The following is a 230,686-nucleotide window of genomic DNA, read 5'->3' as shown; positions in this document are numbered from 1 at the left end:
ACAGAGGGACGATGTCCGTTTCTTGCCGGCGATTCATCAAGTTGTACAGCCGGTTCATTTTTTATTTTCGTAACTTTTAAATGAAACCCTCCCGGTGCAATATAAGCAGTACCGTTTTTTAATAGCTCGCCATCTTCCGCTTCTTTCACATGGATTTTACATAATGAATCCAATCTTGCTGCTAATGACTTCGTAAAACCTTTTGGCATATGTTGAACGATAAGAATCGGTGCATGAATCGTTTCCGGCAATTGCGTTAACACTTGTTGCAAAGCCCGCGGTCCCCCTGTTGATGTTCCGATGCATACAATTTTTTTCTTTCCATGTCGAACATTTGCTGAAAACTCTTTTGTTTCTATTTTACTATACTTTGGAAACAGAGAAGAATTGATTTTTTTTACTTCTGACTTTCCAAATGCTCGTAAATTAGCCCGGCTAGCCAGCAACACTTTCGCGATGATTTCGTCTTTTATTTTATGCAAATCTAAGGAAATCGGCCCAGACGGTTTAGCGATAAAATCAATTGCCCCATATTGCATCGCTAAAACGGTATTTTCTGCTCCTTCTTTTGTCGTGCTTGAGAGCATCACGACAGGAACAGGATGTTCCTCCATAATTCGCTTTAACGCCTCTAATCCGTTCATAACCGGCATCTCTATATCTAACGTGACAACATGTGGTTTTAATTCTTTAATTTTTGCAATCGCATCTTGACCATCTCTTGCCGTTCCCACTACTTCGATATTTGACGCTTCTGATAAAAAGTCTGTAATGAGTTTTCTCATAAAGGCGGAGTCATCAACAACTAGTACTTTGACTTTTTCCACTGACTGATCCTACCTTTCTAAAAAGAATCGCCTGAGCTTCGTAAAGAAACTAAAGGAATGCGTTGGTGTTTCCGCATCTGTATTCTTCGACAAATAGCGATCCGTTATTTCCACCATAGCACGACTCACTTTTGTCGCCGGATCAAGCAACAGAAACGGTGTCTGTCTTGCTACCGCTTTTGAAACAGCCCGATCTTCTGGCAACATTCCTAATTTGGTTATTTCTTTACCGAGAAATTGCTTCATTGCCTTTGTTAATCTTATTAATGTTTCGCGCCCTTCTTTATCTGTTTGTGCCCGGTTCACGATCAAGTAAAACGGCATATTTTTTTCAAGCATATGAATATATTTCATTGTTGCATAAGCATCGGTAATGGCCGTTGGTTCAGGAGTTGTTATGACAATAACCTCATGAACAGCCATGAGAAGATGCAGATGATCTTCAGAAACACCTGCTCCCATGTCAAAAATCATATAGTCGTACTCCCGGGAAACAGATTGCAATTGATCAATGAAATAACTCACTCTTTCTTGACTCATTGTGAAAATTTTTGTCAAGCCGGTGCCTCCAGCAATAAATGATAAATTTTCCGGCCCCTTTTTAATCAATTCTCGTATGGAAAGACCTTTATTAAACATGTCGATAATGGTTACATGAGAAGATTGACCGAGCAAAATATCAATATTCCCCATTCCGATATCCATGTCAAATAGTAATACATTAAATCCGCGTCTCAATAACATGAGGGAAAAATTTAACGAAAAGTTCGATTTTCCAACGCCCCCCTTGCCGCTAATGACGGCAATTACCTTTGTTTCCGTTTCTTTATCCACTCGGTTTAGCAACATACGTAAGCTCTCTGCCTGATCTCTCATGTCCGATCGACCCCAAGCAATATATTTATAACGGTTTCTGGTGATGCTTCAACAATATCATCCGGAACATTTTGGCCATTTGTTACATAAGCAACGCCTATTTTACAATCGGCAATTAAATTCACCATTGCACCATAATGGCTCGTCTCATCGATTTTTGTAAAAATCAATTTGTCAACATGAATGAGTGCAAATTGCTCGTAAATTTCCTTCATATCCGATAGTTTGGCAGTTAAAGCAAGCACAAGAAACGTTTCTACTTCATCGTTAAAATCAATGACATCCTTTAAATCTTGCACATATTGGGCATTGCGGAAGTTCCGCCCCGCTGTATCAATGAGAACAATATCATATGCTGAAAATTTTGCTTTAGCTAAGCGGAAATCATTAATGTTGTAACATACTTCCAATGGAACATCTAAAATTTTCGCATATGTTCTCAACTGATCAATTGCCGCAATTCGATACGTATCTGTCGTAATAAAAGCGACTTTTTTGCGATGTTTAATGACACATTCAGCGGCTATTTTTGCTAATGTCGTCGTTTTGCCAACACCGGTTGGTCCAACGACGTTAATAAATTTTTTCTGAAAAGAAATCCCCCCAAACGGTATTCCTTCCAATTGCTTTAACAATATCTCTCTCGTCCAATTGAATGTATGCTCTGCTGGCGCACCAGCACCATGCAAATACCATTTCTCTAACAGCTCCGCCATCACTTTTTGACGTAATTCATTAGAAAGTTCTTGTTCTGTTAAGAGCACGTTTATTTCATGCAATGGACCGGGATATTGCTCAAAATTAACCGTTACATTTGTTGAAAGCTGCTTTAGCATCGACTTTAGTTCACTAATTTCATGAAGCAAATCTTTATCGGCTGCTCCCTTTTGTTCCAATTTGTTTGGCCGTTCACCCAAAAAGGTTGTATTCGGCTGTTTCTTTCTTTTTTCGGTTGTAGGCGATGGCGGCCGATCAACAGCTGCAATCACTTCAATATTTTTTTTAGCAAATAATCCAAAAAAACCGCCTTTATGAACCACTTTTGAATTTAAAATGACCGCATCATTCCCTAATTCAGCGCGAATCATTTTCATCGCTTCAGGCATCGAAGGCGCAACAAATTTCTTTACCTTCATTCAATATTCACCACCCCAACGCTTTGGACTTCAACATTCGCTTCAAGTTCATTGTATGATAATACCGGCACGTGTGGAAAATAGCGCTCCGTAAGCTGGCGCACATACATGCGGACAGCTGGTGAACAAAGCAATATCGGCGTTTGGTTATGAAATGACTGCTGCTCTAATTGAAAGGCAATAGCTTCAATAATAGACTGTGAAATAGAAGGAGCAAGCGATAAATAAGTGCCATGCTCCGTCTGTTGCACCCCGTCAGCAATCTCTTTTTCTACTTTTCCAGAGAGCGTAATGACTTTTAATGTTTCACCTGCAACAGCATATTGATTCGTAATTTGCCGCGCCAGTGCCTGCCGCACATATTCTGTCAGTAAATCCGTATCAGTTGTCACTCTGCCAAAATCGGCTAACGTTTCAAAAATAACCGGTAAATTGCGAATCGACACTTTTTCTTTTAATAATTTAGCTAATACTTTTTGAATATCACCAATAGAAAGCGGATTTGGTGTTACTTCCTCTACTAACACTGGATAAGATTCTTTCAAATGATCAACTAATTGTTTCGTTTCTTGCCGCCCTAATAGTTCATGTGCATGCGCCTTCAACACCTCGGTAATATGCGTCGATACAACAGAAGGTGGATCAACGACTGTGTATCCGAGCATTTCTGCTTGTTCTTTCATATCTTCCGAAATCCATTTTGCCGGCAGTCCAAAAGCTGGCTCGATTGTATCAATCCCCTCAATGGATTCATCTTCGATTCCTGGACTCATCGCCAAATAGTGATCAAGCAATAATTCTCCTCTTGCAACTTCATTTCCTTTTATTTTTAAACGATATTCGTTTGGCTGCAGCTGAATATTGTCACGAATTCGTACAACTGGTATAACAAGACCTAATTCCAATGCCAATTGCCGACGAATCATGACAACGCGGTCCAACAAATCTCCTCCTTGATTGACATCCGCCAGCGGAATTAAACCATAGCCAAACTCAAATTCAATCGGGTCAACATTCAACAAATTGACGACGCTTTCCGGGCTTTTCATTTGATCGATTTCGACTTCTTCCTCTTGTTCCACAGATGAAACCTCTTCTTTCGGTGGTTTCGTTAAATTATAGCCGCCCCACGCTAATAACGCAGCAACCGGAATCGTTAAAATATCGTTAATCGGTGTCAAAAGCCCTAATAAAAAAATCGTTCCAGCTGTCACATAAAGCATTTTCGGATAAGAGAATAGCTGCCGCGTAATATCCGCTCCAAGATTTTCATTTGATACCGCTCGTGTAACAACAATACCTGTAGCGGTAGAAATAAGGAGAGCAGGGATTTGGCTGACAATGCCGTCTCCGACCGTCAGCAGCGTATAACGTTTGGCCGCTTCTGCTACACTAAGTCCTTGCTCGGCCACACCGATGACCATTCCAAATAGCATATTAATGATGACAATAATAATCCCGGCAATCGCATCACCCTTGACAAATTTGCTGGCACCATCCATTGCACCATAAAAATCCGCTTCCTGTGCCACTTTCTCGCGGCGTTCACGCGCTTGCTGCTCTGAAATCATCCCAGCGTTCAAATCGGCGTCAATGCTCATTTGTTTACCTGGCATCGCATCGAGCGTGAAACGAGCTGCTACTTCGGAAACACGTTCAGCACCCTTTGTGATTACGACAAACTGAATAATAATTAAAATAAGAAATATAACAAATCCAACGACGACATCTCCACCGACTACGAACGTACCAAATGTTTCGACAACCCCGCCTGCTTCACCTTTACTTAAAATGGAACGGGTTGTCGAAACATTTAATCCAAGACGGAACAAAGTTAACAACAACAATAAAGACGGAAAGATAGAAAACTGCAACGGCTCTCGTATATTCATAGACGTGAGGAGAACTAAAAGCGCAAGAGAAATATTTATGATGATGAGGACACTTAACAGCCATGTTGGCAGCGGGATGACGAGCATGGCAACAATTAATACAACGCCAACTAATACAGATAAATCTCTTGCAGACATAAAATTTCTCTCCTTAAAACTTTCTACTTTTATCGTTAAATTTTATTTTTCAAACGATATACGTACGCTAAAATTTCCGCTACTGCTTTAAAAAATTCTTCTGGAATGGCATCGCCTATTTCTACTTGAGCGTATAATGCCCGGGCAAGCGGACGGTTTTCCACCGTAACAATATCATGTTCTTTCGCCATTTCTTTCATTTTTAAAGCGACATAGTCAACACCTTTAGCAATGACAACTGGTGCATCCATTTTTTGCTCATCATATTTTAACGCAACCGCGTAATGCGTCGGATTCGTAATGACGACATCGGCTTTCGGCACTTCCTGCATCATCCGCCTCATTGCCATTTCCCGCTGCTTCTGTTTAATTTTTGACTTAATAAGCGGATCGCCTTCCGTCTTTTTATATTCGTCTTTAATGTCTTGCTTTGACATCCGAATACTTTTTTCAAAATCAAAGCGCTGGTATAAATAGTCTAGGAATGCCAAAAATAGCAATGCTGCCGAAGCATACAGCCCCATCTTTACCGTTAAGCCCCCAATAGAGCTTAAAGAAGCACGAAGCGACTTGTAGGTTAACAATAATATTTCATCAATTTGCATCCAAAGAACGGAAAATGTCACCAAACCAACAATGATAATTTTCAATATGGACTTAAGCAGCTCAACAATTGCCCGCAAAGAAAACAACCGCTTAAATCCTTGGATGGGATCAAGTTTGCTTAGCTTCATTTTTAGCGGTTCAGTTGTGAATAAGAACCCTACTTGAATAAAATTGGCAACTAATCCAGCTGCGATCACTGCTAAAAAGATAGGTCCGACAATAAAAACAACTTGTTTTAAAATATCTAAAAAAACGGCATGTACTGTATCAACTGAAAGATCTAACAGCATATATTCTTGGAACGATTGACGAAAAATACGTAATACTTTTTCTTGATATAATTGCCCGGAAAATAACAAAACAAAAAAACCAATGAACATAACAACGGCAGCATTGATGTCTGCGCTTTTCGCAACTTGCCCTTTCTCACGAACTTCTTGACGCTTTCGCGGTGTTGCCTTTTCCGTTTTTTCCCCGGAAAAAAATTGCAAATCGATCTTTAGCAAATTCATAATTCCATTTACCTGCCTCCTAACAGCTCCATCAAGCCCCGCATCGAGACAAGCATAAACTCAAACAGGTGTTGCGAAGCGATAAAAAAAGTCGTCATAACAACGATTAACAAAATAAAGCTGACGATAATTTTTACAGGCAAACCGACAACAAAAATATTGAATTGCGGTACCGTTCTTGCGATAATTCCTAACGCTACGTCCACTAAAAATAAACTTCCTACAATCGGAATCGACATTTGAAAAGCAATAATAAACATTTTGCTAAATACTTTTACGATGTATTCGGCAACATTCTCGTTACCAAGCGGAAGCCAAAGCTGATTAAGCGGAATGAGCTGATAGCTGTAAAATATTCCGTCTAACAAAAGATGGTGCCCGTTAACTGCTAACAAGAACAATAAGGCAAATGTATATAAATATTGACCCATTATTGGACTTTGCGCTCCGGTTTGCGGGTCAATAACATTGGCAATCGCAAAACCCATTTGAAAATCAATTAATCCGCCGCAAATTTGAATCGCCGATATAATCATAAAGGCCAAAAAACCTATGAAAAGTCCAATGAATACCTCTTTTATGACTAGCATTATGTAAAAACCGTCAATATCCATCGGTTCTTTTTTAATAGAGAAAAACATCATCCAACTAATAAAAAATGCAAGACCAATCTTATGGTTATTTGGAATCGTTCGATAAGAAAAGAGTGGAAGGGTCACAAAAAAGGAAGCAACCCTTGCCAAAACTAACAAAAATGCTGGAAAATAAGTAAATAACTGCTCCATATCATCAGCCTACAAACTTCGTTAAATTATTGAAAATCTCATATGTGTAAGTAAGCATTCGCGAAAGCATCCATGGTCCAAAAAAAACCAGTCCGATAAGTACGGCAATAATTTTCGGCACAAATGCGAGTGTTTGCTCCTGAATTTGTGTCGTAGCTTGAAAAATACTAATAATTAAACCAACAACAAGCGCTATTAGCATTAATGGACCGGAAATCATTAATACGATATATACACCGCGTTCAGCAACATTGATGACGAACTCTGAACTCATGAGTATTCACCCACTTTAAAAGCTTTCAAGCAATGACTTAACAACTAAATACCAACCGTCTACAAGAACGAACAGCAATATTTTAAATGGCAAGGAAATCATGACGGGCGGAAGCATCATCATCCCCATCGACATGAGCACACTAGCGACCACCATATCAATGACTAAAAAAGGAATAAAAATCATAAACCCCATTTGAAAAGCGGTCTTAATTTCGCTTATCACAAATGCCGGTACCAATGTGGTAAGGGGAATATCTTCCACACTTTTTGGCCTTTCTGCCCCGGAATATTTTAAAAATAGGGCTAAATCTTTTTGCCGAGTATGCTTGCTCATAAATTCTTTCATCGGTATGGAAGCGCGCTTATAGGCTTGCTCTAAATTAATTTTCTTTTCAAAAAGCGGCTGAAGCGCCTGATCATTCACCTCTTTAAAAGTTGGTGCCATAATGAAAAATGTTAAAAAAAGCGCTAAGCCGATTAACACTTGATTCGGCGGCATCTGCTGCGTTCCAAGAGAAGTGCGAACAAACGAAAGTACGATGATAATTCGTGCAAAACTCGTCATCATAATTAAAATACTTGGGGCGATGGACAATATCGTTAACAGCAATAATAACTTTACGGAAGTAGAGACATTCTCAGGAGCGCTATTATTAAAAAACTCCATAAACTCATTCATCAGATATGGATCCTTTCTTTTCCAAGTGTTGCAATGCTTTCTTTCGTTCAACCGCTATCTCCTGCAATTGTTTTGTTAATATACTGCGGAAAGATGCGTCGCTTGCTCCGCTTTCTTTCGCTCGCCAATTTTTCAGCCATCGACTAGGCTCGATCATTTGGTTCAATCCCGCATTATACTCTGTTAAAATTTCTTTCATTTCTTCATCTTCATCAATTTCTGCAAGCAATTGAATCGAGTCAGCCACACCGATGACCAATATACGATTTCCCACTTTAATTAATTGTACGGAACGATTAGGTCCAACACTTGTTCCCCCAAGGTTTTCAATAAAACTTCGCTTCGTCGGAGAAAGGCGTATGCGCCGATTGATGAATCGCAGCAATCCGTAAATTAAGCCGACGACAAAAATCGTAGCCAAAATCATTTTAAAAACATCCCAAACCGAGAAAGGATCTTGTCCATTTGCAATGTCATCATTTATTTTCTCACCATCTGTTTGGCTGGGTGGATCCTTGCATTGTTCAGGATGCTCAATACATTCTTTTACCGTTTTGGGTTGCTCCGCAAAAACAGGCACACCTGTTTGCGAAGCAAGCAAAACTATAACATATATAAGAACGGTGACGATTCGAAAATGGAGCAAATTTTTCCACCTCTTGCGTTTATCCTAGCGTCTTATTGATGGCTTCAATCACACGATCCGCTTGGAATGGCTTAACGATAAAATCTTTTGCACCTGCTTGGATCGCATCAATGACCATCGCTTGTTGTCCCATAGCGGAACACATAATCACTTTTGCATTGCTATCGAATTTTCTAATTTCTTTTAATGCTGTAATCCCGTCCATTTCCGGCATTGTAATATCCATTGTAACTAAATCCGGACGTACTTCTTTATATTTCTCTACCGCTTGAGCCCCATCCGCCGCCTCCGCAACGACTTCATGACCATTTTTGGTTAAAATATCTTTAATCATCATGCGCATAAACGCCGCATCATCTACCACTAATATTTTGGCCATTTCTCATAACCTCCTAAACTATTATTTTAGCTTTTTCAAACGATCGCTTTGGCTAATAATATCTGTCACCCGCACACCAAAATTTTCATCAATAACAACAACTTCTCCCTTAGCAATTAACTTATTGTTTACAAGTATATCCACCGGCTCGCCCGCCAGCTTATCTAGTTCAATAATCGAACCAGAAGAGAGATTTAAAATATCTTGGACGGATCGTTTTGTTCTTCCCAGTTCTACAGTTACCTGCAGCGGAATGTCTAATAGCATATTTAGATTTTTTGCCTCTGTTTCCGCCAATGGAGTCGGCTCAAAGCTTGCAAAATCGACCGGTTGCACTTTCGCTTGATAGTTGATTCCTGCATTCATACCAAAGTGCTGCGGGCCCTGCTGGTACGCCCGGCTATAAGCATAGGTTGGCAGCTCTGCCGCCTGTTGAGATTGATTAAACTGCAACTCCTCTGTTGGGTGGGAAATCGGCGGCGGTGATGAAATCTCCGCTTTCGGCGGCGCTGTCTGTGCGGGATCGCCCCATTCTCTTCCTATTGTATCTGATAATGATTCATTTGCACTAGATGGATTCAATAAATTTTGTACCATCTCTTTAGCAAAATTGAGCGGCAATAACTGCATAATGTTTGAATCAATTAAATCGCCTATTTTTAAACGGAACGACACTTTGACCAATATATCTTCTTCTGGTAAAGTATCGATTCCTTCACCTTCTTTTACATCCAGTAAATGAAGGGTCGGGGGAGAAATATCAACTTTTTTCGAAAAAATCGTTGACATGGAAGTCGCCGCTGAACCCATCATTTGATTCATTGCTTCTTGAACAGCACTTAATTGAATCTCACCTAACATATCAGACGGGTTTTTTCCGTCCCCACCGAGCATTAAATCAGCAATAATCGCTGCATCCGATTGTTGAATCACAAGTAGGTTTGTTCCTAAAAATCCCTCTGTATAGTTAACTTGAATCGCTACATATGGCAATGGAAATTCATCGGCAAGAGCTTGACGATGAATAACTGAAACGTTCGGAGTCGTAATTTCTACTTTCTGATTAAGCAGCATCGACAGAGCCGTTGCTGAGCTGCCGAAAGAGATGTTGCCGATTTCTCCTAACGCATCCTGTTCGGCTATAGACAAAACATCATCGACATAAGGAACTTGCATTTCATCATCGTCAAGGGCACCTCGCAATAGCGCATCAATCTCATCTTGGGATAACATGTCATCACTAATCATCGTTTTCTTCCTCCCTTCTAATTACATCAATAATTTGCACCGCTAATCGTTTGTTCACTTTTCCCGGTTGTCCGATATATTTAGGAATATCGTCTACTTTCACAATAAGCGGCTGTTGAATCGTTTGATCCAGTTGAATAACGTCCCCAACATCCAATTGTAAAAACTCTTGTATCGTAATCGTTGACGTACCAAGTTCGGCAATGATAGGAAGCTGCGTTGACTTAATTCGTTTTTCGAGAGCCGCAATTTCTTGCGGAAGTCTTTCTTTTTGCTGCGTCTGCATCCAGTAATGCACAGAAAGACGCGGCATAATCGGCTCTAACACCATATGTGGAATACAAATGTTAATCATCCCGCTGCTGTCTGCAACTTGCGTGTTTAATGAAATAACAACAACTGTATCATTTGGCGACACCATTTGTAAAAATTGCGGGTTGACTTCAAACTCCGCCAAAATCGGATCAATTTCCGCAACAGACTCCCATGCATCACGCAAATTGCTGAATGCTTTTTCAAACAAGTTAGACATAATCTTCGTTTCAATTTCGGTTAAATTGTCTACTTTATTAATGCTTGAACCGCGTCCCCCCATAATGCGATCAAGCATCGCATAGGCAATATTCGGATTGACTTCCATCAAGATGTGTCCGTCTAACGGCGGCACTTCAAACACATTTAAAATCGTCATCTTAGGGATGGAGCGAATAAATTCTTCATAAGGAATTTGGTCCGCTGATGCAACGGAAATTTGCACATATGTTCGCAACTGTGCCGAGAAAAAAGTCGTCAACAGTCTTGCAAAGTTTTCATGAATGCGGATAAGACTTCGAATTTGATCCTTTGAGAAACGAAGCGCTCTTTTAAAGTCATATACTTTCACTTTTTTGCCCGCTTCCTCTTTTTTCAGCTCTTCCGCATCCATCTCTCCGGTAGATAATGCAGCCAACAGCGCATCGATTTCGCTTTGCGATAAAACTTCACCTGACAATCGTCTTCACCTCCTAACCGTCCGCACCTCACACCTGTTTACTGAATAATGAAGGAGGTTATATATACTTCAACGATTTTTCCTTCCTGCATCAATTTATTCATTTCTTCTTTCAGCCGGTTCCTAAGCGCTGCTTTTCCTTGTTTCCCGTGAAAATCTTCCGCTTTCATTTCCGATAATTGTTCAATAATAATGTTTTGAATTTGGAAATTGCGCTTTTCTGCTTCCTCTTTTGCTTTTTTGCTGTCTGTTTGCAGTTTAAATGCCACTTTAATAAAGTGATCATCGGCTAAATTCGTCGTGATTTCCGGTATATCAACAGAGCTTTCAACAATCTCGTCGGCAGTCGGCTCCTTTGTTTCATCATCGCCTGTAAACTTCATAATGACAACTAATGCAACAACGCTGATGAGCGTGATCGCCACCATAATGATAAGCATAACACTTAACAATTTGTTATTTTTCATCTTTTAGTCCCTCCAAATCACGGGGAAGTCCTATAATTGAAATATGCTTGTAGAAATCTTTTACCAATACAACAACCTCTTCAACCGACTCGCGCACGACAAATTTTTTCCCGTTCGTAAGCGTAATCGTTGTATCAGGAAAAGCTTCTATTTGTTCTATGTATATCGCGTTAAGTGTAAATGGTTTTCCATTTAGCCTCGTCAATGTAATCAAGTATGTACACGAGACTGTCTCATAAGGATCGAAACCCTGTGCTTTGAGACAGCCCCGCTCCCTCCTTTACATGAAAGATTAACGTTTTAAATTAACAAGCTCTTCAAGAATTTGGTCAGATGTTGTAATGATACGCGTATTTGCTTGGAACCCGCGCTGTGCGACAATCATTTCCGTGAACTCTTCAGAAAGGTCAACATTGGACATTTCAAGCGCTCCGGAAATAATCTCAGCTGCTCCGTTTAAGCCCGGACGCGACAATTCGTTAATCGTTAATCCGTCTGCATTTTTGTCAAGCTTACCGGAATTATTTGTTTCTTTAAATGTGTTGCCACCGTTTTTCTCTAAGCCGCTTGGGTTTGGAAACTGCGCCAGCAAAATTTGTCCTGCAATTTTCAATTGACCGTTGCTGTCAATAAATGTTACTTTTCCGTCCGCTGTAATTCCAAAACTTTTCGCTGTTTTCGGAATTTGAATTAACCCCGGCTCAAAGCTTGTCGTATTGCCGTATTTCGGTTCACTGTAGTCGTTTAACACCTGCTGCACGCTTTCGATAAAGCCGCTAATTTGCTCTAAAAACGGTCCCATCATTTTTTCAGCTTCTGTTAACGAATCTGGCCAATCTCCCGCTGTTTCTGGAATAAGCGGCACAGGGTTAAGGCTCGCTTTTGGCGATACTTCATCATTAAAAGATGTTGTTGCTGATGAACTATCAGCTGGATCCGTTTTGCCAGTAATTTTCTCATTGAGGTCTCTTAATTCATCGTTAAAATCTTTAACAAGATCTATAAAATCTGTTTTATTTGTCGGATCTTTCGAAAACTCAGTTTTCCAGTTTTGAATAAATTCGATTAACCCATTTGCTCCATTAATGAAATCATCTAAATCTTGCCGTGCCTGTGCAACATGCGGAGCGTTTGTTATTACCGTTTGTATATCTTTAATCGCCGCTTCGCCAATCAAATATTGACCATCAGCATTCACAATATATCCGTATTCATCTAAATAAAAGTTACCGGCACGTGTAAAACTTAAGTTAAAGACGCGGTCGATCGGCACACCTGTATTGATTTTATTTGTCCCGAGTTTTCCAGCTGGTCCGTCCATATCAATCAATGTAACGTCATTAATCGAACCGACGACGAAAAATCCGTCACCACCGAGCGCTAAGTCAAGCGGACGCGATGTCGTTTGCGTTGAGCCTTGCGTATGGATCGTTTCGATTGAGCCTAAACCGCTTCCTAAGCCAATTTGTTTTCCATTAATTCCCCCGCGCGTTCCTGTCGATGACGTCGCTGCAGAAATTTGTTGTGAAACAAGGTCTTTAAATGTAGCACGCGCCTTTTTGTATCCGTACGTGTTCACGTTTGAAATGTTGTTGCCAATAACGTCTAATTTATATTGAAAGTTGCGGATTCCGCCAATTCCTGTAAACATTGAACGAAGCATAAGTTCATCTCTCCTTATTTTTTATTTCGAGCAGCATCTGTCAGTCCGCTGACTCAAGGCCTCCAAAAATGTCCAGCCTTTTACTCTAAAATAATGGCACCGTTTATATTTGTAAACAGTTGCGATTGCGCTTCTTGCCGATTCATAGCTGTAATGACTGTATTATTTTTTGCATTAATAATTAATGCAGCATGATTTATAAGTACAAGCGAGTCGCAAATCCCCTTTTGTCTTGCTTCCAATATCTTTTCTTGAATTTTCATCCATTGTTCTTCGCTAATCTTAATGTTGCGTTCAGTTAATCGCTGCTGTGCATGTTTACTAATTTTTAACGGTTCGCATTGGACCTCAAGCAATATTTTGCGAAATGTAGACGCTGATTGATTAGATGGCGGTTGAACCTTCTTTTTTGTTGGAATGTGTAACGGATGATGGTGAATTAACTGCAAGCGATCATTCAAAAAAACACCTCCTTTTTAAACATTTGGAATCGTTATTTTTGTCACTACATTTGCCGAAATGAGTTGACCATTTTCTAATTCTAAAGCGATTTCGCCATCTTTCTGACGAACCGCCTTTACCATTCCCTGCTTAGTATCTTGTACGGTTTCACCGCTTTCTGATACTGTTTCTTCTTTCCATTCAACTTGTTTGCCAATCATCTCGCTATAACGTAAAATTAGATGAGCGTTTTGTGACTCAACAAATTTCTCCATCGTTTTCGTTAAATTTGTCATTTGTTCAAGTGTAGAGAAACTTGCCATTTGTGATATAAATTCTTTATCTTCTAATGGATTTAACGGGTCTTGATGTTGAAGCTGCGTCAATAAAATTTTTAAAAAATCATCCTTGCCTAAGCTTTGTTGCCCTGTTTTTCTTTCAGGGGGGGTGTAGTTTGAAAGATATAAGCTTGGATCAATCGTATTGTTCGCCATCACTGACTCTCCTAAACTTTTGTATTAAATAATTCCTCCGTTAGTGTTTGCGCAAACGAGTCATCAGCTTGTTCAGATTCATCTTGTTTCTTTTGCTCACGATATGACGATTGTTTATTTTGTTCTTGATGCTCTTTATTTGTACTAGCAAACTGATTCTCTATAAATACATCAAATTTCTCAACAGAAATATTTTCTGTCGGAATCACATGACGAATTTGCTGAATACTTGCTTCAATTAACTCTTTAGCTGATGTCGTTGAAGCGATAATTTTTGCGGTTAATTCACCATTTTCTTGAAATAATTTAATTGTCAACGAGCCTAAATGCTCTGGGTGCAAGCGGATAATAAACTGAGATTGACCGTTTTTTAAATTAGTAAATTTACCAGCTTTGATAATATCAAGAAATTGATGAATGAAAGACTGTTGTATATCGTGTTTTGATTTGCTTTGCTCAAGCATGATAACAGATTCGCTCATATTCATGCTCGCTTGTCTGCTTACCGTTGTTAACAGGATGTTTTTTGTATCCATACTAGTCGGTTTTTCTTCGTCAATCATTTGGGCAAATGCATTTTCATCCTGCAATGTCGACAACATAGGCTGTTTTCCATCTGGCTTTGTGCCTATGCTAATCGCTTTTTCTTCATCAATCACTTGGGTAAGTGCATTTTTATCCTGCAATGTCGACAACATAGGCTGTTTTCTATCTGGTTTTGTGTCTATGCTAATCGGTTTTTCTTCGTCAATCATTTGGACAAGTGCATTTTTATCCTGCAATGCCAACAACATAGATCGTTTTCCGTCTGGAGTTGTACTCGTAGTTAAATTAGCTTCTCGTACAATCGACTCTCCTTTTTTCCTTTCGTTGAAAAAAGAATAAATATGTTTTATATTTTCGTTTTGAGCAAACTCTTTTAATACAGATTGATTTAGAAGTTGGCCATTATTGTTATTGCCTTGCTTATACTGTGAGATAGCTAACGCATTGCAAAGCTCATGTACAATGGTTTGTACGCTTTCAATATCTGTATCAATATGAGTCTGAAAAACATGTTCGATTTGTTTTTTTACATTTTCTAAAAGCTCTACATTTATTTGCTTTTTATTTTGCTGCTCAATCTGTAATAAAACGATCATTATTGCGAGCAATTCTTCTTCACTATAGCCATTGCCATTATGTTCGATTAGTTGTTCGAAAGGGCGATTAGGCAGTACTTTTTCCAGCAAACTATCCTTAACTGATTGTGGTAATACATCCAGCAAGCGCAATACTATCTCATTGCTCAATGTCTCGGGTTCGATATATCCTTCTCTTACTGCTATTGAATCCAAAAGTTGTTGCAGCTGATTATCTATTTCATTATCCTCAAATAATCCTTGATGATTTGATGTTTCTAAATGTGCCATGAAAAATTGCTGCCGTAAATCATCTTTTTTTATAACAGTTCGCTCAAAATTTAGCTGGATATCGGCTAATATGCTTGCAAAGTGATTTAACCCTTTGGCAGATGATGAAGGTTTGGTGAAAACGGTTTGCTTTTCTGGCATTTTTACTATAGGCATTATCTCAATGTTCATCTTCTTTCACCTCCTTTCATTGCCCTTGAATTGATTCTACCCTTTTTGTCAATAACGCAGTATATTTCGCCGCATTCTTAGTGTCCATTTTTTCAAGTATATCTGCTGCCTTTTCGCTATTTAGAGACGAAAGAATTGTTACCGCATCGTTGTCTGACAATTCCGGAATAATTTGCGCAGCGCTTTTGGCTGACATCGATTCATACATTTTGACAATGTCCTTTATTGTTTGCTTTTGTTCTTGTTCTCTCTCTGCTTCAGTTGATTGCTGCTTTGTTTCCATTTCTGCGTTCAGACGCTCAATTTCCTTTTTTAATGAGTCAATTTCTTTCTGTTTATTTTCTAACTCCTGCTTCAGCTGTTTAATTTGCAGAGTCTTCTCCTCGACTGTTGCTTTTTGTTCAATGAGGCTGTCCTTTAAAGCTTGTTCGGAAGCTTTTTGTTCATCTGGGATGAACTGTGAGATCCCTGGGATTTTTTCACCGTATTTTTTTGCTGCATCAAATACGTTTACACCAGCAACAGTCATAATGACAAGCGTTAACGTAATCGCAAATAACAGCGGAATCAAAACGACAAACAAGAACCATTGCCACTTGCTGTAACTTTTTTCTGATGTTTCCTCTTTCTCTAACTCTACATTTTTCATAGTCTCACCTAATTTCCACGGTTGACAAATTGTTGAATCGAAATTTCGTCCATCAGCTTATTTTCTTCTGCATGCACCGTTTGTAAAAACGTTTGAAAATATTTTTCTTTCATTTTTTCGTATTTTTTTACTTCGATATTTAATTCCGCCAACTTTAATTGTTTGAGCTGCATTTGCTGCCTCGCTTGAGCAACAAGCTGCTGGTAGTGGCTAATCGTTCTCTCTAAGTTCGTAATGAATTGTTGAAAGTAGCGGATTTCCTGTATCGGTAAACCGGCTTGCAGCTTTTGTTGATGCATTTCCTCATACTCTTCTTTTTGTTTCAGAAAATGGTACAATTTCTTCGCCGCTTCTTCAAAGCGTTTTACTGCCTCATTGTATTCTCCCAGCGCTTTATCCTTTTCATTCTCTTTGATAGATAAAATTTTTTCGAACTTAAATTTATAAACCACGTCTTATTCACCCCGAGTTTATTAGTTCAAGAAGCGCTTCAATGCTTTCTTCTTTGGAAAATTTCTCATGAATATCTTGTTTTAAAAACGAGATAATTTTTGGATAATAGCGAATCGCTTCATCAATTTCTCGAGATGAACCTCTTTTATACGCCCCTATATTGATCAAATCTTCCGAATTCATATAAGTGGATAGAAGCTCACGAAGCTTTTCGGCTGCCAGCCGGTGTTCTTTCGTAACGATATGGTTCATGACACGGCTGACGCTTTTTAGTACGTTAATGGCAGGATATTGTCCCTTGTTGGCTAAAGCGCGTTCTAGTACAAAGTGTCCGTCCAAAATACCACGAACCGTATCAGCAATTGGTTCGTTCATATCGTCGCCATCGACTAAAACGGTATAAAAAGCAGTAATCGTTCCATGCTCATTTGTACCGGTTCGCTCCAACAGTTTTGGCAGTATTGCAAACACGGACGGAGTATATCCCTTTGTTGTCGGCGGTTCGCCTACAGCTAGTCCAACTTCCCGCTGCGCCATCGCAACGCGTGTGACAGAATCCATCATTAACATGACATTCATACCTTTATCGCGAAAATACTCGGCAATCGCTGTCGCTGTATAGGCTCCTTTTATGCGCATTAAAGCAGGCTGGTCGGAAGTGGCGACAACAACAATCGATCGTTTTAGGCCTTCTGAACCAAGATCTCGTTCAATAAACTCGCGAACTTCACGGCCTCGTTCGCCAATTAACGCGATTACGTTCAAATCAGCATTTGTATTGCGGGCAATCATGCCCATTAATGTACTTTTACCGACGCCTGAACCGGCAAATATTCCAACGCGCTGGCCTTTTCCTACAGTCAGCAAACTGTCAATCATGCGCACGCCCACTTCAATCGGTTCATGAATCGGCGGTCTCGCCAGCGGATTAGGCGGAGACTGCTCAATCGATATCGCCGTCAGTCCTTTTGGTAATTTACTTTGATCGAGCGGATTTCCTAATGAGTCCAGTACTTTGCCGATTAACTCGACACCGACTTTCACTTGCAGCGGTTTGCCCGTTGCTTCTACCATACATCCAGGTGAAATATCATGGACGGTCGAAAAAGGCATTAACAGCACATTTTCATCGCGAAATCCGACCACTTCAGCAACAATTCGCTGTTTTCGTTTGCCGCCGACATGAATGTAACATACATCGCCAATCGAGCTTTCCGGTCCTTTTGATTCAATCATAAGTCCAATGACCCGCGTCACTTTACCAAATCGTTTATATGAATCTACCGTTTCAATCTCATGGAAAATAGTTTGCCAATTCAAACAGTTATGCCTCCTCTAATTGTTCAAACCGCTCACGCAATTTTTCTTTGATTTGCTGCAGCTGTGTATCAACGCTTGCGTCAATGCGGCCAAACGGAGATTCAATGATACAGCCATGGTCAGGAAGTTGCGCATCTGGATAAATAAACAAATCAACTTCTTGATTAAATATTTCTTTCAGTTCGTCTTTTTGGCTGATCACCGCATCGTAATAGGTTGGATGTACATAAATTTTTACTTCTGAATGTTCACGGACTTCTCTGATCGCCCGTTTTACAAGGGAGACAAAATGTTCATCATTTTCATTTAAATGGGCATCTACTATTTTTTCAGCCACTTTTAAACCGATTAAGAGAATCGTTTCATTGGCGGCTTCAATTTGCCGGTAATACTCGCTGTTGGCCGATTCCACAATTTGTCTTGCCTGCTCAATGAGTTGATGATACTGTGCTAATCCGTCCTGGTGCCCTTGCTGTAAACCGATTTCATATCCTTCTTTTCTTGCCGTTTCAACAAGCTGCTGTTTTTCATCTTCCCAATTTTCTTTTTCCTGCAAAATTTGCTGCTGCACAGTCTCATAATAAAGCTGGGCTTCTCTTTTTAACGTTTCCGCTTCTACTTTTGCATTTTCCAAAATGGTTTGCGCCTGCAACGATGTCTGCAGCTCACTGTTTGTTTCAGGCACTTGCTTTTGTGCCGTAAAATAATCTCTAATTTCTATTACCCTTTTATCATTGCCAGTATTTCTAGTAAAAGATGCTTTAATAATTTTAGACAATGATATCATCACCTCCACCTCGAGCTATGACAATTTCACCTGCCTCCTCAAGGCGGCGAATGACGGCAACAATGCGGGATTGTGCCTCTTCGACATCGCGGAGACGAACTGGTCCCATAAATTCCATCTCCTCTTTAAAGGTTTCTGCCATGCGTTTCGACATGTTTCTAAACACGACTTCTTTGACTTCATCGCTTGAAACTTTAAGGGCAAGCATTAAGTCTGTGTTATCGACATCGCGAATGACGCGTTGAATCGCACGATTATCAAGTGTAACAATATCTTCAAAGACAAACATCCGTTTCTTAATTTCTTCTGCAAGCTCTGGGTCTTGAATTTCGAGCGCATCGAGAATGGTACGCTCTGTGCTTCGATCAACGCCGTTTAATACTTCGACCACCGCTTCAATGCCGCCCGTTTGCGTATAGTCTTGCACGAACGTCGTTGAAAGCTTTCTCTCAAGAATTTGTTCAACCTCGCTAATGATCTCCGGCGACGTTCGATCCATCAGCGCAATTCGGCGGGCAACATCCGCCTGCATTTCTTGCGGTAAAGCAGACAAAATTTGACCGGCCTGCGCTGGGTCCAAATACGACAAAATAAGGGCAATCGTTTGCGGATGTTCGTTTTGAATAAAGTTTAAAATTTGCGCCGGATCGGCCTTCCGCGCAAAATCAAATGGCCTCACCATTAATGCAGAAGTTAAACGGTTAATAATCTTCATCGCTTTTTCACTGCCGAGAGCTTTCTCTAATACTTCCTTTGCGTACGCAATCCCGCCTTGTGAAATATAGTCTTGCGCTAAGGCAATTTGGTGAAACTCCTCTAAGACAGCCTCTTTTTCTTGAGCTTCTACTTGGCGGACATTCGAAATTTCAAGCGTCAACTTTTCGATTTCTTCTTCGGATAAATGCTTATAAACAGATGCGGACACGTCTGGCCCAAGAGAAATGAGGAGGATGGCAGCTTTTTGCTTTCCGGATAGTTCTCCTTTTCGATCTTTTTTTGCCATAATCGTTCCCCCTAATCTTCAGCCAACCATGTTCTTAAAAGCTTCACAAACTCGTCTGGCTTCTCTTTTGCCAGTTTTTCAAGCTGCTTTCTTCGCATGGATGCTTCTGTTTCTATTTCCTCATTAATATCAGGAATGTTAGGTACATCTGGTTGTTCAATAAAATCAGCAAATTCTTCCTCGACTTGTTCTCGTCTGCGACGCAACAGAAGAATGAGTAAACCAATAATAATGGCAAGAAGCACCCCGCCACCGATATATACCCACAGCGGAATCGTCTGCTTCTGCTCGTCAAATTCCATCTTACCGTTAAACGGCTGCACAGAGACTACTACCCGATTTTCAATATCCTCGTCTGTCAGTTGTTCGCCAGCTTTTTTATCAATCGAAGTACGAACGATAGTACCTAATATTCTTGTAATATCCTCTACCGTTTGCTGCGGCAGTGAGTTCGGATCTTTTGGATCTGGCGGTTCAACCATTACTTGAATGCCTAAATCACGAATTTTATACGGACTTTCGACAATTTCCTTCTTTATTCGATTCACTTCATTGTTAATGGTTTCTTCAATTCGTTCATAATCACCATTTGTCTCGCCATTAATGGCTTGGTAATTTGGTATCTCGTTTTCTCCCGTACCATTTACGCCTCCTGGCAGTGCACCATTCCCCGAAAACGTTTCCGTTATACGCTGTACACTGACAGCAATTCCTTCCATATTCTCCTCATCAACAGGAGTAACGAGATTTTCTTCGCGATTTTCTTGAGTAAAGTCAATATCTGCAGTAACGGAAACAACTACTTTGTCTTGTCCCATCATCGTTCCAAGCATTTGTTGTACTTGGCGTTGAATATCTCGTTCAATCTGCTTTTTAATTTCGTGTTGCGTAGCAAATCCTGTTGAAAAATTTTCTTCATTTTTTAAATCAAAATACTCAAAAAATTGATTCATAATGACGATATTTTCAGTAGGAAGGTTTGGAACACTTTTTGAAACAAGATGATAAAGTGATTTAATTTGCTGTTCATTAAATTTATATCCTGGTTTTGTTTTTAAGACGATGGAAGCGGAGGCCTCCTCTGCCTGATCGCTAACAAACACACTTGGCTGCGGCAAGTTAATCATCACTTTTGCATCTTCCACACCGTCAATCCCTTTAATTAAGTTTGCAAGCTCCGTTTGCATCGCTTCCAGCTTTAACACGTTAAACTCGTTGTCTGTCATGCCGAAACCAGCATTCTCGCCAAAGAACGAATAGTCGATATTGCCGCTATTAGGAATTCCTTCTGCTGCTAATTCAACTTTTAACGTATCAACTACTTGTTCAGGCACTTTTATTGTGGTACCATTGTCAGTAATTTCTGACTCTATGCCACGCTGATCTAACGTAGCTTTGATTTGCCCCGTTTCTTGCGGAGAAAGATTCGTATAGAGCGGTACAAAATTCGTTCTCGTTGCAAAAAACGCTGCTGCTGAAACGATGATCATAAACAGCAGGAACGAACCAATGATCATCATTTTTTGCGATTTTGTCCGTCCGTTCCAAAAAGTCGATATTTTATTTATGTAATCTCTAATTCTTTCATTCATAATATTCCCCCGGTTATTGTGAGATGGACAAATAGCTATAACTAATAACCGTTTTTCATGTCTCGGTCATTATTATACTTGCATTCTCATAACCTCTTGGTACGCTTCAATGACTTTATTGCGTACTTCAAGGGCTAATTGAAGCGAAATACTTGCCTTTTGTGAAGCGATCATCACTTGATGTAAATCAATGTTTTCACCTTTCACTAACTTTTCTGTCATGATATCAGACTTGACTTGTTCTGTATTTACTTTGTTGATTGCCTCTTTCAAAAATTGTGAAAAAGCCTGATGAGCTTCCGCCGGTTTCACCGATTTAGAAGATGGCTGGATAGCCGTTGAGAACAAATTTCCTTTAACGCTGTCAATCATTATTCACACCCCTTTTATTTTCCAATTTCTAATGCTTTCATAAGCATTCCTTTTGTCGCATTAAAAACGGTTACGTTCGCCTCATACGATCTCGTTGCGCTGATTAGATCAACCATTTCTTTTAAAGGGTCAACGTTCGGCAGTTGCACATATCCTTCGTTATTCGCGTCTGGATGAGTCGGATCATATACAAGTTTGAAAGGCGTTTGGTCCTCGATAATTTTCGTTACTTTCACCCCATTGCCAATCGAAGCTGTCCGCTCATTCATCGCCGCATGTAAAAAAGTAGAAAATCCCCCCTCATTCGGTTCTGTTACAACCATTTTGCGACGATAAGGCTGCCACTGTCCGTCAACCATTTTCGCCCGCGTTGTATCAACATTGGCGATATTCGAGGAGACTACATCCATTCGCAACCGCTGCGCTGTAAGTGCGGAAGCAGTTGTATTAAGGCTTTGAAAAATCGACATTTTATTACTTTCCTCCTCTTATTACATTTTTCAATGAGTTAAATTTACCGTTTAATCGTTCAACAAGAGCGTTGTAATAAATTTGGTTTGCAGCTAAATCTGACATTTCTTTATCAATATCGACACTGTTTCCATTATGATTGTATAATACATCATTTCTCGTCGTCACTGAAAAATTGCTGCGAGTTTTCTTTTTAAATTCAAAATGTTTCGGATGAGTACGGTATGCTTTTAATGATTGCAACGCATTGTTTAATTCCGTCTTAAAATGAACTTGCTTTGCTTTATAATTTGGCGTATCGACATTCGCAATATTATGTGCAATCACTTTTTGTTTTAGTGAAGAATAATCAAGACCTTGCTCGAGAACATGAAATGTATGCGAAAACAACTTCAAAGAAAATCCCCTCTTTATAAAATATATTTCAACAAACTAGCACTTTTTTTACAAAAAACGATAAAATATCTATTCAAGTTTTATTTTAAAAAATTATACAATTTATGTATACCCGGAAGATAGTACTATTTTTATAATAGCATATATTTCCACTTATTTTTATGGCTGTTCATTATGTTTACGTTTTTATTGAACAAAGATTTTTTACAATAGCAATATCTCATTAAAAAAGAGGCTAACTCAAACATAGTCAACCTCTCCAATAGACAGAGCGTATATTGCCGTCTTCGGAGGAGTCCGACTTTTGTGAGTTCGCCTCTTTTTTTTAGTTTGCCTTTAATTTTTCTAACTCAGTTAAAAATTTATCGTTTAATACTTTAATATATGTTCCTTTCATGCCAAGAGAACGCGATTCGATAACACCAGCGCTTTCAAGCTTGCGAAGCGCATTTACAATCACAGAGCGTGTAATGCCGACACGATCAGCAATCTTACTTGCAACTAATAAACCTTCTGTTCCATCTAATTCTTCAAAAATATGCTCAATCGCTTCAAGCTCGCTATAAGATAAAGAACTGATAGCCATTTGCACAACCGCTTTGCTTCTTGCTTCTTCCTCGATTTCTTCTGCTTTCTCACGAAGGATTTCCATGCCTACGACCGTTGCTCCGTATTCTGCAAGAATTAAATCGTCATCGTTAAATTCAGCATCTAATCGTGATAAAATTAATGTGCCGAGACGTTCACCGCCGCCATTAATTGGTACAATGGTTGTTAATCCCGTTTTAAATAAATCACGATTTTCTACAGGGAACGCTGTATATTCACTGTTAATATCTAAGTTTGGTGATGTTTCTGTAATATTAAATAAACTTTTTGTATACTCTTCAGGAAATTGGCGATCCTCAAGCATTTTTTTCATCCGTTCGTTTTCAATCGATTGTTTGATGGCAAATCCAAGCAATTTGCCGCGGCGGCTGACAACGAATACATTCGCCTCGATGACTTCACAAAGCGTTTCAGCCATTTCTTTAAAGTTTACAGGTTTTCCTGCCGCTTTTTGCAGCATCGCATTAATCCTTCTCGTTTTTTCTAATAAATTCATGTTTTACATCCTCCTATTCCTCATTAACACTACAAAATAAATTGGCTTAAATCTTTGTTTTTTACGATATTGCCTAATTTTTGCTCAACGTATTGCGGAGTGATCACTATCTTTTGAAGCGTAATTTCCGGCGCTTCAAACGATAAATCCTCCAGCAGTTTTTCCATAATGGTATGAAGGCGTCTAGCTCCGATATTATCTGTATTTTGATTTACTTCAAAGGCTACTTCTGCAATCTTACGAATAGCATCGTCTGAAAATTCAAGTTGTATACCTTCTGTTGCCAATAAAGCTGTATATTGCTTAATAAGCGCATTATTCGGCTCGACTAATATTCTTACGAAATCATCGACCGTAAGTTTCGATAGTTCTACACGAATCGGAAAACGGCCCTGCAATTCCGGGATTAAATCAGAAGGCTTCGCCATATGAAAGGCACCGGCAGCAATAAATAAAATATAATCTGTCTTTACAGGACCGTATTTAGTCATCACGGTCGAACCTTCGACGATTGGCAAAATATCGCGCTGCACCCCTTCACGCGAAACATCGGCGGAAGAAGCGCTTTGCCCCTTTCTGGCAATTTTATCAATCTCATCAATAAAAATAATTCCTGATTGTTCGGCAAGTTGAACCGCTTCTTGCGTTACTTCATCCATATCAATCAGCTTTTGTGCTTCTTCATTCGTTAAAACTTTTCGCGCTTCACTTACTTTCAACTTCCGTTTTTTTCGTTTTTTCGGCATCAAGCTGCTTAATGCATCTTGCACGTTCATCCCCATTTGCTCAATGCCTGTTCCTTGCAAAAAATCAAACATCATCGCTTGCTGTTCTTCTACTTCAATGGTAACCAATTCATCTTCCAATTCACCGTTTGCAAGTTTTGCAGCAACTTGTTTTCTTTTCTCTTCAATGTATTGATCATCGAAAGAGTTGCTTGTCTCTTGCTGAGTGGATTGTCCTCCGCCGAACAACAATTCAAACGGATTTTTCATTGTCTGTTTTTGCTTGCCCGGAACTAATAATTCAACAAGCCGCTTATTCGCTTGTTCCTCAGCGCGGTCTCTTACTTCGTTCATTTTTCTTTCTTTCACAAGACGCACAGAGGTTTCAACAAGATCGCGCACCATCGATTCGACATCGCGGCCGACATAACCGACTTCCGTAAATTTTGTCGCTTCTACTTTTACAAACGGCGCGCCGACAAGCTTTGCGAGCCTTCTTGCAATTTCTGTTTTACCTACCCCGGTCGGTCCGATCATTAAAATATTTTTTGGAACGATTTCATCTCGTAATTTTTCATCGAGCAAACTGCGGCGGTAACGGTTTCTTAAGGCGATCGCCACTGCCTTTTTCGCTTCTTTTTGCCCGACTATAAACTGATCGAGCTTTTCCACAATTTGCCGCGGCGTTAAATTTTCTTTCATTTTACTCTCCCTCCTCTCTATTACAGTTCTTCTATTATAATATTGTCATTTGTATATACACATATATTTGCTGCAATTTCTAAAGCTGCTTTAGCGATTTCTCTTGCCGTCAAATGTTCTCCAGCATATTGCTTTAATGCCCGCCCAGCCGCTAAAGCATAGTTGCCTCCTGAACCGATCGCCAAAATTCCATCATCCGGTTCAATGACTTCTCCGGTGCCAGAAATTAAAAGCAAGTGATTTTCATTCATCACAATCAGCATCGCTTCTAATCGGCGTAATATTTTATCACTGCGCCATTCTTTAGCCAATTCAACAGCCGCTCGTTGTAAGTTGCCATTAAATTCTTCAAGCTTACCTTCAAACATTTCAAACAGTGTAAATGCATCGGCAACAGAGCCGGCAAATCCGGCAAGCACTTTATCTTGAAATAATTTACGAACTTTTTTCGCTGTATGTTTCATGACAACGGCATTGCCAAACGTCACTTGGCCGTCTCCAGCCATCGCGCATTTCCCGTTATGTCGAATCGCAAAAATGGTCGTTGCGTGAAATTTCTCCACTTTGTATGAACCTCCTTACAATCGGCGGCTTTTTCTATGCCCGCGGATGTGTATGTAAATAAATATTGCGCAAACGATTTTTCGTTACATGAGTATAAACTTGTGTCGATGAAAGATGAGCATGCCCTAACAGCTCTTGAACCGTACGCATATCAGCACCTTCATTGAGAAGATGAGTCGCAAACGTATGTCTGAGAACATGCGGACTAATTTTCTGGGTAATCGCTGCCTTTTCTACTATTTCATTTAAAATATTGCGCACGCCGCGGGGGGTTAATGGATTCCCGCGAAAATTTAAAAATAAATATTTGTGACTCGTTTTTGCTTTTCGCAGCAGCTGTTCTCTTCCATCACGAATATACCGTTCGAGAGCCTCTTTTGCATAACTGCCGAACGGTACATAGCGCTGTTTCTTTCCTTTACCATGAACGAGAATCGTTGAAACAGAAAAATCGATGTCCGTAAGTTGGATTTGGCAGCATTCACTTACGCGTATTCCGGTCGCATATAAAAGCTCAATCAGCGCTTGATTGCGTTGACCGATAGCTGTATTTAAATCATTGACATGAAATAAACTTTCTAATTCCTCAGAATATAAAAATTTAGGAACTTTTTGCTCTTTTTTCGGCAAAGAAGCGAGTGAAAAAGGATTTTCCTCTACTTTTTTTTCACGCAACAAAAATTTATAAAAACTTCGCAAGCTGGAAATCTTTCTTGCAACTGAACGGCTTGCTTGATGCCTCTTATGCAAATCCGTTAAAAACAAGCGCACATCTGCATACGTTACTTCACTAAAGTCAGCGATGGCTTCCCGCTTCATAAATTCAATAAATTCTTCTATGTCGCGCTTGTAACACACAATAGTATATTCTGAATAATTTTTTTCAATTTGTAAATATTCAATAAACAAATTTAACGGAATTTTCACATTTTCCATGCGCAACACCTCACAAAGGCTACTAAATAGTAACATAATTCAGTAGCCCTTGCAATGAATTTTCATGATTTTTTTATAAAATTCTGAATTGTCTCTAAGGCTCTTTGAGCATATCGTTCATTTTTTTTCTTTTTGTCCTTGATTTTTTCATCAAGCGGAGCAAATAAGCCAAAATTGGCGTTCATCGGTTGAAAATGTTTTGGATTTGCCGATGTAATATAGTGCGCCATGCTTCCGATCGCTGTTTCTGGCGGAAAGACGACTAATTGCTTGCCAAGAACCAGATTAGCAGCATTGATTCCAGCAACTAGACCGGAAGCCGCTGACTCAACATACCCTTCCACGCCTGTCATTTGTCCGGCAAAAAATAAATCTTCGCGATATTTATATTGGTATGTTGGCTTGAGCAGCTTTGGCGAGTTGATAAACGTATTTCGATGCATAACACCGTATCGGACAATTTCAGCATTCTCAAGCCCAGGAATAAGGCGAATGACTTCTTTTTGCGCTCCCCATTTTAAATGCGTTTGAAAACCAACGATGTTATACAGCGTGCCTGCTGCGTCATCTTGGCGGAGCTGTACAACGGCAAATGGCCGTTTTCCTGTTCGCGGATCCTCTAAGCCAACCGGCTTCATCGGGCCAAATAATAACGTTTTTTTACCGCGTTGAGCCATCACTTCGATCGGCATGCAGCCTTCAAAATATATTTCTTTTTCAAACTCCTTTAACGGGACCGTTTCCGCGGAAATTAATGCTTCATAAAAGCGATCAAACTCTTCTTCCGTCATCGGACAGTTAATATAGGCTGCCTCCCCTTTATCATAACGGGATTTAAAATATACTTTTTCCATATCGATGCTGTCTTTTTCGACAATCGGAGCCGCTGCGTCATAAAAGTACAAATATTCTTCCCCAGTCAGCTCTTTTAATTTATCAGACAAAGCTTTTGACGTTAAAGGCCCTGTCGCAATGACGGTCGGACCTTCCGGTATGTCTGTTACTTCTTCGTTGATGACCGTCACGTTCGGATGGTTTTTAACTAACTCTGTCACTTTTGCAGCAAATTCATGACGGTCTACAGCAAGCGCTCCTCCTGCAGGAACGGAACATTCATCCGCAGCTTTAATAATAACAGAATTCAATCTGCGCATTTCCTCTTTTAAAACGCCGACTGCATTTGTTAGTGAATTAGCCCGCAGCGAATTGCTGCAAACAAGTTCCGCAAACTTATCCGTATGATGAGCCGGTGTTTGCTTGACCGGACGCATTTCATATAGACGCACTTGCACGCCGCGGTTCGCCAGCTGCCATGCTGCCTCACTGCCTGCGAGCCCCGCACCGATTACATTGACAATTGGTTGAGCCATCTTTTTTATTCCTCCTATTTTTACTAGCTGCACATAAAAGCGGTGAGGACCGTGGGCCGCTCACCGTTATGATTGTGGTTCCTCTTTATAATCACATTCCATACACTGTACTTGTACACCCTTTTTCAGCTTTTTTTCAACTAACATGCTGTCACATTTCGGACATGAACGGGCAAGCGGTTTATCCCATGAAACAAAATCGCATTCTGGAAAGCGGTCACATCCGTAAAAGATCCGCCTTTTCTTACTGCTTCGTTCAATAATGTTGCCTTCATGACAGCGCGGACATTTTACGCCGATTTCTTTTACGATTGGCTTTGTATGACGGCACTCTGGAAAATTGGAACATGCAACAAATTTCCCGAATTTCCCCATTTTATAAACCATCGGACTGCCGCATTGTTCACAGTCAATCCCGGCCGGTTCATCTTTTATTTCTACTTCTCTCATTTCTTTTTCCGCTATTTTAAGCCTCTTTTCAAATTCACGATAAAATTCATCGATAACTTTTACCCATTCCACTTTTCCTTCTTCAATTTCATCAAGACTTTTCTCCATTTTGGCAGTAAACTCAACATCCAATATTTCCGGGAAAAACTCTAAAATCAGTTCTAAAACAATTTCCCCTAGCTCCGTTGGTACGAATCGCTTGTTTTCCAATACAACATAATTTCTTTTTTGAATCGTGTCAAGTGTCGGTGCATATGTGGACGGTCTGCCGATTCCCAGCTCTTCTAACGTTTTTACTAAACGCGCTTCCGTATAACGAGGAGGTGGCTGTGTAAAATGCTGCTTCGGGATAATGTCTTTGCTGAAAACATTTTCTCCCTCTGTTAAATCCGGCAAGAGGCGATCTTGTTCATCGCTTTGATCATCTGTTCCTTCTACATATACTTTCATAAAGCCTGGAAATTTGATTTTTGAGCCTGTCGCCCGGAACAGCACCCCTTCATTCACCAGTTCGACACTCATTGTGTCAAGAAGCGCTGGAGCCATTTGACTGGCAACAAACCGCTCCCAAATTAGTTTATACAAACGGTACTGATCTCTAGTCAAATATTCTTTAATCGAATTTGGCTCTCTTAACGTGGAAGTAGGGCGAATCGCTTCATGAGCATCTTGAGTAGTTGTGCTCTTCTTTTCTTTTCTTTTTTCTTGTGAAACGTATTCTTTGCCAAATGTCGCTTCAATGTATGCCACCACTTCTTGCTGTGCCGTTTCCGATATCCGGGTTGAATCCGTTCTCATATATGTAATTAAACCGACCGTTCCTTCGCTTCCAAGGTCAATGCCTTCATATAGCTGTTGGGCGAGCATCATCGTTTTCTTTGTCCGAAAATTCAGCTTGCGTGCCGCTTCTTGTTGCAGCGAAGAAGTCGTAAACGGTGGAACCGGATTTCTTTTCCGTTCTTTTTTTGTTACGGTTTGAACGGTAAAACCGTTCCCTTTCATTCGGGCTAAAACTTGTTGAACGTCTTCCTCCGTTTTTAATTCAAGTTTTTTTCCATCAACTCCGTAAAAGGAAGCTTCAAATGTTTCGTTTCCTTTTAGAAACTCCCCTTGAATCGTCCAATATTCCTCCGGTTTAAATTCCTTAATTTCTTTTTCCCGATCAATAATTAATCTTAAAGCGACCGATTGCACTCGTCCAGCACTTAACCCTTTTTTCACTTTTTTCCAAAGGAGCGGACTTATATTATAGCCTACCAGTCTGTCAAGTACGCGACGAGCTTGCTGTGCATCGACTAAATGCATATTGATTGCCCGCGGATGTTTAAACGATTCTTTAATCGCATCTTTCGTAATTTCATTAAAAACGACACGGCAATCAGAATGAATGTCTAAATCAAGCATATGCGCTAAATGCCAAGCAATCGCTTCCCCTTCACGGTCAGGGTCGGCAGCAAGAAATACCTTCTTTGCTTTCTTCGCTGCTGTTTTTAAGTCTTTAATGACTGGTCCTTTGCCGCGAATCGTTATATATTTCGGCTCGTAATGATTATTTATATCAACGCCCATTTGGCTTTTTGGCAAGTCGCGAACATGTCCCATTGATGCTTTTACCTTATATTTTTTTCCTAAATATCTTTCAATTGTTTTTGCTTTAGCAGGTGATTCTACAATTACTAAATAGTCGGACATCCATCTTCCTCCCTTAAGAGGTAAAATTAAAATCTTCATTATTATTAATGATTCTTATCGTATTTGTCAAACAAGTTTATGAAAAATTTTCAGGCTTCTTTATTTTAATGGAAAAAGATAGGTAAATTCGTCGGTAATATCTTCGGAACATAATACTAATTTTGCTCCCTGCTGAATGAGGCGGTTCGTTCCTTTTGCCTGCTCTAAAAAGATGGAGCCCGGAACGGCAAATACTTCTCTTCCTTGTTCTAACGCCATCTGAGCAGTAATCAACGAACCGCTCCGTTCGTTTGCCTGGATGACAACCGTTCCAAGCGAAAGTCCGCTAATAATGCGGTTGCGCAACGGAAACTGCCATTTTTGCGGCTTTATATGCGGCGGATATTCCGAAATAAGAAGATGGTTTTTCATTATTTCATTAGCTAAGGCAAGATTTGTTTTCGGATAAATATGGGATAATCCCCCGGCAATCACAGCAATGGTTTTTCCACCATATTGGATGGCCGCTTGATGAGCAGCCGTATCAATACCTGAAGCAAGTCCACTGACGATCATCCATCCTTTTTTCACTAATGGCCAAACAAGTGATTGCACTGCCTGCAAACCCTCGCTTGTCGGCGTTCGTGTACCGACAACGCTGATGAGTTTATGCACGTTCATCCATTCCACATTTCCTTTTGCATACAAGACCCATGGTGGATCATATATATTCTTTAACAAGTCAGGATATTCTTGATCTAATATCGTCACGATATGAATATTTTTTTCCCTATATGTTTTTATCATACTTTGAATCGAGATGGAATGTAAATCTTGGTAAAATAATAAACTTTGTTCTTTCGTAATGGAGAGGTAAGAGGCAAGAGTTGTGTAAGGGAGGGTAAAAATCGAGGAAAGTGAGGAATCGAGCTGAAATAGACGGGCAATCGATTTCCAGCCAACACCGCGACAATGGTGAAGATGAACGAGCCGTTCACGTACAGACGAATACATCGAATTCTCCTTTCTCTATTCCTAAGAAAATAATCCCACATGGAAACGAAAATACGCTCCATGTGGGACTTTTGACATTAATGAGTTTTACATTTTTCGTAAAGACCTTGTTCTTTAAGAACAGAAATTAACGTTTCGCCGATTACAGCTGGTGTTTCCGCTACTTTAATGCCGCACTCGTTCATTTTCTTAATTTTTTCCGCTGCTGTTCCTTTACCGCCGGAAATGATCGCACCAGCATGTCCCATCCGTTTTCCTGGAGGCGCTGTTTGACCGCCAATGAAGCCGACAACAGGTTTTTTCATGTTCGCTTTTACCCATTCAGCTGCTTCTTCTTCAGCAGTACCGCCGATTTCGCCAATCATGATAACAGCGTATGTTTCTTCGTCTTCATTAAACGCTTTTAATACATCGATAAAGTTTGTTCCGTTCACAGGGTCACCGCCGATGCCAACCGCTGTTGATTGACCGATACCTGCTTGTGTTAACTGATGAACAGCCTCATATGTTAATGTACCAGAGCGGGACACGATACCAACGTGACCTTTTTTATGAATGTAACCAGGCATAATGCCGATTTTACATTCCTCAGGCGTAATAACACCCGGGCAGTTTGGTCCGATTAAACGCGTTTTCTTGCCTTCCATGTAACGTTTTACTTTGACCATATCAAGCACAGGAATGCCTTCTGTAATGCAAACGACAAGATCTAATTCCGCATCGACTGCTTCCATAATCGCATCAGCAGCAAATGCAGGAGGAACGTAAATAACGGATGCGTTTGCTCCTGTTTTCTCTACCGCTTCGGAAACTGTATCAAATACAGGAACACCTTCCACTTCTGTGCCGCCTTTTCCTGGCGTCACGCCGCCAACGATTTTCGTTCCGTATTCTAACATTTGCTTTGTATGGAATAACCCTTGAGAACCTGTAATTCCTTGTACAATTACTTTTGTATCCTTATTAACAAAAACGCTCATATTTCTCCCCCGCCTTCTTATCCTACTAATTCCACGATTTTTTGTGCGCCGTCAGCCATTGACTCAGCAGCCGTAATATTTAGTCCAGACTCTTCTAAAATTTTCTTACCTAATTCAACGTTCGTTCCTTCCAAACGAACAACAAGCGGAAGTTCTAAACCAACTTGTTTTGTCGCTTCAACGATACCGTTGGCAATCACATCACACTTCATGATGCCGCCGAAAATATTAACAAAAATGCCTTTTACTTTCGGATCAGAAAGAATGATTTTGAATGCTTCTGTTACTTTTTCTGTCGTTGCACCTCCGCCGACATCCAAGAAGTTTGCCGGCTCTCCACCGTAATATTTGATAATATCCATCGTCGCCATCGCAAGACCGGCACCGTTGACCATGCAGCCGATATTTCCATCAAGGGCGATGTAGTTTAAGTCATATTTAGATGCTTCAATTTCTTTTGGATCTTCTTCATCTAAATCACGGTATTCTAAAATGTCTTTATGACGGTATAACGCATTAGAGTCAAAATTTAATTTCGCATCAAGCGCCATGACTTTGCCGTCTCCTGTTACAACAAGCGGGTTAATTTCCGCAATGGAGCAGTCTTTTTCTACAAAAACTTGATAAAGCCCCATCATAAATTTAACTGCTTGATTCACTAATTCTTTTGGAATATTGATGTTAAACGCCATACGGCGAGCTTGGAACGCCTGTAAGCCGACAGCAGGGTCGATGTATTCTTTAAAAATTTTCTCTGGTGTTTTCGCCGCTACTTCCTCAATTTCTGTTCCGCCTTCTTCAGAACCCATTAAAACAACGCGGGAAGTCGCGCGATCGACTACTAATCCAATATAATACTCTTTCTTAATATCGCATCCTTCCTCGATAAGAAGGCGCTTTACTTCTTTTCCTTCAGGTCCTGTTTGGTGAGTAACAAGCACTTTGCCTAACAATTCGCTTGCATATGTACGAACTTCATCTAAACTTTTCGCTACTTTTACCCCTCCGGCTTTTCCGCGTCCACCGGCATGAATTTGCGCCTTTACAACACAAACTTTGCTTCCCAGCTCTTTTGCCGCTTCCACTGCTTCTTCAACGGTAAATGCAACGCGGCCGTTTGGCACTGCAACCCCATAGCTTCTGAGGATCTCTTTGCCTTGATACTCATGAATATTCATATCCCATCCTCCTATGTATAAAAATAAAAATACTAGCGCTTTCATTGTATAATGTCACTTTACACATTGTCTACCTTTTTGACACAAAATTCAAAAATCCTGCAACTCAATAAAAAAATAAGAGGCAACGCTCTTAATTTTACAAAATTTTATTATTCTTCTTCCGCTAACCGCCTTTCGACACGATAAACAAACGCGAAAATTTCCGCTACAACTTGATATAATTCTTCTGGTATCGTTTCATTAATCTGCAGCTGGCTTAACATTTCTACAAGCGATGCATCTTCGTGTATAGGCACTTGATGCTCTTTTGCCGTTTCGATAATTTTTTCAGCAACATATCCTTTTCCTTTCGCTGTAACAACAGGAGCTTCATCTCGGTCAGGACGATATGTCAAGGCGATCGCTTGCTTTATTTTTTGCTTTTCATTCATATGCGATAATCCACCCCTGAATATGTTCCTTGTGTCAATTGTACAGCCGAAAAGCGAAGAAGTGAATCATCACGTTGATGTTGTTTCACCGGTTGAACAACCTTTACGGCCGATAGTTTATAGCGAAGTTTTTCAAAATTTTCTTTTAGCATTGGCTGCATCGAAGCGATGATGGGCTCCAATCCCGTTACTTCTGTCATTATCGAAATGTTTACGACACGCTTTTGAATATGAACGTCAATAATGGTTTCTTTTAAAAACGGCAGCTGTAAATAAAAGAGGATACGGCAATAGTTTGGATCAATTTGACCGTTTTCCTGCTTCTTCCCGTGCCATTGCACGGTCACATCTGTTAGCTGTTCCCCTAATCGCAAAGGAAGCTGCAAAAAGATATGTTGAATCGGTCCTTGTTCCTGGCTGAGCAACTGCTGGGCTGTCAGGCGATGGATGACCGGTTCAACGGCCTCCTTGACGACAGAATGAGAAGAAAACTCTTGCAGTACCTTTAACAACAGCGGCTTTAACTCGTCAAATGATGCGTCTTTCATCGTTTTGGCCTTGACCGCAGATTGTAAGTCAGCCTCATACTGCAATCCAAGCGATTGAATCATTTGTTTCATTTCTTTTGCAAGCCTGTCTCCAACGCTGCCATTCCAGTCATCCATATCGTTCAAAATGATGGTTTCGAGTAACTGACGCTCACTTTTTGATAAATGTTTGTCAAATAGCAATGATTTATACTGCTCTATCAATTTTGTTTCATTGATTTCTTCTGTTTGCAAAAGTGACAAGAGAAAACGAAACTGCCGCTCATATTGTTCGTTGTTTTCCAAGCGGAGCGCTGTTTGCAGACGGGCAACGATTTCCGCTAATTGTTTTTTTACTCCCGTGCTGTCAGGAGAAGACTGCTCCGCTTCAAACAGCTGTTTTCCGGCTGTTTGTAATATGTCCTTCTCCGTCCTTTCTTGCGGAAAAATACCAAGTTTTTGAAGAAGCGAAAAGGCTTGCTGTGCGTCCGTCTGTTTCGTGTTCAGCCAATGTGCCAGCAGCGAAAGATTCCATTGTTTTGCCGTGCCTTTTACCTGTCCCTCAAGCAGCATATTTAATTTCTCTAATAGCTTTTGAACCGTTTCTGTCCGCTGCGGTAAGCTTTCCAATACGTCTCTTACATAAATTAACTGCTTATAAAACGGCTGTGAATTTCCCAGCGACTTCATCGCTTCAAATGTTTCTTTTGTAAATGGCAGGTTGTTTTCATAAATTAATTTGATTGCTTGCAAAGCAGCATCTGTATATTCTGTTTTCTCTATCCATTGCGCTGCTTGAAGAAGATGTTTTTTAATGATCGGAAGGTTTTGCTTAAGCAAAAAGCGCAATAAGCGGCCGGCATCATCCGACAGACTCCACTTTTTGAGCAATTGTTCAGCGGCGTATTCCTCTTTATTTTGACTATCCAACAGCGGCTGCTCGAATTGCTCTAATACTTTTAGCGTTAACGTTTGATTGTCATACAAGACTTGAAACCAATATTGTGCATTTACCGTAAGAGGTGTTTCCAGTTTGGCAACAAAGCTATGTCTGCCGATTTGCACAACCGCTGTATGATTTGGATAAATTTTATTTACTTTTCCGTACACAATTTGCTCGTGTCGTAACGTACCTTCTTTTGCTCCTTGAAAAGAATGGTGCGCCAATGCCAATAATGATTGAATATTTTGAAGCATAGCTCTCTTTACTCCTTTTGTATTTGCATTGCTTCGCGGACAGGTGCAAATGATTTTCGATGTTCAGAAATGATTCCGTATTTTTGTATTGCTTCTAAATGTTCTTTCGTTCCATATCCCATATGTTTTTCAAATCCATATTCGGGATATTGATTTCCTAGTTCTTTCATAAAGCGATCGCGTGTTACCTTGGCAATGATCGAACTTGCCGCAATGGAAATGCTATTGGCATCTCCTTTGACGATTGAAAGCTGCGGGAAGGAAACGGGCAGTTCCATCGCATCAATCAATAAGTAATCAGGTTGTGGTGTTAATTGTTGCACAGCCTGCACCATCGCTTTCTTTGTTGCTTGATAAATATTGAGCTGATCAATTTCCGCAGCTGAAACCACTCCTATGCCGATTGAAACAGCACAATTCATAATTTGCGTATAAAGCTCCTCACGTTTCGATTCTGACAGTTTCTTCGAATCGTTTAAGCCCGGCAAATAGACATGTTTCGGCAAAATGACGGCGGCGGCAACAACCGGACCAGCAATCGGGCCCCTCCCCACTTCATCAACACCTGCTATATATTGAACGTTTTGCTCATACAGCTCCCGCTCATAGCGTGACATTTGTTCAAATCGTGCTTTTTGCGCGGCTTCAAGTTCTTTTTGCTTATGCCAGCGCACAACAAGCTTTTGGACGCTTTTTCGTTCATCCGCACAAATGTGTTGAAATCTAGGGTCCTGTTCGTCAGTAATCGCTGCTAATATTTGCTCAATCTCTTTCACCGTTTGTTTTCCCATTTTTAATGACTCACTTTCCTCTCTTATATTATTTATATCGTCAACCATCGCGAAAAAATAAAGAGGCTGACCTAAAAGCAAAGTGTCAGCCTCCCAATACAATGACGTAAACAAACAGATATGTGGTTATAGACATGTAAGGTCAGACACTTATAGGTCATCCTCTTTTTCGCTATTCATTTGGTTTTTCAAAGCTCAGCCGTCCCAGCTTTTCTGTGCGTATTTCACGCAATACAAGCTCGGCTACTTTGTCGTAATCGACTAATCCGCCGCTCATTAAGCAGCCGCGACGTCTGCCGATTTCGTCAAAAAGAGCCGCAATGTCTTCGGGGATTTCAGTAAGCGAATAGCGCTCCTTTAACCGATCCGGGTAATGTTGTTTTAAAAAGTTTAACGCATAGACAGCAACATCCTGTAAATTTAAAATCGTATCTTTAATTGCTCCCGTTGTCGCAAGCTTCAGTCCAACTTCTTCATCTTCAAATTTCGGCCATAAAATCCCCGGAGTATCCAACAGCTCCATTTCTTTGCCTACCTTAATCCATTGCTGTGCCTTTGTTACTCCCGGCTTATCTCCTGTTTTTGCAATATGTTTTCCAGCTAGCCGGTTAATTAACGTCGACTTCCCGACGTTGGGAATACCGACAATTAACGCACGCATCGCCCTTGGATTTTTAATTCCTTTTGCCACCATTTTTTCAAATTTCGGCTTCAACATTTCTTTCGCTGCAGCAACAATTTGTTTTACCCCTGTTCCCGCTTGCGAATCGATGGCTAACGCTTTTATATGCCGCTTTTGAAAAAAGGCAATCCATTGCTGCGTAATTTCTTCATCAGCCATATCAGCTTTATTTAACAGCATAATCCGCGGCTTATTCACAAGAATTTCATCAATCATCGGGTTTCTCGATGACGTCGGAATGCGCGCATCAACAAGTTCAAAAACAATATCAATGAACTTTAATTTTTCTTGAACTTCGCGTTTTGCTTTGGCCATATGGCCAGGAAACCATTGAATCGTCATCAATGCCACCTACTTACTTGTCTATATTCTATTGAACAATACGAATGTCCGAAAGAGGCCAATAAACAATATTCGTTTTGCCTACGACCTTGTCCATCGGAATAAATCCGATATGACGGCTGTCTTTGCTAAAGCGGCGGTTATCCCCCATAACAAACAGATGGCCCTCCGGCACCGTTTCTTTGCCGGTGATTTCCTCTAACGTAAACGGCTCCGTTAATGGACCGTCAATCACTTGTTTCTTATATTTGTCTAAATACGGCTCTTTATATGCTTTGCCATTAACGTATAAAGTATCATTTTTATACTCAATCCGGTCCCCCGGCAAACCGATGACCCGTTTGATATAATCTTTCCCCTCTTCCGCATGAAAAACAATAATATCAAAACGCTTTGGATCCCCAATCTTATAAGATAGTTTGTTAACAATCATTCGATCATGATCATGCAGAGTCGGCATCATCGAAAGCCCGTCGACAATGATTGGAGCGAAAACAAAATAGCGAATCCCTCCCGCAAGAAGAACAGCAATTACAATCGCTTTTAGCCACTCCCAAGCTTCATTTTTTTTCTTCGTCATCCTGCTCCCACCTAATTTCGTTAATGTACGTAATTTTATATTATCATAATTATGGATCAAGTCCTAAATGAAATATTGTACTTGTATGTGCGTAGAAAAGAAGGAGCTTGATAAACAAGCTCCTTCTTTTCGGTCTATAAGACTTTAGATCAACAAAACTTTTAACGTTTTTCTTAATTGTCTAGCTCCGACGCCTAGCTCTTTATGCCAAACCAGTCCCCTCCCTCGAAGTGTCGAGCACTTCTGCGGGTGAAGAACATTTGGCTTCAAGAGCTAACCGCGACGTCTCCGCTTTTCCTGAATTAGCGAATTTCTTTAATACGCGCAGCTTTACCGCGAAGTTGACGTAAATAGTAAAGTTTCGCACGACGTACTTTACCGCGGCGAACAACTTCCAACTTCGCAATTTTTGGCGTATGCACTGGGAATGTACGCTCAACACCTACACCGTAAGACACTTTACGAACTGTAAATGTTTCGCTAATTCCAGCACCACGACGCTTAATGACGATTCCTTCAAACACCTGAATGCGCTCACGGTTTCCTTCAACAACTTTTACATGTACGCGAACCGTGTCGCCAGGGCGGAAGTCAGGTAAGTCTGTTCTTAACTGCTCTTTCGTAATTTCTTGAATTAAATGATGCATCGTATTCAACTCCTTCCAACAGATGCTCATGACAATGCTTTTTCATCATTGCAGCGGAACATCGTTTTCAAAACTTAGATCAGCGACCTAAGTCACAACGATTATACTAACATAAAGTTGTATCGTATGCAATAGTTACCGTTTGTTTTTTTCAAATTCCTCAAGCCACTTTTTTTGTTTTTCTGTTAATGGATATTGTGCAAGCAAATCAGGCCTGCGCAAATAAGTGCGGCGCAACGATTCCTTCTCGCGCCATTCCGCGATGAGCTGATGATTGCCGGAAAGAAGCACTTCCGGTACTTTCATGCCGCGAAAATCGGCCGGACGTGTATAATGAGGGTGTTCCAACAGCCCGCAACTATATGAGTCTTGTACAGGTGAATCTTCATTTCCTAACACACCGGGCAATAAGCGGACAACGCTATCGACAATGACCATCGCCCCAAGCTCGCCGCCAGTAAGGATGTAATCGCCAATCGAAATTTCATCTGTCACTAAATGTTCACGTATACGTTCATCATATCCTTCATAATGACCGCAAATGAATATTAAGTGCTCCTCTTTGGCAAGCTCTTCCGCCTTTTTTTGCGTATACCGTTCCCCTTGAGGACATAGCAAAATAATTCGCGGCTGAGTGGAACTGTTTTTTGTTATATGTTCAACGGCAGCAAAAATCGGTTCCGGCTTTAACACCATGCCGGCACCGCCGCCATATGGATAATCGTCCACCGTTTTATGCTTGTTATCAGCAAACTCGCGAAAATTAATGACATTTAAAGAAACCGCCTGCTTCTCCTGTGCCTTTTTTAAAATCGATTCACTAAACACACCGGAAAACATATTCGGAAATAACGTCAATATGTCGATTCTCATTATTCAAGCAATCCTTCCATTGGATGGATGGTGATGAGTTTCTCTTTTACGTCAACATGTTTTACCACATCAGAAATATATGGAATTAAAATCTCCTTTCCACCCTTACCTTTCACCACCCATACGTCATTCGCACCAGGAGTTAAAATTTCTTTCACCGTACCAACCGTCTCACCTTGCTCAGTAACAACCGTACAGCCGATAATTTCATGAAAATAATATTCTCCTTCTTCCAGCTCCCCAAGCTGGCTTTCCGGAATTTTAATCATCGCTCCTTTAAATTTTTCGACTAAATTGATGTTGTCATAACCTTCAAAGGAAAGTAAGTCAAACGATTTATGAACACGGTGGCTTTTTACTTTTACTTCGACTGGATCACTCGCATTGTCCATAAAAATATAAAGCGTATTTCCCGTTTTATATCTCTCATCAGCAAAATCGGTTTTTGAGATGACGCGCACTTCGCCTCTAATTCCGTGTGTATTCACGATTTTTCCGACGTTAAACCATCTTTCCATATCCTAACCACCTCTGCTCTAACGAATTTCTTTTACAATGCCGTCTTCAATGATAATCGTTTTTGGTGCGATGATTTCTTCCCATTTATCTCCTATATTTACCTCAACAAGAGCTTGTATTTCCCGCTCTTTCAATTCACTTCCTAACGGTAGGATATGTAATTGTTCAATCTGAAAATCGAGAAGTTTCATTTTCTCGAGCCTGTCGTTTATTTCTTTTTCAAAATGTTGTTTAAGAAGCAACGGAGAATGTTTTTTTGCTTTTTCCAATCGTTTTAATTCAAACCGAAGCTGTTCACATTGTTGCTGTAAACTTCGCTTTCTCTCTTCGAATTTTTTTAGCAATTTCGCTTTGCTTTCCTCAGTCAATATTTGTTTTACTTCCACCGTTTGAATAATTTTCATTGACACACCCCTAACAAGCAAAGTTGGAAGGCGAGATTTGCCTCTTCATATACAGTAAAACTACAGTAAAACTCTCGGGTGTCTGTAAGCCAATATATAAAAAAGGGGAGGATAATCCTCACCCTTTGTCTTCAACGTGCAAAACGACGCGCTTCGGCTGCTGTGATGCAGCTGCATACACAACAGTCCGAATCGCATGAATCGTGCGTCCTTGCTTGCCAATCACCTTTCCGATATCGTCTTTATGAACGGAAAGATGGTACGTAATCGTGTTTTCGTTGGAAGATTCCGTTACAACAACGTCTTCCGGATGGTCCACAAGCGCTTGTACGATTGTTTGAATAAGTTCTTTCATTTACATCACGAATCTTATTTTCCGTATTTTAAGTTATGGAATTTCTCTAAAATTCCTTGTTTAGAGAAAAGGTTGCGGACTGTGTCAGATGGTTTTGCACCATTTTGCAACCATTTTAATGCCAACTCTTCGTTAATGTTGATTTGCGCTGGTTCTGCAACAGGGTTGTAAGTACCGATTGTTTCGATAAAACGACCATCGCGCGGAGAACGAGAGTCAGCTACTACGATACGATAGAAAGGTGATTTTTTCGCACCCATGCGTTTTAAACGAATTTTTACTGCCATTCCTTAAGCACCTCCGAAAATATTTCACACAAGATAGTATATTAACAATAATAAACTAGTTTGTAAAGTGTTTTTTCTTAACACATTATAACTTACATAAAAGGAAATCTAAACCCTTTTTTCTTTCCTTTCGTCATGGTTGACATCATTTTCATCATTTTCTTCATTTCTTCAAATTGCTTTAATAAGCGATTGACCTCTTGGACAGATGTGCCGCTTCCTTTCGCAATCCGCTTTTTACGGCTTGCATTAATAATTTCTGGATTTGCCTTTTCTTCTTTTGTCATCGAACGAATAATCGCTTCCACGCGGCCGATCTGTTTTTCATCGATTTGAATGTTGTTTAAACCTTTAATTTTGTTGGCACCCGGAAGCATTTTAATAATTTCATCCAATGGTCCCATTTTTCTGACTTGACCGAGCTGCTCGAGAAAATCGTCAAAGGTGAATGACATCGTCCGCATTTTTTGCTCAAGCTCTTTCGCTTTTTCTTCATCGATCGCCGCCTGTGCTTTTTCGATGAGCGACAATACGTCGCCCATTCCTAAAATCCTTGACGCCATGCGTTCCGGGTGGAACGGCTCAAGCGCATCCAGCTTTTCTCCCATACCGACAAATTTAATCGGCGTATTCGTCACTGCTTTAATCGACAATGCCGCCCCGCCGCGCGTATCGCCATCGAGTTTTGTTAATATGACTCCCGTCAAGCCTAATTGCTCATTAAAGCTTTGGGCGACATTTACCGCATCTTGCCCGGTCATGGCATCGACGACAAGGAAAATCTCATCCGGCTTTGTCACTTCTTTAATTTGTTTTAATTCATCCATAAGCGCTTCATCAATATGAAGACGTCCGGCCGTATCAATTAAAACATAATCATAATGTTCTTCCTTCGCTTTAGCTAACGCTTGTTTGGCAATTTCCACCGGACTTACTTGATCGCCAAGGGAAAACACCGGCATGTTCAGTTGTTTGCCTAGCGTTTCAAGCTGCTTAATCGCCGCCGGACGATAAATATCGGCAGCGACTAAAAGCGGTTTACGATTGTACTTTTTGCGTAAAAGATTCGCCAGCTTTCCTGTCGTCGTCGTTTTTCCGGCCCCTTGCAAACCGACCATCATAATGACGGTCGGCGGACGGGTTGCGACGGCAATTTTGCTTTGCTCTCCGCCCATAAGCGCCGTCAATTCTTCTTTTACGACTTTAATCACTTGCTGCCCAGGCGTTAAGCTTTTTAATACTTCTTGACCGACGGCACGTTCACTTACACGTTTAATAAAGTCTTTCACCACTTTGAAGTTCACATCCGCTTCCAATAAAGCGAGACGGACTTCACGCATCATCTCTTTTACATCCGCTTCCGTGACTTTCCCTTTGCCACGGATTTTGTTCATGACGCTTTGCAGACGGTCGGCTAATCCTTCAAATGCCATCCATTACCGCCTCCTACTCTAATTTTTCCAGCGCTTCAATCGTCTTAAAAAACTCTTCGTCCTGAAGCTGATTTCTTGCGGCAATTTCCCGCAATTTTTTTATTAGCTTTTGCCGCTCTTGAAATTTTTGAAAGAGCAGCAATTTTTCTTCGTATTCCTCAAGCATCGCTTCGGTACGCTTTATATTATCATATACTGCTTGACGGCTTACTTCATACTCTTCAGCAATTTCACCGAGGGAGTAGTCATCAAGATAATACAACGACATATAGCTTCGCTGCTTCGGCGTTAACAATGACTGATAAAAGTCATAAAGATAATTCATTCTCGTCGTTTTTTCAAGCATTGCACTCCCTCCCTGTTGTTAAGTGAAATTCCTTTACAAAGACTTAGTCTACCTTTTTTCTTATTTTCTGTCAAGTTTTTTTCTTTACATAAAAAAGGGCTGAGCAAACTAAGTGTCAGACCACAAAACATCATTATAGAACATCACCTATGTGAAATGCACGTGAGGTCAGACACTGATGGACCAGCCCCTCTTTTCATCTATTCTTCCGTTTTTTCTTTTTCTATTTCTAGTAAATCAGCAAATAATCCATATACATATTGCTCTGGATCAAATTCTTGTAAATCATCGACCTTTTCACCAAGACCAACAAATTTCACAGGAATGTTCAGTTCATTGCGAATCGCAAGAACAATTCCGCCTTTCGCTGTTCCATCAAGCTTCGTTAGCACGATGCCTGTTACATTCGTTGCTTCTTTGAAAGTTTTCGCTTGACTCATGGCGTTTTGTCCTGTCGTTGCATCTAAAACAAGCAGCACTTCATGCGGCGCACCGGGAATTTCACGTTCAATGACGCGCTTCACCTTTTCTAGTTCTTTCATTAAATTCACTTTATTTTGCAAACGGCCGGCCGTATCACACAATAAAACATCGACATTGCGCGCTTTTGCTGCTTGAATGGCATCATACATCACCGCTGCCGGGTCAGACCCAGCCGATTGTTTAATAACTTCTACACCAACGCGCTCGCCCCACACTTCAAGTTGTTCAATCGCTCCCGCACGGAACGTATCTCCGGCAGCAAGCAGCACGCTTTTTCCTTCCGATTTCAACTTATGCGCTAATTTGCCGATGGTCGTTGTTTTTCCAACACCGTTTACGCCGACAAATAAAATGACCGTTAGACCGTTTTCCTGCATGTTAAGAACGGTAGGCTCGTTGTCATCACCGCGATAAATCTCAACTAACTTCTCGGAAATCACTTCTTGCATTTCTTTTGTATCTTGAATGTTGCGCCGCTTCACTTCCATTTTCAGCTCATCAATCAGCTCCATGACTGTCGTGACGCCAACATCAGCCGCGATTAAAATTTCTTCCAATTCCTCAAAAAATTCTTCATCCACTTTCCGGTAACGGGCGATTAAATCGTTTACTCTTTCAGCGAAAGAGCTGCGCGTTTTTGCCAACCCTTGTTTAAACTTTTCAGTGACAGAATCCGCCTGTTGTGTAATTTTTTCTTTCAGTTTCTTAAAAAAGTTCATGCAAACAGCCGTCCTTTCTTTACGATTTTACGAGTTGCTTCGACTCTTCCAAACGTACCGACACAAGTTTAGAAACGCCGGATTCTTGCATGGTTACTCCATATAGAACATCCGCTTCTTCCATCGTCCCTTTCCGATGAGTAATGACGATAAACTGCGTTTGTTCGCTAAACTGTTTTAAATATTGCGCATAACGATATACATTCGCTTCATCCAAAGCCGCTTCCACTTCATCAAGGACGCAAAACGGCACCGGTCTTACTTTCAAAATCGAAAATAAAAGCGCAATCGCCGTCAGTGCACGTTCCCCGCCGGAAAGCAGACTTAAGTTTTGCAGCTTTTTTCCAGGCGGCTGGGCTACAATGTCGATTCCCGTATTCAACAAATCATCCGGGTCCGTTAATCGCAGGTCAGCGCGTCCGCCGCCGAATAGTTGTTTAAACACTTCTTCAAAATGAACGCGAATTTGCTTAAATGTTGTAAGAAAGCGCTTTTTCATTTCCTGATCCATTTCATCAATAACTTGATAAAGTGTTTCTTTTGCCTGTTGCAAATCGCTTTTTTGTTCCATTAAAAACTGATAACGCTCGGAAACGCGTTCATATTCATCAATCGCGCCTAAATTCACCGTGCCGAGCTCTTCAATAGCCAGCTTAATCAATTTGACTTTTTTGCGCGCCTCAGACACATCAAGCTCAAGCGGATATTTTTCTTTCGCCGCTTCGAACGTCAGCATATATTCTTCATGCAGGCGGGCAAGCAGGTTTTCCAGCTCCACATCTAAACGATTTAACTTTACTTCTTCGTCTTTAACAATATCGATTAATTGTTTATATTGCCGCTTCCGTTCTTTTATTTCCCGCTCAAAATTCTCCAATTTCTCTTGATATTCGAGACGCTGTTCGCGGCGGCTGGCAATTAACTTAATGGTTTCATTTTTATCTTGCAGTTTTTTCTTGCGCAGCTCTTCAATTTGTGCCTCTCCGGAATGGTTTGCTTCCATCTCTGCCATAAGGGCTGTTAAATCTTCTTTTGTTTCTTTTAGTTGTTTTTCTGTATCCATCCATTCCTGACGGAGACGTTCTTGATTGTCCTCATAGTTTTTCAATAATTGCTGCTTTTCCGCAAGGGATATTTTCATTTCCGTAATGGTTCCTTGCAGCGTTTCTTTTGAATTTTGCTCATCATTTTTCTTTAATGTTAATGCTTGAATTTGCTGGTCAATACCGGTTAATTCAATGCTAAGCGTACCCAATTGTTCTTCTAATTGAGCAAGCTTTTTCAAAAGTTCATCTTTTTCCTTCTCATCGTTTTCTTTTTCATGATCATAAATCGCTAAACGTTCATTCACATTTTTCTCTTGCAATTCGACCTCTCTTAATTCACCTTTCAGTTCTTGCAGTCTAAAGCGCAGCTGTTCGGCTGTTTTCCGAATTTGAGCGATTTCTTGTTCTTCGTGTTGAGCCGCTTTCTTTTGTTCTTGCACGTGCTGTTCTAATTGGCTTGTTTTTGTTTCCATATCGCGCAATTTTTCGGTAATCTCTTCTAATTCGCGGCTTCGGCTAAGCAGCGAACTTGTTTTTTTCGCTACTCCTCCTCCTGTCATCGCACCGCCTGGATTGACGACATCACCGTCAAGAGTAACGAAACGATAACGGTACTGTACGAACCGCGCCAGTTCATTGGCACCTTTTAAATCTTTTGTAATAATGACATTTCCTAAAAGGTTGGACATAATCGCGCCATATTTCGCTTCATACGAAATAAGCTCATTAGCAATACCGACAAAGGAAGGGTGATTTTTCAGCATTTCGATTTGCTGGGCTGGAATGGCTTTCGGCTGAATCACGGTCATCGGTAAAAAAGTCGCCCGGCCATATGCATGTCTTTTTAAGTATTGAATCGCTGCCCGGGCTGCTTCTTCATTCGTTACGACAATATGCTGCATCGCACCTCCAAGCGCGATTTCAATGGCTGTTTCATACTCGCCTGGCACTTGAATTAATTCTACTACTGCTCCTTGAATACCTGATAACTGCCCGCGCGCTTTTAAAATTTCTTTTACCCCTTGGAAAAATCCCGTATAATCGTGCTGCATTTCTTCAAGCATTTCTTTGCGCGACTTTGTCTGCTGCAAATATTGATACGCCTGATATAGAGCGGCTTCTTTCTTTTCAATCCCCTCTTTCATTTCGCTTAAACGAACGAGCCGCTCATTTAACAATGTCTCATACTTTTGCAGCAGCTGTTCCGTTTCCTTTATTTCTCCTTGCAGTTTTAAATGCTGCTCTTGAATCACTTGACGTTCATCAATGTATTTTTTATTTGCCTCAGCTAAGGCTGCTTGCTTCGCCTCAAGCTTATTTAAAAGCGTTTGAATGTGTAAACGCTCATTTTTTAACGAAGCTTGCTCATGGACAAGTTCAATATAATCGCTTTTTAACTGTTCAATTTTTTCGTCAATATTCATATCGTACGAAGAAAGTTCAGCAAGTTTTTCTTTTAGCTCGGCTTGAATAAAGCGAATCTCTTTCTTCAATTCTTGAAGACGGGTTTCTTCGTGTTCGCTCAATTTCATAAGCCGTTCTTTTTTTTCCATCAGCGCGGAAATCGTTTGCTCAAGCTGCTTTTTATTTTGCGTCGCATTCTTTTTTCGTTCTTTTAATACCTCTTTGCGACCTTCGAGTTTTTCTAATTCCTCACTTGCAAGCAACAATACTTGCTGCAAACTATCAATCGATTCATCAAGTGCCGCTACTTGATCGCGGATCTGTTCAATTTGTGCTTCTTCTTTCTGCAAAGCGACCGATAGTTCCATTTCTTCATTTTTGTGCTTTGTCAGCCGTTCATTCAATTGTTCCCACTGCCTGTGCAGCTCTTCAATTTCATAAACGGTGAGAGCAACTTCATACTTTTCTAATTCCTCACGTTTTTCCAGGTAATCTTTGGCGATAGAGGCTTGGACTTTTAACGGCTCTATTTGACTTTCAAGTTCATGCAAAATATCGTTTACGCGGTGTAAATTTTCTTGCGTTTCGACCAGTTTATTTTCCGCTTTTCGTTTGCGAATTTTATATTTCAGCACCCCTGCCGCCTCTTCAAAAATCGTGCGGCGCTCTTCTGGTTTACTGCTTAAAATTTCCTCGACGCGCCCTTGACCGATAATCGAAAACGCTTCTTTTCCCATGCCTGAATCCATCAATAAATCAACAATATCTTTCAGTCGGCATGGCTGTTTATTAATAAAAAACTCGCTTTCTCCCGAGCGATATACACGTCGCGTTATACTTACCTCTTCATATTCAAGCGGTAAAAATTGATCTGCGTTATCAAGGGTGATTGTCACTTCCGCCACATTTAACGCCTTTCGTGAATCGCTTCCCGCAAAAATAATATCTTCCATTTTCGACCCGCGCAGTGACTTGACTGATTGCTCTCCTAACACCCAGCGAATCGCGTCTGTAATATTGCTCTTCCCGCTTCCGTTAGGGCCGACAACAGCTGTCACGCCAGGAACGAATTCAATCGATACTCGATCGGCAAATGATTTAAATCCAATAATATCTAACCGCTTAAGGAACATAAACATTCCACCTTGCTAGCATTCATATCAAATCTCAAATATTTTAACATAATTTTTTCTATTTGCGATAGGGGTGGAGGAAACCATCGCCAAATATTGCGATGCCAGCTTCAAGAAAAATGAAGCTTACTCATAGCAAGCTTCATTCTTTTTTATTTCTTTTCTGATGCTTTTAATTTTTCCAGCGCCATCTGTGCCGCTTGTTGCTCGGCTTCTTTTTTTGATCTGCCGACTCCGATGCCCAGTTCTTCCCCGTTCAATGAAACTCTTGATACAAACTCTTTATTATGCGCAGGTCCTTTTTCCTGCAAAATCGTATATTCAATCACACCGATACCATCTCGCTGAACAAGCTCCTGTAGCTGACTTTTATAATCCATCACATGAGAAAAAGCACCTTCGTTAATTTTAGGAAAGATCGTTTTTTCTAAAAATTGAACGACCGCTTCCATTCCTTGATCGAGATAAAGCGCACCAATAAACGCCTCAAACACATCTGCCAAAAGCGCCGGTCTCTCTCGTCCGCCTGTCAGCTCTTCCCCTCTTCCAAGCAAAACAAGTTCTCCAAAGGAAAGGGCATTGGCAAATTTCACAAGGGAAGGCTCACAGACGATGGATGCTCTCAGTTTTGTTAATTCACCTTCACTCATGTTTGGGAATTTTTTAAAAAGATATTGCGAAATAGTCAGCTCTAAAACAGCATCACCCAAAAATTCTAATCTTTCGTTATCGTCGTGCGGTCGTTTGCGATGCTCATTCACATACGATGAATGTGTAAAAGCTTGAATAAGGAGCTTTTCATTGGTAAAAAAAATCCCGATTTTTTCTTGCAATTGCTTAAATTTCGCCCATTTTTTCCCATTCATTCGTTGCTCTTTATCTTTCTGTCTTGACATAGGTACCTCCAACTTTACTCACTAAAAATTTACTCGGCACCAATTATTGTTCCATTGGCCTTTTTAAACAACACATTTTTCGCGCCAAAGTTTAAACAACTAATTAAACCAAATAAAAAGCATAGAAAGCCCCGCTTATAAAACGGGACTTTTCACTTCATTACATATGGCTTTTTATGTAGTTAACAGCATCTCCTACTGTAACGATTTTTTCTGCTTCTTCATCAGAAATTTCCATATCGAACTCATCTTCCAATTCCATTACGAGCTCAACAACGTCTAAAGAATCTGCACCTAAGTCATCTTTGAAAGATGCTTCAAGCGTTACTTGTGATTCTTCAACACCTAAACGGTCAACAATGATTTTCGTTACACGCTCTAAAACGTCTGACATGAGATTCACCTCCCCTCAAGACATTATAGTAGATTTTATATAAAAATACTAGAAACACTCGAAAAATTCAATGTGCTTATTACATAACCATGCCGCCATCTACATGAAGTGTCTGGCCGGTCATATAATCTGCCGCTTCAGAAGCAAGGAAAACAACTACTCCAGCAATATCTTTCGGTTCTCCGAAACGAGCCAGCGGAATTTGTTTTAACATTTCCTCACGGACTTCTTCGCTTAGTTTGTCGGTCATATCTGTTGTGATAAACCCCGGAGCAATCGCATTAACGGTAATATTTCGGCTCGCCAATTCTTTTGCCGTTGTTTTTGTTAAACCAATCACTCCCGCTTTAGCGGCAACATAGTTCGCTTGGCCCGGGTTTCCGCTTATGCCGACAATGGAGGCAATATTAATAATGCGGCCATAGCGCTGTTTCATCATCGGACGCGTCACCGCTTTTGTACAATTAAACACACCTTTTAAATTGATGTTGATGACTTCATCCCATTCTTCTTCTTTCATGCGCATAATTAAATTATCACGGGTTACACCGGCGTTATTGACTAAAATGTCAATTCGTCCGAAGCGATCGAGCACTTCCTTTACCATATTCTCTACGGCTTCTGCTTTGGACACATCAGCTTGAATCGCGAATGCTTCGCCACCCATTTCTAAAATTTCAGCGACTACTTCGTTGGCTTTCGCTTCACTTCCTGCATAGTTGACAGCAACTTTTGCCCCATGGCGGGCAAGCTCTAAAGCAATGGCACGCCCAATTCCTCGGGACGCTCCTGTAACAAGTGCAATTTTTCCTTGTAACATGTTTATTCCCCTTTCAATGCCGCAATGGCTGCTTCTAACGATGCCAAATCATTGACTGCATACACTTGAACATTGCGGCTAATTTTTTTCACAAGTCCAGATAACACTTTGCCAGGACCGACCTCAACAAATGTATCAACACCAAGTTCAATCATTTTATTTACCGACTGCTCCCAACGAACTGGTGAATAGAGCTGCTCAATGAGCTTGTGTTTAATGTCTTCTTTTTCTGTCATTGGCTCTGCTGTTACGTTTGCAATGATTGGAATGCTCGCATCAGTAATTTCAACTTCGTCTAATACTTCTTTTAACTTGTCTGCAGCCGGCTTCATTAAAGAAGAGTGAAATGGACCGCTTACTTCAAGAGGAATAACACGCTTTGCTCCCTTCTCCTTGGCTAACTGGGAAGCACGGTCAACGCCTTCGCGAGAGCCAGAAATAACGATTTGTCCCGGACAATTTAAGTTTGCTAACTGGACAGGAGCACCCTCAGCAGAGATTTGCTCTGTAATTTCTTGCAGCAATCTCGCTTCCATTCCAAGAACAGCCGCCATTGTTCCTTTTCCGGCAGGCACCGCTTCTTCCATAAATTCTCCCCGCTTGCGCACTGCGTAAACAGCATCTGTAAACGAAATCGCTTCCGCGGCAACAAGTGCCGTATATTCACCTAAACTGTGTCCTGCAACGTAATCCGGCACAATTCCTGCTTCCTTTATTTTTTCCAACAAAGCAATGCTAGTTGTAAGAAGAGCAGGCTGAGCGTTGACTGTTAATGTTAATGTATCTTGAGGTCCTTCAAAAATAATGGAAGATAGCGAAAAACCGAGGCGATCATCTGCGGCTTGGAAGACGGCTGCCGCTTTTTGATCTTGTTCTGCTAATTCTTTTCCCATACCAACTGTTTGTGAACCTTGACCAGGAAAAATAAATGCTATTTTTCCCATACAATCACTCCCTTATGAATGAGTCAAAAAGCTTTCAGCCTCGAGCGCTTGTTTGATCGTTCCGGCGACATCTTTTATAACCATTTCGCGCGCTTGACGCACCGCATGGAAAATCGCATTGGCATCAGAAGAACCGTGGGCTTTCACAACCGGTGCTTTTAAGCCGAACAACGCAGCTCCACCGTATTCGGAATAGTCCATTTTTTTCTTTAGCTCAAGCAGGCGCGGTTTTAAAACAGCTGCAGCAAGTTTGCTCACAAAATCGCTCGTCAAAGCGGACTTTAACATCGAAAACATCGAAATCGCTGTTCCTTCAATCGTTTTTAAAGCGACATTCCCCGTAAAACCATCGGTTACGACAACATCTGCTACTCCATTAAGCAAGTCGCGTGCTTCCACATTTCCGATAAAATGTAAGCCAGATTCTTTTATAAGCTGAAATGCCCGCTTCGTTAAATCATTGCCTTTTTTGTCTTCTGTGCCGACATTTAATAATCCAATTCGCGGCTTATGAATTCCCCGGACTTTTTCGGAATATACAGAGCCCATTAGCGCGTATTGCAATAAATGTTCAGGACGGGCATCAACATTTGCCCCAACATCTAAAAGAAGAAAGCCTTCTCCTTCAATGGTTGGTAAAGTAGGCGCTAACGCCGGACGATCAATCCCTTCAATTCGTCCGACAATAAATAGTCCTGCGGCCATTAACGCCCCGGTATTTCCCGCTGAAATACAGGCCGCAGCACGTCCTTCGCTTACTTCTTTGGCCATTAGCACCATCGATGAATTTTTTTTCCGTCTTACCGCTCGTACCGGTTCATCTGTCGCTTCGATTACTTCGTCAGTATGTATAATCGAAATTCGTTCATCTGTTGTTAAAAATGGACGAATTTGCGTTTCATCGCCGATTAATGTGATTTCGACATCTTTAAATTGCTCGACCGCTTTCATCGCTCCAAGCACAATTTCCTTTGGAGCATGATCTCCACCCATTGCATCAATTGCTATTCTCATCTTCTACTCCATCCTTTTTTGCCATGTTTGACCGATACATTTCAAATTCTCCGGAAAAAACAAGTTCTTGACCAACATAGCTGTTTACTTCAACAATCGTTCTGCCGTTCTCGTTCGTTCCCTTTACTTTTGCTTTCGCAACGACCCGTTCGTTTTCTTTCACTTGTCTTGTAAAACGAATCGTCGCTTTGGTTGTTAATGCGAGTTCGTCATTTATAACGGCTACCGCGAGCGAGTTCGCTTGGGCAAACAAATGATGCCCGCGGGCGATTTTATTTCTCTTAAATACATGCTCTTTCTTTACATCAAAAATGGAAATCGCACTATGATCCAGTTCAATATCAATAATCTCACCAATCACTTCTTCGATTGGCAATGATTTCACTTTATCAGCAAACGATCTTTCCGCTACGTTTTTAATTCTTTCCCGAAGCTCAGGAATCGATAGCTCTAATCGGTCTAAACGAATCGTTTGGATGCTGACGGAAAATTTTTCTGCTAATTCTTCATCTGTAATGAATGGATTTTCCTCAATCGTTTCTCGTAAAAGTCTTTGCCGTTCACGTTTGTTTCTTCGCATCGTTTAAACACCGTCCGATTTTATGACTAGGTCTTAATAGTAGTATATAATTAAGAGGAACAGATTGCAAGATAGAAAAACAAAGTTTTGCAATCTGTTTTTAGTCAAGCTTTTCTCCGCTAAGAATACCTGATTGTTCTAAAGATTGTCTCAACAGCTTGTACGATTCATCGCTCCAAAAAACGTTCGATTGAATGAGTTTTGCGGCATCATTCCGGGCTGCTTCCAGGATGCGGTAATCATGAACCATATCCCCGAGTTTAAACTCCGGCAGACCGCTTTGCTTTGTGCCGAAAAAGTCCCCGGGGCCGCGCAGCTCAAGATCCTTTTCCGACAACACAAATCCATCGTTTGTCTCCGTCATAATGCGCATTCTTTCTTTTCCTGTTTCTGATTTTGGATCAGCAAGCAAAATACAATACGATTGTTCGCTGCCCCGTCCGACTCGGCCTCTTAATTGGTGAAGCTGGGCTAATCCAAATCGTTCGGCATCATAAATAAGCATGACCGTTGCATTCGGCACGTTAACACCTACTTCAACAACAGTGGTTGATACTAATATTTGCACTTCGTTATTACTAAATGCTTTCATTACCTGCTCTTTTTCCTCCGAAGAAAGCCGGCCATGCATAAGCCCGATTCGGTATTTTCCACGATAATAATGAGTCAGCATACTATGCACATCAATCGCATTTTGCACATCCAATTTTTCCGATTCTTCAATAAGCGGACAAATGACATATGCTTGTCTTCCTTTGCGAATTTCTTTCTCAATAAACGCCAGCACTCGTTCCAGCATATCATGTTTAACCCAATATGTTTCAACTTTTTTTCTCCCTGCCGGCATTTCATCAATAATGGAGACATCCATCTCTCCAAACGCAGTAATCGCCAGCGTTCGTGGAATCGGAGTTGCCGTCATAAACAACACATCAGGGGATTGCCCTTTTTCTCTAAGGATACGTCGCTGTTCTACTCCGAAACGATGCTGTTCATCAGTAATAACTAAACCGAGTTTGTGAAAGTTGACTTCTTCTTGAATGAGGGCATGGGTGCCAATAATAATATCGATTTCTCCTGATGCTAGTTTTTCCAATACCTCTTTTCTTCTCTTTCCTTTCACAGAGCTTGTCAACAATTGTACTGACACATTCATCGGCTCGAGCAGCCGCCTTATCGATTCGGCATGTTGTTCCGCCAAAATTTCTGTCGGTACCATTAATGCGCCTTGATAGCCGGATAAGACTGTCGCGTATAAAGCAATACAGGCAACAACCGTCTTTCCGGACCCTACATCTCCCTGCAACAGCCGATTCATACGATATGGTGATTTCATGTCTTCAAGAATTTCGGCAACAACACGTTTTTGTGCCCCCGTAAGCGGAAATGGCAATTGTTCGATAAACAGTTGAAGTTGCTCATCAGAAAACGTATGAGCAATCCCTGCTGAATGTTCGCGGTGAAATTTGCGCAATGCCTGTATTTTTAATTGAAAAAATAAAAATTCTTCATATACAAGCCGTCGTCTTGCTTGTTTTAAATCTTCATGTGTTCGTGGAAAATGAATCGCTCGAAGCGCTTCCGCTTTCGAAAGCAGACGATATTTTTGCCGTATAGCCGGTGGAAGCGGATCAACGATTGTATGACCAAATTGTTGAAGCGCAAGCGCAATAAAGCGGCGCATCCCTTTCACCGTTACTGATCCACGCGTTGAGTAGACAGGTTCGATTTCCTGTTTCTCAGTAAACGAACCTTTTTTTAACTCTTGAACCGTAATCGCTTGACGATGTTGATCCCACTTTCCTGTTATCGTAACCGTTTCGTTAATCGATAGTTGATTTTTTAAATAAGGACGATTAAAACAAATCGCGGTAATCAAGTAACGACCAACAAGAAGACGAAACGTCAAACGTGATTTTTTCCGGCTATAATAGGTAAGAGAAGGCTCGCTATGCACCTTCCCTTCTACGGTCACTTTTTCATCATGCTTTACTTCGGCTAAATCCCGCAGCCTATAATCTTCATAGCGAAAAGGAAAGTGATGGAGAAGATCTTCAATCGTTTCTATTCCCATTTCGTTCAGAGCTTCTTCGGTTTCTTTACCGATTCCTTTGATCTCACTGACAGGTTGTGCTAATACATTACTCACGCTCATTCAATGGAACGCCAAAAATTTTCGCTTCTAAAGCGCGACCCGTTGGCGTTGCTGCTAAACCTCCTTGTGCAGTTTCTTTTAATGCAAGCGGCATCGACTGACCGATACGGAACATCGCATCAATCACTTCATCACAAGGAATGCGGCTTTTTACACCTGCAAGCGCCATATCCGCAGCAATCATCGCATTCGCTGCTCCCATCGCATTTCGTTTCACACATGGCACTTCGACTAATCCTGCGACAGGATCACATACTAGTCCTAACATGTTTTTTAAGGTAATCGCCATCGCCTCTGCCGCCTGGCTTGGGGTGCCGCCTGCCATTTCAACGAGAGCTGCCGCTGCCATTCCGGCTGCAGAACCTACCTCAGCCTGACATCCGCCTGCAGCTCCGGAAATAGAGGCATTGTTGGCAATCACAAACCCGAACGCACCAGCTGTAAACAAAAATTCAACCATTTGCTCACGCGTCGGCTTTAATTTTTCTTTTATAGCAAACAATGTACCAGGTACAACCCCGGCTGATCCAGCTGTCGGCGTTGCACAAATCGTTCCCATTGCCGCATTCACTTCATTTGTCGCAACCGCTTTGCTTACCGCATCAAGAATCGTTTCTCCGGATAAGAAGTTGCCTTTTTGAATGTAAGCTTGCAGCAGAACAGCATCTCCGCCCGTTAAACCTGAATGCGAGGAAACACCAGCCAGCCCTTTTTCAACAGCCTGCTCCATTACCTGCAAATTCCGTTCCATTTGCGCAAAGATTTCCTCTCTGCTCCGGCCCGTTACTTCCATCTCTTGCCGAATCATCACTTCGGCAATTTTCATTTGTTGACTTTCTGCTAACTCGACTAATTCTGCGACATTGCGAAACACCTTGCTGCCCCCTTTGTCTGTTTCATACGCTGCTTCATGAACATCACTCTATTTTTAGTCAACGATTTTAGTTACTTGAATAATGTGAGGTAATGACGATAATTCATCAATAATGGACTGATCAATGTTTTGGTCAACTTCAATCGTCATTAACGCTTCTTTTCCTTTTTCTTTTCGGGAAACTTCCATATGACCGATATTAATCGCATATTTGGCTAATACATTCGCCACTGAAGCAATTGTTCCATAACGATCGTTATGCACGACAAGAATAGCTGGATGATGACCGGAAAGTTTTAACTCAAATCCATTCAACTCGGTAATTTCAATCTTGCCGCCGCCGATGGAAATACCGACAAGCTCAAGCTCCCCTTGCTCATCACCGATGCGAATTCTTGCGGTATTCGGGTGGTTCGGAATCGCTTCTTCTTTACGAAAGATAATGTCAATCCCTTCCTGCTTGGCGATTTCTAATGATGATTTGATTCGCTCATCAAATGTATCAAAGTCTAAAAGACCGCCAACAATCGCCACATCCGTTCCATGTCCTTTATATGTTTGTGCAAAAGAACCGTAAAAGGATATGTGCGCCCACTTTGGTTTTCTGCCAAACAAGCTGCGGGCTACTCTGCCAATTCGAGCCGCTCCGGCAGTATGTGAGCTTGACGGTCCAATCATTATCGGTCCAATAATATCGAAGACACTTTTGTACTTCATGATGTTCTCCCCTTTATTGTCTCTTCCTACACAGTAAAATAGAAGGGATAAATCCCTTCTATTATTCTAACATATTATTCAATTGAAAAGATAAATGGATACAGCGGCTGGCCGCCTTCATGTACTTCTACTTCTACATCCGGATATGTTTCTTCTACGTACGCAGCAATTTCATCGACTTCTTCTTTTTTTGTATCTTCACCGAAAATAATCGTTAAAATTTCCGCATCTTCATCCAACATTTCAGCCAAAAGTTTTTTGGCAACTGCTAATTTATCCTTCTCTGAAACAATGATTTTACCGTCGGCGATTCCCATATAATCGTCTTTCGCAATCGCGACGCCGTCAATACTTGTATCGCGGACAGCAAATGTAACTTGTCCGGTTTTTACTTGTGCAAGGGCAGCATTCATCGCTTTTTCATTTTGCTCTGCTGAAGCAGCTGGATTAAAAGCTAAAATGGCCGACATACCTTGAGGAACTGTTTTGGAAGGGATGACAATGACGTTGGTTTCAACAACAGAAGCAGCTTGTTGTGCAGCCATAATAATGTTTTTATTGTTTGGCAGTACAAACACCGTCTCTGCGTTAACCTGTTCAATTGCTTTAACAATGTCTTCCGTACTAGGATTCATCGTTTGTCCGCCTTCGATTACAATGTGGGCTCCGATGCTCTTAAACAAGTTGGCAATTCCGTTGCCCATTGTCACCGCTACAATTCCGTACTTCTCTTTTTCTTTTTTCTGAGCGCGAGAAGCAGCCTCAAGCGGAGCTTTTGCTTCCTGAACAATATTTTCATGCTGCTGACGCATGTTTTCGATCTTAATGTTAATTAAGCTTCCATAACGTTGGCCGTATGTCAATACTTCTCCCGGCTGCTCTGAATGAATATGCACTTTCACAAGTTCCTCATCGGCAATGACTAATAATGAATCTCCGAAACGGCTTAAATCTTCACGAAACTTCTCTTCCGTAAACGGATTGTTTTTTAACTTATCTTGTTCAAAGCGAACCATAAACTCTGTGCAGTAGCCAAATTCAATGTCTTCTGTATTGATATGGCTTTGCGCATTTTTATGATGTTCGGCATTGACAAGTTCTTGCATCGACGGTTGCTCCGCCGGTACGTTTGCTACTGTTTCTCCTTTTAACTCAGCCAAAAAACCTTCATATACATATACTAATCCTTGTCCACCGCTGTCAACAACGCCGACTTCCTTTAAGACCGGAAGCAGCTCCGGTGTTCGTTTTAGGGAAGCTTTTGCTTCCTTTACTACTTCTTCCATCACTAAAGTGATATCCGGTTGTTTTTTCGCAACAGCTACCGCACGTTTTGCCGCATCCTTTGCCACCGTTAAAATCGTTCCTTCAACCGGTTTCATGACCGCTTTATACGCTGTTTCAACCCCTGCTTCAAGAGCGGCGGCAAATTCGACACTGTTAATTTCTTTTTTTGCTTCAATCGCCTTTGCAAAGCCGCGGAACAATTGCGATAAGATGACTCCTGAATTGCCGCGCGCTCCCATTAACAGTCCCCTTGCTAACGCGCTGCCGACTTTGCCAATGTGATCATGAATATTATTTTGTACTTCCTTCGCTCCTGAAGTCATCGATAAATTCATGTTTGTTCCAGTATCTCCATCCGGGACCGGAAAGACGTTCAGCGCATCTACTGCTTTTGCGTTATTGGCTAAATGTTGTGCCCCCTGCAATATCATTCTTGCAAAACGTCTTCCATCTAACGTCTTAATTGCCACAGATTACATCCTCCTTACAACGACTACGGATTCGTCACACGAACCCCTTGAACATAGATGTTAATCGATTGCACTGCCAGTCCTAATGTTTGATCTAACGTGTACTTTACTTTTGTTTGCACGTTATGAGCAACTTCAGAAATTTTCGTGCCATAGCTGACGATAACGTACATATCGATATGTACTTCATCGTTTTCTTGGCGGACAATAACACCTTTTGCGAAATTTTCTCTGCGTAAAATTTCTGAAATCCCGTCTTTAATTTGATTTTTAGACGCCATTCCAACGATTCCATAACAATCTACTGCGGCACCGCCAGCAATCGTAGCAATCACATCATTCGAAATTTCAATACGTCCGTACTTTGTTTGCAACTCAATGGACATATAAGTCCCCCCCTTTAGAATTGTTCGCACAAACTAAAGCCATTTTACTATACTGGCTTTTTTTTTAAAAGTACTCTCCCAACCCACTAGTATTATTTAGCCTAATTTAAAAATGTATGTCAAGGATATTTTCTTGAATGCTGTTTAGAGAACTATTGCATTCTCTTGTTATGTATGATAAATTATAGTAGTGTTTTCAGCACGACAAAGGAATTTCTTCGGCAATGAGGAGGGAAAAAGAATGGCAAAATGCTTTGTAACTGGAAAGAAAAAATCTTTCGGTAATGCACGTTCACACGCTATGAACGCAAATAAACGTACATGGAAAGCAAACCTTCAAAAAGTGCGCATTTTAGTTGACGGAAAGCCTAAACGTGTATGGGTTTCTGCCCGCGCTTTAAAATCCGGAAAAGTGGAACGTGTATAGTAAATAAAAAAGAGGAGGCACCGTGTTCAGCTCTCGAAACCGTGCGTTTTTCACGCTCCAAAGTATCCAACATTTTAAGAGTGAAGGTGATTGAGCACAAAGAGCTAGGTGCCTGAACTGAAAAATGATATAAATGAAAAAGCACCAAGTATTTGGTGCTTTTTATCCTTTTTTAAACGAGTTTAACATGGCACGGACAATGCCGCCAAGAAATTTTGGCAACTTAATGGTATAAAACTTCATTAACTGTTCCCTCCTCCACCTTCATCACGAACTTGACGCTGCTTCCTTATAAGTATATTCGCTGAGAAAAAAATCGTACCTAGAAGCTCCCGCCTAAATCTTTGCTTCTTATCATCATTAATATGCCTTCAGAAAATGAAAAAGTACCATGAGATTGGATGAGTTCATTACTAATACATAGTGTAGACCCAAGCTGAATATGACAATTTGTTAGCGGATATTTAAATCCTCTTAACGTGATGCCCTTCACATCCATAGTGATTGGAATAAATGAAATATATCGATAAAAAGGAACATGCTCAATCACATACTCCCCTGGTTCGTGTGCAGTAATGATATTTTGCCGATCAATCATTTCAATATTTGCTTTTACATTTTTTATGAGCAGCTGTACATTTCCAAATAAATGATCTAAACGTCCCCCTGTTGCTCCAAAAATTCTGATTTTATCCGCCTTTTGTGCTAACGCCCAATCGAGTGCGATGTCCATATCCGTCTTATCTTTTTCAGACGGCCAGATTTCGATTTCATTTAACCTTGTCTGCGCCCATTCTAATTCAGCTTGTGTAATGGAGTCAAAATCACCGAACGCCTTCGTTGGAATAATCCCTGCCTGTAAAAGCGTAATCACTCCCCGATCTACCCCGACCCATATGACTTCTTTCTTATGATAACTATGTAAATCTGGAATAAATTCATTCGGACCGCCACCAAGAAGGTGAATGATCAATATTGTCATCTCCTCTCCTGCCGTATTACTTCTTTCACTATATCATCTGAGCATAAAATGAAAAAGAGGCCTATCTCTCGGTGCATCTGGAGAGAATCAGCCCCCTATTTTTTTATGATTCACCGCGAATCGCACGAATGGCTGCAGCACGATCTTTTTTATTATAAATTGCTGAGCCTGCGACTAATACGTTTGCTCCTGCCTCAACACAAAGTTTTGCGGTGTCTTCGTTCACCCCGCCATCCACCTCAATTTCGACCTTTAACCCTCGCTCTTTTACCATTTGCGCAACACGCCCGATTTTTGGTAACACCGAATGAATAAATTTTTGCCCACCAAATCCTGGGTTTACCGTCATTAATAACACTAAATCAACATCAGCGATAATATGTTCGATCATCGCAACAGGTGTATGCGGATTTAATACAACTCCTGCTTTGACACCATGCTCTTTAATAAGATGGATCGTGCGGTGCAAGTGCGGACAAGCTTCAACATGGACAGATAAATAATCTGCTCCTGCTTTTGCAAACACTGGAATATATTGATCGGGATTTTCAATCATTAAATGTACATCAAGAGGAAGCTTTGTAATCGGACGAATCGCTTCGACGACTAGCGGCCCGATTGTAATGTTCGGAACAAAGTGCCCATCCATCACATCGACATGAATGTAATCGGCACCACCTTTTTCCACATCAGCGATTTCCTCGGCAAGCTTTGCAAAATTGGCTGATAATATGGAAGGAGCGATTTTAATCATCGATTTTAATACCTCGGCTTTCTTTCTTTAATTTCCTCCATAAAGCTTAAATAGTGTTCATATCGATAGCTTTGTATTTCTCCAGCCTCAAGCGCTGCTTTTACAGCGCATTTCGGTTCGGCAATATGCGTGCAGCCGCGGAATTTACATTCATGAGCGCGCTCGCGAAATTCCGGAAAACAAAGCGGCAATTGTTCTGCTTCAATTTCATTAAATTCAAGCGAACTAAACCCCGGTGTGTCAGCTACTAAGCCGCCGCCAATTTCTAACAGCTCGACATGACGAGTTGTATGCTTTCCCCGGCCTAAGTGTGTAGAAATATCATTTGTCTTTAATTGCAGGTCGGGACGTAATGCATTGAGAAGCGATGACTTGCCAACTCCTGATTGACCAGCAAATACAGACGTGCAGCCTTCTAAATACGGCAGCAGCAGAGCCACTCCGTCCTTTGTCACCGCTGAAGTTTCAATAACTTCATAGCCGATGCTTCGATAGTCATTCGCATATTTCTCCACGATTGGCTTTGTTTTATGATCGGTTAAATCCATTTTGCTAATCACGATAATCGGACGAATATCTTTTGCTTCAATCAAAACAAGAAATCTGTCAAGCAAACCAGGGCTAAAATCCGGCTGCACTGCAGAAAAGACGAGAATTGCCTGGTCAATATTGGCAATTGGCGGACGAATCAATTCATTTTTCCGCTCGCGGATTTCCATAATATAACCATCTGTTTTATTCTCTGCCTGGAAAACGACTTCATCGCCAACAAGGGGAGTAATTTTATGTTTCCGAAATACGCCGCGGCCGCGGCATTGAAATACTTCCCCGCCACTTAACACATAATAAAATCCGCTTAATGCTTTAATAATTTTTCCTTCTGCCATAGCATCACTCCTTAATATGTTATGTATTTGGGTATGGAACAACTCCTTCACGCTTTATTTCGTTATTAATAATCACGCGATAATAGCCTGTTTCTTCAGGACGAATAATAAATTCTACTTTTTCTTTCACCGTTTCTGTCAATCTGTACGTTTTATACGGTTTTGCCATATCGTGTTTCGCATCTTGAATGTATAACTGCGCTTCGACAACTTCTCCGGCATGTACCGGCTCATACGGAATTTCAATTTCCTGCATTACTTTTTTTTCTGGAAGCGGTTCTTTCCCTTTGGAGATGATTACGGTTACCGTTGCTCCTTTTTCAAGCTTTGCATTCGCCTTAGGGGTTTGTGAAATAACAAGCCCTTCGGGAACTTTATCGGAATGCTCGTACTTTACAAGTACATATAGCCCTTGTTCCTCGGCATAATCACGAACACTTTTTTCGGTATAACCGGATAAATCTTTTAATGTAATTTTTTCTGGACCTAGACTGACAGTGAAAGTTACTTCCGTTTCGTCTGGCACTACTTTTTCTCCCGGTGATGGAGATTGGGCAATAATCGTTCCCACCGGCTCGTCGCTATACACTTCATCACGTTCGACAAGGAGAAAATTTTGATTTCGCAGTGTTTGCTCTATATCTTCAATATCTTCCCCAATAAAATTGCCAAATTCTATTTTCTTTTTTCCAACGCTCTTATAAATCGTAATTTCTGTTCCTTCTTTCACCGTTTTTCCTGCTTCCGGCTTCGTGCGAATCACTTTTCCTTCGGGAACTTCGTTGTTCTCCACCGAGATTGTCTCTTTAATCTTGAACCCTAACGAAGCTAATTCCGTAACAGCTTTGTCGTAGTCTTTGTTAGCTACATCAGGGACGGCGACATCATCAGGAAGTATAATGGAAGGAATCCAAGTAATCGCACTTATGCCTGCGACAATAAGAAAAATAAAGAGTGAAACAAGCCATATGGCCCATTTCTTTTTCTTTTTTGGTTGTTTTGTTTGTTCCGGCTGATTTTCTTTTTCCAAAGAATCATGCACAATCGTCTGTTGGTTATCTCGTATATGATTGAGATTTTTAATAATTGGTACAGCTTTTGTCGCTTCATCGTCATCGACAATCGTAAATTTCTTCTCGTTTAACCGTTCAGGATTTAATGCCGTGCGAATATCTTCTTCCATTTCTTCAACCGATTGATAGCGGTGGAACGGATCTTTAGCTGTTGCTTTTAATATAATGTTTTCAACACTTTGCGGTATAGAAGGATTCCACGCTTTTGGTGAAGGGGTCTCCGTTTGTAAATGCTTTAACACGATGGAAACGGCCGATTCGCCGGAAAACGGTAATCTCCCGGTTAAAAGTTCAAACATGACAATCCCTAATGAGTAAATATCTGATTTTTCGGTAGCAATGCCGCCACGTGCCTGCTCAGGCGATAAATAATGAACAGAACCTAATACGGAATTCGTTTGCGTAATCGTTGTCGAACTTAACGCAATAGCAATACCAAAATCGGTAACTTTCACGATTCCGTTTTCATTAATGAGAATGTTTTGCGGTTTAATATCGCGATGGACAATTCGGTTTTGATGTGCGTGTGAGATCGCAGAAGTTAACTGCGCCATAATGTTTAATGCCTTTGGAACGCTAAGTGGTGCATGCTGCTGAATATATTGCTTTAATGTCATCCCCCGCACATATTCCATCACAATATAATAAATGCCTTCATCTTCGCCGACATCATAAATGCTGACAATGTTCTCATGGTTTAAACTCGTTGCCGCCTGTGCTTCCCGTCGAAATCGTTTAATAAATTGTTCATCTCCGGAAAAATCAAGACGCAATACTTTAATGGCTACATCGCGCTCTAAAATCATGTCTCTGGCCAAATATACATTAGCCATTCCACCGCCGCCAATCATTTCGATGATTTTATAGCGACCGTTCAATCTTTTACCAATGAGCACGCGCCATCACCCACTTTCACGTTCCGATGAAAATTCAATGATTGCCAATGTGATATTGTCTTCTCCGCCATGTTCATTGGCTAAATCAATTAGCGCCTGCGCTTTATTTTCAATAGACTGCTCAGACGTTAATATCTCTATCATCGCTTGCTCAGACACTTTATTCGATAATCCATCGGAACATAAAAGCAATATATCGTTCTCCTCTAAGACAAGAGATTTAATATCCATTTTCACTTGTCTTTCTGTTCCGAGCGCACGCAATAACACATTTTTCCGCGGATGGTACTCCGCGTCTTCTTTGGAAATTTGTCCTGTTTTTACTAATTCATTGACAAGCGAGTGGTCTTCTGTTACTTGCTGAAATCCGCAAGCGTTGAGCACATAACAGCGGCTGTCGCCAATATGGCCAACTGTTACAAATTGTTTTGTGCAAATGGCACTGACGATCGTTGTCCCCATTCCTTGGCATTCATCATGATGGAGCGCATGCTCAAATAACGATTCATTTACTTTCGCGACATGTTCCTTTAACCATTGTTCAGCGATTTGCGGGGAAGAGATGTTTGTTGTCTCTTCCCACATCTTTTTTAAATACGTAATGGTCATTTCACTCGCTACATCTCCAGCGCGATGACCACCCATTCCATCGGCAACAACCGCTAAATAATCACCATCTTTATTAACAAAAATTCCGCCGCAATCTTCGTTGTGAGGTCTTATTTTCCCAATGTCGGTTTGAAAAGCGACTTTCATTGTTTCACCTCGTCTCTTCTTTTCGCTCCTTCGCGCGAAGCTGCCCGCATGCTGCATCAATATCGTGTCCTTGCTCGCGGCGAATGGTGACATTAATGCCATGTTTCTTTAACGTGCGTTCAAATGCAAAAATTTGGTCACGCGGTGTTCGCACATAATTTCGCTCCGGTACATAGTTCACAGGAATGAGATTGACATGGCATTTTAATCCTTTAATAAGTTTAGCTAATTCTTCCGCGTGTTCGATTTGATCATTGACTCCGCCAAATAAACCGTATTCAAACGTAACGCGGCGTCCCGTTTTTTCGATATAATAGCGAATTGCCTCCATTAAGTCCGGCAGCTTATACGCTTTATTAATCGGCATTAGCTTTGTGCGCAGTTCTGTATTCGGAGCATGTAAAGAAATCGCAAAATTAATTTGCATATTTTCATCAGCGAATTTGTAAATTTTAGGGATAATCCCGCTTGTTGATACTGTAATATGACGGGCACCGATATTTAATCCTTTATTGTGATTCACAATTTTTAAAAACTTAATTAACTCATCATAGTTGTCAAACGGCTCACCGATTCCCATCACGACAATGCTGCTGACGCGCTCTCCTTGCTCATCAAGCGCTTTTTGCACTTTCACAACTTGGGCAACAATTTCTCCGGCTTCGAGATTTCGTTTTAATCCTCCAAGCGTTGAGGCGCAAAACGTACATCCAATGCGGCAGCCTACTTGTGTCGTGACACAAATCGAGTTGCCGTAATCATGTCTCATTAATACCGTTTCAATGGAGTATCCGTCATGAAGTTCAAATAAAAACTTCATTGTACCGTCTTTTGATGTTTGCTGGACAAGTGTTTTTAACGTAGTAATGACGAAATTTTCTTTTAGCTTCTCACGCAAATTTTTTGGAAGATTGGTCATTTCGTCAAACGTAGTGACCCGCTTTTGATAAAGCCACTCGAAAATTTGCGTGGCGCGAAACGGTTTTTCACCTTGCTCTTCGATCCACGCTTTCAACTCTTCCAATTTTAATGAATAAATGGATGGTTTGCGAACTGCTGTTTCCGATGTTTTTCTTATTGTACTTTCTGTTTTTTCCAATGAACTTACACCTTCTTTCGTAATGCTGCAATAAAAAATCCGTCTGAGCCAAAGTAATGTGGTAATATTTGCAGCTGCCCGTTTTTAACATATGGCTGCACCTTTTTAGGAAGTCGCTCTTTCATTGTCTCATCCGTTACAAACTCTGGATGATGCTCTAAGAAATCTTTTATAACATCACTGTTTTCCTCTTGATCGACTGTACAAGTGCTATAAACAAGGATGCCGCCTTTTTTTAATAACGGGGCAACCGCATCTAAAATTTCTCGCTGAATTTTCGCTAACTCGCGAATATCGCTTTCTGTTTTGACATATTTGATGTCCGGTTTGCGGCGTAATACGCCAAAACCTGTACATGGAGCGTCCACTAAAATTTTATCAAATGATTCTTTCGCGAAGGATTCCCCGGCTTTCCGGCTGTCCAACACTTTTGTTTCGATGTTCGTTAGGTGCAACCGTGCTGCTTGTTCTTGAATTAATTTTACTTTGTGGTCGTGAATATCTAATGAGACAACTTGTCCCGTATTATGCATTAATTCGGCAATATGTGTTGATTTTCCGCCAGGAGCCGCGCAGCTATCTAATATTCGCTCGTTTTCTTTCACTCCAAGTGCCTTTGCGACCAACATGGAACTCTCGTCTTGTATTGTCAAATAACCTTCCTTGTAGGCCAGCGTATGAGCGAGGTTGCCCTTTTCTGCTTTGATTGCCTCGGGTGCAACATCTCCGCTTGCCACTTCAACTCCCTCTTGACGCAAACGTTCGATTGTTTCATCAACCGTAGCTCTTGTGATATTTACACGCGCGGTTTGCTCCGGCGGCAGCAAATTCGTTTCGCACATTTTTCGTGCTTCGTCCATTCCAAACTGCTTGACCCAGCGCTTGACAAGCCATAATGGGTGGCTTGTTTCCACCGCTAAACGTTCAACCGGATCAGCAATCTGTTCAAGCGAAGGCACTCCTTCGCGCTGAATGGCGCGGAGCACTCCGTTTACCATTGAAGCGATTCCTTTATGCCCCCGCTTTTTCGCAATCTCAACGGCTTCGTATATCGCAGCGCGGTCTGGAACGCGGTCAAGATAAAGCATTTGATATAAAGATAACCGAAGCAATACCTTTACCCAAACTTCAAGCTTGTTTGCTTTCTTTAAAAAAGGACGCAAAAAATAGTCAAGCGTATCACGGCGTTGGATAGTCCCATAAACGATTTCTGTCAACAATCCAACATCTTTAGACGATAGCTGATGCTTTTCAATCATTTTATTAAGCAGAAGGTTGCTGTACGCTTGATTTTTTTCAATCGCTAACAACGTTTCCAGTGCTACTTCTCTTACATTTTTACTCTTCATTGTCGACTCCTAACTTTGTACCGATTGTTAAGCTGGCGCCAGCACCGCGTAAAAATTCCGCTCCGCTCATTCGCTTTTTGCCAGCTGGCTGCAGTTCCGTAATTTTGATGGCTGTTTCATTTCCTGTCGCTACAACGATTCCATCTTCACTAAGCTCGATAATTGTGCCTGGCTCTGCCGTTTTGCGGGCCGCAACTTTTTCACCCCACCAAATTTTCCATACTTGCCCGCCCATTGTTGTATAAGCAACCGGCCACGGATTCAAGCCGCGAATATGGTTGTAAATTTCCTCTCCTGATTTTGTCCAGTCAATCTTTTCTTGTTCTCGTTTAATGTTGTAGGCAAATGTCGCCTCTTCATCATTTTGTTTCACCGGGGTGATTTTTCCTTCTAGTAAAAGCGGAATCGTTTCTGATAACAGTTTTGCCCCGGCTTCGCTTAATTTATCATGAAGCGTGCCGACTGTGTCTGTTTCTGTAATCGGAACTTCTACCTGCGTTAAAATATCGCCTGCATCAAGTTTTTCAACCATATACATGATTGTAATTCCTGTTTTTTCTTTTCCTTGTAAAATGGCATAGTGAATCGGCGCACCGCCACGAAGCTCCGGAAGCAGTGAAGCATGGACGTTAATACAGCCATATTTGGGAGCTTCAAGTAACTCTTTCGGTAATATTTGCCCAAATGCCGCTGTCACGATTAAATCCGGCTCGAGAGCGAGCACTTGTTCATATTGCTCCTTCTCGCGAATCTTTGTCGGCTGCAAGACCAGAATCCCATGCTTTTGTGCCTCCACTTTCACAGGTGGAGGGGTTAATTCTTTTTTACGCCCTTTTGGTTTATCCGGTTGTGTCACAACGCCAACTACGTTATATCCATCCTTGATTAATTGCTGCAACACGGGAACTGAAAAATCAGGAGTCCCCATAAAAACAACTCTTACCATCTCGAAACCAACCTACCCTTCCAACTCTCCGTCTTTATAATAGCGAATCACTTTTGATGTAAATAAAATTCCATTTAAATGATCGATTTCATGCTGTAAGGCGCGCGCTAAAAAGCCTGTTGCTTCCAACGTGAATACACGTCCGCGGCGGTTTTGCGCCCGTACTTTCACATAATCTGCACGCTTTACTTCACCGAAAAGGCCCGGAAAACTTAGGCACCCTTCAGGACCGACTTGTTCGCCGCGCTCTTCAAGAATGACAGGATTAATCAGTTCAATCTTTCCATGCTTATCACCAATATCAACAACGGCAATTTGCTTGGCAATTCCGACTTGCGGAGCTGCCAGCCCGACACCGTCTGCTGCAAGCATTGTATCATACATGTCATTTAATAATCTAATAAGATTGCGATCGAATTGTGTTACTTTTTCACAAACCGTTTCTAACACTTCTGCCGGGTATTTTACAATTTCTAATATTGCCAATGTTATTTCCTCCAATTTACATCATCATATACGGATTTAAATCAATCGTAATTTGCAGCTGTCCTTGAGCGATTTCCTGCTGATAGTGATCAACAATCGTTTTTAACGTCTCGGTAAACTTTGGTTCCCGCTTGTATTTTATCATGCATTGATAGCGATATCTATCGTTCAACCTGGCAATTGGCGAAGCGACAGGACCGAGAATCATTGTCTCAGAAGATAAGTGGTTTCGTAAATGTGCTGTGATTTTTTCTGTTGTCGCCACCGCTTTTGTTAATTCCGGATGGGATACGGTAATAAGAGCCAAATAATAAAACGGCGGATAACCGTGCAGCTTGCGAATTCGCATCTCTCTTTGATAAAACATTTCATAATCGTACTTTGCTGCCAATTCTACACTGTAATGCTCCGGAGTATATGTTTGAATAACGACTTCCCCAGGCAATTCATGGCGTCCGGCTCGTCCGCTTACTTGCGTCAGCAGCTGAAACGTCTTTTCCGAAGCGCGAAAGTCGGGAAGACGAAGCATCGTATCCGCCGCTAAAACGCCGACAAGCGTCACTTTTGGAAAATCCAATCCTTTTGCAATCATTTGCGTCCCTAACAATATGTCAGCATTTCCTGCGCCAAACTCATGTAACAGCTGCTCATGTGCCCCTTTTCGGCTTGTCGTATCGACATCCATGCGAATCACTCTTGCTTCTGGCAGCAATTTTGCCAACTCTTCTTCGACTTTTTGCGTCCCCGTTCCAAAAAAACGAATATGCTCACTTTGACAAGATGGACAACGATAAGCAATTGGTTCTTCATAACCGCAATAATGACATTTTAAGCGCTGCTGCACGCGATGATATGTCAGGGAAATATCGCAATGCGGACAATTGATCACATATCCGCAGTCGCGGCACATGACAAACGTTGAATAGCCGCGGCGGTTTAAAAATAAGACAGATTGCTCGCCCCGCTCTAAGCGGTCTTTCAATTTGTCAAATAAGATGCGGGAAAACATGGAACGATTGCCGCTTCGCAGTTCTTCGCGCATGTCGACAACTTCGACGGATGGCAAGCCTTTTTCATTCATCCGTTTTTTTAATGTAAGCAAGCGATAAACCCCTTTTTGTGCCCTGGCAAATGATTCAAGCGATGGGGTGGCGCTGCCAAGCACGACGGGACATTGATGAAAACGGGCGCGGTAAATCGCGACATCGCGGGCATGATAGCGCGGATTTTCTTCTTGTTTATAACTCGCTTCATGCTCTTCATCAATAATAATCATGCCGATATTTTCGAATGGGGCAAAAATAGCTGAACGGGCACCAACAACAAGTTTTACTTCTTTCCGATGAATTTTTCGCCATTCATCGTATTTTTCACCGACGGATAAACCGCTATGAAGAACAGCTACTTGTGAACCGAACCGCCCTTTAAACCGTTCAACCATTTGCGGAGTGAGCGAAATTTCGGGCACTAGCACAATGGCTTCTTTTCCTTGCTTCAATACTTCATCAATCGCCTGCATGTACACTTCGGTTTTACCGCTGCCTGTCACACCATACATTAAAAATATTTCATGTTTGTTGGTGCGCACGCTTTCTAATATCGGTTCGATTGCCCGTTGCTGTTCCTCCGTCAGAGGAAGCGGCTCCGTTTTGACAAATTCACGGTGTTCGTAAGGATCGCGATAAATTTCGATCTCTTGCTCTACAATTACACCTTTGTTCAGAAGCGCTTTTGCCGATGATGAAGAAGCCCCTGTCAACTCCAGCAAATCTTTCAGCAACATTCCTTCAGGGCAAGAAAGTAAACATGCAATGATTTCTTTTTGCTTTGCTGCTTGTGTCGGGAGCTTGTTCATCATTTCTTTTGCTTCCTCGGCCGGCAGAGCAAGGGCTACATATTTCATTGTTTTCTTTGTTCCTTTTTCTTTCACGCGATAGACGACTTCTAAATGACCTTTTTGAATCTCTTTTTGCAAAAGCGGCAGTATATCCGTATTTTCAATTTCTTTCCACGGAATGACAGAACGATGAGCAAAAAACGGCTGAACGTCTGCATGCAAATAAGCGCGATGCTCTGAGCTTACAAGATGAATTTCTTTTTCGTATTTCGCTTTCATCGCTGCCGGCAGCATCGCCTGAAAAGCGGAAATCATAAAACATAGTGTCGTTTCTGTCAGCCATTTTCCCAGCCCTAGTAATTCCTCGTTTAAAACAGGTGTGACATCGACAATCTCTTGGATTGGTTTCAGCGTCTTAAACTCTGAATGAGTTTTTATCTCAATGACAAATCCTTGCAACAGTCTAGGGCCAAACGGAACAGTGACACGCATGCCGACTTGAAGAACATTCTCCCACTTTTCCGGTATTAAGTAGTCGAAAGGCCGATCGGTTTGCCGTGTCGGCACATCAACAATAACTGCTGCGACTTTCATCGAATCGCCTCGATATACTGGTGAATTTCTTTTAATAGTTCTTCAGCGACTTTCTTTTTCGGCAAAAGCGGGAGAGATACCGAGGAGCCATCGCGTTTGAAAATCGTCACAATATTTGTGTCTCCTGCAAAACCTGCCCCTTCTTCAGACACATTATTTGCCACAATCATATCCAAGTTTTTGCTTTCTAATTTGCGTTTGGCATACTCTTCTACGCGCTCCGTTTCCGCAGCAAAGCCGACTAAAATTTGCGTCGTTTTTTGCTCGCCAAGCGTTTTTAAAATATCAATTGTTCGCTCCATTTCAATGACGTAATCTCCCGGCTGCTTTTTCATCTTTTCCGCAAATACATATTTCGGACGATAATCGGCAACAGCAGCGGATTTAATGACAATGTCGCTGTCTTGGTAATATTTCATCACTTGTTCATACATTTCTTGTGCCGATTCAACACGAATTGTTTTTACATGTTCGGGAGAAGGCAAATTCGTCGGTCCGGAAATAAGCGTGACATCGGCACCAAATTTTGCTGCTGCTTCGGCAATCGCATATCCCATTTTTCCTGTCGAGCGATTGGTAAAGAAGCGGACAGGGTCCAGCTTTTCACGCGTTGGTCCTGCGGTCACAAGTATTTTCTTTCCTTTTAAAAATGGCTTCACCTCTAATAACGAAAAATGATTTTCAAGAAGGGAAACGATTTTTTCCGGTTCTTCCAGCCTTCCTTTGCCAACATAGCCGCACGCTAAATACCCTTCTGACGGTTCAATAAATTGGTAGCCAAAGCGAACAAGCTTGTCGATATTCGCTTGGACAGCCGGATGGTCATACATATTGACATTCATCGCCGGAGCAATCCAAACGGGCGCTTTTGTCGCGAGTAGCGTCGTCGTAATCATATTGTCCGCAATTCCGTTAGCCAGCTTGCCGATCGTATTTGCCGTGGCTGGAGCAACAAGAACTAAATCAGCCCAATCGGCTAAGTCAATATGCGCAATCACAGCCGGATTTTTTTCATCAAACGTATCAATATATACTTCATTTCTTGATAATGCCTGAAAAGTGAGCGGAGTGACAAATTTGCACGCTGCCTCGCTCATCATGACTTTTACATTCGCCCCCCGCTGCGTTAATTGACTCGTTAAGGCTGCTGCTTTATATACAGCAATCCCACCTGTCACACATAGTAAAATATTTTTTCCATTTACCATTTCGTACTGCTCCCCCTGTTATTATCCTTGTAAAAAAATAACAACCTAAAACTAGGTTGTTATTTTCGCTGGATTGTCTTAGTCCTCTTTTACTATTTCAATATGTCCTGCATCAATTTCCTCTAAAGCTTTGCCAACAAATTTTTTTGATACAGGCTTTTCGATTGTGCAGTCATCTTTTACTTGCAATTGACGCGCTCGTTTCGCCGCAACCGTCACAAGCGTATATTTTGAATTAAACTTTTCCATTAATGAATCAATGGAAGGATACAACATACTTACTCAACCTCCAACATTTTTTTATAGCGATTGGCGACGCGTTCACGCTTGCAATGTTCTGCCATAACAATCGCTTTAATGCGTTCGCAGGCAAGCTCTACTTTATCATTTTCAACAACATAATCATACGCATCCATCATTTCCAGCTCTTCTTTTGCTGCTTTCATTCGATCATTAATTAGCTCCTCAGACTCCGTGCCTCTTGTAACGATTCGGTTTTTCAATTCACTTAAACTAGGCGGAGCAAGGAAGATAAATAAACCTTCCGGAAACGCCTTACGAACTTGCAAAGCACCTTTTACCTCGATTTCAAGAAAGACATCTTTCCCTTCTTGAAGTGTCTTTTCCACGTAATCAATTGGCGTACCGTAATAATTTCCGACATACTCTGCCCACTCGAGCAGTTTATTCTCACGAATCATTTGTTCAAATTCTTCTCTCGTTTTAAAGAAGTAGTCGACACCGTCTACTTCACCTTCACGCGGTTTTCGCGTTGTTACGGAAATAGAATAGTGAAGATTAATATCCGGCTGTGAAAACAGCGCTTTGCGCACCGTGCCTTTTCCTACTCCCGATGGGCCAGACAATACGATTAATAATCCTCTTTCGCTCATAGAAATATGTAAACCTACCCTTCCTCTGATAAGTCATCTCGGTCAAAGAAACGATGTGCAACAGTTTCCGGCTGCACAGACGATAAAACAACATGATCGCTATCCATTATAATAACCGCACGAGTCCTTCTTCCATGGGTTGCATCAACAAGTTTGCCATTTTCTCTCGCCTCTTGAATAAGCCGTTTAATGGGAGCCGAATCAGGACTGACAATCGAAATAATGCGGGCGGCGGACACCATATTTCCATAGCCGATATTCACTAATTTAATCCCCATGAAAGCTCCTCCTACTCACATAAAAATCATTGTTCCCATCACATTCGATTTGTAAACAGTTATTCTATATTTTGGACTTGCTCCTTAATTTTTTCAAGAGCGCTTTTCATTTCAACGACTTGCAAAGCAATTCGGCTATCATTTGCTTTTGAGCCGATCGTGTTGATTTCCCGATTCAGCTCTTGAACAAGAAAGTCAAGTTTGCGGCCAATCGGCGCACCACTGCCCATTGCCGCCGTAAACTGTTCAACGTGGCTATGAATACGTTTTAATTCTTCATTAATATCTGTTTTCTCGGAAAAAATGGCAACCTCTGTTAAAATACGAGTTTCATCAATCATTCCTTGTAAAAATTCTCCGACTCGCTTTACCATCCGCTCACGATATTGTTCACTCACTTCCGGAGCAAACATTTGTATTTTAAATGCACACTCGGTTATGAACGACAACTGCTCCCTTATATCATTAATGAGCGCACGCCCTTCCGCTTCACGCATACTTTTTAATTGTAATGCAGCTTCATGCGTTGCATCAATAAGAAGTTGCTCAATTTCCTCATTTCCTGCCTCTTCTTCGACAATTTCCGTCACTCCTTCCAAGCTGAACAGCTGGGATAATGTGACGCGATCTTGCAGGGAAAAGCGCTCATTTGCCTCTTGCAGACTTTGATAATAATCGCTTAACAGCTGCCAATCGACCTGAAGTTTTTTCTTCGTTAATCCTTCTCCTTCAACATTGACAAAAACTTCTACTCTTCCACGTTTGACATATTGCAAAACAACTTTTTTTATTTTATCTTCAAACATTAATAACTGTCTAGGCATGCGCACAGTCACTTCACAAAACCGATGGTTCACTGATTTCATCTCAACCGTTATCGTCAAACAGTCATTTGCTTTTTTTCCTCTGCCAAAACCAGTCATACTATAAACCATTTCATCACATCCATCATCTAACAGTACAAAAAGAAAGTAATAGAGCAAATCCCTATTACACATCAAATTATATCATATTTTACAATCGTTTTTTCAAATAAAAACGAAATCATCGATTGTTGCTTCCTTTACTTATTATACACGATATTTAACGACATTCGAAAAAAATGATATAATTCACTAGAGCAAATTATAGAAAGGTGTATTATTTATGTCATTTGACGGAATTTTTACATATGTAATGACAAAAGAACTAAAGGAAACCATTGAAAGCGGACGGATTACAAAAATTCATCAACCGTTTAAACATGAACTTGTTTTGCAAATTCGAGCCCGCGGTCAAAATTATAAATTACTTCTATCGGCCCATCCAACTTATGCGCGCGTTCATTTAACGAACGAAGCATACGACAATCCTGCCGAACCGCCGATGTTTTGCATGCTTCTAAGAAAACATTTAGAAGGCAGTATTATTGAAACGGTAAAACAGGTTGACTTAGACCGCATCATTATTATTGAGACAAAAGGGCGCGATGAAATCGGCGATTTGTCAGTGAAACAATTAATCATTGAGATTATGGGACGCCATAGCAACATTATTTTAGTCGATAAAAAAACAAATACGATTATTGACAGCATTAAACATCTTCCGCCGTCGGTAAACCGTCATCGTACGGTTTTGCCCGGCTATGAATATATCGCTCCGCCGTCACACGGAAAAATAAATCCGTTACTAGTGAATGAAGAGACGATATTAAAAAAGTTAGATTTTAACTCCGGGAAATTGGCGGAACAGTTAGTACAACATTTTTCTGGCATTTCACCGCTCTTTGCCAAAGAAGCCGTGTTCCGCGCGGGAATTGCCAATCGCGCCACATTGCCAAAAAGCTTTATTGCCATGGTAGAAGACGTGAAGCTGGGGCGCATCATGCCGCAAATTTATTATCATGATACAAAAGAAACGTTTTATGTTCTGCCGCTTACGCACCTTCAAGGGGAAACGAAAACATTTTCGACCCTCAGCGAAATGCTTGATCGGTTTTATTTTGGAAAGGCCGAACGAGACCGCGTCAAGCAGCAGGCACATGATTTAGAGCGGTTTATCACCAATGAGAAAACGAAAAATGAAAAAAAACTAAAAAAGCTTGAGCAAACATTAAAAGAAGCGGAAAAAGCCGAACAATATCGGCTATATGGTGAATTGTTAACAGCCAATTTATACGCGATCAAGCGCGGGGATAAGCAAGTTGAAGTCATCAACTATTATGATGAAAATGGCAGTACGATTACCATTACGCTTGATCCGCAAAAATCACCGTCAGAAAATGCCCAAAGCTATTTTCAAAAATACCAGAAAGCAAAAAATTCGGTGCATATCGTTCAAGAACAAATTGAGCGGACAAAACAAGAAGTGGATTATTTTGAACGTCTCCTGCAACAAATAGAGTCGGCGTCCCCGAAAGATGTAGAAGAAATTCGCGAAGAGTTAATTGAAGAAGGATATTTGCGCGCGCGGCAATCAAAACAGGCAAAAAAACAAAAGCAAGGAAAAATTGAACTTGAGAAATATATCTCAAGCGACGGCACAGAAATTCTTGTCGGGAAAAACAATAAACAAAATGACTATTTAACGAATAAATTGGCGCATAAAGACGAGATTTGGCTGCATACAAAAGACATTCCTGGCTCCCATGTCGTCATTCGCAGCAAAAATCCGTCAGAACAAACGATTTTAGAAGCCGCCAACCTTGCTGCCTACTTTAGCAAAGCGCGGCAATCAAGCTCCGTACCTGTTGACTATACGAAAATTCGCTACGTCAAAAAACCGAGCGGCGCAAAGCCGGGATATGTGATCTACGAAAATCAACAAACAATCTATGTGACACCAGATGAGGATTTGGTGATTAAAATGAAAAAAACCGTCTGACAATGGGCAGGCGGTTTTTTTCGTTGAATTGGTTTCTGTTTTACCGAGCGAACCATCTACTGGCAAAACTTTTTACACTATTCCAAGTATTTTTCACTTCCGAAGCTACAGTACTTCCAACTTCTTTTACAATTTCTCTCGCTTTATTTCTGATTTTTTGATGAGTTTTCACTATTGTTTCTCCAACTTTTGAACCTGCTATATATCCAACCGTTCCACCGATAAAACTACCAACAGCTGCTCCAACTGGGCCAAACACAGATCCAACAGTTGCTCCGATTAACGCGCCTTCAGTACTTGCTGCAATACCAGCTACCGTTGCGACAGTCGTTTGCTCTATTTTTTCAAAGCCTTCTCTTATTGTCATTTCACCTGTTGCTACTTTTCCTAATATTTTAATATTTTCAATGGCGATATATGCTATATTAGCGATTGTTCCAGCTGGAGTTCCTTTTGGAATAACTGTTACTACTCCTTTTTCGACAGCGACTTTCAAAGCGCCTGCCGTCGCAGCTTTAATTCCAAAATCCGCACCAGACATTAATACTTGTTCAACGATTTCTTCTGATTTTATTTCTTCACCATTACATACTTTCTTTGCAAGCTCGATTCCCGCTCCAATGGCAGCTCCTTGTATCGCCGCATACCCGGCTTGTTTTCCAATCCCAATCGCAAGATCTTTGTTTTTATATTCGTTCCAATTTAAGTCATTCCATCTGCCGCTTTGAGCTTCTTTTTGCAATTCTTTTGCTCTTATTTTTTCTAAAGGTTCGCTTTTGATTTCTCCCGATCCAATGGATGCTACAACTGTTTTATTTGGAAAAGCTTTTTGAACTTCTTCTACTTGTTCTGCAGGAACGAGTAATCGCTGATTATTATAATTCCCTTCATTAATCATTCTTATCGTATCTTCAGCTGTTTTGCCATACTTAGCTTGATACCTTTCAACGATTTTTCCTGTTCTATCTTTTATCACAATATCAACGGAGTTTTTACCGTACGTTTGCCCATCTTTAGGAAGAAGCACTTCTGCTCGATACTCACTTCCCTTAACTGCTGCTTTCAAGTTAAAAGAATTCACATGATGTTGCTCTGCAATAAACCCATCTAAATTCAGGTTTTGATTAATCGTTCCATTTTTTGTAATTATTGTATTATACATGGATTGGTTTGCATTTTTCATCGCTTCATCCAACGTGTGAAGATATTCCGCTGTTTGTGCAGTAGATAAATGGGAAGTCGATTGCTTGAGTTGGTTTGCAAACCAACTCTCTTTACTGCGACCATTTTTTATCGCTTCTTGTAGAGACATTTTGCTAGTCTCATTTACTTTGAGCGTTTCAACAATCTCTTTACTAATTTTCTCTATCTCTGTATCGGTCTTTTCAGGAAGGTTATTTTTTAATTCCACCCTAAGCCATTCTTCGACATCCATTTTATCTTTATGATTAATATAGCTTTCTATGAATTTCTGTTGAAAAATTTGCAGTTCCTTCGCCTCATCTTCAGGCAATATTTGTGTATATTCGAATTCCTCCGTTCTCATTGCGTTCATATTCTCCGTCCCTTTCTCAACGAACTTATCAGAAATGGTTCCTTAACGATTTGTTCTCCCGCGGATTGTTTCTCAATATCATTTATTTTACTTGCCGGTTTTATATCAATTTTACTAATTGCTTGTTTGATTTGATCGATCTTATCCTTTAAAGTGCTTGAAATCGGTTTTGTATCTCTAGCGGCCTGTATTAAATCTTCAGTTGTTATTTTATCTTTACCGTTAATAAATGCAGATTCGATGGCTTCTTTTACAACAGATTCTAAATCTGCCCCGTTAAATCCTTTCGTTTCTTTTATTAAAGCAATTGTGTCTATATCTTTATGCCATTTGTTTCTTTTCTTGAGATGAATTTCGATAATCTTTCTTCGTTCCTCATCGCTTGGTAAATCGACGAAAAACAATTCATCGAATCTCCCTTTTCTCAAAAATTCAGGAGGTATTCTTGAAATATCGTTCGCTGTGGCAACGATAAAAACAGTATTTTCTTTTTCTTGCATCCACGTAAGAAAATGACCAAACAATCTCGTCGTGACATCATTTCCTCCACCTTCACTACCAACACCAGAAAACGCTTTTTCAATTTCGTCAATCCAAAGAACACATGGGCTGATCGCTTCTGCTAATTGCAATGCTTTTCTCATATTTTCTTCCGATTCGCCAACATATTTACCAAGAAGCCTACCGACATCAAGCCGTACGAGCGGCACTTCAAACAATCTAGCCGTCGCTTTTGCCGTTAAACTTTTACCGCAACCTGGCATACCAATAATCATGATTCCTTTTGGAACATCCACTCCAAACTTAATCGCTTTATCTAAGTGGTTAAACACTTTCGCCTTTCGATAAAGCCATGCCTTTAAATTTTCCAAACCGCCAATATCTTCTATACTCTCTTTAAAATTAACCATCTCCAACATTCCTGATTTTTTAATGAGCTGTTCTTTTTCTTGAAGTATTAAATACTTGTCTTCCTCATCAATATATCCGCCATCTTGATAGGCTAAATTTAAGATTTGGTTTATTTGAAATTCATTTAGTCCTCTAAATGATAAAGCGATGTCGTTTAGTACTTCTTCTTCCACTTGAATATCTAAACTTTTAGTAAAATTTATGACTAATTCAACAATCTCTTTATGTGTAGGTAGTGGAACATCAAATACAGTGATATAATTTTCTAATTCACATGGAATGGTCAACTTGCTAGACACTATAAATATCGTAGCGTTGTAATTTTCACGATACAAATTATCTTCACATATTCTTTTCAGTAACGCTATAACTTTAGGATCTTCCAAAAAATTATGTACATCTTTAAGCACAATAAAAGTTTGCTTTTCGTATCCTTCATCCATAATATTTATTAAAAATTTTTCCAAACTACATTCCAGCAATGGGCTTTTCGTCTCAAAATCTACGATTCCTAACGCATTGTTATATTCGACAATATTGACACCTTGTCCAATCTTCAAAATCAAATCATCAATTACTTTAAAATCAAAATGATTGATATATATAATCGGACGTAAAGCATCGACATATGAAGCTAAAAGATGTTCGGCATTTTTCCTCATCTTCACACCTCCATGTACAGAAGTTCATGATTAGCATTTCTGCTTTTATAATCAATTCCATCTAAAATAACAAAAGCGCCATTAATATCGCTCGAAGATAATTCCTCTCCAAATTTTCCGGCATTCCGCACGTAATTACCGTTTTCCATTCTTATAATCATATATTTTTTTCCTTGTGGTTCTATATCTTTCCAATAAGCTTCTGTATCGCCTTTAAAAATTTTTAATTCTTCTCCTATTTTTTCTTTTAACCAGCTTCTATTTTGTATAAAGTTGTTCAGTTCCTCATGGATGTAACATTCACTATCTAAAAAACAACTTCGCATCCCATCGTTCATCAAAATTGCAAAAACAGCTAAAGGGGCTTGTTCAATTAAAGTTTCATACAAATCCTTGTAATTTAAATTAAAAAGTCCCATATAATTTTTTTCTATCTCTTGTATATTCGCTTTAATTTTCGGCATATTATCTTTATTTTCGATGATATCCATAATTACTGATTCGTAACCTGCGTGATAATCATCGATAATGCTTTTAACTTGATAATTCGCCTTTTTATATTCCTCAAGTAACGCTGCTCGCTCGTTTACATACTCTAAAATTGCAATGCTTTCTTTTATTTTGTCATCATCACATTCCATCTCAAAAATCTTAATAAGTTGTTGAATGATCTCAGTATTACTATGAGCTGTTATACTATTGACTTTATTAAGATAGTCATTATATCCCCTAACAGAGAGCCATCTTTGTAGCAACCCATTTTTATATACATCTAGCATATCCTCAATTGAAAAATTATTTTTTAAATCATCAATATTTCTTACTGGTTGATTATCTAAAATGAGATTGAATTTGATCGTTTTAGCCATGTCTCTCCCTCCATAATTTTGACAATTATACCATTTTCCACTGTGTTACAACGATTCTATATACCACCATAAGACAATATCTCATCAACATTCGTTTTCTTACGTTGATGATACGTTTTTTATATCATAGTGATCTATTGTCAAACATGATAAATATGTCTGAAGGCCTCTCGAAAAATTTCCTACAGGAGAATTCTTCGAGAAACTCCTCCTCTTGTTTCTATAGGTAATGATGTCTTCTATGTCAAAAGCTAGCTTCCCAACAAACTTTACAACATAAATATAAAATCAAAAACTGTTTCATCCAAAAATTCATATATTTTATACATGCTTCACTTAATGGAATTTTTATTTTGAGTTGTCCATCATGTCAAATTAATACGAATAGTCTATACATTGTAATTTATAGGACAGCGAGGGAATGTTGATTTACTCACAATTCCCTCACTTCACCATTTTACTGTTGAGCAATGCTTACTTCGAATTGGAATGGCTCGATATTAATATCATAGTTTTCAGAACTTCCTTCAAAATAAAATTTAATTACTTGTTCATTTGCATCGATAGCCGGAAAAGGAATAATTGCTTCTACATTTGTTTTTGGTAAAATATCTGTCGGAATTTCAGGATATCCTGCCTCAAAGTTATCCGCTTTCTCATGTTGTGTATTACCTACTAAAAGCTTTGCATTATGCTCCCAGAAATTAATTTTGGCATTGCTCTGGTTTGAAATCGTAACATACGCTCTTGTTTCATCTTCTGCAATCTCTACTTTATTCAATTTTACGATATAACCATGCTGATTGATTTCTTTATTTACTTCAATAGTTTTAATTGGTTTGGAGAACGCCGTTACATAATCTGTCTTTTCCACTTTTTCTGCGTCAATAATTGGAGCAGTAACTTTTCCACCTAGTGCGTTTTCACCTTCAAATGATTCTCTAACAGTTCCAACTACATGAATGATGTCTTCATTTTTCACATCAGTCTTCGGGTCAGCTACAACAATCACATTCTGTTCGCTATTTTTTGGATCAGCAAATGCTTGAATGTAAATTCCGTCATCATCCTTCTCTGGTTCAACAAAAATTTTAGCGTAAAAATCCACTTTAGAGCCCTTATACTTATCTGGGTTAGAAATCATTTTAGTAAATTCTTCTTTTGACAATGGTTCTTTCGATTCTTGTTTTTTGTCGTCATTTTTGCTGGTGGATGATTGTTCGGATGAGCAACCAGCTGCTACAAGCAACAATCCAAATGCGAAAAATAAAGATAAAAGTTTTCTCATGTTTATCGTTTCTCCTCTCTAGCAATATTATGTAAACAGCACCTTTGCTGTTTGCTAAACAGATTGGATAATTTACCTACATTTTACTTCACTATACATGGACACTATCATTCTTATGAAACTATTGACTCGTCTCCCAACATAAACTTACCGAACTTTTCGTTTGTGTCATACTTAATAAAAACACCTAACTTCTTTGCAGGTTTAGAGATTGAATGTGCAACTTGAGAATCGTCATTTATAGCAATTTGTACTAAATGCGACAAATCCGTTCTACTTCACTGCCTGACGGTAAAAATGAATGGCATGTTGTTCTTCTTCCTTAATTTGTTCGGCTAATAATCCACTCTAATCCTCCCTTACCTATAATTTTCCAACATCTTCTCGATCGTCTCCCTCATCTCCTCACGAAATTCCTCCGGCTTAATCACCTCCAAATATTGCGCCTGGCTTAACAGCCACATTTTGATACCGCGTCCGTAAACTTCTGCTTCAATGACCGATGTTTGTCCATCTGTTTCAACGACTTTAGCTGTGGGCAGGCGATCTAAAATCGCTTGCAAGGAAGGTCCCCAAAACCGAAACGTGATTTTCATCAATTCCCCCGCATGCATAAATTGCACTCGTTTGCGAAATTCTCCCTCTTCAAACCGATTTTTATAATCGGATTGGAAACGCTCATTCGTAACGGTGTAACGAACAATGCGATCTACTCGATAAATTGTTGGAAAATTAAATTCATAGTCTATAAGAAAAGCGATTAAGTAAAAGTAATATTCTGAGAAAACGATTCCGACAGGTTTTAACTTCCTTGTGATTGGCGAATCTTCTCCTTCTTTCTTGTAATCAATGACAATCGCCCGTTTTGTGTGCACCGCACGACTTAAATCCCAAATCGTCTGAATGAGCGGTTGATTATGCTGCAACGAAACGTAGTGAAAATGTTCATTTCGTATGACATCTTGGATAAAACGCTGATTTTGTGGATGTGATTGAAAAATAAGCTTTTTTAGTAGTTGATCCATTTCTTCCTTTTTTAGTGCGCGGCTTTCAAGCAATATTTTGGCGATGACGAGAATTTCTTCATTTGTCAGCCACTCGTCTTCACTTCTCTTTAATACATATCCCTTTTTCTTGCGATCGTACTCTAACGTCATGAACGTATGAAACGAGTCAGCAATATATGTACGCAGCTCATCAATATCGCGCTGAATCGTTTTTTCATTGACACTGAAACGCTCTGCCTCTCTTTTTTTAGAAATTGTTTCCCCTTGCCGAAGCCGTTCATACATGGATAAAATTCGCATCGGCTTCGATTGTTGCTCATCCACGCTCATCCCTCCAAATTTTTGAACAATCGCTGCTCTGAATATCCATATCCATACTAACAAAAATGGGACTTAATACATATGTAACAATATATTACCATCAATACATAGACATTATTTGTACCTGAAGAAAAATATAAAAAATTTTACATTTGTCGAATCAACCATGTTGTTTCATATGAAAAAATAAGTTGTATACCTCAGTGTACAGTTACAAGTTCATAAGCGGATGCTATAATAATGATGTGGAAAAAAAGAAGGAGGTGAAAAAATGTGGAAGACGTATTACAGCATATTGTTAATGAATTAGCGTTTTTACGAGAACATATGGTGACAAAAGCCGACTTTGCCGCTATGGAACAACGTATTGAACGCGTTGAACAAACGATGGCCACCAAAGACGATATCGCCGCTATGGAACAGCGTATTGAACGTGTTGAGCAAACGATGGCCACCAAAGATGACATCGCCGCTATGGAACAACGTATTGAACGCGTTGAACAAACGATGGCTACCAAAGACGATATCGCCGCTATGGAACAGCGCATTGAACGCATTGAACAGACGATGGCTACCAAAGACGATATCGCCGCTATGGAACAGCGCATTGAACGCATTGAACAGACGATGGCTACCAAAGACGATATCGCCGCTATGGAACAGCGCATTGAACGCATTGAACAGACGATGGCTACCAAAGACGATATCGCCGCTATGGAACAGCGCATTGAACGCGTTGAACAGACGATGGCTACCAAAGATGACATTGCCAGCATTGAACAACGCATGGCTACCAAGGATGAGCTTGCCGCTATGGACAAGCGTATCGAACGGATTGAACAAACCATGGCCACGAAAGACGATGTCGCAGATATTCCTTTCATTAAACAAGCGGTGTTGGAAACATTGGAAGCAGTAAACGAAATTCCCACGCTCAAACAAAAGGTGGAAGAAGCGTTAGAAAGGACAAACGAAATTCCGGCCATCAAGCAAACCGTGGCACAACTATCAGAACAAGTCAATGAAATCCCGGTTATTAAACAAACCGTCATACAAATGTCAGAGCAAGTAAATGAAATTCCAACGATGAAACAAACTCTTGCAGAAGCATTGCAAAAATTAGACGAAGTACTTGTCTGTCAAAAACGGCAAGAGCGCGTGCTTGAATCTCTTTCATTCCGCTCGCTTGAACAAGAAAGCGAACTGCGCTCGTTAAAACAAATGAAATGGTAGGATGTTTCCATACACATCGAAACAACAAACGTTGCACCTCAATAGCTGCTCCTGCCATTTGCTTCATTCTTTTTCTAAAACAAGTTCAGCAAAGAGATTGACCCAACCCCGCAACTGCCATATATGATAAATCATGGGTAAAGCCGATTTCGTTTTATTCGGTTGTCTCAGCGGAAAATCTCTTGAATATCGGCTGATAACCCAGGAAAACAAACTGATTGAACGATTCCGGTACCAACTTGGATATCCGCTTGTTCGTACAGCCCTTCCTCATTTAACGCATAAACGGTAACCGCTTCTTTCATCGGATTGATCATCCAATATTCTTTCACTCCATAAGCCATATATAAATTAAACTTTGTGACTAAATCATGTGCTTGATTAGAAGGGCTTAATATTTCAACAATCAGAGTTGGAACGCCGACATATTTTGTTTCCTTAAACCCTGTTTCATCACAAATAATGCTAAGGTCAGGAATGACAACTTTTCGTTCCGGCAACTTCTCGCTGACAAGCTCTATATCAGTCGGTGCAGCAAACACTTTGCACTTTTTCCTTTCAAATACATTCCAAACTGCGTATAAATATTGCTGGAAACAAGTTGATGTTTAATGCTCGGAGAGGGGACCATATAAACAACGCCATCGATATATTCGAATCGTTCCCCGCTTTTTTCCCGCAGCGTTAAATATTCCTCGTACGACATTTCCGGAAAGTTCGGCAGCTTCATCAAAATCCCACCTTCGTACTATCATTTACAATGCCAAACAGAGATGATGACTTTTTGTACAGCAGCGTTCAAACTTTTCACAACATGGTAAGAGGCTGTCTCATAATGGTCTAAGACAGCCTCTGTTCTTTCACCTTGAGAACACTAAATCGTCCGTCCCCACTCGCTTGGATTTTCGCGCCACTCCCGCAATGTGGCGATGTCTTCCTCTGTAATAACGCCCATCTCCACCGCTGTTTCAATGAGCATATCATAATCGGTGAGCGTATGGACGACTATATTGTTTTCGGCAAAGGCTTGTTTTCCTTTTTCCAAGCCATATGTAAAAATCGCAACGACACCAAGCACGTCACAGCCCTCTTCCCGCAATGCATGAACGGCGGTTAGCGAACTGCCGCCTGTAGAAACTAAATCCTCAACAACGACGACCTTTTGGCCTTTTTCGACTTTTCCTTCAATTTGTTTCCCTTTTCCGTGTCCTTTTGCTTGGCTGCGCACATAACACATCGGTAAGGCTAAGCGCTCGCTCACCCACGCCGCATGAGGAATTCCTGCTGTTGCCGTGCCGGCGATCACTTGAACGCCTGGAAAATGTATACGAATTAATCCTGTTAAACCGTCGGCAATTGCGCTTCTGATGCCTGGATAAGCTAATGTGAGCCGATTATCGCAGTAAATCGGCGATTTCATTCCCGATGACCATGTAAACGGTTCATTTGGCTGTAAGGATACTGCGCCGATTTGCAGTAAATAGGTGGCGATTTCTTTGTTCATTTCTCTTTTCCCCCATTCCATTCCCGCTGTAGTTGTTGGTAAGCCGCATACGGATCGACTGCTTTTGTGATGCTGCGGCCGATGACGATCGCGCTTGCGCCCAACTGTTTCGCCTCATAAGGCGTGACGACGCGAACTTGATCATTTTTTTCATCCGCAGCAAAACGAATGCCCGGTGTCACCGCAAGAAACGCTTCACCAAAATGCTCACGAATAAACGGTACTTCTTTAGCCGAACAGACAACCCCATCCAGTCCGCTTCTTTTTGCCAGTGACGCATAATGAAGCACCGTCTCCTCCAGCGAGCGTTCGATCAGAAGTTGTTCATGCAGCATTTGTTCACTTGTGCTTGTCAATTGCGTGACGGCAATGCAATAAGGGCGGCGTTTGCCCGCTTCTGTTCCCGCCTCAAGCCCTTCAAGCGCCGCCTCCATCATCTTCGTTCCGCCGGCTGCATGAACATTGATAAGATCCACTCCTAAGCGAGCTATCCCCTTCATCGCCTGCTTCACCGTATTTGGAATGTCATGAAGCTTTAAATCTAAAAAAATTTGCTGTCCCTGTTCTTTTAAATAAGAGATAATCGCTGGTCCTTCTTGATAATATAATTCCATTCCGACCTTTACGAATAGCGGTTCGCCTTGAAATGGCTGTAAAAATCTTTTTACTTCTTCCATAGACGGAAAATCAAGCGCCACAATAAGAGGACTGTCCACTTTTTCTCCAGCTCCTTCCTGTGCACTCGGATATATGCTCAACTCCGAGTTGATCAAGCAGTTTCGGCAGCTCTTCAATGATGTTCGGACAAACAAACGGGTCGACAAAGTTGGCTGTCCCGACCGCTACAGCGCTTGCTCCCGCGTAGAAAAACTCAATTACATCTTCAGCTGATTGAATGCCGCCCATGCCGATAATCGGAATCGAAACGGCTTGGCTTACTTCATAAATCATGCGAATCGCAATCGGTTTAATGGCAGGGCCAGATAATCCGCCGGTACGGTTGGCAAGGATTGGTGCGGCGCTTTTTATATCAATGCGCATCCCAAGCACCGTATTAATCATTGTCAAACCATCAGCTCCTGCTTCTTCAATTGCCTTAGCCATCTCCACAATGTTTGTTACGTTTGGCGAAAGCTTCACATAGACGGGAACTTCCGACACTTCTTTCACAAGTTTCGTTAATTCAGCAGCGACTTCTGGAATGGTTCCAAACGCGATTCCGCCTTTTTTTACATTTGGACAGGAAATATTTAACTCAAGCGCATGAACATTTGGCGCTTTGGAAATTTCTTTAGCTACTTGTACATAGTCTTCCATCGTCGATCCGGCAATGTTGGCAATAATCGGTACATCAAACTGTTCAAGCCATGGCAGTTCTTCGCTTAATACTTTTTCGAGCCCCGGATTTTGCAGGCCGATCGCATTCAGCATGCCGCTTGGCGTTTCTGCGACTCGCGGCGTTGGATTTCCAAAACGGGGCTCAAGTGTTGTCGCCTTAATCATAATTGCTCCTAATTGGCTTAAATCATAAAACTGTGCATACTCCCGGCCGAACCCGAAACATCCAGAAGCTGGCATAACCGGATTTTTTAAAGACAGGCCGGGCAGTTTAACAGCGAGACGATTCATAAAAGCACCTCCCCCGCTTTGAAAACAGGTCCGTCGCTGCATACTTTTTTATATGCGGTATCGCTGTTTGGCACGCGGCAGACGCAGGCAAAACAAGCGCCGATTCCGCAGCCCATTCTTTCTTCAAGAGACAGATAGACATTTTGATTAGGAAACGCTTGTGCAAGCGCTTTTAACATCGGTTTGGGGCCGCATGAATAGAGAACATCAAACGAGAAGTTGTGCTCAGCAATGACATCGGTAACAGACCCTTTTATGCCATACGAACCATCCATCGTTGCTACGTATGTTTCTCCTAACTTAGCAAACTCGTTTTCTAAAAACACGGCATCTTTATGTTGAAACCCGAGCACATGAATCACATGGACACCTTTTTCCACTAATCGTTTGGACAATTCATAAAGAGGAGGGACACCAATACCGCCGCCGACAAGTAAAGCTGTCTGTCCTTCTTCGGCAGCCTCAAGCGGAAAGCCATTTCCAAGCGGTCCAAGAATATCCAGACTCTCACCGGGCATTTTCGTTGCAAGAATGCTTGTGCCAAGCCCCTCTTTTCGGTAAATCATTGTAAACTGTTTTCTCTCCTGCTTAATCTCGCAAATGCTAATCGGGCGGCGCAAGAGAGGTTCTGCCTGCGCCCCGATTTTTACATGAACAAATTGACCAGGGTTGTTCATTTCATCAACAAGATCACCTGTTAAAACGATGCGGTAAATATTATCGGAGATACGTTCGTGAGCGACAATGCTCATTTGTTCTTTGCGAATCATGAATGAATCACTTCCTGGAAATTTGAAAATTTCGGCATCACCGTCGTCGAGAATGTCATCGACTCAATGACTTGAAGCATTGCTTTTGCTGTATCAAGCGATGTCAAACATGGAATGCCATTTTCCACCGATTCGCGGCGAATCCGGAACCCATCGCTTTCCGGCTGCTTTCCTTTCGTTAATGTGTTAATGACAACCTGTGCTTTTCCTTGACGAATTACATCTAAAATGTTTGGTGAGTCTCCATTAATTTTATTAACAACAGTTACCGGAATATTTTCCGCCCTTAATGCTTCTGCTGTTCCGCATGTTGCCAACAGCTGATAGCCGATATGGTGGAAACGTCTTGCTAAATCGATTGCTTCTTCTTTGTCTTTATCGGCAATCGTTAATAGAACAGATCCGTAAGAACGAATTTGAATTCCTGATGCGACAAGACCTTTATATAATGCTTTTTCAAATGTCACGTCTTTTCCCATTACTTCGCCGGTTGATTTCATTTCCGGTCCTAAAGAAATGTCGACATTCCGCAATTTCGCAAATGAGAACACCGGAACTTTTACATACACTCCTTCGCTTTCGTGATGAAGTCCCGTTTCAAGCCTAAGTTCAGCAAGTTTTGTACCTAAAATGACTTTTGTTGCTATATTTGCCATTGGCACGCCCGTAATTTTACTTAAAAATGGTACGGTACGGCTTGAGCGCGGGTTTACCTCCAATACGTAAACCTCATCTTTATACATGACGAATTGGACATTTAACAGACCGATAATGCGTAAACCTCTAGCTAATTTAATTGTATAATCAACAATTTTTTGTTTCATGTTCTCTGATAATGTTTGCGGCGGGTATACGGCAATCGAATCACCCGAATGAACGCCGGCGCGCTCAATATGCTCCATGATTCCTGGAATAAATACGGTTTCCCCATCGGAAATTGCATCTACTTCAATTTCTTTTCCGATTAAATATCGGTCGATTAACACGGGGTGCTGCGGATTGACTTTTACGGCATTTTCCATATAATGAAGCAGTTCTTCTTCTTTATACACAATTTCCATCGCTCTGCCGCCAAGCACATATGACGGACGGACTAAAACAGGATAGCCGATTTCCTGGGCAATTCGCACGGCTTCTTTCACAGAGAAGGCTGTTTTTCCTTGCGGTTGCGGAATACCTAATTCCGATAATGTTTGCTCAAATTTGTCACGATTTTCCGCTCGATCCAAGTCTTCAAGAGACGTTCCTAAAATGCGGACGCCGCGTGCTGCTAATTCAGCCGCTAAGTTAATCGCTGTCTGTCCGCCGAATTGAACAATAACGCCAACAGGTTTTTCTAAGTCAATGACATGCATCACATCTTCAATCGTTAACGGTTCAAAATACAGTTTGTCGGAGATACTAAAGTCTGTTGATACCGTCTCTGGGTTGTTGTTAATAATAATCGCCTCATAACCTGCTTCTTTAATGGCCCAAACAGAATGGACAGTGGCATAGTCGAATTCAATCCCTTGTCCGATCCGGATTGGCCCCGAGCCGAGAACGACAACACTTTTTCGCTCTGTAACGAGCGATTCATTTTCGTCTTCATATGTGCTGTAATAATAAGGTGTTTCTGATTCAAACTCCGCTGCGCACGTATCGACCATTTTATAAACCGGGATAATCCCCGCCTGTTTTCTTATTTCATAAATTTCACGGTCGCTCTTATTCCAAAGCTTTGCAATGACGCTGTCTGAAAAACCGAGCATCTTCGCTCTTCGCAGCACATCTAAGTCTCCCATATTTTCTTTAATAACAGATTCATAGCGGATGATGTTTTCCAGCTTCGTCAGAAAAAAGCGGTCAATTTGGCTCCACTCATGAATTTGTTCCACAGAAATCCCGCGGCGGAGCGCTTCAGCGATGTAAAATAATCGTTCATCTCCTGCTTTGCGAATTCGTTTTTCAATCAGTTCATCCGGAATTTTGTCTGCGTCTTTTAACTCTAAATGATACACATTCGTTTCTAAAGAACGAACGGCTTTTAAAATGGATTCTTCAAACGTGCGGCCAATGGCCATGACTTCTCCTGTCGCTTTCATTTGCGTGCCGAGGCGGCGGTTGGCTGATTCGAACTTATCAAACGGGAAGCGCGGAATTTTTGTCACGACATAGTCAAGCGCCGGTTCAAAGCAGGCATATGTTTTTCCGGTTACCGGATTGATCATTTCGTCTAACGTTAAACCAACGGCAATTTTTGCGGCAAGCTTAGCAATCGGATATCCCGTCGCTTTCGAAGCCAACGCGGAAGAACGGCTGACGCGCGGGTTTACTTCAATGACATAGTAATGAAAGCTGTGCGGGTCAAGCGCCAACTGCACATTGCAGCCGCCTTCGATGCCGAGAGCGCGGATAATTCGTAATGATGCGTTGCGCAGCATTTGATATTCGCGGTCGCTTAACGTTTGGCTTGGGGCAACAACAATCGAATCTCCCGTATGAATCCCGACCGGGTCAATATTTTCCATGTTGCACACGACAATTGCATTGTCATTTGCATCGCGCATGACTTCATACTCGATTTCTTTATAGCCTGCGATACTTTTTTCCAACAAACATTGGTGAACAGGGCTCATTTTTAAACCGTTGGAAACAATTTCAATCAGCTCTTCTTCATTTGTACAAATCCCTCCACCTGTTCCGCCAAGTGTAAACGCTGGACGGACAATTACCGGATAACCAATTGTTTTCACAAACTCATACGCTTCTTCTAAACTATGAATAATTTCGCTTTCCGGAACAGGCTCGCCTAACTCGTTCATTAAGCTGCGGAACCGTTCACGGTCTTCTGCTTTTTGAATGGCTTCAAGCTTTGTCCCAAGTATCTCCACACCGCATTCTTCAAGAACACCTGTCTCGGCAAGTTCTACTGCTAAGTTTAGCCCCGTTTGCCCGCCAAGCGTTGGTAAAATAGCGTCAGGGCGTTCTTTGCGGATAATGCGGGCAACAAATTCAAGCGTCAACGGTTCAATGTAAACTTTATCAGCAATCTCTGTATCCGTCATAATCGTTGCCGGGTTCGAATTGACTAAAATCACTTTATATCCTTCCTCTTTTAAGGCAAGGCAGGCTTGCGTTCCTGCATAGTCAAATTCTGCGGCTTGACCGATGACGATCGGACCTGAGCCGATGACGAGAATGGTTTCGATGTCTTTGCGTTTAGGCATAAACAACTTCCCCTTCCTTTTTGAACTGTTCGATCATGCTGATAAATTCGTCAAACAAATGGTTCGCATCTTCCGGCCCTGGTGATGCTTCCGGATGATATTGCACCGTAAATGCCGGATAGTCTAAATGGCGGAGCCCTTCAACCGTTCCATCGTTTAAAGCGACATGTGTAACCTCTAACCTTGTTTGTTTCAGCGATTGTTCGTTAACGGTATAACCATGATTTTGCGATGTAATCGCCACTTTCCCCGTCGCTAAATGTTTAACCGGGTGATTGGAGCCGCGATGGCCAAATTTCATTTTTTCCGTATCCGCCCCGCAGGCAAGAGCAAACAGTTGATGCCCGAGACAAATGCCAAACAGCGGCACTTTTCCTAATACTCCTTGAATCATTTCAATGGCTTCCGGGACATCTTTTGGGTTACCGGGTCCGTTGGAGAGCATGATTCCATCCGGCTTTAAACGCAACACCTCTTCAGCTGTCGCGTTATATGGCAGCACAATGACATCGCATTTTCGTTTATTTAACTCACGCAAAATGCCATGCTTCATGCCAAAATCAATTAAGACAACGCGATGCCCGCGGCCTGGGCTTGGATAGGCTCTTTTCGTCGATACGCGCTTTACTTGGTCATTCGGTAAGTTCGTAGACCTTAACCATTCAACCACTTCATGAACGTTTACATCTAAATCGCAAATCGCCCCCTTTAACGTGCCGTGCTGGCGAATGATTTTTGTTAATTTTCTTGTATCAATCCCTGCTAAACCTGGAATGTTTTTTGCTTTTAAATATTCTTCTAACGTCATTTCGCTGCGCCAATTGGACGGAACTTTACAAACTTCCTTCACGACAAGTCCGTGAATATACGGTTCAATCGATTCAAAGTCATCGCGGTTGATCCCGTAGTTGCCGATAAGCGGATACGTCATTGTGACAATTTGTCCGCAATAGGAAGGGTCAGACAGTATTTCTTGATACCCTGTCATTCCTGTATTAAACACGACTTCGCCCACCATTTTTTCCGTACTGCCAAACGCTTCACCGATAAAAAATGTTCCGTTTTCTAAAATGAGTTGTCGTTTCATTGTGCTTCTCTCCCTTTCTGCCAAACAAGTTTACCGCCAACAAACGTCATCACCGGCCATCCTTTGCATGTCCATCCAGCAAACGGCGTATTTTTTCCTTTTGATACAAATGTTGTCGGATCGATGACTTGTTCCTGCTGCAAATCAATTACAGTGATATCGGCCTTTTCTCCGACTGCTAACTTTCCGGCCCGCAAACCGAACGTCTCTGCCGGCTTTATCGTTAGAAAATCGATTAATTGTTTTAAAGAAAGTTTTTTCGTTTCAACAAAGTGTGTATATAAAAGCGGAAATGCTGTTTCCAAACCGACGATTCCAAATGGTGCAAGCTGCATTCCTTCCGCCTTTTCCTCTTCTGTATGCGGCGCGTGGTCCGTAGCAATAAAGTCAATGGTTCCATCCAACAATCCTTCGATTAATGCGGCACGGTCTTCTCTTCCCCTTAGCGGCGGGTTCATTTTATAATTGGCATCCAGGCCTGGAATATCTTCATCACAAAGCAGCAAGTGGTGCGGTGTCACTTCCGCAGTGACGCGGATTCCGGCACGTTTTGCCTCACGCACAATGCGAACAGACTCCTTTGTGCTTATGTGACATACGTGATAATGACACCCTGTTGCTTCCGCTAACAGCACATCACGGGCAATATGAACCGATTCACAAATAGAAGGGATGCCATTGATTCCATATTTTTTGGCAAATATTCCATCATGGACAGAACCTTTATTTATAAGTGTGTTATCTTCACAATGGGCAACAACCGGCATATTCAGCTCTGCTGCCCGCTTCATTGCTTCGTACATCATTCCTGCTGACTGCACGCCGACACCATCGTCGGTAAACGCAAATGCGCCGGCTTCTTTTAAAGCAGCAAAGTCCGTAAGTTCCTTTCCGAGCTGCCGAATCGTAATTGCTCCATATGCTAATACATTGACATGGGCGGTTTTGCGAATGCGCTCTTGCAGCCATTCCATTTGCTCTTTCGTATCCGGCACCGGTCTTGTGTTCGGCATCGCGGCAACGGTTGTAAATCCGCCTTTCGCTGCCGCCAATGTCCCAGTTGCAATCGTTTCTTTATGTTCACCGCCGGGTTCGCGCAAATGGACATGCAAGTCGATAAAACCGGGGACAATAAGATTTCCGGCAACATCAATGATTTCGTCAGACTCAGCACCGGTAATGTTTTGAGCAATCTCGATGATTTTGCCGTGTTCCATTTTTACTTCTGCTTTCTCCATTTCACCGTTCTCGTTAAGCCATTTGCCATTTTTTAAAATAATAGCCATTCATCATTCCCCCTTCGACTGACTCAATCGCTCTTTTTAAAACTGCCATTCTGACATACACACCGTTTTCCATTTGCTTGAAGATTCTCGAGCGTTCACATTCAACAAGACTGCCGGCAATCTCGACATCGCGATTGACCGGTGCCGGGTGTAAAATGATGCTATGCCGTTTCATCCGTTTCTCGCGTTCTACGGTCAAGCCATACGTTTCATGGTATTGTTCCTTCGTCAGCCCCATTTGTTCTCCGTGCCGTTCATGTTGAATGCGCAAGAGCATCATAACGTCCGCTTCTTTCACTGCGGTATCTAAGTCTACATATGTACCAAATCGGTTTGTTTCATCTTTCCATTCATCGGGACTTGAAAACAGCACGTTCGCCCCTAATCTCGTTAATACTTCTGCATTCGAGCGGGCCACGCGGCTATGACGAATATCGCCGACAATCGCAACCGTCAATCCTTTAAATGTTGCAAATTCCTGGCGGATGGTCATTAAATCTAAAAGCGATTGGGTCGGATGATGACCGCATCCGTCTCCTGCATTAATGATTGATATGTTGACACCGTTACGCAATGAGTCAAAATATTGTTCCATGGAATGGCGAATGACGACGGCTTGGACTCCAATTGACTCAAGGGTACGAATCGTGTCATAGAGCGTTTCCCCTTTTTGAACACTTGACATATCCGCGTCAAACGGAATCGGCTGAAGACCTAATTTCCGTTCCGCTACTTCAAAGCTGCATTTCGTCCTTGTGCTTGGTTCAAAAAATAGATTGGCGACAAACACTTGTTTATTTGGCTGCCATTGCTTCCCTTTTGCAAATGCTTCCGCTTCGTCAAGCAGCAAAGCGATTTCTTCCAGCGATAGTTCGCTCAATGTCAACAAATGTTTCATATTTTATCCACTCCTAAAGATGTAATAAAAAACACCCTGCCGCTTAAGCAGGGTGTTTGCAAAGGCGTAAATGGGCAAGCTGGAAAAACTCCCGGCTGTGCACATTTTCTTCCCTAGCTGCAACACCCTTTTAAGCCTCTCTGGACTTAGTTAAAAGGTGATTTACGCCACATGATTGTTATGCTCATCTTCCGTTTCAAACATATTTTCATTGACTTCCGGACGGCCCGGTAAAATGAGGTTTAACAGCACACCGCAAATGGCCGCAAGCGCCATTCCGTGAATTTCAAACTGTTCAGATACTTTAAGAACGGCACCGCCAATTCCGATGACAAGAATGACAGATGAGATGACTAAATTGCGTTTGTCACCAAAGTCGATTTTGCTGTCAACAAGCATACGCAATCCTGACGACGCGATAATTCCGAATAACAAGATCGAGACGCCGCCCATTACCGGTGTCGGAATGGAACTGATTAACGCTGTGACTTTACCAATGAAGCCGAATATCGTTGCAATAATAGCTGCACCTAAAAGTACGTACACGCTGTATACTCTTGTAATCGCAAGAACTCCGATATTTTCACCGTACGTTGTTTTTGGCGGTCCGCCGATTAAGGCAGAAAGCATCGTTGCTGTCCCATCTCCTAAAATCGAACGATGCAGTCCAGGCTCTTTAATATAATCACGGCCAACGACTTTGCTTAGCACGAGCTGATGACCGATATGCTCAGAAAGCGTCACAATCGCAACTGGAACCATTAATAAAACGATTTCCCAAGTCATGCTTACATTGTAATCAATAAACGGAATGAGAAAATCAGGCATTTCAAACCATTTTGCTTTCGTTACTTGCGAAAAATCAACGACGCCAACCGCTAATGCGTATACATAACCAACGACAATTCCCGCTAATACAGGAATTAGGCTAAGCATTCCTCTTAAGTAAATCGAGCAGATAATCGTTGCCGCCAACGTCACTAATGCCACCGAAAAATGTGTTAAGCTATATTTTCCGTCTGGATTGTTCATCGCCATATTGACTGCTGTACTCGCTAATCCTAATCCGATGACAACAATAACCGGACCAACGACAATCGGCGGCAGCAATCTCATAATCCAGCGATAACCTGCCCTTTTAATAATGATTGCAACGACTCCGTATACAAGCCCCGCCAAGAAGCTGCCAATCATTGCTGCGCCAGGTCCGCCTGCCGTTTTGGCAGCAATAATCGGTGTAATGAACGCGAACGAGGAGCCAAGATAAGCTGGTACTTGCCATTTCGTGATCATTAAAAAGGCAATTGTTCCGAAACCGCTGGAGATTAAAGCAATAGCCGGACTTAGCCCGACAAGGTAAGGCACTAAAATCGTTGCGCCAAACATGGCAAATAAATGCTGCAAGCTTAACGTCAACCATTGCATTGGTGACGGCTTATCATTTATGTCTAATACTGGTTTGCTCATATCATTTTCTCCTTTCTGATTCTAATAAAAAACCTCTTTGCCACGAAGGTGCAAAGAGGTACAGATTCAGCCTATGGAAAATATCGTTAGACTAAATTCCTGTTCCCCTTTGTCAGCCTCGCGGGACTGCATTTAAAAGGGATTTATTTGTTTTCATGAATGCTTACTTGATCCATTTTATCGACTTCTGTTAATTCAACGACAACTATTTCCGAGCTTGATGTTGGAATATTTTTTCCGACAAAATCAGCACGAATCGGCAGCTCGCGATGACCGCGGTCAACGAGTACAGCCAGCTGAATTTGCGCCGGGCGTCCAAGGTCCATCAACGCATCCATGGCTGCTCTGACCGTACGTCCTGTAAAAAGAACATCATCGACTAAAATCACTTTTTTGTTTGTTATATCGACCGGGACATTCGTCCCCTTCACGAGTGGTTCTTTATCGCTCGTTTTCATTGTTAAATCATCACGATAGAGCGTAATATCCAACTCGCCTACTGGAATGGCCGTTCCTTCAATTTGCTCAATTCGTTCGGCAAGACGTCTCGCTAAATAAATGCCGCGCGTCTTAATGCCAACGAGAACACAATTTTCAATTCCTTTGTTGCGCTCAATAATTTCATGAGCAATTCTCGTCAATGCGCGGCGAATCGCCTGTTCATCAAGAACAACTGCTTTTTGCATCGTCTTTCACCTCACAAAAAAATTCCTCCCGCCCAAGAAGCGAGAGGAATGGTTGATTTAACATGCATGCACCCATACTGATTCCTATATCATCCGATTCCTTCTCAGCCTCACGGGACTGAATTTAAAGGTTCTATTCACTTGGTCTTAATTTTACTTTTATGAATGGATTTTGTCAACGATTATTTCGCAGCATATCTAAAACGCGCTGAAATTCCTCAGGTAATGGTGCCTCAAATTGTAAATACTCCCCGGTACGCGGGTGAGTAAACCCTAATATTCCTGCATGCAATGCCTGCCCATCAATCGGGAGCGTTTTTTTCGGACCGTATTTCGGATCGCCAGCAAGCGGATAGCCGATATATTTCATATGAACGCGAATTTGATGGGTCCGGCCCGTTTCCAACTGACATTCGATAAAAGTAAATTTATCGAACCGTTCAAGAACGCGGAAATGTGTCACCGCCTCTTTACCATTTTCCTCTGTCACCGTCATGCTTTGGCGGTCATGTTTATCCCTGCCGATCGGCGCATCAATTGTTCCATAATCATGCGGGATCACCCCATGGACAATCGCCTTGTATTTCCGCGTAACCGTCTTATTCACAAGCTGGTTGACAAGCGATTCATGGGCGAAATCATTTTTGGCTACCATTAAAAGTCCTGAAGTATCTTTATCGATGCGATGCACAATTCCCGGACGCAGCACGCCGTTGATGCCGGATAAATCTTTACAATGAGCCAGCAACCCGTTGACAAGCGTCCCGCGCATATGGCCGGGGGCCGGATGAACAACCATTCCGCGCGGTTTATTCACGACGATCACATCAGCATCTTCATAATATATATCTAAATCCATCTCTTCCGGCTCAACATCAAGCGGCTCCGGCTCAGGAAGTTCGATGACAACCGCATCACCCGCTGAACATTTATAATTTGCTTTTACCGCTCTGCCATTCACCGTTACTAACCCATCTTTCATCCATTGCTGAACTTGTGAGCGTGACCACTCTTCGTTAAGTGAAGAGATCACCTTGTCAATCCGCTCTTTATCCTGTTCCTCCTCAATGGTAAATTGGATCACTTCCATTACTCATTCTCCTTTTCTTTTCTTCCATCGATTATTGTTTGCAGCAAAATAAGCGCAACACCAATACATAACGCTGAATCTGCGATATTAAAAATCGGAAAGCTGTATGTAAAAATGTATGTATGAATAAAATCGACCACTTCTTGACGAAAAAGACGATCGATAAAATTGCCAATCGCTCCGCCAAGCATCAATCCAAGAGCCGTGCCAAACAGCTTTTCCCCGCGCGGCAAACGTTGAATGTACACGACTAACCCAATGACGACGATAATCGTGATGATGTAAAAAAACCAAAACTGTCCTTGCAAAATCCCCCACGCTGCACCACGATTGCGGTGCGAAGTAATATAAAGCACATCGGTAATAATCGGAATGCTTTCCCCAAGTTCCATATATTGAACAACGAGCCATTTTGTCAGCTGATCAATAAAAATCACAACGAGCGCAATGATATAATAAATCACAAAATTACCCCCAACTGAGCAGATGTACCTTAAGAATTGTAGCATATTCATTTTATACTATACAACGTAAAACTATAAAGCCTTGCCAGTACGAATACGTTTATCATTCAAACTCGTTTTTTGTTTATATAAAAAATTCGTTTTGACAAACGTAAGATAAAAAAGGGCTGACCTAAAGCAAAGTGTCAGACCCCACAATACCATATATGAGCATATTATAAAATACACGTAGGATCAAACACTTACAGGTCAGCCTTCTTCACTTATTAAGCCATATAATGTTCTTTGACAACTTTCGCGCAGCGCGGGCATAATGTTGGATGCTCTTTGTCTTCCCCTACCGTCGGTGTGACAACCCAGCATCTTTCACAAGTTTCGCCTTCCGCTTGTTTAACGACAATCGCCACTTTTTCAAATTTCTGTGCTTCTTGAGGCGCTTCTTCATATGTGCCGGCAATTTCAAAACCGGAAACGATAAAGATTTGTTTTAAGTTTTCGTTAATGGAATCAAGCAGTTGCTTTGTTTCAGCATTTGGATAAAGAACAAGACTTGCTGTTAACGATTTGCCGATCACCTTTTCATTGCGTGCCACTTCTAATGCCTTTAAGACATCATCACGCAACGCCATAAACGCATCCCATTTCACTACCAGTTCGTCCGCTCCGTCAATGTGCAGCGGCTCAGGCATATCGACAAGCTGTACACTTTCCTCTTTTACATTTGGAATGTATCCCCATACTTCATCAGCGGTATGCGGTAAGATTGGCGCAATTAGTTTCGTTAACGCCAATAATGTCTCATATAAAACGGTTTGAATCGAACGGCGCTCTTTATTGTTTGGCGCTTCAATATAAAGAACATCCTTGGCAAAATCAAGATAGAACGCGCTTAAATCAATTGTGCAGAAGTTGTTCACATCGTGATAAATGGCCGCAAATTCATATGTTTCATAAGAATGTTTCACTTTTTCAATGAGACGGCTTAGTTTGACGAGCATGTAGCGGTCGACTTCGCGCAGCTCTTGTAACGGAACGGCATCTGTCTCTGGATTAAAATCAAACAAGTTACCTAATAAGAAACGGAACGTATTGCGAATTTTCCGATACACTTCAGCAACTTGTTTTAGAATGCTGTCGGAAATTCTTACATCTGCTTGATAGTCAACAGAAGCGACCCACAGACGTAAAATATCCGCACCTAATTGCTCCATTACTTTCGCTGGAACAACAACGTTGCCGAGCGACTTACTCATTTTGCGGCCTTCACCGTCAAGCACGAAACCATGGCTCAATACTGCTTTATATGGCGCTTTTCCTGTTACCGCGACAGCTGTTGATAAAGAAGAGTTAAACCAGCCGCGATATTGGTCAGAGCCTTCAAGATAAAGGTCAGCTGGACGCTGTAAATCATCGCGCTCTTCAAGAACGGCCTGATGGGATGAACCGGAATCAAACCAAACGTCCATAATATCTGTTTCTTTTGTAAACTTGCCGTTTGGACTTGATGGATGCGTAAATCCTTCCGGCAACAAGTCTTTTGCGTCACGTTCAAACCATACATTTGAACCGTACTGTCTAAATAAGTTTGAAACATGTTCAATCGTTTCGTCTGTAATGATCGGATCGCCATTTTCTGCATAGAATACCGGAATTGGCACACCCCATGCGCGCTGACGGGAAATACACCAGTCGCCGCGGTCGCGAATCATATTGTAAAGACGCGTTTCTCCCCAAGCCGGGATCCACTTTGTCTCTTGGACCGCTTTTAACAGTTCGCCGCGAATCTTATCAATCGAAGCAAACCATTGCGCCGTTGCCCGGAAAATCGTTGGCTGTTTTGTACGCCAGTCATGCGGATAAGAGTGTGTAATAAAGCCGAGTTTTAATAAAGCGCCAACTTCTTTTAGCTTTTCAGTGATTGGCTTATTTGCATCATCATAGAACAAGCCTTCAAAACCTGGAGCATCAGCCGTCATATATCCGCGCTCATCAACTGGGCATAATACATCTAAACCATATTTTTGTCCGACGATGAAGTCATCTTCACCATGACCTGGAGCTGTATGAACGCAGCCTGTACCCGCATCCGTCGTCACATGCTCTCCGCACATAACAAGGGAATCGCGATCATAAAACGGATGTTTGGCAACAACGTATTCCAAATCGCTTCCTTTTAACGTTTTGATGACAGTTACATCTTCCCAGCCAATTTCTTTTTTTACCGACTCAATCAACGCAGATGCAATAATATATTTTTCTCCATTTACTTGCACAACACTATACTCAAGCTCAGGATGCACAGTAATTCCTAAGTTCGCCGGGATCGTCCAAGGAGTTGTTGTCCAAATAACAATTTTTTCGTCTCCCTCAAGAACGCCTTTTCCATCTTTAATGGCAAAAGCAACGTAAATCGACGGTGAGCGTTTATCTTTATACTCAATTTCTGCCTCTGCTAATGCAGATTCGCTTGACGGAGACCAGTATACAGGCTTAAGTCCTTTATAGATCAAGCCTTTTTTCGCCATTTCACCGAACACTTTAATTTGCTGCGCCTCATATTCCGGCTTTAACGTAATATAAGGATTTTCCCAATCGCCGCGCACACCGAGACGCTTAAATTGTTTTCGTTGGCTATCAATTTGCTCGTAAGCATATTCTTCACAAAGCTTGCGGAATTGTGCAACACTCATTTCTTTACGATTGACGCCTTTATTTTTCGTAAGTGCTGTTTCGATTGGCAGCCCGTGTGTATCCCACCCCGGCACATATGGAGCACAATAGCCGCTCATTGATTTATAGCGTACGATAATGTCTTTTAAAATCTTGTTTAACGCATGTCCCATATGAATATCGCCATTGGCATACGGCGGTCCATCGTGCAAAACAAATAGCGGTCGGCCTTTTGTCCGTTCTTGCACTTTTCGATAAATATCCATTTCTTCCCATTTAGCTTGAATTTGCGGCTCTCGTTGCGGAAGATTGCCGCGCATCGGGAACTCCGTTTTCGGCATTAACAACGTGTTTTTATAGTCCATCCCTAATCATCCCTCCAATATTTGTTTACTAAATTATTTATAAAAAATGAAGACCTTTCCATCCCAAAAGGGACGAGAAAGGTCTCGCGGTACCACCCTTATTGACTATGTATGCAAACGTGCATGAATAGCCCACTCTTCATTCGTAACGGGAATGACGCGCCATTGCTTACTGTCATTTCAGCATGGAACTCCAGGGTGATTTTCATTCTTCCGCTTATGCCAAGCTCCCACCATCCTTGGCTCGCTGAAATAAGCTTTTGAAAGAACTACTGTCCCTTTCATCGTCTAGATTATCCTTTTTGTATTGGTTATTATATGTGAAAAAAGGAATTTTCGTCAAGATTGGCTCGCTTCTTCAAGCTCTTCTTCATTAATTTCCTTCACTTCATATTCCAATAAATGGTCCCAATCATCGTTATTTAACATTTCGAGCTGAGCTTCAATAAGCATGCGGAAGCGGGTGCGGAACACCTTAGACTGTCGTTTTAATTCCTCAATTTCGAGCGCGATTTTCCGCGATTTTGCCAGCGCCTCGCTAATGATGCGGTCGGCGTTTTTTTCCGCTTCCTTAATAATAAGTTTTGCTTCCTTTTGTGCATTTCGTTTTACTTCTTCTGCTGTCTCTTGGGCAATTAAAATCGATTTATTTAAAGTCTCCTCGATGTTTATAAAATAGTTTAGTTTCTCCGTTAACTCTGCTACTTTTTCCTCAAGCTGTTTTTTTTCACGAATAATCATTTCATAATCTTTAATCACTTGATCGAGGAACTCATTCACTTCGTCTTCATCATAGCCGCGAAAGCCTTTGCTAAACTCTTTATTATGAATATCTAATGGCGTTAAAGGCACAAGTGCCACCTCCATTGAAATGATCTGCTTCAGTTTATTATGATACCATTCGACATCTTTCACCCAATTCCTGCTATTTTCCCGTTATTTTTGTTTTCCGATTCGCACCCGCCATTTCTCTTTTTTCGTCTTGCCGTCAATCGAAACAATTTTGCAGCGTCCAAAGCCCCGAGCCGATAACGTATCTCCTTCTTTGCATTCGAAATGAGGCTGTTCAGTAATTTTCCAATTCACTTTGACTAATCCGTTTTCAATGAATAGCTGCACTTTTTGGCGGGAAACGTGAAAAGCTTGCGCCAACACCGCGTCCAATCGCAAAGAAGAAACGGTTATCGTTTCTTCCAGCCATTGTTCTTCGAGCTGTACTATATTGTCAAACGACAGCTGCTCAAGTGAAACTTTCGTTTTCCCAACCGCATCGAAATTTAGCTGAATGTAAGAAGCAATATCTTTGGCAACGATAAATTGTATCTTTTCTTCTTTTATAAGAATATCGCCAAATTTTGCTCTTTTAAGCCCGAGAGACATCAGGGACCCAAGTACTTGCCGATGCTCAAACGACACGAATTTATGAGGATATTTAATTTCAAAAAGAACAAGCTCAAACTCTTCCTGCTTCGGCTCAAAATATTCGGGATACAATAACGCCCGTTTCCGCTCCACAAAAGAAGCGCCACCATAAAAAGAAAGCTTAACTTCAGGATCATTTCCTACAACTAACCGTACAATTTCTTGTTCACGCGGATCCAAAAAATCTGTCAGTTTCGGCGCATACCATGTTTTCACAGATTCACGCCACTCGAGCACTTGATCAAGAAAGTGATGCTCTTCTTTGCGAAAATGCTGATAAAGGTTCATATCATCCAACACCCAATAATTTAATCTTTATCGGCTCATAAAGAAAGGAACCCTATTGTCGGATTCCCCGCTATCCTAACTTCAACATATCAAAAAGTGCATATAAACCTCTTGTGGCAAAGTTAAGAACTAAAATCGCTACAATCGGCGATATATCCAGCATCCCGATCGGTGGAATAATACGGCGGAATGGTTCTAAATACGGCTCGCAAATATTGGCTAATATTTGTCCAAACTTCGTGTCCCGTGCGTTTGGAAACCATGACATGAGAATGTACACAATTAATGCATAGGAGTATATTTCAATAAGCAACACTAAAAACGAAAGCAAACTGTCCATGTAAAATTACCACCTCTTGATTGATGATTCATCGTCAGAAACGACAGAAATAGAGCCTGTCACATCGACATTGTCAGGTGTGCATAAAAAGATCTTCGTACCTACTTGCTGGATATCGCCGCCAATAGCGTATACCGTCCCGCTTAGAAAATCAACAATGCGCTTTGCCTGATCATGAGGAATGCGCTGAAGATTGACAACAACAGCTCGTCTACTTTTTAAATGATCAGCGATTTCTTGAGCCTCGGCATAGGCTCTAGGTTCATATAATACAACTTTCGATGATTTTTGCACGCTTTGCAAACTAACTACATTTTGCTTGCCATGACCTTTTTGTAAAGGCTTGGAGACTTCTTCCTCCTCTTCTTCCTCAAAATACTCTTCCTCATAATCATCATATTCTTCCTCGTCTAAAAAATAGTTTTTAAATTTTTTAATAATCCCCATATTCGTTCACCTCCAATTATTCTTTTCCCACTAATGACGTACCTAAACGGATAAATGTCGCACCTTCTTCAATGGCAATGATGTAGTCATTTGACATTCCCATGGAAAGCTCTGTACATGGAGCATACGGAATATGTAACGTCTGTATTTCTTCCTGCAATTTTTTTAATTCGCGAAAACAGCGGCGAATGTCTTGCTCATTATCTGTAAATGGCGCCATTGTCATCAGCCCAACTACGATAATGTTTGGAAATTCTTTAAGTTTTTCAATAAAGGGAATCACCTCTTGCGGCGTCAAGCCGTGCTTCGACTCTTCCCCTGATACATTTACTTGCACGAAGCATTTCAATGGCTTTGTCGCCCGCTTTTGAATCTCTTTAGCAAGCGATAATCGGTCAAGGGAGTGAAGATAGTCGATTTTATCAATCACATTTTTCACTTTGCGTGACTGGAGCGTGCCTATAAAATGCCACGTTGGTTCGCTTCCTAATGCTTCGTATTTTTGCAAAAATCCTTCATCGCGATTTTCGCCAAAATGGGTTATGCCGGCCATATACGCTTCTTTAGCACGCTCAACACTCACATATTTCGTTACAGCAATAATGCGAATGTCCGCTGGATTGCGCCCAACGCGTTCGCATGCTTCAACGATATTTTTTTTAATTGCTGCTAAATTGGCGCTAACAGACATTCACTCTTCCTCCTTCCTGCCGATAAAACTCATCATCCGGCCTGTTTTCCCTTTATCGCGTCGATGAGAGAAAAATAACTCGCCAGCGCAGCTTGTGCAATATTCGCTGACAAGGATGTTTTGTTTCGGAATGCCAGCTTTTAATAGCAGTTGCCGATTTAACTCTTTTAAATCGAGTGCATATTGCCCCTTGCTCGTTTCTTGATAAAGATGATATGCCGAATCTTCTGCTGCTTTTTTCACTAAATCGATAACGCGATCGTCAACAATATAGCAGCACTTGCCAATGGATGGACCAATCGCTGCATAAATGTCAGCATGGCGAACCTTTTCCTTCTCTATCCAAAGGCGAACCATTTCACCAGCGATATTTTTGACGCTCCCTTTCCACCCCGCATGCGCAAGGCCAACAAGTTGATGCTTTGGCGCAAAAAAATAGAGGGGAACGCAATCAGCAAAGCAAAGTGCCAATAAAATGTTGGCTTCCTTCGTATACAGCCCATCAACACCAGCTATGGCTGTATCGTAATGAAGAACTCCTTTGCCGCAATCATTCTTCGTTACTTTCTCAATTCGATTATCATGTATTTGCTCGCTACACACCCATTTTTCCAGCGAAAACTGTAATACTTCAGACAGCTTTTGGCGATTTCGCCGAACATCGTCGGCATCATCATGAACATGCAGCCCAAGATTTAAACCTGTAAACTCTCTTTTACTATAACCGCCTTTCTTTGTCGTAAAGCCGACGACCAGCTGCGGCATCATAGAGTGCCAATCGTCAAGAAAAAGAACTTCGTCATGATTTTTTTGTTGAAAAATCTCAGGCATGTTCTACATCCTTTTAACCGTATTTTGTAGATTTTTATCACTTTTTTTCCTATTTTATCATAGTTTTCTTAAATGTGATAATGATTATTGAACTATTTCTAAGTTGGAAGATTGTTTACTAAAAATTTTTTAATATATTTCTTCATTGAGACGGACTAAAATGACATCTGTACCAACCTTCACAATGTTGTTCCAAGGAATAATCGTTTCTTCTTCCCTGCCGAATAGTCCAAGAATTTTCCCTGTCCGCAAAATAATAATTGCTTCAATATGTCCCGTTTGTAAATTAATATCAATATCGCCGATGTTTCCTAATTTCTTGCCGTTCGCCACATTTACTACATCTTTTGATTGGAATTCTGAAATTTTTACCATCCGAACCCCTCGCTTTCATCCTCTCTTATTTTTACTATATGATTGTCTTTCCGCCATTCATGATTATATTTGTACAAAAACAACAAGAGGCTGACCCATAAACGTCCGGCCTCACGCACAGCCCGCAATATAGATGTCCTATATATGGGGCTGTAAGGTCTGGCACTTGGCTTCCGGGTCAACCTCATCATATTTGAATATTTTTGTTCATTTGTCTGATTGCTGCTTTTTCTAAACGTGACACTTGCGCCTGGGAAATCCCGATTTCCTCAGCTACTTCCATTTGCGTCTTTCCTTGGAAAAAACGCTTTCTTATGATCATCTTTTCTCTTTCATTCAAACGCCGCAGCCCTTCCTTTAAGGCGATTTCTTCAATCCATTGCGTATCGCGGTTGCGTTCATCACTCAGCTGGTCCATAACATAAATGGGATCGCCGCCATCATTATAAATTGGTTCGAAAAGGGAAACCGGATCTTGAATGGCATCTAATGCAAAAACGACTTCTTCGTGTGATATCCCAAGCTCTTTGGCAATGTCTTCCGCTTTCGGCTCTTTTGCTGTCTCAGTTATTAGCTTTTCTCGTACTTGAAGCGCTTTGTATGCAATATCCCTCAATGATCGTGAAACGCGAATCGGATTGTTATCACGTAAATAACGGCGAATTTCACCAATAATCATCGGTACTGCATACGTTGAAAATTTTACATTTTGACTTAAATCAAAATTATCAATCGATTTCATTAAGCCGATACAGCCGACTTGAAACAAATCGTCCACAAACTCTCCGCGGTTGTTAAACCGTTGAATAACGCTTAAGACGAGACGTAAATTTCCATTTACTAGCTTCTCCCTTGCTTCTAAATCCCCTGCTTGCATTCGTTTAAACAGTTCTCGCATTTCTTCGTTTTTCAACACTGGAAGTTTCGATGTATCAACGCCGCAAATTTCAACTTTGTTTCTTGTCAAGTCTTTCCCTCCCATCAGGAGATGCTGTCAACCTTCAGTATCTCCTTAGGTGGGAAAAATATGCACAAGCCAAAAATAGAAAAAGGGCTGACCGAACAGAAACTGTCAAATCCCACATCAGACACTCATCGGTCAAGCTCCCAGCCTGTTTACATCATCTTATTAAATTCTTTTCTCAGTCTTTTAATAATCCGTTTTTCAAGCCGGGATATGTAGGATTGTGAAATCCCTAACAGATCCGCGACATCTTTTTGTGTTTTTTCCTCTCCACCTGAAAGACCGAAACGAAGTTCCATAATTTGCTTTTCACGATCGCTTAACTGATGAAGAGCCTTCATCAACAAATTGCGATCAACATTTGCTTCAAGGTCTTTTGTAATAATATCTTCTTCCGTCCCTAATACATCGGATAAAAGCAATTCATTTCCATCCCAATCAATATTCAGCGGTTCATCAAATGATACTTCAGCTCTTACTTTGTTGTTGCGCCGCAAATACATTAATATTTCGTTTTCAATGCACCGTGATGCATATGTAGCAAGCTTAATTTTTTTTTCGGGATTAAATGTATTAACTGCTTTAATTAAGCCGATTGTTCCAATACTAATTAAGTCTTCAATATTAATTCCCGTATTTTCAAATTTCCGGGCAATATATACGACTAAGCGCAAATTTCGTTCAATTAACATCGAACGCGCTGTCTCGTCACCGGACGGAAGTTTTTGCAGCAACAACTCTTCTTCCTCTTTTGTCAACGGCGGCGGCAATGCTTCACTTCCGCCGATATAATAGATTTCATCCGTCTTGAATCCCAATTTCATTAACAGTTTATACCATAAATAAACAATGCGCAGTTTTAACGTTTTCATGGAAATCCCCCTTCTAAGTTTGAAAATAAATGAGTATGATATAGTATCACGAAGCTGTTAAAATTTTTGCTGTTTGTACCATTTTCGGATGAACGATGCATTGATATTCTCCGTCTGTTGATAAATTGAACTCATTCAATCCAATCAAACCTCTCGTTACTTCAAGAGATCGGTTTTCATAGCGAATCGTAATTTTATCAGGTTTAAAGGCCAATAAAAATTGCTGCTCTTTGCCAACGGCACGGTAAGGAATAATGCGCAGACGATGATGCCATTTCTCCAGATCTTTTTGATCTGTAAAATGAAACACATGAGCCAACGTAAAGTTTTCAACAATGGACTGCGGAAGCATTTGTTTCACTTCATTCAAGTCAACAATCATCACCGGTGTTTTCGTAATTGGGTCGTATAATTGGTTTCCGCTGTCAATTAATCCTTTCAAAGCGATGTTCACCTCGTCCAAAGTAATGAATACATCCACGATGCTTTCAAAACGAAGCTTTTTTTCACGAATCCCATCAATGCGCTTGCGTGAAAAAAACCATAATGTCGGAAATCCCAGCAAAACAAATAACCAGCTGACAGGATCCCCTGTTCCTGTAGAAGAAGTGATTATTGCTCCTGCTGCTGCGCTAATGTCATTCTGCAGCAAGTTGTGAAGCGCAATCATCCCCCCTCCAATCATAAAAGTAGCAAAATAAAACGTGAGCAAGTTTTCTATAAAATAGCGAAATCTTTTAAATCCAAAAGAAGCAATGACGATAAAAAATGAAAACAATAGTTTTACAAGCGGATGAGATGCATACAATGAAAAAGGAGTAAACATAAACAGCACAAGTAAAGAGCCGATGAATGCACCTAAAGCAATGCGCCATAAAACAATTTGTCTTTTCAGCATAATCGCGGTGAGCCAAAGCAGCAAGCTATCAAAACATACATTAAGCAACCAGATAATATCTAAATAGATAGACAACTTCTTGCCTCCTTTAAAAATGGACGCCGAGAAATGAGTTCTGAAAATAGTATATAGTACATCTTATTGGAAAGTCTGTCAGTTCATGCTGATAAAAAGAGGAATTTTTCAGGAGATTTTGTCAATAATTTGCGGGGACAATAGGCAGAAAAATAAAAAGCATGAATCATCATGATTCATGCTTTTTGTACAGAGGTTTGTTCGCTAATTTCAATGTTAAGCGCTCGCCTACGCTTTTCTTTTTGTCTAGCTCGGCTCGCAACGCCTTCTGGAAAATAACCTTCCTCCGTCGAAGCAACAAGCGCTTCTCGTCGGAAGAACATTTTCCTTCGGCGTTAAACGCTCGCCTACGCTTTTCTTATTAACGGCGGCGGTTGCGGTTGCGCAAGAAAGCTGGGATATCTAGCGGATCTTCTACTTGTTGCGGTCGCAGCGATGAATAATCTTGGATTGGTTCTTCACGTTTTTCCCGCTTAATCCCTGCTGTTGTTTTCGGATTTGCTACACCAAAGCCTGTCCGCAGCGGCTTTGATGGAGCTGCTTCACTTTCTTCTCTGAATCCAGTTGCAATAACCGTAACAACAATTTCATCTTTTAAATTTTCATTGATAACAGATCCGAAAATCATATTCACTTCTGGGTCAGAAGCAGAAGCAACAATATCAGCAGCTTCCTGCACTTCATATAGGCTCAAGTTTGTACCGCCGGTAATGTTCATGAGCACACCTTGCGCACCATCAATCGATGTTTCTAATAATGGGCTTGAAATAGCTTTTTTAGCGGCCTCGGCTGCACGGTTTTCTCCGCTGGCAATACCGATTCCCATTAACGCTGAACCTTTATTCGACATAATCGTCTTGACATCAGCAAAGTCAAGGTTAATTAAACCAGGCACAGCAATTAAATCAGAAATACCTTGCACTCCTTGGCGAAGGACATTATCTGCTTCGCGGAATGCTTCAAGCATCGGTGTGTTTTTATCAACAATTTCCAACAAGCGGTCATTTGGAATGACAATTAACGTATCAACCGCTTCTTTCATGGCGGCAATTCCACCTGCTGCTTGTGTCGCCCGTTTGCGGCCTTCAAATGTAAACGGCCGCGTAACGACTCCTACCGTTAATGCCCCTAAATCGCGGGCGATTTGGGCAATAACTGGAGCGGCACCTGTTCCTGTTCCGCCTCCCATTCCAGCCGTTACAAAGACCATATCTGCACCTTTTAATGCTTCCTCAATTTGCTCTTTGCTTTCTTCAGCTGCTTTTTTGCCTACTTCCGGATTGGCTCCTGCCCCCAACCCGCGCGTTAATTTCGCACCGATTTGCAGTTTAGTAGGAGCTTTTGATAGATTGAGTGCCTGCGCATCTGTATTTACCGCGATAAATTCAACGCCTTGCACACCGTGTTCAATCATTCGGTTAACAGCATTATTGCCACCGCCGCCAACACCAATCACTTTAATCGTTGCTAACTGATCAACAGTAGTGTCAAACTCCAACATGACAAAATCCTCCCAATAATTCAATCTCTATTCAAAGAAATAACCGAAGAATTTTTTTACTTTTTGTCCAAAGTTTTCTTCTTTCACTTTTTGCTTTGTTTTCACTTGAAGTTGTTTTTGCACCCGCTTTTCCGCTGCTTCTGCTACAGAAGCAGAAGCAGGAATTGTACGCCCCTGTAGCTTTGCGTTTTTATACGCAAACTTAATTAAGCCGACTCCTGTCGTATATTGTGGATCGCGTACCCCAATGTAGTCCGGAAGAGCGATGCGCACACTGTTTGCTAACACAACTTGGGCTAACTCTAATATGCCGGGCATATTCGCGACTCCACCTGTCAGCACATAGCCTCCAGGCAAGTCCCGATAGCCAAGCTTGCGAATTTCATGTTGAACCATTTGAAAAATTTCTTCAAGTCTTGCCTCGATGATATCAGCAACTTCAAGCTGACTAAACTGTTGATGCTGATCACTACCAATAATTGGAACACTAAACACTTCCTCTTCTGAAGCATGGTCATAAAAAGCATGTCCATGCTTAATTTTTATTTTTTCTGCATCTTCTGTTGAAGTTCGCAAGCCGATTGATAAGTCTTTTGTGATATGTTCTCCACCAACCGGCAAAACTGTTGTCGCTTGAAGAAATCCTTGTTCAAACACCGCAATCGTTGTTGAACCGCCTCCAATGTCGACTAAAGCTACACCTAGGTTTTTTTCATCCTTTGACAACGCAAGGGAACCAGCCGCAAGCGGTTGAAGACAAATATCGGTAATTTCCAATCCAGCTCTTTCAACACAGCGTAACAAGTTATGTAATATCGTTTTAGAAGCAGTAATAATTGTGCCTTCCATCTCTAAACGAACACCGAGCATTCCGCGCGGATCATTAATCCCATCGAGACCATCGACAATAAACTGTTTCGGTATGACATCAATGATCTCCCGCTCTGGCGGGATTGAAATCACTTGAGCGGCTTCAATCACTCGCGCTACATCTTCGTTGCTAATTTCCCGATTCTCGCTAGAAACAGCAACTACTCCATGGCAGTTTTGCAACTGAATATGGTTGCCTGACACTCCGACAACGACGCGGCGAATATCAAGCCCGACCATTCTTTCAGCCTGTTCAATCGCTCTTTTTATCGATTGAACCGTTTCATCTATATCAACAATGGAACCTTTTTTTAATCCTTCCGATTTAACATTTCCAACTCCAATAATATTCAATGATTCGTTCATCATTTCGCCGATAATCACCTTAACACTGGATGTACCGATGTCAAGACTGACAAATATTTCGTTGCTGTTCATCTTTGGCACCTCCTTTAACCAAATAAGCAAACGCATCTACATCGATCGCAGAACAACAATCGTATGTATCGTATTTTACTGTTATATTCAACATGCGGACAGCATTCCCTTTAAAAAAATCAATTTTTTTCAAATCTCTGGCGTTTTTCCATCCATTTTGTAAGCAAAATACGGCGAATAACAGCAATATTTTGGAACAATCGAACTCCAAAAGCAAACACCGCTGCTAAGTACAAGTCTACACCAAGATGGACACCGAGAAAAGCTAAACTTGCTGCTAAAACAATATTAAAGAAAAAACCGGACACAAACACATGTTGATCGTAAACATTTTGTAAATGTGCCCGAATTCCGCCGATTAGCGTATCTAACGCAGCTAATACAGCAATGGACAAATAGTTGGAATATTCGTCAGGAATTCGTATATCTGTTAACAGCCCCAAAATTAAGCCTAAAATTAAGCCGATGAGTGGAAGCCACATGTTATTTTTCCTCCTTTTCGGCTTTTACAATTTTCATGTAGCGAATGGGAAGTGAATCATTATAAGGCGGTATCACTACGGTATTCACCGGATGTGATATTTCCAGCTGCAGCCCATCAAGCACAAAATCCTCAATCACAGTCGAGCCTTTCAATCGGTTATACAGCTTTTCCGCATCTTCTGCAATGACCTTTATTTGTAATGGGAAAGAATTGATTTTATAGTTGTCAACTTTCGTTACCCCATTTACATCGCGTATCACTGTCGTATTAATGATGCGTTGGTCAGCAATGGCAATTTCTTCAGCACCATACATATTTAGTTCATTCACTAGTCTTTTCAGCAAGTATGGCGAAACTGTCTGTATAACAGGACCTACATAGTTTTCCTCATAAAACGGCTCAACAGTGATGATGACCCCCTGACCGCGAACTTCTGTAAGCCCTGCTTCCTTTCTTAACTCTTCTACCGTTTCCCGCAATGCAGTTTCCTTGCTTTCAGCACGCTTTTGCTGATAGCTTTCAAGAGTTGTCTCATAAACGCGAATTTCTTCAAGAAGCTGTCGCTGCAATTCTTGCTCTTTTTTCAAATCCTCACGAAGCTCCCACATATCCCGCGTATCGCGGACAACAGGATGATTCGTTGTTTGAAACTGCACTGCCAGCATAAATCCGATAATCATTGTAATAAGAGTAAAGTGTATCCTTTTTTTATGTTCCAACCAACATCACCAAACTTTCATCAAGCCGTTACCGCTATTAACCATCATTTACGTTAATAATCGGTTCTAATATCAATTCATCTTTCCTAGCAATTTTCACAACAATATTATCATTAACAAGCCGCTCCTTTACCCCGCCTGCAATATTTAATGCTGGAATGAGAACATCCGGATCACCAATCGCTGAAATGACAAAAGGAGCTGGATGCTGGTTTCCGTCAATTTCAATAGTTGGACCGTTGCAAACAATGTACGAACGATGTGATAACCGCTGACCATTCACAGCAACCGCTGATGCTCCGGAGATGAACAATTCATTAATGACACTGAAAACGTGTTCTTCATGTACAATATAGTCAGTAGCATTGGCTTCAGAAGGAATATAAGAGGCATCCGATAGCGTGACTTCCACTCCTTGTCCTTGAACGGTAACTTTCCCAAGATGCATACGTAATTTTTCGGCATCTTCGACTAAGTTATAATAAATTTGCTCCTCGTCCGCCAACTCTTTTTCCATTTTTTGAACTTTTTGCTGTTTTTTCACAAGCTCTTCATGTAACTTCCGATTTTTTTCCTGCTGTTCAATAATCTTGTTGCGATACTCATACTCTTTCTCCCATTGGCGGTCGGTTAGGTTTCTTTCCTGCGTCTTTTCCTTCGCATATTGATAAGAAAAGGAAATCATAAAACCTAACACTAAACAGACAAGGGAAAGGATGACATGGCTACCTTGTATTTTCTTCATTGTCATCCCCTTCTTTCTTCTCGTTGTCGGTCGAATAAGCTTTAAAGTAATTGCTTACTTCCAGGTGAATGATTCCCTTCACATTACGATCTAACTGACTTACAATCGATGGGTATAAAGACATTTTTTCAGCAAAATTTCTCACGGTTGCACTTACTTCATATCCATCATTCATAAATACGGTAAGGTGATAATAGTCATGTTTCGTTGGCGTATGATGAATTTCGGAAATAGCATTCAACACATGTGAAGGGAGTTCCGTTAATTGCGCTACCATTTCTTGAATGTCTTCTCCCTCTTTCCAGTTGACTAATATCGGGGCATCGTCAGGCACAGCACCTTGTGCATCAGTTAAAACTACACCATTTTCTAAAACGGGGAAAAATTTATGTTTATCGGAAATATAAGCTACTCTTTTTCGTTCTTTGATCGACAATATAACCTTGTTAGGAAAACGTTTTTGTAGCTGAACACTTGCAATTTCAGGGTGTGAACTAATTTTTTTTTCAACGGTTTCATCCTTTACTTTCCAAAAGCTCGTCCGATTCGTAAGACCGCTTAATTTTATGATTTGTTTGTCAGAAACATACTTATTTCCTTTTACTTCAAGATGTTGAATATTGCTTAGTGGTGATTGAAAATAAATGATGCATAGAATAAGTATAAAAAAGAGCGTAACATATCCGACTAATCTCCGATTTACTTTTTGTCTGCGCTGTTGTTTTAATTGCGGCACCCGCTCTTCAAGAACGACGATTTTGTTTTTTTTCAAATTCCGTTCACCTCATTTAGAGGGATACGTAACCGCTCACCTCTACATCCCTTTTCATCTGCTGAACAATAAAAACAAACGGCATGAATAAATGCCGTTAGCAAAGCTTGTTCACCTATGTGAACCATTCAACTTATATTATATCACAATATTTGAAAAAATAGGATTACCGATTTTCTATTACTTTCGACCGATTATTTCTACTTCTGTTTCTAAATGAATGCCGTATAATTTGTGAATGATGTTTTTTACATGTTGAATTAAGTTCAGAACATCTTCTGCTTTTGCATTTCCTGTATTAACGATAAAATTAGCGTGCTGTTCAGAAATTTTTGCTCCACCGATTGAATAGCCTTTTAAACCGGCTGTTTCAATTAACTTTCCCGCGTAGTTTGGAAGCGGATTGCGAAAGATGCTGCCGGCACACGGATAGTTCCACGGTTGTGTCTCACGGCGATAATCTTTATTTTTTTGCATTTCAGCAACAATTTCCTCACGTTTTCCCTCTTTTAATTGCAATACAGCTGCAATGCAAATTCCCGGACGTTTATGTTGTAAAACCGATGTCCGATATGAAAACTCCATTTCTTCGTTCGTAAGCCATTCAATTGAACCATCTTCAAATAAAATTTGTGCTTTTTTCACAATTTTAGACATATCGGACCCATGAGCTCCTGCATTCATATAGACGGCACCGCCGACCGATCCTGGAATCCCTCCGGCAAATTCTAAGCCAGACAATCCTTCTTTACTGATGATTGTTGCGAGTTTAATAAGAGAGTATCCTCCACCAACTGTAACCTCTGTTCCATTAATAAAGAGATTGGCAAATCCATCACCAAGCTTAATGACAACTCCTTCGATTCCTAAATCGGAAACAAGCAAATTAGAACCCCGGCCAATGGCACGCCACTTTACTCCATGTTTACGAATAATCTCCATCGTTTTTTTTAAGCTTTCCACATCATTTGGTTCAACCAATACATCAGCCGGACCGCCGATTTTTATTGTTGTATAATTAGCTAACGGTTCATTTCTTTTAACTTTCCCTACATTTGCATTCATTAGCTCTTTTACAATCACATCCACAAAAATTCCCCTTTCTAAATACTATTTTAGGAAAACTTTAATTAAATGAGCTCGCGGAATAAACGATCCTGATATAAAACAACACGATAAGGGTCTGACCCAAAAGCAAAGTGTCAGACCCCACAACACAATATATAGAACATAGTGTCGGATAAGTAAACTATATGATTGTGTAATATACGTGAGGTCAAACGCTTATCGGTCAGCTCCTTGTCCCCTTTTTTATTTGGCTATTAATATCTTGAATGGCGGCTGATGTTCAATAGCACTCCTATCGCCATTAACATAAGCGTTAACGATGAACCGCCATAACTAAGAAATGGCAGCGTAATTCCCGTTACCGGCATCAAACCGGTAACAACTCCAATATTAATCATGACTTGAATCGCAATCATCGAAATAATGCCGATAGCAAGAAAGCTGCCGTATAAATCAGGGGCACCGAGAGCGATTCGCACCCCTCGCCAAAGAAGAAGACTAAACAAAAGCAATACAAGTGACCCGCCGATAAATCCTAGTTCTTCCGCTAAAATGGCAAAAATAAAATCCGTTTGCGGCTCAGGCAAATAAAAAAATTTTTGTCTGCTTTGACCAAGTCCTAAACCAAACAGCCCACCCGGTCCGATGGCATACAGTGATTGAATCATTTGAAATCCGCTTCCTAACGGATCTTCCCATGGGTTTAAAAACGATGTAATCCTCTTAATCCGATAAGGCGCGGAAAGAACAAGAGCGGCAAAACCGGCCAACCCTAACAAGCCTAAACCGGCAAAATGGATAATGCGGGCACCTGCCACAAAAATCATCGCAATACACGTGCCGACCATCACCGTTCCCGTTCCTAAATCAGGCTGCAGCATGATCATACCAAAAGCAGCAAACACAAGCGTTAAAGCCGGAAGTAACCCTTGTTTAAAAGAAGTGATTTTCTTTTGATGTTCAGATAGAAACTTTGCCAAAAAGGCAATCATTGCTAATTTCATAAACTCTGATGGCTGAATCGAAAATGCTCCAACACCGATCCAACTGCGCGAGCCGTTGCGCGTCATTCCAATTCCTGGAATAAGAACAAGAACGAGCAATACGAAGCAAACGATTAAAATCACTTTTGCCCATGTTCGCCATGTCCAATAATCAACGTTCATAATAAAAAACATCGCGATAATGCCAACCGCAGCAAACAAGAGCTGTCTTTTCGCAAAAAAGAAAGAGTCATGAAACTTATATTCAGCCCAAACCGCACTTGCGCTGTACACCATAATTAGGCCAATGGCAAGCAAGGAAAACGTAATGATAATAAGTAAAATGTCAGGCGTAGACTTTTTTCCGTGCAATGCGGAACACCTCATCTTTTTAAACTGTAACAGGGGAGGGATCATGAGTGCTGATTATCCATTATTATAACTATTTTCTCGGTGATTCACGCTTTTCTGCCGTGATAACGGAACGTGAACGCCGGCGGACAAATCCATTTATCCGCAAAGTGTTCTCCGTCGAGTTAGGCAGAAAAGCTATGAAATAAACCTGCTTTCTCTGGATTTTATTGGTTAATCAACACACCTCGTGGAGGGATGTCCCCTTACTTCAACTTATGCACCGCACCGATAAAAATGTCTCCTCTTTGTTCAAAAGTTTTATATTGATCCCAGCTTGCACAAGCTGGTGATAAAAGAACGATATCTCCCGGCTGTGATAATTCATAGGCAATTGGTACGGCTTTTTCCACATTATCGACATGTTCAATCATTTCTATTCCTGCCTGCTTTGCCGCACGTTCTAGCTTTTGTGCCGTTTGTCCAAAAAGAACAATGGCCTTCACATTTTTAAAATATGGAATCAATTCATCAAACTCATTACCGCGATCAAGCCCGCCGGCAAGGAGGATAACAGAGTCCTGTTCAAATGCTGATAAAGCTTTTTGCGTTGCAAGAATATTTGTGGCCTTCGAATCATTATAAAATTTACGACCATTTACTTCCGCAACGAATTGCAAACGATGTTTTACGCCTGTAAATGTTTTTAACACTCGAACAATTGCTTCATTGTCTACGCCTGTTAATTTGGCGGCAGAAACCGCTGCTAAAATGTTTTCCAAATTGTGTTTTCCCGGCAATGCAATATCTTTCGTTTCAATGATTTCTTCACCATTAAAATAGATCATGCCATTTTCCATCCAAGCACCGTTTTGTAAACGCTGCGTTGTTGAAAAGAATACTTTTGCTGCATCCGATGATTGGACAAGTTTCATGACCGTTTCATCATCCGCATTCACTACAGCGAAATCATCATTTGTTTGATTTTTAAAAAGATTTCCTTTCGCCTGAGCGTACGCTTCTTTTGTTCCATGATAGTCTAAATGCGCATTAAATAGGTTTAACAATACAGAAATTTTCGGCTGGAAATCCATAATTCCCATCAATTGAAAGGAAGAAAGTTCTGTCACGATCCAATTTTCGCTAGAAGCTTCCTTTGCGACCTCGCAGGCTACCGTGCCGATATTTCCGGCAATTAACGGCTGCTTGCCGCCTTCCTTTAACATTTCATAAATTAATGTTGTCGTCGTTGTTTTTCCATTTGAACCTGTAATACCGATAAACGGAGCTTCAGAAATTTGATACGCTAATTCCACTTCCGTTATGATCGGTATACCTTTCTCCATCGCTTTTGCGACAAGCGGATTATAATACGGAATCCCTGGATTTTTCACCATTAAGTCGAAAGATTCGTCCAAAAGTTCAAGCGGATGGCTGCCGCAAATAACGCGTATCCCCATTTTTTCTAAACTTTGCGCTGCCTCATTTTCCTCAAACGGCTTCTGATCATTGACTGTTACTTTTGCACCTAACTCATGCAGCAACTTCGCAGCAGCGAACCCGCTTTTTGCTAAACCAAGTATTAAGACATTTTTATTTTGATACATAGTCACCTTTTTCAATTAAATCCACACCTCGATATAAATTCCAAGCATTGCAAATAGTAAGCCGACTGCCCAAAATGTAACAACAACTCGCCATTCAGACCAACCAACTAGTTCATAATGATGGTGCAATGGACTCATTTTGAACACTCGTTTTCCAGTCGTTTTAAATGAAATTACCTGGATAATAACAGATAATGTTTCAATGACAAACACACCGCCAATAATGACAAGCAAAATTTCTAATTTCGTTAAAATCGCTACCGTTGCGATGGCTCCGCCTAAAGCAAGCGATCCGGTATCCCCCATAAACACTTTAGCCGGATGCGCATTAAACACTAAAAATCCAAGAACAGCACCAACTACAGCCACACTAAAAATAGCAATGTCATACTGCGATTGATTCCAAGCCAAGACAGCATATGCTCCGAATGCAATCGCTGCCGTGCCCGCTAGCAGCCCATCGAGACCGTCGGTTAAATTGACGGCATTTGAACCGCCGACAAGCATAAAAATCATTAATAATATATAACCCCATCCTAAATCAAAAGTAAAGTCAATTCCCGGTATGCGCAGTTCCGTCGAAAAATCATTTTGCTGATAAACAAAATAAAAAATAAAGGCAATCATTAATTGACCAAATAATTTTTGCTTACTAGTTAAGCCAAGATTCCGTTTCATGACCACTTTAATAAAATCGTCTAAAAATCCGAGCAGACCGTAGCCAATCGTTACAAACAGCAATAAATAAGTTTGCACGGTAGGCTCAGAAAATTTATTTGTCATGACAATTGTTGTAGCAATGAGCGATAACAAAATCATAATTCCGCCCATCGTAGGGGTGCCTGATTTCTTTTGATGTGACTTTGGCCCCTCTTCCCGAATGCTTTGCCCAAACTTTAATCTTCTTAAGAAGGGAATAAATATCGGCGATAACAATACCGTAATTAAGAAAGCCATTGCAATGGTGAAAACAATTACTTGCTCTAGCACGACTGTCCACCCCCTTCTTCTTGTAGCCGTTGTTCAAGCTGTTTTAATACGTCTATTACAGCTATATGATATGAATGATTTTCTTCAATATGAGCCCCTTCTATATTCAAATAAAATCGGGTCATCTTGTCATTCTCCATTTCGTCAGATTGCAAATATGTTTCAACAATTTCTGTTAATGCTTGAAGCGGGGAAGAAACGAAAAAAACAGGAAACTGATTCGGAACATAAGCAGGCAGCGGCACGGTCTTTTTCCAAAGTGCAGCAACCGCTCCATTTTCAATCGCCTGCTGCAGCTCTTTATGTTCATATCTTAGCGGCACAAACAACCCTTTAGCTGCTGCTTGCAGCGGATGAACGAATAGATGTTGAAATTGAATCGTGTCATCTTCAATTCCGCGCGTTACTGGAAACAGCTTTTTTAAGAAGCGATACGTCAGCATGATTCGTTTCGCTCCTTAATGGCCTGGCGTGCCACAAGCCGGTCATCAAACTCCAGCACTTCGCTTCCAATAATTTGGTACGTTTCGTGTCCTTTTCCGGCAATTAAAATGACATCCCCTTCTTGTGCGTGGAAAATGGCATAACGAATCGCTTCTTTCCTGTCAACGATGGAAATATATTGCGTTCCTTTCACGCCTTCTTCCATATCTTTTAAAATAGCCACCGGATCTTCAGAGCGCGGATTGTCAGAAGTAAAAATCGGTACATCTGCATAGTCAGCAGCGATGCGTGCCATAATCGGCCGCTTCGTGCGATCGCGATCACCGCCGCAGCCAACAACAACATACACTTTTCGTTTAGCAAATTGCTTAATCGTTTTTAACACGTTTTCCAAACTATCAGGAGTGTGTGCATAGTCAACAATAACGGTAAAATCTTGGCCGCCATCAACGACTTCAAACCGTCCTGCGACACTTTTCATTTCCTCAATGGCCTCAACAATCGTAGCGAGTGGAACCTTTGATACTAAACAAGCTGCTGTCGCTGCAAGGATATTGTAGATGCTAAACTTGCCAATCAGCTTCGTCTTCACGCGAATCGTATCTAGCGGTGTCACAAGATCAAATGTTGTTCCGTTTGCTGTAATTTCAATATTTTTCGCCATAATATCGCTTTCTTCATCAATTCCGTATGTAATCACTGTCGCTGCTGTACTTCTTTTATATTCGTTCGAAGCTGGGTCATCTTGATTAAGGACGGCAAACTTTGGTTTATGATGATCGAAACGGTTGCCTAATTGCGCAAATAACAGCCCTTTGGCCCAGCGATATTCGTCCATTGTTCGATGATAATCTAAATGATCCTGCGTCAAATTCGTGAAAACAGCAACGTCATAATCGCACCCATGCACTCTTCCCATATGCAATGCATGCGATGATACTTCCATTACTGCCACATCAACATTTTCATCTACCATTTGCTTAAATGTTTTTTGCAGAACGAGCGATTCAGGCGTTGTATTTTTCACGTCATACGTTTGATCGCCAATTTTAATATTGATCGTCCCGATCAACCCCGTCTTCTTATTAGCGCGGCGAAAAATATGCTCAATAATATGAGTCGTTGTTGTCTTGCCGTTTGTGCCCGTCACACCAATTAAATGTAATTGATGTGTCGGCTGGCCGTAAAAAATATCGGCAAGGACGGCCATTGCTCTTTTGCTGTCTTTGACGATAATGACTGGTACATCTACGTTAATTTCCCGCTCGGCAATAATCGCTGCCGCCCCGTTTTCAACAGCCTGCTGGGCAAAGTCATGCCCATCAACCGTAAAACCTTTAACGCAAATAAATAAAGAGCCTTGTTTTACTTCACGTGAATCCATCTCGATCGATGTAATGGTTGGATTCTCACCAACATATGTTGTAAAATCATGCAAATAAGAAAGCAACGATTGTAATTTCATCGCATTCATTCCTCTCGCTTGGCTTCTTAATTTAACAGTTCAACTATTATATCATAACAGAAAAAGAAGCCATGAGGTTACTTTCCTCTAGGCTTATCTTTCCGATGAAGCAGCATTCTTCGCTCCTAAATAGACGCGAATCGTCGCCCCTTCTTTTACCTTTGCACCTGCTTGCGGCGCTTGTTCAATAACCGTTCCTCCTTCTCCACTAACATCTAATTTTAAGTTAAAAAGCTGCTGTTGCAAGTCTTTTTTTGTCAGGCCAATTAAATTCGGAACTGTTACAACTTTCGGATCATTCCACACTCTTTCTTTTTCAAGCTGCTCTTTGCGTGGTTTCACACCTAAAGCGCGAAGGCTGTCTTCCATAATTTTTCCTACTATTGGAGCGGAAACTACTCCACCAAACTGCACCGTTCCTTTTGGATTATCGACAGCAACATAAACAACAAGCTGTGGGTTATCCGCTGGAGCGAAGCCGATGAATGATACAATATGATTATTTTCTAAATACCGTCCATTTTGTGCTTTTTGCGCTGTTCCTGTCTTTCCGCCAACACGGTATCCTTCAACAAAAGCCCCTTTTCCCGTTCCTTGGGCCACTACGCTTTCAAGCGCATATCTTACTTGCTTGGACGTTTCCTCGGAAATAACACGGCGTTTCACCTTTGGAGTGTTGCGGCTTATGACCTCTCCTGTAACAGGATCAACCCACTCCTTTGCAATATATGGCGTATACAAAATCCCGCCATTAATCGCTGCGGAAACAGCAGCAACCTGCTGAATCGGCGTAACAGAGACTCCTTGACCAAACGCAGTCGTCGCCTGTTCCACCGGACCAACACGATTCATATCAAATAAAATTCCTTTTCCTTCTCCTTGCAAATCAATGCCCGTTTTCTCACCAAAACCGAAATCTCTTATATATTTAAATAACGTTGTTTTTCCTAATCGCTCCCCTAATTCGACAAAACCCGGGTTGCATGAATTTTGGACAACCTCAAGAAAACTTTGATGACCATGCCCTCCTCTTTTCCAGCAGCGAAGAGTAGCTCCTGCTACTTTGGCATATCCAGGATCATGGAAATGGTCTTTTAATAAATCCACTTTTTTCTCCTCCAATGCAGCAGCAAGAGTGATAATCTTAAAGGTAGAACCAGGTTCATATGTGCTCCAAACCGGTAAATTGCGGTTAAAAATTTCCGGCGGGACATTGCGATAGTTTGCCGGGTCAAAATCCGGGCGGCTTGCCATCGCTAAGATTTCGCCATTGTTCGGATTCATGGCAATAGCTATCATTCCATCAGGGTTATACTTCGTTTCAGCAATGTCCAGCTCCCGCTCAACGATGGTTTGTACGCGCGTATCAATCGTTAACCGCAAATTCAAACCGTCCGTCGGCGGTGTATAATTATCAGCCATATTCGGCATTCTCTTACCTTTCGCATCAGAATAAAATTGTACTGAACCTTTTTTCCCGCTCAATTCTTTATCATAATAAAGCTCCAGCCCTGTCAATCCTTGATTATCAATGCCGGTAAACCCCAATACGTGGGATAAATAACTGCCAAATGGGTAATATCTTTTAGAATCTTCGGCAATATAAACTCCTTTCAGACCAAGTGCGCGAATTTCTTTTGCCTTTTCATGGGAAATTTTTCGCCCCTCAGGGTGAATCCGTTCGATTAAAGTTCGTTTTGTTATATGCTTGTATGCTTTTTCGACAGGCATATTTAATGCTTTTGCCAGCTTCTCTGCTGCCTCTGTAGGATTTTCAATTTGCCGCGGTACAACATACACAGTCGGAGCGCTCATATTCGTAGCGAGCGGAATATTATTTTGATCTAAAATTTCTCCCCGCTCCGGTTCGAACGGAATATTGCGGCTCCACGAATTTTTCGCTTCTTCCGTTAACATCTTTCCAAGGACAAATTGTACATATCCAAGACGAACATCAATAATGGCAAAAATAAGAAACCCAATCAATAATACGATCATTAGTCGTTTTCGAACAGTGACATGTGAAACGCGCATATAGCGAAACCTCCTTTATAGAATGGGCTCGTTCCACTATATGCTTGTACCGGTTACAATAGAACGTCAATTACTAATCAAGCGGCTTATTCTCATCTTTTTGCTTTTTATTTTCCTCTTTTTGTCGTGCGATTTCAGCGATTCTTTTATCCATCTGCTGCGGATTGGCCAGCTCAACAATCAAATAATCTCTAGGGTTTACTTTTGCACCAGGCGGGATATTTTGCGTAACCGCATAACCATATCCTTTCATGCTCGGCTGAAGCTGCAATAGTTGCGCTAATTTCATAATATCGCGCAGCGACCATCCAGTAACATCAGGCATTGTTGCTTGTCCGTCTGTTTTTAAAATAATTCTCTCGCGGGCAATCACTTCTTCGCCAGCTAACGGTATTTGCGCTTCAATTCTCTGTCCTTTGCCCACAAAAACAGGTGTCAATCCTTTTTCTTGCAACCGCTTCGTTGCTTCTTCAACCGTCAAGCCTACATATTCCGAAAGAGCGATGCCTTTATTACTTTTTAGCTTTCTTTTCATTTCAAGAGAAGGTTGAATATTTAAATATTGTAAGCTGTTTTTCATGACGCTGTTAAAAATCATTGAGACAGGCGCTGCTCCTGTTTCTGTGTAGGAAATTTTTGGTCTCTTCACCGCAACATACATAAGCAGGCGCGGATTTTCTTTAGGCGCCATACCTAGAAAGGAGAAAATATAGTTGTTATAGCCGGTTAAATATCCGCCATTTGGTGAAGGAATTTGCGCCGTACCCGTTTTTCCGGCAACACGATACCCTTCAATTTTATATGGCCGCCCTGTTCCTTTTTCCGAAGTAACAACCGTTTCTAAAATATCCAGTACTTTTGCCGCGGTTTCTTTTGTAATCGGCTGTCCAACAACCTTAGGTTTGTTCTGCTTAACTACTTTCCCTGTGTCAGGGTCGACAATACGGTCAACGATATAAGGTTTCATCATTTTGCCGCCATTCGCAATGGCAGTAGCTGCCTGAATTTGCTGAATCGGAGTAACCGATGTTCCTTGTCCAAATGCAGTCGTTACTTTCTCAATCGGATATCGGTAAACAATATTACCAATTGTTTCACCTGGAAGATCGATGCCTGTCGGCTGATGAAAATGGAACCGGTGTAAATATTGCAGAAAGCGATCTTCTCCTAGTTTTTCTCTTACTAAAATGGAAAAAGCAACATTCGAAGAGCGTTGCACCCCTTCATTAAAAGAAATGGTGCCCCATCCGACTTTATTATGATCGCGAATCATATTTGGCCCGATTTTATAAGCCCCGGACTTGTAAAGTTCATTGCCATTGTAGACCCCTTCATTAATAGCAGCAGCTAACGTAAAAATTTTCATCGTCGATCCTGGTTCGTATGGATAGGAGATCGCATCGTTCATATAATATTGAATGTTTCGCTTGTTCGGGTCAAAGCTTGGTCTTGAACCCATCGCCAAAATTTCTCCTGTCTTCGGATCAGCGACAATAGCGATGATTTTTTCAGGCTTGTATTGTTTTTCCACCTGGTTCATAGCATCTTCAAGGAACGTTTGGATTTTTTGATCAATCGTTAAATATACATCGTTTCCATTATCAGGCCGAACGATCGATTCTTTCGTGTTCGGCAGCTTTAAGCCTTGAGGATCGCCCTTAAAAGTCACATACCCATCTTTTTCTTTCAAGTAATCATTTAAGCTTTTTTCGATCCCCATGGCTCCAACTGTTTGCCCGTCTTCCTTATCGCTTTTTTGGGCATAGCCAATCACGTGGGAAGCAAATGTCCCATTAGGATAAAACCGCTTTGTATCACGAATGAATCCAATCCCCGGAAGATGCAACGCTTCAATTTTCATTTTTAATTGTTGGCTAATATTTCGTCCCTTTGGACCAAACTCTACTTGTTTCGCATCTTTTTTTAATATTCTTTCCACTTCGCTCACTTTCATTTTCAATAATGGAGCGAGTTTTTTTGCCGTCATTTCCGGGTCAACGACATGGCGCGGTTTTTTCGGATCGGTTGTTAACGTTTTATCAAGGACAGCCACAACGGTATACGATGGCGTATCCTCGGCAATGATTTCACCGTTGCGGTCAAAAATCGTACCGCGCTTAGCCTCAATGACCCGCTGCTGTTTATACCGCTTCTCCGCCTCAGCAGCCAGCATTTGGCCATCCGCTGTTCCCGTTGCCTGTAAATAAATAAACCGGATTAACAATATAAAAAAGAGCAGACTAAACAAAATAAATAAACCAGCTGCTCCTTTATTGATGTTCATATGCTTTTTATATGTCATCGCCCATCATTCCTGTACTACTTTGACATTATTTTCGTTCAATGAAAGACCGAGCTCTTTTGCTTTTTCTAATATACGTTCATATGTACTGAGCTCTTGTACTTGAACAGATAAATCATTATTATATTTTTTCTGTTCTTGTATCGTTTCCTCTAGCTGTTGAATTTGTTTATTTGCTTGATAAATCGCCACTTGATTAGAAACAATTTGAATGCTGCAGTAAACAACAAACATAGCAAACGCGAACAGAAGCACTTTTTCCCCTAATGTCGTGCGAAATTGCCGCTTCCGTTTCGGACGCACGTGATGCTCTCGTCTTTGTACTTCGTTAGTTTTTATTTTAACAGCTGCATGATTCAAACTCTTTGCCTCCTCCAATTACAATTTTTCAGCGATACGAAGTTTTGCCGAACGCGCCCGATTATTCATGGCAAGTTCCTCTTCTGACGGGACAATTGGTTTTTTTGTAATAATTTTCAGTTTCGGCTTATATTGTTCTGGAATGACAGGCAACCCCGGCGGGAGCTTCGGGCCTTCACTCGCTTCTTTGAATGCCGCTTTGCAAATGCGGTCTTCTAAAGAGTGGAATGTAATCACACTGATTCTTCCTCCCGGCTTTAATAAGTCAATCGCCTGTTGAATCGCTTCTTCAAACACCTTTAATTCATCGTTGACAGCAATGCGAATCGCTTGGAAAATTCTTTTTGCCGGATGCCCGCCGCTTCTTCGTGCCGGCGCTGGTATGGCCGCTTTAATCAATTCAACTAACTCGCCAGTCGTTTCGATCGGCTTTTGCTGACGCGCCGTTTCAATTTTTCGCGCCACTTGCTTTGAGAATTTTTCTTCCCCATAATGAAAGAAAATTTTCACCAATTCTTCATAGGACCAATGATTGACGATATCATACGCCGTTAATGTTTGTTCACGGTCCATGCGCATATCAAGCGGTGCATCATGATGATAGCTAAATCCCCGCTCCGGTATATCCAACTGCGGAGACGAGACACCTAAATCAAATAAAATACCATCGACTTGATGAACCCCATGTTCCGCTAGTTTATCCGTTAAAAAGCGAAAATTGCTTTTAATGATCGTTACTTGTTTTTCATATTTTTTAAGCTTTTCTTTCGCATGTTTAATGGCCGTTTCATCTTGGTCAAAGGCAAATAATTTCCCTTCTTCTGACAGCTTCGACAATAAATATTCACTATGACCTGCGCCGCCGAGCGTACAGTCTACATATATACCATCTGGCTTTACCTGCAAGCCATCGACTGTTTCCTTCAATAAGACTGTTGTATGCTCAAACACAGTCTCACCACCTTTATTTTTGTAATAAATCCATTATGGCAACCTTTATATTATATCGCAAAACTAATCATATTTTTAGGTGTTTCTTTTAAAAAATCGTCTTTGTCTGTTTGAAATTGTCGCGACGTGTAAAATTTTGTCCTCATTATTAACTTACCATACCTTTTATTACCATGCTACTTACTTATGTACTATTCTCATCGAGCAAAAAAAATCCTGCGTTAAGCAGGACTTTTTTCTTCGACGTTTTCTTCGAAAAACGGTTAAATATAAACAATTTTATGCATGCCATTCCACTTATAATCAAGGCGCAATAAGCGGTCTACAAAGTCCAACCCATGTTTGTTCATGTAGTAAAAGATGTTCCAAATCCGCTCCTGAGGCGCACGGTTCGGCATTAAAGCCATTTCAATCCGCGCAAACTTTCGAAGCTCTGCTTCATACTTTTGCTCTAAGCGGCGCTGCAATGTTTGGTAAAGAAAATCTATTTGTGCTTGAAGGAAACTAGCATTTTTCGTCAACAAATCCGCTAATCCGCGATCAATCTCCATGCCAATTTCTCTTAACGGACGATGAATCTCTTCGATGTTCGCTTTTGCATTTGCAAAAAGTTCCTCAAGCGGATACTTAAACTGATTGCGCAGCCAAATTTCCTTTGCTTGTTCAACTGCTCCTTGTAAAACCGCAGAGACGGTTAACCCTACTTCTTCGATATCGGTATGAATGGAGCGTTCAACAAGCGTTATGTTAAGGCGGGGAACAACGGGCGGCATTTTAAACTCAAATAAAGAAAATACTTGTTTAAGTTCAGCCCAGTAAGCAATTTCCCCAGGGCCGGCAATAAAAGCTAATGTCGGGAACAAATATTCTTGCATTAACGGCCTTGTCACAACATTATTACTAAAGAAATGCGGTTTTGTTTCAACAAGCGAAGCGAGCTCTTCATATGTGAAGGAAACTTCTCTTTTTTTGCTATGAAACTGCTGAATTTGTTCATCGTACTCCAACAAAAGCCGCTCACCGTCATGATGATAAAACAAATGAACAGACTGTCCCTGAACATCGAGCGTTTTTTTGTATCCGAGCTTATTTAACTCTTCTTGTTGCGCTAAGACAAGCTTCGTAATTTCACGATGACGATTGAATAGCTGCACAAAAAAATCACGCTCAATCGCTCTTAATTCTGAATCTGCCGCATTAATCACTACCAATCCTTCCGAAGCAAACAGGCGCAAAATGAGCGAGGCAAAAAAGTCAACAAATGTTTCTGCTTCCTCTAAGCTTTCTTCAATAAACGAAAGCAGTTGATTGGTCACGTCCGTTTCTCCATATGTTTCAACAATTTCTTTTACCCATTCAAAACATCGTTGGCGGTCAATCGGTAAATCAGCCACCATTCGTTTTTCGGAAAATGTATATGGGTATGTTTTCTTCTTAATTTTTTCGTTTTCTGCTACATATACGTGGTTCACTTCGGCAACATCATGATCTTCTCCAGCAATCCAAAATACCGGCACAACCGGCACTTTTAATGCTTTTTCCTGCTGTTTAGCCAGCGTCAAAATCGAGATAATTTTATGAATCGTATAAAGCGGGCCCGTCAAAAGTCCTGCCTGCTGTCCACCAATGACTACGACGCTTTCCGGGTCAAGAAGTTTATGTATATTGTCTAACGTTTTTTTACTTACCGTAAACTTTTGATGGTAGTGCAGCAAATGTTCAACGAGCTTTTGCCGCGGGTATGCTCTTTCTTTCAAGTCACGTAGACGCATTTTGAACACGCGAGCATCATAAATATCGTAATCAAATCCAACTTTTATCGGAAATAATCCTTCTATATAATCCGTTGCTAACGGTGTTACAGACGGTAAAGAGATTTCCATCATCTCCATTGACGAAACTTCCTTTCTCGTTTTCATTTATCTTTCTGCCAAGAGTATACCATTTCTTTTCGCAATATAAAAAAATAAGGCTCTACAGATTTTCTATCGTACGCATAATGAGACCGTAAATGAGCAAGCTAAAGTAGGCAAAAGAAAAGAATAAGAAATTAAAACGCCAAAACAAACGAAACACAGGTGCGAGACGCACATCTTGTTTTTTCCGCCAATAACCTATCATAAATAATACTTTTAGTAAAAGCAAAAATATAATAATCATCCATAAATATGATGTATTCCAAATCGCCATAATCAAAAAATGGACTCCCAAAATAAAAAAGACGGTCGAAACGTTCATGGCTAAGTGAAATGACTTCTTTTTTCGTTTCAAAACTTTTCTTCCAAGCATATAAACAACCATAAAAGCCGCAATCGGCACCGTAACAAATGTCGCAAAAAGTCCAGAAACGAAACCACTCATTCGAACTTCCCCCTTCGTTCCATTCCCTTAATCGCATGCAGCAAAAATTCACATAAAGGGGTTTGTATGTTCATGCTCTTTCCTCTCTGAATTATATATCCTAAAATAGCATCGATTTCTGTTTGGCGACCTTGTTCGATATCCTTCAACATCGAAGAGCGGTTATTCGCTGTTTTCTCACATACAAGAACGATGTTTTCCCACGCTTTCTGTTCATTTGGAAGCGATAATACGTCTTTTAGTTCACTGAACAGCAATTGCATCATCATTCGGTACTCATTTACTTCGAGCAATTGTCCGTTTTTCACACGCAATAACGCTGTCAAAGGATTTACGACGGCATTAATCGCCAGCTTCATCGCCAACATTTCATACCAATCTTTCTTAAACAAAAATGGGAAATGAGACGAAGATTGCTCAATCAAACGCTGAGCTTCCCCTATTTCTCCTTTCCAGACCGCGAGGCTGATTTTTCCTTCCCCTGTATGTTCGACTGTACGGTCATCATGTTTTAACGCTCCATGCTCTACAACACCAAGCACAATATTTCGATTATTGAATCGGCTTAAAAGCGGCAAATGCCCCATTCCGTTTTGCAAAAATACAACAGTTGGAATATTTTGCAGCCTATTCGCTGATGAAGCTAATTCAGGCAAATCATATTGCTTGACAGTAACGAACACGACATCTTCATTCATCTCACTTTGTTCAATATGTTTCGTCTTAATGAAAAACGTTTTTTCCTTGCTGCCTTTTATAAAACATAAACCATTTTTATTTAGTAAAGCCGCTTGCGATTGTCTTCTCGTATAGAGTGTTATATCATACATACGATGTAAATAGGCAGCTATTAGCAGCCCGACTGCCCCGCCGCCAACAATCCCCACTTTCATGTCTACTTTTTCCTCTCTTTCTATCCATTAACTATTTATAGTTATTGTAACAAATGAAAATGGGTTGCGTTAACTAACAAACATAACAAAAATAAAGGCTGTCTCATAAAACCAGGATTCCCTCAAACTATACCGGCATTTTCATTCCTTTGCGATAGAGATTGTAGTAGAGGGGTCTGAACCTACGTTTTTGAGACAGCCTATAACTCTTCTTATTTTTCAATTTTCTCCAGATTCCCATTTCGTTCCATTTGAAATTTTACTTTTTTTGCTTGCTCATCTTCTTCAAAAACGACCATCTTTCTCGCGCGTTCCATAATACCAATCAACGTTTTATAATCTTCTTGCACAATTTTCAATTCTTTTTCCAGCAGCTCTTTTTCTGCTTGCAATCTCGTTATCGTATGTTGCAATTGTTCCATATCTTTTTTTAAAGCACGGTTTTCATCGATCGCATGTTGAAAGTCATTTTTCGATTGATGATATCGTTGCAAGAAAGCGATCACTTCTTCCAAAGTAAGCTCTTTCGCTGCTGCGATCTCCGCTGTTGCCGTTTCCTTCCGTTCCATATGAACAGCCGCTTCTTTTTTCTTTTCTTTCCGCTGTTTTTTCGCTAGTTCAATAGCATCTTTATACTGTTTTCTTACATACGAATTCCAACGAAAACCACAAGCCGCTGCCGTGCGGGAAAGGCGCCGTCCGACGTCTTCAAACGCTTGAAGCTGCGTCCCGCCTTCACGAATGTAACGCAATACTACTTCGGCTAACAATAAATCTTCATCTTGTGTCCATGCGTCTTGGCGCATACTTGTCATCCTTCATCCCCCTAGTCGCTTTTTTCACTATATGTATGCGACTAGTAGAAAAGATAGACTATTTATTTAAAAATGCACGCACGGCTTCATCATGCTCGGGCGATTCCCATAATACGGAACATCGTTCAATTTCAGCAAAAAACCTAGCGCGAAACGCTTCATTCTTCCATTTCGCAACCGCTGCTGTTTTATATGCCCGCAAAACGTGTACAGATTTGGATAAATATGGAGAAAGAAGCTTTCTACATTCTTCTTTCAGTCCTTGTTCCGGCAAAAGAGAATGAATCCAACCGTATTCATACATTTTCTCCGCACTGACAGGCTCTGCCTCCAGCAATACATGGAGCGCACGATCGTAAGACATTTTTTCAAATAACATCGTGCTTCCGCCCCAGCCCGTTGTAATCGCCAACTTTCCTTGAACAAATCCAACTTTGCTGCCTCTTTTTGCATAGCGGAAATCACAAGCAGTTGCCAGCTCACATCCTCCGCCAATGACCGTGCCGTTAATCAGCGCAACCGTCGGCTTTGAAACGGTTAAAAGTGAATAGAGAATATTTCCCATTTTCCCAAGCATCGAATACGCTTCTTCTTTCGTTTGCAAACGATGAAAACTGCTTAAATCTCCGCCCGAACAAAACGCTTTCTCTCCCGCGCCAGTAATAACCAACACTTTCACATCGTCGTTTTGTTCAACCATTTGAATTGTTTTTTGTAAACAATCCATTACTTCATAGTTAATGGCATTTCTCCTTTCTTGTCGATTAATCGTAAACCAAACAATGCCGTCGTTATCTTGTTCTAACAAAACATCCGCCAACTTCTTTCCTCCTCTCTTTCACTTTTTATCCCGTTCTAATCGTCCGTAAGACTCCCACCTCTACAGGTGGGAGATAACGGACGCTAGAAGTGCGATAAGTTCAACTAACATCAGTGGGGGATGAAGAACCCCCCACTGATGAAGTTGCACTTTATTAAATTTAACGATACTCTCCTATTTTCCTGCCACTCTTCACCGAAAGTAAAACAGTATTTTCTCCAAAAAAACAAGAGGCTGACCCTAAAGCAAAGCATCAGACCCCACAACCAAAATATATAGTACATAGGATGAGAACACTATATATTATGGATTCTGCATGAGATCAGATACTTATAGGTCAGCCTCTTGCAACTTTAATCTGGTTAACCATTATTTGTTAACAACTTCTTTTCCTTTGTAAGTTCCGCAAACTTTGCATACGCGGTGAGCAAGTTTCATTTCACCGCAATTTGGGCATTCTACCATACCAGGTACTTGTAATTTGAAATGCGTACGACGCATTCTTTTCTTCATTTTAGATGTTCTTCTAAAAGGTACAGCCATTATTCCCACCTCCTTAAAAGGATTTACAAGTATGACGAAGGCCGGATAATGCCGGTTCTTCGCTCACTCTTCTTTTTTCTTTTCAAAAAACTTCGCTAAGCCGGCCAGTCGAGGATCAATTTTATTTTTCAGTTGTTCCTCAGTAATCACTTCCCAATCTTTTCCTGACTGCGGCGCAGCTCCTTCAACATTTTCCTGTTCTGAAAAGATTTGCAGCGGAATTTCAAGGAGGATCAATTCTTTCACAATCGGCAATAAGTCAACCGCTTCTCCTTGAACGACATGCATATCTTCATCAGTTGTATCATCATAATCATTTAATAAAAACGTCTCGATTGTATCAATTTCAAATGGGTAAGAGACGTCAACTAACGTTCGGGAGCACGGCAATACCATTGTTCCTTTGATTGTTAAATGAAACGTAAACTTTGTTGAACTCAAGTCAGCGCGCCCTTGAATATGCACAGGGGAAATATCGCGAATTGACTTGTCAACTTGTTTTAAATCAGAAACATCGACGGTTTCATCAATGGTTAATCCTTTGTTTTGCAGCTGATGAAGCTTATGAACGGTCCATTTCACTTAAAATCACCTCAAGGCAACAAAGAAAATTATACGTTTCGTTTTCTCGTTTGTCAATATTTTTTCTTTACACTATAATGTAGTCAGCTTATATACAATTTATCATGTTTTTGCCAAAACTCCAAATTTCATATGAGAAAGGACGAAATCGCGTGAAAGCGGTCGGAATTGTCGTTGAATATAATCCGTTTCATAACGGTCATTTATATCATTTGCAGGAAACAAAGCGGCAAACCGGGGCAGATTGCGTCATCGCTGTGATGAGCGGAAACTTTTTGCAGCGCGGCGAGCCGGCTCTCGTCTCAAAATGGGCCCGGACCCGCATGGCTCTGGCTGCCGGGGTGGATATTGTCGTTGAATTACCTTATATGTTTGCTGTGCAAGCCGCCAAAGAATTTGCCGCTGGAGCTGTTTCCCTGCTTGCTGCTTTGGATTGTGATTATATTTGCTTCGGAAGCGAAAGCGGTGACATCCATCATTTTACTGAAGCGGTAAAAGCTTTAGCAAAACAAGAAGACAAATACAATACGTATTTAAAAAAAGCGCTCAAGACTGGAGTCAGCTATCCAAAAGCCAGTGCGCTCGCTTTCCAACAATTGCAAATTGAAAATCTCGATTTAGCGAAACCAAACAATATTCTCGGTTTTTATTATGTAAAAGCCATTATGGAAGAACATGAGCAAATAACTCCATATACGATTAAACGAATTGCCGCCGGCTATCATGATCAGACGATTTCCGATCCGTCCATTGCCAGCGCGACAAGCTTGCGGAACATGCTTCATTATTCCATCGAACATCTTGAAAAAATCGCTCCTTACATTCCGGAATCGACGAAAAAGATGTTATATGAGTACTATTCTACTTATCGTTTATTTCATCAATGGAACGACTATTTTCCGCTGTTAAAATATCGCATTCTTACAATGGAATTAAACGAAATGAGAGAAATCGCTGATATGGATGAAGGCTTGGAATATCGTTTTAAAGAGGCCTCCATGGAAGCAAAAAACTTTGCGGAGCTCATCGATATGGTGAAAACGAAGCGCTACACTTGGACAAGATTACAGCGCACGTGCGCACACATTTTAACGAATTTTACGAAGCAGCAAAAAGAATCGAATAAAAAAGCAACCTATATTAGGCTGCTTGGCATGAGCGAAACAGGCCGGACCTATTTAAAAACCGTAAAAAAGCAGCTATCACTTCCGCTCATTTCAAAAGTGTCGCTTCTTGAAGACCATCCGATTTACAAACAAGAAAAGAAAGCGGCTTTTGCCTATGCATCTGCGCTGCAAGAGCCTTTGCGCACAAAGGCAGTCAAAGAAGAATACGCGACTCCTCCAATCGGAAAATAAGGAGCTGACCTCACGTACTTTTCGCAGTCCTATATATGATACAGCGGGGGCTGACACTTTGCTTTCGGAGCAGCCCCTATTTCAACGTTTGCAAATAGCGGAGCGCATCATCAAACGTATCGACCGGAACGATTTTCATCTTTGTGCCGATATCTTTTGCTGTTTTTAAAGCTTCCTGGTAATTTGAATTTTTGGCTCCTTTTTCATTCGGGGCAAAAAAGATATCGGCTCCGGCCTTGTCAGCAGCAATAATTTTTTGTGAAATGCCGCCAATTGGACCGATTTCCCCTTTTTCATTAATCGTCCCTGTTCCTGCAATAGTATATCCTTTTGTAATATCTTCTTCAACGAGCTGATTATAAATTTCTAAAGAAAACATAAGCCCTGCTGAAGGTCCGCCAATTTCTTCCGATTCGATTTCAACAGGAGGATCAGTTACAATGTCGCTGTCGGTAACAAGAGAAATACCGATGCCGACCCGCTCCGGATTTTCCGGAAATGGTTTAAGGGCAAGTGGAACCGTTTGCTTTTTTCCTTTTCTCTCAAATGTAATCTTTACCGTTTCTCCTTTCGTTTTTTGACCGACATACTCAATAAATTGTTCCGCAGTTTGCAGCTTTTTCCCATCGATTGCAACAATTCGATCCCCTGCGCGCAAATATCGGCTAGCCGGCATATCGGGCAGAACTCGTATGACATAAACACCAAGAAATTTATATGTAATGGGTTTTCCGGCCTTTTCGTAAGCAACAGCAATCGCTGTTTGTTTAGAATTTTCCATCATGTGCAGCTGCCGCAGCGTGTATTCTTCGTCGCTTTCTCCTTGCTGTTTAATCTCCTCGACCGGATAAAGTTCATAATATTTACGAACTTTTGCTAAAGCATAAGAGATGACATTTGCCCTTCCCATTCTCACCGTTGTTAACATAAAATCTCCATCATCTTCATCTCCATTTTTTACATGAACAAGCGGCTCCAGTTTTTGTGCTGTTCCCGGCATAGTGACATAATAAGGCAATTTTATAAATGTAAGTAACACCGCAATGATGGCACCGATAGAAAACGCAGCTAAGTATATTCTTTTTTTCATTTATGTTATGACTCCTTCCATTTCGCGATCGCTTCATGAATTTTCGTTAGTTGTTTTCGTGTCTCTTCCTCCCCAATAGCGATAATTTCTTCTGTATGCGTAAATGCGCGTGAGCTGAACTGCTCAACACGAGGCCGAATCATCACATCTGAAGCAAACTCACGATGACGTACAAGCTCATCTTGCAAAATGTCAATACTTTGTAAAATAACGTCGAAAATCGAAGAAATTTCTTCGTTCACTTTTACATGAGAAACATCGACAGCAATCACAATATCTGCCCCCATCTCCCTTGCAACAGAAACCGGAATCCGATCAATAACTCCTCCATCTACGAGTAAGCGGCCATCAATTTGTTCTGGTACAAAAATTCCCGGAATCGAAATGCTGGCCCGTACAGCGTCCGCAATCAATCCTGTTCGAAACACGACCTTTTCACACTTTTGCAAATCTGTTGCTACGATGCCAATCGGAATATGTAAATCTTCAATTCGCTTTCCTTTTGTCAATAAGCGAATAAACTCTTTTATACGTCTTCCGGAAATAAGCCCCATTTTCGGAACTGTTAAGTCAATATAATCATTTCGCTTAAACGCTTTTGCAAGTTTATATAAACGCTCAATTCCCAGACCGCTTGCATACAGCGCAGCCACTAACGCTCCCATGCTGCTGCCTGCGATGAAATCAATCGGAATCTTTTCTTCTTCGAGCACTTTAATAACTCCTAAATGCGCAAAACCTCTCGCTCCCCCAGATCCTAACGCCAACCCAATTTTCGGTCGCATCGTTTTCCTCCTTAGCCATTTTTCACCATTTAGGAAGATTTGTCTCGAGAAAATCCTTTTTTAATCTTATGGTCTAAAATGACTGCCTATACTCGTATATTAAACTATATGAAGTTGGACAACGACATTTTTGCCTGCATAAAAGCAATCATTCATAAACGATTCTTTACAGGAGGCAACCCTCTTATGAAAGAAAGAATAAAAACCATTTTTCTTGCTTTATCTGTTACATTATTTGCCGTCTCGCTCATTTGTTATCCGAAGCAATCTTTTGAAGCGTCGATCAACGGGTTAAATATGTGGTGGAAAGTCGTCTTCCCCTCGTTATTACCCTTTTTTATTGTTTCCGAGCTGCTCATTCATTTCGGTGTCGTCAATTTAATTGGTGTGTTACTTGAACCACTTATGCGTCCATTATTTAAAGTCCCAGGGGTAGGCGGTTTCGTCTGGGCGATGGGAATGGCCTCGGGGTACCCTGCTGGAGCGAAATTAACCGCCAGGCTCCGCCAAGAAAAACAAATTTCCGCCATTGAGGCGGAACGGCTCGTTTCATTTACAAATTCTTCTAATCCGCTGTTTATTTTCGGAGCGGTTTCTGTCGGCTTTTTTCATAATCCACAAATAGGGGTTGTGCTTGCATTATCGCACTATATCGGGAATATTTGCGTTGGTCTGCTCATGCGTTTTCATGGCAAAGCGAACCCATCATCTGCACATGATGATTATAAGCGAAAAGTATCCATCCGAGAAGCGTTCCGTGTCCTGCACCGAACAAGACTAAAAAATGAACAAGCCATCGGAAAAATGCTGGGCGACGCGGTACGCTCTTCCATTCAGACACTGTTAATGATTGGCGGCTTCATTATTCTTTTCTCTGTGCTAAATAAACTTCTTTACATGATTCACATAACCGATCGCCTTGCCAATATTTTTCAATATCTATTAAGTATATTCGCTTTGCCGAAAGAGCTTAGCATCCCGCTGATTTCCGGATTGTTTGAAATTACGCTAGGCAGCCAAATGACAAGTCAAACCGACAATGTAGGCCTGCTGCAAAAAACGATCATCACAAGTTTTATTCTCGCATTCAGCGGTTTTTCCGTTCAAGCGCAGGTGGCGAGCATTCTCGCTGAAACGGACATCCGGTTTCAGCCATTTTTCATCGCGCGAGTTTTTCACGGTATTTTCGCAGCCGTTTTTACATATGTATTTTGGAAACCGTTTTATGAAGACCTTCAAGCACACCAAGAACATTCAAAGATCATCCCGGTCTTTTTAACAAAACATTCCCCTGAGTGGCTCTCAAATTATTGGCAGCTTCTCAGCGAATATGGGCCAATGATTACGCTGCTTTCACTTGCTTTCTACGTGCTGCTGCTTGCCTTAGATTGGCGGAAAGAAATAGCGCAATAACGTTAAAAGGCTGTTCCAAAACTAAGTGTCAACCCCATAATACTATTATAAACGAACGGTATATTGTGAAAGGCACGCGAGGTCAGACACTTATATGGATCAGCCCCTTTATTTTCATTGATGCGCAAATTTCTTGCGTAACGCTTCTTCAACAACAGGCGGAACAAGTTCGGAAATGTTGCCGTTATATTTGGCCACTTCCTTCACAATACTTGAGCTTAAAAATGCATATTGGTTGTTGGTCATCATAAAAAATGTTTCAATATTTTCCTCTAATACTCTATTCATAGACGTAATTTGCATTTCATATTCAAAATCAGAGACGGCGCGCAAACCGCGTAAAATCGCATTGGCATTTTTACTGCGGGCATAATCAACAAGAAGGCCTTGAAAAGACTCAACGACAACGTTCGGAAGCGATTTTGTTACTTCATGAAGAAGCTGCATCCTTTCCTCTACCGAAAACAGCGGCTTTTTTGACGAGTTATTCAATACACAAACATATACTTTGTCAAATACTTTCGCACCGCGCCTTATAATATCTAAATGCCCGTATGTAACTGGATCAAAGCTTCCCGGACATACTGCAATGCTCGCCATTCATTCAATCTCCTTTCTCTTCAGCAATATAACCGTAAATCGATACACCTGTAATGCCGTATGTTTCATGCTTTAATTTTGCTAAATTTCCAATATGCTGTGGGAGCTCCACTTCTTCAGCGTGTTCCGCTACGATATATCCTTCCTTTTCCAACAACTCATGCTCATCAATGATTGAAATAAGCGCTTCCAACTCTTTGTTCTTATATGGAGGATCGAGAAAAATAAGTGTAAAACGTATACCGCGTTTGATAATCGCTTTCAGTGCCCGATTCGCGTCGTTACGATATATTTCCGCCTGATTAGATAAACCGCACGACTGTATGTTTTGACGAATCGTTTGGATTGCTTTTCCATCCCGATCAACAAAAATGACTTTGTCCAATCCCCGGCTTAATGCTTCGATTCCTAGACCACCGCTGCCCGCAAACAAATCTAAACCAATCCCCCCATGAAAATAAGGACCAATCATATTAAACATAGCCTCTTTCACTTTATCTGTCGTCGGTCTTGTCGTCATGCCAGGAACAGCTTGCAGCTGACGCCCTTTGCATTTACCTGATATTACCCTCATACATTACTCACCACATCAATAGACTTTTGCCATCCTTATCCTATCATAAACTTAAACAGGACTCCACTCTTTCACGCAAGAAGAGACTTTCCGGAAAAATTCAAATGTAAAAGGTATACAAATTTGTTCATTGGTCATAATGAGTAATGGCAACATCGGTGAAGATGTTGTTGCCAACCACGGAGAAGACTTACGTTTCCCCATAAGTTCTTCCTCCGGTTTCTCCTCTCCCTTTTTTCCTTCTGCTTTTAGGCTCTATCGATGCGCGAGAACCTAAAAGCATAGAAGGAGGGGCTGACCCAAAAGCAAAGTGCAAGACCCACAACACAATATATAGGGCATAACATAGTTAAATGAACTATATATTGTGAAAAGCACGTGAGGTCAGACACTTATGGGTCAGCCCCTTTTTTTATCTTACAAGACAACGCCTCATCTCTCATTAATATAAATCGCCTGATCTCTTTCTCGCACTTCAATGTAAAACCATTCTTGTATCATTTTTTCGCTAATATAGAGCTTATTATCGATTTTATGAATAATGATCGATGGATCATCAAAGCGGTCATTGCCATGCATATAAATGCTCGAATTTACAAAAAAGCGCCAAGAGTTATATCCTTTATTAATAAAAACCGCATCCCCTGACTGACGAACTTGATACCCGAGCTTTGTCATTATTTCGACAAACGGCAGCAGCTTCTCACCATGCCGTGTAATCGGAGAGACCCCTTTAAGCTGCTGTTCGTTTACAAATAATAAAGTATTTTGTTTAAACAAAAGCGGAGAAAGATTTTCTCTCTGACTATTATCAGCAAAAAAAGTGGTCGTTCCATGCCGCACATCGCCAAGTGCGCGGTCGAGGAATTGGAGAGTCAGCTCTTTTCCTTTCTGCTTAAAAACCGCGTCTAAAAATTCCTTCTTCTCTTCATTTGTCAGTTCACGGTTCAATTCATTCGACACTTGTTTCGCCTTTGGCGTCATCGCTTCCTGATTGAGCATCATCGCCGTTAAGAAATCCCACACCCACTCTTGAACAGGCGAATGGAAAGAGAAAAGAGAGCGATAATAAGCACGAACATAATCGGCTTGCACGGAAGTAAAAGACTCTTTTTCCGGCATCACAATTAAAGTTGGCGAAACGTACTTTACACGAACAGGAGATACAACAATCGTTAATGATGGAACATCTGCGATGCGACCTGCTTTTGTTTTCGTCCATTGTCGAATGTCAATCTTCCTGCCCGCATAAACTTCTATGTTTTCCGAAACCGTCCGTTTTAATTGGAACGATTGAAAATAAAGCGGGAACGAAACAATATCTTTTTGTGCCCATGTATAGTAAGTAAAGCTGTCGCGTTTTGTTTGTCCTTCTAATTTTGCTCCGGCAATCCATATACCATTATTTTTGGTGAAATCAATCATTTCTACATAAATTTGCTGCCTTTGCTCGGAAATAAACGCTGCTGACCAGTTCTCAAGCCAAATAACATCTTTTTTTTTCGCTAACGGCAACGAATATTGCATTTCAAGCTCGTCAATCCCTTTCGTCTTTACAAAACGCTTCTCATTTTTACTGTAAAAGACACATTTTTGATTCTTTTCCGACTTGCACGAAAAATTTCTTGCTATATTAGGAATGATGACTTCATAATTGTCTTTTATGATACCGCTTAGACGATGTTGAACTTCAAGAGACTCTCCGTTATAGCGGGCAATGATGTGATGAACAAGAGGCTCATTTGCTTTCGTGCGGATCTCATGCTGATAATCATTCCATTGCGTATAAACAATGCCGCCGCTCACTCCTAAAAGTAATAGAATGGTAAAAAACGCCACTCTCAACATGATGTACTCCTTAATGAAATATTCTTCTACTATCTAAATAAATAATAACAAAAAACGAGATAGGCGTCACATATCGTTTGTATAAATTGTCGAACATTTTTGTCGAGATTTTCATTTTATGAAGAGAATGTTAAAGTATTGAAATAGAAGAACCATGATCATTGCAGAGAAAGGGAGATGAATGTGATTCAACGTTTTATCGAGCTGGGGGAAGGTTATTCTGATATTTATGAATTAATTGAATTAGCAAAAGCAAACCGCCATCGTCTGTCTGGACTATTTGCTTTTCATACGATAAAGAACAGGCAGCCTGTAACATCTTTAGTTGTCGTTTTACACCCTACAGATCCAGGGGATTTCCAACCATTATATATTTGCCGTGAAGGCATTCCACATCCGCATTATAAACCGAACAAACGCTTTGAATTGTTTTCAGAGCTTGCCAATGAGTTAAATCAAGAAATCATTCATTTGGAAGTGAAACCTTCCACCTTTTTTGCCGAGTTGGATTTATATTACCAACATTTAATTGGCATTATGCGGATGAACCGCTTTATTCCGCCGCTTCAATAATTATTTCTTAATAAAAAAGAAAACGGCTGACTCAAGAAGCAGCATTGATGCTCCCGAGTCAGCCGTTTTCTATACTGAACAGCTTTGTTTAATGATATTCTTTCTCCTTATCAGCCTTTGATTCAAATTCAACTTTTAAGTATGGTCGGTACGAAAGTTCAACCTGCTTCACAAACGGTAAAGCAGCAATTTTTTTCATTACATAATCAGCCTCATCCATATTACAGTATAAAACAACATACTTGAGCCGCTTTGAAACGTAGTGGATATTCCCGAATTTTCGTAAATGTTTACTATGCTTTAATGAATATAGCCAAACAATGATTCCTTGACGCTTCGGAAACATAACAAAATCCCCTTTTCACCATTTAAAACGCTACTGTTTGCAAAAATGCAGGAGCTGATGATTACGATTACTGATCGATAATGATAACAAAAAGGGAGGCTTTTGCCTTATGTGCGGCAGCCGCACCCTCCCCCTGCGCCACAGCCGCCTGAGCAGCCTGCAAGCGAATCAAAATAAGGATTGCCTGTCGGCACTTTAATTTGTTCGGACACCGCTTTTCCGATTAATACACTAATTTCATCAAGCAATGATTGAAGAGCATTTTCCGCCCTTTTAAAAGCAGCGACGTTTTCATGTAAATCCAGTTTCCTTTTGACTTCACGAACTTCTTTCATAATCTCATGATAGTCAGGATGGTATTTGCCAAACCGCTGCACTTCTTCGTATTTTTCTTTTAGTTTTATAAAACGCTGAATGATTTCCTGTGCCTCCTTATCATGTTTTAATCTATAATAACAGCGACGATATTCTTCTGCTAATTCTGATTGTAAAATCATTTTTGCCAATTCCTCGGCTTGATTTATTAATTCAAGACGTTCCAATGTAGCAATCATCACGAGTGTATAACACCTCCATATTTTCATCATATCATGAAAAATGGAAACAAAGAAAGAGGCTGTCTCATATAGGACAACCTCCGTTCTTCAGGAAATGTTTACTTCAAATTCATGATATAATCCATATTTGCTTGAATCGTTATGAACAAGTTCAAGGCGAATAACATGTTTACCTTCTGGAAGCCCTTTGAGAATAAACGCTGCTGTGGACACTTCATTTACTTTTTGCCCGTTCACATATAAATCAACATGTCCTTCACCATCCACTTTTTTTCGCTTGCCGCTTTTAAAGCTGAAATTTGTAACAATACATTCAATAAATACATCCGTTCCTCTTACTTGATGCTTTACATTCATCGTTCTTTCATCCGTTTGTAAAAGAACAGGGATGGCTTCGTTCCTGACCATTGCAGGATCTATTTGAAGCTTTGTTTCCGGTTCCGGTTTGTCATTACACGCAGTGAATACAAGCAAAATGATAAACGCTATTATCGATCGAATTAGCAAAGACATCACTCCCTTTACGAATTAGTCTTTGCTATTTTGCAAAAAAATAATACAAGCTTAATCATTCTGACGCATTGATTGAAACATATGAAGCATCAATGAAGCCATTTCCAATGAGCTTGTAATTTTCTCCACTTTATGTGGGATGGTTTGCTGATAATAATGAAGAGCGGCAAGTTCAAATAATTGCACATCACCCGGTTGACGCATTAACTGGCGATACCAGCGCGGCTGTTCACGAATAAATTTTTGCAAGAGTGGTTTCGCTTGAACATACTGTTGCACTTCTTTCCTCATTCCTTATGCTCCTAATCTTTCCGAAACGAAAAAGGGTGATGATTTTGCGCTTTTGTATGCGAATCGTTTTGTTTTCCGCTTTGAAACTGTCCGATAACGTTTTGAATGGCAGAGATCGCTTCCTGAAAATTGGCGATATACTTTTCTAGTTCATTGGCATCGATATTTTTTAGCGATGAAACAATTTTCGACATAAAGTTTGTACTTGGTTCCTCCTCTTTCGCTTCTTTGTACCGTTCCCAAATTTCATCTTCCTCTCCAAACAAATACCAATCCTCATAAAATTCCTTCCATGTTTTATTTCCGCTGCGTACTTCTTTTATCATTTTCGGATGCCTTTTAACAAACTGTTTAAACTGTTCAACTGAAGGATGTAGATTTTTTCCCATCGTACCTACCCCTCTATTTCATTAATGCAAATACCTATCATATACTATCCTTTGCTTCATGAAAATGTGCACCCATTTTCATGAATATTTTTGATAAAATGGATATAAAGGAGGAACAGGCGTGGTTACAGCGATTGTCATTCCTATACTATTTGCATACTTTTACTATTTAACAAAAAAAGAACGAAGAAAATACTATGAAAAATGGACAAAAATTAGAAACGTAAAAGAGGAAGCATGGATAAAAGGCAGCATTATTGACGTTCAAGAAAGAAAAGAACGATATTATCATCATTACTTCATTCATGTGATTGATGTTGTGCTTGATGACGGTTACAAAAAAATCATCGCCAGAACACAACTTCCGGCGACAGATCTGACGGAAAAACCGATTTTCCAGAAAGGGGAAACGATTATTTGTTACGGCCAGTGGCATGACGGGATATTTTTGTTCGAGAAGTTTTTAACGGGTCATTCTACTGAGGTTTAATAAAATTTTGTGTATAATACTTGTCAAACACTCCTACGCCAAGGTGTGTAAATTGTTCATTTAACAATGTTTCCCGATGGCTTTCGCTATTTAACCATCCTTCAACTGCAGCAGCACCATCGACATATTGTGCAGCGATATTTTCGCCGGCGATTTGAAAATTCACCCCTGATGATACTAATCTGTCCTTTAAATCTCCATGAAGCGGAGATTCATGAGAAAAAAACTGGTTCTCTTTCATATCTTTGCTATGTTCATAAGCAGCCTTGGATGTTTTTTCATCCCAGCGAACCATTTCAACACCATGACGCTGCCTAACCACATTTGTGATGTCTAATATTTGTTTCGCATTGGCTAGCTCTACTTTTTTTTGCTCTTTCACTGATAAAAGTTTTGGCGCTAACAGTTTACCGCGATAAACTAATTCATAAGGGCGCATTTTTATTAATGTTTCCGCATCCATAAACCGAACACTTGATACTCTTCCTGTAAACCGATCAACATAAATTTGTGCGTATACATCCCCTAATTTGACAAGCGGTTGAAATGTTAAATCTTCTTCCGATAGTTCAAAGCGATATGTACCGTTCTCAAGAGAAACGGGAATGCTTGAATCAATAGGAATCTTGTTAAAAATATCTTTGATTGGCTGATTAATTTGAAATGGCTTTACATTTACTTTCTCCCCACAAACATATACTGTAACAACACGATTTTTCAATATTCCGATTTGAACATACGTTTGCGGCTGGTGATTATAAATCCACCACTTATAATCATAGGCAGAATAGTCAATACGCACCGGCTCGCCAAATTGTTTTTTTACTTCTTCCGCGCTTTTTCCAATCAGCGACATAATTCCTTGGGATGCTGATGCTTCTTTTTGCAAATTTCCATCTTTTATTTGTTCCTGTTTTTGTTCAGGGCGTGATGAATTTTCAGGAAAAAAATAAAAAAAGCCGACCAATAGCAATAATACAATGAGAAACCATTTCATCGCTTGAAAACCACCCTCTTTTATAATCGTTGCTACTGTCATTATATCCTTGTTTATCTGGCAAAAATACTTAAAATTAAAGAAAACTCGTTAAATTTAAAACTTTATCGACAACAACAAAATCTTGTGGTTGATCAAAAAAATATGTAGCCATCATATATGGACAACAGTACAGTGAATGGCGCGTGAGATCAGTCCACTGATGGATCTTGTCTCAAAAGTAAAGGGTCAGCTCCCTCAACCACGATATTGATGGGCCACAAAGAGAACAACGCCCTTCATTATCGTTATGGTTCAAGAAAGCCAGACCCCTGTGAGACAACCTTTAATGAGTATTATGATGTTGTTCAGATATTTCGCTTAAAGCATGTTTTGCATTTTGATCAGAATAGGAACTAGTTGCTAAATCTCCTAATGAAACGATACCAATTAACTTCCCATTCTCTACAACAGGCAAGCGGCGAATTTGATGTTTTGCCATCAGCTCTGCCGCTTCTTGAACGGAAGCATCCGGAGAAACAGTAACAAGATTTTCACTCATCACATTGATTACTTCATTTGAGCCAGGCCGTTTCTCAGCGATGCCGCGCACAACCAAATCACGGTCGGTAATTAACCCGATTAACCGGCCATTTTCCACAATCGGAATCACTCCTACATCTAAATCGCCCATTTTTACAGCGACTTCATAAACATTATCAAGCGGTGTACAATATTCAATATTGGTCGTCATTACATCACGTACTGTTTGCACAAAAATCGCCTCCTGCATTATTTCCCTATAAACATTTGCGTCCAATAATGTCCGTAAGAACCGCCTCTCGCATAACCGACACCAATATGCGTTACATCTCTTTTTAAAATGTTGGCACGATGTCCCGGACTATTCATCCATGCATTTACTACTTCTTGTGGTGTCCGCTGTCCGGCTGCTATATTCTCTGCTGCTGTCCGGTAGCTTATCCCAAAGTTTTTCATCATCGTAAATGGTGAACCGTATGTCGGGGAATTGTGTGAAAAATAGTTCTTATCCCTCATATCAGCTGATTTATAACGGGCTACCCGGGCTAGCTGCCAATCAATTTGCAATGCTGGCAAGCCATATTTTGCACGTTCTTGATTCGTCAAACGCACTACTTCGTTTTCAATACTTTTCACATCATCTAAGATAGGGATATTTACCTTTTGCCCCGGATAAATTAAATGAGGATTAGGAAACTGAGGGTTTGCCTCAATAATTTCCGATAGACCTACTTGATAGCGAACAGCAATTTTCCATAATGTATCCCCAGGCTGAACCGTATACGTAGTTGTCCCTTGACCGTGCGCCATATGCGGAACTCCCATAATAAGAACAACCACACTAAGCAAAATCGAAATCATTGTCTTTTTCATGTTGATTCCTCCTTTCGTTCCTTAGTTTGACCAAATTCATAAAAAACTCACGAACAAACAAAATTTTTTGTTTCCTCTCATTTCCGTAACTATAGATTGAAAGTTGACCGCTTTCATACTATTATTAATGAAGGGATATTTCTTTTTATTTTCTATTTATCCGAAACATGGTCAATTGCTTTGAAGTTTTTATTAGGAGGGACATTACATAATGAGATTGGAAAATACGGGAATCGAAAATCAAACAGCAGAATTGTCTCAATTAGACGATTTAATGGAAAATCTAGGATTTGTGCGGGCAAGCCAATGGGATTATGATCGGGTAACATATGATCGGAAATTCGAAATAAAAAATGACGTCTACTATTTACGCGTTCAAGGATATGCTATAGAAGGCGATGTCGGTTCGCGTTACGCATTAATTAAGCTCATTACACCTTTACTTGGCAAACATTATTACCCTCATGGGGTTGAATATGGTGAAGGAGAAAACTTCCCGTCTTCATTAGTAAATCAATGCAAAACCATTTTATCACAATTAAAAGAAGACTTAGCTAAACTCCAAGGGTAATCAAGAAAAGCGGAGGCGAGCGCCTAATGCCGGAGGAAAATGTTCTTCCGACGAGAAATGCTTGCATTTCGACGGAGGAAGGTTATTTTCCACTAGGCATTGCGAGTCGAGCTAGACAATTAGAAAAGCGGAGGCACCGTGGTTAGCTCTCGAAGCCAAATGTTCTTCACCCGCAGAAGTGCTTGTCACTTCGAGGGGGAAGGTTATTTGGCACAGAGAGCTAGGTGCCGGAGCTAGACATCAAAGAAAAGCGGAAGCGCCACGGTTAGCTCGCGAATTGTAAACTAAAAAACGCATAGGCTCCTCCTATGCGTTTTTTCGATACACTAAATTTTGAACGGCTATATTCACGCAATCCACTGTAAAGTTCGTCATCGCTTCAATTTCTTCTTTAATGTGCTTTTGCAGCTTCTCACAAACATGAACAATATTTGTGCCATATTTCATCGTCATTTTTAAAAAAACCGTACAACACTCGTTGTCTCTAAAAAAAATATCAATCGATGTATCAGGAAGAACGACTTCCTCATGCTCGTGTAAACACATCATTGTAATCGTAATTAATGTTATGGAAGCCACGTCTGAACGTTTTTTTAAGCGCACTGCCACCTTTTCTCTCCCCTTCACGATATTAACAACAGTCAGCCACTTGTACATTCCTATAACATCTATTATACATTATCATATGAGTTCGATAAAAAATATGACAAAACATGGAGCAGCCTTATGTCCCAACAAAAAAGTCAGACCTCATCTCAAGAAGCCTGACTGTTTCTATGAACCTCCCACCTACACGTTGTTTAGAGGTGGGAGACTTCTCGGTAGAACATGTTAAAAACCTAAAATCGCTTTAATAATAGACGTTGTTTCTCCGCCTCGATAAAACACATAAAGAAGCAAATAAACAGCAACCCCAGTCGTTGCGGTAAAAAACCATATTACACTTGTAATTGGACCTAGCTTTTTATGTTTAACCAAATTATTTTTAAAGCCTGATAAAAGAGTAACGATTCCAAAAATAGCACCGACAGTCGCCAAAACAATATGGAAAAATAAAAAGATCGTATAATAAATTTTTATATTATCGGGACCGCCAAAGCTAGTATTGCCGATAAAAATCGTTCTTGATAAATAAATAAGGAAAAACAATAGGGCGAATACAGCTGCCCAAAACATCGTTTTTTTGTGCGCTTCGATTTTCCGTTGACGAACTAAATACCAGCCGATTGCGACAAATATTGCACTTAAGACAATAAAGCCCGTACTAAGCGTTGGCAAAATCGGTAATGAGTGATCCATATTTTCGTTCCTCTCTCCTATTTCATTCGTTTCTCCAATTTTATTTTAGTCGACGCTCTCTTTTTTTTCAATAAACAACATGCCAATACCCATTCTTAGTTCTCAAATGCGACAAAACGGGGCTAAGCCCTTGCTTGCCCCGAAAATTGCCATTGATTATTCAGATGGCTGCGGCGAGATCGTAGCCATTTTTTCCTTTTCCCGTTCTTTTTGATACCAGTCAATAAAAATGAAAAATAACATCGCGCCATAGATAATCTCCTGGATAATTTTCATCAATACCCCGCCAAGCTGTTGGTCATAAATAAGCGGCATTGACATAAACATTTGCGGACCTGTTAAATTAAGAGAAGCTAATGTTCCAGCAGGTACACAAAGCTGAAGTGCATTCACCCATGCCTGCGGGTCAGAATAAGTTGTATACAACGGAGTATCTGCAAAAATAATCAGCGCACAGGCTGGAGTTAATAAGATGCCGTTAGCAAAAATGTAACCAATTTTTTTAATACCGCTAAGCGTTGGCCAATCTGACAATTTCGTAACGAGCGGCCACCACATCATCACTGCCGAAAAGAAAATGACAGTTGTGACCATCGCATGTAAAAACATATTTGTTTTGACGATATCAAAAATAAACGGAACGTGATAAAACGAGAAAAGGCCATTAAACAAAATAAGTGAAATAAGCGGCTTCGTAAAAAATGAGACAGTTGCCTTTACAAACCGAATGCGGAACAATTGTTCATACATCCAATTTGGAATTCCTAAAATAAGCAATTGTGGCACAAGTAAATAAAGGATGGCCATCTGGGTCATATGAGCGCTAAACATCAAATGACCAAGCAAATCAATCGGCGAACCTTTACAAATATAAAGCAAAACAATACCAGCTGTAAAAAACAGTTTTTGTTTTCTTGTCGCCGGTCCTTCATTTGTAAAACGCTTTCTCCAAGGACCAACCAGCATGAAGTAAAGCCAAAGCACAAGCGCTAATGAAAGAAGAAAAAACGGACTCCATAAGGCAACAAAGCCGAACATATTTAAAGATACCATCGTTGTTTCACCTCGATTCTTTCCATTTTCATTATACTACAATTGCAACGTTTATACATTGTTAAACTTTTGTGAAAAATAAAAGGAAATCAGCTAAAACTGATTTCCTTTTATTTGTTACCACCAAACAATCGTCATAAACGCCCAAATCGTTAGAAAGGCAACAAATACACCGCTATAAAGGAACAACGCTGGCAACTCATGACCTTTGTGGCTCATGTGCATGAAATAATATAATTGGAAGCCAACTTGCACAATCGCAAGAAGAAGAATAAATGGCACTGAAAACCAAGGTGAAAATTTGTCATAACCAATTGCGAAAAACGCAACAAGCGTTAAGAAAATCATTAAAGCGAATGAAATGACTTGATGTTTCATATCTTCCGCGTTTTTCTTGCGGCGATAAGCTAAATCAACATTTGGGTTGCCTGAATTTGTATGCTGTGCCATACAATCACCCCACCATTCCCATTAAGTATACGACTGTGAAAATGAACACCCATACAACGTCGATAAAGTGCCAGTAAAGGCTGGCAACATAAAACTTCGGTGCGTTGTAAAGGTCTAGACCGCGCTTAGCGTTGCGAATCATTAGCGTTAAAATCCACAGCAAACCAAATGCCACGTGCGCACCGTGTGTGCCAACTAACGTATAAAAGGCTGAAGCAAACGCGCTTGTTGAGAATGTAAGGCCTTCATGAACATATTCATAGAATTCGTAAATTTCCAGTCCTAAGAATGCAGCGCCTAATAAAACAGTAATTCCAAGCCAAAGCTGCATTTTCTTAAAGTCGAAATTTTTCATATGGTACATTGCATACACGCTCGTTAAGCTGCTCGTTAATAACAGCATCGTAGCGATGAATACAATGGACATTTTAAATAGCTCGTCAGAACTTGGACCGCCAGCTGTTCTATCCCTTAAAGCTAAAAATGTGGCAAAGAGGGAGGCGAAAAGAACAGTCTCTCCCCCTAAGAAAAACCAAAATCCTAAAAATTTATTTTTCCCTTCAAGGGTGGCTTTTTCAGGTGATGCAGGGAATGTCTCTGCCGTTAATTTTTCTTCAACATGCATTATGCCTTAGCCCCCTTTTTCTCAGCTTCAATAATTTCTTCTTTATGAATGTGGTAGCCATGGTCATCGATTACAGAGCGCAAGAACATGGCCCCAAACGTAATTAATAGACCAACGATTCCAACCATTAAGCCCCAAGAATGGTCGTTATGGTACATAAATCCTAAAGCTGAAATGAATAATCCAAGCGAAATGACAAACGGTAAGAACGAAGGATTTGGCATATGGATATCTCCAAGCGGTTCTGCCGGAGTTAAGCCTTTTTTACCTTCCATTTTCTCAACCCAAAGCGCATCTAAACCGCGAACAAGCGGAGTTTGTGCAAAGTTATATTCAGGTGCTGGAGAAGAAACTGCCCATTCAAGCGTACGTCCGTCTCCCCATGCATCTGCTTCAGCTTTCTTGCCTTTAACTGTTGTAATAACAATATTAACTAAAAGAACAATCGTACCGGCAGCCATAAAGAATGCACCAATTGTACTAATTAAGTTTCCAGTTTCCCAACCTTGCCCCGGCAAGTATGTGAATACGCGGCGAGGCATACCCATCAAGCCAAGGAAGTGCTGAATAAAGAATGTTAAATGGAAACCGATAAAGAATAACCAGAATGTAACTTTTCCAAGTTTTTCGCTTAACATCTTTCCAAACATTTTTGGCCACCAATAATGTGCCCCAGCTAAGAGAGCGAATACTACCCCACCAACGATAACATAATGGAAGTGGGCAACAACGAAATAGCTGTCATGATATTGATAGTCTGCTGCCGCTGTCGCATTCATAACCCCTGTTACTCCACCCATAACGAATGATGGAATAAACCCAACAGCATATAACATTGGTGTTGTAAAGCGAATGCTTCCGCCCCACATTGTGAATAACCAGTTAAAAATCTTAATACCTGTCGGAACAGCAATGGCCATTGTCGCAACCGCAAAAATTGCGTTCGCAATTGGTCCCATACCAACTGTAAACATGTGGTGCGCCCAAACCATGAATCCTAAGAAACCGATTAATACAGTTGCAAATACCATTGATGAATATCCGAATAAACGTTTTTTAGAGAAAGTCGAGATAATTTCAGAGAAAATACCGAATGCCGGCAATACAAGAATATATACTTCAGGATGACCGAAAATCCAGAATAAATGCTCCCAAATAATTGTGTTACCGCCTAACGCCGGATCGAAGAAGTTACCACCAAATAAACGGTCCATCATCAGAAAGATTAAGCCAACCGTTAACGGCGGAAACGCAAATAAAATTAACGCAGAAGCAACAAACGTTGTCCAAGTAAACAATGGCATGCGCATATATGTCATACCTGGAGCACGCATATTAACGATTGTTACTAGGAAGTTAATACCACCAATTAATGTACCTAAACCGGAAATCTGTAATCCTAACACATAGAAATCAATACCGTGTCCTGGTGATTCTAATGATAAAGACGCATAAGATGTCCAACCAGCGTCAGGTGCTCCGCCTAAAAACCATGATAAGTTTAGGAAAAGCCCTCCAAAGAAGAATAACCAGAAACCTAAAGAGTTCAAAAACGGAAACGCAACGTCACGCGCACCGATTTGAATTGGTACAACAGCGTTCATCATCGCAAATACAAGCGGCATCGCTGCCAAGAAAATCATTGTTGTACCGTGCATCGTTAAAATTTCGTTATAAAGACCTGCACTAACAAAATCGTTGTTAGGCACAGCAAGCTGAATACGAATAAATAGTGCCTCAATACCACCCATGATGAAGAAAAGACCACCAGCAATTAAGTAAAGGATGGCGATTTTCTTATGGTCGACCGTTGTAAGGTAGTCCCATATCAGGCTCTTTTTGCGAGCTACTGTACTCACCAGTGTAACCTCCCTTTTTACATGAATCCCCTTATTACTCAACCTTTAGACTCATTAAATATTTTGTTAAAGCATCAATTTGTTCATCAGTTAATTTTCCGTATGTGTTTGTCATTGTATTGCCAGGTTTAATAGATTCTGGATCTTTCAGCCATTTTTTCAAGTTTTCTTCGTTATGTTCTAAAATACCTGCAATGCGCTCACGATCGCCAAAGTTTCCTAAGTTTGGTGCTGTACGTGCTTGTTCTGGGCGGTTATCAACCGGAGTAACCGCGTGGCAGCCGATACAGCTCTTATTGAAGATTGCTTCCCCTTCTTTTGCAACTGGATCAGTTACAACTGGTTTCGCATTTTTCATTTTTTCAATCCATTGATTGAATTCATCTCTAGGAACGGCTTTCACTTTGAAATCCATCAACGCATGCGAAGGACCGCAAAGCTCTGCACACTTACCATAGAAAATGCCGCCGGCTTTTTCAGCGTCCTCTTGGTCAAATTCCAACCAAAATTGGTTTTTGCTTTCTTCTACGTTTGTATCCATTTTCCCGCCGACTGCAGGAATCCAGAATGAGTGTTTTACATCTGATGCTTTTAAGTTAAAATACACGCGCTCATCTGTAGGAACAACTAAATCCTGGCTCGTAATAACGCCATAGTCAGGATATTCAAATTCCCACCAATAAAGGTTAGCACGAACATTGACGACAAGCGTCTTCTCTTTGTCGCGATTTTCTTTGTTCATCGGTTTTACATCAGCAAGCTCAAATGTTGCCTTAACAGTCGGAACTGCCAAAATAATCAAAAGAATAATCGGAATGACAGTCCAAATAATTTCGAGCTTATGGCTTCCTTCCACTTGCTTTGGAATTTTGTTTTCTTCTCCTTTACGTTGACGGAAACGAATGACAACGTATACGAAGATAATTGTTACAACGAGAATAACAAGAACCATAATGGCTGTGCTAAGCAGCATAAGCGAATACTGCATATCTGCTACTTCGCCGGCCGGTTGAAGCGCGGAAATAAACGGCTCGCCACAGCCAGCTAATACAAGCGCCATTACACTAAAAAGAGAAAATAAGCGCCAATTGAGTAGCCATTTCTTCATAGCCTAATCAAACCCCTCTTTCAATTTTAGATAAATATATAAATTCTTTCTATATGAAAAAGAGAAAGAATTATAAACAACCCATTAATCAATCGTAACGATCACCATTGCTACGAATAAAATGGTTAAATAATTCAACGAATATATAAACATCCACTTCGCCCATTTCAAGTCATCTTTCATTTTAAATCCCGCAAGGCCTAACGCCAACCAGCCGATGTTTAACAACGTCGCGATGACGAGAAATGGAATACCTAATGAAAAAAGGTAAAACGGAAGTGGAAGTAAGCATGCTACCCAAACAACCATTTGGCGTTTTGTAATACCAAAACCATGAACAACCGGTAACATCGGAATGCCTGCCGCACGATATTCTTCTGCACGCTTCATTGCGAGCGCCAAAAAGTGTGGCGGCTGCCATATAAACATTAATAAAAATAACACAAGCGGCACGACATGAAAATTTGAATCGACCGCTGTCCAGCCAATAACCGGAGGCACAGCCCCCGAAACGCTCCCGATGACCGTATTCAACGTATTATTCCGCTTTGACCACATTGTATACAAAAAGACGTAAGTGAATACACCAATAAGTCCAATGATCGCTGCGGTTACGGTTGTCATCAATAAGCTTAATGTGCCAATCATGACTAGGAAAATGCCTAACCAAAGCACCCGCTTCGGCTCCATTCTTCCAGTAACAGTCGGTCTTGATTTTGTCCGCTCCATCAAATGATCGATATCGCGGTCAATATAATTATTTAGACTGCATGAACCAGCAATAATCAATGCTGAACCAAAAAGGGCAAAAAAGACAATATGAAGATTATCAAGAAATCCTTTCCCCATAAAATGCAATGCTAACCATAAACCGGTAAATGTCGTAATTAAATTCGAATTTACGATACCAATTTTTACAACAGCCAATAAATCTTTCCAAACGGTTGAATGTGTATACTCTTGAGGACTTTGCATAGCATTTGCATCGCCTTCATTCAATGCCCTCGTATTTGCCATCGTTAATTCCTCCTTAGTCCCACAAATCAAAAAGACCTTCTAATCATTTCATTTCATTGCTGAAGGCGTTTCCATCGCTTCGTTACATTAAAATTTCAATTAAAAAAATAAATATTGCTGGAATAATAAAAAGATAAATAATCCATCTTCTTTATATTAAATCACATTTCGTTGGCGAATTGTGAATTTTTTTTGGATTATTTGTGTCAAAATTGTGAATGAACGTATCTCTAAATACAATACTAGACAAAAAACAGCATTTTCATTTGTATTCATTTATATTTCTAGCAAACTCATTAACAATATTCAACCTTTTTCGCTATAATATTTATTTGTTTTTTACACTAACTATATTGTAAAATGATGATGTTTATTGATTTTATTTTGCTCTCTTTCGCTGTTTACGCTAAGATAATAAATGTAGATTTTTCGTCTATCTTTTCTACAACATTTTCTATAACATTAATGGTCACAATAGATATTTCTTAATCAAGAAGGTGAAGATTTTGCAGCGTACATTAAAATGGTTTGCGGTTCTAACGACGATTGCAATGTTGTTCGTTTTGATTGGCGGTGCTTTAGTAACAAAAACAGAATCAGGAATGGGGTGCGGTCGGTCATGGCCGTTATGCCACGGTGAACTAATTCCTTCGAATATCACCCCTGAGCTCTTGATTGAACTAAGTCACCGCGTCGTTTCTGGAGTTGCAGGGGTGATGGTACTAGTACTGTCCGTTTGGGCTTGGCGTGCGATTGGGCATGTCCGTGAAACAAAATTTCTTGCGCTTGTTTCGTTTATATTTCTTGTGTTGCAAGGTTTGATTGGAGCGGCAGCCGTCGTTTGGGGACAATCCGACTTCGTTCTTGCCTTACATTTTGGCATCTCTCTGATTTCATTTGCTACAGTTTTTCTACTTACACTGCTCATTTTTGAAGTAGATAAAAAATTCGACGCAGATTCAATAGTGATTGACAAAAAAATGAAATTTCATATTTATGGAGTTATCGTATACAGCTTTATCGTTGTCTATACCGGGGCGCTTGTCCGTCATAAACTGGCAAGTTTGGCTTGTCCAAGCTGGCCGCTTTGTTCAGAAGCTCGTCCTTTTCCTATCCAGCTTCATGAGTGGGTACAAATGGGACATCGCTTTGCAGCTGGATTGATTTTTGTTTGGATTTTATTTGCTACGATTCAAGCGCTAAAATCTTATCGGAATCAACGTGTTATATATTGGGGCTGGCTTATTTCTCTTTCCCTTGTATCTTTACAAATCATCACTGGAGCCCTTATTGTGTTCACAAAACTAAATTTATATATCGCTTTGGCTCATGCCTTTTTCATTTCTTGCTTATTCGGCATGCTCAGTTATTTAGTTTTATTAGCTGCTCGAAGCAAACACAATGAACAAATGTTATCCCATTTGTCCAATCAAGCGAAAAGGATGACATCGATCATAGCAGAATAAAAAACGAGGGACCCCCTCGTTTTTTATTCTTAAAGCAATCGATTGCTTTTTCCTTATCCCAGCAACTATTTCAACGCATATCCCTTATAAACATTCATTAACAGTCATAACTAATTGCTTGGCGCTTTCAAAAGGAGATGGTGCCAAACTAATCGCCGTTATAACAGAAACACCATCAGCCCCCGCTTTTATTACCTCTCTTGCATTTTCTGTGTTAATGCCGCCAATCCCAACCATCGGGATTTGAATCCCGTTCTTTCTGAGAGACAGAATAAGGGAAGTACCTTGCACTTCTTTGGCGTCTTCTTTTGTTTTTGTAGGAAAAATGGGACCTACTCCAACATAATCCGCCCCTTGCGCAATGGCTTTACGCGCTTCCTCAAGATTATGAACGGAAACACCAAGAATTTTATCGCCAATTTTTTCACGGACACGCTCGGCTGACTCGTCTTCCTGTCCGATATGCACACCATCGGCATCGAGCGCAATTGCTAAATCAACATCATCGTTTACGATAAAAGGAACGTTATATTTTTTACAAATGCTTTGAATTTCTTTCGCAAGCGCGTACTTTTTCGCCCCGGTTAAAGCATCTTTCCCTTTTTCGCGAAATTGAAACAGCGTAATTCCGCCATCAAGCGCTTCTGTTATCACTTTCAAAGGGTCCTTTTTACAGTTATTACTTCCCATAATAAAATAAACTTTTAATAACTGTCTCATTTTCTCATTCGAAATTCTCGCCAACACTCATCACCCATTTTCGTAAACACTCTTTTTCTCTCGATAAGCCCAATGATTGGTCGGTCCATGGCCGTGCCCTATTCCTAATTCGTTTTCAATCGCTGCTTGAATAAAATCTTTCGCTGTTTGTACCGCTTCCTTTACATTGCTGCCCTTTGCCAGTTCAGCCGTAATCGCTGCAGCAAATGTGCAGCCTGTTCCATGTGTATGCTTCGTCTTCACTCTTTTGCTTTTAAAATAAGAAAATTCCTCACCATCATATAATAGATCAACCGCTTCACTTTCTCCTTCATCATGACCGCCTTTAATAACGACATATTTTACACCTAGCTCATGTAAACGTTTGGCTGCTTTTTGGCGGTCTTCTAATGTGCGGATCGTCATTGCCGTTAACACTTCCGCCTCGGGAATATTAGGCGTAATGACGGTTGCCAGCGGAAGCAAATCGTTTTTCAAGGCACTTACCGCTTCATCTTGCAAAAGTGGAGCCCCGCCTTTAGCAATCATGACAGGATCGACGACAATATTTTTCCACCCAAATTGTTTAATCTTTTCAGCAACTGCTTGAATGATTTCGCTGCTGAAAAGCATTCCTGTTTTAACAGCATCTGCTCCTAAATCGGTTCCAATCGATTCAATTTGCTGCTTAACAGCCTCTACCGATAAAGGGTATACCCCTTGTACTCCAAGTGTATTTTGCGCGGTAACCGCAGTTAACGCGGACATCCCAAAAACTTTTAACTCTTGAAACGTTTTTAAATCGGCTTGAATGCCGGCCCCGCCGCCGCTATCAGAACCGGCAATTGTTAACGCTTTGTACACCTTCTTCATGGCGATTCCCCCTTGCAAACTCATCTTTTTTCAATCGAGCCATATTGGCTAATTTCCGCAGTACCTACTTTGGCGAGCTCGTTTAAAAATTCGATTTGAAAACTTCCTGGTCCTTCTTCCCCTTTTTTATTTGCTGCTACTTCAGCAGCCACCCCGTAACTGACAAGCGCAGAGACAGCCGCTAAAAGCAAGTCTTTCTCAACTGCTGCGAACGCTCCAATCACCGAAGTTAACAAGCAGCCTGTCCCCGTTACTTTTGTTAAAATCGGATGACCGTTATGGATGACGTATGTTGTGTCACCATCGGTAACGACGTCCTCTTTACCAGTAATCACAACAACCGTTCCTAATTGCTGTGCCGCTTTTTTCGCTAAGGCAATAATATCTCCGTTTCCTTCTTGCGCATCGACGCCTTTAATGACCCAATTTTCTCCTATTACATTGGCAATCTCAGCGGCATTTCCTCTTATAATTGAAATTTTCACTTCTTTAACAATTTTTCTTGCCGTTTCTGTTCGATAAGCGGTGGCACCTGCGCCGACCGGATCAAAAATCACCGGTACCCCATTCTCATTCGCTGATTTTCCTGCAATGAGCATCGCTTCGATTTCTGTTTCATTTAGCGTGCCAATATTAAGCACGAGCGCTCCCGCCATTTTTGCCATATCAGCCACTTCTTCTTTAGCATACGCCATCACTGGCGAAGCGCCTAATGCTAAAAGACCGTTAGCAGTAAAATTTGTCACAACAACATTCGTAATATTATGGATAAGCGGATTCACTTGACGCACTTTTTCTAACGTTTTTACAATTTCTTGTATCTGCATAATCACATTTCATCCTTTCAATACATACAATACGGAATATTGTTTTTATATTGATAAGCAAACAACTTCAAAGCATAATGATGAAACTCATCTTCTGAACAACGTTCCTTCTTCATAAACTGAAGGATGCTGTCAATGATTTCGCGCTGCTTTATCATATTTTCAAAGATGAAAAAGGCACTTTGCGCGTAAGCAAAGTGCCTATTAGCCCCTTATCACTTTCCCTACGCTGGCATTACCCAACAGGTTCAAACGGTCAACGACGGATTAGTCGTACTCTCAGCCTGATTCCACAAGCTCCCGTAAAAAATTTATTTTTATCTTTAATTATATAATCAAAGTCCACTCCTTCTAAATATAAAGTTGACATGTTTGTTTCATCATTTTTTAGATACTTGTCAACACATAAATCATACATAAGAAACGCTGAGTCTGTCTAAAAGCAATTGTCAGACCCCACAGTCATAATTATAACAATGGATTGAGTCATGCGTGAGGTCAGACACTCATAAGTCAAATCCTTATTATTATTTATTTTGTTAATTCTATGAGTAAATCGCCGGTTTGAATGGCATCTCCATTTTTCACATAAATATCTTTTACAATGCCGCCGAATGGTGCTTGCACCGTTGTTTCCATCTTCATTGCTTCGGTAATCATGAGATGGTCTCCCTTGCTTACTTTTTCTCCCTTTTCAACTAACACTTTTACAACGGTTCCCGGCATCGTTGCCGCAATATGGTTCGGATTATTTTTATCAGCTTTAATGCGTGAAGCAACGGTTGTTTTAATGCTCTCATCTTTAATAATCACTTCACGCGGTTGTCCGTTCAATTCAAAATAGACGACGCGCGTTCCGTCAGCTTGCGGCTGTCCGATGGAAACAAGCTTGACGATGAGCGTTTTTCCTTTTTCAATCTCCACCTCAATTTCTTCACCGAGGCGCATGCCGTACAAAAATGTCGGGGTATCCAGCACGGATACATCACCAAATTGTTCGACTGTTTTTGTGTAGTCGATGAACACTTTTGGATATAAAGCATACGCAAGCGCATCGAAGTCAGTCACTTCTCGATCGAGCATATGGAACAACTCTTGCTTAACTTTCTCAAAATCAACCGGCTCTAACAGTTCTCCTGGCCGTACTGTAATCGGTTCGCGTCCCTTTAAAATAATGCGCTGCAATTCTTTCGGGAATCCGCCATACGGCTGTCCTAAATAACCTTCGAACAGCTCAACAACCGAGTCCGGGAAGTCAAGCGTTTCACCGCGTTCATAAATATCTTGCTCGGTCAAGTTATTTTGCACCATATATAGCGCCATATCACCGACGACTTTCGATGAAGGAGTTACTTTCACAATATCACCGAACATATCATTGACACGGCGATACATCTCTTTTACCTCATCCCAGCGATCGCCAAGGCCGACCGCCTTCGCTTGCTGCTGAAGGTTGCTGTATTGTCCGCCAGGCATTTCATGCATGTATACTTCTGTATGCGGTGCGTTTATGCCGCTTTCAAACTCTTGATAGTATTTGCGGACATCTTCCCAGTAGCGGGAAAGCTGTTCCAATGCATTGATGTCGACATTCGGCATCCGCTCTGTTCCTTCAAGCGCATAATAGAGTGTATTGGCACTTGGCTGTGACGTTAGTCCGGCCATTGAACTTACGGCAACATCAACAATATCTACTCCGGCTTCAATCGCTTTTGCATAAGTGTAGATGCCGTTGCCGCTTGTGTCGTGCGTATGAAGATGAATCGGAATATCCACCGTCTCTTTCAACGTCGAAATTAATACATACGCTGCCTGCGGTTTTAAAAGACCGGCCATGTCTTTAATGCCTAAAATATGTGCGCCTGCCTGCTCTAATTCTTTAGCAAGGTTTTTATAATAATCCAAATTATACTTCGTGCGCGTCGGATCTAAAATATCACCTGTGTAACAAATCGCCGCTTCGGCAATTTTTCCTGTCTGCCGCACCGCATCAATAGCAACCGTCATGCCTTTTACCCAGTTTAAGCTGTCAAAAATGCGGAATACATCGATTCCGGCATGTGCTGATTTCTCGACAAACTCGCGAATGACATTGTCCGGATAGTTTTTGTATCCAACCGCATTAGACGCTCTCAATAACATTTGGAACAGCAAGTTCGGAATTCGTTCACGAAGCTTGAGCAAGCGATCCCACGGATCTTCTTTTAAGAAACGATAGGCAACGTCAAATGTCGCTCCTCCCCACATTTCAAGTGAGAACAAATTCGGCAATAACCTTGCTGTAGGTTCGGCAATGTGTACTAAATCGGTCGTGCGCACGCGCGTTGCTAAAAGCGATTGATGCCCATCGCGGAATGTTGTGTCCGTTAATAATACTTTCTTCTGTTCTTTCACCCATTGAACAAGACCTTCTGCTCCACGTTCTTCGAGAATTTGTTTTGTTCCGCTTGGAATCGGCTCAGAATGCTTTACTTTTGGAATGCGCGGCTTTTCAAATACCGGCTTCTTTTTCTTTCCGATTCCCGGAAAGCCATTGACGGTTACCGTACCGATATACGTTAACATCTTTGTGCCGCGGTCTTTTCTTTTCGGGAAGATAAATAGTTCGGGCGTTGAATCAATAAACGAAGTGTCGTACTCTCCTGTTAAAAATTTTGGGTGTTGCACGACGTTTTCTAAAAATGGAATGTTTGTTTTAATTCCACGAATTCGGAATTCCCGCAAATTACGCAGCATTTTTTTTGCCGCTTGCTCAAATGTCAATGCCCATGTGGATAATTTCACAAGCAATGAGTCATAGTATGGTGTAATAACCGCTCCCTGGAACCCATTTCCTGCATCTAAACGGACGCCAAATCCGCCTCCGGAGCGATAGGCCATAATTTTCCCCGTATCCGGCATAAAGTTGTTTAACGGATCCTCTGTTGTAACCCGCGATTGAATCGCGTATCCGTGAACATGAATATCTTCCTGTTTTGGAATGCCAACCACATCACTGTGAAGCGAATGGCCTTCCGCAATTAAAATTTGTGACTGAACAATATCAATTCCTGTAACCATTTCCGTAATGGTGTGTTCTACTTGAATGCGAGGATTCACTTCGATAAAGTAAAACTTATCGCCAGATACTAAAAACTCAACCGTACCGGCATTGACATAATTTACATTTTTCATTAGTTTGACAGCCGCTTCGCAAATTTCCTGGCGAAGCTGATCAGATAATGACACGCTTGGTGCGACTTCGACTACTTTTTGATGGCGGCGCTGCACGGAACAGTCGCGTTCATATAAATGAACAATATTTCCTTCATAGTCACCGAGAATTTGCACTTCAATATGTTTTGGATTTTCGATGAGCTTTTCTACATATACTTCATCGCTGCCGAATGCTGCTTTTGCTTCTGATTTCGCCCGCTCATATGCTTGTTTTACTTCCGCTTTTGAACGAACGATGCGCATGCCGCGTCCACCGCCGCCTAATGCTGCTTTAATAATAATCGGATAACCATACGTCTCGCCAAAACGAATCACTTCTTCCAAGCTATGTACGGGACCATCGCTTCCAGGAATAACCGGAATCCCTGCCAATTGTGCTTGATGGCGAGCCTTTACTTTGTCACCAAACATATCGAGATGCTCTTGTTTGGGACCAATAAAAATGATTCCTTCTTCCTCGCATCGTTTAGCGAATTGAATATTTTCCGAAAGAAATCCATACCCTGGATGAATGGCATCGACATCATGGCTTTTGGCGATTTCAATAATCCCTTCAATATCTAGATAAGCATCAATCGGTTTTTTTCCTTCGCCAACTAAATAGGCCTCATCTGCCTTATAACGATGATAGGAACCTGCATCCTCTTTTGAATAAATCGCTACTGTACGAATGCCAAGCTCAACGCAGGCACGGAATACACGGATGGCAATTTCTCCGCGGTTTGCTACAAGGACTTTGTTAATTCGACGATTTTTACTCATATCATTACTCTCCCCCTTCATTATAATAAAAACTATAATGATTTAATGATTTTGTAAATACATTATTAAAAAGTCAGACCTCTTTTTTGTGAATTTTTCACAAGATTCGTTGTCTCTGCTTTCCCTTTATAGTTCTCTTCATATTTGACAAACATGGATATATTGACAAGCATACCAAGAGAGGCCATGAGAAGAAGAAGGGAAGAGCCGCCATAACTGACCAAAGGCAGCGGTACCCCAGTAATCGGGATAAGCCCTGCGATTCCGCCAAGATTAATGCACGTTTGAATGCCAATCATCGCAGAAACACCAATGGCCAGCAAACTTCCAAACGCATCTTTGCACTTTTTTGCAATCATTAAGCCGCGCAAAACGATAAAGGAGAGCAATATAATAACAAAGGAGACGCCAAATACCCCTAATTCTTCGGCAATAATTGACATAATAAAATCCGTATGTGCTTCTGGCAAGTAACCATACTTTTGAATGCTTTCTCCTAATCCAAGCCCTTTTAAGCCGCCTGAGCCAATGGCTAAATAAGAATTCACCAAATGAAACCCTGCATCATCAGCATATTTAAACGGATCAAGAAATCCATCAATACGCGACATTCGCTCTTTTGAAAAAATTTCATCTCCTAAAACAGGAAGCCAAAACGGCGACAATATAGCGACAATCATGCTTAAAAATAAAATTTGCTTAAATAAAAGCTTCAAGCGGATTCCTGATGAAACGATCATACTGAAACAAATGAGTAAAATAATCATGGCGGTTCCAAAGTCCGGCTGAACAGCAATAAGCACACATATAAATAAAGTATAATAAATGGGGAATACATGCCTCTTATCAGATTGGGAAAGTGATTTTTGTTTGTTCGCAAACACAGCTGCTAAATAATTAATTAATCCTAATTTAACAAATTCGGCTGGCTGCACATTAAAGGAACCAAACTTAAACCAGCTTGTTGCGTTATTCGCCGTATGCCCGGCAATAAACACAGCAAATAAAACAATAGGCATTCCAAAAAAAACGGTTAATACCCATTTTTTTTTCGCAAACACTTTGTAAGGTATAATCATCATACAGAAAAAAACAAAAGTTCCGATCATAAGCCATACTTTTTGCTTTTGATAAAAATAATCGCTCTCGAATCCAAAGCGAACAACCGCCGAAATCATGCTGGAGCTATAGATCATAATAAGTCCGAAGATACAAAGCATAAATATAGCAAGTATTAAAGGGTAGTCATAGGACTTGGCGATTTTTTTGAATAACTGCTTATCCATCTTCCCTCTTCCTTAGTTAGTAATCACTTATTTCATTTTACTATAATAATAGTTCGAATCATACTGTCGTTTTCCTGCAAAAATACAAAAACTCAAACGGTTGACTGACAACCATTTGAGTTGCTGTTTATGTTATTATACCCGCTTTTTTACAGTCGCTTCATGAAGATTTGACAATTCGCGCTCTAACCGGTCAAGAATCGCTTTGCCTTCTTTTTCATCTACAAGACCTAGGCGAATGGCAAAATCAATTTCGCGCGATAATCCAAACATTTGAGTATCGAGCACTTCTTCATAAAGAGGGCATTGGGGCATTGTTAAATTATCCATTTGTACCTGAATAAGTTTTACAATTTTATCAGCATCTGCTTTTAGAAGTGCATACGCTCTTTCACGATAATTAATCGCCGTATTTGACGTCACATTGATCCCTCCGTTCTCCCCGTGCGATTACACACACAATCCTTCTTTAAATGTTAACGTGAAACAAGCAAAATTTCAAGTTGAAAGAGTTGGCTGATAGATGTATCACATGACAAATGAATGATTTATTACTATACTAGAAATAGTGCGAAATGGGGGAGGTTATCGATGATATGGAAAATATTATTCCAATCACAGGAAAAGTGAAGTTCTCCATTACCCTTGATCCCGGTGTATGGATTTTTGATGATCGCAAAGTGGACTTGCTAACATATTTTTCAGAGACAAAACAAGAAGAACAAAACGAAGAAGACGAAATAAAAAAAATTTCGGCATATTGGGATCGCGAAATTCAAGAAGGGGCGGTTTTTCCGCCAACTTTAAAAACCGAGAAAACATATGAAAAAGAAAAAGTGATCAACGGGACATTCGGAATGCGCTTGGAACCTTTTTTGCGAAATGCAGAGCCGCTTGCTGATGCAACAACATTCATCATCGTAACGGAGCATAAAGAAATTCAAATTCCGCTAGAGCAAGCTTATGAAGCCGTATTAGGATTTTCGAAAGACGGAAAACCGTTGAAAGAAGACGGGCCTGTCCACTTTTATTTTGGGGATGGTTCCAATCAGCATGAACCGATTACCCATATTCGCAAGTTTATTGTTTCTTAAAACGCTCGTCTTAATCTTAAAAAGAAGGCAGACTCCCTTTAAAGCAAATGCGGCTCGAAGGGGGCTGCCATTTTGTTTTACCGTTATAACAAATCGGCTGCAAGCTGCGCTAATCCGGAGCGCTCCCCTTTTATTAATCGAACATGCCCTGCTACCTTTTGCTCTTTAAATTTCTCTACTACATAAGTAAGACCGTTATTATATTCATCTAAGTACGGATGGTCAATTTGTTCAGGGTCTCCCATTAATACAATTTTACTTTTTTCCCCGACACGCGTTAATATTGTTTTTACTTCATGTTTTGTTAAATTTTGTGCTTCATCAATAATAATAAATTGTTCCGGCAAACTTCGTCCGCGAATATATGTAAGCGCCTCCACTTCAATTGAACCCATTCCTGCTAAAATCGCATCTAATTCCCCTGGTTTTTTCGTATTAAATAAATACTCTAAATTATCGAATATCGGCTGCATCCAAGGCCGCAATTTCTCCTGCTTTTCTCCAGGCAAAAATCCAATATCTTTGCCTACAGGAACAATCGGTCTTGCCACAAGCAGCTTTTTATACCTTTGTAAGTCTTCCGTTTGCATTAGCCCTGCCGCTAAAGCGAGGAGCGTTTTTCCCGTACCGGCTTTTCCAATTAATGTAACAAGTGAAATATCCTCTCTCATTAACAACTCAAAGGCCATCGTCTGTTGGGCATTTCGCGGATGAATTCCCCAGACATGTTCATAGTTGAATGATAAACGTTTGACCTTTTTGCCGCTGTAATCAACGATGCCAATTGCTGACGCGGAGCCGCCAAGCGCATCTTTCATAATAATAAATTGGTTTGGATAAAAAGGGTGGTTCGTTATTTCGGCGAGCACAAGCTCCCCTTTTTCATAAAAACGATTAAGGTTTTCAATGTTTATGTACAAATCTAAAAAACCGGTATAAATACGATCAACTTCAACGACGCGATCGCTTAAAAAATCTTCAGCCTGCAAGCCTATCGCATCTGCTTTAACGCGTACGAGAGCATCTTTGCTCACTAAAATAACCGCTCTTCCGTTTTCTTTTGTTTGTTCTTCAAGCGACAAATTTTTTGCGACAGCTAAAATGCGGTTATCGTTCGTTTTTTCCACAAAAATTTCTTGAAGTTGCTGAAACGAACGATGATTAAGTTCAATCCGCAATATCCCGCCATTATCTAACGGAATTTTTTCATGTAATTTCCCGTTTTCACGCAATCGATCAATTAATTTCGATACTTGCCGGGCATTTCGTCCGATTTCGTCCATATAACGTTTTTTTGAATCGACCTCCTCCAGCACAACCGCTGGAATGACCACCTCGTTGTCTTCAAAAGAGAAAATGGCATAAGGGTCTTGCAGTAACACATTTGTATCTAACACATATATTTTTTTTTCCAAATTTCCATGCCCCCTTTTTCATATACATGTTTCACAGCCGGGGCTGTTGCTTATATATATGAGCGGATGCATAAAGATAGAAGAATGTTTGCAAAATAAAGTTAAAAAATATCGCTGTCTAGAGGTGTAAATGATGAAAACATTTCTTAACATAATCATCGTCGCGGCGCTCTTCTTTACATTTGCAGGCTGTAATTTAAATAAAAACAACGATAACGCTGGTGTTCATGTCAAAAACACAACGAATGAAAAAGTTGTCAATCAATCCGGTCAGGACATTGCCAAACGTCTTGTAAAACTTGCCAGCAGCGTACCAAACGTAAATGATGCCACCGCTGTTGTTGTTGGCAAATATGCGATTGTCGGAATCGATGTCAATTCCAAACTCGATCAATCACGGGTAGGCACGATTAAATATTCTGTTGCCGAAAGCTTACAAAAAGATCCCTACGGTGCCAATGCAATTATCATTGCTGATCCTGATTTAAATGCAAGATTAAGGGAAATCGCTAAAGAAGTAAACAATGGGCGTCCGGTACAAGGATTTATGGATGAATTAGCTGCTATTGTCGGCCGCGTAATGCCTGAGGTACCTAGCGATTTATTAAGAACGACAAATCCCGAACCGACAGAACAAAACGATTCACAATTAAATTCAAATGAAGAACAGCGGTTAAATAACCGGCAGGAAAAGCAGTCAAATGACCACTTAAATAAATAAAAGAAAGGCTGACCTAAAAAAGTGTCAGACCCCACAACCCAATAGCCGAATACGTGTGAGGTCAGACACTTACAGGTCAGCCCCTATGTATCGCTATGCATTGCGAAGGGCTGTCATTACTTGATTGTCCAGTTTTGCTGCCGCCTGCGCATCATACGTTTTCTCGTATTTTGGTTCTACAGAAATTTTTGAACCATAAAACATGACATCGCGTACTTCATTAATTTCAATTTCCACAAGCGCTAATTTCAAAGGAACTTCTTCTATTTTTTCAACCTTCACATGCGCTTTTCCACTGATCGAATATGTCGATTCATTCGCAATTAAATTCACGGCAACAAGCGGATTGTTTTTAATATTTTGCACAATTCGTGAGCGATTATCTACCGCAAAATAAATCCGGCTTTCATCAGGAGCATAAATCCATGAAATCGCACTCACATTTGGTCCACCTGTTTCATGGTCGATGGTGGCAATGGTGACAAAGCGTTCTTTTTGCAGCGCCTGGAACAACGGTTCGATTAATTTTGGTTCTACTTGATTTGCCATATAGACCCCTCCAAAATGATATATTATTATTTTGATCATACTTATTTTTGCATAAACGTAAAACGAAAACCAACATTTCTCCAAAAAAGTATAAAAAATCATGATATACTGTATTCATAAGCTTTTATTTTTCTCAATAAAAAAGAGGTGCATCATGAAAGTAAAATGTGTTCTTTGTGATAAAATTGACGTCATTGATGATGAATCACTGTTGGCCAAACGCTTGCGTAACCGCCCGATTCATACATATATGTGCCCAGAATGCCATGAGCGGATAACCGAAAAAACAAAGGCACGGCTGGCCACCGGAAAATTCCGTTTTTACCGTTCAACGACTTCTGAGGATGATTGGTAATGCTGCCACTCTTACTAGCAGCATTATCTTAAGGTTCCTTTTTAAGTGAATTCGGCAATAAACCTCTCCTACTTCCCCTCCGTTGATAAGGGGGAGGACTTCGCGGAAAATGTCAAAGAAATGCTGATAGATATGCCATTTTTTAATGGATTTGTACCCGCATTCTATATGCTCGCATATAAAAAAACCGAGCCAGCCAAGCTCGGTTTTTTATGTCGGATAATTAGCGTACTTTTCCGGTTCGCTGTTGATTTGTTCTAACATGACCTCAATTAATTCCGCAGGGAATCGCGTTGTTTTTGGCTGCTCATCCTGCTCATACGTAATGAAATACATTGTTTCATCTTTTGTAGTATGAAGATTTGTTACTTGAAAATCATTTTTTAAAATTTCCGCAAAAAACCTTTCTGTTTCCCTCGCTGCTTGATCGTTCGGCCGCGCATCAGCTACCACTTTAATCGTCAGCCAGTTATATAACGCATCTTGGAGCGATTTCATTATCCCACCGCCTTATTTCTTCGCCTGATGGAGCCGTACTTTATAAATGATAAGCACAAGTGCTGCAATAACAAGACCTTCGGCAACAGGCAAAAAAACGGCAAAAAATGTTAAAATCGTACACCCTAATGCAAGTAAAACGTATATGATGACATTTTTCAACAGCGGCAATTTTTTCGCAAATCCGAGCCGATAGACGATGACGGAAAGAACGAGTACAGTAAAATAAAGAAGCCACATCCCTCGTTCCGGATGTGTATTCACTTGATAAAGTGAAGCAAAAAACGAGAGCCGCTCAACAATGTCCATTCTTCTCCCTCTCCTTTACTTGGCTTGCTCGGCGAGTTTCTTTTTCTTCGCGATTTTCTCGCGTTCATTTTTATCTAAAATCTTTTTGCGCAGGCGAATGGATTGTGGCGTCACTTCGCAATATTCATCGTCATTTAAGTATTCAAGCGCTTCCTCAAGTGTCATAATGCGCGGCTTTTTCATTGTGATGGTTTGTTCTTTTGTTGAAGAACGAATATTTGTCATATGCTTTGTTTTACAAATATTCACAACTAAATCATTTTCCCGTGTATGCTCGCCAACAATCATTCCTTCGTATACTTCCGTTCCCGGTTCAACGAAGATCGTGCCGCGGTCTTCTACTTGCATAATCCCGTAAGCAGTCGCTTTACCTGTTTCCATCGAAATAAGCACCCCTTGACGGCGGCCGCCGATTTGTCCGGGCTGCATCGGCTGATAGCTGTCAAATGAATGGTTCAAAATCCCATAACCGCGCGTTAACGACATAAACTCTGTCCGATAACCAATCAGCCCGCGGGACGGCACCATAAAGATGAGACGCACTTGACCGTTTCCGTTATTAATCATATCAACCATCTCGCCTTTGCGGGCACCAATCGATTCTATAACCGCTCCGGTATATTCTTCCGGAACATCAATCTGTACACGTTCAATCGGTTCACAAACAACACCATCGACTTCTTTTAAAATGACTTCCGGTTTCGATACTTGCAATTCAAAGCCTTCGCGGCGCATATTTTCAATTAAAATCGATAAATGAAGCTCTCCGCGTCCGGAAACAATCCATGCATCAGGAGAATCCGTGTTTTCGACTCGTAAGCTGACGTCCGTTTCCAGCTGTGCGCGTAACCGTTCTTCAATTTTCCGCGCCGTAACATATTTTCCTTCCCTGCCGGCAAATGGGCTGTTATTAACAAGAAACGTCATTTTTAATGTCGGTTCATCAATCCGCAATACCGGAAGCGCTTCTTGATGGTCAACTGGACAAACCGTCTCCCCAACATTGATATCTTCCATTCCGGAGACTGCCACTAAATCTCCAGCTTTCGCTTCTTCAATCTCGATTCGCTTGAGGCCAAAAAAGCCAAACATTTTTGTCACACGAAACTGTTTTACTGAGCCGTCTAATTTCATTAATGCAACTTGCTGGCCGACTTTCATCGTGCCGCGGAAGATACGGCCAATCCCAATTCGTCCAACATAATCGTTATAATCAAGCAGCGACACTTGAAATTGCAGCGGCTCTTCACTGTTGTCCACAGGAGCAGGAATATGTTTAATAATCGCTTCAAATAAAGCAGTCATATCTTCATCTTGCTTGTCCGGATCTAAGCTCGCCGTACCATTAATCGCAGAAGTATAAATAACCGGAAATTCCAGCTGTTCCTCTGAAGCATCCAGTTCAATAAACAAATCGATGACTTCATCGACGACTTCCGCCGGCCGGGCAAATTCACGGTCAATTTTGTTCACAACGACAATAGGGGTTAAATTTTGCTCAAGCGCTTTTTTTAACACAAAGCGCGTTTGCGGCATACAGCCTTCATAGGCATCAACAACAAGCAGCACCCCGTCAACCATGCGCATAATACGTTCGACTTCACCGCCAAAATCAGCATGCCCCGGAGTATCTAAAATATTAATTCGTGTTCCTTTATAATGAATCGCCGTATTTTTGGCTAAAATGGTGATGCCGCGCTCACGCTCTAGATCGTTTCGGTCCATTGCCCGCTCTTCTACATGTTCATTGGCGCGAAATGTTCCGGCTTGGCGCAGCAATTGGTCGACTAGCGTCGTTTTCCCATGGTCAACGTGAGCGATAATCGCAATATTACGAATGTCATTTCGTACTTTCAAACTTGTCCACTCCCATGTTTATAATAGCTTACCTATTATACCATAAACACGGTAGAAAAGCGGAATGTTTTCGTGTACACTAAAAGGCAAGATACTGTGAACAAGCGAAGGGAGTTATAAGCATGAACTCATTTCAACCCGTTTTCCTCTTTTTTGCCGTGCTGGCTGCTGCTTGCATAATGGCGATTGGCATTTTTATTGCCGAAAGAAGCCTTCTCGGCATCATTTTTTCGCTCATTGCCCTATTAGCGACAATGGGTGCCGGTTTTATGACAAAAAAACGGATGCGCAAAAAAGAGGAAATATAGCAGGGAGGCTGCCCAAAAGCAAAGTGTCAGACCAAACAACACAATATAGGACATAACATCGGTTAAACGAACGATATATTGTGAAATGGAGATGGGGTCAGACACTTATGGGCCAGCCCCTTTTACTTACGAACATATTTATTTAAAATTTCTTCATGCAGTCCAGGTTTTGCTACAAGAACAGAATTTTCTCCGAGTAAATTTAACGGTTCACCGTACAAATTGGTGACAATGCCTCCCACTTCATTAACAAGCACTAATCCCGCCGCAAAATCCCATGGCGATAACCTCATCGTAATATATGCATCTAAACGTCCTGAAGCCACATAGGCCATTTCAAGAGCAGCTGAGCCGTATGAACGTGTTCCGCGTGCATCTTTTACTAGTGGAGCTAACACATTCGCATCAATTCGCTTATTTTTTGTTACCCATGTGGCGTTAATCGAAACAATCGATTCGGAAATCGATGTTTCCGCCAACGGCGAAAGCTTAACACCATTTAAAAACGCTCCTGTCCCTTTGTGAGCATAATATAGCTCATCATGAACGACATCATAAATATAGCCAATCATTCCGATACCATCTTCATAAATGCCAACAGAAATCGCAAAATTGCGTTGTTGATGAATAAAATTCATCGTACCGTCAATCGGATCAATAATCCAAACAATGCCTTCTAACGCAGTTAAGCGATCGCCAAAGCCTTCTTCTCCGAGCACGCGATGCTGTGGAAATGTATGTCGTATATTTGCAATAAAAAACTGCTCAATCTCACGGTCAACATTTGTAACTAAATCAGTGCGGCTCGACTTTGTTTGAATCATTAACTGTTGCTGAAATGTATCTTTAATCCGCGCTCCTGCTTCTTTTATCCACTGTTGCGCATACTGGTCGATTTTTTTCCATTTTTCATTCATCTGAAATTCCTCCTGCCATCCTATCGCAACCTTTTCTATTCAATATCCTTTACTCATCACAAAAACATATGTAGGAATATAAATTAGATTAGTGCAATTCCTTTTTCTTATCAAGTATCAAGAAAAATCGCTTTTTCAAAACTTTCGGATGTTGAACGAAGAAAAAACGAACCCGTCTAGGTTCGCTGCGATTTTTCACATTAAATTCCAAGGCGAATCATCTCTTGACGTAATTTTTCTAATTTACGTTTGCATTCTTTTTTCTTTTCTTCATCATTTTCCATCATCGCCTCATAGAGAGTTGCTAATTCATAATCTAACTCAAGGCGCAATACCGCAATCCGTTTTTCACCGTCCGTACGCTTAAAACCATTCACCACTTTTTTCATAACAAGGAGCACCCCTTTCTGTATAATCGCGAAAGCCCGTTTCCAAAAAAGAGAATTTTCTGATATTTTATTTTTATATATATTATGTTAAGAAAGGGGGCTATGCAACAAAATTGTGCAAGTGTCTATCTTTTGTTGTCTCCCCTGCTTAGCTAACACGCTTGAAGCGAGGGGAGAAAGTGCTTGTTTTACATTTTAATAAAGTCACTGCTTTTTGCTTCTTTCGCTTTTTTCATTACCAAATAGGAGGAATAGCCGCTGACTTCTTCAAATTCACCGCACAGCTTCTTTTCCTCGCTCTTGCTCGGAACAATTTCTTTAAAGCGGCGATATGCATTCATGAGCTGCTCGCGCTCAATTCCTTTTTCATAAGCCTTCTCAATCGCTTCAAAAAATTTCACGACATCAATAATTTCTTGCGCCGTCCAATCGTATGAAATTGGGTATGCGTAGTTCAAAAATAACACCTCATTTATTTGTATTTTTAGATTGCCCATTGCTTGCGAATTTGTTCCGCTTGCTGAATCATGCGCGCAAAAAGTTCTGCAACCGTTGGCACATCACGAATAAGTCCCATAACTTGACCGGCCCATGCAAAACCCTCGCTCGTTTTTCCTTCATAAATAAAGCGACGATTCGCTTCTCCGCTTATATACTCTTTTAAATCTTCATAAGTGCCTCCATTCTTTTCAATTTCTAATATCTTTTCTGTCCATTCATTAGCAATCGCACGCCCTGGAGCTCCTAAGCTTCTTTTGATGACAACCGTATCGCTTTCCGAACTTTTTACAAGCATTTCCTTGTAAACCTCGTTCGCATGTACACATTCCTTTGTTGCGATAAAACGTGTTCCCATCTCAATTCCTTCCGCACCAAGCGCAAACGCTGCCATTAAGCCGCGTCCATCGCCAATTCCCCCTGATGCAATCACCGGAATAGAAACAGAGTCGACAACTTTAGGAATGAGCACGAATGTACCGATATCATGTTTTCCTAAATGCCCGCCGCCTTCCTGTCCAACAACCATGACGGCATCAGCACCGAGTTCTTCTGCTTTTACTGCCTGGCGGGCAGCCGCAACAAGCACCAATTTTTTTACGTCTACCCCTTTTAATTGTTCAAATATCGGAGCAGGATTTCCGCCTGTCATCGAGATAACGGGAACTTTTTCTTCGATGGCTACTTCAAGCATATGGGCAAACGGCCTGCCATGCTGGCCAATGGCAAAGTTCACACCAAATGGTTTATCCGTTTTTTCCCTCACTTTCTTAATTTCTTCACGCAATTGTTCTGGTGTTTCCAATGACATCGCTGTAATTTGCCCTAATCCTCCTGCATTGGAAACCGCAGCCGCTAAATCAGCATAAGCTAAATAAGCAAGTCCACCTTGGATGATTGGATATTTAATTCCTAACAATTTTGTTACTCTTGTTTCCCAATTCATCTGCCACTCCCCCTTTATATAATTGTATATTTCGTCTTATTCATACAATATCCTTTCATAAATTCACTTTAAAATTTTCTTTGCAAACATAAAAATAAGTGCTATAATGCATTTGTTTTATGTAAAAAGATCTCGATTGTTGACTATAGATTAAAGAGGTGTGGGGAAACGTTGTCACAGTTTGAAACGCCATTGTTTACCGGGTTGTTAGAGCATATAAAGAAAAATCCTATTCAGTTTCATATCCCAGGGCACAAAAAAGGTGCAGGAATGGATCCACATTTCCGAGATTTTATTGGTGAAAATGCATTAGCGATTGACTTAATTAACATTGGTCCACTCGATGACTTACATCAACCAAAAGGCATGATTAAACGCGCCCAAGATTTGGCTGCTGAAGCATTTGGAGCTGACTATACATTCTTTTCTGTGCAAGGAACAAGCGGAGCGATTATGACAATGGTCATGTCTGTCGCAGGACCTGGCGATAAAATTATCGTACCGCGAAATGTTCACAAATCTGTCATGTCTGCTATTGTGTTTTCAGGAGCAACGCCGATTTTTATTCATCCGGAAATCGACAAAGAACTTGGGATTTCCCACGGCATTACTCCAGAGGCAGTTGAAAAAGCGCTAATACAACACCCTGATGCGAAAGGTGTTCTTGTCATTAATCCAACGTACTTTGGCATTGCCGGGGATTTAAAGAAAATCGTGGAAATCGCTCATTCATACAATGTCCCTGTGCTGGTCGATGAGGCGCATGGCGTACACATTCATTTTCATGAAAAATTACCCCTTTCTGCGATGCAAGCGGGCGCTGATATGGCAGCAACAAGCGTTCATAAATTAGGCGGTTCGATGACGCAAAGCTCTATTTTAAATGTTCGTGAAGGCTTAGTGTCAGCCAAACGCGTTCAAGCCATTTTAAGCATGCTGACGACAACTTCAACATCGTATTTATTGCTTGCCTCATTAGATGTTGCCCGCAAACGCCTTGCGACAGAAGGCCGTGAGCTTGCAGAAAAAGCAATTCAATTAGCGGAAAAAGCGCGCAAAGAAATTAATGAAATCAAATATTTATACTGTGTCGGCGAGGAAATTCTCGGAACAAAAGCAACGTACGATTATGATCCGACAAAATTGATCATTTCCGTCAAAGAGCTGGGCTTAACCGGGTATGATGTGGAAAAATGGCTGCGCGAAAACTACAATATCGAAGTCGAACTGTCTGACCTTTATAACATTTTATGTATCATTACACCTGGGGATACAGAAAAAGAAACAAACACTTTAGTGAACGCACTTCGCCATTTATCTGAACAATTCAGCCATCAAGCTGCTGAAGGCGTCAAACCAAAAGTGCTGCTTCCGGATATTCCGGTTCTTGCGTTAACACCGCGCGATGCTTTTTATTCGGAAACGGAAGTCGTTCCATTTGAAAAATCGGCGGGACGAATCATCGCAGAATTTATTATGGTGTATCCGCCTGGAATCCCAATTTTTATTCCAGGGGAAATTATTACACAAGAAAACTTAGAGTATATTAAAAAGAATCTTGAAGTAGGACTCCCAGTACAAGGTCCTGAGGATGATACATTAAAAACATTGCGGGTCATTAAAGAACATAAAGTGAAGTGATTCGCTAACTTTAGGTGCAGCATCATTTTGCTGCACCTTTCTTACAATTTAAATAATTCCTCATGAAGCCAAAAGAGACACATTACTTATCAATCGATTAACATCCATAAATATACCTTTTCTATTTATGTAAATCACAAATAATTTCCCAAATCCATTGATTATAATAAAGCAATAAAAAGAAAAACGCATGCTATCCCGTTCGCATGCGTTTGTATATCCAAAACCTTCCCCCATTTGTTTGACCGTAACTCTATTATTCTTCTGTTTCGTCATTGTCACATTCGTTACATTGACCGTAAAGTGTTGTCACTTTTTCATCTTCGAAATGAGCGATGGTTGAATTACATGTTTGGCATACAATTGTTCCCATCTTCATACCCCTTTTCTCAAAACGTCTTGAAAACGCTTAATGTTTTACTAATTAAATAATAATATATCACATTTCAGATGTCAATCATAAATTGTATAACACATTAATATTTTGATATCGCTATTTTAATTTATATGTGTAATATAAAAAAGAAAATGAAATAAATAAGCGAAGCAGGCTGAAAAGTCTGCTTCGCTTATCGTTTATTCATATTGTGCTGCTTCTAATGGAGCAAATGACGGTAATGTATCCTTGAAAAATTCTGCTAAATCAGCAGCTTGTTCAATTGTGTCAATACGGAAAATTCGCTGCAGAGATTCGTGGTCTTCTATATCTTTTGGATCGAGGAGAGCTGAGCGGCCTGTTTGCATGCAAATGACAAGAGGTTTGCCGAAGAACATGTTCGTGTAGACGATACCAAAGTCATAGCGGGCATCTTTTGTCGTAAAGCCGACAAAACGGACCTTTACTTTTTCATGCTCGTCATACAGCTTTTCAAATAAGTTCATAGAACCCCTCCTTTTGAATGTTTGAATTCTATTATAACTTAATGATCCCATTTCATCAATAAAAAATTCTTGCGCTTGCATCACTCTATCATTGATCATAGAACAGGCTTGCAATCTCGATCCACTTTGCACCATAAGGCGCGATTACCCGAGAAGCGCCCACTTCATTTGCTGACGCAAATTTGAAGCGGGGGTAGTTCACTTTTTCAAGTTGTGCTTTCTTTCTATCAAATGGTAGAATGAAAGAGAATCTCGAAATAGCAGAGGTGGTTGGACAATGGCAACACATGCATATATTAAACTAGTTCCTGCATCGAAAAAGAAAACGATTACATTGTCAGAAGTAAAAGAATTATTTCAATATTACCAAGACATCACAAAGAAAACAGGCGAGCAATTGGGATGGAGTTATGCAGAGGCGGCATTTCCTTATACGATCGTGGAGACAGATGAAGGAAAAGAACAATGGTTTTACTTAAAAGGAAAAAGTGACCGCTACCGAACAATTATTGTCGGTGTTGGACAAGAACAAATTCCGAGTGAAGATGCCGATGAAACAGAAGAACAAACGTTTATCCAAATCACCTTGCCGCAAGGAGCAACACATGGTGACAAAGGAAAAGCGAATGAGTTTTGCAAATTTCTCGCTAAAAAACTAGAAGGAGAGCTGCATTTATTTAATGGCCGCGTAATGTATTATTATAAACGATAGCTATTTAAGCGCTATCGTTTTTTCGTTTTAATGAATAAGACCCCAAAATAATTGCTGGAAGCTAAAATAAACAATAAGTGTCATAATCGTAGTGAATAACGCTTTTTTTGTGCATAATCCCATTTTTTGTGCCAACAGAAAGGCGATATACAAAAATACACAAAGAAGCATTCCTTTAAAAAAAGGGCGATCTCGTGCCGAAAGCCACTCTACAAGCGAAAAGGCACTCCAAATCAGCGATTGCGTCACAAATACAACATATTCCTTCATTATAAAGCCCCCCATATACTTTCTTATCATAAAAATATGTACGTGCTTAGACAATTATTTTTATAATCGTTCTAAAACCAAAAAAAGAGGCTGACCAACAAGTGTCAACCTCTACATGGCAATATATACAAGCTATATATTGCGAAATTTAGACACTTATCAGTCAAACCTCTTTTTTCATTATTTGATGATGTGAATTGGACTACCAAGAGCTACTTCCGCCGCTTCCATCGCAATTTCACCTAATGTTGGATGCGCATGAATCGTCATGGCAATATCTTCTGCTGTCATACCTGCTTCAATCGCAAGTCCTAACTCAGCGATCATATCAGAAGCGTTTGGACCAACGATTTGTGCACCGATGATGACACCGTCATCTTTGCGCACGACAAGCTTCATGAAGCCATCTGCATCATTAAGGGCAAGCGCACGGCCGTTTGCGGCAAATGGGAATTTAGCTGTTGTCACTTCAATGCCTTCGTCTTTTGCTTGTTTTTCGAAATAGCCGACAGAAGCACATTCTGGGTCAGAGAATACAACGGCAGGAATCGCCAGATAATCAATTTCTGACGGATGGCCGGCAATCGCTTCCGCAGCAATTTTTCCTTCGTAAGACGCTTTATGTGCTAGAGGCGGACCGGCAACAATATCGCCGATTGCGTAAATGTTAGGTACGCTTGTACGGCACTGTTTATCAATTTCGATAAGACCGCGCTCAGTCATTTTAATGCCTAATTGTTCAAGGCCTAGCTCTTCTGTGTTTGGACGGCGTCCTACAGTCACAAGCACATAGTCAGCATCAACTGTTTTCGTCTCGCCTTTCACTTCAAATGTAACCGTTACGCCATCTTCACGCTCTTCAACACCTTTAGCGAGCGCGTTTGTAAATACGTCGACGCCTTTGTTCTTTAAGCGGCGCTTCACAACTGCCGTCATTTGCTTTTCAAATCCAGAAAGAATTTCGTCAGCACCTTCAAGAATCGTTACTTTTGTACCAAAGTTTGCATATGCAGTACCAAGCTCTGTGCCGATATAGCCACCGCCGATGACTACCATTGATTTCGGAATTTCTTGCAAGTTCAGTGCACCAGTAGAGTCAAGCACACGTTTGGAGAACTTAAATCCCGGAAGTTCAATCGGACGGGAACCTGTTGCGATAATGGCATTTTGGAACTTATATGTTTGTGCGCTATTTTCCGTCATGACACGCACTGTATTGGCATCAACAAAATATGCTTCCCCGCGAACAATTTCCACTTTATTTCCTTTTAGTAATCCTTCAACACCGCTTGTTAACTTTTTAACAACGCTGTTTTTCCATTCTTGTACTTTCGAAAAATCAACTGTTACATTTTCCGCTTTTATTCCCATGTCCTCTGAGTGTTTGGCCACTTCAAAGCGATGGCCTGCGGAAATTAATGCTTTTGATGGGATACACCCAACATTTAAGCACACACCGCCGAGATTTGCTTTCTCGACAATCGTTACTTTTTGTCCTAATTGGGCAGCGCGGATCGCTGCTACATAGCCACCAGGACCTGCACCAACCACAAGAGTTTCCGTTTCAATCGCGAAATCGCCGACTACCATTGTTTTACGCCTCCATTAATAATAATTCTGGGTCGTTTAGTAAACGTTTAATATGATTTAATGCATTTTGTGCTGTTGCACCATCAATCATGCGATGGTCAAAGCTTAAAGACAATGCCAATACTGGAGCAATAACAATTTCACCGTCACGAACAATTGGCTTCTCGCTAATACGGCCAATACCAAGAATCGCCACTTCTGGATGATTAATGACTGGAGTAAACCATTGGCCGCCAGCGGAACCGATATTCGTAATTGTGCAAGATGCGCCTTTCATTTCATTTGGAAGGAGCTTTCCTTCGCGTGCTTTTGTAGCCAGCTCGTTAATTTCTTTCGCAATCGCAAAAATAGATTTACGATCCGCATGCTTCACAACAGGTACAAGAAGACCTTTGTCTGTATCAGCTGCAATACCAATATTGTAATAATGTTTATAAATGACTTCATCTGTTGCATCATCGATGGATGTATTTAATGCCGGGAATTCACGCAACGCAGATGTTAAAGCTTTTACAACGTAAGGCAAGAACGTTAACTTGATGCCTTTTTGCGCCGCGATTTCTTTGAATTTTTTGCGATGAGCAACAAGTTTTGTCACATCGACTTCGTCCATCAATGTAACATGCGGAGCCGTGTGTTTTGAATTCACCATTGCTTTTGCAATCGCACGGCGGATGCCGCTCATTTTCTCGCGAGTTTCTGGGAATTCTCCTTCAATCACAACTGGTTGAGCAGCAGGCTTAGCTTCTGCTTTCGGAGCTGCTTTTTCCTCTGCAGCCGTCTGAGCAGCTGGAGCTTCTTGAACTGGTGCAGCTGCTGCTGCGCCACCGGCTAAGAATGCGTCAATATCGCTTTTTAGCACGCGACCATTTTTTCCTGTTCCTTGCACAAGACGAATGTCTACGCCTTTTTCACGCGCATATTTACGTACAGAAGGCATAGCAATAACGCGACGGTTTGGATCGACTGCTGCTTCCGTTGGCATAGATGCAGCCGCTTGTTGAGCAGGAGCCTCTTCTTGTATAGTTTCCTCATTTTTTGGCTCATCATCATGGTCTTGTCCTTTAAATTTTAACCCTTCATATCCCGGAGCGTCAAATTTAACTAATGTTTGACCAACCGTTGCAACGGTTCCTTCCGCAACTAAAATTTCTAATACTTTTCCTTTGACTGGTGATGGAATTTCTACAACTGCTTTATCGTTTTGCACTTCGCAAAGCACATCGTCTTCATTGACTTCATCACCCGGCTTTACGAACCATTTGACGATTTCACCTTCATGAATGCCTTCACCGATATCCGGCAATTTAAACTCGAATGCCACTTTTCGTCGACCTCCTATTGTCTTTTTCAGTTCGGAGCTGACCCATAAGTATCGGACCTCACGTGCATTTCGCAATATGTCTATGTCATATTGTGTTGCGGGGCCTGACACTCCGCTTTTTGGGTCAGCCTCATTGCCCAATTAATGCTTTTTCAAAATTAGAAGTTCATTACTTTCTTTGCCGTTTCGATTACATCTTTAAAGTTTGGCAACCAAACTGGCTCAGCTTGAGAGAATGGATAGATTGTATCAGGTGCAGCTACGCGCAACACAGGAGCTTCAAGGCTAAGAATTGCTCGATCATTAATTTCTGCCACAACGTTCGCTGCAATACCTGCTTGTTTTTGCGCTTCTTGAACAACGATCGCACGTCCTGTTTTTTCAACCGATGTAATGATTGTTTCGATGTCTAGCGGTTGAACTGTACGCAAGTCAATGACTTCCGCAGAAATTCCTTCTTTTTCTAGTTCTGCAGCTGCTTTTAATGATTCATGCACCATTGCACCATACGCGATAATCGTTAAATCTTTTCCTTCGCGTTTAATATCTGCCTTACCGATAGGAATCGTATATTCTCCTTCTGGTACTTCTTGACGGAAAGAACGGTAAAGCTTCATATGCTCTAAGAAAATGACAGGATCATTATCGCGAATCGCCGAAATTAATAAACCTTTTGCATCATAAGGTGTAGAAGGAATAACAACTTTTAAGCCTGGTTGTTGTGCGACTAATCCTTCTAAACTATCTGCGTGCAGCTCCGGCGTATGAACGCCGCCGCCGAACGGAGAACGAACAGTAATCGGCATGCTGAAGCGCCCGCCTGAACGATAGCGCATACGAGCCATTTGACCGCTAATGGAATCCATCACTTCGTATACGAATCCGAAGAATTGAATTTCAGGGACCGGACGAAAACCTTGTACAGCTAAACCAACAGCAAGTCCACCGATTCCTGATTCAGCAAGAGGAGTATCAAATACGCGATCTTCGCCAAATTCCGCCTGCAATCCTTCTGTTGCGCGGAACACCCCGCCGTTGAGACCCACATCTTCTCCAAACACTAAAACGTTTGGATCATTTTTCAACTCGATGCGCAAAGCATCTGTGATTGCTTGAATCATTGTCATTTGCGCCATGGTTTACTTCGACTCCTTCTCTTTATAAATTTCATATTGCTCTTTTAAGTTGAACGGCATATTTTCGTACATGATGCTCATTAAGTCTGTTACTTTTTGTTTTGGTGTTTCGTCTGCTTTCTTAATCGCCTGTTTAATGTCTTCTTTCGCTTGTTCGATCACTTGATTTTCTTCTTCTTCGCTCCATAAGCCTTTCTTTTCTAAAAACTTGCGGAAACGAACGATCGGATCTTTCTTTTCCCACTCGTCTTCTAATTCTCTTGAACGATAACGTGTCGGATCGTCACCAGCCATTGTGTGCGGACCATAACGGAACGTTAATGTTTCGATTAATGTCGGGCCTTCACCATTAATAGCGCGCTCGCGAGCTTCACGCACAGCCACATACACTGCTAATGGGTCCATACCGTCGACTTGGATACCCGGAATACCGGCAGCTACTGCTTTTTGCGCGATTGTTTTTGCTGCAGATTGTTTTTCTACCGGCGTAGAAATCGCAAAACGGTTGTTTTGTACAACGAAAATGGCCGGTACATTGAAAGCTCCCGCAAAGTTAATACCTTCATAGAAGTCGCCTTGGGAAGCTCCGCCGTCACCTGTATATGTAATCGCAACCGCTTTTTTGCCACGTTTTTTAATACCAAGCGCAACACCTGCTGCTTGAATGATTTGCGCACCGATAATAATTTGCGGCGGCAATAGATTTACTCCTTCAGGAATTTGATTGCCATGGAAATGACCGCGTGAGAATAAAAATGCTTGATAAAGCGGAAGTCCATGCCAAATCATTTGTGGAATATCACGGTAAGCAGGTAAAATAAAATCTTCTTTTTCAAGAGCAAACTGGCTTGCGATTTGGCTTGCCTCTTGCCCAGCTGTTGGCGCGTAGAAACCGAGACGGCCTTGACGGTTTAAGGAAATGCAACGTTGGTCTAGTACGCGAGTGTACACCATACGACGCATAAGCTCTTTTAGCTGCTCGTCGCTTAAATTCGGCATCGCCGCTTCGTTTACAACTTCGCCTTCCTCATTTAAGATTTGGAACGTAGGAAATTGTTCAGCAATTTTTTCAAGCTGCTTTTTTACATCAAATTGGGATCTTTTTGCACCCATCACGTTCACCTCTACCTTTCGTTTGTTTTATGAAAAATAAAATCGCAGACAATACATACAGCATTAATTTGCCCAAAATTGTTTATACGCAGACAAAATTTGCAATAGGCGCCTTAAAAGACTTGACAACTGGCACTATCATTGGCAAGAAGCGGAAATGATTTATTCTGTATTAATTTTTTAAAGAAAAAAATTAATACAACCCTTGCTCGTCATTTCAAGTTTACACCTTATTACTTTTATCGTCAATTACTTTAAACTTCTATAATATATCGAGGTTAACATATTGCTATTTAATGTAAAAAAATAACTCAAACTCACCAATCTGTTATATTATACGTATAGTTCTGTACTAATACTGTTCCTCTCAATTTTTCCACAAAATAAAAAAGACTGTCATGATGACAGCCTCTCTTATTTTAATTTTTCGAATAATGCTTTTTTTTCTTCATTATATTGAACCGTATAGCGATTAAACTGTTCATTCGCTTTTTTAATCTGATGATAAGCAGAATTAATTTTTACTACTTGTTGTTCTAATTGCTCTAAAGTTAACTGCTCATTTTGAAACATTCGATACAAATCAATTTCTAATTGCAATGCTTGCTGGTAATAGTTGTAAAGTTCATCATACGTCATATAGCGCTTCTCTAGCAGTCCGACTAAATGCGAAGCGTCTTCTTTAATCAGCTGATCAGAAAGCAAAGATATTTCTGTTTTTACTGCTTCCAATTGCTTCTTTGCCATCTGAATGCTGTCATATTCTTTTTTTATCCGTTTTTCCCTTTTTTCAATAATCTTTAACGCTTCTTTGGATAGCCTTGAAATTTCTGAGAACTGTTTCATGCCAAGCGACATAACGCGATCATAAATTTCTTTTTCTTTCTTTTCTAACTCAACAAGAGACTTTTGTTGCTTATTGAATTCTTCCTCATATTCGACTAGCTTTTCCAATGCTGATAATAAAGACTGTTCTCGGGGAAGAATGCTGCAGCCGGCAATAAACAGCAAAATAACAAACAATAATTGAGCTTTTTTTGAGAGCACCGTCCATTCTCTCCCCTTTCTTTCAAAAATTTTCAAATCGATTGTTAAGTAGTATACAAAAATAAATCACATCATTCAAGTTTACGGCAAAAACGAAAATTTGTTAGACTAAAACCATACATGATGTGCAAAAGGAGTGAAATAAATGATTACAATGAAAGATATTATTAAAGAAGGACATCCGACATTGCGTAAAGTGGCAGAAGAAGTTTCTCTTCCTGCTTCTGAAGAAGATAAAAAAATTTTGCGCAGCTTAATCGAATATGTAAAAATGAGCCAAAACCCTGAATTAGCGGAAAAATATGGACTGCGTCCTGCAATTGGCCTAGCTGCTCCGCAAATTAATGTGTCAAAACGAATGATTGCCGTTCATGTAACGGATGAAAAAGGAACGTTATACAGTTACGCTCTTTTCAACCCAAAAATTATAAGCCACTCCGTTGAACGATGTTATTTAACAAGCGGAGAAGGCTGCCTTTCCGTTGATCGTAACGTTCCAGGGTATGTCCCCCGCTACGCTCGAATTACCGTAACAGGCACTACTCTTGAAGGAGAAGAGATAAAAATTCGTCTGAAGGGCTTACCGGCTATCGTATTTCAGCATGAAATCGACCATCTAAACGGAATTATGTTTTATGATCATATCGATAAAGAAAATCCATTTAAAGTTCCTGATAATGCGATACCGATCGAGCGATGAACCATTCGATCTTCTTCGAAAAAGAAAGCTGCCCCTAAAGCAAATCGTCAGACCACGCAAAAGGCTGTCTCAAAAATCCAAGGGTCAGTCCCTTATGAGACAGCCTCAAATTTCCCTTTCATTTAAATTAATTGCAACTGCTTTAAACCATATAATATCCCTTCCTCAGCCACATCCTTTGTCACAAAATCAGCTGCTTTTTTTACTTCCTCTCTTGCATTTCCCATCGCTACGCCTGTCCCGACAAAACGCAGCATCTCAATATCATTGAGACCATCACCAAATGCATATACATCTTCTTTTTTAATCCCGAACTTTTCAATCATTCGTTTAATCCCTTCCGCTTTTGAACCGCCAAATGGAAGAACATCTGTTGATACAGCATGCCAGCGCACAAAATGAAATTCACTATATTCATGAATATATAAATGTTCCTCTTCCGGTTTACAAAATAAAAGCGCCTGGTAAATATCGCGATTTTCATAATAAAACGGGTCCAGCTCTGGATGAGTAAACTTCAAATTCTCCATGCTTACATGAATATGCGGATGATTATCCATGCTTGCTCTCATCGTCTCTGCATCCATAAAGACGAGCGGATGCCCGTTTTCGTGAGCATACTCTTTTAAATCGTGAAGTCTTTCCCTGTTCAACGGATTTTGATAAATGACTTCTCCCTCAAATACGACATATTGGCCGTTAAAGCTGACGTAAGAATCTATTCCTAAACGTTTCCGTAAATCAGCAAACATAAACGGCGCTCTGCCCGTAGCGATGGCGACATGAACACCGGCATCTTTTAAAGCTTGTACCGCTTGAACGGTCGAATCAGGCAATTTTTTATTTTCATCTAACAATGTTCCATCAATATCAAAAAATACGATTTTCTTTTTCATAATTCTCTACCCCACCTATACGTTGTTTCTCTCTTTTATTGTATGATGATAAATAAACGCCGCCAAATATGAAAAGTAATCCTAAAATCATATGTGCGGAAATCGTTTCGTCCAATAGCATCGCCCCCCAAAACGTGGCGCTGACTGGAACGATATACGTAACAAGCGAAGCAAATTCCGCACTTCCTTCTTTCACTAAATAATAATACAATAAATACGCAATTCCAGAACCGAGTGCACCTAATCCGATCAATGCCAAAATGATTTCGCTTGATTGAATGATATGAATCGGAGTTCGATTAAATAGCTGCATACAAACAAAGCTAATGACAGAAGCCATTGTTAATGTAGTAAAAGAAATTTGCGTGATAGTTAAATGCTGCAAATATTTTTTCGATAAATGGGCACCTAATCCATAGCAAATTGTCGCTGCCATCATCATCATAACACCGAAAATATTTTCTGATAAAATATTTTCGAGTTTGACATCTGCCAATACAAAGATTCCCACAAAACCTAAAAGTACACCAACCCATTGTCTTTTCGTTAATGTTGTCGAAAACCAAATCGAGCCTATCACCATTGTCCAAAGCGGTGTTGCAGCATTAATGAATGACGCCATGCTGCTGGAAATCAGCGTTTCACTTAACGCAATCAATCCCCAAGGCAGTGCGTTATTGAACAACCCAACGAGGAAAACAGGCCAAAATGGAATCTTACGCCACCGAACAAATTCCTTTTTAACAAGCATAACAAGTAAAAGCATGAATGCCCCAAAAAAACAGCGCCAGAAACTAACTCCCCAATTTCCAAGATCATCAACAAGAATTTTAATAAAGAAAAAGGACATGCCCCAAATAATGCTTAATCCGGCAAGCGCTCCGTAAAGTTTCCCCACTGTGTCAATCCCCTTTTATTCACTGTTTAATAACATTAAGCTAACGGAATAACATGGAAATGTCAAACAATTTACAACTCCGCTTACTCCACATTTATCCATGAAAAACAAAGCTTCTAGCACATATACTAATGACAAGAATACGAACACATTTACTTTCATTAAGAAATGGATAAAATATAAAGTAAGGAGTGATGGTGATGCTTAAAAAGCTCAAGAAGAAACTGCTCCGACAATGGAAAGATTTGCTTCGAAAAAAATCAATTGCTTAGAGGCTTTCCCATTAAGGGTCTGACCTCACGCAAAATTCACCATATATCGTGTAATGGCGAAAGATGTACGATATATTGTGGTTGTGGGGTCTGACCCTTTCCTTTTGTTTTTTAAAACAGCCTCTTCTTTGTCCAATTGTTCGGCCATGAATGAAAAGAGCAAATTCCGTCAAAGATGATACAGACCTTTTCTATGTCCTTATTTTTATAGAAAAAACATGAAAATCATTAACTTTTTATATATAATAAAAAAAGTTAAGCAATAATCGGTGAGTAAGGAGAGATAGTTATGATTTTCAAAGTGTTTTATCAAGAAAATCCAGATGAAGTGCCTGTGAGAGAAAAAACGAAAACATTGTATATTGAGGCAGAATCAGAGCGCGAAGTACGCCGAAAACTGCAAGACCGTGCAATAAATATTGAGTATATTCAGCCGCTTGAAGGTGCTCATTTAGAATACGAAAAACAAAACCCTGATTTTAAAGTATTGGAGATTTGAACATGAAGTTTCTTAAAGAAAACCAAGTAGGCGTTTTTGCCCTTGGCGGCTTGGGCGAAATCGGCAAAAATACATACGGTGTACAATTCCAAGATGAAATCATCATTATCGATGCCGGCATTAAATTTCCGGAGGACGAATTGCTTGGAATCGATTATGTCATCCCGGACTACACTTATTTAGTAAAAAACGCCGAAAAAATTAAAGGGCTATTTATTACTCATGGGCACGAAGATCATATTGGCGGCATTCCGTACCTGCTTCGCCAAGTTAATGTTCCAATTTACGGTGGAAAGCTCGCTTTAGGTCTTATTAGAAATAAACTGGAAGAGCACGGATTATTAAGCCAAACTAAATTGATTGAGATTAAAGAGGACGATGTGATCCGCTTTCAAAAAACTGCGGTCACATTTTTCCGGACAACTCACAGTATCCCTGACAGCTACGGCATCGTCGTGAAAACACCAGCTGGACAAATCGTGCACACGGGAGACTTTAAATTCGACTTTACTCCTGTCGGTGAACCAGCAAACTTAACAAAAATGGCGGAAATCGGAAAAGAAGGCGTGCTTTGCTTACTGTCTGACAGCACAAACAGCGAAATTCCTCATTTTACAATGTCAGAACGCCGCGTCGGTGAAAGCATTCATGATATTTTCCGCAAAGTGCAAGGAAGAATTATTTTTGCGACATTTGCTTCCAACATCCATCGCCTCCAGCAAGTAACAGAGGCAGCCGTTTTAAACAACCGGAAAATTGCTGTCTTTGGCCGCAGCATGGAAGCAGCTATCGAAATCGGCCAACAGCTCGGCTATATAAAATGTCCAAAGGATACGTTTGTTGATGCAGCCCAAATTAACCGCTTGCCGGCAAACCGTGTAACGATTTTATGTACAGGAAGCCAAGGAGAACCGATGGCAGCACTGTCGCGAATTGCCAGCGGCACACACCGGCAAATTCAAATTATGCCTGGCGATACCGTCGTCTTCTCTTCCTCTCCAATTCCGGGCAATACCGTAAGTGTCAACCGTACCATCAATATGCTTTACCGCGCCGGGGCTGACGTTATTCATGGTCCGTTGAACGATATTCATACATCCGGGCACGGCGGGCAAGAAGAGCAAAAGCTTATGATTCGCCTGATGAAACCAAAATATTTTATGCCAATTCACGGTGAATACCGGATGCAGAAAATGCATGCAAAACTTGCTGTTGATTGCGGTGTTCCTGAGGAAAATTGCTTTATTATGGATAATGGCGAAGTGCTGGGCTTGAGTGAAGATGAGGCTGGCATTGTTGGCAAGATTCCGTCAGGCTCCGTTTATATTGATGGAAGCGGTATTGGCGACATCGGCAACATTGTCCTGCGCGACCGCCGCATCCTTTCTGAAGAAGGGCTTGTCATTGTTGTCGTCAGCATCAATATGAAAGAATTCAAAATTGCTGCAGGTCCTGACATTATTTCACGCGGATTTGTTTACATGCGTGAATCCGGTGATTTAATTAATGATGCTCAAGCACTCATTGCCAAACATCTTGAGAAAGTATTGGAACGTAAAACAAACCAATGGTCGGAAATTAAAAACGAAATTACTGATACACTGGCACCATTCCTTTATGAAAAAACCAAACGGAGACCGATGATTTTGCCGATTATTATGGAGGTATAAGAAACGCCCCCCATGGAATCCCATGGGGGGCGTTATGTTAAACGATTCCCTATTCTTCACTCAATACTTTTGCTTCAAAGCGGTCAATATCTTTATCCGCACCGATAACAATTAAAATATCGTCTTTGCGGATCACTTCTGATGCCAGCGGCGAGACAATAATATCATTGCCCCGCTTAATCGCAACAATGTTTATTCCATAGCGCGCGCGAATATCCAATTCAAGGAGCGAATGCCCATCTAAACGCTCGCTCGCCACGATTTCGACAATGCTGTGTTCATCAGACAACTCTAAATAGTCTAATACATTATTTGAAATAATATTGTGAGCGATGCGTTCTCCCATATCCCGCTCTGGATGAACGACTTGATCAGCGCCTATTTTTTTCAATACTTTCTCATGATAATCGTTTGTTGCTTTTACAGTAATATGTTTGACCCCGAGCTCTTTTAAAATAATCGTCGTCAAAATGCTTGCTTGAATGTTATCACCAATTGCCACAATGACATGATCAAAGTTGCGGATTCCTAAACTTTTTAATACCGATTCATCTGTTGAATCGCCCACTACTGCGTGTGAGGCAATATTAGCAAACTCATTTACGCGATCTTCATCAATATCAATCGCCAGAACTTCCATCCCTTGCTCGCTTAATGTACGGCAAATGCTTCCGCCAAAGCGGCCAAGACCAATGACGGCAAATTCTTTTTTCTTCACAAAAATTCCCCCATTGAACATTTCGAGAAATCTTTTTATACTATATCCATTTTATCATAACCGATTATTTTTTTCCTTTGACATAATCCGCATCAAATAAAAACAGTTTCAGCAACAAAATAAGTGACGGTATGAGCAAAAACAAGCCGGCAATGAATACGACAACTAACGTAAGCCCCATCGTTTCGTTTGTATAAGCTGTGTAAATCGTTACATATGGATCTAAAATATAAGGCAAATGTGAAGCACCGTAACCGAAAAAGGCAAAGAAAAATTGCAGCATGACAAAGATAAACGCAGTTCCATAATGCTTTCTAAAATAGATTAACGCAGATGCCGCTAAAAAGCAAATGAGTGAAAAGCCAAACATCCACCAGTAATTAAGCATTTTTTCAAAGTGAGCGACATTATGCTTATATAAGGTAATAAATACAAGCAGGCTGGCGATAATCGTCGGTGAACTCCAAAATAATGCGAATTTCCGGACAATTTCCAGTGCCGCTTTATCATCGGCCCGGTCAGCATAATAGGTGAGAAACGCCGCACTTATAAACAATACGCTAACAATGGCTAAAAACACAACGCTCCAAGAGTAAGGGCTTGTCAGTAAGCGATCAGCTAAAAAAATAATCTCGTCACCACGTTTTTCGATAAAACCTCCTTCGGAAATGGTCAAGACCGTCGATAACGAAGCCGGAATTAACAGACCAGACGCCCCATATAAAAACAAATACACTTTGTTTTCCTTAGAACCATAGTTGCTAAACGCATAAAACGAGCCGCGAATCGTCAATAAAACGAGCGCAATGCTGCCAGGAATCAATAAAGCTGTTCCATAATAATAAGCCGTATCAGGAAAAAACCCGACTAAACCGACAAAGAAAAAGACGAAAAAGACGTTTGTTACTTCCCAAACGGGTGATAAATAGCGGCTTATCAAATGGTTAATTAAATGATCCTGCTTTGTCAATTTCCCGTAATAGGCAAAAAATCCTGCCCCGAAATCAATCGAGGCAACAATTAAATAGCCGTAAAGGAATAACCATAACACGGTAATGCCGACTAATTGGATTTCCACCTCTCATTCCCCTTCCTTTGTCCCCATCATTGGTTGAAACGATACTCAAGTTCTACTTCTGCTGGTTTATTTTTAAACATTTTAATCAGTACAGTCGAACATACAACCGCCAGTACGATATAAAGCACAATGAAAATCAAGAACATAAGGCCAACGTTATCGGCTGTTGTTGCGCCTTCCGCTACCTTCATGTATCCGCGCAAAATCCAAGGCTGACGGCCTACTTCCGCAAAAATCCAGCCTACTTCGATGGCAATAAGGGAAAGCGGACCGCCAAGCACAATTGACCAAAGCAGCCATTTGCTATGCGGGTTAAATCCCTTGATCTTGTCAAAAATGAGATATAAGAAGGAAACAATGACTGTATAAATCCCAATCGTTACCATAATATCAAACATATAATGAATCCAAACAGGAGGCCGCTCATCTTCTGGAAATTCGTTTAACCCTATTACTTCGGCATTGAAATCATTAAACGATAAGAAGCTGAGCATGTTTGGCAGACGAATCGCATATTTTACTTCATTGTTTTCATCTAAAATTCCATATAGTAACAAATCAGCCCCTTTTTCCGTTTCAAAATGCCATTCACCCGCTGCTAATTTTTCAGGCTGATGTTTCGCTAAAAATTTAGCAGAAATATCCCCAGCAACCGCTGTTAAAAATGCAAACACAAAGCCGCAAACCATTGTCAGCTTAAGCGCTTTTCTATAATACTCATCGGTTCTTCCCCGCAGCAGCTGGAAAGCAGCAATCATGCCTAGAATAAAAGCGGAAGCAAGATAAGCCGACGTTAACACATGAAAAACTTTTGACGGAGTGGCTGGATTAAACATCGCCTGAATCGGATCAATCGCTGTAATGACTCCGTTTTCTAATTGAAAGCCTTGCGGTGTATTCATAAACGCGTTTACCGTTGTAATAAAAAACGCGGAAGCGCTGGAACCGATAATAACAGGAATGGACAATAGCCAATGATAGAGCGGCTTTTTAAACCGATCCCACGTATATAAATAAATTCCTAAAAAGATGGCCTCAAAAAAGAAGGCGAACGTTTCCATAAAAAGCGGCAAGCTGATGACTTGTCCGGCAATTTTCATAAAACTCGGCCAAAGAAGAGATAACTGCAAACCAATACACGTTCCCGTTACGACACCGACAGCGACCGTCACAACAAACCCCCGCGTCCAGCGCCGTGCCAGTAATAAATAATGCGGATCTTTGCGCTTAATCCCAATATATTCGGCAATGGAAATCATTACTGGTACACCGACACCAATCGTTGCGAAAATAATATGAAAAGCGAGCGTTGTCGTCGTTAATAATCTCGCTAATATAACGTTATCAAGCTCCATCTATTATTCACTCCTCTCGAGTTTTCACTGTATTAATATTGTAAATCTAGAAAAAGCTTTTTAAATAAGGCGAACATGAACTTTTTGTGACAAACATCACAAAGATATTTATGTAAAAAAGCTGGCGATTTTTTCAAATGCCAGATTTTTACGATTATTCCGTTTTCTTTTTTACGATTCTTTTTCCCAAGAAAATCAATAAACCAATGAAAATAATGAATACAACGAAAACAGGTAAATTGCCAATGATGAACACAACTAGACCTGAAAACAATGAAAGCAGAAGATTAATGCTTGACATAAATTGTTTTTTCGTCTTTTCCCATGTATTTAATTCCTTGTTCTCTAAATCTGGAACAACTACTTTATTTTCAAAAAGGTGAATCGTAACCGTCGATAAAGCCGATTGGTTTTGTAAATACTTCATTCTTCCCTTAATTTGTTCGATTTCTTCCTGTACTCTTGCTAAATCGTTCGAAATGGCGAGCAAGTCTTTTGTATCTTTTGCCTCTTTCAAAAATTGATAAAGCCTTTCTTCAACCGCTTGTTTCGATTTTAATCTTGATTCTAAGTCAACAAATTCTTCCGTTACATCCTGACCTGTAACATGACGAGAATGAACTTTCATCGCGAGTTTTTCCAATTGCCCTAAAAACATTGGAAACTTCGCTTGAGGTATACGTGTCATCACTGTGCCCTCTAAACGATGATCTTCACTTTCATAAACATTCGCCTGCACAATGTAGCCGCCTTGATTTTGCACAAGCTGTTCAATCGTTTGCTGAACCTTTTGAAACTCTTTTACTTCCATCCGAATTTCTGCATGATAAATAACTACCCGATGTTCTGATTTGCTTACTTTTTGTTCCGGATTTTGTTCATCTGTTTCTGTCTCCATTTCTTGCTGTTCTGTGACGGCTATATCAGATTTTGACTCCTTACTGCCTTCTTCCCTTTTGCTTGATGAACAGCCAGCTATGCTCATGACAACAATCAAACCGACAAGCAGGATTTTGGCCCATTTCATATGACCCCCTCCTAATTTTACATATTTACCATAATTGACGTTTACAGATAAATAATGGTTACAAAAGCATAAAAAAAGCTGACCCTAATCTAAGGGTCAGACCTCGCAGCCACAATATGCAAGAGCACAGTGCAGGATGGATGGCGAGTGCGGTCAGACACTTTTGGGTCAAGCTTCTTTCGTGACTTCTATTCGGTTTTCTTATTTTCCTCAAGAATGCGGTTGACGCGTTTTTCCAGCATTTTCATACCGCTTCCGCCCGCCTGGAAATGACGGAGTTTTCCTTCAGCATCAAACACATAGTAAGCAGGAACATATTGATTTTCAAACGCATCTGTTATTTTATGTTCATTGTCAACAGCAATAGGCTGCGTAATTCCACGCTCCTCTGCCACTTTCTTTATTTGTTCGATGTCTAAATCCTTTTCTGAACGCGGCATATGAATCGCAACAACATTCAACTCATCCTTCCATAAAATATTGTTAATTGAGAAAACTATTAATAATTTCTCAATTAAACAACATCGTTCACTTAAAAATTATAATACAATGTTAAATGATAATTAATTTAAATAAATATATTTTTTATTCCCTGCCTGCTTCATTTCGCTATTCCTTTACATCTTGTCTTTAAACAAATTTTCTAAAACTTTAGTTTAAGTGCAAAACAATTCGCACTGTCACTTTTCATCGAAATATAAATATGCTGCAATTCATATTACCGCTAAAACAGAGAACATGGCTCAACGAACAAAGCTTTTTATCCTAAAAAACGAGGCTTTTCGCTCATCAATGCGGCAGCCTCGTTCTTTTGTTCATCTGGCTATATCATTGTTAGCGAAGTCTTGCCTCAACTGCTTGACAAACTTCCTCCGCTGTTAAACCGCTCGCTTCAATGACGGAACCAGAGGTTACTGTATTTTGGATGCCCATTACATTGGAGTCTTGACCCGTGACTACGCAGCAGTCACATCCTTTTGCATCGCTTTCTTGACGGAGAGGAACTACTTCATGTCCTCTTTCTTTCAATGCTTCCTGTACGTTTGTTAATGATTGTTCTACACCGATTTTCGCCATTGTCCATCCACCTCCTCACATAAGTTAATATGTCTCATGTAAGGAGAAAATATGCCATTTTACTGAGCAGCTTTCCATTCAAGATAAGAAATAAGCAGATGAATAGCTGTATCAATCGCACGCTCATCCGGATTAAGTTTGGAATGGTGAAGACCATATGGAGAGTCGACACCCAGCCAAAACATAAACCCAGGAATTTGCGCGAGCATATATCCAAAATCTTCGCCCGTCATCGCTTCTTTGCAACGAACGACTTCAACATTTGTATGCTCATTGACAAAGCTCATAAACTCGTTTGTCAACTGTTCATCATTATATACTTGGTAATACATAGAGCCGTAATCAATTGCCGCTTCACATTGGTACCCGATTTCAATTCCTTTGACAATCGCTTCAATTCGTTCTTTTACCTTTTTCATCGACTCGGCTGATAAGGTGCGAATCGTTCCTTCAAGGCGGGCGTGCTCCGCGATGACATTTTGCACTGTTCCCCCGGAAATTTTTCCAATTGTAATAACAGCGCTATCGAGCGGATCGACATTGCGCGATACGATTGACTGCAGCTGTGTCACAAGCGAACAGGCGGTAACAACCATATCGTTCGCTAAATGCGGAAATGCTGCATGTCCTCCTTTACCTTTTAAGTCGATAAATAACTCGGAAGTATTGGCAAACAACAGCCCTTCCTTTGTCGCAATGGTGCCGACAGGATATTCAGGAGCAATATGAAGCGCAATGATCATATCCGGCTTCCATTGTTGCATAATCTCGCTTTCTAACATCGGTAAAGCCCCGCCCGGCCCTTCTTCTGCAGGCTGGAATACAAACAATAAATCATCTTTCGCGGGATGATAGGCAAAATAAGTCAATACGCCAAGCGCGATGCTCATATGAAAATCATGGCCGCACGCATGCATTTTTCCTTCGTGCTCCGAAGCAAAAGGCAGGCCTGTTTCTTCGCTAACAGGCAGCCCATCGATATCCGCTCGATAGCCAATTATTTTCGTCGGCTCTGTCCCGCGTACTTTAACAAAAATTCCTGTTTTCCACGTTTTTACTTCTAACCGTTCCTGCGGCAATGTTTGAATATAATCCAGCAAATATTGCTGCGTTTTAAACTCTTGAAAACCTAACTCGGGAATTTTATGTAAATCGCGGCGAATCGATACAAAACGACTGAGCTGCTCCACATTCGTTTCCCCCTTGTAAAAAAGAGACTGTCCCAAAAGCTCCAGGGTCAGACCCCACAACACAATATATAGGACATCATGTTGGATAAATGAACTATATATTGTGAAATACGCGTGAGATCAGGCCCTTATGAGACAGCCTCTTCTCGCTTCCGCTTTTCTTTTTGTCTAGCTTCAGCGCCTAGCCTTCTTCTGCCAAATAACCTTCTCCCTTGAGGTGACAAGCACCTCTACGGGCGAAGAACATTTGGCTTCGAAGGCTAATCGCGGCGCTTCCGCTTTTCTTATAACTGACGAAGTTCTTGTTTAATCTCTGTTTTTGCCTTTGTTTTTTCGTCAATTTGTTTAATGACGCGCGCCGGCACACCGGCAACTACCGTATATGGCGGAACATCTTCAATAACGACGGCTCCTGCCGCAACAACGGCTCCTTTTCCAACGGTTACTCCCTCTAAAATAACAGCATTCGCACCGATTACAACATCATCTTCTACAATAACAGGCTTTGCAGAAGGTGGTTCGATCACACCTGCTAATACAGCTCCTGCACCTACGTGACAGTTTTTGCCAACGGTTGCACGGCCGCCAAGCACCGCATTCATATCAATCATTGTCCCTTCTCCAACAACAGCTCCAATGTTAATAACGGCTCCCATCATGATAACGGCATTATCACCGATTTCGACTTGATCGCGAATGATGGCACCCGGCTCAATGCGAGCTTTAATTCCTTTCAAGTCCAACAGCGGAATAGCGGAATTACGGCGGTCATTTTCAACAACATAATCCTCAATTTGATCTTTATTTGCCTCAAGAGCAGCCTGGATTTCTTGCCATTCGCCAAAAATAACTCCAGTATTGCCATTAATGAATGTTTTAGCGCTTGCTCCAAAATCGATTCCTTCCAGATTTCCTTTTATGTATACTTTAACTGGTGTCGCTTTTTTGCTATTTTGAATAAATGAAATAATCTCATTGGCATCCATCATTTTCATATATACTTCCTCCCTATGCTTTTCTTCTTTTTCACTTTAGCAAACTGCAATAAAGTTGACAAGCCAAAAATTAGGAAATGTGCTTATCAATGATACTGATAAATGCTTGCACCTGCGGCAGTTGAAACGACAATTCAGAACCGATTACCCATGTATCCCTTGTCATCGGTTGTCCTTTTTGATCCGTCAGCGGAATTTTGATCATATGATTGTCAATTTCTTTAATAGCAATTTCCGGCAAAATCGCATAGCCAATTCCAGCATATGCCAGCTGCTTGCAAGTCTCAATTTGATCTACAATAATCGTTCGCTGTGGAAAAGTGCGATACCGCTCATACCACCATTGTTGAATTTGTTGGTGATACGTTGAATCGCTTTTAAATTGAATAAACGGCCGTTCCGTTATGAAAACATCATCTAAGCATTGAATTTCCTTATCGACTAAAAACAGTTGCTCCGTGAATAAATGTCGGATTATTCCGTTCCATTCCGGCCGGCCGCGAACAATCGCAACGTGTACATTGCTTTCGTACATCGCTGCCATCATTTCGCTTGTCCAACCAGTAATAAGCGAAATTTTTACGTTCGGATATGTTGCCGTAAAGTCTTTCAACACATCGGGAAGCCAATGTTGAGCGATAATCGAAGCAGCTGCAAGCTTTAATGTCCCATATACCTTACCTTCAGACTGCTGCAGCTCATCTTTCACTCGATTCGTGCGTGTTACAATTTCTTTTGCCAAAGCGACAATTTTTTCACCAGCCGGCGTTAATATTAATCCACGCTGAGAACGCAAAAAAATTTTTACATTCCAATTCCGCTCAATCGTTTGCAATCGTTGCGATAAGGCCGGCTGCGATATAAACAGACGCTCAGCGGCTTTTCGCATATTGAGTTCTTCTGTCAAAACAACGAGAATCTCGTATTCAGAAAAGTTCACAATCTCACCTTATTAATAAGTTTTTCTTATAGTATATGTTAAATTTTTTTAAATTTCATTATCAAGGAAATTCACGTACGATGATCTTAAAACAAATCGAGAAAGGGAAAGAGAATAATGGAATTTTTATTACTTATTGTTATCGGATTTGCTACATCTTTCATCGGAACGCTTGCAGGAGGTGGCGGATTAATTGGAATGCCGGCACTGCTCATAACAGGAATCCCAATCCATCAAGCGATTGCCGCAGCGAAGTTTTCAAATATGTTCAGTTCCTTTTCAAGTTTTTTTGTTTTGCTTCGTCAAAAGAAAATTCAATGGCGAAAAGCAGTTTGGCTGATTCCAATTAGCCTCGGCGGCGGAATAACCGGGGGAATGATCGCTTCCGCTTTGCCTGAGAAAACAATGACAGCGATAGCGATCGGCTTGCTGAGTTTTGCGCTAGCTTTACAGCTGCTTAAAAAACAGAAAAATAGCTGCCAAACCGATGCCGCCATTTCTAAAAAGCTGTATCCTGTACTATATGGAATCGGGGTCTATGACGGAATGTTTGGTCCGGGGCAGGCTACACTGTTAATGTATGCATACTTACGCAATGGATTTGAATATTTATCTGCCGTTGCCTTTACAAGATTTCAAACTTTTCTTAGTTGCTGCGGCGCCTTTTTCACCTATTTATCTGCCGGTCATTTTAATTGGAAAGTTGCCGTTTTTTTAGCAACCGGATCGCTGCTCGGAGCACAAACTTCTATTCGTATTGCCAATAAATTACAAAAACACCACTTACAAATGATTTTAAATGCTGTAACACTGCTTTTGATTATTCAACTAGTTATAAAGCTTGCGAATTAAAACAGCTGTCTCATATAGGCTGGATTGCTGCTACCTTTGAGACAGCCTCCTCATCATTATTAAGAATAATGGTTTAAGCGCCTTACTTGTTTGTGCAGCCGCTTCAATATTTCCCGTCTTGTAAAAATACCTTCAAAGTAACCATCTTCATTTTCAACGCAGACAAACGGGTGATTGATAACAAGCTCCAATCCTTTCATTACATGGTCATGCAGCAAAAGCCGAGGAATATCTTTGTTCATCACTTCCTCTACTTTCATTTTTTCTAACCGTTCAAATTCAATTCTCTCCAAACCTAAAATGGCATCCATAATCATCGTCATACTGATAAGTCCATGCAATTTGTACGCTGAGTCTAATACTGGAATCGCTGAATAGCCTGTCTTCGTTAACACTAATAAAGCATGGTCAAGGTAATTGCCGATTTGTACATGAGCTACCTTGTCAGAAGAGATAAGAAATTCTGCAATTTTCTTATCTAAAAATTCCTTGCTGTCAAAACTAATCATGCTGCTTCCGCCTTTCTTCCGAACATCTTTCTATAAAACTTTTTCTCTTTTATAGTTTACCACACTTACAACATTACTTAATATATCGTATTCCAGCAAGAAAGAAAGCGTTTTCGTAATATTTAAAAAATTCCCCCGTCAGAAACGTTTCTCCCTTCCTTTTTGAAACGTATTTTGCTTTATTTTGTGTATCTATTGGCATAACTAAATGCCGCATACGCTTCTGGTTTTATAATTGGCTCAATTCCCATTGCTGCTATTTTTGCTGTCATTTCATGAATGAATTCCTTCGTCGCTCCTTTTCGTCCAATATCAAGATGAATTTGAAAAGTAAAATCAGCTCCATCGCGCTTATAAGGAACTAATAATTCAATCAGCTCTCCCAGACGCTCAGAAACAAACAAGTAAGCTACTTCTTGACTCAACATCGTCTCATATGAAATTTTTTCACGAACATTTTGAATGGCACGCGGAATAATATGCGAGTGTAGACAACCCCAGGCTCCTTTTCCAACTCGATGTAAATGAATCGCAGTAACGAAACGAGTTTCATTTTTGTGCACATGTGAATCTGTGCCAATGGATAAAACATAATGACGTTTTGGGTCTGTTTCGATAAATTGTGTTAACCGCTTCATCACCATTTCAAATGACATTTTACTTTCTATCGCATTAAAAAACGTATTAAAATCCATTTTGCTACTCCTTCGTTGTTCGTGAGTGTCTCACTTATATACATATGCTAAAAAACTAAAGATATATATATAAATAGAAGGCTGTCTCATAAAAGTCTGATCCCCCTCAAACGCTTACAAGCTTCGGTGTTATTATCCCGAAATATGGCGGTTGAGGGGGCTGACTCTTTGCTAAGACAGACTCTTTATCCTTTGCTTGTATGAATATTTCGCAGCATAAACTGACAAGCTGGACATGTATAAATGACATTTTGATTCGCCTGAGCGGTCAAAACCTCTTCTAAATACGCTTGCTTATGACAATTTGGACAAATAACTACCGGTTTGTTCACTTATTTTCGCCTCACATTTGTAATAATTCAAAAATTTCAATCGCAATCATGTCAATATTATCAAATTGATAATATTTCTGTTTACTGCCTTTTTCATATACTTCGAAAATAAATGTATCAGTCTTTTCCTGATACGTAACACTGCATCTTTTTTCACCATTCACTTCGAAATATAGCTGCGGTGGTTCGTTTCCACTTCCTTGTTGCTCCCACATATTCATTAATCACTTAATAATTCCTATTCCTAACAGTTGCGACATTGAATCTCTCCTTTCTTTTGCAAAACGACACCTTCTTTTATTTAGAATACACCCTCCTTAAAAAAGGATTCTTTCCATTTCCCACGCATTGTACCGCTAGCGCTGCCAACTTAACTGCTGACAGGACCGGACAAAAACTGACAAAGAACCACTAAATCGGCATATGTTTTTTCATTAAACCATTTGCGATGCTTCACGTATTCTTTATAAAAAAATACAGGCCTGCCAAAAGGGGGCAAGCCAATTTTTAGAGCGGTAACAAAAATAAGCCGCCAATTTATGATTCTCTCCTTCACTTTTTTCACGTGACATTATATACGATTTAACCTAAAATTTAAGATGATTGAAAAACGTTTATCATAAAATTGACATCTGTTGATGGAGGAAAACATATGAACGAAAAAAAAGTTACCGTATATACACAGCCAGACTGTCCGCCATGTAAAGTGGTGAAAGAATTTTTACGGCATCATCAAATTGACTTCGAGGAATTCGATGTTTCGAAAGACAAAGCAGCGCGCAATCGTTTAATCAATGTTTACCGCTCATATTCCACCCCTACAATTGTTGTAGGTGATGAGGTTGTGACCGGATTCGATTTGCAGGCATTAGAAAAACTTTTAGGCCTGTAGCCACAAATAAAAAGGCTGACCTCAAAGCAAAGGTCAGCTCACAGCACAATATATAGAATCGAATAAATGAATGATATATTGTGGAATGCACGTGAGCCCAGACGCTTACGGGTCAGCCCTTTACATTTTTATCGCATTACCAGCTATAATTCAGAGCAAAGTAAATAATGGAAACGAGCGCTGCTCCGCCGGCAATGATATAGGCCAAAAATACAGGATTACGCAAGTATGGATGCTCCTGTACTTTTTCATTGATCTCTGTATCATACTCTCCTTGTAATTTTTGATTTCTTCCAATCGAGTACGTGTAGATGAATCCCACCGCAGCAATTAAAAAAACAACAACTGACATGACTAATGCAAATTGTATCATCATCCATTCACCTCACGCTTACTTTCCCACATAGAGGCGAATTTATTCATAAATGGCCGTCATTTTCAAATAAATAATCATAAGTAAGGTCAATAAACAAATAATGTTTTTCATCGATTGGATAGGAGAAAGTCCGAATTGTTTCCCCTGTTTCAATATCGCTGTATAAGTCAGAAAGGATGCCGCTTTTTCGCAAACGCATTCGGAAAATATTTTCTAAAAAATACGGACGCCAGCTCCAATTTTTCATATAATACTGCGGTTGTAATTCCCATTTTTCCTTATGTTTAAAAATGTTCGCTGATCGCTGAAAACCATCTTCATCACAAATGTAAATTCGAAAGCAGCTGTCGCTTAACTCTTCGGCAAGAAAGCAGATTAATTCATTAAAATCGGTCACCTTTTTATATTTGTTTAATAAAACCGTCAGCCGTTGCTGAAATTGCTCGGAAATATTATATAGCGTTTGCAGCTTTTTCTTCTCATGCTGAATGAATTGATGAAACTCCTGACGCAATCGTTCTTTTAAATAATCTCGTTCCAATAAATGGGCAGCCGGTCTGGCTAAATAATACCCTTGATAATAACGGCCGCCATTTCGCCAAGCATATTGCAGCTGAAAAGCCGCTTCAATGTCTTCATACAATAAAGTTGCCCCGATTTTTCTTGCTAATAAAGAAATGGAATATAACACATCATGGTAAGAATGTTTGACAGATGTTTTGCGCAATTCCTCTAAGTCAATTTTTAAAATATCAGGCGACAACAAACCGATTCGGTCTAAATGACTGCTCTCTTTTCCGATATTATCGACCGCTATTTTTATTCCATATGTACGCATATACGTTAATAAATGACTTAATTGATGGATGTCTCCTTTAAAATGATGCTCCGTAATTTCCAGTACAATTCGTTCAAGCGACAACCCTTTTGCTTGATAATGCAGCAGCATTTGTAAAAAAGATTCGCCACGATCAAGCATTAACAAATTCGCATCGCGGTTAATAAAAATGAGTGCAGCCGGATCAGACGAAGCTAAAAAGCAGTCAAGCGCTTTTGCTGTGACAATCTGATCTACTTCCATGCGAAATTCTTCCGGAATCGTCTCATCTTGGAAAAATGGACCGAGACTGACAACATCTTCACCGGTGCGAAATCGCCCTAACACCTCATAGCCGATCACACAATGCTCATCCGCGCTAAATATTGCCTGATAATGCGGAATGACATCGTGAAGGTGGGTCATAATATCAAGCGGATCCATCATGTACTTCCCTCCTTTTGTCACTCTCGCTGTTTTTCGCATTATTATAACATATTCCATCCTTGATGAGCTGATTTTCTTGGCAATGATTATACTAACAAAAACGGCAATACGATTTTCAACCGCCGTTCTTGATAAAGATTCATTTATGGTTCACATAAAAAACAAATGGCTGACCCTTTTCGGTCAGCCATTTGTTTAAAATGGGTATTGATTTAGCCACTGTCCGCCGTCTATTGTAATGCACTCACCGTTAATGTACGCTGCTTCATCGGAAAGCAAAAATGAAGCAAGTGCAGCAATTTCCTCAGGCGTACCTAAACGGCCGAGCGGGACGCTATTCAATGTTCGCTGTGCAGCCTCTTCTGACTGCCAAAGCCGTTCTGCTCCCCCTGTCCGTTCAATAGGTCCTGGTGCAATGGCATTGACGCGGAAACCGTACTTTCTTCCCCATTCGACAGCAAGTGTTCTCGTCATTGCCAATACCCCAGCTTTGGCACATGCCGAATGGATCACGCCCGCTCCGGCGTTCCACGCATATGTCGCAACCATATTGATAATCGAGCCTTTCTGCCCCTTATTAATCCAGTAGTTTCCAACTTCTCTGCTGCAATAAAAAGTTCCGTTTAAAACAATATTAATAACGCTGTTCCAGCCGTTAATCGAAAGTTTTTCAGCTGGACAAATAAAATTCCCTGCTGCATTGTTAATAAGTGCATCAATTCGTCCAAATTCTTCATCCGTGCGTCTAACCATTTCAGCAACAAGTTCCGGATCACGTACATCCATCTGAATCGGCAGCACTTTCCCTGCCGGTGATTCGATTTCTTTTTTTGTTTCCTCTAAAGCCTCTAATCTTCTTCCCGTAATAACGACATGAGCCCCTTCTTGTACAAACCGCTTCGCCATATATTTGCCCATTCCGCTTGAACCACCCGTAACAATAATCACCTTTCCGTTCACAGTTCTCCCTCCGTTAAATGACTGATTATTCATTCATTTTCATCTTACTATAAATAGACGGAATTTTCTAATATTTATTTCATACCTTTGCCGCTTTTCACTTTGTCTATTTCCATATATAATGGATAAAGCGAATGCGAAAGGGCGTACGGAGTTGGAATTCATGAATCATAAACTAGGAACCGATCAGGATAAAAAAATATATACACGAAGGCAATTTTTAAAAAAAAGCCTTTCGTTGATGATGAGCGGCTTTGTATTTACATCCATTGGCTATTTATATGCGCGATTCATCGAACCGAAACAGCTTGTCACAACCAGCCATGTCATTTCCCATCCACTCATTCCGAAAAGCTTTGACGGTGTAAAAATCGTTCAATTTAGCGACATTCATCTCGGTCATTTTTATGACTTAAAACGATTAAAGCGCATTGTTCGCAAAATCAACGAACTCACCCCTGATCTTGTTGTCTTCACCGGGGATTTAATTGATGAACCGAATAAATATCCGGACACTGAGCAAATTATTCCGATTCTTAAAAAGATTGAAGCACGTCTCGGAAAATTCAGTATTTACGGAAATCATGACCATGGCGGTTACGGCACTGAGATTTATTTGGATATTATGAATAAGGCAAATTTTAAAACGCTCATTAATGAACATGTCATCATTGAGCTTTTAGATAAAAGTAAAATTGCGATTGCCGGCCTTGATGATATGATGCTTGGCAAGCCGAACTTCTCCGCCATGATAAAAGATATCCCGCCAAACACATATACGATTGCTTTGCTGCATGAACCAGATGGTGCTAATATGACGGCTTCTTTTCCGGTTCATCTACAGCTTTCAGGTCACAGCCATGGTGGGCAAATACAAATTCCGCTCTTAGGCCCGCTTGTTACGCCGCCGCTGGCCGTGCAATATTATGAGGGATTCTATAAAATTAATGATTTAACGTTATATGTAAACCGTGGTCTAGGAACAACGAGATTGCCGTTTCGCTTTCTCTCCCTCCCTGAATTAACCGTCTTTACGTTAAAACATCAAAAACAAAGCTGACCCGTGACGGGTCAGCTTTGTTTTATACCGAAATATGCAGCCGAAAACAAAGCGATACTTCCCGCTATTGAAAGAATAATATAAATGATAGCAACGCCATATTGTTTTTTTGTTAACAGCTGCACAGCTTCCAGACTAAACGTTGAAAAAGTAGTAAAAGCGCCCAAAAAACCAACCGTTAATGCTTTAGAGACAACTATTTCATATTTTGCAGATATGCCTGCCACCATTCCAAATGCCAATGAGCCTGACCAGTTAATCAGCAAGATAGCTAACGGCAATGATTTAAAGGTGATTTTCCCTAACCACATACTACATAAATAGCGACAGTATGCCCCAAATGCTCCTGCTAAAGAAATAGCGATCATCGTTTTCATTATTTTCACCCTTCATGTCTCTTTGTTCCGATTAAGAATCCAAGCAAGCAAAAAAGAAGACTGCCAACTAATGATGTGATGATATAAAGGAGCCCTTTCAGCCAATTCCCTCCTGCCAACCATTCAAATGCTTCCTTGCTGAACGTTGACATCGTTGTAAACCCACCGCAAAAACCGGTACCGATGCCCGTTTTTATCCAATCTTTCATTTTGTCTTTCATTGAATACGCTGTAACGATTCCAAGAAGAAATGAGCCTGCCACATTCGCCAGTAAAGTAGATAAAGGAAAGTATACTCCTAAAATATAACGGCATAACGCGCCAGCCGCTCCGCCAAAAGCAACAGCGAGGCTCGTTTTCCAAGTTAGTTTCATCATGTTCCTCCTTTTTGCCAAAGAGAAAGAAGCCCATACTGACCCCGAGCTTCCTTATTCCTCATCTTCACTTACATTATAGGCCATGTTAAACAACACTAGTTGACTGTCGATTTCTTCTTCTCCCTCACGGCGTTCCACATAATGATAATTGCCATGCTCATCTTGCTCCCGCGCTTTAACGTTATCAGAAAGCATAATCGATAATATTTTCATAATTCGCTTTTTCAAATGTTCCGCAAAAATTGGAAACAAAATTTCCACACGTTTCTCCATATTCCGCGTCATCATATCTGCAGATGATAAAAATACTTTATCTTCTCCGTTATGATGAAAATAATAAATCCGGCTATGTTCAAGAAACCTTCCGACAATACTGCGTACTCGTATATTTTCGCTTACCCCCGGAATGCGCGGACGAAGGCAGCAAATTCCGCGGACAATTAAATCAATTTTTACACCCGCTTGTGATGCTTCATACAATTTCATAATGAGCTCTTTATCTGTAAGCGAGTTCATTTTCGCAATAATTCTGCCATTTCCGTGCTGTTTATGGAAGCGAATTTCATCGTCAATCAGCTTAATAAAATCGCGGCGAATATCAAAAGGAGCAACGGATAAATAATGAAAATCAGGCTTTTCCATATAGCCGCTTAAATAATTAAAAAAGTTTGTCGCATCTTCACCGAATTTTTTATTGGCAGTAATAAGTCCTAAGTCTGTATACACTTTTGCTGTCGCATCATTGTAATTTCCTGTGCCTAAATGAACAAACCTTTCAATTTTTCCATTTTTCTGCCTTACAACAAGCGTAATCTTGCTATGTGTTTTTAAGTGGGTAATTCCATAAATAACGTGGCAGCCGGCTTTTTCCAGCTCTTTTGCCCACTGAACGTTTTTTTCCTCATCAAAACGCGCCTTTAGCTCCACGAGTACCGTGACCTGTTTTCCATTTTCCGCCGCCCGCTTTAGCGCTTCAATAATCGGCGAGTCGCCGCTGACACGATAAAGAGTTTGTTTAATCGCTAATACATCCGGATCATCTGCAGCATCGGAAACAAAATCTATAACAGGTTCAAACGATTCATATGGGTGATGCAGAAGAATATCGTGTTCTGCTGCTTTTTCAAAAATATCCTCATCAGAGCCTAAATCCTTTGGAGGTTGTGGAATTAATGCCTCATATACTAAATGTTCTTTAAACTTGGACAATTCCTTATAAAAGTTGAATAAAAACGTTAAATCCAGCGGTCCGTCGATTTCATAAATGTCTTTTTCATGAATTTCAAGCTCATCTAATAAATAATTCAAAATAAACGTATCATGATCGTTTTTGCTCATTTCCAAGCGGACAGCGGCTCCCCATTTTCGCTTCTTCAGTTCTTTTTCAATTTCTTTCAATAAATCACGGGCACCTTCTTCATGAATGGTTAAATCTGCATTCCTTGTAATGCGAAATTGCGTAACAGAAACCACTTTATACCCTTTGAACAACATATGTATATGAGCAGTAATAACATCCTCAAGCAAGACATAACATAAGCGTCCATCATCAGAAGGCAATGAAATGAAACGATTCAAAACGGAAGGAACTTGGACGATTGCCAGCTTCTTTTGCATTTCGTCATCTTGTTTCTTGTCTTCAAGTAAGATCGCTAAATTTAAACTTTTATTTAACAGCATCGGAAACGGGCGATAGGCATCTACAGCCATTGGAGTCAGCACTGGAAACACTTGTTCAACGAAGTAGTTCCGCAAATATTGTTTTTGCTCGCCTGTTAGTTCATTCGTTGAAAGCAAATATATATTTTCCTCATTTAACATTGGTACCAACACATCATTATAAATTTGATACTGCCACTCAACGAGTTCGTGCACCTTAAGCGAAATCTTCGCCAACTGTTGTTTCGGTGTCAAGCCCGCCTTATTTTCCGGTTTATTAAATCCCGCCTTTACTTGATCTTTCAAACCTGCCACACGAACCATAAAAAATTCATCTAAATTAGAGCTGAAAATAGCTAGAAATTTCAATCGTTCAAGCAATGGATTGCGTTTGTCAAACGCTTCCTGCAGCACACGTTCATTAAACGCTAACCAACTTAGTTCACGGTTGTTATAATAGCGCGGATTGCTTAATTCAACTCGTTCTTCTGCCATTATGACCTACTCCCCTCTTTTTCAGGTAAAATGCAGCCTGCCGCTTTTCGGTTTTTAAATAAACATATTTAGTCAATGGAGTGAAAATGCAATTCAATCGTCCGTTTCCATACTTTCTCTAAATGCTTTTTATTCTTTTCTGCCTGATATTCCTCCGCTTTCCAATTGCCATGACAAAAAACATGCATAATGATTGCGCTGCTTCTCTTTTCCAAATGAACAGCATGAACAATATTCCGCTTTGTTTCATTCAAACTGTAGGCAAACTTTAATAACGCTCCAAGAAACCGCAATTTCTTTTGTTCATCGCGTGTAAACCAGTTTTGAAACGGCTCGATATATTGTTTGAAAACGGTTTTATTTTTATAAGAAGCGATAAGCGCAAGTTTCAGCCGCTCTTTATGCATCAAACCATCAATCGTGCGATTTGCTAAAATATAAAATGTGTGTTGGCTGCTTGATTCTTCATCGATATATTGCCCTAAATAAAACACGTAAGCTGCCCGTTTTAAATCGCGTATATCTTCATTTGTAAGCGAATATAAATCTAGGTAGCGAATTTGTTCTACAAGCTGAATGAGCAATTTGTTGACATGGCGCACATTATCTAAATTAATATTATAGTCTTCCGCTAGCTCAAAAAAACTTTCTTCAAGAACGTTAGGGAAAATCGGTGTTCCAAAAAACTCTTCATAAAATATACCATCGCGCAATCCTTTGCGGCTTAATATAAAAGAGGAAGCGTTAACCGTTTGATACAATATTTTAAACACTTCAACGGCCGGAATAATGATATCGGCCCGGTCTTTCGACAATCCTTCGAGCTTTTGGATTTGTTCAAACGTCAATGATGTCAGCAACCTGCGTACTTCAACGATATCATTTAAACCCATTTCATACTGATGAACACCAGCAAGCGGATATTTTTTTAATACTTGATGAATTTGCACTAAATTTCGTGCGCTCCCGCCGATGGCAATAATCGGTACTTTTTTATTGCCCAGCCATGGCAGTGATTGAAGCTGTTCTGCTATGTAGAAAGAAAGTCGTCTTAATTCTTCTTGGGTAGGAATATTGCCAGCAATGAACTTTTGTTTTAACGATAACGCACCAAATGGAAAGCTGTAATATTCAATAAGCTGACGGTCTTTATAATAGGTCAGCTCTGTGCTTCCGCCACCGATATCGATTGTAATTCCTTCTGTAATGGGGGTTGAATTAACAACCGCAAGAAAGCCATAGTAAGCCTCCTCGTATTCTGATAAAACTCGAATTTGAAAATCAGTTGTTTCTTCTACTAATTTTATGATATCATCCTTGTTTTTTGCCTGGCGAATCGTTGCGGTTGCAACACATTTCACATCGTGAATTTGGTGATGGCGAGTAATATCTTGAAAACTTAACAGCGTCTCCAGCAGCACGCGGATACCTTCTTCTGTTAAAACATCCTCTTCTGTTAAGTAATTGCGAAGCCGTGCTGCAGACTTCACGTTTTCGACTTCTTTCAAGCGCCCGCTTTTGTTGCGTTTATATATCACTAATCTTATCGTATTTGAGCCGATGTCAATAATACCGTATTTCTCCTTCATTTTATTTCATCCCTTGCTTTATTAAAAAAATATTGTCAATTTTGTTTTATTATATCATACTCTTTACTAAACCGCTGTTCATGCTTCCAAAAGCCAAAAAAGAGGGGGAAACCCTATGTACAAACATATTGTAAAACAAGGAGAAACCATCTCTTCCATTGCGACGGATTATCGCACCTCCGTACATGCTTTGTTAAATGCCAATCATTTAGCTGCATCTTCGGCTCTCGTTCCCGGTCAAGCCATCATCATTCCTCATCTTCCTGCAAAAGGCTCTATTCCATATACCATCCATATTTCTGTCAGCCGCCGGAAGTTAACACTAAAAAAGAAGGGAATCATCGTTCATGCGTATCCGATTGGTGTTGGAAAAATAGTGACGGCAACACCTGTTGGCGACTTTGTTATTGTCAATCGCCAACCGAATCCCGGTGGGCCGTTTGGCGTTATGTGGTTAAGCTTATCAAAGCTTCATTATGGTATTCACGGCACAAACAATCCGTCTTCCATCGGAAAAGCTGTATCAAAAGGATGCATCCGAATGTACAACAAAGACGTGCTAGAACTAGCTTCGGCTGTGCCAAATGGAACAGAAGTTTTCATCCGTCCATAACATCAAGAAATTTTGCAAACAAATGTTTTTAAAGTGTATAATAATGTCATAAGACAAGCTATTTGAAAAGGAGATTGTATATGGAACATTTAGAACCTTCAGTTGAAAATCTCGCCAAGGCGATTTTTACCGTAAACCGCCATGCGAAAACGGCATTAAACCCATCCTTTCTCTATCTTTTAAAGAAAAAAGCGATCGAAAAATTAATCAGCGAAGGAAAGGCGAAAAAGGTTGGGCTTCATTTCTCACCAAACCCAAAATACAGCAAACAACAGTCCGATGTACTCGTCTCTGTCGGCAATTACTATTTTCATATTCCTCCCACAAAAGAAGACTTCACACAACTCCCACATCTCGGCACATTAAACGGGACATATCGAAACCCTGTAGCAAAAATGCCGCTTTCTCAGGCTAAATCTTTATTGCAAGCATATACAGGTATTAACGAAGGGCCAGCACGCAAGCAAAAAACGTACCAAAAACCCATTTTTAAACGTTTAGGCGAAAGCTATTAATAAAAAAGGAGGCTGATGGATCAGCCTCTCGATCTTCTTTTATAAAATATTCTCATCAATCTTTTTCACAAGCTCGCCAATTTCTGGTTTGCTTACTTGTGCGGTTGCTCCAACCATTTCTCCTTTATGACGCAAATCATCTGTGATTAGCGACGAGAAAATAATGATCGGAAGCTTGTTCAAGCGGTCGTCTTCGCGAATGCGTTTTGTTAAATGATGTCCATCCATTTGCGGCATTTCAATATCTGTTATGACAAGCTGAACATCGCTCTCAATGCTTCTCCCTGTTTCAACAATGGATTGCAAATAGCGGAGCGCGTCTTCCCCGTTTTCAAAAAATTCAATATTCTCATATCCGGCTTCGGCCAACGTATCATGCAGCAATTTTCTTAGTAATGGAGAATCTTCTGCTACAACAAGCTTTTTATTGGAGCGCTCGCGCTTCCCTAATTTTTTTACCTGATTGACATTAATTCCCGATTCCGGATTAATATCGACAATCATTTTTTCAAAGTCTAATAACAGAATCATTTGACCGTTTAATTTAACGACGCCGATAATTTGGCTCTCAAGACCTTGATACATTTGTGAAGGCTTTTCGATTTGCTTCCAAGAAATGCGATGAATTTGCGTCACAGCATGTACGTGAAACACGATTTTTTGTTTATTAAACTCCGCTACAATGAACTTATCACCCGCTGGATTGTCAGAAGGCGGGAAATTAAGAGCCTTAGCTACATCAACAACCGGAAGAATTTCACCGCGCAGCTCGATAATTCCCTCAATATAATGATGTGAATGCGGGACCTTCGTCACAGGAACCGGGTTAATAATTTCTTTTACTTTAATGACATTAATGCCGAATTTATTGTTGCCAATTCCAAATTCAACAATTTCCAATTCATTTGTGCCGCTTTCAAGCAAAATCCCTTTTTGTTGGTCCATAAACAAAATACGCCCTTCCCTCATAAAAGTAATCTACCTTTATTATATTGGTCAGTCTGTCAATTTGAAAGTCTAAAAATAACAATATGTAAAAGAGAGGCTATCCTCTAGCGATTTATCTTGATAGATGAGTCAGCCTCTTACCTCTTAATATAAAAATTCCAATAAGCGGCGGTCTGCAAGATTTGTATCAATCGGACAAGCCTCTGCATCGCGCCCATATTGCCATGCCCATACATTCGCTTTGCAGTTCGGTGCAGCCGGCTTATATTTCGGTGCCCGTTGTTCTTTTGTTGTACCAGGACGAGGAGCGGAACTCCAAATCACTGTTTGTACAGCGACTTGATTATTATTTTTTACAGCTTCACAATACGCTTGGGCAAAATCCCCTTTCGTCGGGTCAGCATAAATTCCAGGACGATAGCCAGTTGGGTAAAGCGTCTCCGTCCAAGCCCGAATCCATTCCTCATCGACCGGAAAATAATCTTCAATATTAGCAAATAGCACTTTATTTTTCGGAATCCCAAGGCGGCGTGCATGAAATACGGCATTGCGTGCCACCACCTGGCCATTGTTGTAACCGATCGCTTCACGAAACACATTATAAATCGGCAAGATTTTTACTCCGTAATTTCGAATTAACGTGATTTCCTCTTTCGTCAAACCATCAGAAACATTCGGAACATCTGTTAAATAACGCCCCCAAAACTTCGGATAACCAAGCTCATTTTTTACACAATAAAATAATTGTTCCGTTACCTTTGCTGCTGAGTCAACACCCCAAACCGTTCTTGCCATCTTCTCCCTTCCTTTCCTGCAATCATTCTTTTTCATGTATATGACAATACGGTTTGTCTCGTTTACATCCACAGTCGCTATTTCCTGTTTATTTACGCAGTTATACTTATTTTCTACAAATTTTACATGATGTAAAAAATTTTTCTCTTTTACATAAAAAACCATTATAATAGGAAATATAGTCTATTGACTTCGGGAGGTCTTGGATGAATAGGTGGAAACAAAAAGAAAAAATAAGGAAATTACTGCAGCAAAAAGCACTAGAATTATTTAAATCTCAAGGCTATCACCAAACAACCATTATGCAAATTACAGAAAGCGCCGGTTTGGCAAAAGGTACATTTTTTAATTACTTTCGTACAAAAGAAGAGATTTTATACGCGATTAACGATTGGCATATGCGCTTAATCGAGCCGGAAATTCAGAATCCTGCCAACACTAGCAGCTTAACCGAGCAGATTTATACATTGTTAAGGAAACTAGCAAGCATAACTGAAGAATTAGGTCAAGAATTCATGAAATCTTTTTTTTATGTTTCTAGCATTGGAAATGGAAAACAAAAAAATGAAAATAATTATATGCAAATGCTTATCAACACCTTTTCTCCTTTGTTTGCTCAAGGACAAGCATCAGGAGAATTTCGTGATGATTTGCCTACAGATGTCATCGCTTCTACCTTTTCGCACGTTTATTTCGGAACATTGTATTATTGGTGCACAAATACCGCCTCACCGCCGCTAAAAGAACTTCTCGAAAAGACGTTTATGCTCTTTTTAACCGGCATCCGGAAAACTTAGCTGAAAAAGAAAAAGGTCGGCTCTCTCGAAGGAAATAAGTTCATACAGAGAAAGCCAGACCCTTTTATTTTTTTAATCACGCTGTCTAAAGAAATCATTTCCCTCTCTTCTCCATGCTTTACATCCATTCAAAATTACAACGTCACATACAGCTCAACCCAAAAACAAAGTGTCCCCCGCCACACAATATAAGTACATGATGATGTATAGTGCGTGAGGTTAGACACTTATGATTTAGCCTCATTTTCTTTTAAGAAGTGAATATAATCTGTGGCAATTGAATTGTATCCTGCTTGATGTAACACTGCAGAAATATTCCCGCGGTAGTATGTTCCATCATTAACGATATGATAAATGATCTCCAATATCGTATTAGACCTTCTTTCTCCTTTATCGTTCGTGTATGAGACAACAGCACTCACATCTTCTACATCACTGACAAAGTTTCGTAAATCCTCGAAAAACCGGACATATGCTAATATAAATTGCTTAACAGGCCAACCGTATTTTCCTTCGACCTCGATGTGTTCGTTTCCTTTCATGCGCTCAAGCCAAAGTTCATCAACTGCCAACATATGAACAAGAACAGACTCAATATTAGGAAATACGCTGTTGATTGGCAATGTCAAAACACTGTGCGGTAACCTCTGCAAATAGTTCAATAATTTTTCCGTTGCCCAGCAATGATATTGAACAAGCTTCATCGCAATTTGTTTCATGGCACTCCTCCGCATTGTTTTTTAATATTATACGTTACCTAATGTATAGCTAGAAGCAACACGAAAAACACTCTTCACTTTTTAACAAAAATTACTATGTTCAGATTTATCTAAATATTCTTTACTTTTTCGTAAAAAACAACGATAATATAAAAAAGGGAACTTTCCCGAAAAGGAGGAATGACCAATGTATGAAAAACAATATCCTCATGAAGGCATGATCGTCTTTGTTAAAAAGGAAGAGCCTAACGGCTACGAACATGTAGCACAACTTATTATTGAGCAATCACTTTTTCAATACGAAAAGAAAAAACTAATGGAACAAATTGACGAGGCTTTAATAGCTGGAAATAAATCATTATTCCTTGAATTATCATCTCAATACAATAAATTGCTTGAAAAATATGGATACTGGAGGAATAAGCATGAAAACGCATAAAAAATGCTATAAGCTTATAAAAACCTCGAAAAAGCAGGTTGCAACCTTTGGTTTATCCCCTGAGCAATGGTTTACTCTTCAGCTAGAAGCGCAGCTGTTTTTAGATGAAATGTGCTACCGTTTTAACAAACAACGCCTTGAGATGTTGATGAATGATGCCATTGAAAAAAAAGACAAAAAACGCTTTATGGAAATAGCAGCAATATATTCACAATATATAGGGGCCGAGAATCAATGATCGAATGTGAAGCCTGTTGTCTCTGCCCTAACAAAACGATAAAGTGAGTGACTTCTTCAAATAAACTAAGAAGGAGACACTCACTTTTCATTTTCTTTTTCACTAGTGACGATGAACAAAACATTGTAAAATATACACTATAAATGACAATGGAAGGATGAACAATTAGTGGAACATCTCGTTAATTCACGTGTAAAAGACATTGAAATCTCTGGGATTCGTAAATTTTTCAATATGGTCGCTAACTCTCCTAACCTTATTTCCTTAACCATTGGCCAGCCTGATTTTCCAACGCCTGAACATGTGAAAGAAGCTGGCAGCCGGGCAATTGCTGACAATTTTACGACTTATACACATAACGCAGGATTCCTTGAATTGCGGAAAGCAGCATGTGAATTTGTCCAGCAAAAATACGGTCTTACATACGATTTCGAACAGGAAGTAATTGTGACCGTCGGGGCAAGTCAAGCGATTGATATTGCCTTCCGGACAATTTTAGAAGAAGATGTTGAAGTGATTTTACCTGGTCCCGTTTATCCTGGATACGAACCAATTATAAAGATGTGCGGGGCAAAACCCGTTTATGTCGATACTCGTGAAAACGGTTTTCGCCTCACAGCAGAACTGGTAGAGCCATTTATTAATGAGAATACTCGCTGCATCGTATTGCCATATCCGTCTAATCCAACAGGCGTGACACTATCTGAACAAGAGATTCTAGAGCTTGCCAATTTATTAAAAGACAAGCCGATTTGGATTTTATCTGACGAAATTTACAGCGAACTCGTTTATGCAGGTACGCACCAATCAATCGCCAAATGGCTGCGCGAGAAAACGATTGTGATTAACGGTTTAAGCAAATCGCACTCGATGACCGGATGGCGCATCGGCTTTTTGTTTGCTTCGGCATTTTTGACAGCACATATGTTAAAAGTGCATCAATATAGCGTTTCCTGCACATCGTCCATTTCCCAAAAAGCGGCCTTTGAAGCGTTGACAACAGGATTTAATGACGCCGACTATATGCGCAAGCAATATAAAAAACGGCGCGATTATGTATACAAACGTTTAACCGAAATGGGACTTGAGGTTGAAAAACCGACGGGCGCATTTTATATGTTCCCTTCCATCAAAAAATTCGGCAAAACTTCCTTTGATTTCGCTCTTGATTTAGTCAACCAGGCGGGAGTTGCCGTTGTTCCGGGAAGCGCCTTTTCCAAATACGGTGAAGGCTATGTGCGCCTTTCCTATGCCTACTCGCTGGAAACATTAGAAAAAGGATTAGATCGTCTCGAACGATATATTAAGACCATCTCTAAATAACAAAAAACGAGGCTGGCCCAAAAATCGATCACAATATAAGTGTATCATGTAAAATCTACTTAGGTCAGCCCTCTTTTACTGCATTATCCTTTATATTCTCCATCATTCTTCGACACTTTTTCTTTTTTCGCTTTATCTTTATGAATTTTATTTGCGGCTGCGCTGCCAAGTTCGTGGCTGAATTCAGAATCAATCACACTCGAATCAAAGTCTTTTTTATTTTTTTGCTGCGGATCATTTTTTTTCGTCCGTTTTGCCATGATAAAGTCACACTCCTTTAAACAAATGAAAAGCACATCTTTATGTTGTGATAAACCGATACGAATTATGCATTTAGCACAAGAATCCGTTTTCCCGATTAAAAATGATAAATTCCGATTCAGCCCATGCAATTCATTCAGTTGCCCTTCGTTTTCCGTTTAATAAAAAGCAAAAAAGCTGCCCTCTTTTAAACAGGCAGCTTGTCCGTTTAATTGACATACTTTTTGTATAACGCTTGTGTACCGCTATTTTCTTCACCTTTTGCCGCTAGTTCCTCGTACATGGATTTGGCAAGTTCAAGACCTGGCAGCTGAAGCCCAAGTCTTTCTGCTTCCTCTAACGCAATTTTCATATCTTTAATAAAATGCTTAATATAAAAGCCTGGTTCAAAATCCCCAGCCATCATCCGCGGTGCCAAGTTGCTTAACGACCAACTTCCTGCTGCTCCAGTGGAAATGCTCTCTAATACTTTCACAAGATCTAATCCTGCACGTTTTGCATAGGCTAACGCTTCACATACGCCAATCATATTGGTGGCAATCGCAATTTGATTGCACATTTTTGTATGCTGACCCGCTCCGGCTTTTCCTTGTAAAACAATATTTTTTCCTAAAACTTCAAAAATGGGTTTGCATTCATAAAAAGCTGCTTCGTCTCCCCCGACCATAATCGCCAGCCGCGCCTCTCTGGCGCCAATGTCACCACCTGAGACAGGAGCATCTAACGCATACATCTTCTTGACCTTAGCCGCTTCATAAATCCGCTCAGCAAGCGATGGTGTCGAAGTTGTCATATCAATCAAATATGTACCCTCTCTGGCATGTTCAATAATCCCATTGTCTCCAAAGTACACCTCTTCTACATCACGCGGCTCACCAACCATTGTAATAATCACGTCCGCTTCTTTGGCAAGAGCAGCAACCGTTTCTTTCCAGACAGCCCCTTCATTCAGTAAATCGGCTGCCTTTTCTTTCGTGCGTGTATAAACAATGAGCGGATAACCGGCTTTTAATAGATTGCGAGCCATACTTTTTCCCATTACCCCAAGACCGATAAAGCCTATTGTTTTCTTACTCATTTCCATCCCCTTCCAAATCGGATGATTTTAAGAATTTTCTTCTCCATTTTTTAACACGAAAATAAAGCCTTGCTTGTTACAAGACTCTACTCTCTCATATAATCATTGTACTTTCGATTGAATTCCTCATCAGATTGGACTAAATATAGAATTCCTTCAATCAAACCGATGATACTTGGTATCCCTGTCCAAGCAAATATTAAATAAAGAATTCCCTGTCCTAGTTTTCCTAAATAAAATTTATGAATTCCAAGACCTCCTAATAAAATGGCTAAAATCCCTGCCACCACTTTATTTTTCAAAGCTGTCGCTCCTTTCTCTTTGAGGGTGCATACTTCATTTTATTCCCTCAAAAGAGAAAGTAGCACATTCATTTCATCAAATCGCCTTCACCATTCCCCCATCAACAATAAACGACTGTCCCGTCATATAGGAATTCGCATCAGAAAGCAGGAACGTAACAACTTTGGCAAACTCTTCAGGTGTTCCATAACGCCCGAGTGGAATGGTGCTTTTCACACGCTGCTCCACTTCTTCTTTAGAGATTCCTAGTTTCTCAGCATTGAGTTGGTCTAAAAAGGCAACGCGTTCTGTTGCGATTCTCCCTGGAGCAACCGTATTAATCAAAATATTGTATGGTGCAAACTCCTGAGCTAACGTCTTCGTTAAACCAACAATGCCTGTACGGAACGTATTGGAAAGAAGCAGCCCAGGAATCGGCTCTTTAATCGATGAGGAAGCAATGTTAACAATTTTCCCGCCGTTTTGCTTTAAGTAAGGAAGAGCTTGACGAATAATGCGAATATAGCTGAGTAAATTTAATTCAAATGCTTTATACCAGTCCTCATCACTGATTGTTTCAAAAGTTCCTGCCGGTGGTCCGCCTGCATTGTTAACAAGTAAATGAATGGAATGAAACGTTTCTGCTGTTTTTTGAATCAGATTTTCAATATCTTCTTTTCTAGTGATATCAGCTTTTACATAGGCAACTTTTCCTTTATTATATGATTGTAGTTGTTCGGCTACCTCTTTTAATTTCTCCTCGCTGCGGCTAGTAATCATTACATTCGCGCCTTCAAGAACAAGCTGTTCAGCAATCGCTTTGCCTAATCCCTGGCTGGAAGCAATAACGATCGCCGTTTTACCTGCCAAATTTAGCTCCATTTTCCCACTCCTATCCATGTATGTAATATAGCTTTATTATAAAGCATTTTTTGAAGAAAATGGAGCAAATGACAGAAGAAAAATTACGAATATTTCTAATAATAATTTACGTAAAAAAGGACTGACCCAAATGCAAAGTGTCAGACCCCGCAATAACGCTCGAATAAATGAACTTTATATCGGAAATGCACGTAAAGTCAAACACTTATGAGTCAGTCCACTTTATATTTTTATATTCTGAATCTTTCCACTAGCTCTTGAAGCTGTTTGCTCATTTGGTTCAGAGTTTCTATAGATTCAGTGACGGTGCTTAATGCGCGGAGCTGGTCTTCGGCAGAAGCAGCAACTTCCTCAGCAGCAGCTGCTGATTGCTCAGAAATAGCCGAAATACTCTGAATCGCTTCCATCACTTTGTTTTTATTTTCGTTCATACTTTTTACTTCATTTGTAATGTGAGAAATCGAGGCTGACAACTCTTCCATTACGGAAACAATTTTCATAAAGGAATCTGAGGTTGTCTGTACAGCTGCCTGCTGCTCATTATACATTGTTTTTGAACGGTCAACAGCTTTCATAGCTAAGTCCACCTGCTGCTGAATGGTCGCAATCGTTCCACGAATTAGTTCTGTTGCTTGTGCCGACTGCTCAGCTAAATTTCGAACCTCTTCAGCAACGACGGCAAACCCTTTTCCGTGCTCTCCTGCCCGCGCTGCCTCAATGCTGGCATTAAGTGCTAATAAATTCGTTTGCGCAGAAATAGCTGTAATGGTTTGAATCACTTCATCAATTTTCTTCATTTTTTCTACTAAATCACCCATTACCTTTTCAACGGCTTGTAACTCGCCTCTCGCCTCATTCGATTTCATTTGCAACTCATTCAGTTTTTCCAAACCATTATAGCTTGCTTCTTTCGTATTATCGGACAGCATGTGCATTTCCGTCGCAGATTGTGCTACCGTCTCTATCTGTTTGGATAATGCTGTTGTTTGATGATTCATTGCATCAAGGTCGCTTGCCTGCTCAGTTGCTCCTTTTGCAATATCATTAATCGCACCTGTTACTTGTTCACTCGTCGCCATCGTTTCTTCAGAAACAGCACTTAAATGATCGGACGATGCCGCCAGCTCATTAATCGAATCATTGACTTGATGAATAAGAGCGCGCATTTCACTTACCATATCATTAAAATGGGTAGAAAGCTGTCCAATTTCATCTTTTGCTTTACTTTGAACATGTACAGTTAAATCTCCTGCTGCCACCTTCTGAACTTGGTCTTTTAAATAAACAAGAGGTTTAACAATGGAGCGTGACAATAAATAAACAGCAGCAATAGCAACAATAACAGCAATGAGCGAAATGACAATCATTTTCGCGGTAATTGAACTGCTTACTGCAAGAAGGTTAGCTTCTTTATACACCGCCCCGACTTTCCAGCCTAATTTTGGAACAGTGGCAAAATGTACAATTCTCTTCTCATTATTTTCAGTCTCATATTCAATGACCCCAGAGTCTTTTGTAAACATTTTCTTTACTACTTCATTTCCAGACATATCTTTTCCTTTGTATTCTGGATGCACAACAGCGAAGCCATTTTGATCAAATAAAAATGGGTAACCTTTATACCCGACCTCTAAGTCGCTTACTACTTTTGCTAATGTATCTAACGACATATCAATGCCGATAACACCTAAAATGCGGTTTCCTTCTCTCACTGCTTTGGCAAGTGTAACGATATGTTTATTTGTCACTGCATCAACATACGGCTCTGTCCACGCCACTTCCCCAGTATTTTCCACCGCTTTTTTATACCATGGACGCGATGTTGGGTCATAATCATCAGGAAATTGAACGGCAGGTGTTGCATATATTTTTTTACTTTCAGTTCCAACATAAATTAATTGAACATCTTTATGATTTTTTGTAAACGTACGAAATTCTTGATTGACAGACGGCCATTCTTTATGCTCAGGATTTTTTAACATTTGCAGCATAAGCGACGATTCACTAAATTGCCGTAATCCGTTTTCTTCACTTTTAAAAACGTTTTCAATATCGGCTACTAACCCGTCAACAAGGGATGCTGCACGTTTATTTGCGTCCTCTTTTATAATCTCTGTCGTTTCTACTACTCCTACTATTTGTGTGATTGCCAGCGAAACGACAAGTAGCGCTGTCATTAACACAATCAACTTCGTTTGCAACGTCTTAAACACTTTCTGTCTTCCCCTTTCGAGCCTTCTACACTTATTTGATTGTTTTCTTAATATAGTCAAATTTTGTTTTTATTATAATGTATTGCCATAATCATCGTCTATAGGAGTGTTTTCTCATTCGTAATTAAGAGCTTACTATTTTTTACAACGGAGACTAATATCAAAAGAGGGGAACAACATGGGAGCCAGCAAGAGAAACCGGAAAATACAAAGCTGTTTGTTTGTTGAAGAAATCCTTTTTACATTTAGCGGAACAAAACGAATCGTTCATTGATAATTATTTGCGAAATTTAAGATGAGGAAGCAATAAACAGGTGTAAATTCCTTGGACAACGGTTGTTACCAATAAAATTTTCTTTATTTTCAAAATATTAATATTATACAAATAAATAAAATATATAGTTAAAATTACCTAAATTGAATATTTTTAGATTCATCACAACAAAATGCACTTGGCAAACAATGATTTTGTGAAATGTGTGTTACCACCTGTTATTTATTTCACTTTTATTTAGATATAAATGATTCTTAATCACACTTCTGTTAAAAAATCAAGTATATCTTTAAGTGAAAAAACTATTTTTAATAGATTTATTAACACATAATCATACATCCCATTTATAGTGAGGTGGGTGAAACATTGTACAAAAATATATGTTTTCGATGAAGATGTGCTTAAAAAAACGATTATTCACAACTATACAAAAAAAAGATTTTCATGACTTAATCCGTATTCAGCAGGGGAGCATTCCTGTCCAAATCGTAGAAAACTATTTAGAAGATGAAAAGTCATTAAATCACAATGGCGCAATCCATTTAAGAAAAGCGGAGACGATCCGATCGCCTAACACCATAGGAAATAGTAGAAAATATATAGTAAGAGGCTGTCTCAAGCGAAGGGTCAAACCCTTATGAGACAGCCTCTTATTGTTTATTCAATATGAAACGTTTCCTTGACAAACGCAACTACTTCTTCAGCTGTACGCATACTTAAAATGGTTTCCTTAAATCTTGCTGCCTCTTCTTTTGATAGCTTCTTCATCTGCGAACGCGCCCGCAATATCGAGGTTGCGCTCATGCTGAACTCGTCCAATCCTAAGCCGAGCAAAATTGGGATAGCTATTGCGTCCCCAGCCATTTCACCGCACATTCCCGCCCACTTTCCTTCTTTATGAGCGGCATCAATCACACTGCTAATAAGGCGCAAAATCGCCGGGTTATACGGCTGATACAAATACGAAATTCTTTCATTCATGCGGTCGGCTGCCATTGTATATTGGATTAAATCGTTTGTTCCAATACTAAAGAAATCGACTTCTTTTGCAAATTGATCAGCTAAAATAGCAGCAGCTGGAATTTCAACCATCATACCAACTTCGATATTGTCAGACACTTGCACTCCTTCTGCTTGAAGCTTTGCTTTTTCCTCTAACAGAATCGCTTTCGCTTGACGGAATTCATCAAGTGTCGCAATCATCGGAAACATGATTTTCAAGTTGCCATACACGCTCGCGCGCAACAAAGCACGAAGCTGCGTGCGGAACATATCTTGCATTTCTAAGCAAAGACGAATCGCCCGGAATCCTAAGAACGGATTCATTTCTTTTGGAAGATCAAGATATGGAAGCTCTTTATCTCCGCCGATATCAAGTGTTCGGACGACAACAGGCTTTCCGTCCATGCGCTCTAATACGGTTTTGTATGCTTCAAATTGCTCTTCTTCTGTCGGTAATTGATCTCGTCCCATATAAAGGAATTCAGTACGATATAAACCGATTCCTTCGGCACCGTTTTCCAGTACACCTTTGACATCATCCGGAGTTCCAATGTTTGCTGCGAGTTCGACATGATGGCCATCTTTTGTTATTGTACGTTCATTCACAAGTTTTGCCCATTCAGCCTTTTGCGCCGCAAAATGAGCACGCTTTTTCTCATATTCAGCAACAACTTCAACAGACGGATTCACAATCACTTTTCCGTGCAAACCGTCTACAATCACAATGTCACCATTTTGAATTTCCGCCGTAACTGACTTTGTTCCGACTACGGCTGGGATTTCCATCGAGCGAGCCATAATCGCTGAATGAGATGTACGCCCCCCGATGTCAGTTGTGAACCCCTTCACATATTTACGATTCAATTGCGCTGTATCAGAAGGTGTTAAATCCTCAGCAATAATAATCACTTCTTCCGAAATCATGCTCGGATTAGAAACGCTGACTCCAAGCAAATGGGCAAGCACCCGTGTCGTTACGTCGCGAATGTCAGCAGCACGTTCCTTCATATATTCATTATCCATTGATTCAAACATTGTAATAAACATGCTGGCTGTTTCACGCAATGCATATTCTGCATTTACGCTTTCTGTTTCAATTTTTTCTTTAACAGGATTCAACAACTCAGGATCACTTAAAACGAGAAGGTGCGCAGAAAAAATCGCAGCTTTATCTTCCCCTAATTCCTCAAGTGCACGAGCTCTAATCGTTTCAAGCTCTTCTTTTGCTTTGGCGATTGCCGCTTCAAATCGGGCAACCTCCTCCGCAACATTTGAAATAGCTTTCTTCTCAACTGTTAAATCGGGATTTTCTAAGCGGTACGCCTTGGCGATGGCGATACCGCTTGATGCAGCAATCCCTTCAAGTACTTTCATCATTATTGTGCTAAACCTTCTTTTGCTAAAGTTTCTGTTAAAAAGGCAATAGCTTCTGCTGCATCGCTTCCTTCAGCTACGATTTTAATTTCCGCACCTTGAGGGATTCCTAAAGACATAACACCCATAATGGATTTTAAGTTTACTGTCTTACCGTTATATTCTAAATTAATGTCACTGTCAAATTTGCTTGCCGCCTGTACAAGCATTGTCGCTGGACGAGCATGGATACCAGATTCAGAAGTTACTTTAAAGATTTTTTCTGCCATGGCGATCATTCTCCTTTATTCAATAATTTTTTATTATCATGATACCAAACAGGTATCTCATAAAACAATTGAACCAACTTAGACTGCTGACTAAATTTTACGCAATGTTATTGTTTCTCAATTGTCACAATACGCTCTTCAGACTTAGACACTTTTCCTTGTTTTTCAATCTTTACATACTCATTCGGCTGTAAATTTGTAAAGATAACAGGAGTAATAATAGAAGGTGCATGATTTTTTACATACTCGAGATCGACTTTTAATAATTCCTGACCTTTCTTCACTTCATCGCCTTGCGCGACAAGAGCTTCAAACCCCTCACCGTTTAGTTTCACTGTATCAATACCGAAGTGAATTAAAATTTCACGGCCATTCGCAGATTCAATGCCGATTGCATGTTTTGTCGGGAACACATTGACGATTTTTCCATCAACTGGAGATACGACAATTCCCTCTGTCGGCATAATCGCAAATCCGTCACCCATCATTTTTTGCGAAAATACTTGATCTGGCACTTCAGAAAGCGGGAGTACTTCACCGCTTAACGGTGCTGCGATTACTTCTCTTTCTTCATTCGTTACAGGAGCTGATTTTTTCGGCTCATCCTTCACTTTTACCGGAGTGCGCCCTTCCATAATATCTTTCATTTGGGTTTTCAGAATATCTGACTTAGGACCAAAAATGGCTTGAATATTATTGCCTACTTCAAGAACTCCTGCCGCACCTAATGCTTTTAGGCGGTCTTTATCAACATTCTTAATATCGTTAACAGAGACGCGCAAACGTGTAATGCAAGCATCTAAGTGAGCGATGTTCTCTTTTCCGCCCAATGCCGCTAATACTTCATGCGGAAGATCTCCTGCACTAGCTGCTGTCTCTGTCACTTCCTCTGTCACAACTTCACGTCCAGGAGTTGCTAAGTTCCATTTGCGAATCGCAAAGCGGAAGCCAAAGTAATAAATGACAGCAAATACTAATCCAACCGGAATAACAAGCCACCAATCAGTGCGGTTTGGCAATACACCGAATAGTAAGAAATCGATGACGCCGCCTGAGAATGTCATTCCGATTTTAACATTTAGCATGTGCATAAGCATAAATGAAAGCCCTGCAAAAATTGTATGAATTGCAAACAAAACTGGAGCAACGAATAAGAATGAAAACTCAATTGGTTCGGTAATACCTGTCAAAAACGATGTTAATGCTGCTGAACCCATAATACCGGCAACTACTTTTTTGTTTTCTGGACGTGCTTCATGATAAATCGCTAAAGCCGCTGCCGGAAGGCCAAACATCATAAACGGGAATTTCCCTGTCATAAATGTACCAGCTGTTAATTCTACTCCATCTTTCAATTGCTCAAAGAAGATTTTTTGGTCGCCTCGTACCACTTCGCCGGCTTTATTAATATACTCACCGAATTCAAACCAGAATGGCGAATAAAAAATGTGGTGGAGACCAAATGGAATTAAAGCGCGTTCAATGACGCCGAAAATAAAAGCTGCCGCTGTTTTATTGGCATCAATCATATTATGCGAAAACGCGTTTAAGCCATGTTGAATTGGCGGCCAAATGAAAATCATCACAATTCCTAAAACAAGTGCTGATACCGCTGTAATAATTGGAACAAATCGTTTACCTGCAAAGAATCCAAGATATTGCGGCAATTCAATGTTAAAATATTTGTTATACATATATGCCGCTAAAATACCAACAATAATCCCACCAAAAACGCCTGTTTGTAATGTCGGAATACCTAATACATTCGCATACGATGGGTCTGTTCCAATCATTTCAGGAGTTACTCCTAAAATGACGCTCATTGTAACATTCATGACAAGATATCCGATAATCGCTGCCAGTCCGGCAACACCATCCCCACCTGCTAAACCGACAGCAACCCCGACTGCAAATAGCAAGGAAAGATTCGAAAACACGATGCCGCCAGATTGCTCCATCACCTGAGCAACCATCGCAATCCACTCAGCTTTTAATGCTGGAACTTTGTCCGTCAACGCCGGGTTCTGCAAAGCATTTCCTAAAGCCAGCAGAATACCGGCAGCCGGTAAAATCGCCACAGGCAGCATAAGCGCTTTACCGACTTTTTGCAATGTGCCAAACGCTTTTTTCATCAAAATTCCCTCCTTATATTACTTACTGTTATTCTGTGCAACAAACTTCATTTATTTTCATACAACCTTTGTGAATGAAGCAACACAGCATCCTTTCCAGTTATTCACTATAAGTCAGACATCTGACGAATGTAAGCATTTGCATTTTTAAAAAATAAAAGGCATGAGTAAAAAAGAGCAAAACAGCGCCACCAAAAGCTCAGCAAAGAGCTTTCGGTTATTTGCCTATTTTGTCTTCTTTACTCATGCCTGATCGAATCAGTAACACGTAAAGACGTGACAAACTTATTCACTTTTTGTTGCAAGCCTTTGCAAATGTAACGTCAAATAAATGACTTCAGCTTCATCCACCGGCATTTGCAATGTTTGTTGCATAACCTTTACTAGTTTCCAAGAGACATTATAGCAGAGTGGATACTCTTTTTTCAAGATTTTTGACAATGTTTTTGGCTCTTCTACCCTCTCTCCCTTTTTTACCCGTTCAATCGCATAACGAAGGTGACGAATAAATCTTAAGTAATGTACGCTCTCACGGTCGATAACGATATTTAGCTGATTTTCCGCGATTTCGATTAGTTTTGCGATTAATTGCGAATGTTGATTTACTTCAGAAAGACTATGTTCAGAAATACCGCTATGAATATGTAAAGCAATAAAACCAACTTCTCCTTCCGGCAGTTCGACACCCAGCTTTTCGTTTAACATCGCAACTACTTCTTTGGCGATCTCATATTCAAGCGGGTATAAACTTTTTGTTTCTATTAAAAACGGATTTTTCAAGTCAAGCCCTTGTTGAATCCGTTTAATCGTAAAGGAAATATGGTCTGTTAAAGCGACATGTATATGCTCGTTCAGCGGCGCGTTCACACGGTTTTTAATATGCTGCATAACATCATTCATTACGCCGATAAATTCTTCATCAAGTTCCGGAAGCATTCTTTTATATTGCTCTTGTTCCCTTTCATTTTTCAAGATAAACCATTTTTCAACAGCCGCTTGTTCGATAATATCCCCTTTTTTCTTGCCAAAACCAATTCCTTTTCCGATCAATACAACTTCGTCATAATCTGGATGAGAGGCGATAAGAACATTATTATTCAATACTTTCTTTATTTGAAAGGACTCCCGCACAAAAGCCCATCTCCTTTAATTTAAACGTTTACAATACTATCATCTTACGCAATGAACAATCAATCGTCAATGGAAGAAAAAGAAATATATCTATTCATCAAAGAGATCTCATCCTTTTTTAAATATACATAAAAATTGAAAAAGAACATGAATACTATAACTATCATTGCAATGGAGGTAAAAAGATGCCTTACATATTTGTTGAAGATTTTGTCCGTCTATATTACGAGGATGAAGGTTCAGGAAGACCGCTTATATTTGTTCATCCTCCCGGTATGGGCAGCATTACGTTTTCCAATCAAAAAAAGCTGGCTGAGCATCTTCGCGTCATCACTTACGATATGCGCGGCAACGGAAAAAGCAGTCCATCTAATAAAGCAATTACCATTCATTTACTTGCCGATGACTTAAAAATACTGCTTGATCATCTTGACATTGACAAAGCGGTTATTTGCGGCTATTCAAACGGTGGAGCGATTGCACTGGAATTTGCACTTTCTTATCCAAAACGCATTGAAAAATTAATGCTAATTGGCGGGTTTTCCGAAGTTTGTACAACATTATTACATTTGGAATTTTTATTGGGGATTTACACAGTAAAAAACCGTGGCATTCCCCTTTTAGCTAAAGTGCTAGGTCTAGCTCACGGGAAACACTATGCGGAAAAAAAAGCAATTGAGCAATACGCGCGTCTAACGAATGAAGGAGATTTGTACCAAATGTATACCGAAGGATTGCGCTATAATTGCACAGAACGTTTATCTCAGTTAAACATTCCGCTTCTTCTTATATACGGTGCCCGCGATTATTATGTTCACTATTATGAGAATATCTTTAAAAAATACGTTCCACATACGGATACTATTTATATTTCAAAAGCAAGACATCAAATCCCGACGAAACATTACAATGAACTAAATGCGATTATTAAAGCATACTGTTTAACGTAACTTTCATTTAATTAAGAAGCAGTGATATGAATGAAAAAAAGGAGACAAAACAAAGTAAGCGAGGAAGCAGCTAACTTGACTGTATCTAGAGATAAAAGAACAGAAGCGGAAAGAGAGATCCTCCAAACAGCTTAACAAGCAAGAAAAAATCAATGATAGTCTTAACTGATATGATCCCCTTATATTATAAAGTAGAAAGAAAAAACAAAGGCTGATACATTCACATCAGCCTTCGTTTCTTTTATGTTTCAGGTCATCGCGCACCGTTTTCTCCCATAACTCAACACGGGAGTAGTACGCAGCACGGCTGATTAAATGGGAGGCAACAGGAGACGTCATGAAAACAAAAGCAATGCTGAGCAGCAAAGGAGCTTCAAAATGATTGTCGTTGATAAAAAAGTACAAAAATGTTCCAAGCAAAATCGACATAATCCCAAGCGTCGTGCTTTTCCCAATCGCATGGCTTCTTGTATACACATCCGGCAAACGGATTACTCCAATAGCTGACAACAACGTTAAAAGTGAACCGGACAAAATGAAAATCATGACGAGGATGTTAGCGATTTCTTTCACGCTCTATAACGACCCCTCTCTCTAAAAACTTGGCGAAAGCAACGGTTCCTACAAACGCTAAAATACCGATGAGCAAAATGACATCAAGAAATGCGCTCGTTTTCAGCAAAACGGACACAACCGCAACCATCCCGGCAAGCGTAATTCCCATCGCATCAAGAGCCATGACGCGGTCAGCGACACTTGGACCTTTGATCACCCGATACAGAAAACCAAGCATTGCCAAAGAAAGAATGACAAGGGAAATGGTTAAAACCATTTTATTGGCTCACCTCCATAATCGTCTTCTCAAACGATTCTTTTATGGATTTAATTGTTTCTTTCACATCTGGGACGTCGAGGGCATGAATATATAACGTTCTTCCATCTTCTGATACATCTAAAACGAGCGTCCCCGGTGTTAATGTAATTAAAAGAGATAAAACCGTCACTTCCCAATCTTTTTCCAACTCAGTCGGCAAAGCAAAAATACCCGGGCGAATATCCAATGAACGATTTAACACAACTTTCACCACGGCAATATTTGATAAAAGAAGCTCCTTTAAGAAAATAAATACGAGCTTCACGATGACGAACAATGGAATTAAATAAAAACGCGAATGAAAAAAGCGGCGCAAAATAAAAATGATTAACAAACCAATTAAATAACCGATCAAAAATGAAGCACCATTAAATGAAACAGTTAAAAACATCCAAACAAATGCTAAAAAGACATTTAATAAAATTTGAAAAGCCATCGTTCTCTACTCCTTTAACACCGCTTGTATATAAATCATTGGATCAACGAGCACTGAGGTCGCCTCAACAATGAACGGGCGAATGAATTCAATGCCGACTCCATACAGAACAGATAACAAAATTAAAAACACAACGGGAACATAAAGTGCCCCAATCGGTTTCGGCTCATATCCTTTTTTCTCGCCCCAAAAGCCGTTCATAAAAATTTTCATAACGGAGTAAAGGACAAGAAGGCTGGACAGTAATACAATAATTGCTTCAAAAAGCAGTCCTTCTGTTAGGCTCGCTTTCACAATCAATAGTTTACCAATAAATCCGCTAAACGGCGGCACGCCTGCCAGCGACAAAGCAACAATAAAAAACAACCAGCCGAGCAGAGGATAAGACTGAATTAAACCGCTAAACTTGTTTAAATCGTTTGTTCCAGTCACGTACACAACGATTCCAACAAGGAGGAACAATACCGATTTCATTACCATATCTTGAAGCAAGTAAAAGATAGATCCTTCTAAACTTTCCGGTGACATCAGCGAAATTCCAAATGTAATCACCCCAACGGCGACAATAATGTTATAAATGACGATTTGCCGCAAATTTCGGTAGGCGATCGCCCCAATCACCCCAACAACAATTGTAGCCATTGACAGCCATCCTAATAAAGCATGCGTGTAGCTAGTGTCGTGATAAAACAAAAGCGTAAACGTACGTAAAATGGAATAAACGCCAACCTTTGTCAACAAGCCGCCGAACAAAGCAAGGACAGGTGTCGGCGGTGCATAGTATGAGCCAGGCAGCCAAAAATAAAGCGGAAAAATAGCTCCTTTTAAGCCAAATACAATTAAAAACAACACAGCGATAATCGTTAAAACCGAAGACTGTCCAAGTTCAGCAATACGGATGGACAAATGCGCCATATTCAATGTTCCGGTTACAGCATATAAATAACCAACTGCAATGACAAACAATGCCGATGAAATCACGTTCACAAGAGTATATTTAATTGTTTCCCGCAATTGCATTTTCGTTCCCCCAAGAACGAGCAACACATACGAGGACATTAACATGACTTCAAAAAAAACGAATAAGTTAAAAATATCTCCTGTTGTAAACGCCCCGTTTACACCGACAAGCAAAAATTGAAAAAAGGAGTAATAGTAAAACTTCTCCCGTTCTTTCCCGATTGCATAAAATGAATAAATTAAACACGCAAGTGCTACAATGCTTGTTGTCAACACAAGAAGGGCAGACAGCATATCAGAGACAAGCGTTATACCGAATGGAGCCGGCCAGCTTCCGATGTTCAACGTTTGGATGCCTTCTAGGTAAACACGGCGGACTAAAAGAACGCTGGCAGCTAGCTGAAAAAGTATTGCCACTAATGACAAAGCTTTTTGCCAAACCACACGATCTTTAAAGAAAATAAGTAAAATCGCAGTTACTAACGGAATAAGTATTGGCAACAGTAATAAGTTAATCATCTTCTTCCTTTCCCCTCATCTGTTCCATATTATCTGTTCCAAGCTCTTGATAAGAACGATAAGCAAGGACTAAGAAAAAGGCAGTCACCCCGAAACTAATAACAATCGCAGTTAAAATAAGCGCTTGCGGAAGCGGATCGACATACCGTTCCGCATGTTCTCCAAGCAGCGGAGGAGCGCCTTCTTTTAATCCCCCCATCGTCAATAAAAGCAGATGAGCCCCGTGACTAAGCAAGCCTGTGCCGATAATGATGCGCAGCAAACTTTTGCTCAACATTAAGTACGTAGCGGCAGCGAATAAAAAACCGATAACAATGATCATGACTAATTCCATTAATCGCTCTCTCCTATCGTCTCAATAATCACTAGCGTAATGCCAACAACAACAAGATACACACCTGTATCGAAAAGAACGGCTGTATGCAGCGATGTTTTCCCTAACAACGGCAAGTGTACGTAGCGATAAGCATGCGTTAAAAAAGGGACGTTAAACAACAAAGAACCGGCGCTAGTTCCAACTGCAAATAACAAACCTGTCCCGATCAACCATTGATAATTAATTGGAATCATCTTCCGAACCGTGCGTATATCGAATACGATTAATAGCAAGACGATCGCTCCGGCTGCCATTAATCCGCCGATAAATCCCCCGCCCGGATAATAATGACCGGCGAAGAAAAGCTGGATCGAAAATAGTGCAATAATTGGCACGACAACCGCCGTAATCGTTCGCAAAATCACATTATTCATTTTTCCAGCTTCTCCTCCTTTGTCATTCTTAACTTAATCATTCCATAAATCCCTAACGCAGCAATCGCTAATACACATATTTCAAACAGTGTATCAAAACCGCGAAAATCAACTAAAATAACATTTACCATATTTTTCCCCGCTGCTTTTTCATACGTATTTTCTACATAATATTGTGAAATCGATTCGAAAGGTTTGTAAGCGTGGGAAAGAAAAGCAATTGTGCTTACGACAACCCCTACAGCAATAGAAATAATTGCATTCGTCAACTTAAAGCTGTATCCTTTTCCGTGGTCTCTGAGTTTCGGCAAATGATAAAAGCAAAGCAAAAACAAAGCGACAGAAATGGTTTCAATAACAAGCTGAGTCAACGCCAAATCGGGCGCCCGGAAAAGAACGAAAAACAAAGCAACCGTATAACCGACAGAACCAAGGGCAATGATCGATGTTAAACGCGATTTGGAAACGAGCGTTGTCAATGCGCCAGCAACGATGACCACAGCTAATACAATTTCATATATACCGACAGGAGCGAATCGGCTTATTTCGATATTCCATTGCCCCTTTAAAACAATGGAAACGGAAAGTAAAGCAATAATCGCTGTAAATATATAAATGAGATAGGTGCGAACCGAGCCGGTCATATATCGTTCATTAAGTGCGAAAGAACCTTTTTCCATCCATTCTAATAAGCGGTTATATAGATGGTTCAATGAAAGACGTTCTGGAAGGCGGCGATACACACCGTTCCATTTCGGAAACGTCTTATACACGACGGTTCCAACGGCAATGACCCCGAGCGTCATAAATACTTCAGGTGTCCAGCCATGCCAGTGCGCAATGTGCACATCAACGCCTTCTCCCGGCTTAAAAAGTCCGTTTAAAACCGCATACACAGCAGGGGCAAGCACTGTATCGGATAATATGTTCGGAACAAAGCCGATTACAATAACGAGTAAGGCAAGCAACATCGGTGCAAGCAGCATGCCAACAGGTGCTTCGTGTGCCTCTTTCTCCAGCCGTTCCGGGCGATATTCGCCTAAAAATGTCTTACTTATAAGCAAAAAGCTGTATAAAAACGTGAATACGCTCCCACACCAAGCGAGGACCGGAAACAAAATTCCCCATGTTTCCAATGAAAAAATGTCCGCTTCTAAGACGCGAAGCATGGCTGTAAAAAACATTTCCTTGCTCAAAAAGCCGTTAAATGGCGGTAGGCCGGCCATCGATAACGAACCGATGAGCGCGATCGTAAATGTCATCGGCATCACTGTCATTAGCCCGCCGAGACGCCGAATATCCCGCGTTCCCGTCTCATGATCGACGATGCCAACGACCATAAATAAGCTTCCTTTGAATGTAGCATGATTAAACAAATGAAACACAGCTGCTAACGTTGCCACTATAAAAATGTTTTCTGCAAAATTATAATGAAACGCAAGCGCACCGATACCAAGCAGCGACATAATTAAGCCGAGTTGACTCACAGTCGAGTATGCCAATATTCCCTTTAAATCGGTTTGACGAGAGGCGAGAAACGAAGCCCAAAACAACGTGACAATCCCCGTTCCGCCGACAAGCCAAATCCAAAGCGGTGAGAGCGCAAAGATCGGTGTTAACCGCGCAACAAGGTAAATACCTGCTTTAACCATCGTTGCCGAGTGCAAATACGCACTCACAGGCGTTGGTGCCTCCATCGCGTCCGGGAGCCAAATGTAAAATGGAAACTGAGCTGATTTTGTAAACGCTCCTAATAAAATGAGCAACAAGGCAACAGAAAACAGCGGTTCGTTTACAAAGGTAGACGAGTGCGCCAACAATTCGCGAATGCTATACGTATCTCCCATCACCGATAACGCTAAAAAACCGCCGAGCATTAACAGTCCGCCGAACATCGTAATTAACATTGATTTTTTCGCCCCGTAGCGGGAGCGTTCCCGCTTATACCAGTAAGCGATGAGCAAAAACGAAGAAATGGACGTTAATTCCCAAAATAAGTACAAAGTAATGAGATGATCCGATAGGACAACGCCGAGCATGGCCCCCATAAATAAAAGCAAATATACGTAAAAATGATGCAGCTTTTCTTTCTCTTTTTCTAAGTAATAAATGGAATACAGCACAACAAGAGAACCAATTCCTGTAATTAAAAGAGAAAATAATAAGCTTAGCCCATCTACGTAAGCAGTAAAGTGAATATTGAGTGAAGGAATCCATGGAACGGTCTCAGTTACCGTTTCATACTGCTGAACAATGTCCATATAACGAATAAAATAAAAAAATAATGCTACAGGTAAAGGAAGGATAAACCATCCTGTATGTATAGAGCGGACATGTTTATACAAAAACGGAACGAATAAAGCAAGCATAAACGGTGCGACCATCGCCCAATGTAATGTAGACATTTGATCAACCTCCTATTTACGTAGTTGTTCCCCCGATCGATACATCTATCCTGTTTTTTTACGGAATAAACGTATAAAAAGTTTCATTTTTTTCAAACTTAATAATGAACGATTATTTACGAACGGAGGCTACATAAA

At 40.6% G+C, this 230,686-nt stretch carries 245 protein-coding genes, 2 pseudogenes, 1 riboswitch and 1 other annotated feature (2 of these 249 only partly in view); of the genes and pseudogenes, 30 read left to right on the top strand and 217 right to left on the bottom strand.

What is annotated here, in order from left to right; all coding sequences use genetic code 11:
- The 62 genes from B0I26_RS01690 to B0I26_RS01385 form a co-directional block, all read right to left on the bottom strand.
- Positions 1-827, bottom strand: partial view of a protein-glutamate methylesterase/protein-glutamine glutaminase gene (locus B0I26_RS01690; protein ID WP_111643741.1) — the 5' portion only. Its footprint begins 265 nt before the window's first position; only the first 827 of its 1,092 coding nucleotides appear in the window; it begins with the start codon at positions 825-827; its stop codon lies beyond the left edge, outside the window.
- Between the two features lie 9 nt (positions 828-836).
- Entirely contained in the window at positions 837-1,703 is an 867-nt protein-coding gene (locus B0I26_RS01685) for a MinD/ParA family protein (protein WP_111643740.1), read from the bottom strand.
- A complete protein-coding gene (gene flhF, locus B0I26_RS01680; RefSeq protein ID WP_111643739.1) occupies positions 1,700-2,839 on the bottom strand; it encodes a flagellar biosynthesis protein FlhF in 1,140 nt (379 codons plus the stop codon). Before flhF ends, B0I26_RS01685 begins: the two co-directional genes overlap by 4 nt.
- Positions 2,836-4,869, bottom strand: a complete 2,034-nt coding sequence (flhA, locus tag B0I26_RS01675; RefSeq protein ID WP_111643738.1) for a flagellar biosynthesis protein FlhA — start codon at positions 4,867-4,869, stop codon at positions 2,836-2,838. The genes flhF and flhA overlap by 4 nt, the downstream gene beginning before the upstream one ends.
- A 35-nt stretch (positions 4,870-4,904) precedes the next feature.
- Positions 4,905-5,987, bottom strand: coding sequence for a flagellar biosynthesis protein FlhB (gene flhB / locus B0I26_RS01670; RefSeq protein WP_111643737.1), 1,083 nt, complete (start codon positions 5,985-5,987; stop codon positions 4,905-4,907).
- Between the two features lie 8 nt (positions 5,988-5,995).
- The gene (fliR, locus tag B0I26_RS01665; RefSeq protein ID WP_111643736.1) at positions 5,996-6,772 is read right to left on the bottom strand and encodes a flagellar biosynthetic protein FliR; all 777 of its coding nucleotides are present in this window, start codon (positions 6,770-6,772) and stop codon (positions 5,996-5,998) included.
- A gap of 4 nt (positions 6,773-6,776) precedes the next feature.
- A complete protein-coding gene (gene fliQ, locus B0I26_RS01660) occupies positions 6,777-7,046 on the bottom strand; it encodes a flagellar biosynthesis protein FliQ (protein WP_111643735.1) in 270 nt (89 codons plus the stop codon).
- Positions 7,047-7,061: 15 nt separating this feature from the next.
- A complete protein-coding gene (gene fliP, locus B0I26_RS01655) occupies positions 7,062-7,727 on the bottom strand; it encodes a flagellar type III secretion system pore protein FliP (protein ID WP_111643734.1) in 666 nt (221 codons plus the stop codon).
- Positions 7,720-8,373 (bottom strand): flagellar biosynthetic protein FliO, encoded by a 654-nt coding sequence (gene fliO, locus B0I26_RS01650; protein WP_111643733.1) that lies wholly within the window; start codon positions 8,371-8,373, stop codon positions 7,720-7,722. Before fliO ends, fliP begins: the two co-directional genes overlap by 8 nt.
- 19 nt (positions 8,374-8,392) lie before the next feature.
- Positions 8,393-8,752 (bottom strand): response regulator, encoded by a 360-nt coding sequence (locus tag B0I26_RS01645; protein WP_111643732.1) that lies wholly within the window; start codon positions 8,750-8,752, stop codon positions 8,393-8,395.
- A 21-nt stretch (positions 8,753-8,773) separates the two neighbouring features.
- A complete protein-coding gene (gene fliY, locus B0I26_RS01640; RefSeq protein WP_111643731.1) occupies positions 8,774-10,000 on the bottom strand; it encodes a flagellar motor switch phosphatase FliY in 1,227 nt (408 codons plus the stop codon).
- On the bottom strand, positions 9,993-10,991 hold the full coding sequence (fliM, locus tag B0I26_RS01635; protein ID WP_111643730.1) for a flagellar motor switch protein FliM: 999 nt from the start codon (positions 10,989-10,991) through the stop codon (positions 9,993-9,995). Before fliM ends, fliY begins: the two co-directional genes overlap by 8 nt.
- 38 nt (positions 10,992-11,029) lie before the next feature.
- Positions 11,030-11,458 (bottom strand): flagellar basal body-associated protein FliL, encoded by a 429-nt coding sequence (gene fliL / locus B0I26_RS01630; RefSeq protein ID WP_111643729.1) that lies wholly within the window; start codon positions 11,456-11,458, stop codon positions 11,030-11,032.
- Positions 11,448-11,672, bottom strand: a complete 225-nt coding sequence (locus B0I26_RS01625; RefSeq protein WP_111643728.1) for a flagellar FlbD family protein — start codon at positions 11,670-11,672, stop codon at positions 11,448-11,450. The genes fliL and B0I26_RS01625 overlap by 11 nt, the downstream gene beginning before the upstream one ends.
- 78 nt (positions 11,673-11,750) lie before the next feature.
- Complete coding sequence (locus B0I26_RS01620) at positions 11,751-13,121, bottom strand: flagellar hook-basal body complex protein (RefSeq protein ID WP_111643727.1); 1,371 nt, start codon at positions 13,119-13,121, stop codon at positions 11,751-11,753.
- Between the two features lie 80 nt (positions 13,122-13,201).
- Positions 13,202-13,582, bottom strand: a complete 381-nt coding sequence (locus tag B0I26_RS01615) for a TIGR02530 family flagellar biosynthesis protein (protein ID WP_111643726.1) — start codon at positions 13,580-13,582, stop codon at positions 13,202-13,204.
- A gap of 15 nt (positions 13,583-13,597) precedes the next feature.
- Entirely contained in the window at positions 13,598-14,056 is a 459-nt protein-coding gene (flgD, locus tag B0I26_RS01610; RefSeq protein ID WP_111643725.1) for a flagellar hook assembly protein FlgD, read from the bottom strand.
- Positions 14,057-14,067: 11 nt separating this feature from the next.
- Positions 14,068-15,639 (bottom strand): flagellar hook-length control protein FliK, encoded by a 1,572-nt coding sequence (locus B0I26_RS01605; RefSeq protein ID WP_111643724.1) that lies wholly within the window; start codon positions 15,637-15,639, stop codon positions 14,068-14,070.
- A 16-nt stretch (positions 15,640-15,655) separates the two neighbouring features.
- Positions 15,656-16,288, bottom strand: a complete 633-nt coding sequence (locus tag B0I26_RS01600; RefSeq protein ID WP_111643723.1) for a MotE family protein — start codon at positions 16,286-16,288, stop codon at positions 15,656-15,658.
- 8 nt (positions 16,289-16,296) lie between these two features.
- Complete coding sequence (fliJ, locus tag B0I26_RS01595; RefSeq protein ID WP_111643722.1) at positions 16,297-16,740, bottom strand: flagellar export protein FliJ; 444 nt, start codon at positions 16,738-16,740, stop codon at positions 16,297-16,299.
- A 7-nt stretch (positions 16,741-16,747) separates the two neighbouring features.
- Complete coding sequence (fliI, locus tag B0I26_RS01590) at positions 16,748-18,061, bottom strand: flagellar protein export ATPase FliI (protein ID WP_111643721.1); 1,314 nt, start codon at positions 18,059-18,061, stop codon at positions 16,748-16,750.
- Positions 18,062-18,065: 4 nt separating this feature from the next.
- Positions 18,066-18,848: a flagellar assembly protein FliH gene (gene fliH, locus B0I26_RS01585; protein WP_111643720.1), complete on the bottom strand. Its 783-nt coding sequence runs from the start codon at positions 18,846-18,848 to the stop codon at positions 18,066-18,068.
- Positions 18,832-19,851 (bottom strand): flagellar motor switch protein FliG, encoded by a 1,020-nt coding sequence (fliG, locus tag B0I26_RS01580; RefSeq protein ID WP_111643719.1) that lies wholly within the window; start codon positions 19,849-19,851, stop codon positions 18,832-18,834. Before fliG ends, fliH begins: the two co-directional genes overlap by 17 nt.
- 11 nt (positions 19,852-19,862) lie before the next feature.
- A complete protein-coding gene (gene fliF / locus B0I26_RS01575; RefSeq protein WP_111643718.1) occupies positions 19,863-21,443 on the bottom strand; it encodes a flagellar basal-body MS-ring/collar protein FliF in 1,581 nt (526 codons plus the stop codon).
- A 72-nt stretch (positions 21,444-21,515) separates the two neighbouring features.
- Entirely contained in the window at positions 21,516-21,815 is a 300-nt protein-coding gene (gene fliE, locus B0I26_RS01570) for a flagellar hook-basal body complex protein FliE (RefSeq protein ID WP_111643717.1), read from the bottom strand.
- A gap of 14 nt (positions 21,816-21,829) precedes the next feature.
- Positions 21,830-22,285, bottom strand: a complete 456-nt coding sequence (flgC, locus tag B0I26_RS01565) for a flagellar basal body rod protein FlgC (protein ID WP_111643716.1) — start codon at positions 22,283-22,285, stop codon at positions 21,830-21,832.
- A gap of 4 nt (positions 22,286-22,289) precedes the next feature.
- Positions 22,290-22,682 (bottom strand): flagellar basal body rod protein FlgB, encoded by a 393-nt coding sequence (flgB, locus tag B0I26_RS01560; protein WP_111643715.1) that lies wholly within the window; start codon positions 22,680-22,682, stop codon positions 22,290-22,292.
- A gap of 325 nt (positions 22,683-23,007) precedes the next feature.
- Positions 23,008-23,787, bottom strand: a complete 780-nt coding sequence (codY, locus tag B0I26_RS01555; RefSeq protein ID WP_111643714.1) for a GTP-sensing pleiotropic transcriptional regulator CodY — start codon at positions 23,785-23,787, stop codon at positions 23,008-23,010.
- A 29-nt stretch (positions 23,788-23,816) separates the two neighbouring features.
- The gene (gene hslU / locus B0I26_RS01550; RefSeq protein WP_111643713.1) at positions 23,817-25,214 is read right to left on the bottom strand and encodes an HslU--HslV peptidase ATPase subunit; all 1,398 of its coding nucleotides are present in this window, start codon (positions 25,212-25,214) and stop codon (positions 23,817-23,819) included.
- A 20-nt stretch (positions 25,215-25,234) separates the two neighbouring features.
- Positions 25,235-25,777 carry an ATP-dependent protease subunit HslV gene (gene hslV / locus B0I26_RS01545; RefSeq protein WP_111643712.1) on the bottom strand — a complete coding sequence of 181 codons (543 nt, stop codon included), beginning with the start codon at positions 25,775-25,777 and terminating at the stop codon, positions 25,235-25,237.
- A gap of 34 nt (positions 25,778-25,811) precedes the next feature.
- Positions 25,812-26,714 carry a tyrosine recombinase XerC gene (gene xerC / locus B0I26_RS01540; protein WP_111643711.1) on the bottom strand — a complete coding sequence of 301 codons (903 nt, stop codon included), beginning with the start codon at positions 26,712-26,714 and terminating at the stop codon, positions 25,812-25,814.
- A gap of 62 nt (positions 26,715-26,776) precedes the next feature.
- A complete protein-coding gene (gene trmFO, locus B0I26_RS01535; protein ID WP_409991396.1) occupies positions 26,777-28,117 on the bottom strand; it encodes an FADH(2)-oxidizing methylenetetrahydrofolate--tRNA-(uracil(54)-C(5))-methyltransferase TrmFO in 1,341 nt (446 codons plus the stop codon).
- A gap of 33 nt (positions 28,118-28,150) precedes the next feature.
- Positions 28,151-30,226: a type I DNA topoisomerase gene (gene topA, locus B0I26_RS01530; protein ID WP_111643709.1), complete on the bottom strand. Its 2,076-nt coding sequence runs from the start codon at positions 30,224-30,226 to the stop codon at positions 28,151-28,153.
- A 99-nt stretch (positions 30,227-30,325) separates the two neighbouring features.
- Positions 30,326-31,219: a DNA-processing protein DprA gene (gene dprA, locus B0I26_RS01525; protein WP_111643708.1), complete on the bottom strand. Its 894-nt coding sequence runs from the start codon at positions 31,217-31,219 to the stop codon at positions 30,326-30,328.
- Positions 31,220-31,296: 77 nt separating this feature from the next.
- The gene (sucD, locus tag B0I26_RS01520; RefSeq protein ID WP_111643707.1) at positions 31,297-32,199 is read right to left on the bottom strand and encodes a succinate--CoA ligase subunit alpha; all 903 of its coding nucleotides are present in this window, start codon (positions 32,197-32,199) and stop codon (positions 31,297-31,299) included.
- 17 nt (positions 32,200-32,216) lie between these two features.
- Entirely contained in the window at positions 32,217-33,377 is a 1,161-nt protein-coding gene (gene sucC / locus B0I26_RS01515) for an ADP-forming succinate--CoA ligase subunit beta (RefSeq protein WP_111643706.1), read from the bottom strand.
- 152 nt (positions 33,378-33,529) lie between these two features.
- Positions 33,530-33,811 (bottom strand): EscU/YscU/HrcU family type III secretion system export apparatus switch protein, encoded by a 282-nt coding sequence (locus B0I26_RS01510; RefSeq protein ID WP_111643705.1) that lies wholly within the window; start codon positions 33,809-33,811, stop codon positions 33,530-33,532.
- A complete protein-coding gene (locus B0I26_RS01505) occupies positions 33,808-35,535 on the bottom strand; it encodes a hypothetical protein (RefSeq protein WP_111643704.1) in 1,728 nt (575 codons plus the stop codon). Before B0I26_RS01505 ends, B0I26_RS01510 begins: the two co-directional genes overlap by 4 nt.
- A gap of 8 nt (positions 35,536-35,543) precedes the next feature.
- Positions 35,544-36,326 (bottom strand): ribonuclease HII, encoded by a 783-nt coding sequence (locus tag B0I26_RS01500; protein ID WP_111643893.1) that lies wholly within the window; start codon positions 36,324-36,326, stop codon positions 35,544-35,546.
- A 172-nt stretch (positions 36,327-36,498) separates the two neighbouring features.
- Positions 36,499-37,359, bottom strand: coding sequence for a ribosome biogenesis GTPase YlqF (gene ylqF, locus B0I26_RS01495; protein ID WP_181502662.1), 861 nt, complete (start codon positions 37,357-37,359; stop codon positions 36,499-36,501).
- Between the two features lie 19 nt (positions 37,360-37,378).
- Positions 37,379-37,930: a signal peptidase I gene (gene lepB / locus B0I26_RS01490; protein ID WP_111643702.1), complete on the bottom strand. Its 552-nt coding sequence runs from the start codon at positions 37,928-37,930 to the stop codon at positions 37,379-37,381.
- Between the two features lie 302 nt (positions 37,931-38,232).
- Positions 38,233-38,577, bottom strand: a complete 345-nt coding sequence (gene rplS, locus B0I26_RS01485) for a 50S ribosomal protein L19 (protein WP_111643701.1) — start codon at positions 38,575-38,577, stop codon at positions 38,233-38,235.
- 135 nt (positions 38,578-38,712) lie between these two features.
- A complete protein-coding gene (gene trmD, locus B0I26_RS01480; RefSeq protein ID WP_111643700.1) occupies positions 38,713-39,450 on the bottom strand; it encodes a tRNA (guanosine(37)-N1)-methyltransferase TrmD in 738 nt (245 codons plus the stop codon).
- On the bottom strand, positions 39,450-39,968 hold the full coding sequence (rimM, locus tag B0I26_RS01475; protein WP_111643699.1) for a ribosome maturation factor RimM: 519 nt from the start codon (positions 39,966-39,968) through the stop codon (positions 39,450-39,452). Before rimM ends, trmD begins: the two co-directional genes overlap by 1 nt.
- A gap of 18 nt (positions 39,969-39,986) precedes the next feature.
- Positions 39,987-40,373 (bottom strand): YlqD family protein, encoded by a 387-nt coding sequence (locus B0I26_RS01470; protein WP_111643698.1) that lies wholly within the window; start codon positions 40,371-40,373, stop codon positions 39,987-39,989.
- 118 nt (positions 40,374-40,491) lie between these two features.
- Positions 40,492-40,728, bottom strand: coding sequence for a KH domain-containing protein (locus B0I26_RS01465; RefSeq protein ID WP_111643697.1), 237 nt, complete (start codon positions 40,726-40,728; stop codon positions 40,492-40,494).
- Between the two features lie 14 nt (positions 40,729-40,742).
- Positions 40,743-41,015 (bottom strand): 30S ribosomal protein S16, encoded by a 273-nt coding sequence (gene rpsP / locus B0I26_RS01460; protein WP_111643696.1) that lies wholly within the window; start codon positions 41,013-41,015, stop codon positions 40,743-40,745.
- Between the two features lie 92 nt (positions 41,016-41,107).
- Positions 41,108-42,448: a signal recognition particle protein gene (gene ffh / locus B0I26_RS01455; protein ID WP_111643695.1), complete on the bottom strand. Its 1,341-nt coding sequence runs from the start codon at positions 42,446-42,448 to the stop codon at positions 41,108-41,110.
- A gap of 13 nt (positions 42,449-42,461) precedes the next feature.
- Positions 42,462-42,794, bottom strand: coding sequence for a putative DNA-binding protein (locus tag B0I26_RS01450; RefSeq protein ID WP_111643694.1), 333 nt, complete (start codon positions 42,792-42,794; stop codon positions 42,462-42,464).
- Positions 42,795-42,994: 200 nt separating this feature from the next.
- On the bottom strand, positions 42,995-43,996 hold the full coding sequence (gene ftsY, locus B0I26_RS01445; RefSeq protein ID WP_111643693.1) for a signal recognition particle-docking protein FtsY: 1,002 nt from the start codon (positions 43,994-43,996) through the stop codon (positions 42,995-42,997).
- Positions 43,997-44,015: 19 nt separating this feature from the next.
- Complete coding sequence (gene smc / locus B0I26_RS01440; protein ID WP_111643692.1) at positions 44,016-47,579, bottom strand: chromosome segregation protein SMC; 3,564 nt, start codon at positions 47,577-47,579, stop codon at positions 44,016-44,018.
- Positions 47,580-47,731: 152 nt separating this feature from the next.
- Positions 47,732-48,475, bottom strand: coding sequence for a ribonuclease III (gene rnc, locus B0I26_RS01435; RefSeq protein WP_111643691.1), 744 nt, complete (start codon positions 48,473-48,475; stop codon positions 47,732-47,734).
- Between the two features lie 160 nt (positions 48,476-48,635).
- Positions 48,636-48,869 (bottom strand): acyl carrier protein, encoded by a 234-nt coding sequence (locus B0I26_RS01430; protein ID WP_111643690.1) that lies wholly within the window; start codon positions 48,867-48,869, stop codon positions 48,636-48,638.
- A gap of 79 nt (positions 48,870-48,948) precedes the next feature.
- Positions 48,949-49,689 (bottom strand): 3-oxoacyl-[acyl-carrier-protein] reductase, encoded by a 741-nt coding sequence (gene fabG, locus B0I26_RS01425; protein WP_111643689.1) that lies wholly within the window; start codon positions 49,687-49,689, stop codon positions 48,949-48,951.
- Positions 49,690-49,691: 2 nt separating this feature from the next.
- A complete protein-coding gene (gene fabD / locus B0I26_RS01420) occupies positions 49,692-50,633 on the bottom strand; it encodes an ACP S-malonyltransferase (protein WP_111643688.1) in 942 nt (313 codons plus the stop codon).
- A gap of 12 nt (positions 50,634-50,645) precedes the next feature.
- On the bottom strand, positions 50,646-51,647 hold the full coding sequence (gene plsX / locus B0I26_RS01415; RefSeq protein ID WP_111643687.1) for a phosphate acyltransferase PlsX: 1,002 nt from the start codon (positions 51,645-51,647) through the stop codon (positions 50,646-50,648).
- Positions 51,631-52,227, bottom strand: coding sequence for a transcription factor FapR (gene fapR / locus B0I26_RS01410; protein WP_111643686.1), 597 nt, complete (start codon positions 52,225-52,227; stop codon positions 51,631-51,633). Before fapR ends, plsX begins: the two co-directional genes overlap by 17 nt.
- A gap of 100 nt (positions 52,228-52,327) precedes the next feature.
- Positions 52,328-54,376, bottom strand: coding sequence for an ATP-dependent DNA helicase RecG (gene recG / locus B0I26_RS01405; protein WP_111643892.1), 2,049 nt, complete (start codon positions 54,374-54,376; stop codon positions 52,328-52,330).
- The gene (gene sdaAA / locus B0I26_RS01400) at positions 54,369-55,256 is read right to left on the bottom strand and encodes an L-serine ammonia-lyase, iron-sulfur-dependent, subunit alpha (protein WP_111643685.1); all 888 of its coding nucleotides are present in this window, start codon (positions 55,254-55,256) and stop codon (positions 54,369-54,371) included. Before sdaAA ends, recG begins: the two co-directional genes overlap by 8 nt.
- A 54-nt stretch (positions 55,257-55,310) precedes the next feature.
- Positions 55,311-55,973 carry an L-serine ammonia-lyase, iron-sulfur-dependent subunit beta gene (sdaAB, locus tag B0I26_RS01395; RefSeq protein ID WP_111643684.1) on the bottom strand — a complete coding sequence of 221 codons (663 nt, stop codon included), beginning with the start codon at positions 55,971-55,973 and terminating at the stop codon, positions 55,311-55,313.
- A 74-nt stretch (positions 55,974-56,047) separates the two neighbouring features.
- Entirely contained in the window at positions 56,048-57,730 is a 1,683-nt protein-coding gene (locus B0I26_RS01390) for a DAK2 domain-containing protein (RefSeq protein ID WP_111643683.1), read from the bottom strand.
- Positions 57,731-57,753: 23 nt separating this feature from the next.
- A complete protein-coding gene (locus tag B0I26_RS01385; protein WP_111643682.1) occupies positions 57,754-58,116 on the bottom strand; it encodes an Asp23/Gls24 family envelope stress response protein in 363 nt (120 codons plus the stop codon).
- Between the two features lie 241 nt (positions 58,117-58,357).
- On the opposite strand from B0I26_RS01385, the gene rpmB reads away from it, so the two are divergent.
- Positions 58,358-58,543: a 50S ribosomal protein L28 gene (gene rpmB / locus B0I26_RS01380; protein ID WP_111643681.1), complete on the top strand. Its 186-nt coding sequence runs from the start codon at positions 58,358-58,360 to the stop codon at positions 58,541-58,543.
- A gap of 162 nt (positions 58,544-58,705) precedes the next feature.
- On the opposite strand, the gene spoVM is transcribed toward rpmB, so the two are convergent.
- The 16 genes from spoVM to B0I26_RS01300 form a co-directional block, all read right to left on the bottom strand.
- Positions 58,706-58,786 carry a stage V sporulation protein SpoVM gene (gene spoVM, locus B0I26_RS01375; RefSeq protein ID WP_003394991.1) on the bottom strand — a complete coding sequence of 27 codons (81 nt, stop codon included), beginning with the start codon at positions 58,784-58,786 and terminating at the stop codon, positions 58,706-58,708.
- A gap of 79 nt (positions 58,787-58,865) precedes the next feature.
- A complete protein-coding gene (locus B0I26_RS01370) occupies positions 58,866-59,516 on the bottom strand; it encodes a thiamine diphosphokinase (RefSeq protein ID WP_111643680.1) in 651 nt (216 codons plus the stop codon).
- A gap of 112 nt (positions 59,517-59,628) precedes the next feature.
- Positions 59,629-60,279, bottom strand: coding sequence for a ribulose-phosphate 3-epimerase (gene rpe, locus B0I26_RS01365; RefSeq protein WP_111643679.1), 651 nt, complete (start codon positions 60,277-60,279; stop codon positions 59,629-59,631).
- Positions 60,280-60,284: 5 nt separating this feature from the next.
- Complete coding sequence (gene rsgA, locus B0I26_RS01360) at positions 60,285-61,166, bottom strand: ribosome small subunit-dependent GTPase A (RefSeq protein ID WP_111643678.1); 882 nt, start codon at positions 61,164-61,166, stop codon at positions 60,285-60,287.
- A gap of 19 nt (positions 61,167-61,185) precedes the next feature.
- The gene (pknB, locus tag B0I26_RS01355) at positions 61,186-63,135 is read right to left on the bottom strand and encodes a Stk1 family PASTA domain-containing Ser/Thr kinase (protein WP_111643677.1); all 1,950 of its coding nucleotides are present in this window, start codon (positions 63,133-63,135) and stop codon (positions 61,186-61,188) included.
- A gap of 6 nt (positions 63,136-63,141) precedes the next feature.
- On the bottom strand, positions 63,142-63,891 hold the full coding sequence (locus B0I26_RS01350) for a Stp1/IreP family PP2C-type Ser/Thr phosphatase (RefSeq protein ID WP_111643676.1): 750 nt from the start codon (positions 63,889-63,891) through the stop codon (positions 63,142-63,144).
- 4 nt (positions 63,892-63,895) lie between these two features.
- Positions 63,896-64,990, bottom strand: coding sequence for a 23S rRNA (adenine(2503)-C(2))-methyltransferase RlmN (rlmN, locus tag B0I26_RS01345; RefSeq protein ID WP_111643675.1), 1,095 nt, complete (start codon positions 64,988-64,990; stop codon positions 63,896-63,898).
- A 5-nt stretch (positions 64,991-64,995) separates the two neighbouring features.
- Positions 64,996-66,339, bottom strand: coding sequence for a 16S rRNA (cytosine(967)-C(5))-methyltransferase RsmB (gene rsmB, locus B0I26_RS01340; protein WP_111643674.1), 1,344 nt, complete (start codon positions 66,337-66,339; stop codon positions 64,996-64,998).
- Positions 66,329-67,285 carry a methionyl-tRNA formyltransferase gene (gene fmt, locus B0I26_RS01335; RefSeq protein ID WP_111643673.1) on the bottom strand — a complete coding sequence of 319 codons (957 nt, stop codon included), beginning with the start codon at positions 67,283-67,285 and terminating at the stop codon, positions 66,329-66,331. Before fmt ends, rsmB begins: the two co-directional genes overlap by 11 nt.
- 12 nt (positions 67,286-67,297) lie before the next feature.
- The gene (def, locus tag B0I26_RS01330) at positions 67,298-67,771 is read right to left on the bottom strand and encodes a peptide deformylase (RefSeq protein ID WP_111643672.1); all 474 of its coding nucleotides are present in this window, start codon (positions 67,769-67,771) and stop codon (positions 67,298-67,300) included.
- A 16-nt stretch (positions 67,772-67,787) separates the two neighbouring features.
- On the bottom strand, positions 67,788-70,202 hold the full coding sequence (gene priA / locus B0I26_RS01325; RefSeq protein WP_111643671.1) for a primosomal protein N': 2,415 nt from the start codon (positions 70,200-70,202) through the stop codon (positions 67,788-67,790).
- Positions 70,199-71,410, bottom strand: a complete 1,212-nt coding sequence (gene coaBC, locus B0I26_RS01320; RefSeq protein ID WP_111643670.1) for a bifunctional phosphopantothenoylcysteine decarboxylase/phosphopantothenate--cysteine ligase CoaBC — start codon at positions 71,408-71,410, stop codon at positions 70,199-70,201. Before coaBC ends, priA begins: the two co-directional genes overlap by 4 nt.
- A gap of 78 nt (positions 71,411-71,488) precedes the next feature.
- Positions 71,489-71,686 (bottom strand): DNA-directed RNA polymerase subunit omega, encoded by a 198-nt coding sequence (rpoZ, locus tag B0I26_RS01315; protein ID WP_111643669.1) that lies wholly within the window; start codon positions 71,684-71,686, stop codon positions 71,489-71,491.
- Positions 71,687-71,688: 2 nt separating this feature from the next.
- The gene (gene gmk / locus B0I26_RS01310) at positions 71,689-72,303 is read right to left on the bottom strand and encodes a guanylate kinase (protein WP_111643668.1); all 615 of its coding nucleotides are present in this window, start codon (positions 72,301-72,303) and stop codon (positions 71,689-71,691) included.
- Positions 72,304-72,317: 14 nt separating this feature from the next.
- Positions 72,318-72,581 carry an extracellular matrix/biofilm regulator RemA gene (gene remA, locus B0I26_RS01305; protein ID WP_111643667.1) on the bottom strand — a complete coding sequence of 88 codons (264 nt, stop codon included), beginning with the start codon at positions 72,579-72,581 and terminating at the stop codon, positions 72,318-72,320.
- A 59-nt stretch (positions 72,582-72,640) separates the two neighbouring features.
- Positions 72,641-73,516 carry a YicC/YloC family endoribonuclease gene (locus B0I26_RS01300; protein WP_111643666.1) on the bottom strand — a complete coding sequence of 292 codons (876 nt, stop codon included), beginning with the start codon at positions 73,514-73,516 and terminating at the stop codon, positions 72,641-72,643.
- A 211-nt stretch (positions 73,517-73,727) separates the two neighbouring features.
- Between B0I26_RS01300 and B0I26_RS01295 the strand changes: the two genes are divergently transcribed.
- Positions 73,728-75,443, top strand: coding sequence for an Rqc2 family fibronectin-binding protein (locus tag B0I26_RS01295; RefSeq protein ID WP_111643665.1), 1,716 nt, complete (start codon positions 73,728-73,730; stop codon positions 75,441-75,443).
- 40 nt (positions 75,444-75,483) lie between these two features.
- Here the strand turns inward: B0I26_RS01295 and B0I26_RS01290 are convergent, their stop codons facing one another.
- The 5 genes from B0I26_RS01290 to B0I26_RS01270 all read right to left on the bottom strand — a co-directional run bounded on the left by B0I26_RS01290 (position 75,484) and on the right by B0I26_RS01270 (position 82,060).
- Entirely contained in the window at positions 75,484-76,998 is a 1,515-nt protein-coding gene (locus B0I26_RS01290; protein WP_111643664.1) for a glycine zipper domain-containing protein, read from the bottom strand.
- Positions 76,995-78,572 carry an AAA family ATPase gene (locus tag B0I26_RS01285; protein ID WP_111643663.1) on the bottom strand — a complete coding sequence of 526 codons (1,578 nt, stop codon included), beginning with the start codon at positions 78,570-78,572 and terminating at the stop codon, positions 76,995-76,997. Before B0I26_RS01285 ends, B0I26_RS01290 begins: the two co-directional genes overlap by 4 nt.
- A gap of 2 nt (positions 78,573-78,574) precedes the next feature.
- Entirely contained in the window at positions 78,575-79,441 is an 867-nt protein-coding gene (locus B0I26_RS01280; RefSeq protein ID WP_111643662.1) for a hypothetical protein, read from the bottom strand.
- A gap of 457 nt (positions 79,442-79,898) precedes the next feature.
- Positions 79,899-80,729 (bottom strand): DUF4352 domain-containing protein, encoded by an 831-nt coding sequence (locus B0I26_RS01275; RefSeq protein WP_111643661.1) that lies wholly within the window; start codon positions 80,727-80,729, stop codon positions 79,899-79,901.
- A gap of 359 nt (positions 80,730-81,088) precedes the next feature.
- Positions 81,089-82,060 carry a helix-turn-helix transcriptional regulator gene (locus B0I26_RS01270; protein WP_111643660.1) on the bottom strand — a complete coding sequence of 324 codons (972 nt, stop codon included), beginning with the start codon at positions 82,058-82,060 and terminating at the stop codon, positions 81,089-81,091.
- Between the two features lie 270 nt (positions 82,061-82,330).
- Here B0I26_RS01270 and B0I26_RS01265 point away from each other — a divergent pair, with 270 nt between their 5' ends.
- A complete protein-coding gene (locus B0I26_RS01265) occupies positions 82,331-83,290 on the top strand; it encodes a coiled-coil domain-containing protein (protein WP_111643659.1) in 960 nt (319 codons plus the stop codon).
- A gap of 167 nt (positions 83,291-83,457) precedes the next feature.
- Here B0I26_RS01265 and B0I26_RS01260 read toward each other — a convergent pair.
- From B0I26_RS01260 to spoVE, 32 genes and pseudogenes are all read right to left on the bottom strand, one after another.
- Positions 83,458-83,996, bottom strand: a pseudogene (locus tag B0I26_RS01260) (Uma2 family endonuclease).
- A 168-nt stretch (positions 83,997-84,164) separates the two neighbouring features.
- Positions 84,165-84,794: an orotate phosphoribosyltransferase gene (gene pyrE / locus B0I26_RS01255; RefSeq protein WP_111643658.1), complete on the bottom strand. Its 630-nt coding sequence runs from the start codon at positions 84,792-84,794 to the stop codon at positions 84,165-84,167.
- Positions 84,791-85,510 (bottom strand): orotidine-5'-phosphate decarboxylase, encoded by a 720-nt coding sequence (gene pyrF, locus B0I26_RS01250; protein ID WP_111643657.1) that lies wholly within the window; start codon positions 85,508-85,510, stop codon positions 84,791-84,793. Before pyrF ends, pyrE begins: the two co-directional genes overlap by 4 nt.
- Positions 85,482-86,423 carry a dihydroorotate dehydrogenase gene (locus B0I26_RS01245; protein WP_111643656.1) on the bottom strand — a complete coding sequence of 314 codons (942 nt, stop codon included), beginning with the start codon at positions 86,421-86,423 and terminating at the stop codon, positions 85,482-85,484. Before B0I26_RS01245 ends, pyrF begins: the two co-directional genes overlap by 29 nt.
- Positions 86,420-87,193 (bottom strand): dihydroorotate dehydrogenase electron transfer subunit, encoded by a 774-nt coding sequence (locus B0I26_RS01240; RefSeq protein WP_111643655.1) that lies wholly within the window; start codon positions 87,191-87,193, stop codon positions 86,420-86,422. The genes B0I26_RS01245 and B0I26_RS01240 overlap by 4 nt, the downstream gene beginning before the upstream one ends.
- Complete coding sequence (gene carB / locus B0I26_RS01235; RefSeq protein WP_111643654.1) at positions 87,190-90,402, bottom strand: carbamoyl-phosphate synthase large subunit; 3,213 nt, start codon at positions 90,400-90,402, stop codon at positions 87,190-87,192. The genes B0I26_RS01240 and carB overlap by 4 nt, the downstream gene beginning before the upstream one ends.
- A complete protein-coding gene (locus B0I26_RS01230) occupies positions 90,395-91,489 on the bottom strand; it encodes a carbamoyl phosphate synthase small subunit (protein ID WP_111643653.1) in 1,095 nt (364 codons plus the stop codon). Before B0I26_RS01230 ends, carB begins: the two co-directional genes overlap by 8 nt.
- Positions 91,486-92,775, bottom strand: a complete 1,290-nt coding sequence (locus tag B0I26_RS01225) for a dihydroorotase (protein WP_111643652.1) — start codon at positions 92,773-92,775, stop codon at positions 91,486-91,488. Before B0I26_RS01225 ends, B0I26_RS01230 begins: the two co-directional genes overlap by 4 nt.
- The gene (locus B0I26_RS01220; protein ID WP_111643651.1) at positions 92,741-93,673 is read right to left on the bottom strand and encodes an aspartate carbamoyltransferase catalytic subunit; all 933 of its coding nucleotides are present in this window, start codon (positions 93,671-93,673) and stop codon (positions 92,741-92,743) included. The genes B0I26_RS01225 and B0I26_RS01220 overlap by 35 nt, the downstream gene beginning before the upstream one ends.
- A gap of 162 nt (positions 93,674-93,835) precedes the next feature.
- The gene (locus tag B0I26_RS01215; protein WP_111643650.1) at positions 93,836-95,140 is read right to left on the bottom strand and encodes a solute carrier family 23 protein; all 1,305 of its coding nucleotides are present in this window, start codon (positions 95,138-95,140) and stop codon (positions 93,836-93,838) included.
- Between the two features lie 143 nt (positions 95,141-95,283).
- Entirely contained in the window at positions 95,284-95,826 is a 543-nt protein-coding gene (gene pyrR, locus B0I26_RS01210) for a bifunctional pyr operon transcriptional regulator/uracil phosphoribosyltransferase PyrR (RefSeq protein ID WP_111643649.1), read from the bottom strand.
- A gap of 175 nt (positions 95,827-96,001) precedes the next feature.
- Positions 96,002-96,916, bottom strand: coding sequence for an RluA family pseudouridine synthase (locus B0I26_RS01205; RefSeq protein WP_111643648.1), 915 nt, complete (start codon positions 96,914-96,916; stop codon positions 96,002-96,004).
- Positions 96,916-97,380: a signal peptidase II gene (lspA, locus tag B0I26_RS01200; protein ID WP_111643647.1), complete on the bottom strand. Its 465-nt coding sequence runs from the start codon at positions 97,378-97,380 to the stop codon at positions 96,916-96,918. The genes B0I26_RS01205 and lspA overlap by 1 nt, the downstream gene beginning before the upstream one ends.
- A 266-nt stretch (positions 97,381-97,646) precedes the next feature.
- Positions 97,647-100,415, bottom strand: coding sequence for an isoleucine--tRNA ligase (gene ileS, locus B0I26_RS01195; protein WP_111643646.1), 2,769 nt, complete (start codon positions 100,413-100,415; stop codon positions 97,647-97,649).
- Positions 100,416-100,480: 65 nt separating this feature from the next.
- Positions 100,481-100,709 (bottom strand) — a binding site (T-box leader).
- 45 nt (positions 100,710-100,754) lie between these two features.
- Entirely contained in the window at positions 100,755-101,267 is a 513-nt protein-coding gene (locus B0I26_RS01190) for a DivIVA domain-containing protein (protein WP_111643891.1), read from the bottom strand.
- A gap of 84 nt (positions 101,268-101,351) precedes the next feature.
- Positions 101,352-102,125 carry a YlmH family RNA-binding protein gene (locus tag B0I26_RS01185; protein ID WP_111643645.1) on the bottom strand — a complete coding sequence of 258 codons (774 nt, stop codon included), beginning with the start codon at positions 102,123-102,125 and terminating at the stop codon, positions 101,352-101,354.
- Positions 102,126-102,195: 70 nt separating this feature from the next.
- Entirely contained in the window at positions 102,196-102,465 is a 270-nt protein-coding gene (locus B0I26_RS01180; protein ID WP_111643644.1) for a YggT family protein, read from the bottom strand.
- A gap of 6 nt (positions 102,466-102,471) precedes the next feature.
- Positions 102,472-102,912, bottom strand: a complete 441-nt coding sequence (locus B0I26_RS01175; protein WP_111643643.1) for a cell division protein SepF — start codon at positions 102,910-102,912, stop codon at positions 102,472-102,474.
- A 16-nt stretch (positions 102,913-102,928) separates the two neighbouring features.
- On the bottom strand, positions 102,929-103,603 hold the full coding sequence (locus tag B0I26_RS01170; RefSeq protein WP_111643642.1) for a YggS family pyridoxal phosphate-dependent enzyme: 675 nt from the start codon (positions 103,601-103,603) through the stop codon (positions 102,929-102,931).
- A complete protein-coding gene (gene pgeF, locus B0I26_RS01165) occupies positions 103,604-104,434 on the bottom strand; it encodes a peptidoglycan editing factor PgeF (RefSeq protein WP_111643641.1) in 831 nt (276 codons plus the stop codon).
- Between the two features lie 129 nt (positions 104,435-104,563).
- Entirely contained in the window at positions 104,564-104,809 is a 246-nt protein-coding gene (locus tag B0I26_RS01160) for a YlmC/YmxH family sporulation protein (RefSeq protein WP_111643640.1), read from the bottom strand.
- 187 nt (positions 104,810-104,996) lie between these two features.
- Entirely contained in the window at positions 104,997-105,776 is a 780-nt protein-coding gene (gene sigG, locus B0I26_RS01155; RefSeq protein ID WP_111643639.1) for an RNA polymerase sporulation sigma factor SigG, read from the bottom strand.
- 149 nt (positions 105,777-105,925) lie between these two features.
- Positions 105,926-106,645 carry an RNA polymerase sporulation sigma factor SigE gene (gene sigE / locus B0I26_RS01150; RefSeq protein WP_111643638.1) on the bottom strand — a complete coding sequence of 240 codons (720 nt, stop codon included), beginning with the start codon at positions 106,643-106,645 and terminating at the stop codon, positions 105,926-105,928.
- Between the two features lie 46 nt (positions 106,646-106,691).
- Positions 106,692-107,618: a sigma-E processing peptidase SpoIIGA gene (gene spoIIGA, locus B0I26_RS01145; protein WP_111643637.1), complete on the bottom strand. Its 927-nt coding sequence runs from the start codon at positions 107,616-107,618 to the stop codon at positions 106,692-106,694.
- 361 nt (positions 107,619-107,979) lie between these two features.
- Entirely contained in the window at positions 107,980-109,119 is a 1,140-nt protein-coding gene (gene ftsZ, locus B0I26_RS01140) for a cell division protein FtsZ (protein WP_111643636.1), read from the bottom strand.
- Positions 109,120-109,146: 27 nt separating this feature from the next.
- Positions 109,147-110,427, bottom strand: coding sequence for a cell division protein FtsA (gene ftsA / locus B0I26_RS01135; RefSeq protein WP_111643635.1), 1,281 nt, complete (start codon positions 110,425-110,427; stop codon positions 109,147-109,149).
- Positions 110,428-110,546: 119 nt separating this feature from the next.
- Positions 110,547-110,909: a small basic family protein gene (locus B0I26_RS01130; RefSeq protein WP_111643634.1), complete on the bottom strand. Its 363-nt coding sequence runs from the start codon at positions 110,907-110,909 to the stop codon at positions 110,547-110,549.
- Between the two features lies 1 nt (position 110,910).
- Positions 110,911-111,630, bottom strand: coding sequence for a DUF881 domain-containing protein (locus B0I26_RS01125; RefSeq protein WP_245934688.1), 720 nt, complete (start codon positions 111,628-111,630; stop codon positions 110,911-110,913).
- A 37-nt stretch (positions 111,631-111,667) separates the two neighbouring features.
- Complete coding sequence (locus B0I26_RS01120) at positions 111,668-112,375, bottom strand: DUF881 domain-containing protein (protein WP_111643633.1); 708 nt, start codon at positions 112,373-112,375, stop codon at positions 111,668-111,670.
- Entirely contained in the window at positions 112,356-113,147 is a 792-nt protein-coding gene (locus tag B0I26_RS01115) for a cell division protein FtsQ/DivIB (protein WP_111643632.1), read from the bottom strand. The genes B0I26_RS01120 and B0I26_RS01115 overlap by 20 nt, the downstream gene beginning before the upstream one ends.
- A 180-nt stretch (positions 113,148-113,327) precedes the next feature.
- Entirely contained in the window at positions 113,328-114,212 is an 885-nt protein-coding gene (gene murB / locus B0I26_RS01110; protein ID WP_409991399.1) for a UDP-N-acetylmuramate dehydrogenase, read from the bottom strand.
- Between the two features lie 257 nt (positions 114,213-114,469).
- On the bottom strand, positions 114,470-115,570 hold the full coding sequence (gene spoVE / locus B0I26_RS01105; RefSeq protein WP_111643630.1) for a stage V sporulation protein E: 1,101 nt from the start codon (positions 115,568-115,570) through the stop codon (positions 114,470-114,472).
- Positions 115,571-115,617: 47 nt separating this feature from the next.
- Between spoVE and B0I26_RS18160 the strand changes: the two genes are divergently transcribed.
- Positions 115,618-115,758 carry a hypothetical protein gene (locus B0I26_RS18160; protein WP_181502661.1) on the top strand — a complete coding sequence of 47 codons (141 nt, stop codon included), beginning with the start codon at positions 115,618-115,620 and terminating at the stop codon, positions 115,756-115,758.
- A gap of 57 nt (positions 115,759-115,815) precedes the next feature.
- Here B0I26_RS18160 and murD read toward each other — a convergent pair whose 3' ends face one another.
- The 15 genes from murD to B0I26_RS01030 all read right to left on the bottom strand — a co-directional run bounded on the left by murD (position 115,816) and on the right by B0I26_RS01030 (position 131,716).
- On the bottom strand, positions 115,816-117,156 hold the full coding sequence (gene murD, locus B0I26_RS01100; RefSeq protein WP_409991398.1) for a UDP-N-acetylmuramoyl-L-alanine--D-glutamate ligase: 1,341 nt from the start codon (positions 117,154-117,156) through the stop codon (positions 115,816-115,818).
- A 15-nt stretch (positions 117,157-117,171) separates the two neighbouring features.
- On the bottom strand, positions 117,172-118,146 hold the full coding sequence (gene mraY / locus B0I26_RS01095; RefSeq protein ID WP_111643628.1) for a phospho-N-acetylmuramoyl-pentapeptide-transferase: 975 nt from the start codon (positions 118,144-118,146) through the stop codon (positions 117,172-117,174).
- Positions 118,140-118,589, bottom strand: coding sequence for a hypothetical protein (locus B0I26_RS01090; protein ID WP_111643627.1), 450 nt, complete (start codon positions 118,587-118,589; stop codon positions 118,140-118,142). The genes mraY and B0I26_RS01090 overlap by 7 nt, the downstream gene beginning before the upstream one ends.
- Positions 118,583-120,055, bottom strand: coding sequence for a UDP-N-acetylmuramoyl-L-alanyl-D-glutamate--2,6-diaminopimelate ligase (locus tag B0I26_RS01085; protein WP_111643626.1), 1,473 nt, complete (start codon positions 120,053-120,055; stop codon positions 118,583-118,585). Before B0I26_RS01085 ends, B0I26_RS01090 begins: the two co-directional genes overlap by 7 nt.
- 93 nt (positions 120,056-120,148) lie before the next feature.
- Positions 120,149-122,089 (bottom strand): stage V sporulation protein D, encoded by a 1,941-nt coding sequence (locus tag B0I26_RS01080; RefSeq protein WP_111643625.1) that lies wholly within the window; start codon positions 122,087-122,089, stop codon positions 120,149-120,151.
- Between the two features lie 73 nt (positions 122,090-122,162).
- A complete protein-coding gene (locus B0I26_RS01075) occupies positions 122,163-124,391 on the bottom strand; it encodes a penicillin-binding protein (RefSeq protein ID WP_111643624.1) in 2,229 nt (742 codons plus the stop codon).
- Between the two features lie 6 nt (positions 124,392-124,397).
- On the bottom strand, positions 124,398-124,751 hold the full coding sequence (gene ftsL, locus B0I26_RS01070) for a cell division protein FtsL (protein WP_111643623.1): 354 nt from the start codon (positions 124,749-124,751) through the stop codon (positions 124,398-124,400).
- A gap of 18 nt (positions 124,752-124,769) precedes the next feature.
- A complete protein-coding gene (gene rsmH, locus B0I26_RS01065) occupies positions 124,770-125,702 on the bottom strand; it encodes a 16S rRNA (cytosine(1402)-N(4))-methyltransferase RsmH (protein ID WP_111643622.1) in 933 nt (310 codons plus the stop codon).
- Positions 125,703-125,965: 263 nt separating this feature from the next.
- Positions 125,966-127,594, bottom strand: coding sequence for a bacillithiol biosynthesis cysteine-adding enzyme BshC (gene bshC / locus B0I26_RS01060; RefSeq protein WP_111643621.1), 1,629 nt, complete (start codon positions 127,592-127,594; stop codon positions 125,966-125,968).
- Between the two features lie 82 nt (positions 127,595-127,676).
- Entirely contained in the window at positions 127,677-128,063 is a 387-nt protein-coding gene (locus B0I26_RS01055; RefSeq protein ID WP_111643620.1) for a DUF3397 domain-containing protein, read from the bottom strand.
- A complete protein-coding gene (locus tag B0I26_RS01050; protein ID WP_111643619.1) occupies positions 128,060-128,956 on the bottom strand; it encodes a 2-dehydropantoate 2-reductase in 897 nt (298 codons plus the stop codon). The genes B0I26_RS01055 and B0I26_RS01050 overlap by 4 nt, the downstream gene beginning before the upstream one ends.
- A 212-nt stretch (positions 128,957-129,168) precedes the next feature.
- Complete coding sequence (locus B0I26_RS01045) at positions 129,169-129,771, bottom strand: RsfA family transcriptional regulator (protein ID WP_111643618.1); 603 nt, start codon at positions 129,769-129,771, stop codon at positions 129,169-129,171.
- Positions 129,772-129,829: 58 nt separating this feature from the next.
- Positions 129,830-130,591 carry an enoyl-CoA hydratase/isomerase family protein gene (locus B0I26_RS01040; protein ID WP_111643617.1) on the bottom strand — a complete coding sequence of 254 codons (762 nt, stop codon included), beginning with the start codon at positions 130,589-130,591 and terminating at the stop codon, positions 129,830-129,832.
- Between the two features lie 369 nt (positions 130,592-130,960).
- Positions 130,961-131,134, bottom strand: coding sequence for a 50S ribosomal protein L32 (rpmF, locus tag B0I26_RS01035; protein ID WP_111643616.1), 174 nt, complete (start codon positions 131,132-131,134; stop codon positions 130,961-130,963).
- A gap of 63 nt (positions 131,135-131,197) precedes the next feature.
- The gene (locus B0I26_RS01030; RefSeq protein WP_111643615.1) at positions 131,198-131,716 is read right to left on the bottom strand and encodes a YceD family protein; all 519 of its coding nucleotides are present in this window, start codon (positions 131,714-131,716) and stop codon (positions 131,198-131,200) included.
- A gap of 152 nt (positions 131,717-131,868) precedes the next feature.
- On the opposite strand from B0I26_RS01030, the gene B0I26_RS01025 reads away from it, so the two are divergent.
- Entirely contained in the window at positions 131,869-133,074 is a 1,206-nt protein-coding gene (locus B0I26_RS01025; RefSeq protein WP_111643614.1) for a nucleotidyltransferase, read from the top strand.
- 76 nt (positions 133,075-133,150) lie between these two features.
- On the opposite strand, the gene B0I26_RS01020 is transcribed toward B0I26_RS01025, so the two are convergent.
- Positions 133,151-134,164, bottom strand: coding sequence for a SepM family pheromone-processing serine protease (locus B0I26_RS01020; RefSeq protein ID WP_111643613.1), 1,014 nt, complete (start codon positions 134,162-134,164; stop codon positions 133,151-133,153).
- Between the two features lie 5 nt (positions 134,165-134,169).
- The gene (locus tag B0I26_RS01015; RefSeq protein ID WP_111643612.1) at positions 134,170-134,949 is read right to left on the bottom strand and encodes a patatin-like phospholipase family protein; all 780 of its coding nucleotides are present in this window, start codon (positions 134,947-134,949) and stop codon (positions 134,170-134,172) included.
- A 186-nt stretch (positions 134,950-135,135) separates the two neighbouring features.
- On the opposite strand from B0I26_RS01015, the gene ylbJ reads away from it, so the two are divergent.
- Positions 135,136-136,362 carry a sporulation integral membrane protein YlbJ gene (gene ylbJ, locus B0I26_RS01010; RefSeq protein ID WP_111643611.1) on the top strand — a complete coding sequence of 409 codons (1,227 nt, stop codon included), beginning with the start codon at positions 135,136-135,138 and terminating at the stop codon, positions 136,360-136,362.
- A gap of 114 nt (positions 136,363-136,476) precedes the next feature.
- On the opposite strand, the gene coaD is transcribed toward ylbJ, so the two are convergent.
- The 4 genes from coaD to B0I26_RS00995 all read right to left on the bottom strand — a co-directional run bounded on the left by coaD (position 136,477) and on the right by B0I26_RS00995 (position 139,384).
- Positions 136,477-136,962 carry a pantetheine-phosphate adenylyltransferase gene (coaD, locus tag B0I26_RS01005; RefSeq protein ID WP_111643610.1) on the bottom strand — a complete coding sequence of 162 codons (486 nt, stop codon included), beginning with the start codon at positions 136,960-136,962 and terminating at the stop codon, positions 136,477-136,479.
- 4 nt (positions 136,963-136,966) lie between these two features.
- Positions 136,967-137,536 carry a 16S rRNA (guanine(966)-N(2))-methyltransferase RsmD gene (rsmD, locus tag B0I26_RS01000; protein ID WP_111643609.1) on the bottom strand — a complete coding sequence of 190 codons (570 nt, stop codon included), beginning with the start codon at positions 137,534-137,536 and terminating at the stop codon, positions 136,967-136,969.
- A gap of 51 nt (positions 137,537-137,587) precedes the next feature.
- Positions 137,588-137,740 carry a hypothetical protein gene (locus B0I26_RS18155; protein ID WP_181502660.1) on the bottom strand — a complete coding sequence of 51 codons (153 nt, stop codon included), beginning with the start codon at positions 137,738-137,740 and terminating at the stop codon, positions 137,588-137,590.
- A 228-nt stretch (positions 137,741-137,968) separates the two neighbouring features.
- Positions 137,969-139,384, bottom strand: coding sequence for a hypothetical protein (locus B0I26_RS00995; protein WP_111643608.1), 1,416 nt, complete (start codon positions 139,382-139,384; stop codon positions 137,969-137,971).
- 183 nt (positions 139,385-139,567) lie between these two features.
- Between B0I26_RS00995 and B0I26_RS00990 the strand changes: the two genes are divergently transcribed.
- Positions 139,568-139,957 (top strand): DUF7147 family protein, encoded by a 390-nt coding sequence (locus B0I26_RS00990; RefSeq protein ID WP_111643607.1) that lies wholly within the window; start codon positions 139,568-139,570, stop codon positions 139,955-139,957.
- An 88-nt stretch (positions 139,958-140,045) separates the two neighbouring features.
- Here B0I26_RS00990 and B0I26_RS00985 read toward each other — a convergent pair whose 3' ends face one another.
- The 5 genes from B0I26_RS00985 to B0I26_RS00965 all read right to left on the bottom strand — a co-directional run bounded on the left by B0I26_RS00985 (position 140,046) and on the right by B0I26_RS00965 (position 142,053).
- Positions 140,046-140,303, bottom strand: coding sequence for a YlbG family protein (locus tag B0I26_RS00985; protein WP_111643606.1), 258 nt, complete (start codon positions 140,301-140,303; stop codon positions 140,046-140,048).
- 107 nt (positions 140,304-140,410) lie between these two features.
- On the bottom strand, positions 140,411-140,860 hold the full coding sequence (locus tag B0I26_RS00980; RefSeq protein ID WP_111643605.1) for a YlbF family regulator: 450 nt from the start codon (positions 140,858-140,860) through the stop codon (positions 140,411-140,413).
- Positions 140,861-140,947: 87 nt separating this feature from the next.
- Positions 140,948-141,373: a hypothetical protein gene (locus B0I26_RS00975; protein ID WP_111643604.1), complete on the bottom strand. Its 426-nt coding sequence runs from the start codon at positions 141,371-141,373 to the stop codon at positions 140,948-140,950.
- Positions 141,374-141,424: 51 nt separating this feature from the next.
- A complete protein-coding gene (locus B0I26_RS00970) occupies positions 141,425-141,664 on the bottom strand; it encodes a YlbE-like family protein (protein WP_111643603.1) in 240 nt (79 codons plus the stop codon).
- Positions 141,665-141,675: 11 nt separating this feature from the next.
- Entirely contained in the window at positions 141,676-142,053 is a 378-nt protein-coding gene (locus B0I26_RS00965; RefSeq protein ID WP_111643602.1) for a YlbD family protein, read from the bottom strand.
- A 121-nt stretch (positions 142,054-142,174) separates the two neighbouring features.
- Between B0I26_RS00965 and B0I26_RS00960 the strand changes: the two genes are divergently transcribed.
- Positions 142,175-142,543: a hypothetical protein gene (locus tag B0I26_RS00960; protein WP_111643601.1), complete on the top strand. Its 369-nt coding sequence runs from the start codon at positions 142,175-142,177 to the stop codon at positions 142,541-142,543.
- Here B0I26_RS00960 and B0I26_RS00955 read toward each other — a convergent pair.
- The 3 genes from B0I26_RS00955 to safA form a co-directional block, all read right to left on the bottom strand.
- Positions 142,530-143,540: a CAP domain-containing protein gene (locus tag B0I26_RS00955; RefSeq protein ID WP_111643889.1), complete on the bottom strand. Its 1,011-nt coding sequence runs from the start codon at positions 143,538-143,540 to the stop codon at positions 142,530-142,532. The two genes, B0I26_RS00960 and B0I26_RS00955, sit on opposite strands and share 14 nt — an antisense overlap.
- Before the next feature lie 325 nt (positions 143,541-143,865).
- The gene (locus tag B0I26_RS00950; RefSeq protein WP_111643600.1) at positions 143,866-144,294 is read right to left on the bottom strand and encodes a CBS domain-containing protein; all 429 of its coding nucleotides are present in this window, start codon (positions 144,292-144,294) and stop codon (positions 143,866-143,868) included.
- Positions 144,295-144,311: 17 nt separating this feature from the next.
- Complete coding sequence (safA, locus tag B0I26_RS00945; protein WP_409991397.1) at positions 144,312-144,887, bottom strand: SafA/ExsA family spore coat assembly protein; 576 nt, start codon at positions 144,885-144,887, stop codon at positions 144,312-144,314.
- Between the two features lie 259 nt (positions 144,888-145,146).
- Here safA and B0I26_RS00940 point away from each other — a divergent pair, with 259 nt between their 5' ends.
- On the top strand, positions 145,147-145,506 hold the full coding sequence (locus tag B0I26_RS00940) for a YugN family protein (protein ID WP_111643598.1): 360 nt from the start codon (positions 145,147-145,149) through the stop codon (positions 145,504-145,506).
- A gap of 306 nt (positions 145,507-145,812) precedes the next feature.
- Here the strand turns inward: B0I26_RS00940 and B0I26_RS00935 are convergent, their stop codons facing one another.
- The 8 genes from B0I26_RS00935 to cyoE all read right to left on the bottom strand — a co-directional run bounded on the left by B0I26_RS00935 (position 145,813) and on the right by cyoE (position 152,917).
- Positions 145,813-146,115: an Asp23/Gls24 family envelope stress response protein gene (locus B0I26_RS00935; RefSeq protein ID WP_181502659.1), complete on the bottom strand. Its 303-nt coding sequence runs from the start codon at positions 146,113-146,115 to the stop codon at positions 145,813-145,815.
- 222 nt (positions 146,116-146,337) lie between these two features.
- A complete protein-coding gene (locus tag B0I26_RS00930; RefSeq protein WP_111643596.1) occupies positions 146,338-146,805 on the bottom strand; it encodes a DUF420 domain-containing protein in 468 nt (155 codons plus the stop codon).
- Positions 146,806-146,961: 156 nt separating this feature from the next.
- On the bottom strand, positions 146,962-147,858 hold the full coding sequence (ctaG, locus tag B0I26_RS00925; protein ID WP_111643595.1) for a cytochrome c oxidase assembly factor CtaG: 897 nt from the start codon (positions 147,856-147,858) through the stop codon (positions 146,962-146,964).
- A gap of 117 nt (positions 147,859-147,975) precedes the next feature.
- Positions 147,976-148,308, bottom strand: a complete 333-nt coding sequence (gene ctaF / locus B0I26_RS00920; protein ID WP_111643594.1) for a cytochrome c oxidase subunit IVB — start codon at positions 148,306-148,308, stop codon at positions 147,976-147,978.
- A gap of 4 nt (positions 148,309-148,312) precedes the next feature.
- Positions 148,313-148,933: a cytochrome c oxidase subunit III gene (gene ctaE, locus B0I26_RS00915; RefSeq protein WP_111643593.1), complete on the bottom strand. Its 621-nt coding sequence runs from the start codon at positions 148,931-148,933 to the stop codon at positions 148,313-148,315.
- Entirely contained in the window at positions 148,933-150,792 is a 1,860-nt protein-coding gene (ctaD, locus tag B0I26_RS00910) for a cytochrome c oxidase subunit I (RefSeq protein WP_111643592.1), read from the bottom strand. The genes ctaE and ctaD overlap by 1 nt, the downstream gene beginning before the upstream one ends.
- A gap of 34 nt (positions 150,793-150,826) precedes the next feature.
- Positions 150,827-151,900 carry a cytochrome c oxidase subunit II gene (coxB, locus tag B0I26_RS00905; protein ID WP_111643591.1) on the bottom strand — a complete coding sequence of 358 codons (1,074 nt, stop codon included), beginning with the start codon at positions 151,898-151,900 and terminating at the stop codon, positions 150,827-150,829.
- 84 nt (positions 151,901-151,984) lie between these two features.
- Positions 151,985-152,917 carry a heme o synthase gene (gene cyoE / locus B0I26_RS00900; RefSeq protein WP_111643590.1) on the bottom strand — a complete coding sequence of 311 codons (933 nt, stop codon included), beginning with the start codon at positions 152,915-152,917 and terminating at the stop codon, positions 151,985-151,987.
- Between the two features lie 506 nt (positions 152,918-153,423).
- Here cyoE and B0I26_RS00895 point away from each other — a divergent pair.
- The gene (locus B0I26_RS00895; RefSeq protein ID WP_181502658.1) at positions 153,424-154,383 is read left to right on the top strand and encodes a COX15/CtaA family protein; all 960 of its coding nucleotides are present in this window, start codon (positions 153,424-153,426) and stop codon (positions 154,381-154,383) included.
- An 84-nt stretch (positions 154,384-154,467) separates the two neighbouring features.
- Here B0I26_RS00895 and thiE read toward each other — a convergent pair whose 3' ends face one another.
- From thiE to B0I26_RS00865, 6 genes are all read right to left on the bottom strand, one after another.
- Positions 154,468-155,127: a thiamine phosphate synthase gene (gene thiE, locus B0I26_RS00890; protein ID WP_111643589.1), complete on the bottom strand. Its 660-nt coding sequence runs from the start codon at positions 155,125-155,127 to the stop codon at positions 154,468-154,470.
- A gap of 6 nt (positions 155,128-155,133) precedes the next feature.
- Positions 155,134-155,955: a bifunctional hydroxymethylpyrimidine kinase/phosphomethylpyrimidine kinase gene (gene thiD / locus B0I26_RS00885; RefSeq protein WP_111643588.1), complete on the bottom strand. Its 822-nt coding sequence runs from the start codon at positions 155,953-155,955 to the stop codon at positions 155,134-155,136.
- A gap of 20 nt (positions 155,956-155,975) precedes the next feature.
- Complete coding sequence (thiM, locus tag B0I26_RS00880) at positions 155,976-156,782, bottom strand: hydroxyethylthiazole kinase (protein ID WP_111643587.1); 807 nt, start codon at positions 156,780-156,782, stop codon at positions 155,976-155,978.
- 204 nt (positions 156,783-156,986) lie between these two features.
- Positions 156,987-157,096, bottom strand: a riboswitch (TPP riboswitch).
- 217 nt (positions 157,097-157,313) lie between these two features.
- Entirely contained in the window at positions 157,314-160,760 is a 3,447-nt protein-coding gene (gene pyc / locus B0I26_RS00875) for a pyruvate carboxylase (RefSeq protein WP_111643586.1), read from the bottom strand.
- 65 nt (positions 160,761-160,825) lie between these two features.
- Positions 160,826-162,046 (bottom strand): FtsW/RodA/SpoVE family cell cycle protein, encoded by a 1,221-nt coding sequence (locus B0I26_RS00870; protein ID WP_111643585.1) that lies wholly within the window; start codon positions 162,044-162,046, stop codon positions 160,826-160,828.
- 135 nt (positions 162,047-162,181) lie between these two features.
- Positions 162,182-162,469 (bottom strand): YlaN family protein, encoded by a 288-nt coding sequence (locus tag B0I26_RS00865; protein WP_181502657.1) that lies wholly within the window; start codon positions 162,467-162,469, stop codon positions 162,182-162,184.
- Between the two features lie 173 nt (positions 162,470-162,642).
- On the opposite strand from B0I26_RS00865, the gene B0I26_RS00860 reads away from it, so the two are divergent.
- Positions 162,643-163,140 (top strand): peptidyl-prolyl cis-trans isomerase, encoded by a 498-nt coding sequence (locus B0I26_RS00860; protein WP_111643583.1) that lies wholly within the window; start codon positions 162,643-162,645, stop codon positions 163,138-163,140.
- An 83-nt stretch (positions 163,141-163,223) separates the two neighbouring features.
- On the opposite strand, the gene B0I26_RS00855 is transcribed toward B0I26_RS00860, so the two are convergent.
- Positions 163,224-164,555, bottom strand: coding sequence for a PhoH family protein (locus tag B0I26_RS00855; protein ID WP_111643582.1), 1,332 nt, complete (start codon positions 164,553-164,555; stop codon positions 163,224-163,226).
- 130 nt (positions 164,556-164,685) lie between these two features.
- Here B0I26_RS00855 and B0I26_RS00850 point away from each other — a divergent pair, with 130 nt between their 5' ends.
- The gene (locus tag B0I26_RS00850; RefSeq protein ID WP_409991395.1) at positions 164,686-165,276 is read left to right on the top strand and encodes a YhcN/YlaJ family sporulation lipoprotein; all 591 of its coding nucleotides are present in this window, start codon (positions 164,686-164,688) and stop codon (positions 165,274-165,276) included.
- A 93-nt stretch (positions 165,277-165,369) separates the two neighbouring features.
- Here the strand turns inward: B0I26_RS00850 and B0I26_RS00845 are convergent, their stop codons facing one another.
- Complete coding sequence (locus B0I26_RS00845) at positions 165,370-165,825, bottom strand: pyridoxamine 5'-phosphate oxidase family protein (protein ID WP_111643580.1); 456 nt, start codon at positions 165,823-165,825, stop codon at positions 165,370-165,372.
- 154 nt (positions 165,826-165,979) lie between these two features.
- On the opposite strand from B0I26_RS00845, the gene B0I26_RS00840 reads away from it, so the two are divergent.
- Positions 165,980-166,180, top strand: coding sequence for a YlaI family protein (locus B0I26_RS00840; RefSeq protein ID WP_111643579.1), 201 nt, complete (start codon positions 165,980-165,982; stop codon positions 166,178-166,180).
- Positions 166,181-166,390: 210 nt separating this feature from the next.
- On the opposite strand, the gene B0I26_RS00835 is transcribed toward B0I26_RS00840, so the two are convergent.
- From B0I26_RS00835 to typA, 3 genes are read right to left on the bottom strand one after another with little or no spacing between them, the layout of a single operon-like run.
- Positions 166,391-166,678, bottom strand: coding sequence for a hypothetical protein (locus B0I26_RS00835; protein WP_111643578.1), 288 nt, complete (start codon positions 166,676-166,678; stop codon positions 166,391-166,393).
- Positions 166,679-166,690: 12 nt separating this feature from the next.
- Complete coding sequence (locus B0I26_RS00830; protein ID WP_111643577.1) at positions 166,691-166,987, bottom strand: YlaH-like family protein; 297 nt, start codon at positions 166,985-166,987, stop codon at positions 166,691-166,693.
- A gap of 15 nt (positions 166,988-167,002) precedes the next feature.
- Positions 167,003-168,844 carry a translational GTPase TypA gene (gene typA / locus B0I26_RS00825; protein ID WP_111643576.1) on the bottom strand — a complete coding sequence of 614 codons (1,842 nt, stop codon included), beginning with the start codon at positions 168,842-168,844 and terminating at the stop codon, positions 167,003-167,005.
- Positions 168,845-168,966: 122 nt separating this feature from the next.
- Here typA and B0I26_RS00820 point away from each other — a divergent pair, with 122 nt between their 5' ends.
- Positions 168,967-169,152, top strand: coding sequence for a YlaF family protein (locus tag B0I26_RS00820; RefSeq protein WP_111643575.1), 186 nt, complete (start codon positions 168,967-168,969; stop codon positions 169,150-169,152).
- A gap of 122 nt (positions 169,153-169,274) precedes the next feature.
- Here the strand turns inward: B0I26_RS00820 and B0I26_RS00815 are convergent, their stop codons facing one another.
- From B0I26_RS00815 to B0I26_RS00800, 4 genes are all read right to left on the bottom strand, one after another.
- Entirely contained in the window at positions 169,275-170,069 is a 795-nt protein-coding gene (locus B0I26_RS00815) for an inositol monophosphatase family protein (RefSeq protein ID WP_111643574.1), read from the bottom strand.
- 200 nt (positions 170,070-170,269) lie between these two features.
- Positions 170,270-170,458, bottom strand: coding sequence for a hypothetical protein (locus B0I26_RS00810; RefSeq protein WP_111643573.1), 189 nt, complete (start codon positions 170,456-170,458; stop codon positions 170,270-170,272).
- A gap of 188 nt (positions 170,459-170,646) precedes the next feature.
- Complete coding sequence (locus tag B0I26_RS00805; RefSeq protein WP_111643572.1) at positions 170,647-170,916, bottom strand: UPF0223 family protein; 270 nt, start codon at positions 170,914-170,916, stop codon at positions 170,647-170,649.
- A gap of 26 nt (positions 170,917-170,942) precedes the next feature.
- A complete protein-coding gene (locus tag B0I26_RS00800; RefSeq protein ID WP_111643571.1) occupies positions 170,943-171,902 on the bottom strand; it encodes an NAD(P)H-dependent flavin oxidoreductase in 960 nt (319 codons plus the stop codon).
- A 171-nt stretch (positions 171,903-172,073) separates the two neighbouring features.
- Here B0I26_RS00800 and B0I26_RS00795 point away from each other — a divergent pair, with 171 nt between their 5' ends.
- Complete coding sequence (locus B0I26_RS00795; RefSeq protein WP_111643570.1) at positions 172,074-173,543, top strand: aminotransferase class I/II-fold pyridoxal phosphate-dependent enzyme; 1,470 nt, start codon at positions 172,074-172,076, stop codon at positions 173,541-173,543.
- 256 nt (positions 173,544-173,799) lie between these two features.
- On the opposite strand, the gene B0I26_RS00790 is transcribed toward B0I26_RS00795, so the two are convergent.
- Both B0I26_RS00790 and B0I26_RS00785 read right to left on the bottom strand, forming a co-directional pair.
- Positions 173,800-173,916: a GapA-binding peptide SR1P gene (locus tag B0I26_RS00790; RefSeq protein WP_111643569.1), complete on the bottom strand. Its 117-nt coding sequence runs from the start codon at positions 173,914-173,916 to the stop codon at positions 173,800-173,802.
- Between the two features lie 203 nt (positions 173,917-174,119).
- Positions 174,120-174,425, bottom strand: a complete 306-nt coding sequence (locus tag B0I26_RS00785) for a DUF3055 domain-containing protein (protein WP_111643568.1) — start codon at positions 174,423-174,425, stop codon at positions 174,120-174,122.
- Between the two features lie 277 nt (positions 174,426-174,702).
- Here B0I26_RS00785 and B0I26_RS00780 point away from each other — a divergent pair, with 277 nt between their 5' ends.
- The gene (locus B0I26_RS00780; RefSeq protein WP_111643567.1) at positions 174,703-175,137 is read left to right on the top strand and encodes a DUF1885 family protein; all 435 of its coding nucleotides are present in this window, start codon (positions 174,703-174,705) and stop codon (positions 175,135-175,137) included.
- A gap of 27 nt (positions 175,138-175,164) precedes the next feature.
- On the opposite strand, the gene B0I26_RS00775 is transcribed toward B0I26_RS00780, so the two are convergent.
- From B0I26_RS00775 to B0I26_RS00750, 6 genes are all read right to left on the bottom strand, one after another.
- Complete coding sequence (locus B0I26_RS00775; RefSeq protein WP_111643566.1) at positions 175,165-175,407, bottom strand: hypothetical protein; 243 nt, start codon at positions 175,405-175,407, stop codon at positions 175,165-175,167.
- A gap of 180 nt (positions 175,408-175,587) precedes the next feature.
- Entirely contained in the window at positions 175,588-176,997 is a 1,410-nt protein-coding gene (lpdA, locus tag B0I26_RS00770; RefSeq protein ID WP_111643565.1) for a dihydrolipoyl dehydrogenase, read from the bottom strand.
- Positions 176,998-177,001: 4 nt separating this feature from the next.
- Positions 177,002-178,321 (bottom strand): dihydrolipoamide acetyltransferase family protein, encoded by a 1,320-nt coding sequence (locus tag B0I26_RS00765; protein WP_111643564.1) that lies wholly within the window; start codon positions 178,319-178,321, stop codon positions 177,002-177,004.
- Positions 178,322-178,479: 158 nt separating this feature from the next.
- Positions 178,480-179,457: an alpha-ketoacid dehydrogenase subunit beta gene (locus tag B0I26_RS00760; protein ID WP_044893917.1), complete on the bottom strand. Its 978-nt coding sequence runs from the start codon at positions 179,455-179,457 to the stop codon at positions 178,480-178,482.
- Positions 179,458-179,460: 3 nt separating this feature from the next.
- Positions 179,461-180,570, bottom strand: coding sequence for a pyruvate dehydrogenase (acetyl-transferring) E1 component subunit alpha (gene pdhA, locus B0I26_RS00755; RefSeq protein ID WP_111643563.1), 1,110 nt, complete (start codon positions 180,568-180,570; stop codon positions 179,461-179,463).
- A gap of 414 nt (positions 180,571-180,984) precedes the next feature.
- Positions 180,985-181,617 carry a YkyA family protein gene (locus B0I26_RS00750; RefSeq protein WP_181502656.1) on the bottom strand — a complete coding sequence of 211 codons (633 nt, stop codon included), beginning with the start codon at positions 181,615-181,617 and terminating at the stop codon, positions 180,985-180,987.
- A 145-nt stretch (positions 181,618-181,762) separates the two neighbouring features.
- Here B0I26_RS00750 and def (B0I26_RS00745) point away from each other — a divergent pair, with 145 nt between their 5' ends.
- A complete protein-coding gene (gene def / locus B0I26_RS00745; protein WP_111643561.1) occupies positions 181,763-182,317 on the top strand; it encodes a peptide deformylase in 555 nt (184 codons plus the stop codon).
- Between the two features lie 122 nt (positions 182,318-182,439).
- Here def (B0I26_RS00745) and B0I26_RS00740 read toward each other — a convergent pair whose 3' ends face one another.
- Both B0I26_RS00740 and B0I26_RS00735 read right to left on the bottom strand, forming a co-directional pair.
- On the bottom strand, positions 182,440-183,213 hold the full coding sequence (locus B0I26_RS00740; RefSeq protein WP_111643560.1) for a Cof-type HAD-IIB family hydrolase: 774 nt from the start codon (positions 183,211-183,213) through the stop codon (positions 182,440-182,442).
- Complete coding sequence (locus B0I26_RS00735) at positions 183,188-184,111, bottom strand: DMT family transporter (protein ID WP_111643559.1); 924 nt, start codon at positions 184,109-184,111, stop codon at positions 183,188-183,190. Before B0I26_RS00735 ends, B0I26_RS00740 begins: the two co-directional genes overlap by 26 nt.
- Positions 184,112-184,672: 561 nt before the next feature.
- On the opposite strand from B0I26_RS00735, the gene B0I26_RS00730 reads away from it, so the two are divergent.
- Positions 184,673-184,882: a DNA-dependent RNA polymerase subunit epsilon gene (locus B0I26_RS00730; RefSeq protein WP_111643558.1), complete on the top strand. Its 210-nt coding sequence runs from the start codon at positions 184,673-184,675 to the stop codon at positions 184,880-184,882.
- A 2-nt stretch (positions 184,883-184,884) separates the two neighbouring features.
- On the top strand, positions 184,885-186,552 hold the full coding sequence (rnjA, locus tag B0I26_RS00725) for a ribonuclease J1 (protein ID WP_111643557.1): 1,668 nt from the start codon (positions 184,885-184,887) through the stop codon (positions 186,550-186,552).
- Positions 186,553-186,601: 49 nt separating this feature from the next.
- On the opposite strand, the gene B0I26_RS00720 is transcribed toward rnjA, so the two are convergent.
- The 9 genes and pseudogenes from B0I26_RS00720 to B0I26_RS00680 all read right to left on the bottom strand — a co-directional run bounded on the left by B0I26_RS00720 (position 186,602) and on the right by B0I26_RS00680 (position 194,932).
- Positions 186,602-187,270: a potassium channel family protein gene (locus B0I26_RS00720; protein WP_245934687.1), complete on the bottom strand. Its 669-nt coding sequence runs from the start codon at positions 187,268-187,270 to the stop codon at positions 186,602-186,604.
- Positions 187,271-187,334: 64 nt separating this feature from the next.
- Complete coding sequence (locus B0I26_RS00715; protein WP_111643555.1) at positions 187,335-188,348, bottom strand: cytochrome d ubiquinol oxidase subunit II; 1,014 nt, start codon at positions 188,346-188,348, stop codon at positions 187,335-187,337.
- A gap of 26 nt (positions 188,349-188,374) precedes the next feature.
- Positions 188,375-189,703, bottom strand: coding sequence for a cytochrome ubiquinol oxidase subunit I (locus B0I26_RS00710; RefSeq protein WP_111643554.1), 1,329 nt, complete (start codon positions 189,701-189,703; stop codon positions 188,375-188,377).
- A gap of 154 nt (positions 189,704-189,857) precedes the next feature.
- Positions 189,858-190,730, bottom strand: coding sequence for a DUF4349 domain-containing protein (locus B0I26_RS00705; RefSeq protein WP_111643553.1), 873 nt, complete (start codon positions 190,728-190,730; stop codon positions 189,858-189,860).
- Positions 190,731-190,918: 188 nt separating this feature from the next.
- A pseudogene (locus B0I26_RS00700) lies at positions 190,919-191,200 on the bottom strand (TlpA family protein disulfide reductase); the annotation flags it as partial.
- 364 nt (positions 191,201-191,564) lie between these two features.
- Positions 191,565-191,807: a YkuS family protein gene (locus tag B0I26_RS00695; protein WP_111643551.1), complete on the bottom strand. Its 243-nt coding sequence runs from the start codon at positions 191,805-191,807 to the stop codon at positions 191,565-191,567.
- Positions 191,808-191,866: 59 nt separating this feature from the next.
- The gene (locus B0I26_RS00690; RefSeq protein ID WP_111643550.1) at positions 191,867-192,997 is read right to left on the bottom strand and encodes an N-acetyldiaminopimelate deacetylase; all 1,131 of its coding nucleotides are present in this window, start codon (positions 192,995-192,997) and stop codon (positions 191,867-191,869) included.
- 284 nt (positions 192,998-193,281) lie between these two features.
- Complete coding sequence (gene dapD, locus B0I26_RS00685) at positions 193,282-193,992, bottom strand: 2,3,4,5-tetrahydropyridine-2,6-dicarboxylate N-acetyltransferase (protein ID WP_111643549.1); 711 nt, start codon at positions 193,990-193,992, stop codon at positions 193,282-193,284.
- A 70-nt stretch (positions 193,993-194,062) separates the two neighbouring features.
- The gene (locus tag B0I26_RS00680) at positions 194,063-194,932 is read right to left on the bottom strand and encodes a LysR family transcriptional regulator (RefSeq protein WP_111643548.1); all 870 of its coding nucleotides are present in this window, start codon (positions 194,930-194,932) and stop codon (positions 194,063-194,065) included.
- A 117-nt stretch (positions 194,933-195,049) separates the two neighbouring features.
- Here B0I26_RS00680 and B0I26_RS00675 point away from each other — a divergent pair, with 117 nt between their 5' ends.
- The gene (locus B0I26_RS00675) at positions 195,050-195,784 is read left to right on the top strand and encodes a sulfite exporter TauE/SafE family protein (RefSeq protein WP_111643547.1); all 735 of its coding nucleotides are present in this window, start codon (positions 195,050-195,052) and stop codon (positions 195,782-195,784) included.
- A gap of 59 nt (positions 195,785-195,843) precedes the next feature.
- On the opposite strand, the gene cbpB is transcribed toward B0I26_RS00675, so the two are convergent.
- The 5 genes from cbpB to B0I26_RS00655 form a co-directional block, all read right to left on the bottom strand.
- Positions 195,844-196,293, bottom strand: coding sequence for a cyclic-di-AMP-binding protein CbpB (gene cbpB, locus B0I26_RS00670; protein ID WP_111643546.1), 450 nt, complete (start codon positions 196,291-196,293; stop codon positions 195,844-195,846).
- 179 nt (positions 196,294-196,472) lie between these two features.
- Positions 196,473-196,988, bottom strand: a complete 516-nt coding sequence (locus B0I26_RS00665) for a ribonuclease H-like YkuK family protein (RefSeq protein ID WP_111643545.1) — start codon at positions 196,986-196,988, stop codon at positions 196,473-196,475.
- Positions 196,989-197,173: 185 nt separating this feature from the next.
- Entirely contained in the window at positions 197,174-197,320 is a 147-nt protein-coding gene (locus B0I26_RS18150; protein ID WP_181502655.1) for a hypothetical protein, read from the bottom strand.
- A gap of 11 nt (positions 197,321-197,331) precedes the next feature.
- Positions 197,332-197,541 carry a DUF1797 family protein gene (locus B0I26_RS00660; protein ID WP_245934686.1) on the bottom strand — a complete coding sequence of 70 codons (210 nt, stop codon included), beginning with the start codon at positions 197,539-197,541 and terminating at the stop codon, positions 197,332-197,334.
- A gap of 149 nt (positions 197,542-197,690) precedes the next feature.
- Positions 197,691-197,876, bottom strand: a complete 186-nt coding sequence (locus B0I26_RS00655) for a chromate transporter (RefSeq protein ID WP_409991394.1) — start codon at positions 197,874-197,876, stop codon at positions 197,691-197,693.
- Positions 197,877-197,972: 96 nt separating this feature from the next.
- Between B0I26_RS00655 and B0I26_RS00650 the strand changes: the two genes are divergently transcribed.
- Positions 197,973-198,212, top strand: a complete 240-nt coding sequence (locus B0I26_RS00650) for a glutaredoxin domain-containing protein (protein ID WP_111643544.1) — start codon at positions 197,973-197,975, stop codon at positions 198,210-198,212.
- Positions 198,213-198,348: 136 nt separating this feature from the next.
- Here the strand turns inward: B0I26_RS00650 and B0I26_RS00645 are convergent, their stop codons facing one another.
- From B0I26_RS00645 to fadH, 3 genes are all read right to left on the bottom strand, one after another.
- Positions 198,349-198,588, bottom strand: a complete 240-nt coding sequence (locus tag B0I26_RS00645; protein WP_342767110.1) for a hypothetical protein — start codon at positions 198,586-198,588, stop codon at positions 198,349-198,351.
- Between the two features lie 43 nt (positions 198,589-198,631).
- Positions 198,632-199,849 (bottom strand): EAL domain-containing protein, encoded by a 1,218-nt coding sequence (locus B0I26_RS00640; protein ID WP_111643887.1) that lies wholly within the window; start codon positions 199,847-199,849, stop codon positions 198,632-198,634.
- 198 nt (positions 199,850-200,047) lie between these two features.
- Positions 200,048-200,812, bottom strand: coding sequence for a 2,4-dienoyl-CoA reductase (fadH, locus tag B0I26_RS00630; RefSeq protein WP_111643541.1), 765 nt, complete (start codon positions 200,810-200,812; stop codon positions 200,048-200,050).
- Between the two features lie 163 nt (positions 200,813-200,975).
- On the opposite strand from fadH, the gene B0I26_RS00625 reads away from it, so the two are divergent.
- A complete protein-coding gene (locus B0I26_RS00625) occupies positions 200,976-201,872 on the top strand; it encodes a metallophosphoesterase (RefSeq protein WP_111643540.1) in 897 nt (298 codons plus the stop codon).
- 11 nt (positions 201,873-201,883) lie between these two features.
- Here B0I26_RS00625 and crcB read toward each other — a convergent pair whose 3' ends face one another.
- From crcB to B0I26_RS00605, 4 genes are all read right to left on the bottom strand, one after another.
- Entirely contained in the window at positions 201,884-202,249 is a 366-nt protein-coding gene (gene crcB, locus B0I26_RS00620; RefSeq protein WP_245934685.1) for a fluoride efflux transporter CrcB, read from the bottom strand.
- Positions 202,250-202,254: 5 nt separating this feature from the next.
- Positions 202,255-202,623, bottom strand: a complete 369-nt coding sequence (locus B0I26_RS00615; protein ID WP_111643539.1) for a fluoride efflux transporter FluC — start codon at positions 202,621-202,623, stop codon at positions 202,255-202,257.
- Positions 202,624-202,677: 54 nt separating this feature from the next.
- On the bottom strand, positions 202,678-204,780 hold the full coding sequence (locus B0I26_RS00610; protein ID WP_111643538.1) for an RNA degradosome polyphosphate kinase: 2,103 nt from the start codon (positions 204,778-204,780) through the stop codon (positions 202,678-202,680).
- 68 nt (positions 204,781-204,848) lie between these two features.
- Positions 204,849-206,369 (bottom strand): Ppx/GppA family phosphatase, encoded by a 1,521-nt coding sequence (locus B0I26_RS00605; protein ID WP_111643537.1) that lies wholly within the window; start codon positions 206,367-206,369, stop codon positions 204,849-204,851.
- Between the two features lie 115 nt (positions 206,370-206,484).
- On the opposite strand from B0I26_RS00605, the gene B0I26_RS00600 reads away from it, so the two are divergent.
- Positions 206,485-206,982, top strand: coding sequence for a L,D-transpeptidase family protein (locus B0I26_RS00600; RefSeq protein WP_111643536.1), 498 nt, complete (start codon positions 206,485-206,487; stop codon positions 206,980-206,982).
- A gap of 80 nt (positions 206,983-207,062) precedes the next feature.
- Positions 207,063-207,497, top strand: a complete 435-nt coding sequence (locus tag B0I26_RS00595) for a YkyB family protein (protein WP_111643535.1) — start codon at positions 207,063-207,065, stop codon at positions 207,495-207,497.
- 39 nt (positions 207,498-207,536) lie between these two features.
- Here the strand turns inward: B0I26_RS00595 and B0I26_RS00590 are convergent, their stop codons facing one another.
- Together B0I26_RS00590 and B0I26_RS00585 are read right to left on the bottom strand one after the other, a co-directional pair.
- Positions 207,537-208,442: a chemotaxis protein gene (locus tag B0I26_RS00590; protein WP_111643885.1), complete on the bottom strand. Its 906-nt coding sequence runs from the start codon at positions 208,440-208,442 to the stop codon at positions 207,537-207,539.
- Between the two features lie 147 nt (positions 208,443-208,589).
- Positions 208,590-209,240: a glycoside hydrolase domain-containing protein gene (locus tag B0I26_RS00585; RefSeq protein WP_111643534.1), complete on the bottom strand. Its 651-nt coding sequence runs from the start codon at positions 209,238-209,240 to the stop codon at positions 208,590-208,592.
- 206 nt (positions 209,241-209,446) lie between these two features.
- Between B0I26_RS00585 and B0I26_RS00580 the strand changes: the two genes are divergently transcribed.
- On the top strand, positions 209,447-210,037 hold the full coding sequence (locus B0I26_RS00580) for a TetR/AcrR family transcriptional regulator (RefSeq protein ID WP_111643533.1): 591 nt from the start codon (positions 209,447-209,449) through the stop codon (positions 210,035-210,037).
- Between the two features lie 227 nt (positions 210,038-210,264).
- Here B0I26_RS00580 and B0I26_RS00575 read toward each other — a convergent pair whose 3' ends face one another.
- Complete coding sequence (locus B0I26_RS00575) at positions 210,265-210,756, bottom strand: DinB family protein (protein WP_181502654.1); 492 nt, start codon at positions 210,754-210,756, stop codon at positions 210,265-210,267.
- 187 nt (positions 210,757-210,943) lie between these two features.
- On the opposite strand from B0I26_RS00575, the gene B0I26_RS00570 reads away from it, so the two are divergent.
- From B0I26_RS00570 to B0I26_RS00560, 3 genes are all read left to right on the top strand, one after another.
- On the top strand, positions 210,944-211,195 hold the full coding sequence (locus B0I26_RS00570) for an IDEAL domain-containing protein (RefSeq protein WP_111643531.1): 252 nt from the start codon (positions 210,944-210,946) through the stop codon (positions 211,193-211,195).
- Positions 211,182-211,433 carry an IDEAL domain-containing protein gene (locus tag B0I26_RS00565; RefSeq protein ID WP_181502653.1) on the top strand — a complete coding sequence of 84 codons (252 nt, stop codon included), beginning with the start codon at positions 211,182-211,184 and terminating at the stop codon, positions 211,431-211,433. Before B0I26_RS00570 ends, B0I26_RS00565 begins: the two co-directional genes overlap by 14 nt.
- A 168-nt stretch (positions 211,434-211,601) precedes the next feature.
- A complete protein-coding gene (locus tag B0I26_RS00560) occupies positions 211,602-212,756 on the top strand; it encodes an aminotransferase A (protein ID WP_111643529.1) in 1,155 nt (384 codons plus the stop codon).
- 83 nt (positions 212,757-212,839) lie between these two features.
- Here the strand turns inward: B0I26_RS00560 and B0I26_RS18145 are convergent, their stop codons facing one another.
- From B0I26_RS18145 to glcT, 9 genes are all read right to left on the bottom strand, one after another.
- Positions 212,840-213,016, bottom strand: a complete 177-nt coding sequence (locus tag B0I26_RS18145; protein WP_181502652.1) for a hypothetical protein — start codon at positions 213,014-213,016, stop codon at positions 212,840-212,842.
- A 209-nt stretch (positions 213,017-213,225) separates the two neighbouring features.
- Positions 213,226-214,095, bottom strand: coding sequence for an NAD(P)-dependent oxidoreductase (locus B0I26_RS00555; protein ID WP_220084964.1), 870 nt, complete (start codon positions 214,093-214,095; stop codon positions 213,226-213,228).
- Positions 214,096-214,181: 86 nt separating this feature from the next.
- Positions 214,182-214,397: a TM2 domain-containing protein gene (locus B0I26_RS00550; RefSeq protein WP_111643527.1), complete on the bottom strand. Its 216-nt coding sequence runs from the start codon at positions 214,395-214,397 to the stop codon at positions 214,182-214,184.
- Positions 214,398-214,473: 76 nt separating this feature from the next.
- A complete protein-coding gene (locus B0I26_RS00545) occupies positions 214,474-215,259 on the bottom strand; it encodes an SDR family oxidoreductase (protein WP_111643526.1) in 786 nt (261 codons plus the stop codon).
- 230 nt (positions 215,260-215,489) lie between these two features.
- Entirely contained in the window at positions 215,490-217,472 is a 1,983-nt protein-coding gene (locus B0I26_RS00540) for a methyl-accepting chemotaxis protein (RefSeq protein WP_111643525.1), read from the bottom strand.
- A 931-nt stretch (positions 217,473-218,403) separates the two neighbouring features.
- A complete protein-coding gene (gene ptsP, locus B0I26_RS00530; RefSeq protein WP_111643884.1) occupies positions 218,404-220,122 on the bottom strand; it encodes a phosphoenolpyruvate--protein phosphotransferase in 1,719 nt (572 codons plus the stop codon).
- 2 nt (positions 220,123-220,124) lie between these two features.
- Complete coding sequence (locus B0I26_RS00525) at positions 220,125-220,391, bottom strand: phosphocarrier protein HPr (protein WP_111643523.1); 267 nt, start codon at positions 220,389-220,391, stop codon at positions 220,125-220,127.
- A gap of 107 nt (positions 220,392-220,498) precedes the next feature.
- A complete protein-coding gene (gene ptsG, locus B0I26_RS00520; RefSeq protein ID WP_111643522.1) occupies positions 220,499-222,523 on the bottom strand; it encodes a glucose-specific PTS transporter subunit IIBC in 2,025 nt (674 codons plus the stop codon).
- A gap of 285 nt (positions 222,524-222,808) precedes the next feature.
- Positions 222,809-223,654: a glucose PTS transporter transcription antiterminator GlcT gene (glcT, locus tag B0I26_RS00515; RefSeq protein WP_111643521.1), complete on the bottom strand. Its 846-nt coding sequence runs from the start codon at positions 223,652-223,654 to the stop codon at positions 222,809-222,811.
- Between the two features lie 185 nt (positions 223,655-223,839).
- Here glcT and B0I26_RS00510 point away from each other — a divergent pair, with 185 nt between their 5' ends.
- Complete coding sequence (locus tag B0I26_RS00510) at positions 223,840-224,604, top strand: alpha/beta fold hydrolase (RefSeq protein WP_111643520.1); 765 nt, start codon at positions 223,840-223,842, stop codon at positions 224,602-224,604.
- Positions 224,605-224,829: 225 nt separating this feature from the next.
- Here the strand turns inward: B0I26_RS00510 and mnhG are convergent, their stop codons facing one another.
- From mnhG to B0I26_RS00475, 7 genes are read right to left on the bottom strand one after another with little or no spacing between them, the layout of a single operon-like run.
- The gene (gene mnhG, locus B0I26_RS00505; protein WP_111643519.1) at positions 224,830-225,177 is read right to left on the bottom strand and encodes a monovalent cation/H(+) antiporter subunit G; all 348 of its coding nucleotides are present in this window, start codon (positions 225,175-225,177) and stop codon (positions 224,830-224,832) included.
- Complete coding sequence (locus B0I26_RS00500) at positions 225,161-225,436, bottom strand: Na(+)/H(+) antiporter subunit F1 (RefSeq protein ID WP_111643518.1); 276 nt, start codon at positions 225,434-225,436, stop codon at positions 225,161-225,163. Before B0I26_RS00500 ends, mnhG begins: the two co-directional genes overlap by 17 nt.
- A 1-nt stretch (position 225,437) precedes the next feature.
- Positions 225,438-225,914, bottom strand: a complete 477-nt coding sequence (locus B0I26_RS00495) for a Na+/H+ antiporter subunit E (protein WP_111643517.1) — start codon at positions 225,912-225,914, stop codon at positions 225,438-225,440.
- A 6-nt stretch (positions 225,915-225,920) separates the two neighbouring features.
- Entirely contained in the window at positions 225,921-227,393 is a 1,473-nt protein-coding gene (locus tag B0I26_RS00490) for a Na+/H+ antiporter subunit D (protein ID WP_111643516.1), read from the bottom strand.
- Positions 227,386-227,727: a Na(+)/H(+) antiporter subunit C gene (locus B0I26_RS00485; RefSeq protein ID WP_111643515.1), complete on the bottom strand. Its 342-nt coding sequence runs from the start codon at positions 227,725-227,727 to the stop codon at positions 227,386-227,388. Before B0I26_RS00485 ends, B0I26_RS00490 begins: the two co-directional genes overlap by 8 nt.
- A complete protein-coding gene (locus tag B0I26_RS00480; RefSeq protein ID WP_111643514.1) occupies positions 227,727-228,143 on the bottom strand; it encodes a Na(+)/H(+) antiporter subunit B in 417 nt (138 codons plus the stop codon). Before B0I26_RS00480 ends, B0I26_RS00485 begins: the two co-directional genes overlap by 1 nt.
- On the bottom strand, positions 228,140-230,548 hold the full coding sequence (locus B0I26_RS00475; RefSeq protein ID WP_111643513.1) for a Na+/H+ antiporter subunit A: 2,409 nt from the start codon (positions 230,546-230,548) through the stop codon (positions 228,140-228,142). Before B0I26_RS00475 ends, B0I26_RS00480 begins: the two co-directional genes overlap by 4 nt.
- 137 nt (positions 230,549-230,685) lie before the next feature.
- On the opposite strand from B0I26_RS00475, the gene B0I26_RS00470 reads away from it, so the two are divergent.
- Position 230,686 carries a 1-nt sliver of a hypothetical protein gene (locus B0I26_RS00470; protein WP_111643512.1) on the top strand. Its footprint extends 203 nt past the window's final position, so just 1 of its 204 coding nucleotides falls inside the window; its start codon straddles the right edge of the window (only 1 of its three bases is visible, at position 230,686); the stop codon falls past the right edge of the window.

This window comes from Paranoxybacillus vitaminiphilus, assembly GCF_003259935.1.
In the GTDB taxonomy this organism is placed as follows: Bacteria; Bacillota; Bacilli; order Bacillales; family Anoxybacillaceae; genus Paranoxybacillus; species Paranoxybacillus vitaminiphilus.
The sequence above is the reverse complement of the archived record's forward strand: the minus strand, read 5'-3'. Positions and strand labels throughout refer to the sequence as shown.

Bases quoted from the DNA above. Each gene is read 5' to 3' on its own strand.
- B0I26_RS01685 (WP_111643740.1), bottom strand. From the start codon at position 1,703: ATGAGAGATCAGGCAGAGAGCTTACGTATGTTGCTAAACCGAGTGGAT.
- flhF (WP_111643739.1), bottom strand. From the start codon at position 2,839: ATGAAGGTAAAGAAATTTGTTGCGCCTTCGATGCCTGAAGCGATGAAA.
- flhA (WP_111643738.1), bottom strand. From the start codon at position 4,869: ATGTCTGCAAGAGATTTATCTGTATTAGTTGGCGTTGTATTAATTGTT.
- flhB (WP_111643737.1), bottom strand. From the start codon at position 5,987: ATGAATTTGCTAAAGATCGATTTGCAATTTTTTTCCGGGGAAAAAACG.
- fliR (WP_111643736.1), bottom strand. From the start codon at position 6,772: ATGGAGCAGTTATTTACTTATTTTCCAGCATTTTTGTTAGTTTTGGCA.
- fliQ (WP_111643735.1), bottom strand. From the start codon at position 7,046: ATGAGTTCAGAGTTCGTCATCAATGTTGCTGAACGCGGTGTATATATC.
- fliP (WP_111643734.1), bottom strand. From the start codon at position 7,727: ATGAATGAGTTTATGGAGTTTTTTAATAATAGCGCTCCTGAGAATGTC.
- B0I26_RS01645 (WP_111643732.1), bottom strand. From the start codon at position 8,752: ATGGCCAAAATATTAGTGGTAGATGATGCGGCGTTTATGCGCATGATG.
- fliY (WP_111643731.1), bottom strand. From the start codon at position 10,000: ATGATTAGTGATGACATGTTATCCCAAGATGAGATTGATGCGCTATTG.
- fliL (WP_111643729.1), bottom strand. From the start codon at position 11,458: ATGAAAAATAACAAATTGTTAAGTGTTATGCTTATCATTATGGTGGCG.
- B0I26_RS01620 (WP_111643727.1), bottom strand. From the start codon at position 13,121: ATGCTTCGTTCAATGTTTACAGGAATTGGCGGAATCCGCAACTTTCAA.
- flgD (WP_111643725.1), bottom strand. From the start codon at position 14,056: ATGGCGAACAATACGATTGATCCAAGCTTATATCTTTCAAACTACACC.
- B0I26_RS01605 (WP_111643724.1), bottom strand. From the start codon at position 15,639: ATGAACATTGAGATAATGCCTATAGTAAAAATGCCAGAAAAGCAAACC.
- B0I26_RS01600 (WP_111643723.1), bottom strand. From the start codon at position 16,288: ATGAAAAATGTAGAGTTAGAGAAAGAGGAAACATCAGAAAAAAGTTAC.
- fliH (WP_111643720.1), bottom strand. From the start codon at position 18,848: ATGATATCATTGTCTAAAATTATTAAAGCATCTTTTACTAGAAATACT.
- fliG (WP_111643719.1), bottom strand. From the start codon at position 19,851: ATGGCAAAAAAAGATCGAAAAGGAGAACTATCCGGAAAGCAAAAAGCT.
- fliF (WP_111643718.1), bottom strand. From the start codon at position 21,443: ATGAATGAAAGAATTAGAGATTACATAAATAAAATATCGACTTTTTGG.
- fliE (WP_111643717.1), bottom strand. From the start codon at position 21,815: ATGATTGACAGCGTTAAAGGAAATTTGTTCTCAACGGCTATCCAGCCA.
- flgC (WP_111643716.1), bottom strand. From the start codon at position 22,285: ATGTCGATTTTTCAAAGCCTTAATACAACTGCTTCCGCACTTACAGCG.
- codY (WP_111643714.1), bottom strand. From the start codon at position 23,787: ATGAATTTATTAGAAAAAACGAGAAGGATTAATGCGATGCTGCAAAAA.
- hslU (WP_111643713.1), bottom strand. From the start codon at position 25,214: ATGAAAGAAAATTTAACGCCGCGGCAAATTGTGGAAAAGCTCGATCAG.
- xerC (WP_111643711.1), bottom strand. From the start codon at position 26,714: ATGGAAAATGTGAAAATTCCGTTAAATTTGTTTATTGAATATTTACAA.
- topA (WP_111643709.1), bottom strand. From the start codon at position 30,226: ATGTCCGACTATTTAGTAATTGTAGAATCACCTGCTAAAGCAAAAACA.
- dprA (WP_111643708.1), bottom strand. From the start codon at position 31,219: ATGTATTCGTCTGTACGTGAACGGCTCGTTCATCTTCACCATTGTCGC.
- sucD (WP_111643707.1), bottom strand. From the start codon at position 32,199: ATGAGCGTTTTTGTTAATAAGGATACAAAAGTAATTGTACAAGGAATT.
- sucC (WP_111643706.1), bottom strand. From the start codon at position 33,377: ATGAATATTCATGAGTATCAAGGCAAAGAGATCCTCAGAAGCTATGGG.
- B0I26_RS01510 (WP_111643705.1), bottom strand. From the start codon at position 33,811: ATGAATGAAAAGCAAAAAATAAAGCAAGCGATCGCCTTGACATATCGT.
- B0I26_RS01505 (WP_111643704.1), bottom strand. From the start codon at position 35,535: ATGCTTCAAAATATTCAATCATTATTGGCATTGGCGCACCATTCTTTT.
- B0I26_RS01500 (WP_111643893.1), bottom strand. From the start codon at position 36,326: ATGGGAAAACAAACGGTGAAAGAGATTGAGCAAATATTAGCAGCGATT.
- lepB (WP_111643702.1), bottom strand. From the start codon at position 37,930: ATGACGAAGAAAAAAAATGAAGCTTGGGAGTGGCTAAAAGCGATTGTA.
- rplS (WP_111643701.1), bottom strand. From the start codon at position 38,577: ATGCATCATTTAATTCAAGAAATTACGAAAGAGCAGTTAAGAACAGAC.
- trmD (WP_111643700.1), bottom strand. From the start codon at position 39,450: ATGAGAATCGACATATTGACGTTATTTCCGAATATGTTTTCCGGTGTG.
- rimM (WP_111643699.1), bottom strand. From the start codon at position 39,968: ATGGAAAGATGGTTTAACGTCGGAAAAATCGTGAATACACACGGAATT.
- B0I26_RS01470 (WP_111643698.1), bottom strand. From the start codon at position 40,373: ATGAAAATTATTCAAACGGTGGAAGTAAAACAAATATTGACTGAGGAA.
- B0I26_RS01465 (WP_111643697.1), bottom strand. From the start codon at position 40,728: ATGAAAGAACTTATTCAAACAATCGTACAAGCGCTTGTGGACCATCCG.
- rpsP (WP_111643696.1), bottom strand. From the start codon at position 41,015: ATGGCAGTAAAAATTCGTTTAAAACGCATGGGTGCGAAAAAATCACCT.
- ffh (WP_111643695.1), bottom strand. From the start codon at position 42,448: ATGGCATTTGAAGGATTAGCCGACCGTCTGCAAAGCGTCATGAACAAA.
- B0I26_RS01450 (WP_111643694.1), bottom strand. From the start codon at position 42,794: ATGCTTGAAAAAACGACGAGAATGAATTATCTTTATGACTTTTATCAG.
- ftsY (WP_111643693.1), bottom strand. From the start codon at position 43,996: ATGAACTTTTTTAAGAAACTGAAAGAAAAAATTACACAACAGGCGGAT.
- smc (WP_111643692.1), bottom strand. From the start codon at position 47,579: ATGTTCCTTAAGCGGTTAGATATTATTGGATTTAAATCATTTGCCGAT.
- rnc (WP_111643691.1), bottom strand. From the start codon at position 48,475: ATGTCAAGACAGAAAGATAAAGAGCAACGAATGAATGGGAAAAAATGG.
- B0I26_RS01430 (WP_111643690.1), bottom strand. From the start codon at position 48,869: ATGTCAGACGTTTTAGAGCGTGTAACGAAAATCATTGTTGACCGTTTA.
- fabG (WP_111643689.1), bottom strand. From the start codon at position 49,689: ATGTTACAAGGAAAAATTGCACTTGTTACAGGAGCGTCCCGAGGAATT.
- fabD (WP_111643688.1), bottom strand. From the start codon at position 50,633: ATGGGAAAAATAGCATTTATTTTTCCTGGTCAAGGTTCACAAACAGTT.
- plsX (WP_111643687.1), bottom strand. From the start codon at position 51,647: ATGAGAATAGCAATTGATGCAATGGGTGGAGATCATGCTCCAAAGGAA.
- fapR (WP_111643686.1), bottom strand. From the start codon at position 52,227: ATGCGAAGAAACAAACGTGAACGGCAAAGACTTTTACGAGAAACGATT.
- sdaAB (WP_111643684.1), bottom strand. From the start codon at position 55,973: ATGAAGTACAAAAGTGTCTTCGATATTATTGGACCGATAATGATTGGA.
- B0I26_RS01385 (WP_111643682.1), bottom strand. From the start codon at position 58,116: ATGTCCATTGAGTTGCAAACAAAGTACGGACGTATTGAAATTTCGAAT.
- rpmB (WP_111643681.1), top strand. From the start codon at position 58,358: ATGGCAAAATGCTTTGTAACTGGAAAGAAAAAATCTTTCGGTAATGCA.
- spoVM (WP_003394991.1), bottom strand. From the start codon at position 58,786: ATGAAGTTTTATACCATTAAGTTGCCAAAATTTCTTGGCGGCATTGTC.
- rpe (WP_111643679.1), bottom strand. From the start codon at position 60,279: ATGATTAAAATCGCTCCTTCCATATTATCAGCCAATTTTGCAAAGCTT.
- rsgA (WP_111643678.1), bottom strand. From the start codon at position 61,166: ATGGCAGAAGGAAAAATTATTAAAGCATTAAGCGGATTTTATTATGTG.
- B0I26_RS01350 (WP_111643676.1), bottom strand. From the start codon at position 63,891: ATGAAAGTCGCTTTTCAAACCGACATTGGGAAAATAAGACCTCACAAC.
- rsmB (WP_111643674.1), bottom strand. From the start codon at position 66,339: ATGAAGAGTAAAAATGTAAGAGAAGTAGCACTGGAAACGTTGTTAGCG.
- fmt (WP_111643673.1), bottom strand. From the start codon at position 67,285: ATGGTAAGAGTTGTTTTTATGGGGACTCCTGATTTTTCAGTTCCCGTG.
- priA (WP_111643671.1), bottom strand. From the start codon at position 70,202: ATGAAAGTCGCAGCAGTTATTGTTGATGTGCCGACACGGCAAACCGAT.
- coaBC (WP_111643670.1), bottom strand. From the start codon at position 71,410: ATGGTAAATGGAAAAAATATTTTACTATGTGTGACAGGTGGGATTGCT.
- rpoZ (WP_111643669.1), bottom strand. From the start codon at position 71,686: ATGTTGTATCCTTCCATTGATTCATTAATGGAAAAGTTTAATTCAAAA.
- gmk (WP_111643668.1), bottom strand. From the start codon at position 72,303: ATGAGCGAAAGAGGATTATTAATCGTATTGTCTGGCCCATCGGGAGTA.
- remA (WP_111643667.1), bottom strand. From the start codon at position 72,581: ATGGGGATTAAATTAGTGAATATCGGCTATGGAAATATGGTGTCCGCC.
- B0I26_RS01300 (WP_111643666.1), bottom strand. From the start codon at position 73,516: ATGGTTTATAGTATGACTGGTTTTGGCAGAGGAAAAAAAGCAAATGAC.
- B0I26_RS01295 (WP_111643665.1), top strand. From the start codon at position 73,728: ATGTCATTTGACGGAATTTTTACATATGTAATGACAAAAGAACTAAAG.
- B0I26_RS01290 (WP_111643664.1), bottom strand. From the start codon at position 76,998: ATGAACGCAATGAGAACGGAGGAATTCGAATATACACAAATATTGCCT.
- B0I26_RS01285 (WP_111643663.1), bottom strand. From the start codon at position 78,572: ATGAGGAAAAATGCCGAACATCTTTTAGCTTCATATGTCGATGCTTTA.
- B0I26_RS01280 (WP_111643662.1), bottom strand. From the start codon at position 79,441: ATGGCTAAAACGATCAAATTCAATCTCATTTTAGATAATCAACCAGTA.
- B0I26_RS01275 (WP_111643661.1), bottom strand. From the start codon at position 80,729: ATGAGAAAACTTTTATCTTTATTTTTCGCATTTGGATTGTTGCTTGTA.
- pyrE (WP_111643658.1), bottom strand. From the start codon at position 84,794: ATGAACAAAGAAATCGCCACCTATTTACTGCAAATCGGCGCAGTATCC.
- B0I26_RS01245 (WP_111643656.1), bottom strand. From the start codon at position 86,423: ATGAATCGTCTCGCTGTTAAACTGCCCGGCCTGTCTTTAAAAAATCCG.
- B0I26_RS01240 (WP_111643655.1), bottom strand. From the start codon at position 87,193: ATGATTCGCAAAGAACAAATGAGCATTGTCGCTCACGAACGTATCTCC.
- carB (WP_111643654.1), bottom strand. From the start codon at position 90,402: ATGCCTAAACGCAAAGACATCGAAACCATTCTCGTCATCGGCTCAGGT.
- B0I26_RS01230 (WP_111643653.1), bottom strand. From the start codon at position 91,489: ATGAAACGACAACTCATTTTAGAAAACGGAACATTTTTTATCGGTGAA.
- B0I26_RS01225 (WP_111643652.1), bottom strand. From the start codon at position 92,775: ATGGCTATTATTTTAAAAAATGGCAAATGGCTTAACGAGAACGGTGAA.
- B0I26_RS01220 (WP_111643651.1), bottom strand. From the start codon at position 93,673: ATGAAACATTTGTTGACATTGAGCGAACTATCGCTGGAAGAAATCGCT.
- B0I26_RS01215 (WP_111643650.1), bottom strand. From the start codon at position 95,140: ATGAGCAAACCAGTATTAGACATAAATGATAAGCCGTCACCAATGCAA.
- pyrR (WP_111643649.1), bottom strand. From the start codon at position 95,826: ATGCAAAAAGCAGTTGTTCTTGATGAACAGGCGATTCGCCGCGCATTG.
- B0I26_RS01205 (WP_111643648.1), bottom strand. From the start codon at position 96,916: ATGGAAGTGATCCAATTTACCATTGAGGAGGAACAGGATAAAGAGCGG.
- ileS (WP_111643646.1), bottom strand. From the start codon at position 100,415: ATGGACTATAAAAACACGTTGTTAATGCCGAAAACGGAGTTCCCGATG.
- B0I26_RS01185 (WP_111643645.1), bottom strand. From the start codon at position 102,125: ATGAACCTTTATCAGCATTTTCGCAAAGAAGAGCATCACTTTCTTGAT.
- B0I26_RS01180 (WP_111643644.1), bottom strand. From the start codon at position 102,465: ATGGACAGTTTGCTTTCGTTTTTAGTGTTGCTTATTGAAATATACTCC.
- B0I26_RS01175 (WP_111643643.1), bottom strand. From the start codon at position 102,912: ATGGGGATTATTAAAAAATTTAAAAACTATTTTTTAGACGAGGAAGAA.
- B0I26_RS01170 (WP_111643642.1), bottom strand. From the start codon at position 103,603: ATGTCTGTTAGCGCCAATTTAGCAGCAATTAAAAAAAATATCGTTGAA.
- pgeF (WP_111643641.1), bottom strand. From the start codon at position 104,434: ATGCCTGAGATTTTTCAACAAAAAAATCATGACGAAGTTCTTTTTCTT.
- B0I26_RS01160 (WP_111643640.1), bottom strand. From the start codon at position 104,809: ATGGTAAAAATTTCAGAATTCCAATCAAAAGATGTAGTAAATGTGGCG.
- sigE (WP_111643638.1), bottom strand. From the start codon at position 106,645: ATGAAAACGTTAAAACTGCGCATTGTTTATTTATGGTATAAACTGTTA.
- ftsZ (WP_111643636.1), bottom strand. From the start codon at position 109,119: ATGTTGGAGTTTGACACTACTGTTGATCAGTTAGCAACGATTAAAGTG.
- ftsA (WP_111643635.1), bottom strand. From the start codon at position 110,427: ATGAACAGCAACGAAATATTTGTCAGTCTTGACATCGGTACATCCAGT.
- B0I26_RS01130 (WP_111643634.1), bottom strand. From the start codon at position 110,909: ATGTGGCTTCCACTCATCGGCTTAATTTTAGGCTTAATTTTGGGGCTG.
- B0I26_RS01120 (WP_111643633.1), bottom strand. From the start codon at position 112,375: ATGAAGAAAATACAAGGTAGCCATGTCATCCTTTCCCTTGTCTGTTTA.
- murB (WP_409991399.1), bottom strand. From the start codon at position 114,212: ATGAATGCAAATGTAGGGAAAGTTAAAAGAAATGAACCGTTAGCTAAT.
- murD (WP_409991398.1), bottom strand. From the start codon at position 117,156: ATGTATCAAAATAAAAATGTCTTAATACTTGGTTTAGCAAAAAGCGGG.
- B0I26_RS01090 (WP_111643627.1), bottom strand. From the start codon at position 118,589: ATGCTGACGTATCGCTTCTTAAAAAAGCTGTTTCCAGTAACGCGCGGA.
- B0I26_RS01085 (WP_111643626.1), bottom strand. From the start codon at position 120,055: ATGAAATTACAATCGTTGCTTTCTTATTTGCATGATTTTACAACATAT.
- B0I26_RS01080 (WP_111643625.1), bottom strand. From the start codon at position 122,089: ATGCGCGTTTCACATGTCACTGTTCGAAAACGACTAATGATCGTATTA.
- B0I26_RS01075 (WP_111643624.1), bottom strand. From the start codon at position 124,391: ATGACATATAAAAAGCATATGAACATCAATAAAGGAGCAGCTGGTTTA.
- bshC (WP_111643621.1), bottom strand. From the start codon at position 127,594: ATGGAGATGATGGAAATCTCTTTACCGTCTGTAACACCGTTAGCAACG.
- B0I26_RS01055 (WP_111643620.1), bottom strand. From the start codon at position 128,063: ATGAGTGGTTTCGTTTCTGGACTTTTTGCGACATTTGTTACGGTGCCG.
- B0I26_RS01050 (WP_111643619.1), bottom strand. From the start codon at position 128,956: ATGAAAGTGGGGATTGTTGGCGGCGGGGCAGTCGGGCTGCTAATAGCT.
- B0I26_RS01045 (WP_111643618.1), bottom strand. From the start codon at position 129,771: ATGACAAGTATGCGCCAAGACGCATGGACACAAGATGAAGATTTATTG.
- rpmF (WP_111643616.1), bottom strand. From the start codon at position 131,134: ATGGCTGTACCTTTTAGAAGAACATCTAAAATGAAGAAAAGAATGCGT.
- B0I26_RS01020 (WP_111643613.1), bottom strand. From the start codon at position 134,164: ATGAAAAAAAGAATATACTTAGCTGCGTTTTCTATCGGTGCCATCATT.
- B0I26_RS01015 (WP_111643612.1), bottom strand. From the start codon at position 134,949: ATGCGACCGAAAATTGGGTTGGCGTTAGGATCTGGGGGAGCGAGAGGT.
- ylbJ (WP_111643611.1), top strand. From the start codon at position 135,136: ATGAAAGAAAGAATAAAAACCATTTTTCTTGCTTTATCTGTTACATTA.
- coaD (WP_111643610.1), bottom strand. From the start codon at position 136,962: ATGGCGAGCATTGCAGTATGTCCGGGAAGCTTTGATCCAGTTACATAC.
- rsmD (WP_111643609.1), bottom strand. From the start codon at position 137,536: ATGAGGGTAATATCAGGTAAATGCAAAGGGCGTCAGCTGCAAGCTGTT.
- B0I26_RS18155 (WP_181502660.1), bottom strand. From the start codon at position 137,740: ATGGGGAAACGTAAGTCTTCTCCGTGGTTGGCAACAACATCTTCACCG.
- B0I26_RS00995 (WP_111643608.1), bottom strand. From the start codon at position 139,384: ATGTTGAGAGTGGCGTTTTTTACCATTCTATTACTTTTAGGAGTGAGC.
- B0I26_RS00985 (WP_111643606.1), bottom strand. From the start codon at position 140,303: ATGTTTCCGAAGCGTCAAGGAATCATTGTTTGGCTATATTCATTAAAG.
- B0I26_RS00975 (WP_111643604.1), bottom strand. From the start codon at position 141,373: ATGTCTTTGCTAATTCGATCGATAATAGCGTTTATCATTTTGCTTGTA.
- B0I26_RS00970 (WP_111643603.1), bottom strand. From the start codon at position 141,664: ATGAGGAAAGAAGTGCAACAGTATGTTCAAGCGAAACCACTCTTGCAA.
- B0I26_RS00965 (WP_111643602.1), bottom strand. From the start codon at position 142,053: ATGGGAAAAAATCTACATCCTTCAGTTGAACAGTTTAAACAGTTTGTT.
- B0I26_RS00955 (WP_111643889.1), bottom strand. From the start codon at position 143,540: ATGAAATGGTTTCTCATTGTATTATTGCTATTGGTCGGCTTTTTTTAT.
- safA (WP_409991397.1), bottom strand. From the start codon at position 144,887: ATGGGAGTTCCGCATATGGCGCACGGTCAAGGGACAACTACGTATACG.
- B0I26_RS00940 (WP_111643598.1), top strand. From the start codon at position 145,147: ATGAGATTGGAAAATACGGGAATCGAAAATCAAACAGCAGAATTGTCT.
- B0I26_RS00930 (WP_111643596.1), bottom strand. From the start codon at position 146,805: ATGGATCACTCATTACCGATTTTGCCAACGCTTAGTACGGGCTTTATT.
- ctaG (WP_111643595.1), bottom strand. From the start codon at position 147,858: ATGGTATCTTTAAATATGTTCGGCTTTGTTGCCTTATGGAGTCCGTTT.
- ctaF (WP_111643594.1), bottom strand. From the start codon at position 148,308: ATGGCACAGCATACAAATTCAGGCAACCCAAATGTTGATTTAGCTTAT.
- ctaE (WP_111643593.1), bottom strand. From the start codon at position 148,933: ATGCATGTTGAAGAAAAATTAACGGCAGAGACATTCCCTGCATCACCT.
- coxB (WP_111643591.1), bottom strand. From the start codon at position 151,900: ATGAAGAAATGGCTACTCAATTGGCGCTTATTTTCTCTTTTTAGTGTA.
- cyoE (WP_111643590.1), bottom strand. From the start codon at position 152,917: ATGGCAAATACGAGGGCATTGAATGAAGGCGATGCAAATGCTATGCAA.
- thiD (WP_111643588.1), bottom strand. From the start codon at position 155,955: ATGAAGAAGGTGTACAAAGCGTTAACAATTGCCGGTTCTGATAGCGGC.
- thiM (WP_111643587.1), bottom strand. From the start codon at position 156,782: ATGCAGATACAAGAAATTGTAAAAACGTTAGAAAAAGTGCGTCAAGTG.
- pyc (WP_111643586.1), bottom strand. From the start codon at position 160,760: ATGAGTAAAAATCGTCGAATTAACAAAGTCCTTGTAGCAAACCGCGGA.
- B0I26_RS00870 (WP_111643585.1), bottom strand. From the start codon at position 162,046: ATGGATAAGCAGTTATTCAAAAAAATCGCCAAGTCCTATGACTACCCT.
- B0I26_RS00860 (WP_111643583.1), top strand. From the start codon at position 162,643: ATGGAAAATATTATTCCAATCACAGGAAAAGTGAAGTTCTCCATTACC.
- B0I26_RS00850 (WP_409991395.1), top strand. From the start codon at position 164,686: ATGATGAAAACATTTCTTAACATAATCATCGTCGCGGCGCTCTTCTTT.
- B0I26_RS00845 (WP_111643580.1), bottom strand. From the start codon at position 165,825: ATGGCAAATCAAGTAGAACCAAAATTAATCGAACCGTTGTTCCAGGCG.
- B0I26_RS00840 (WP_111643579.1), top strand. From the start codon at position 165,980: ATGAAAGTAAAATGTGTTCTTTGTGATAAAATTGACGTCATTGATGAT.
- B0I26_RS00835 (WP_111643578.1), bottom strand. From the start codon at position 166,678: ATGAAATCGCTCCAAGATGCGTTATATAACTGGCTGACGATTAAAGTG.
- B0I26_RS00830 (WP_111643577.1), bottom strand. From the start codon at position 166,987: ATGGACATTGTTGAGCGGCTCTCGTTTTTTGCTTCACTTTATCAAGTG.
- B0I26_RS00820 (WP_111643575.1), top strand. From the start codon at position 168,967: ATGAACTCATTTCAACCCGTTTTCCTCTTTTTTGCCGTGCTGGCTGCT.
- B0I26_RS00815 (WP_111643574.1), bottom strand. From the start codon at position 170,069: ATGAATGAAAAATGGAAAAAAATCGACCAGTATGCGCAACAGTGGATA.
- B0I26_RS00810 (WP_111643573.1), bottom strand. From the start codon at position 170,458: ATGAAAAAAGTGGTGAATGGTTTTAAGCGTACGGACGGTGAAAAACGG.
- B0I26_RS00800 (WP_111643571.1), bottom strand. From the start codon at position 171,902: ATGAATTGGGAAACAAGAGTAACAAAATTGTTAGGAATTAAATATCCA.
- B0I26_RS00790 (WP_111643569.1), bottom strand. From the start codon at position 173,916: ATGGGAACAATTGTATGCCAAACATGTAATTCAACCATCGCTCATTTC.
- B0I26_RS00785 (WP_111643568.1), bottom strand. From the start codon at position 174,425: ATGAACTTATTTGAAAAGCTGTATGACGAGCATGAAAAAGTAAAGGTC.
- B0I26_RS00780 (WP_111643567.1), top strand. From the start codon at position 174,703: ATGGCAACACATGCATATATTAAACTAGTTCCTGCATCGAAAAAGAAA.
- B0I26_RS00775 (WP_111643566.1), bottom strand. From the start codon at position 175,407: ATGAAGGAATATGTTGTATTTGTGACGCAATCGCTGATTTGGAGTGCC.
- lpdA (WP_111643565.1), bottom strand. From the start codon at position 176,997: ATGGTAGTCGGCGATTTCGCGATTGAAACGGAAACTCTTGTGGTTGGT.
- B0I26_RS00760 (WP_044893917.1), bottom strand. From the start codon at position 179,457: ATGGCGCAAATGACAATGATTCAAGCAATCACAGATGCTTTGCGCATC.
- pdhA (WP_111643563.1), bottom strand. From the start codon at position 180,570: ATGGGTGCAAAAAGATCCCAATTTGATGTAAAAAAGCAGCTTGAAAAA.
- def (WP_111643561.1), top strand. From the start codon at position 181,763: ATGATTACAATGAAAGATATTATTAAAGAAGGACATCCGACATTGCGT.
- B0I26_RS00740 (WP_111643560.1), bottom strand. From the start codon at position 183,213: ATGAAAAAGAAAATCGTATTTTTTGATATTGATGGAACATTGTTAGAT.
- B0I26_RS00730 (WP_111643558.1), top strand. From the start codon at position 184,673: ATGATTTTCAAAGTGTTTTATCAAGAAAATCCAGATGAAGTGCCTGTG.
- rnjA (WP_111643557.1), top strand. From the start codon at position 184,885: ATGAAGTTTCTTAAAGAAAACCAAGTAGGCGTTTTTGCCCTTGGCGGC.
- B0I26_RS00710 (WP_111643554.1), bottom strand. From the start codon at position 189,703: ATGGAGCTTGATAACGTTATATTAGCGAGATTATTAACGACGACAACG.
- B0I26_RS00705 (WP_111643553.1), bottom strand. From the start codon at position 190,730: ATGAAATGGGCCAAAATCCTGCTTGTCGGTTTGATTGTTGTCATGAGC.
- B0I26_RS00695 (WP_111643551.1), bottom strand. From the start codon at position 191,807: ATGGCGAAAATCGGTGTAGAACAATCATTAACAAACGTACAGGAAGCA.
- dapD (WP_111643549.1), bottom strand. From the start codon at position 193,992: ATGAAAATGATGGATGCCAATGAGATTATTTCATTTATTCAAAATAGC.
- B0I26_RS00675 (WP_111643547.1), top strand. From the start codon at position 195,050: ATGGAATTTTTATTACTTATTGTTATCGGATTTGCTACATCTTTCATC.
- cbpB (WP_111643546.1), bottom strand. From the start codon at position 196,293: ATGATTAGTTTTGACAGCAAGGAATTTTTAGATAAGAAAATTGCAGAA.
- B0I26_RS00665 (WP_111643545.1), bottom strand. From the start codon at position 196,988: ATGGATTTTAATACGTTTTTTAATGCGATAGAAAGTAAAATGTCATTT.
- B0I26_RS00660 (WP_245934686.1), bottom strand. From the start codon at position 197,541: ATGAATATGTGGGAGCAACAAGGAAGTGGAAACGAACCACCGCAGCTA.
- B0I26_RS00650 (WP_111643544.1), top strand. From the start codon at position 197,973: ATGAACGAAAAAAAAGTTACCGTATATACACAGCCAGACTGTCCGCCA.
- B0I26_RS00645 (WP_342767110.1), bottom strand. From the start codon at position 198,588: ATGATGATACAATTTGCATTAGTCATGTCAGTTGTTGTTTTTTTAATT.
- B0I26_RS00640 (WP_111643887.1), bottom strand. From the start codon at position 199,849: ATGGATCCGCTTGATATTATGACCCACCTTCACGATGTCATTCCGCAT.
- B0I26_RS00625 (WP_111643540.1), top strand. From the start codon at position 200,976: ATGAATCATAAACTAGGAACCGATCAGGATAAAAAAATATATACACGA.
- crcB (WP_245934685.1), bottom strand. From the start codon at position 202,249: ATGAAAACGATGATCGCTATTTCTTTAGCAGGAGCATTTGGGGCATAC.
- B0I26_RS00615 (WP_111643539.1), bottom strand. From the start codon at position 202,623: ATGAAACTAACTTGGAAAACGAGCCTCGCTGTTGCTTTTGGCGGAGCG.
- B0I26_RS00610 (WP_111643538.1), bottom strand. From the start codon at position 204,780: ATGGCAGAAGAACGAGTTGAATTAAGCAATCCGCGCTATTATAACAAC.
- B0I26_RS00605 (WP_111643537.1), bottom strand. From the start codon at position 206,369: ATGAAGGAGAAATACGGTATTATTGACATCGGCTCAAATACGATAAGA.
- B0I26_RS00600 (WP_111643536.1), top strand. From the start codon at position 206,485: ATGTACAAACATATTGTAAAACAAGGAGAAACCATCTCTTCCATTGCG.
- B0I26_RS00595 (WP_111643535.1), top strand. From the start codon at position 207,063: ATGGAACATTTAGAACCTTCAGTTGAAAATCTCGCCAAGGCGATTTTT.
- B0I26_RS00590 (WP_111643885.1), bottom strand. From the start codon at position 208,442: ATGGACCAACAAAAAGGGATTTTGCTTGAAAGCGGCACAAATGAATTG.
- B0I26_RS00585 (WP_111643534.1), bottom strand. From the start codon at position 209,240: ATGGCAAGAACGGTTTGGGGTGTTGACTCAGCAGCAAAGGTAACGGAA.
- B0I26_RS00580 (WP_111643533.1), top strand. From the start codon at position 209,447: ATGAATAGGTGGAAACAAAAAGAAAAAATAAGGAAATTACTGCAGCAA.
- B0I26_RS00575 (WP_181502654.1), bottom strand. From the start codon at position 210,756: ATGAAACAAATTGCGATGAAGCTTGTTCAATATCATTGCTGGGCAACG.
- B0I26_RS00570 (WP_111643531.1), top strand. From the start codon at position 210,944: ATGTATGAAAAACAATATCCTCATGAAGGCATGATCGTCTTTGTTAAA.
- B0I26_RS00565 (WP_181502653.1), top strand. From the start codon at position 211,182: ATGAAAACGCATAAAAAATGCTATAAGCTTATAAAAACCTCGAAAAAG.
- B0I26_RS18145 (WP_181502652.1), bottom strand. From the start codon at position 213,016: ATGGCAAAACGGACGAAAAAAAATGATCCGCAGCAAAAAAATAAAAAA.
- B0I26_RS00555 (WP_220084964.1), bottom strand. From the start codon at position 214,095: ATGAGTAAGAAAACAATAGGCTTTATCGGTCTTGGGGTAATGGGAAAA.
- B0I26_RS00545 (WP_111643526.1), bottom strand. From the start codon at position 215,259: ATGGAGCTAAATTTGGCAGGTAAAACGGCGATCGTTATTGCTTCCAGC.
- ptsP (WP_111643884.1), bottom strand. From the start codon at position 220,122: ATGAAAGTACTTGAAGGGATTGCTGCATCAAGCGGTATCGCCATCGCC.
- B0I26_RS00525 (WP_111643523.1), bottom strand. From the start codon at position 220,391: ATGGCAGAAAAAATCTTTAAAGTAACTTCTGAATCTGGTATCCATGCT.
- ptsG (WP_111643522.1), bottom strand. From the start codon at position 222,523: ATGAAAAAAGCGTTTGGCACATTGCAAAAAGTCGGTAAAGCGCTTATG.
- B0I26_RS00510 (WP_111643520.1), top strand. From the start codon at position 223,840: ATGCCTTACATATTTGTTGAAGATTTTGTCCGTCTATATTACGAGGAT.
- B0I26_RS00500 (WP_111643518.1), bottom strand. From the start codon at position 225,436: ATGGTTTTAACCATTTCCCTTGTCATTCTTTCTTTGGCAATGCTTGGT.
- B0I26_RS00495 (WP_111643517.1), bottom strand. From the start codon at position 225,914: ATGGCTTTTCAAATTTTATTAAATGTCTTTTTAGCATTTGTTTGGATG.
- B0I26_RS00490 (WP_111643516.1), bottom strand. From the start codon at position 227,393: ATGATTAACTTATTACTGTTGCCAATACTTATTCCGTTAGTAACTGCG.
- B0I26_RS00485 (WP_111643515.1), bottom strand. From the start codon at position 227,727: ATGGAATTAGTCATGATCATTGTTATCGGTTTTTTATTCGCTGCCGCT.
- B0I26_RS00480 (WP_111643514.1), bottom strand. From the start codon at position 228,143: ATGAATAATGTGATTTTGCGAACGATTACGGCGGTTGTCGTGCCAATT.
- B0I26_RS00475 (WP_111643513.1), bottom strand. From the start codon at position 230,548: ATGTCTACATTACATTGGGCGATGGTCGCACCGTTTATGCTTGCTTTA.